Origin of the sequence: Arthrobacter sp. ATA002 (assembly GCF_026898095.1) — a bacterium.
Lineage (GTDB): Bacteria > Actinomycetota > Actinomycetes > Actinomycetales > Micrococcaceae > Arthrobacter_B.
Window position 1 is genome coordinate 3,486,402 of sequence record NZ_CP114015.1, and the last position, 230,686, is coordinate 3,717,087.

Annotated in this window: 163 protein-coding genes, 3 tRNA genes, 9 rRNA genes, 32 pseudogenes and 2 riboswitches (2 of these 209 only partly in view); of the genes and pseudogenes, 102 read left to right on the plus strand and 105 right to left on the minus strand. The window is 65.5% G+C overall.

Going from position 1 to position 230,686, the window contains the following annotated elements; genetic code table 11:
• Positions 1-2,261, minus strand: a pseudogene (locus tag OL239_RS17205) (glycoside hydrolase family 3 N-terminal domain-containing protein); it reaches 98 nt to the left of the window's first position.
• 279 nt (positions 2,262-2,540) lie between these two features.
• Between OL239_RS17205 and OL239_RS17215 the strand changes: the two are divergent.
• Entirely contained in the window at positions 2,541-3,599 is a 1,059-nt protein-coding gene (locus OL239_RS17215; protein ID WP_268909928.1) for a LacI family DNA-binding transcriptional regulator, read from the plus strand.
• A 45-nt stretch (positions 3,600-3,644) separates the two neighbouring features.
• Positions 3,645-4,673, plus strand: coding sequence for an acetylxylan esterase (locus OL239_RS17220; protein WP_268909929.1), 1,029 nt, complete (start codon positions 3,645-3,647; stop codon positions 4,671-4,673).
• 121 nt (positions 4,674-4,794) lie between these two features.
• Here OL239_RS17220 and rrf (OL239_RS17225) read toward each other — a convergent pair.
• The 4 genes from rrf (OL239_RS17225) to bla all read right to left on the minus strand — a co-directional run bounded on the left by rrf (OL239_RS17225) (position 4,795) and on the right by bla (position 12,013).
• Positions 4,795-4,911, minus strand: a 5S ribosomal RNA gene (gene rrf / locus OL239_RS17225).
• 270 nt (positions 4,912-5,181) lie between these two features.
• A 23S ribosomal RNA gene (locus tag OL239_RS17230) occupies positions 5,182-8,351 on the minus strand.
• Between the two features lie 519 nt (positions 8,352-8,870).
• A 16S ribosomal RNA gene (locus OL239_RS17235) occupies positions 8,871-10,400 on the minus strand.
• The 16S, 23S and 5S rRNA genes sit together here, the layout of an rRNA operon.
• 686 nt (positions 10,401-11,086) lie before the next feature.
• Positions 11,087-12,013 carry a class A beta-lactamase gene (gene bla / locus OL239_RS17240; protein WP_268909930.1) on the minus strand — a complete coding sequence of 309 codons (927 nt, stop codon included), beginning with the start codon at positions 12,011-12,013 and terminating at the stop codon, positions 11,087-11,089.
• A gap of 90 nt (positions 12,014-12,103) precedes the next feature.
• Here bla and OL239_RS20335 point away from each other — a divergent pair.
• Positions 12,104-12,319, plus strand: a pseudogene (locus OL239_RS20335) (helix-turn-helix domain-containing protein); the annotation flags it as partial.
• A gap of 690 nt (positions 12,320-13,009) precedes the next feature.
• Positions 13,010-13,924 (plus strand): serine hydrolase, encoded by a 915-nt coding sequence (locus OL239_RS17245; RefSeq protein WP_268909931.1) that lies wholly within the window; start codon positions 13,010-13,012, stop codon positions 13,922-13,924.
• A 53-nt stretch (positions 13,925-13,977) separates the two neighbouring features.
• On the opposite strand, the gene OL239_RS17250 is transcribed toward OL239_RS17245, so the two are convergent.
• The 7 genes and pseudogenes from OL239_RS17250 to OL239_RS17280 all read right to left on the minus strand — a co-directional run bounded on the left by OL239_RS17250 (position 13,978) and on the right by OL239_RS17280 (position 21,100).
• Positions 13,978-15,102 carry an ABC transporter substrate-binding protein gene (locus OL239_RS17250; RefSeq protein ID WP_329609276.1) on the minus strand — a complete coding sequence of 375 codons (1,125 nt, stop codon included), beginning with the start codon at positions 15,100-15,102 and terminating at the stop codon, positions 13,978-13,980.
• A gap of 76 nt (positions 15,103-15,178) precedes the next feature.
• Positions 15,179-16,006, minus strand: coding sequence for an ABC transporter permease (locus OL239_RS17255; RefSeq protein ID WP_268909932.1), 828 nt, complete (start codon positions 16,004-16,006; stop codon positions 15,179-15,181).
• Positions 16,003-16,779 carry an ABC transporter ATP-binding protein gene (locus tag OL239_RS17260; RefSeq protein ID WP_268909933.1) on the minus strand — a complete coding sequence of 259 codons (777 nt, stop codon included), beginning with the start codon at positions 16,777-16,779 and terminating at the stop codon, positions 16,003-16,005. Before OL239_RS17260 ends, OL239_RS17255 begins: the two co-directional genes overlap by 4 nt.
• Before the next feature lie 57 nt (positions 16,780-16,836).
• Positions 16,837-17,727: an ABC transporter permease gene (locus OL239_RS17265; protein WP_268909934.1), complete on the minus strand. Its 891-nt coding sequence runs from the start codon at positions 17,725-17,727 to the stop codon at positions 16,837-16,839.
• Positions 17,724-18,740: a TIGR03842 family LLM class F420-dependent oxidoreductase gene (locus OL239_RS17270; RefSeq protein WP_268909935.1), complete on the minus strand. Its 1,017-nt coding sequence runs from the start codon at positions 18,738-18,740 to the stop codon at positions 17,724-17,726. The genes OL239_RS17265 and OL239_RS17270 overlap by 4 nt, the downstream gene beginning before the upstream one ends.
• 11 nt (positions 18,741-18,751) lie before the next feature.
• Positions 18,752-20,172 (minus strand): annotated as a pseudogene (gene hydA / locus OL239_RS17275) (dihydropyrimidinase).
• An 80-nt stretch (positions 20,173-20,252) separates the two neighbouring features.
• Positions 20,253-21,100, minus strand: a pseudogene (locus tag OL239_RS17280) (nitrilase-related carbon-nitrogen hydrolase).
• A 508-nt stretch (positions 21,101-21,608) separates the two neighbouring features.
• Between OL239_RS17280 and OL239_RS17285 the strand changes: the two are divergent.
• Genes OL239_RS17285 through OL239_RS17295 form a run of 3 tightly spaced genes read left to right on the plus strand, consistent with a single transcriptional unit; the run spans position 21,609 to position 24,456 of the window.
• A complete protein-coding gene (locus tag OL239_RS17285; RefSeq protein WP_268909936.1) occupies positions 21,609-22,463 on the plus strand; it encodes a putative F420-0 ABC transporter substrate-binding protein in 855 nt (284 codons plus the stop codon).
• Positions 22,460-23,563 (plus strand): putative F420-0 ABC transporter permease subunit, encoded by a 1,104-nt coding sequence (locus OL239_RS17290; protein WP_268909937.1) that lies wholly within the window; start codon positions 22,460-22,462, stop codon positions 23,561-23,563. The genes OL239_RS17285 and OL239_RS17290 overlap by 4 nt, the downstream gene beginning before the upstream one ends.
• The gene (locus OL239_RS17295) at positions 23,560-24,456 is read left to right on the plus strand and encodes an ABC transporter ATP-binding protein (protein WP_268909938.1); all 897 of its coding nucleotides are present in this window, start codon (positions 23,560-23,562) and stop codon (positions 24,454-24,456) included. Before OL239_RS17290 ends, OL239_RS17295 begins: the two co-directional genes overlap by 4 nt.
• On the opposite strand, the pseudogene cofE reads toward OL239_RS17295, so the two are convergent.
• Positions 24,443-25,253 (minus strand): annotated as a pseudogene (cofE, locus tag OL239_RS17300) (coenzyme F420-0:L-glutamate ligase). The gene OL239_RS17295 and the pseudogene cofE sit on opposite strands and share 14 nt — an antisense overlap.
• 4 nt (positions 25,254-25,257) lie before the next feature.
• Positions 25,258-26,259, minus strand: coding sequence for a TIGR03557 family F420-dependent LLM class oxidoreductase (locus OL239_RS17305; protein ID WP_268909939.1), 1,002 nt, complete (start codon positions 26,257-26,259; stop codon positions 25,258-25,260).
• Between the two features lie 183 nt (positions 26,260-26,442).
• Here OL239_RS17305 and OL239_RS17310 point away from each other — a divergent pair.
• From OL239_RS17310 to OL239_RS17340, 8 genes and pseudogenes are all read left to right on the plus strand, one after another.
• Positions 26,443-28,247, plus strand: a pseudogene (locus tag OL239_RS17310) (glycoside hydrolase family 15 protein).
• Between the two features lie 95 nt (positions 28,248-28,342).
• The gene (locus tag OL239_RS17315; protein ID WP_268911808.1) at positions 28,343-28,729 is read left to right on the plus strand and encodes a LysR family transcriptional regulator; all 387 of its coding nucleotides are present in this window, start codon (positions 28,343-28,345) and stop codon (positions 28,727-28,729) included.
• The gene (locus OL239_RS17320; protein WP_268911809.1) at positions 28,618-29,196 is read left to right on the plus strand and encodes a LysR substrate-binding domain-containing protein; all 579 of its coding nucleotides are present in this window, start codon (positions 28,618-28,620) and stop codon (positions 29,194-29,196) included. Before OL239_RS17315 ends, OL239_RS17320 begins: the two co-directional genes overlap by 112 nt.
• A 352-nt stretch (positions 29,197-29,548) precedes the next feature.
• The gene (locus tag OL239_RS17325) at positions 29,549-30,940 is read left to right on the plus strand and encodes an MFS transporter (RefSeq protein WP_268909940.1); all 1,392 of its coding nucleotides are present in this window, start codon (positions 29,549-29,551) and stop codon (positions 30,938-30,940) included.
• 46 nt (positions 30,941-30,986) lie between these two features.
• Positions 30,987-31,349 carry a hypothetical protein gene (locus OL239_RS19790; protein ID WP_329609278.1) on the plus strand — a complete coding sequence of 121 codons (363 nt, stop codon included), beginning with the start codon at positions 30,987-30,989 and terminating at the stop codon, positions 31,347-31,349.
• A 40-nt stretch (positions 31,350-31,389) separates the two neighbouring features.
• Positions 31,390-32,244 (plus strand): M20/M25/M40 family metallo-hydrolase, encoded by an 855-nt coding sequence (locus OL239_RS17330; protein ID WP_329609279.1) that lies wholly within the window; start codon positions 31,390-31,392, stop codon positions 32,242-32,244.
• Positions 32,241-32,528: pseudogene (locus tag OL239_RS17335) on the plus strand (amidase family protein); the annotation flags it as partial. The gene OL239_RS17330 and the pseudogene OL239_RS17335, both read left to right, overlap by 4 nt.
• Before the next feature lie 109 nt (positions 32,529-32,637).
• Complete coding sequence (locus tag OL239_RS17340) at positions 32,638-33,699, plus strand: amidase (protein WP_268909941.1); 1,062 nt, start codon at positions 32,638-32,640, stop codon at positions 33,697-33,699.
• A gap of 311 nt (positions 33,700-34,010) precedes the next feature.
• Here the strand turns inward: OL239_RS17340 and OL239_RS20340 are convergent.
• Positions 34,011-34,646 (minus strand): annotated as a pseudogene (locus OL239_RS20340) (HNH endonuclease family protein); the annotation flags it as partial.
• Between the two features lie 187 nt (positions 34,647-34,833).
• Here OL239_RS20340 and OL239_RS17350 point away from each other — a divergent pair.
• From OL239_RS17350 to OL239_RS17385, 7 genes and pseudogenes are all read left to right on the plus strand, one after another.
• Positions 34,834-36,810, plus strand: a complete 1,977-nt coding sequence (locus OL239_RS17350) for a S8 family serine peptidase (RefSeq protein WP_268911810.1) — start codon at positions 34,834-34,836, stop codon at positions 36,808-36,810.
• Between the two features lie 87 nt (positions 36,811-36,897).
• Positions 36,898-37,925 (plus strand): annotated as a pseudogene (ppk2, locus tag OL239_RS17355) (polyphosphate kinase 2).
• Positions 37,926-38,156: 231 nt separating this feature from the next.
• Positions 38,157-38,726, plus strand: coding sequence for a hypothetical protein (locus OL239_RS17360; protein WP_268909942.1), 570 nt, complete (start codon positions 38,157-38,159; stop codon positions 38,724-38,726).
• 240 nt (positions 38,727-38,966) lie between these two features.
• Positions 38,967-42,209: pseudogene (locus OL239_RS17365) on the plus strand (DEAD/DEAH box helicase).
• 214 nt (positions 42,210-42,423) lie between these two features.
• Positions 42,424-42,681, plus strand: coding sequence for a hypothetical protein (locus OL239_RS17375; RefSeq protein ID WP_268909943.1), 258 nt, complete (start codon positions 42,424-42,426; stop codon positions 42,679-42,681).
• Between the two features lie 61 nt (positions 42,682-42,742).
• Positions 42,743-43,189 carry a MarR family winged helix-turn-helix transcriptional regulator gene (locus OL239_RS17380; RefSeq protein WP_268909944.1) on the plus strand — a complete coding sequence of 149 codons (447 nt, stop codon included), beginning with the start codon at positions 42,743-42,745 and terminating at the stop codon, positions 43,187-43,189.
• Positions 43,190-43,478: 289 nt separating this feature from the next.
• Positions 43,479-43,973, plus strand: coding sequence for an FBP domain-containing protein (locus OL239_RS17385; RefSeq protein WP_268909945.1), 495 nt, complete (start codon positions 43,479-43,481; stop codon positions 43,971-43,973).
• On the opposite strand, the gene OL239_RS17390 is transcribed toward OL239_RS17385, so the two are convergent.
• On the minus strand, positions 43,962-44,738 hold the full coding sequence (locus OL239_RS17390; RefSeq protein WP_329609281.1) for an FMN reductase: 777 nt from the start codon (positions 44,736-44,738) through the stop codon (positions 43,962-43,964). The two genes, OL239_RS17385 and OL239_RS17390, sit on opposite strands and share 12 nt — an antisense overlap.
• Before the next feature lie 398 nt (positions 44,739-45,136).
• Here OL239_RS17390 and uriT (OL239_RS17395) point away from each other — a divergent pair, with 398 nt between their 5' ends.
• The 7 genes from uriT (OL239_RS17395) (at position 45,137) to OL239_RS17425 (ending at position 52,894) form a co-directional block, all read left to right on the plus strand.
• A complete protein-coding gene (gene uriT, locus OL239_RS17395) occupies positions 45,137-46,462 on the plus strand; it encodes a uridine transporter UriT (protein ID WP_329609282.1) in 1,326 nt (441 codons plus the stop codon).
• A 4-nt stretch (positions 46,463-46,466) separates the two neighbouring features.
• The gene (locus tag OL239_RS17400) at positions 46,467-47,081 is read left to right on the plus strand and encodes a GNAT family N-acetyltransferase (RefSeq protein WP_268909946.1); all 615 of its coding nucleotides are present in this window, start codon (positions 46,467-46,469) and stop codon (positions 47,079-47,081) included.
• A 353-nt stretch (positions 47,082-47,434) separates the two neighbouring features.
• Positions 47,435-48,382, plus strand: a complete 948-nt coding sequence (gene uriH / locus OL239_RS17405) for a uridine-preferring nucleoside hydrolase UriH (protein WP_268909947.1) — start codon at positions 47,435-47,437, stop codon at positions 48,380-48,382.
• Positions 48,379-49,803 (plus strand): uridine transporter UriT, encoded by a 1,425-nt coding sequence (gene uriT / locus OL239_RS17410; RefSeq protein WP_268909948.1) that lies wholly within the window; start codon positions 48,379-48,381, stop codon positions 49,801-49,803. Before uriH ends, uriT (OL239_RS17410) begins: the two co-directional genes overlap by 4 nt.
• 23 nt (positions 49,804-49,826) lie before the next feature.
• The gene (locus OL239_RS17415; RefSeq protein WP_268909949.1) at positions 49,827-50,747 is read left to right on the plus strand and encodes a ribokinase; all 921 of its coding nucleotides are present in this window, start codon (positions 49,827-49,829) and stop codon (positions 50,745-50,747) included.
• 188 nt (positions 50,748-50,935) lie between these two features.
• On the plus strand, positions 50,936-51,487 hold the full coding sequence (locus OL239_RS17420; RefSeq protein ID WP_268909950.1) for a hypothetical protein: 552 nt from the start codon (positions 50,936-50,938) through the stop codon (positions 51,485-51,487).
• A 111-nt stretch (positions 51,488-51,598) separates the two neighbouring features.
• The gene (locus tag OL239_RS17425; protein ID WP_268909951.1) at positions 51,599-52,894 is read left to right on the plus strand and encodes an AAA family ATPase; all 1,296 of its coding nucleotides are present in this window, start codon (positions 51,599-51,601) and stop codon (positions 52,892-52,894) included.
• Positions 52,895-53,120: 226 nt separating this feature from the next.
• On the opposite strand, the gene OL239_RS17430 is transcribed toward OL239_RS17425, so the two are convergent.
• Positions 53,121-54,791 carry an FAD-binding dehydrogenase gene (locus OL239_RS17430; protein WP_268909952.1) on the minus strand — a complete coding sequence of 557 codons (1,671 nt, stop codon included), beginning with the start codon at positions 54,789-54,791 and terminating at the stop codon, positions 53,121-53,123.
• Between the two features lie 234 nt (positions 54,792-55,025).
• Here OL239_RS17430 and OL239_RS17435 point away from each other — a divergent pair, with 234 nt between their 5' ends.
• Positions 55,026-55,178: a hypothetical protein gene (locus OL239_RS17435; protein WP_268909953.1), complete on the plus strand. Its 153-nt coding sequence runs from the start codon at positions 55,026-55,028 to the stop codon at positions 55,176-55,178.
• A 105-nt stretch (positions 55,179-55,283) separates the two neighbouring features.
• Here OL239_RS17435 and OL239_RS17440 read toward each other — a convergent pair whose 3' ends face one another.
• The 3 genes from OL239_RS17440 to OL239_RS17450 all read right to left on the minus strand — a co-directional run bounded on the left by OL239_RS17440 (position 55,284) and on the right by OL239_RS17450 (position 56,618).
• Positions 55,284-55,520: a YegP family protein gene (locus tag OL239_RS17440; protein WP_268909954.1), complete on the minus strand. Its 237-nt coding sequence runs from the start codon at positions 55,518-55,520 to the stop codon at positions 55,284-55,286.
• Positions 55,521-55,605: 85 nt separating this feature from the next.
• The gene (locus OL239_RS17445; RefSeq protein ID WP_268909955.1) at positions 55,606-55,785 is read right to left on the minus strand and encodes a hypothetical protein; all 180 of its coding nucleotides are present in this window, start codon (positions 55,783-55,785) and stop codon (positions 55,606-55,608) included.
• Positions 55,743-56,618, minus strand: a complete 876-nt coding sequence (locus tag OL239_RS17450; RefSeq protein WP_268909956.1) for an asparaginase — start codon at positions 56,616-56,618, stop codon at positions 55,743-55,745. The genes OL239_RS17445 and OL239_RS17450 overlap by 43 nt, the downstream gene beginning before the upstream one ends.
• A 128-nt stretch (positions 56,619-56,746) precedes the next feature.
• Between OL239_RS17450 and OL239_RS17455 the strand changes: the two genes are divergently transcribed.
• The 6 genes from OL239_RS17455 to OL239_RS17480 all read left to right on the plus strand — a co-directional run bounded on the left by OL239_RS17455 (position 56,747) and on the right by OL239_RS17480 (position 61,276).
• Positions 56,747-57,211, plus strand: coding sequence for a very short patch repair endonuclease (locus tag OL239_RS17455; protein ID WP_268909957.1), 465 nt, complete (start codon positions 56,747-56,749; stop codon positions 57,209-57,211).
• A 37-nt stretch (positions 57,212-57,248) separates the two neighbouring features.
• The gene (locus OL239_RS17460) at positions 57,249-57,938 is read left to right on the plus strand and encodes an HAD family hydrolase (protein ID WP_268909958.1); all 690 of its coding nucleotides are present in this window, start codon (positions 57,249-57,251) and stop codon (positions 57,936-57,938) included.
• A 157-nt stretch (positions 57,939-58,095) separates the two neighbouring features.
• A complete protein-coding gene (locus tag OL239_RS17465) occupies positions 58,096-59,196 on the plus strand; it encodes a Gfo/Idh/MocA family protein (RefSeq protein WP_268909959.1) in 1,101 nt (366 codons plus the stop codon).
• Positions 59,196-60,185: a PmoA family protein gene (locus OL239_RS17470; protein WP_268909960.1), complete on the plus strand. Its 990-nt coding sequence runs from the start codon at positions 59,196-59,198 to the stop codon at positions 60,183-60,185. The genes OL239_RS17465 and OL239_RS17470 overlap by 1 nt, the downstream gene beginning before the upstream one ends.
• A complete protein-coding gene (locus OL239_RS17475; protein ID WP_268909961.1) occupies positions 60,185-60,964 on the plus strand; it encodes a cupin domain-containing protein in 780 nt (259 codons plus the stop codon). The genes OL239_RS17470 and OL239_RS17475 overlap by 1 nt, the downstream gene beginning before the upstream one ends.
• A 48-nt stretch (positions 60,965-61,012) precedes the next feature.
• On the plus strand, positions 61,013-61,276 hold the full coding sequence (locus tag OL239_RS17480) for a hypothetical protein (protein ID WP_268909962.1): 264 nt from the start codon (positions 61,013-61,015) through the stop codon (positions 61,274-61,276).
• 99 nt (positions 61,277-61,375) lie between these two features.
• Here OL239_RS17480 and OL239_RS17485 read toward each other — a convergent pair whose 3' ends face one another.
• The 3 genes from OL239_RS17485 to OL239_RS17495 are packed head-to-tail and all read right to left on the minus strand — an operon-like array spanning position 61,376 to position 64,572.
• The gene (locus tag OL239_RS17485; protein ID WP_442864171.1) at positions 61,376-63,766 is read right to left on the minus strand and encodes a Tex family protein; all 2,391 of its coding nucleotides are present in this window, start codon (positions 63,764-63,766) and stop codon (positions 61,376-61,378) included.
• Between the two features lie 33 nt (positions 63,767-63,799).
• Positions 63,800-64,075: a helix-turn-helix domain-containing protein gene (locus OL239_RS17490; protein WP_268909963.1), complete on the minus strand. Its 276-nt coding sequence runs from the start codon at positions 64,073-64,075 to the stop codon at positions 63,800-63,802.
• A complete protein-coding gene (locus tag OL239_RS17495; protein WP_268909964.1) occupies positions 64,075-64,572 on the minus strand; it encodes a DUF2975 domain-containing protein in 498 nt (165 codons plus the stop codon). Before OL239_RS17495 ends, OL239_RS17490 begins: the two co-directional genes overlap by 1 nt.
• A gap of 162 nt (positions 64,573-64,734) precedes the next feature.
• Between OL239_RS17495 and OL239_RS17500 the strand changes: the two genes are divergently transcribed.
• Positions 64,735-65,199: a hypothetical protein gene (locus OL239_RS17500; RefSeq protein ID WP_268909965.1), complete on the plus strand. Its 465-nt coding sequence runs from the start codon at positions 64,735-64,737 to the stop codon at positions 65,197-65,199.
• 9 nt (positions 65,200-65,208) lie between these two features.
• Here OL239_RS17500 and OL239_RS17505 read toward each other — a convergent pair.
• Positions 65,209-65,504, minus strand: a pseudogene (locus tag OL239_RS17505) (DUF503 domain-containing protein).
• A gap of 127 nt (positions 65,505-65,631) precedes the next feature.
• On the opposite strand from OL239_RS17505, the gene OL239_RS17510 reads away from it, so the two are divergent.
• From OL239_RS17510 to OL239_RS17535, 8 genes and pseudogenes are all read left to right on the plus strand, one after another.
• Complete coding sequence (locus OL239_RS17510; protein WP_268909966.1) at positions 65,632-66,108, plus strand: DUF2243 domain-containing protein; 477 nt, start codon at positions 65,632-65,634, stop codon at positions 66,106-66,108.
• A complete protein-coding gene (locus OL239_RS17515; RefSeq protein ID WP_329609283.1) occupies positions 66,080-67,174 on the plus strand; it encodes a cytochrome c oxidase assembly protein in 1,095 nt (364 codons plus the stop codon). Before OL239_RS17510 ends, OL239_RS17515 begins: the two co-directional genes overlap by 29 nt.
• Positions 67,056-67,436, plus strand: a pseudogene (locus OL239_RS19795) (DEAD/DEAH box helicase); the annotation flags it as partial. The gene OL239_RS17515 and the pseudogene OL239_RS19795, both read left to right, overlap by 119 nt.
• A 341-nt stretch (positions 67,437-67,777) precedes the next feature.
• Entirely contained in the window at positions 67,778-68,686 is a 909-nt protein-coding gene (locus OL239_RS19800) for a DUF3553 domain-containing protein (RefSeq protein ID WP_329609284.1), read from the plus strand.
• A 94-nt stretch (positions 68,687-68,780) separates the two neighbouring features.
• The gene (locus OL239_RS17525) at positions 68,781-70,022 is read left to right on the plus strand and encodes a type III polyketide synthase (protein WP_268909967.1); all 1,242 of its coding nucleotides are present in this window, start codon (positions 68,781-68,783) and stop codon (positions 70,020-70,022) included.
• Between the two features lie 94 nt (positions 70,023-70,116).
• Positions 70,117-70,833 (plus strand): class I SAM-dependent methyltransferase, encoded by a 717-nt coding sequence (locus OL239_RS17530; protein ID WP_268911812.1) that lies wholly within the window; start codon positions 70,117-70,119, stop codon positions 70,831-70,833.
• Positions 70,830-70,928: pseudogene (locus tag OL239_RS19805) on the plus strand (hypothetical protein); the annotation flags it as partial. The gene OL239_RS17530 and the pseudogene OL239_RS19805, both read left to right, overlap by 4 nt.
• Before the next feature lie 98 nt (positions 70,929-71,026).
• Positions 71,027-72,010, plus strand: coding sequence for an FAD-dependent oxidoreductase (locus OL239_RS17535; protein WP_329609421.1), 984 nt, complete (start codon positions 71,027-71,029; stop codon positions 72,008-72,010).
• Between the two features lie 158 nt (positions 72,011-72,168).
• Here the strand turns inward: OL239_RS17535 and OL239_RS17540 are convergent.
• From OL239_RS17540 to speB, 4 genes and pseudogenes are all read right to left on the minus strand, one after another.
• A pseudogene (locus tag OL239_RS17540) lies at positions 72,169-73,746 on the minus strand (MDR family MFS transporter); the annotation flags it as partial.
• A gap of 135 nt (positions 73,747-73,881) precedes the next feature.
• The gene (locus tag OL239_RS17545; protein ID WP_268909969.1) at positions 73,882-74,376 is read right to left on the minus strand and encodes a MarR family winged helix-turn-helix transcriptional regulator; all 495 of its coding nucleotides are present in this window, start codon (positions 74,374-74,376) and stop codon (positions 73,882-73,884) included.
• Positions 74,377-74,794: 418 nt separating this feature from the next.
• Positions 74,795-76,455 (minus strand): annotated as a pseudogene (locus tag OL239_RS17550) (thiamine pyrophosphate-binding protein).
• Positions 76,456-76,538: 83 nt separating this feature from the next.
• Positions 76,539-77,504: an agmatinase gene (gene speB / locus OL239_RS17555; protein WP_268909970.1), complete on the minus strand. Its 966-nt coding sequence runs from the start codon at positions 77,502-77,504 to the stop codon at positions 76,539-76,541.
• Positions 77,505-77,663: 159 nt separating this feature from the next.
• Here speB and OL239_RS17560 point away from each other — a divergent pair.
• Positions 77,664-79,348, plus strand: a pseudogene (locus tag OL239_RS17560) (FAD-dependent monooxygenase).
• An 18-nt stretch (positions 79,349-79,366) separates the two neighbouring features.
• Here OL239_RS17560 and OL239_RS17565 read toward each other — a convergent pair.
• Entirely contained in the window at positions 79,367-79,942 is a 576-nt protein-coding gene (locus OL239_RS17565; protein ID WP_268909971.1) for a helix-turn-helix domain-containing protein, read from the minus strand.
• Positions 79,943-80,136: 194 nt separating this feature from the next.
• Between OL239_RS17565 and OL239_RS17570 the strand changes: the two genes are divergently transcribed.
• On the plus strand, positions 80,137-81,666 hold the full coding sequence (locus OL239_RS17570) for a sodium:solute symporter (protein WP_268909972.1): 1,530 nt from the start codon (positions 80,137-80,139) through the stop codon (positions 81,664-81,666).
• A 4-nt stretch (positions 81,667-81,670) separates the two neighbouring features.
• Here the strand turns inward: OL239_RS17570 and OL239_RS17575 are convergent, their stop codons facing one another.
• Together OL239_RS17575 and OL239_RS17580 are read right to left on the minus strand one after the other, a co-directional pair.
• Entirely contained in the window at positions 81,671-82,570 is a 900-nt protein-coding gene (locus tag OL239_RS17575) for an AI-2E family transporter (RefSeq protein ID WP_329609285.1), read from the minus strand.
• Between the two features lie 308 nt (positions 82,571-82,878).
• Positions 82,879-84,761: pseudogene (locus OL239_RS17580) on the minus strand (long-chain-fatty-acid--CoA ligase).
• A gap of 276 nt (positions 84,762-85,037) precedes the next feature.
• Here OL239_RS17580 and OL239_RS17585 point away from each other — a divergent pair.
• The 6 genes from OL239_RS17585 (at position 85,038) to OL239_RS17605 (ending at position 90,765) form a co-directional block, all read left to right on the plus strand.
• The gene (locus OL239_RS17585) at positions 85,038-86,159 is read left to right on the plus strand and encodes a VIT1/CCC1 transporter family protein (protein ID WP_268909973.1); all 1,122 of its coding nucleotides are present in this window, start codon (positions 85,038-85,040) and stop codon (positions 86,157-86,159) included.
• An 81-nt stretch (positions 86,160-86,240) separates the two neighbouring features.
• Positions 86,241-87,068, plus strand: a complete 828-nt coding sequence (locus OL239_RS17590; RefSeq protein ID WP_268909974.1) for an aldo/keto reductase — start codon at positions 86,241-86,243, stop codon at positions 87,066-87,068.
• Between the two features lie 96 nt (positions 87,069-87,164).
• Positions 87,165-88,001: a DUF6507 family protein gene (locus OL239_RS17595; protein ID WP_268909975.1), complete on the plus strand. Its 837-nt coding sequence runs from the start codon at positions 87,165-87,167 to the stop codon at positions 87,999-88,001.
• The gene (locus OL239_RS17600) at positions 87,998-88,384 is read left to right on the plus strand and encodes a hypothetical protein (protein ID WP_268909976.1); all 387 of its coding nucleotides are present in this window, start codon (positions 87,998-88,000) and stop codon (positions 88,382-88,384) included. Before OL239_RS17595 ends, OL239_RS17600 begins: the two co-directional genes overlap by 4 nt.
• Before the next feature lie 433 nt (positions 88,385-88,817).
• A complete protein-coding gene (locus tag OL239_RS20345; protein WP_442864172.1) occupies positions 88,818-89,387 on the plus strand; it encodes a BCCT family transporter in 570 nt (189 codons plus the stop codon).
• A 31-nt stretch (positions 89,388-89,418) separates the two neighbouring features.
• The gene (locus OL239_RS17605; protein ID WP_442864173.1) at positions 89,419-90,765 is read left to right on the plus strand and encodes a BCCT family transporter; all 1,347 of its coding nucleotides are present in this window, start codon (positions 89,419-89,421) and stop codon (positions 90,763-90,765) included.
• A 128-nt stretch (positions 90,766-90,893) separates the two neighbouring features.
• Here OL239_RS17605 and OL239_RS17610 read toward each other — a convergent pair whose 3' ends face one another.
• The 5 genes from OL239_RS17610 to OL239_RS17630 form a co-directional block, all read right to left on the minus strand.
• Positions 90,894-92,303, minus strand: a complete 1,410-nt coding sequence (locus tag OL239_RS17610) for a sugar porter family MFS transporter (RefSeq protein ID WP_268909977.1) — start codon at positions 92,301-92,303, stop codon at positions 90,894-90,896.
• A gap of 83 nt (positions 92,304-92,386) precedes the next feature.
• Positions 92,387-93,289 (minus strand): succinate--CoA ligase subunit alpha, encoded by a 903-nt coding sequence (sucD, locus tag OL239_RS17615; RefSeq protein WP_268909978.1) that lies wholly within the window; start codon positions 93,287-93,289, stop codon positions 92,387-92,389.
• Between the two features lie 38 nt (positions 93,290-93,327).
• The gene (sucC, locus tag OL239_RS17620) at positions 93,328-94,497 is read right to left on the minus strand and encodes an ADP-forming succinate--CoA ligase subunit beta (RefSeq protein WP_268909979.1); all 1,170 of its coding nucleotides are present in this window, start codon (positions 94,495-94,497) and stop codon (positions 93,328-93,330) included.
• A 209-nt stretch (positions 94,498-94,706) separates the two neighbouring features.
• Positions 94,707-97,193, minus strand: coding sequence for a DNA helicase PcrA (pcrA, locus tag OL239_RS17625; RefSeq protein WP_268909980.1), 2,487 nt, complete (start codon positions 97,191-97,193; stop codon positions 94,707-94,709).
• A gap of 59 nt (positions 97,194-97,252) precedes the next feature.
• Positions 97,253-98,053 carry an inositol monophosphatase family protein gene (locus OL239_RS17630; protein WP_268909981.1) on the minus strand — a complete coding sequence of 267 codons (801 nt, stop codon included), beginning with the start codon at positions 98,051-98,053 and terminating at the stop codon, positions 97,253-97,255.
• A gap of 83 nt (positions 98,054-98,136) precedes the next feature.
• On the opposite strand from OL239_RS17630, the gene OL239_RS17635 reads away from it, so the two are divergent.
• On the plus strand, positions 98,137-98,754 hold the full coding sequence (locus OL239_RS17635; protein ID WP_268909982.1) for a hypothetical protein: 618 nt from the start codon (positions 98,137-98,139) through the stop codon (positions 98,752-98,754).
• Positions 98,755-98,915: 161 nt separating this feature from the next.
• On the opposite strand, the gene OL239_RS17640 is transcribed toward OL239_RS17635, so the two are convergent.
• On the minus strand, positions 98,916-100,730 hold the full coding sequence (locus OL239_RS17640) for an MMPL family transporter (protein ID WP_268909983.1): 1,815 nt from the start codon (positions 100,728-100,730) through the stop codon (positions 98,916-98,918).
• Positions 100,731-101,132: 402 nt separating this feature from the next.
• Between OL239_RS17640 and OL239_RS17645 the strand changes: the two genes are divergently transcribed.
• Positions 101,133-101,645, plus strand: coding sequence for a MarR family winged helix-turn-helix transcriptional regulator (locus OL239_RS17645; protein WP_268909984.1), 513 nt, complete (start codon positions 101,133-101,135; stop codon positions 101,643-101,645).
• Between the two features lie 67 nt (positions 101,646-101,712).
• Positions 101,713-101,789 (plus strand) — tRNA-Arg (locus OL239_RS17650).
• A gap of 28 nt (positions 101,790-101,817) precedes the next feature.
• On the opposite strand, the pseudogene OL239_RS17655 reads toward OL239_RS17650, so the two are convergent.
• Positions 101,818-103,709 (minus strand): annotated as a pseudogene (locus OL239_RS17655) (ABC transporter ATP-binding protein).
• Positions 103,710-103,959: 250 nt separating this feature from the next.
• Between OL239_RS17655 and OL239_RS17660 the strand changes: the two are divergent.
• Positions 103,960-105,636, plus strand: a complete 1,677-nt coding sequence (locus OL239_RS17660; protein WP_268909985.1) for a sensor histidine kinase — start codon at positions 103,960-103,962, stop codon at positions 105,634-105,636.
• Positions 105,637-105,658: 22 nt separating this feature from the next.
• On the opposite strand, the gene fdhD is transcribed toward OL239_RS17660, so the two are convergent.
• The 10 genes from fdhD to OL239_RS17710 form a co-directional block, all read right to left on the minus strand.
• A complete protein-coding gene (gene fdhD, locus OL239_RS17665; protein WP_268909986.1) occupies positions 105,659-106,486 on the minus strand; it encodes a formate dehydrogenase accessory sulfurtransferase FdhD in 828 nt (275 codons plus the stop codon).
• A gap of 116 nt (positions 106,487-106,602) precedes the next feature.
• Positions 106,603-107,493, minus strand: coding sequence for a molybdopterin molybdotransferase MoeA (locus tag OL239_RS17670; RefSeq protein ID WP_329609287.1), 891 nt, complete (start codon positions 107,491-107,493; stop codon positions 106,603-106,605).
• Entirely contained in the window at positions 107,400-107,789 is a 390-nt protein-coding gene (locus OL239_RS17675; RefSeq protein WP_268909988.1) for a hypothetical protein, read from the minus strand. The genes OL239_RS17670 and OL239_RS17675 overlap by 94 nt, the downstream gene beginning before the upstream one ends.
• 99 nt (positions 107,790-107,888) lie before the next feature.
• The gene (locus OL239_RS17680; protein WP_268909989.1) at positions 107,889-108,179 is read right to left on the minus strand and encodes a DUF6457 domain-containing protein; all 291 of its coding nucleotides are present in this window, start codon (positions 108,177-108,179) and stop codon (positions 107,889-107,891) included.
• A gap of 42 nt (positions 108,180-108,221) precedes the next feature.
• Positions 108,222-108,926, minus strand: coding sequence for a molybdenum cofactor guanylyltransferase (mobA, locus tag OL239_RS17685; protein WP_268909990.1), 705 nt, complete (start codon positions 108,924-108,926; stop codon positions 108,222-108,224).
• Entirely contained in the window at positions 108,926-109,426 is a 501-nt protein-coding gene (locus tag OL239_RS17690) for an HNH endonuclease (RefSeq protein WP_268909991.1), read from the minus strand. The genes mobA and OL239_RS17690 overlap by 1 nt, the downstream gene beginning before the upstream one ends.
• Positions 109,427-109,647: 221 nt before the next feature.
• Positions 109,648-110,427, minus strand: coding sequence for an NlpC/P60 family protein (locus OL239_RS17695; protein WP_268909992.1), 780 nt, complete (start codon positions 110,425-110,427; stop codon positions 109,648-109,650).
• Between the two features lie 33 nt (positions 110,428-110,460).
• Positions 110,461-111,318 (minus strand): NlpC/P60 family protein, encoded by an 858-nt coding sequence (locus tag OL239_RS17700; RefSeq protein ID WP_268909993.1) that lies wholly within the window; start codon positions 111,316-111,318, stop codon positions 110,461-110,463.
• Positions 111,319-111,321: 3 nt separating this feature from the next.
• Positions 111,322-111,479: riboswitch (cyclic di-AMP (ydaO/yuaA leader) on the minus strand.
• Positions 111,480-111,604: 125 nt separating this feature from the next.
• On the minus strand, positions 111,605-112,375 hold the full coding sequence (locus tag OL239_RS17705; RefSeq protein WP_268909994.1) for a M23 family metallopeptidase: 771 nt from the start codon (positions 112,373-112,375) through the stop codon (positions 111,605-111,607).
• Between the two features lie 2 nt (positions 112,376-112,377).
• Positions 112,378-112,592: riboswitch (cyclic di-AMP (ydaO/yuaA leader) on the minus strand.
• Between the two features lie 65 nt (positions 112,593-112,657).
• Positions 112,658-113,356, minus strand: a complete 699-nt coding sequence (locus OL239_RS17710; RefSeq protein WP_268909995.1) for a metal-dependent transcriptional regulator — start codon at positions 113,354-113,356, stop codon at positions 112,658-112,660.
• Between the two features lie 247 nt (positions 113,357-113,603).
• On the opposite strand from OL239_RS17710, the gene serC reads away from it, so the two are divergent.
• Positions 113,604-114,731 carry a phosphoserine transaminase gene (serC, locus tag OL239_RS17715; RefSeq protein WP_268909996.1) on the plus strand — a complete coding sequence of 376 codons (1,128 nt, stop codon included), beginning with the start codon at positions 113,604-113,606 and terminating at the stop codon, positions 114,729-114,731.
• A gap of 83 nt (positions 114,732-114,814) precedes the next feature.
• Here the strand turns inward: serC and OL239_RS17720 are convergent, their stop codons facing one another.
• Genes OL239_RS17720 through OL239_RS17730 form a run of 3 tightly spaced genes read right to left on the minus strand, consistent with a single transcriptional unit; the run spans position 114,815 to position 117,106 of the window.
• Positions 114,815-116,089, minus strand: a complete 1,275-nt coding sequence (locus tag OL239_RS17720) for an MFS transporter (protein ID WP_268909997.1) — start codon at positions 116,087-116,089, stop codon at positions 114,815-114,817.
• A 52-nt stretch (positions 116,090-116,141) separates the two neighbouring features.
• On the minus strand, positions 116,142-116,708 hold the full coding sequence (locus tag OL239_RS17725) for a DUF3027 domain-containing protein (RefSeq protein WP_268909998.1): 567 nt from the start codon (positions 116,706-116,708) through the stop codon (positions 116,142-116,144).
• A gap of 14 nt (positions 116,709-116,722) precedes the next feature.
• The gene (locus OL239_RS17730) at positions 116,723-117,106 is read right to left on the minus strand and encodes a cold-shock protein (protein WP_210231717.1); all 384 of its coding nucleotides are present in this window, start codon (positions 117,104-117,106) and stop codon (positions 116,723-116,725) included.
• A 264-nt stretch (positions 117,107-117,370) separates the two neighbouring features.
• Between OL239_RS17730 and OL239_RS17735 the strand changes: the two genes are divergently transcribed.
• The 7 genes from OL239_RS17735 to OL239_RS17760 all read left to right on the plus strand — a co-directional run bounded on the left by OL239_RS17735 (position 117,371) and on the right by OL239_RS17760 (position 124,447).
• The gene (locus OL239_RS17735; RefSeq protein WP_268909999.1) at positions 117,371-117,634 is read left to right on the plus strand and encodes a hypothetical protein; all 264 of its coding nucleotides are present in this window, start codon (positions 117,371-117,373) and stop codon (positions 117,632-117,634) included.
• Between the two features lie 39 nt (positions 117,635-117,673).
• Entirely contained in the window at positions 117,674-119,752 is a 2,079-nt protein-coding gene (locus OL239_RS17740) for a helicase-associated domain-containing protein (protein WP_329609288.1), read from the plus strand.
• Entirely contained in the window at positions 119,725-120,102 is a 378-nt protein-coding gene (locus tag OL239_RS19810) for a hypothetical protein (protein ID WP_329609289.1), read from the plus strand. Before OL239_RS17740 ends, OL239_RS19810 begins: the two co-directional genes overlap by 28 nt.
• Positions 120,095-121,741 (plus strand): DNA repair helicase XPB, encoded by a 1,647-nt coding sequence (locus OL239_RS17745; protein ID WP_268910000.1) that lies wholly within the window; start codon positions 120,095-120,097, stop codon positions 121,739-121,741. Before OL239_RS19810 ends, OL239_RS17745 begins: the two co-directional genes overlap by 8 nt.
• A gap of 95 nt (positions 121,742-121,836) precedes the next feature.
• A complete protein-coding gene (locus OL239_RS17750) occupies positions 121,837-122,550 on the plus strand; it encodes a response regulator transcription factor (protein ID WP_268910001.1) in 714 nt (237 codons plus the stop codon).
• Between the two features lie 53 nt (positions 122,551-122,603).
• Positions 122,604-124,004, plus strand: coding sequence for a sensor histidine kinase (locus OL239_RS17755; RefSeq protein ID WP_268911813.1), 1,401 nt, complete (start codon positions 122,604-122,606; stop codon positions 124,002-124,004).
• A 152-nt stretch (positions 124,005-124,156) separates the two neighbouring features.
• On the plus strand, positions 124,157-124,447 hold the full coding sequence (locus tag OL239_RS17760) for a WXG100 family type VII secretion target (protein ID WP_268910002.1): 291 nt from the start codon (positions 124,157-124,159) through the stop codon (positions 124,445-124,447).
• Positions 124,448-124,729: 282 nt separating this feature from the next.
• Here OL239_RS17760 and groL read toward each other — a convergent pair whose 3' ends face one another.
• From groL to OL239_RS17780, 4 genes are all read right to left on the minus strand, one after another.
• Positions 124,730-126,367 carry a chaperonin GroEL gene (gene groL, locus OL239_RS17765; protein WP_268910003.1) on the minus strand — a complete coding sequence of 546 codons (1,638 nt, stop codon included), beginning with the start codon at positions 126,365-126,367 and terminating at the stop codon, positions 124,730-124,732.
• Between the two features lie 359 nt (positions 126,368-126,726).
• A complete protein-coding gene (locus tag OL239_RS17770) occupies positions 126,727-126,930 on the minus strand; it encodes a cold-shock protein (RefSeq protein ID WP_268910004.1) in 204 nt (67 codons plus the stop codon).
• Between the two features lie 213 nt (positions 126,931-127,143).
• Positions 127,144-127,785 (minus strand): LytR C-terminal domain-containing protein, encoded by a 642-nt coding sequence (locus OL239_RS17775; RefSeq protein ID WP_268910005.1) that lies wholly within the window; start codon positions 127,783-127,785, stop codon positions 127,144-127,146.
• 36 nt (positions 127,786-127,821) lie between these two features.
• Positions 127,822-128,190 (minus strand): DUF3263 domain-containing protein, encoded by a 369-nt coding sequence (locus tag OL239_RS17780; RefSeq protein ID WP_268910006.1) that lies wholly within the window; start codon positions 128,188-128,190, stop codon positions 127,822-127,824.
• A gap of 137 nt (positions 128,191-128,327) precedes the next feature.
• On the opposite strand from OL239_RS17780, the gene OL239_RS17785 reads away from it, so the two are divergent.
• The 4 genes and pseudogenes from OL239_RS17785 (at position 128,328) to OL239_RS17800 (ending at position 131,493) form a co-directional block, all read left to right on the plus strand.
• Entirely contained in the window at positions 128,328-128,789 is a 462-nt protein-coding gene (locus OL239_RS17785) for a transporter substrate-binding domain-containing protein (protein WP_268910007.1), read from the plus strand.
• On the plus strand, positions 128,786-129,784 hold the full coding sequence (locus OL239_RS17790) for a cation diffusion facilitator family transporter (RefSeq protein ID WP_268910008.1): 999 nt from the start codon (positions 128,786-128,788) through the stop codon (positions 129,782-129,784). The genes OL239_RS17785 and OL239_RS17790 overlap by 4 nt, the downstream gene beginning before the upstream one ends.
• A gap of 149 nt (positions 129,785-129,933) precedes the next feature.
• Positions 129,934-130,608: pseudogene (locus tag OL239_RS17795) on the plus strand (uracil-DNA glycosylase).
• Between the two features lie 43 nt (positions 130,609-130,651).
• Positions 130,652-131,493: pseudogene (locus OL239_RS17800) on the plus strand (siderophore-interacting protein).
• A 51-nt stretch (positions 131,494-131,544) separates the two neighbouring features.
• On the opposite strand, the gene OL239_RS17805 reads toward OL239_RS17800, so the two are convergent.
• Both OL239_RS17805 and OL239_RS17810 read right to left on the minus strand, forming a co-directional pair.
• Positions 131,545-132,876, minus strand: a complete 1,332-nt coding sequence (locus tag OL239_RS17805; protein ID WP_329609290.1) for a threonine/serine ThrE exporter family protein — start codon at positions 132,874-132,876, stop codon at positions 131,545-131,547.
• Positions 132,877-133,488: 612 nt separating this feature from the next.
• The gene (locus OL239_RS17810) at positions 133,489-134,562 is read right to left on the minus strand and encodes a lipid II:glycine glycyltransferase FemX (protein ID WP_268910009.1); all 1,074 of its coding nucleotides are present in this window, start codon (positions 134,560-134,562) and stop codon (positions 133,489-133,491) included.
• 216 nt (positions 134,563-134,778) lie between these two features.
• Here OL239_RS17810 and OL239_RS17815 point away from each other — a divergent pair, with 216 nt between their 5' ends.
• Positions 134,779-135,813, plus strand: a complete 1,035-nt coding sequence (locus tag OL239_RS17815; RefSeq protein WP_268911814.1) for an LLM class flavin-dependent oxidoreductase — start codon at positions 134,779-134,781, stop codon at positions 135,811-135,813.
• 26 nt (positions 135,814-135,839) lie between these two features.
• Here the strand turns inward: OL239_RS17815 and OL239_RS17820 are convergent, their stop codons facing one another.
• Positions 135,840-137,408, minus strand: coding sequence for an MFS transporter (locus OL239_RS17820; protein WP_268910010.1), 1,569 nt, complete (start codon positions 137,406-137,408; stop codon positions 135,840-135,842).
• A gap of 99 nt (positions 137,409-137,507) precedes the next feature.
• A complete protein-coding gene (locus OL239_RS17825; protein ID WP_268910011.1) occupies positions 137,508-138,566 on the minus strand; it encodes a CHAD domain-containing protein in 1,059 nt (352 codons plus the stop codon).
• 185 nt (positions 138,567-138,751) lie between these two features.
• On the opposite strand from OL239_RS17825, the gene OL239_RS17830 reads away from it, so the two are divergent.
• A complete protein-coding gene (locus OL239_RS17830; protein WP_268910012.1) occupies positions 138,752-139,729 on the plus strand; it encodes an aldo/keto reductase in 978 nt (325 codons plus the stop codon).
• On the opposite strand, the gene OL239_RS17835 is transcribed toward OL239_RS17830, so the two are convergent.
• The 3 genes and pseudogenes from OL239_RS17835 to OL239_RS17845 form a co-directional block, all read right to left on the minus strand.
• The gene (locus OL239_RS17835) at positions 139,726-140,664 is read right to left on the minus strand and encodes a sugar ABC transporter permease (protein ID WP_268910013.1); all 939 of its coding nucleotides are present in this window, start codon (positions 140,662-140,664) and stop codon (positions 139,726-139,728) included. The genes OL239_RS17830 and OL239_RS17835 overlap by 4 nt on opposite strands.
• Positions 140,661-142,268 carry an ABC transporter permease subunit gene (locus OL239_RS17840; protein WP_268910014.1) on the minus strand — a complete coding sequence of 536 codons (1,608 nt, stop codon included), beginning with the start codon at positions 142,266-142,268 and terminating at the stop codon, positions 140,661-140,663. Before OL239_RS17840 ends, OL239_RS17835 begins: the two co-directional genes overlap by 4 nt.
• A gap of 134 nt (positions 142,269-142,402) precedes the next feature.
• A pseudogene (locus tag OL239_RS17845) lies at positions 142,403-143,688 on the minus strand (sugar ABC transporter substrate-binding protein).
• 309 nt (positions 143,689-143,997) lie between these two features.
• On the opposite strand from OL239_RS17845, the pseudogene OL239_RS17850 reads away from it, so the two are divergent.
• The 9 genes and pseudogenes from OL239_RS17850 to OL239_RS17890 all read left to right on the plus strand — a co-directional run bounded on the left by OL239_RS17850 (position 143,998) and on the right by OL239_RS17890 (position 153,285).
• A pseudogene (locus OL239_RS17850) lies at positions 143,998-145,721 on the plus strand (glycoside hydrolase family 13 protein).
• Positions 145,722-145,844: 123 nt separating this feature from the next.
• Positions 145,845-146,864 carry a LacI family DNA-binding transcriptional regulator gene (locus OL239_RS17855; protein ID WP_268910015.1) on the plus strand — a complete coding sequence of 340 codons (1,020 nt, stop codon included), beginning with the start codon at positions 145,845-145,847 and terminating at the stop codon, positions 146,862-146,864.
• 108 nt (positions 146,865-146,972) lie between these two features.
• Positions 146,973-147,338 (plus strand): DoxX family protein, encoded by a 366-nt coding sequence (locus tag OL239_RS17860; protein WP_268910016.1) that lies wholly within the window; start codon positions 146,973-146,975, stop codon positions 147,336-147,338.
• A gap of 57 nt (positions 147,339-147,395) precedes the next feature.
• A complete protein-coding gene (locus OL239_RS17865; RefSeq protein WP_268910017.1) occupies positions 147,396-148,307 on the plus strand; it encodes a hypothetical protein in 912 nt (303 codons plus the stop codon).
• Positions 148,308-148,413: 106 nt separating this feature from the next.
• A complete protein-coding gene (locus OL239_RS17870) occupies positions 148,414-148,704 on the plus strand; it encodes a DUF1540 domain-containing protein (protein ID WP_268910018.1) in 291 nt (96 codons plus the stop codon).
• A 105-nt stretch (positions 148,705-148,809) separates the two neighbouring features.
• Entirely contained in the window at positions 148,810-150,423 is a 1,614-nt protein-coding gene (locus tag OL239_RS17875) for an AMP-binding protein (RefSeq protein WP_268910019.1), read from the plus strand.
• 68 nt (positions 150,424-150,491) lie between these two features.
• Positions 150,492-151,406 (plus strand): HNH endonuclease, encoded by a 915-nt coding sequence (locus OL239_RS17880; protein WP_268910020.1) that lies wholly within the window; start codon positions 150,492-150,494, stop codon positions 151,404-151,406.
• Between the two features lie 23 nt (positions 151,407-151,429).
• Positions 151,430-151,813, plus strand: a complete 384-nt coding sequence (locus OL239_RS17885; protein ID WP_268910021.1) for an RNA-binding S4 domain-containing protein — start codon at positions 151,430-151,432, stop codon at positions 151,811-151,813.
• A gap of 260 nt (positions 151,814-152,073) precedes the next feature.
• Complete coding sequence (locus OL239_RS17890) at positions 152,074-153,285, plus strand: IS110 family transposase (protein ID WP_268910022.1); 1,212 nt, start codon at positions 152,074-152,076, stop codon at positions 153,283-153,285.
• Positions 153,286-153,316: 31 nt separating this feature from the next.
• Here the strand turns inward: OL239_RS17890 and OL239_RS17895 are convergent, their stop codons facing one another.
• From OL239_RS17895 to OL239_RS17910, 4 genes are all read right to left on the minus strand, one after another.
• Positions 153,317-153,904, minus strand: coding sequence for a hypothetical protein (locus OL239_RS17895; RefSeq protein ID WP_268910023.1), 588 nt, complete (start codon positions 153,902-153,904; stop codon positions 153,317-153,319).
• Positions 153,901-154,608: an MFS transporter gene (locus tag OL239_RS17900; protein ID WP_268910024.1), complete on the minus strand. Its 708-nt coding sequence runs from the start codon at positions 154,606-154,608 to the stop codon at positions 153,901-153,903. Before OL239_RS17900 ends, OL239_RS17895 begins: the two co-directional genes overlap by 4 nt.
• Positions 154,609-154,698: 90 nt before the next feature.
• Positions 154,699-156,228 carry an acetyl-CoA hydrolase/transferase family protein gene (locus OL239_RS17905; RefSeq protein ID WP_268910025.1) on the minus strand — a complete coding sequence of 510 codons (1,530 nt, stop codon included), beginning with the start codon at positions 156,226-156,228 and terminating at the stop codon, positions 154,699-154,701.
• A gap of 75 nt (positions 156,229-156,303) precedes the next feature.
• The gene (locus tag OL239_RS17910; protein WP_268910026.1) at positions 156,304-156,486 is read right to left on the minus strand and encodes a hypothetical protein; all 183 of its coding nucleotides are present in this window, start codon (positions 156,484-156,486) and stop codon (positions 156,304-156,306) included.
• 59 nt (positions 156,487-156,545) lie between these two features.
• Here OL239_RS17910 and OL239_RS17915 point away from each other — a divergent pair, with 59 nt between their 5' ends.
• Entirely contained in the window at positions 156,546-157,370 is an 825-nt protein-coding gene (locus OL239_RS17915) for a DUF1684 domain-containing protein (RefSeq protein ID WP_268910027.1), read from the plus strand.
• 115 nt (positions 157,371-157,485) lie between these two features.
• The gene (locus OL239_RS17920) at positions 157,486-157,947 is read left to right on the plus strand and encodes a GatB/YqeY domain-containing protein (RefSeq protein WP_268910028.1); all 462 of its coding nucleotides are present in this window, start codon (positions 157,486-157,488) and stop codon (positions 157,945-157,947) included.
• Here the strand turns inward: OL239_RS17920 and OL239_RS17925 are convergent, their stop codons facing one another.
• From OL239_RS17925 to OL239_RS17935, 3 genes and pseudogenes are all read right to left on the minus strand, one after another.
• Positions 157,948-158,586: an aminoacyl-tRNA hydrolase gene (locus OL239_RS17925; protein ID WP_268910029.1), complete on the minus strand. Its 639-nt coding sequence runs from the start codon at positions 158,584-158,586 to the stop codon at positions 157,948-157,950.
• Between the two features lie 52 nt (positions 158,587-158,638).
• Positions 158,639-161,673: pseudogene (locus OL239_RS17930) on the minus strand (alpha-mannosidase).
• A 252-nt stretch (positions 161,674-161,925) separates the two neighbouring features.
• The gene (locus OL239_RS17935; RefSeq protein ID WP_268910030.1) at positions 161,926-162,345 is read right to left on the minus strand and encodes a hypothetical protein; all 420 of its coding nucleotides are present in this window, start codon (positions 162,343-162,345) and stop codon (positions 161,926-161,928) included.
• Positions 162,346-162,443: 98 nt separating this feature from the next.
• Here OL239_RS17935 and OL239_RS17940 point away from each other — a divergent pair, with 98 nt between their 5' ends.
• Positions 162,444-162,899 carry a hypothetical protein gene (locus tag OL239_RS17940; RefSeq protein ID WP_268910031.1) on the plus strand — a complete coding sequence of 152 codons (456 nt, stop codon included), beginning with the start codon at positions 162,444-162,446 and terminating at the stop codon, positions 162,897-162,899.
• A 46-nt stretch (positions 162,900-162,945) separates the two neighbouring features.
• Here OL239_RS17940 and OL239_RS17945 read toward each other — a convergent pair whose 3' ends face one another.
• The 5 genes from OL239_RS17945 to OL239_RS17965 all read right to left on the minus strand — a co-directional run bounded on the left by OL239_RS17945 (position 162,946) and on the right by OL239_RS17965 (position 166,139).
• Complete coding sequence (locus OL239_RS17945; protein WP_268910032.1) at positions 162,946-164,025, minus strand: PLP-dependent cysteine synthase family protein; 1,080 nt, start codon at positions 164,023-164,025, stop codon at positions 162,946-162,948.
• Between the two features lie 105 nt (positions 164,026-164,130).
• On the minus strand, positions 164,131-164,436 hold the full coding sequence (locus OL239_RS17950; RefSeq protein WP_268910033.1) for a transcriptional regulator: 306 nt from the start codon (positions 164,434-164,436) through the stop codon (positions 164,131-164,133).
• Positions 164,429-164,899 carry a hypothetical protein gene (locus OL239_RS17955; protein WP_268910034.1) on the minus strand — a complete coding sequence of 157 codons (471 nt, stop codon included), beginning with the start codon at positions 164,897-164,899 and terminating at the stop codon, positions 164,429-164,431. The genes OL239_RS17950 and OL239_RS17955 overlap by 8 nt, the downstream gene beginning before the upstream one ends.
• Before the next feature lie 54 nt (positions 164,900-164,953).
• Positions 164,954-165,931: a patatin-like phospholipase family protein gene (locus tag OL239_RS17960; protein WP_268910035.1), complete on the minus strand. Its 978-nt coding sequence runs from the start codon at positions 165,929-165,931 to the stop codon at positions 164,954-164,956.
• A gap of 10 nt (positions 165,932-165,941) precedes the next feature.
• Positions 165,942-166,139: a hexameric tyrosine-coordinated heme protein gene (locus OL239_RS17965; RefSeq protein WP_268910036.1), complete on the minus strand. Its 198-nt coding sequence runs from the start codon at positions 166,137-166,139 to the stop codon at positions 165,942-165,944.
• A gap of 134 nt (positions 166,140-166,273) precedes the next feature.
• Here OL239_RS17965 and OL239_RS17970 point away from each other — a divergent pair, with 134 nt between their 5' ends.
• A complete protein-coding gene (locus OL239_RS17970) occupies positions 166,274-166,630 on the plus strand; it encodes a YciI family protein (RefSeq protein ID WP_268910037.1) in 357 nt (118 codons plus the stop codon).
• 219 nt (positions 166,631-166,849) lie between these two features.
• Here the strand turns inward: OL239_RS17970 and gap are convergent, their stop codons facing one another.
• Positions 166,850-167,857 (minus strand): type I glyceraldehyde-3-phosphate dehydrogenase, encoded by a 1,008-nt coding sequence (gene gap, locus OL239_RS17975; protein ID WP_268910038.1) that lies wholly within the window; start codon positions 167,855-167,857, stop codon positions 166,850-166,852.
• 99 nt (positions 167,858-167,956) lie between these two features.
• Between gap and OL239_RS17980 the strand changes: the two genes are divergently transcribed.
• Both OL239_RS17980 and OL239_RS17985 read left to right on the plus strand, forming a co-directional pair.
• Positions 167,957-169,165, plus strand: coding sequence for an ROK family protein (locus OL239_RS17980; RefSeq protein WP_268910039.1), 1,209 nt, complete (start codon positions 167,957-167,959; stop codon positions 169,163-169,165).
• A 241-nt stretch (positions 169,166-169,406) separates the two neighbouring features.
• Positions 169,407-170,473 (plus strand): annotated as a pseudogene (locus tag OL239_RS17985) (alpha-hydroxy acid oxidase).
• Between the two features lie 25 nt (positions 170,474-170,498).
• Here the strand turns inward: OL239_RS17985 and OL239_RS17990 are convergent.
• Together OL239_RS17990 and OL239_RS17995 are read right to left on the minus strand one after the other, a co-directional pair.
• Entirely contained in the window at positions 170,499-171,161 is a 663-nt protein-coding gene (locus tag OL239_RS17990; RefSeq protein ID WP_268910040.1) for a hypothetical protein, read from the minus strand.
• Positions 171,158-172,723, minus strand: coding sequence for a nicotinate phosphoribosyltransferase (locus tag OL239_RS17995; RefSeq protein WP_268910041.1), 1,566 nt, complete (start codon positions 172,721-172,723; stop codon positions 171,158-171,160). Before OL239_RS17995 ends, OL239_RS17990 begins: the two co-directional genes overlap by 4 nt.
• A 179-nt stretch (positions 172,724-172,902) precedes the next feature.
• Here OL239_RS17995 and OL239_RS18000 point away from each other — a divergent pair, with 179 nt between their 5' ends.
• Positions 172,903-173,310, plus strand: coding sequence for a hypothetical protein (locus OL239_RS18000; protein ID WP_268910042.1), 408 nt, complete (start codon positions 172,903-172,905; stop codon positions 173,308-173,310).
• A 411-nt stretch (positions 173,311-173,721) separates the two neighbouring features.
• Here OL239_RS18000 and OL239_RS18005 read toward each other — a convergent pair.
• Together OL239_RS18005 and OL239_RS18010 are read right to left on the minus strand one after the other, a co-directional pair.
• Positions 173,722-173,797 (minus strand) — tRNA-Thr (locus tag OL239_RS18005).
• A 153-nt stretch (positions 173,798-173,950) separates the two neighbouring features.
• Positions 173,951-174,382 (minus strand): DsbA family protein, encoded by a 432-nt coding sequence (locus tag OL239_RS18010; protein WP_268910043.1) that lies wholly within the window; start codon positions 174,380-174,382, stop codon positions 173,951-173,953.
• Positions 174,383-174,996: 614 nt separating this feature from the next.
• Between OL239_RS18010 and OL239_RS18015 the strand changes: the two are divergent.
• From OL239_RS18015 to OL239_RS18035, 5 genes and pseudogenes are all read left to right on the plus strand, one after another.
• A pseudogene (locus OL239_RS18015) lies at positions 174,997-176,459 on the plus strand (alpha,alpha-trehalose-phosphate synthase (UDP-forming)).
• Positions 176,460-176,604: 145 nt separating this feature from the next.
• Entirely contained in the window at positions 176,605-177,231 is a 627-nt protein-coding gene (gene otsB, locus OL239_RS18020) for a trehalose-phosphatase (RefSeq protein WP_329609291.1), read from the plus strand.
• 156 nt (positions 177,232-177,387) lie between these two features.
• Positions 177,388-178,478: pseudogene (locus tag OL239_RS18025) on the plus strand (ABC transporter ATP-binding protein).
• A 104-nt stretch (positions 178,479-178,582) separates the two neighbouring features.
• Positions 178,583-179,944: a DUF4032 domain-containing protein gene (locus OL239_RS18030; protein ID WP_268910044.1), complete on the plus strand. Its 1,362-nt coding sequence runs from the start codon at positions 178,583-178,585 to the stop codon at positions 179,942-179,944.
• Positions 179,945-180,062: 118 nt separating this feature from the next.
• Positions 180,063-181,778 (plus strand): glycoside hydrolase family 13 protein, encoded by a 1,716-nt coding sequence (locus OL239_RS18035; protein ID WP_442864174.1) that lies wholly within the window; start codon positions 180,063-180,065, stop codon positions 181,776-181,778.
• Positions 181,779-181,854: 76 nt separating this feature from the next.
• Here the strand turns inward: OL239_RS18035 and OL239_RS18040 are convergent, their stop codons facing one another.
• The 11 genes from OL239_RS18040 to OL239_RS18090 all read right to left on the minus strand — a co-directional run bounded on the left by OL239_RS18040 (position 181,855) and on the right by OL239_RS18090 (position 204,468).
• Positions 181,855-182,340 carry a hypothetical protein gene (locus OL239_RS18040; protein WP_268910045.1) on the minus strand — a complete coding sequence of 162 codons (486 nt, stop codon included), beginning with the start codon at positions 182,338-182,340 and terminating at the stop codon, positions 181,855-181,857.
• Positions 182,341-182,468: 128 nt separating this feature from the next.
• A 5S ribosomal RNA gene (gene rrf / locus OL239_RS18045) occupies positions 182,469-182,584 on the minus strand.
• A gap of 311 nt (positions 182,585-182,895) precedes the next feature.
• A 23S ribosomal RNA gene (locus OL239_RS18050) occupies positions 182,896-186,060 on the minus strand.
• 522 nt (positions 186,061-186,582) lie between these two features.
• A 16S ribosomal RNA gene (locus OL239_RS18055) occupies positions 186,583-188,114 on the minus strand.
• Between the two features lie 558 nt (positions 188,115-188,672).
• On the minus strand, positions 188,673-190,193 hold the full coding sequence (locus OL239_RS18060) for a DUF5979 domain-containing protein (protein WP_268910046.1): 1,521 nt from the start codon (positions 190,191-190,193) through the stop codon (positions 188,673-188,675).
• Between the two features lie 513 nt (positions 190,194-190,706).
• Positions 190,707-190,822 (minus strand): 5S ribosomal RNA (rrf, locus tag OL239_RS18065).
• 311 nt (positions 190,823-191,133) lie between these two features.
• Positions 191,134-194,299 (minus strand): 23S ribosomal RNA (locus OL239_RS18070).
• 520 nt (positions 194,300-194,819) lie between these two features.
• A 16S ribosomal RNA gene (locus tag OL239_RS18075) occupies positions 194,820-196,349 on the minus strand.
• A gap of 450 nt (positions 196,350-196,799) precedes the next feature.
• Positions 196,800-200,669 carry a 1,4-alpha-glucan branching protein GlgB gene (gene glgB / locus OL239_RS18080; RefSeq protein ID WP_268910047.1) on the minus strand — a complete coding sequence of 1,290 codons (3,870 nt, stop codon included), beginning with the start codon at positions 200,667-200,669 and terminating at the stop codon, positions 196,800-196,802.
• The gene (gene treS, locus OL239_RS18085) at positions 200,666-202,435 is read right to left on the minus strand and encodes a maltose alpha-D-glucosyltransferase (RefSeq protein ID WP_268910048.1); all 1,770 of its coding nucleotides are present in this window, start codon (positions 202,433-202,435) and stop codon (positions 200,666-200,668) included. Before treS ends, glgB begins: the two co-directional genes overlap by 4 nt.
• A complete protein-coding gene (locus tag OL239_RS18090) occupies positions 202,435-204,468 on the minus strand; it encodes an alpha-1,4-glucan--maltose-1-phosphate maltosyltransferase (RefSeq protein ID WP_268910049.1) in 2,034 nt (677 codons plus the stop codon). The genes treS and OL239_RS18090 overlap by 1 nt, the downstream gene beginning before the upstream one ends.
• 208 nt (positions 204,469-204,676) lie before the next feature.
• Here OL239_RS18090 and glgP point away from each other — a divergent pair.
• A pseudogene (gene glgP / locus OL239_RS18095) lies at positions 204,677-207,300 on the plus strand (alpha-glucan family phosphorylase).
• Here the strand turns inward: glgP and glgX are convergent.
• From glgX to OL239_RS18125, 6 genes and pseudogenes are all read right to left on the minus strand, one after another.
• Positions 207,297-209,406 (minus strand): annotated as a pseudogene (glgX, locus tag OL239_RS20350) (glycogen debranching protein GlgX). The pseudogenes glgP and glgX overlap by 4 nt on opposite strands.
• A gap of 28 nt (positions 209,407-209,434) precedes the next feature.
• A pseudogene (rlmB, locus tag OL239_RS18105) lies at positions 209,435-210,436 on the minus strand (23S rRNA (guanosine(2251)-2'-O)-methyltransferase RlmB).
• Positions 210,437-210,580: 144 nt separating this feature from the next.
• A pseudogene (cysS, locus tag OL239_RS18110) lies at positions 210,581-212,032 on the minus strand (cysteine--tRNA ligase).
• A gap of 34 nt (positions 212,033-212,066) precedes the next feature.
• Positions 212,067-212,573: a 2-C-methyl-D-erythritol 2,4-cyclodiphosphate synthase gene (gene ispF, locus OL239_RS18115; protein WP_268911816.1), complete on the minus strand. Its 507-nt coding sequence runs from the start codon at positions 212,571-212,573 to the stop codon at positions 212,067-212,069.
• Positions 212,574-212,585: 12 nt separating this feature from the next.
• The gene (gene ispD / locus OL239_RS18120) at positions 212,586-213,347 is read right to left on the minus strand and encodes a 2-C-methyl-D-erythritol 4-phosphate cytidylyltransferase (RefSeq protein WP_268910050.1); all 762 of its coding nucleotides are present in this window, start codon (positions 213,345-213,347) and stop codon (positions 212,586-212,588) included.
• A 173-nt stretch (positions 213,348-213,520) separates the two neighbouring features.
• Positions 213,521-213,939, minus strand: a pseudogene (locus tag OL239_RS18125) (CarD family transcriptional regulator).
• A gap of 330 nt (positions 213,940-214,269) precedes the next feature.
• On the opposite strand from OL239_RS18125, the gene OL239_RS18130 reads away from it, so the two are divergent.
• Positions 214,270-214,863 carry a hypothetical protein gene (locus OL239_RS18130; protein WP_268910051.1) on the plus strand — a complete coding sequence of 198 codons (594 nt, stop codon included), beginning with the start codon at positions 214,270-214,272 and terminating at the stop codon, positions 214,861-214,863.
• Positions 214,864-215,012: 149 nt separating this feature from the next.
• On the opposite strand, the pseudogene OL239_RS18135 reads toward OL239_RS18130, so the two are convergent.
• Both OL239_RS18135 and OL239_RS18140 read right to left on the minus strand, forming a co-directional pair.
• Positions 215,013-215,692 (minus strand): annotated as a pseudogene (locus OL239_RS18135) (response regulator).
• Complete coding sequence (locus OL239_RS18140; RefSeq protein WP_268910052.1) at positions 215,689-216,897, minus strand: sensor histidine kinase; 1,209 nt, start codon at positions 216,895-216,897, stop codon at positions 215,689-215,691. The pseudogene OL239_RS18135 and the gene OL239_RS18140 overlap by 4 nt, the downstream one beginning before the upstream one ends.
• Before the next feature lie 194 nt (positions 216,898-217,091).
• Here OL239_RS18140 and phoU point away from each other — a divergent pair, with 194 nt between their 5' ends.
• Positions 217,092-217,754: a phosphate signaling complex protein PhoU gene (gene phoU, locus OL239_RS18145; RefSeq protein WP_268910053.1), complete on the plus strand. Its 663-nt coding sequence runs from the start codon at positions 217,092-217,094 to the stop codon at positions 217,752-217,754.
• A gap of 86 nt (positions 217,755-217,840) precedes the next feature.
• Here the strand turns inward: phoU and OL239_RS18150 are convergent, their stop codons facing one another.
• Positions 217,841-218,593: a phosphoglyceromutase gene (locus OL239_RS18150; RefSeq protein ID WP_268911817.1), complete on the minus strand. Its 753-nt coding sequence runs from the start codon at positions 218,591-218,593 to the stop codon at positions 217,841-217,843.
• Positions 218,594-218,743: 150 nt separating this feature from the next.
• Here OL239_RS18150 and OL239_RS18155 point away from each other — a divergent pair, with 150 nt between their 5' ends.
• Entirely contained in the window at positions 218,744-219,466 is a 723-nt protein-coding gene (locus OL239_RS18155; RefSeq protein ID WP_442864175.1) for a class I SAM-dependent methyltransferase, read from the plus strand.
• Positions 219,467-219,515: 49 nt separating this feature from the next.
• Here the strand turns inward: OL239_RS18155 and OL239_RS18160 are convergent, their stop codons facing one another.
• Together OL239_RS18160 and OL239_RS18165 are read right to left on the minus strand one after the other, a co-directional pair.
• Positions 219,516-219,836, minus strand: coding sequence for a DUF2516 family protein (locus OL239_RS18160; protein ID WP_268910055.1), 321 nt, complete (start codon positions 219,834-219,836; stop codon positions 219,516-219,518).
• Between the two features lie 9 nt (positions 219,837-219,845).
• Positions 219,846-221,027 (minus strand): trans-sulfuration enzyme family protein, encoded by a 1,182-nt coding sequence (locus OL239_RS18165; RefSeq protein ID WP_268910056.1) that lies wholly within the window; start codon positions 221,025-221,027, stop codon positions 219,846-219,848.
• Positions 221,028-221,242: 215 nt separating this feature from the next.
• Here OL239_RS18165 and tmk point away from each other — a divergent pair, with 215 nt between their 5' ends.
• The 6 genes from tmk (at position 221,243) to OL239_RS18195 (ending at position 226,300) form a co-directional block, all read left to right on the plus strand.
• Positions 221,243-221,857 carry a dTMP kinase gene (tmk, locus tag OL239_RS18170; RefSeq protein ID WP_268911818.1) on the plus strand — a complete coding sequence of 205 codons (615 nt, stop codon included), beginning with the start codon at positions 221,243-221,245 and terminating at the stop codon, positions 221,855-221,857.
• Positions 221,854-222,996: a DNA polymerase III subunit delta' gene (locus tag OL239_RS18175; protein WP_268910057.1), complete on the plus strand. Its 1,143-nt coding sequence runs from the start codon at positions 221,854-221,856 to the stop codon at positions 222,994-222,996. Before tmk ends, OL239_RS18175 begins: the two co-directional genes overlap by 4 nt.
• Positions 222,997-223,073: 77 nt before the next feature.
• Positions 223,074-224,654, plus strand: a complete 1,581-nt coding sequence (locus OL239_RS18180) for an alpha/beta hydrolase (protein ID WP_268910058.1) — start codon at positions 223,074-223,076, stop codon at positions 224,652-224,654.
• Between the two features lie 104 nt (positions 224,655-224,758).
• Entirely contained in the window at positions 224,759-225,460 is a 702-nt protein-coding gene (locus OL239_RS18185) for a TetR/AcrR family transcriptional regulator (protein ID WP_268910059.1), read from the plus strand.
• Entirely contained in the window at positions 225,460-226,179 is a 720-nt protein-coding gene (locus OL239_RS18190) for a VC0807 family protein (RefSeq protein ID WP_268910060.1), read from the plus strand. The genes OL239_RS18185 and OL239_RS18190 overlap by 1 nt, the downstream gene beginning before the upstream one ends.
• 45 nt (positions 226,180-226,224) lie before the next feature.
• Positions 226,225-226,300 (plus strand) — tRNA-Thr (locus OL239_RS18195).
• A gap of 150 nt (positions 226,301-226,450) precedes the next feature.
• Here OL239_RS18195 and csrA read toward each other — a convergent pair.
• The 4 genes in view from csrA to OL239_RS18215 are tightly spaced (at most 49 nt apart) and all read right to left on the minus strand, a layout consistent with a single transcriptional unit that may run on beyond the window.
• Positions 226,451-226,720: a carbon storage regulator CsrA gene (csrA, locus tag OL239_RS18200; RefSeq protein WP_268910061.1), complete on the minus strand. Its 270-nt coding sequence runs from the start codon at positions 226,718-226,720 to the stop codon at positions 226,451-226,453.
• Positions 226,721-226,769: 49 nt separating this feature from the next.
• The gene (locus tag OL239_RS18205; RefSeq protein WP_268910062.1) at positions 226,770-227,702 is read right to left on the minus strand and encodes a hypothetical protein; all 933 of its coding nucleotides are present in this window, start codon (positions 227,700-227,702) and stop codon (positions 226,770-226,772) included.
• Positions 227,677-229,704, minus strand: coding sequence for a flagellar biosynthesis protein FlhA (locus OL239_RS18210; protein WP_442864319.1), 2,028 nt, complete (start codon positions 229,702-229,704; stop codon positions 227,677-227,679). The genes OL239_RS18205 and OL239_RS18210 overlap by 26 nt, the downstream gene beginning before the upstream one ends.
• Before the next feature lie 17 nt (positions 229,705-229,721).
• A protein-coding gene (locus OL239_RS18215; RefSeq protein ID WP_442864320.1) for an EscU/YscU/HrcU family type III secretion system export apparatus switch protein crosses the window boundary here: on the minus strand, positions 229,722-230,686 show its 3' portion. It continues 112 nt past the right edge of the window; only the last 965 of its 1,077 coding nucleotides appear in the window; its start codon lies off the right edge, out of view; the stop codon is at positions 229,722-229,724.

Sequence of the window (230,686 nt, forward strand, 5' to 3'; positions counted from 1 at the left end):
GTTGCAGTCCGACCGCCGTGTGCACGTCGTCGCTGGAGCGGGCGACGCGCAGTTCCACGGCACCGGGTTCGATGATCAGCCCGCCGTCGAGGCCCGTGAAAGCAGTAAGGTCCGCCGGGACCGTCATGGCAACGCGCACGGATTCCTTCGGGTCCAGCTCCACGCGGGCAAAGCCCACCAGCCGCTGGACGGGACGGGTGACCTGGGCGACCGGATCGTGCAGGTACAGTTCGACGACGTCGGCCGCACGCATCCCGCCCGTGTTGGTGACGGTCACTTCGATGGTCACCTCACCGTCGACGTCCCAGTGCGAACGGTCGTGGAGTTCGCGAACCCCGCTCCACTCAAAACTGGAGTAACCGATGCCGTGGCCGAAGGCGAAGGCGGGGGTCGGGTCCAGGTCGGAGACACCGGACTTCGCTCCCAGGGGAACCGTAAGATAGGTTCCCGGCTGCGAACCGGGATTGCGGGGAATACTAACGGGCAGGCGGCCGGACGGTGAGAATTTCCCGCCGATCAGGTCGGCAACCGCCCGGGCACCCCGCTGGCCGGGGAAGAATCCCTGCACGACGGCGGCGGCGCGGGATGGCGCGTCGCCGAGCGCATAGGGGCGGCCCGCAAGGAGCACCACGACCACCGGAGTCCCTGAATCCAGCAGGGCGGCGAGCAGGTCCGCTTGGACCCCTGGCAGTCCCAAGTCGCCCGCGTCGCATCCTTCTCCGGAGGTTCCCCGGCCGAAGAGTCCGGCACGGTCGCCCAGGACGACGACGCAAACGTCGGCGTCGCGGGCGGCGGCAACAGAATCGTCGATCCCGTCCCGCCCTGGACCGTCAACCGTGCAGCCCTGAACGTAGGTAACAGTGGAAAAACCGGCCTGCAGCTCCTCGAACACGGTCGGGATATCGATCCCGATTTCCTTCCCCGGGTGCTTGCCTCCCACATGCACGGGGAACGAGTAGCAGCCGAGCATGGCCATCGGGTCATGGGCGAGGGGGCCGACAACAGCAATGCGGGTACCGGAAGCCAGGGGCAGGACCCCGCCGATGTTGGACAGCAGCACGAGGGACTCACGCGCTATCTGCTCTGTCAGGTCCCTGCCCTCCGCACTGTCCAGTTCCAGCGACTCGGCGCCGGACGGAAGGGGCGCCCAGTCCTCGTCGAGCAGGCCGATCGAGATCTTCTGGGTCAGGACCCGGAGAGCGGCCCTGTCCACCAGATCCACATCGATGCGCCCGTTTTCTACGCCCTCAAGCAGGGGCAGGCCGAAGGTATCGACCGTGGGGAGTTCGACGTCGACACCGGCACCCAGCGCCAGACCGGCCGCTGCGGTTCCGTCTTCGGCGACGCGGTGCAGCCGCTCAAGGAAACGGATACCAAAGTAGTCGGCGACGACAGTTCCCTCGAAACCCAGGCGGTCGCGGAGAATTCCGGTCAGCAGGGCTTTATCGGCGGCAGAGGGCACCCCGTCAATCTCGGTGTAGGAATGCATGACCGACCGGGCTCCGCCCAGCCGGAGGGCGGCCTCGAACGGGGAAGCAGGACATCGGAAAACTCCCGGGGCCCCATCGACACCGGGGCAAGATTGCGTCCAGCCCGGCTCGCCGAATATCCGGCAAAGTGCTTAAGGGTGGAGATAATTCCTGCGCCCTCGAGGCCCTGGACGTAGGCAGTGCCGATGGTGGACACCAAGTACGGATCTTCCGAGATCGTCTCTTCGGTGCGCCCCCAGCGGTAATCCCGGGCCACGTCCAGAACTGGAGCCAGGCCCTGGTGGATGCCGGCGGCGCGCATCGACCGGCCGATGGTATTGGCCATCCGGGCGATCAGCTCCGGGTTGAATGTGGCGCCCCATGCGAGGGGAACCGGGTACGCGGTGGCACGCCATGCGGCGAAGCCAGCCAGGCACTCCTCGTGGACCAGGGCCGGGATTCCAAAGCGGCTTCGTTCAACCAGCTGCTCCTGTGAGCGGGCGAGCGATTTGGCAGCGGCAGCAGGCTCGACCGGCGCCGTGCCGAAGGCCGGGTCAGCTGGCCGAGCCCGTGTGTAGTGACCGTGTCCCAGTCGATCGGGTTGGCGGCCATGTCCTGTTGCAGCGGGGCTACGCCTCCGCCGGAGCTGTCGGCCCCCACCCACACGCCGACCAGTTGGGCGGCCTTCTCTTCGAGCGTCATCCGGGAAACGAGATCGGCTGCGCGGTCCGCGGGTGTGGCGGACTCGTCACACCAGAGCTCCTGCGTGCTCGAGCGGGCGATGCGTGGCATGTGGCTCCTTTGTTCTTCCATCGGGCAGCGGCTGCACACCCGAAGAAGACAAAGTCCTCCGTGCACCACAGCGGCGTAGCACTACATGTTTCGAAAACTGTTGCGAAAAGCTTGCCTGAACACTAGCGGGTTATGGATGGGTGTCAAGAGTCGATTTTGCAGACCCTTGAACTTCCGCGGGATAGCACGCAGAATGATCAAAGAATCGAGGGTACATCCAAAGAATCGGGGTACTGCGGTAACAAAATAGTTTCGAAATTTAGAACGAGGATGAACCCCATGACCACCGACACCCCGACCTCCCACGCAGCCGCCGGATCAAGTCGAATGACCATTTCGGCAATCGCCGCATCAATCGGCGTCTCGGTGCCGTCTGTATCGAAGGTCCTCAACGGACGTTCGGACGTAGCTCCGGCCACGCGGCGCAAAATTGAGAAAGCCCTCCAAGAGCACAATTATCAACGAAATGCCCGGCAGGCCGGGAGCAGCGCCGCCCGGCTCATCGAGCTGGTGTTCCATGAGCTGGACTCCGCCTGGTCCATCGAAATTATCCGCGGGGTGGAACAGGCCGCGAGGCGCAACGGCATGGGCGTCGTCCTCTCCGACCTCGGAGGCAGTCACAGCCCTGACCAGCGCTGGATGCGGGAGGTAATCGGCCGCCGGCCCCACGGCATCATCCTGGTCCAGTCCACCCTCACCCCCGACCAGAAACGGCAGCTGGAGACCCGCTCCATCCCCTACGTTGTGCTGGACACCAACGGTGAAACGAATCTGGGAGCGCCGGCGGTAGGATCCAACAACTGGCACGGCGGGCTTTCGGCGACCCGGCACCTGCTCGCCCTGGGCCACCGCAGGATCGCTGTGGTGTCCGGACCCGAGGACGTGCTGTGCTCCCGCGCCCGTGTGGACGGGTACCGGGCCGCCCACGCGGAAGCAGGCATTTCCCCCATGGAGGATTCAGTCCGCTGGGGCAACTTCACCGTCGTCGGCGGATATGAGCACGGCCGTGAGCTGCTGGCCCGTCCCGAGCGTCCCACTGCAATCTTCGCCGGCTCCGATATGCAGGCCCTTGGTGTGCTGCGGGCCGCCCGCGAGCAGGGCATCGAGGTGCCCGCTCAGCTGTCGGTTGTGGGCTACGACGACCTTCCCCTCGCGGAGTGGGTGGGCCCGTCCCTGACCACGGTCAACCAGCCGCTGCTGGAGATGGCCGATGCCGCGGCCAGCATGGTCCTCGGCATTGCCCGTGGCACGGATCCGAAACCCCGCAGCATCGAGCTGGCGACGGAGCTGGTGGTTCGTGAGAGCACCGGTCCTGTTCCGGAACAGCCCATCCGGTGAACGCTTCCAGCCAGCCCTCCTTCACCGGCACCACGGGGAGCCCTGATGGCTCAGTTTGACCTGCCCGTTGATCAGCTTCACGGCTACCGTTCCACGGAGAAGGAACCAGCAGACTTTAACGCCCGCTGGGACGCCACCCTCAGCGCTGCCCGGCGCCACCCGACCCTCATTTCGGTGGACGAGGCCGACAACGGTCTTGCCGGAGTCGACTGCTGGGACGTGCGTTTTGCCGGCTTCGACGGAGATCCGGTAGCTGCCTGGTTCTCGCGCCCGGCCGGTGTGCCGGCATCGGTGTTGCTGCCCGTGGTCGTGGAGTACCTCGGTTACGGGCGTGGACGTGGTTTGCCCCATGAACGGCTCCTGTGGGTAGCCGCCGGCTATGCCCACCTTCTGGTCGACAGCCGCGGACAGGGCGGCCTGTACGGATCCGGCGGCGATACCCCTGATACCGGTCCGATGTCTCCGTCCGCACCGGGTGTGGTGACCCGCGGGGTCCTAGACCACGAACAGCACTACTACCGACGCCTGATCACCGACGCCGCACGCGCCGTCGATGCGGCACGTGCCCTGCCCGGAACGGCTCCTTCGACTGTCATCGTGGCCGGCAACAGCCAGGGCGGGCTGTTATCGCTCGCCGCCGCCGGGCTCGTGCCGGATGTGGCCGCATGCCTCACAAGCGCACCCTTCCTGTGTCATCCGGAGCGGGCCCTGCGGATCACCGAGGCCGCACCATGGAACGAATTGGTGCAGTATCTGTCCGTCTACCGCGATGCTGAGGCAGCAGTGATGCGTACGCTGTCCTACGTCGACGGAGTGGCCTTTGCCCGCCGAGCCCTGGCTCCGGCCCATTTCGCGACCGGCCTGCGTGACAGCGTCTGTCCGCCGTCAACCATCTTCGCGGCCTTCAACGCTTACGGCGAAAACTCCGGACGCGATGTTCCGCATCGGATGGAGGTTTATCCGTTCAACCACCACGAGGGCGGCGACGCAGTAAACACCCGCCGGCAGCTCGACTGGCTCGACACTCTGGGGCTCCCGGTTCCGCAGCCGTCCCTGCAGCGGCTAAACGGCTAAGCGGCCAAAGGGCTAAGCGGCTAGACCCGGCGGTAACAAGCCTCCCAACAGCACATGCCTGCCGGGTTAGACAAGTAAGGCCCCGCAACCATGCGGGGCCTTACTCTCTCAACCAGAACTTGTCCGGCGGTGACCTACTCTCCCACACCCTCCCGGATGCAGTACCATCGGCGCTGTGGGTCTTAGCTTCCGGGTTCGGAATGGGACCGGGCGTTTCCCCCACGCTATGACCGCCGTAACCCTTCCACCCACACCACCCCGGCAAACAAACCCCGGGGGCGAGGGGAAAACAATGGTCACAACAGAACACACAAGCACGTGTTCGTAATGATATTCATATTCTACGGCATAAACCATCCTGTAACAGATGACTTAGTACCGGTTCACGGGTGACAAACCACACGGGTTTGTTATCCGGGAACCACATAGTGGACGCAAGCAGCACATGATCTCCCATGATCCTTCTCTGGCCGGAACGTTTGAAGTCGTTTCCCGCCCAGATCATGGTGTGGTGTAAGTTATCGGCCTATTAGTACCGGTCAGCTTCACGGGTCTTTAGTCCCCGCTTCCACATCCGGCCTATCAACCCAGTGGTCTGGCTGGGGGCCTCTCACACACAAGGTGTATGGAAATCTCATCTCGAAGCGGGCTTCCCGCTTAGATGCTTTCAGCGGTTATCCCATCCGAACGTAGCTAATCAGCGGTGCACTTGGCAGTACAACTGACACACCAGAGGTTCGTCCGTCCCGGTCCTCTCGTACTAAGGACAGCCCTTCTCAAATTTCCTGCGCGCGCAGCGGATAGGGACCGAACTGTCTCACGACGTTCTAAACCCAGCTCGCGTACCGCTTTAATGGGCGAACAGCCCAACCCTTGGGACCTACTCCAGCCCCAGGATGCGACGAGCCGACATCGAGGTGCCAAACCATGCCGTCGATATGGACTCTTGGGCAAGATCAGCCTGTTATCCCCGAGGTACCTTTTATCCGTTGAGCGACGGCCATTCCACAATGTACCGCCGGATCACTAGTCCCGACTTTCGTCCCTGCTCGAGATGTCTCTCTACACAGTCAAGCTCCCTTGTGCACTTACACTCGCCACCTGATTGCCAACCAGGCTGAGGGAACCTTTGGGCGCCTCCGTTACTCTTTAGGAGGCAACCGCCCCAGTTAAACTACCCATCAGGCACTGTCCCTGACCCGGATTACGGGCCGAAGTTAGATATCCAGTATGACCAGAGTGGTATTTCAACGATGACTCCGCCCGAACTGGCGTCCGGGCCTCACAGTTCTCCCCACCTATCCTACACAAGCCGCAGCGAATATCACCACCAAACTATAGTAAATGTCTCGGGGTCTTTCCGTCCTGCTGCGCGTAACGAGCATCTTTACTCGTACTGCAATTTCGCCGAGTTTATGGTTGAGACAGCGGGGAAGTCGTTACTCCATTCGTGCAGGTCGGAACTTACCCGACAAGGAATTTGCGCTACCTTAGGATGGTTATAGTTACCACCGCCGTTTACTGGGGCTTAAATTCCCAGCTTCGCCCACGAGGGCTAACCGGTCCTCTTAACCTTCCAGCACCGGGCAGGAGTCAGTCCGTATACATCGTCTTGCGACTTCGCACGGACCTGTGTTTTTAGTAAACAGTCGCTTCCCCCTGGTCTCTGCGGCCCCGATCCCCTCCGGACAGCAATGTGTCCATCAAGGTTGGGGCCCCCCTTCTCCCGAAGTTACGGGGGCATTTTGCCGAGTTCCTTAACCATAATTCTCTCGATCGCCTTAGTATTCTCTACCTGATCACCTGTGTCGGTTTGGGGTACGGGCGGCTAAAACCTCGCGCCGATGCTTTTCTAGGCAGCATAGGATCACCGGATTCCCCCTGAGGGGTCCCGTCAGATCTCAGGATCGTCATCAAAGACACAGCAACGGATTTACCTATCGCTGACCCTACATCCTTAGACCAGGACAACCATCGCCCGGCCCGGCTACCTTCCTGCGTCACACCTGTTAATACGCTTACCTCCCGGGATCAGGTCCCGCGCTCCACCAAAAACCATGTCGCCACAAGGGCTAACGGTCAGGTATCGGGCGGTTAGTGTCCCCCGTTCAGTATGGGCGGTTCTTCGCCGGTACGGGAATATCAACCCGTTGTCCATCGACTACGCCTGTCGGCCTCGCCTTAGGTCCCGACTTACCCAGGGCAGATTAGCTTGACCCTGGAACCCTTGATCATTCGGCGGACGGGTTTCTCACCCGTCTTTCGCTACTCATGCCTGCATTCTCACTCGTGTAGGCTCCACCGCTGGTTTACACCGCGACTTCACTGCCCACACGACGCTCCCCTACCCATCCAAACGCTTGAACGAAAATGGATAAAACCATCCGCTTGGCTATCATTTGAATGCCACAACTTCGGCGGTGTACTTGAGCCCCGCTACATTGTCGGCGCGGAATCACTTGACCAGTGAGCTATTACGCACTCTTCAAGGATGGCTGCTTCTAAGCCAACCTCCTGGTTGTCTGAGCAACTCCACATCCTTTCCCACTTAGCACACGCTTAGGGGCCTTAGTTGGTGGTCTGGGCTGTTTCCCTCTCGACTATGAAGCTTATCCCCCACAGTCTCACTGCTGCGCTCTGACTTACCGGCATTCGGAGTTTGGCTGACGTCAGTAACCTTGTAGGGCCCATTAGCCATCCAGTAGCTCTACCTCCGGTAAGAAACACGCAACGCTGCACCTAAATGCATTTCGGGAGAACCAGCTATCACGGAGTTTGATTGGCCTTTCACCCCTACCCACAGCTCATCCCCTCCATTTTCAACTGAAGTGGGTTCGGTCCTCCACGCGCTCTTACACGCGCTTCAACCTGGCCATGGGTAGATCACTCCGCTTCGGGTCTAGATCACGCCACTGCAACGCCCTGTTCAGACTCGCTTTCGCTACGGCTTCCCCCACGGGTTAACCCTCGCGACGTAACACTAACTCGCAGGCTCATTCTTCAAAAGGCACGCTGTCACAACCACAACACCCACAAGTGGACACTGCCCTGCTCCAACGGATTGTAGGCACACGGTTTCAGGTACTGTTTCACTCCCTCCCGGGGTACTTTTCACCTTTTCCCTCACGGTACTTGTCCGCTATCGGTCATCAGGGAGTATTTAGGCTTACCAGGTGGTCCTGGCAGATTCGCACGGGATTTCTCGGGCCCCGTGCTACTTGGGATCCTCTCCAAGCGGCAGCATACATTCCGGTTACGGGGCTAACACCCTCTACGGCCCGGCTTTCAAACCGGTTCACCTATGCACCTGCACTCACTTCACCAATCCGGCAGAACTGGTACGGAAAGTCCCGCAACCCCAGTGATGCAACGCCCGCCGGCTATCACACACCACTGGTTTAGCCTCTTCCGCGTTCGCTCGCCACTACTAACGGAATCACTGTTGTTTTCTCTTCCTGTGGGTACTGAGATGTTTCACTTCCCCACGTTCCCTCCACGCACCCTATGTGTTCAGATGCGGGTCACCCGGTCACTCGCGCGCCGGGCGGGGTTTCCCCATTCGGACATCCTGGGATCACCGCTCGGTTATCAACTCCCCCAGGCTTATCGCAGATTCCTACGTCCTTCTTCGGCTCCTGATGCCAAGGCATCCACCGTGTGCCCTTAAAAAACTTGACCACAAAGATCAATAAATATTATCGCTATCGAGAAAACCATGATCTCACCAGGCACCACCCCAAAGGATGACCCCTGGATCCACCAGGTTTATCTGAAATTGCACTTAATAATTTTAAGATGCTCGCGTCCACTATGTAGTTCTCAAACAACAACCCCGTCACACCCGCCACCACCACGGATACACCGTGGACAGTCTTGGACCTGCGCAGGAACAACCGGAAACAACACGAAAACCCGTGTCCCCTCCAACCAAACATGCAGTTGTCAGTTCTTCGGTCCTGTTATTTCAGGACCCAACAGTGTGCCAAACGGTAAAACCCGGTACTTGAAGACACCGGCAGCGCTTTCCAGTTCCCGGAAGGGAACGTACTCATGCTGCCGGGCCCAACGCCGGGCACCTGCTCATTGATATTCCACCCTTGAGCACCCACCGGAAAACGAATGTTTCCGACATGGGCATCTCCTGCAAAGCACACATCCAACACTGTGGAAGGATCCGGGCTTTGAGGTGCTCCTTAGAAAGGAGGTGATCCAGCCGCACCTTCCGGTACGGCTACCTTGTTACGACTTAGTCCCAATCGCCGGTCCCACCTTCGACGGCTCCCTCCCCGCAAGGGGGTTAGGCCACCGGCTTCGGGTGTTACCAACTTTCGTGACTTGACGGGCGGTGTGTACAAGGCCCGGGAACGTATTCACCGCAGCGTTGCTGATCTGCGATTACTAGCGACTCCAACTTCATGAGGTCGAGTTGCAGACCTCAATCCGAACTGAGACCGGCTTTTGGGATTAGCTCCACCTCACAGTATCGCAACCCTTTGTACCGGCCATTGTAGCATGCGTGAAGCCCAAGACATAAGGGGCATGATGATTTGACGTCGTCCCCACCTTCCTCCGAGTTGACCCCGGCAGTCTCCTATGAGTCCCCGGCATAACCCGCTGGCAACATAGAACGAGGGTTGCGCTCGTTGCGGGACTTAACCCAACATCTCACGACACGAGCTGACGACAACCATGCACCACCTGTAAACCGGCCACAAGTGGGGGACCTGTTTCCAGGTCTTTCCGGTTCATGTCAAGCCTTGGTAAGGTTCTTCGCGTTGCATCGAATTAATCCGCATGCTCCGCCGCTTGTGCGGGCCCCCGTCAATTCCTTTGAGTTTTAGCCTTGCGGCCGTACTCCCCAGGCGGGGCACTTAATGCGTTAGCTGCGGCGCGGAAAACGTGGAATGTCCCCCACACCTAGTGCCCAACGTTTACGGCATGGACTACCAGGGTATCTAATCCTGTTCGCTCCCCATGCTTTCGCTCCTCAGCGTCAGTTACAGCCCAGAGACCTGCCTTCGCCATCGGTGTTCCTCCTGATATCTGCGCATTTCACCGCTACACCAGGAATTCCAGTCTCCCCTACTGCACTCTAGTCTGCCCGTACCCACTGCAGACCCGGGGTTGAGCCCCGGGCTTTCACAGCAGACGCGACAAACCGCCTACGAGCTCTTTACGCCCAATAATTCCGGATAACGCTTGCGCCCTACGTATTACCGCGGCTGCTGGCACGTAGTTAGCCGGCGCTTCTTCTGCAGGTACCGTCACTTTCGCTTCTTCCCTGCTGAAAGAGGTTTACAACCCGAAGGCCTTCGTCCCTCACGCGGCGTCGCTGCATCAGGCTTTCGCCCATTGTGCAATATTCCCCACTGCTGCCTCCCGTAGGAGTCTGGGCCGTGTCTCAGTCCCAGTGTGGCCGGTCACCCTCTCAGGCCGGCTACCCGTCGTCGCCTTGGTGGGCCATTACCCCAACCAACAAGCTGATAGGCCGCGAGTCCATCCAAAACCGCATCAAGCTTTCCACTCCCATGACATGCGTCAGGAAGTCGTATCCGGTATTAGACCCGGTTTCCCAGGCTTATCCCGAAGTTAAGGGCAGGTTACTCACGTGTTACTCACCCGTTCGCCACTAATCATTTTGTGCAAGCACAAAAGTCATCGTTCGACTTGCATGTGTTAAGCACGCCGCCAGCGTTCATCCTGAGCCAGGATCAAACTCTCCGTAAATGTGTTACAGACACAGGGCCGGAGCCAAGGAAAATTGGCTGCACAGTCCTGCACTAAATTCGAAACCAGCTAAAAAAGCTGCTCCCAGCCCACGGGGTGGGCGGAAACAGCCAGTTCAACCAATCAAAATAATTGGTATCAATAAACTTGGCACACTATTGAGTTCTCAAACAACAGATGCATGCGAAATACTCGGAGAAACCAATCCGCGAAACGGACCGTGTATTTTCTTTTCTCTTCGCTGCAGTGTTTCTTTATTCTATTTCATCCGGACCGTTTTTGGCAATTCGGGATAATTCCCGAAGACTGCTTTCATTTGACCGGACGAACCCGCGCAAAAGCCCCGGCTTTCCGCTCCGCTGCCCGTGGGCGCAGGATGGATCACCAGGATATTTTTGGTGGGGTTGGCCGCCATGCTCAGGATGTTTTCCAACTCCCGGCCGCGGCGACTTAGAAGACTCTACACGGGCTGGACGGGCACCGCAAATCGGCCCCCTGAGTCCTTGCGCGGACCCCGCAGCCCGCACTGCCGCCTGACGTCGCAGCCGCCCTGGCGGGGTGCTGCAAGAGCACGGCAACACCGCCGCCGTCGGAACCCGACGGCCACACCGCCGCCGTCGGAACCCGACGGCCACCAGAGCCGGCGGTGCCGCGCTTTGGCCTGCAGCACCGGCAATGATTAGCCTCTACCCCCGCTGGCTGGGCAATACACCGAAGGCTACCTCTGCTGCGTCGGCAATAAGGGCATCGTCATACTTGGCGTCGGGCTCACCGCGTTTGGAGAGGACCGCGATAACTATCGGTGCACCGCCGTCAGCAGGGAAGGCAACCGCCACATCGTTGCGGGTGCCGTAGGCTCCCGCTCCTGTCTTGTCACCAATTTCCCAGCCGGCAGGAGCTCCGGAACGGATCAGGGCATCTCCGGTCGTGTTGCCCTTGAGCATCCCAATCAACACTTCTTCATCTTGGGCATTCAACGCACCGCCAAGCGCATATTCGAAGAGAGAGGTGGCCAACGCACGGGGCGTGCTGGTGTCGCGGTCGTCACCCGGAGCAACCTCGTTGAGCCCAGGCTCAATCCGGTCCACGTTCGTCGTCTCGTCGCCGATCCCCCGCAGGGATTCCTCGAGTCCGGCCGGCCCGCCAAGGTACTCAACAAGAAGATTGCCGGCCGTGTTGTCGCTGAAGCGCACCGCAGCATCGGCCACCTCGCCCAGGGTCACCGTACTGCCCACGTGTTCCTCCATCACCGGCGCATAGGCAACGATATCCTCCGGACCAACGGCGATCGGATCGTTCAATTGGTCGTCAGTGGCTGCGTCGAGCACAGCAGCAGCAGAAAGGGCCTTGATCGTCGAGGTGTAACCGAAACGCTCATTCGCCCGATATTCGACCGTATGCCCGGATCCGGTATCGATCGCATACACACCAAGCGTTGCGGCGTGGCGTTCCTCAAGCGATGTGAACGTCTCTGCAGCAGGGCTGCCGGACACCGAAACAGAAACTGCCGGGTCTGACCGCGCTTCGTCAGCGGTTCCGGCACAGGCAGCGAGTGCCAGCAACAAGGAAGCGGCGCCGAGGGCAGCGGCGGAACGGGAAGAAGGGGTGGTCATATTTACTCCTAGGGATCGTGAAGGACTACGTTCCCAACACCGGCTGCCCAGCCGGCAAGCCAGATTCGATATGGGCCATATTGGATCTGCATGGCTTGCGAATTTGCCCCCCGCGCTAACCTGTTTCACGTGGATATCGTTCTTGCATGGCGTGTGGTCGCGGCCGTAAATGACTACGGCAGCATCACCGCCGCAGCGGACGTTCTGGGGATGGCGCAGCCAATCGCAAGCCGCCGCGTGTCCATGCTGGAGGAATCCTTAGGCGTCCGTGTAATGGAGCGCGGTGGCCGCGGTTCCCAGCTAACCGTGGTGGGACGGATGCTCCTGCCAGAGGCCCAACGGCTTATCGCTGCCGCATCAGCCATCGAGTCAACTGCTCGCCGGGCGCTCCCGCGCCCGTTCAGAATCGGTATTCCCCGGTCGTGGAGCGACCCCGTCTGCGCACGGATACTGGTCGAATACGGATCGGGTCTTCCTGCTGCCGACTTGCGCCCGGACAGTCCTTCCGCCCGGCGCAGCGCTCTGGGAGAGGGGTGGCTCGACGCCGCCATTCTCCCTGCGCCGCCCGATGAGGCGACCTGGACGGTGCCGCTGGGTGTCGCACGCGGTGAGGGGCCGGCAGCACCTCTGCACATCGACCAGCTGCGGTCCCGGCGCGGCAGGCGACTCAAAGTTTGGGTGAGTGAGGAGGACGACGTCGCACATGTCCGAGGAAGCCTCGAACAACGGATGCACGCGAACGGATTGGCTGCGGACCAGCTGGCCGTCATCGCGGACCGGCCGCTCACCTTGTCCGAGGTCCTCCGGTTTGGCGACTATATGCTCTGCACCCCCGGCGAGGCACTGGACTTAGGCTTGATATGGCGGCCCTGGGCCGCCATCGAATTCAGGAGGGGGAGCCCGCATGCATTATGCCAAACAGCCGCACCCCGCAGCGCTTGCAGCCATGCTGAACAGCGGTATGGCCATGGCGTTCCTGGAACACCAGAGCGCAACGTGTCAGTGACACGGTACTCATCTTCACGCGACGCGGTGGACTGTGCGCGTGAAGAACTTGCTGCTGCCGGCCTGAGCGCTGCGCTGCTTGTCAGGGATCTCGCCACGGGCGAGGAGATCTCCCTCGACGCAGACCGGCGCTTCCCCGCGGCCTCCCTCGTCAAACTACCGCTCGCTGCAATGGTGCTCGAGAAGATTTACGACGGCACGATCGATCCCGCAACGACCATGGATATCCCTCCCCAAGCTGCATCCAGTCCTGGCCCCACAGGGTCCACCCGGTTTCGGCATGAAGCGCGTATTGCTGTGGAAGACCTCGTGACCCTAGCCGTTTCGCTCAGCGACAGCGCGGCCGCCGATGCACTTTTCACGCTTGTAACCCCCTCCCGGGTGAACGGTTGGCTGGCACGGGCGGACCTGTCGGAGATCCGCGTCCGGCACCGGCTCTCGGACCTTCACACCACCTTCATGGAAGCACTGGGCCCAAGCCATGAGCGCCTGGCGCACACTCTGGCTCACCGTGGCGGTGAAGCCGAAGGCAGCCATCCAATACCGCAGCTCGACCATTCCCTGGCGAATATGGGCACGGCCCGGGCCTTCGCGGATCTGCTCACCGAGGTATGGCGGCCCTCCTGGATGGCGGAGGCTGCCGGCAAAAGGCTCCGCGAGGTCCTTCATGCGAATGTCCACCGCCAACGCCTGTCCCCGGAGCTGGCCTCCGACGCCGCACTGTGGGCGTCGAAGACCGGCACCCTGCTCAATCTCCGCCATGAAGTTGGGGTCCTCGAAGATGCGGACGGACATGATTATGTGATCTGCGCACTGAGTGAATCACGTATTCCGGCCACAACCCAGCCTGCGGCCGACGCCGCTCTGGGCTCTGCGGCCAGGCTGCTCCGGGACGCGCTGCGATAGTTTTGAAACAGCTGGAGGGCGCGCTAACGGCTAGTTGCCGCCTTCGGCCAGTGTCACGTCAATCGGTGCGTAGTCCGCGCCCTTGGTGTCCACGCCCTCCTCTTCCAGCTCTGCCAGCGCCTTCTCCACGTACTCGTTGGTGTAGGCGGTCTCCGGCGGTTCGGTGGTGAGGATGGTTGTGCCTGTTTCGTTCTTCGTGCCCAGGGCGATCTCCACGGTGCGGTTCCAGGCCTCCCCGTCGATGATGCCGACGCCGTTGGTGGAGGGAAAATGAGCTTGTTGGTTTCGTTGGTCATCCACAGCTGGTGGCTCTGCCCGAGGGTGGACCCGGATTCGGTCACGATCGTGGCTGCTTCCTCCGGATTGTCCTTCGCGTAGATCCAACCCTTGACGGCGGCTTTGATGAAGGCCGTGGTGGTTTCCTGATAGTCGGCGTCGTCGGCCAGCCGTGACGCATCGGCCCAGATGGCGTCCTGCAGCATGGCGGAGCCTTCCTCGTTCCAGTCGATGACGGTCAGGTCCTCAGGCTGGAACAGCTCTCCAGTTTCCGGGTTGACGGTCTCCAGGACCTGGGCGTACTCGTTGTACGTCATGGCCTGGGCTGCGTCGATGTCCCCGGAGAGGAACCCGTTCATGTCAAAGGCCTGCTGGATCAGTTCGATGTCCCCGGCGTCCACCCCGGCGTCCTGCAGGCCCGCGAACAGCTCCCATTCATTGCCGTACCCCCATGAGCCCACCTTCTTACCGGCCAGGTCTTCCGGCCCGTCGATGCCGGAATCGGCCATCGCGACCTGCAGGGTGGCACTGCGTTCGAAGATCTGCGCCACATTGGTGATGTTGGCTCCCTGTTCAATGGAGCCCAGGACCTTGGGCACCCAGGAGATGGCGTAGTCCACATCGCCGGAGGCGAGCACGTCCTGCGGCACGATGTCCGCCCCGCCTTCGACAATTTCCACGTCCAGCCCTTCGTCTTCAAAGAAGCCCTGGTCCAGGGCTGCGTAGTACCCGGCGAACTGCGCCTGGGAGAACCACTGCAGCTGCAGCTTCACCGGCGTCAGCCCCTCGGCGGCCTCTCCCCCGCCGGCGTCGCTGTCCGCTGCACAGCCGGCCAGTACCAGTGCTGCCGCGGCTCCGGCCGCCGCAGCCGCGCGGATGCGTTTTCCATTTCCACTTGCCATTTCGTTGCCTCCCAATAGGTGTGAGCAATAGCGTCGAGCAGAACCGCCCGGACGGGACGGACGTGAAAGCCGGCAGTTAGTGCCGGGAGCTGTGTTTCTCCAGTGCGGCGGTGGCGCAAAAGAACAGAAGGCCGACGACGACGGCGCCCAGGACGTAGGCCCACGCCAGGGTGTAGTTGCTGGCGGAGGCTGCGGAGGTGATGGATTTGCCCAGTCCGCCCACCGGGCCGCCGAAGTACTCGGCGATCAGGGCGGAGATGACGGCCAGAGAGGAGGCGATGCGTAGTCCGGTGAACATATAGGGAACGGCGCTGGGAAGGGTGACGGTGCGGGCGACCTGCCAGCGGCCCGCCGCGTAGGAACGCATCAGGTCCCGGTGCACTGGCAGCACCTGCCGGAAACCGCGCAGCGAGTTCAGGTAGACAGGAACAAAGACGGCGATACCCGCGACGATTTGCCGCGGAGCTTCCTCCCCGGCGCCGAACATGGTGTACAGCACGGGGGCCACGGCCACGATCGGCACCACGGAGAGTGCGGCCACCAGAGGTCCCGCCAGTCGGTCGAAGACCGGTGCAAAGGCAGCCACGACGGCGGCCGCCACACCCAGGATTGCGCCGGCCACGAGCCCGGCCGCTGCGTTGGCTCCGGTCACCAGGGCGGCCGAAACGATATTGCCTCCGTTTTCAACGAAGGCTGCGGCGATGGCGAACGGCCCGGGAAGCACGAATGCCGGGACACTGAGCAGGCTCACCGCGCCCTGCCACAGGAGCACGGCCGCGGCGCCCAACAGCAGCGGCAGCAGTGCCTGCCGGCCGCCGTCGACGGCCCGCCCCAGCAGCGCCGGTGAGGTGGCCGCCGCTGCCGCACGCGCCGTCGTACGCGTGGACGGCTCCAGCGCGGTCACCGTGTCTCCACTCCCCGAAGGGCCGGCGCGTCGGCGCCGTGCAGGGATTCACGGACGGCGGTGATGGCAGCGTAAAACGCCGTGTCTTCGCGCAGGTTCTCGCCGCGCTCCCCGGCCGCTCCGAGCCGCATGGACAGCACCGCCTTGATTCGGCCCGGCCGCGCCGACATGACAAACACGCGGTCGGAGAGGAACACGGCTTCCGGAATGGAGTGGGTAACAAAAACGACGGCGGCGCCCGTTTCCGCGCAAATCCGCACCAGTTCGTTCTGCATCCGTTCGCGGGTCATTTCGTCGAGGGCGCCGAACGGCTCATCCATGAGCAGCAGCCGCGGGCTTTCGGCCAGGGACCGGGCGATGGCAACACGCTGCTGCATGCCGCCGGACAGCTGATCCGGAAAGGACTCCGCGAATTCGGTGAGCCCGATCATGGCAAGGAGTTCGTCGGCACGGTCCCGGCGGGCCTTCGCTGCGGTGCCGTGCAGTTGAAGCGGCAGTTCGATGTTGGCGCGGACCGTCCGCCACGGCAGCAATCCCGCCTGCTGGAACGCGATGCCGTAGGCCTGTTCCTTCCGTGCCTGCCGGGCGGTCCGGCCGAAAACGCTGATCGTTCCGCTGCTCGGTTCGTCAAGATCGGCGATCAGCCGCAGCAGGGTGCTCTTACCGCAGCCGGAGGGTCCGATCAGTGACACAAATTCCCCGGGAGCCACTGTCATGCTGGCCGCCTCCAGGGCAGTGACGGTGCCGCGGCCGGTGGAAAACCCGGTGGACATCCCGGACTTCCACCGCCGGTATCGGCACCGCCGGGGCCGCCGCTTCCGGTGATCCGTTCATGCTGTTTGTTCTCCTCTGCGGTAGCGGTTCAGGAACAGTCCCAGGACTGAGGTGGCGGCCACTGCCGCCAGGCCCAGCAGGACGGCGCCGAAGATGGGGGCCCAGGGCTTGCCGGGGTCTCCTCCGGCGGCGGCCGCGTATTCCACGATCATGCGCCCGATCCCACCCTTCAGGCCGATGGAGACTTCCGCGACGACGGCGCCGATCACGGCGTTTGCGGCCGCCAGCCTCAGGGCCGGCAGCAGGAACGGGATGCTGGCGGGCAGCCGGAGGAACAGGAAGCTGCGCCACCAGCCCACTGAATAGCTGTGCATGAGGTCCACGTGGCTGGCCTGAGGGGAGGCGAATCCCCGCAGGGCGCCGACTGCCACGGGGAAGAAGGCCAGGTAGGAAGCAATGACGGCCACCGACATCCAGTTCTCCCAGGCGAAGGAGCCGATCTCCAGCTGGGACCCCCAGCGCCGGACCAGCGGGGCAATGGCGATCAGCGGAACGGTCTGGCTCAGGATGATCCACGGCAGGAGCGCGGATCCCGCGGAACGGAAGCGCTGCATGACCATGGCAAGCCCCGTTCCGACAAGCACTCCCAGCAGCCAGCCCAGCGCGGCGATTCCCAGGGTAAAAGCTGCGGCTTCGAGCACTGCGGCCCAGAGGGGCGGCGCACCGGCGGCAGAGGTCGCCGGTTCCGCCAGCCGGCCGAGCATGGTCCATACGTGCGGCATGGCCAGGTCCGTGGTGCGCGGCAGCAGCGGGATGCCGGCAAGGGACACGCCGTCGTCGGGACCGGCGAACTTGTACCCTTCCCAGAGCAGCACCGGAACCAGCACTCCGCCGGCAGCCCAGCCGATCCGGGCCGCAAGCGGCGTCCTGGTTCCGGCGCCGGTCATGCGGTGGCGCTCACTGTCTCGCGCAGTGCCGGGATGACGCTCTCACCGTAGACCCGCAGGGTTTCCTCCTTGTTGTCATGCTGGAGGTAGCCGGCGAACTGGGTCACGCCCAGGGCCTTGAGCTTTTCGAGCTTTTCAATGTGCTGCTCCGCCATGCCCATCAGGCAGAAACGGTCCACAATCTCGTCCGGCACGAAGGCGGCGTGGGTATTTCCCGCCCGGCCGTGTTCGTTGTAGTCGTAACCTTCCCGGCCCGCAATGTAGTCGGTGAGGGCCTGCGGCACGGCGGAGTCCCCACCATATTTAGCCACGATGTCGGCAATGTGGTTACCCACCATGCCGCCGAACCAGCGGCACTGCTCGCGCATGTGCTCCCAGTCCTCTCCTATATACATGGGGGCAGCCACGCAGAACTTGATGGCCATGGGATCGCGCCCGGCGGCTGCCGCTGCGGCGCGCACCGCCCCGATCATCCATTCGGCGATGTCGACGTCGGCCAGCTGCAGGATGAAGCCGTCGCCGACCTCTCCGGTCAGTTTCAGCGCGAGCGGGCCGTAGGCGGCCACCCACATTTCCAGCTCGGAACCCTTGCTCCACGGGAATTGGAGGGTGGCCCCGTTGTATTCCACCGAGCGGGAGTTCGCCAGCTCGCGGATGACGTGGATCGATTCGCGCAGCGTTTTCAGGGTGGTGGGTTTACCGTTGCTCACGCGAAGCGCCGAGTCGCCGCGGCCGATCCCGCACACAGTCCGGTTGCCGTACATCGAGTTCAGCGTGGCGTAGGTGGAGGCCGTGACGGTCCAGTCCCGGGTGGCCGGGTTGGTGACCATGGGACCGACCTTGATGTTCTGGGTCTCGGCCAGGATCTGGCTGTAAATGACGTACGGTTCCTGCCACAGGATGTGTGAGTCAAAGGTCCAGACGTAGTCGAAACCATATTCCTCGGCCCTCTTGGCGAGCGCCACCGTTCGTGCCGCGGGCGGATTGCATTGCAGTACTGCTCCAAAATCCATGCTTTCCGCTCCTAAATCAGATACTGGCTCGGGGCACGATGGATGTAGCGGCCGTGCCCCTTGTGCCCAGGTATTCGTTGTCGTTGATGAGGACCCGGCCCCGGGACAGCACGGTGTCGACGTGCCCGTCGATTTCGTAGCCTTCCCAGGCCGAGTAATCCATGTTCATATGGTGGGTCTTGTCCAGCCCGATGGAGGTGTGGCCCGCCGGGTCGTAGATGACGACGTCGGCGTCGGCGCCCGGTGCGATCACGCCCTTGGTGCCGTACATCCCGAACATGCGGGCCGGCGTCGTGCTGGTGATCTCCACCCAGCGCTCGAGTGTGATCTTTCCGTCCACGACGCCCTGGTACATCAGGTCCAGGCGGTGCTCGACCGAGCCGATGCCGTTGGGAATCTTGGAGAAGTCCCCCACGCCAAGGTCCTTCTGCCCCTTCATGCAGAACGGGCAGTGGTCCGTGGCTACCATCTGGATGTCGTTGGTGCGCAGCGACTGCCACATGTGGTCCTGGTGGTGTTCATGCTTGGAGCGCAGCGGCGTGGAGCACACGTACTTGGCGCCCTCGAAGCCCTCGGCTCCGAGCTGGTCCTCCAGGCTCATGTAGAGATACTGCGGGCAGGTTTCACCGAAGACGTTCTGCCCGTTGTCTCGGGCGGCGGCCAGCTGCTCAACGGCCTGCTTCGCTGACACGTGCACCACGTACAGGGGCGCACCGGTGAGGTTGGCCAGCATGATCGCCCGGTGGGTGGCTTCCTCCTCCATCTGCCAGGCCCGTGCCACCCCGTGGTAGTAGGGATCGGTTTTGCCCTGCGCCAGCAGCTCGGTGACCATGGCGTCAATGGCCGGACCGTTCTCGGCGTGCATCATGGTCATCAGCCCGGTTTCGGCACCGACCCGCATGGCCTTGTAGATCTGCGCATCATCGCTGTAGAAAACGCCCGGATAGGCCATGAAGAGCTTGTAGCTGGAGACCCCTTCATCGATGAGCCCGGCCATGGCCTTCAGGGAATCGTCATTCACGTCCCCCACAATCTGGTGGAACCCGTAGTCGACGGCGCATTCCCCCGCGGCTTTCTCATGCCAGGCGGCCAGCCCGTCCATGACGCGCTCGCCGTAGCGCTGGATCGCAAAGTCGACAATCGTCGTCGTGCCGCCCCAGGCTGCGGCCCGGGTTCCGGTTTCGAAGGTGTCGGAGGCTTCGGTGCCGCCGAACGGCATCTGCATGTGGGTGTGGGCGTCGATGCCGCCGGGAATCACATACTTGCCGGCGGCGTCCAGGACGGTGTCCACGGAACGGGCAAGATCGTGTCCCAGCAGTGTCGATCCCGGGGCGAGTACCGCGGCGATCGTCTCCCCGTCTATGAGAACGTCCGCTTCGCTGCGGCCGGTGGAGGTGACAACGGTCCCTCCGGTGATCAGTGTTGTACTCAAAACGACATCCTTGTCTGTATAAAGGCTCAGCCCTTGCAGGCCTTCTGGCGCGTTTGTCCGGAGCTCGCGTTTGTCCGGAGCTACGGGGCCGTGATCGGCGCGTAGGCGTCCGGGCGGCGGTCGCGGTAGAACTGCCAGTTGTTGCGCGCCGTCCGGACCAGGTCCATGTCCAGGTCACGGATCATCAACTCGTCGCCGTCGCGGGCACCGATCTCACCCACGTAGTTGCCCTGCGGATCCACCATGTAGGACGTTCCATAGAAATCCACGGCCTCGTCGCCGAACTCGTTCGTTTCGGCGCCCACCCGGTTGGGGACCACCACGTAGTAGCCGTTGGCGGCGGCCGCGGTGGGCTGCTCCAGCTCCCAGAGCCGGTTGGACAGCCCCGGCTTGGAGGCGTTCGGGTTGAAGACAATCTGGGCACCGTTCAGGCCCAGGACACGCCAGCCTTCAGGGAAGTGGCGGTCATAGCAAATGGTCAGGCCCACGGTGCCGACGGCGGTCTCGAACACCGGCCAGCCCATGTTTCCGGGCCGGAAGTAGAACTTCTCCCAGAACTTTTCGACGTGCGGAATGTGGTTCTTCCGGTATTTGCCGAGGTAGGTTCCATCGGAGTCGATCACCGCAGCGGTGTTGTAGAGGACTCCGGGCTGATCCTCTTCATAGATCGGCAGGATGATGACCATGTTGTGCTCGGCGGCGAGCTTGGAGAAGCGCTCGGTCAGGGTCCGGGAACCTTCTGCGCGTAGTCGTAGTACTTGTTGTCCTGAACAATCCCGAAATACGGGCCGTGAAACAATTCCTGGAAGCAAATGATCTGTGCGCCTTCGGCAGCTGCCTTGCGGACAAATTCCTCGTGCTTGGCAACCATGGACTCTTCATCCCCGGTCCAGGTCGTCTGGGTCAAGGCTGTGCGGATGATTGTCATTTGTGCCTCCTAAAGTAGCGGCATACGTGCCGCGGTCCTGATTGGCCGGTTGAAGGGCCTTAATCAGTCTCTGTCCTGAACATTTCCCCAACATTTCCACCGCGTAAAAAGGTTGAACTGCGTTGCCGCGGCGTCTGCCCATCCTTGACGCTCGGGCCGGAAGCCGCAAGGGTTTTTGGACTGTTGCAGGAAGGCCCTGCGCGGGCGGATAATGGTGCAGCGGCACATGCCCGAAACAAAGGGGTGCTAGCCTCCTGAATAGATCGCCGGTGGGAAATAGCCGGTAGAACTGGTCTGGATTTGGACCATAGATCCCTCCATTTCGTCTCCACCTGCGAGGAACTATGAACCGATCCCTTTTACCTGCTTTTCCCTGCTCCTGGCCGCCGCTCTTGCCGGGCTCGCCGGCTGTTCGGGTGCACCGGAACCGTCAACTCCCGCAGCCCAGGACCGAACCGGACCTTCGGCTTCGGGCACTCCGGGTCCGGCGGCGTCATACCCGCTGACAGTGACCAACTGCGGCACCGAGGTCACCCTCGAGTCCCCGCCGGAACGCATTGTGACGATTAAGTCGACGTCGCTGGAGACCCTCCTGGCCCTCGGCCTGGGCAGCAAAGTGGTGGGCTCGGCCTTCTCCGACGGTCCGGTGCCCGGGGCGCTGGCCGCCGACGCCGCGTCGGTGCCGGTGTTATCCGATGCGGCGCCGACCCAGGAAGCCGTGCTGGAACTCGAACCCGACTTCATTTACGCCGGCTGGGAGTCGAATTTGGGCTCCGATACTGCTGGTGAGCGCGGTTTCCTGGCTTCGCTCGGCATCGGCAGCTACGTTTCGCCCGCTGCGTGCCGGGAAGACGGCGCGCCCGGCAAACTGGACTTCGAGGATGTGTTCGCGAACATTGCGGAAGCCGGAGCCCTGTTCGGTGCTCCCGAGGCCGCAGCCGAGCTCATTGCCGAACAGCGCAAAGTCCTCGACGGCGTGACACCGGCCGGAGACGCCCGAAGCGCCTTTTGGTTCTCCTCGGGCCGGGACACCCCGTATGCGGGAGCCGGGCTGGGTGCGCCGCAAATGATGATGGACGAACTCGGCCTGGAGAATATCGCCGCGGATGTCGAAGACGCCTGGGCTTCCCTGAGCTGGGAAACCGTGGTGGCCGCCAACCCGGACGTCATCATCCTCGTGGATGCCGACCGCAACACCGCCGAGTCCAAGAAGGAACTGCTGGCCTCCATGCCGGCCACTGCCGGCATGGACGCGGTGGTCAACGAGCGCTATCTGGTCCTTCCCTTCGCCGCCGGGGAGGCCGGAGTCCGGAACGCCGAAGCCGTGGCGGACCTCGCCGGCCAGCTGACCGGCCTGCCATGACGGACGTCCGCAGCCTCCGGGCAGCAGCGGCCCGCCCGTCCCCTGCACGCCCCTCCGCGGCCCGCCCGTCCCCGCCGCCGCCGGCACCGCACCGCCGGTTCCGGACGGGGCCGGCGACGGCGGTCCTTGCTGCCGCGCTGGTCTTTTCCATTGCCGCGGCAACAGCGGTGGGGCCGGCGGACATCAGTGTGGCGGACGCCTTCGGTGCCATTGCGTCCCATCTCGGACTGGGCTCCAGCCCGCTGTCCGCCCTGCACGACGGGATTATCTGGGAGCTGCGCCTGCCCCGGGTGCTGACGGCAGCAGCCGTGGGCGCCGGACTGGCGGTCAGCGGCGCCGTCATGCAGGCACTGACCCGCAATGCCCTGGCCGACCCGTACCTGCTGGGCCTGTCCTCCGGAGCCTCCCTGGGCGCGGTGTGCGTGGTGCTGCTGGGCCTGCAGCTGCTCCTTCCGCTGGCGGCCTTCATAGGTGCCCTGGCGGCCCTGGCCGCAACCCTGCTCCTGGCCCGCCTGGCCGGCGGACTTACTCCGTCCCGCACCGTCCTGGCCGGAGTGGCCGTTTCCTCGCTGGGCAGCGCCCTCACCAGTTTGGTGATTTTCTGGACCGCCACCGGCGACTCGTACCGGAATATCCTGGGCTGGCTGCTCGGCTCGCTCAGCGGCGCCCAGTGGTCCAGCGCGGGAATCGCGGGAGCCGCCCTGCTGGTGGCCGGCGTGCCGCTGCTGGCTGCATCCCGCCTGTTGGACGGGTTCGCGTTCGGCGACGACGCCGCCTCGGCCCTGGGCATCCATGTTCCGGCAGTGCGCTGGAGCATGCTGGCGGGCACTGCCCTGCTGACCGGTGCCATGGTCTCCGTGAGCGGGGCGATCGGCTTCATCGGGCTCGTGTTTCCGCATGTTGTCCGGCTGATCGCGGGGCCCGGGCACCGCGCTCTCCTGCCGCTGTCCGCCCTGTGCGGCGCAATCTTCCTCATCTGGGCCGACACGGGGGCCCGCTTCATCTTTGAGCCCCGCGAACTGCCTGTGGGCGTGGTGACAGCGGTGATCGGTGCGCCGGTGTTCGCGTACGTGCTGGCCCGGCGGAAGGGCGGGTCATGAAGACGGTCCCTACGCGGGTTCGGCAGCCCGACGGCGGGCCGACCGGCACCCGCCAGGCCGGCACCGGCCAGCGAGACGCCGGCCAGCCCGGCGCCCGCGAGCACGCGGCCAACCTGAAGGCAGCCGGTTTGGATGTGGCCCTGGGCGGAAAGCTGGTGGTGGACGGGGTGGACTGCACGGTTCCGGCCGGGGCGCTTTCCGCACTGGTCGGACCCAACGGGGCCGGCAAGTCGACCCTGCTGCGGGCCCTGGCCGGCGTCGTTCCCGTCCGCCGGGGGACCGTGCTGTGGCAGGGCCGGGACCTGCTGCGGCTCCCCCGCCGCGAGCGTGCCCGGATCGCGGCGCTGGCAGAGCAGGAATCCGGCACCGATACGCCGCTCACCGTGCGCGACGTGGTGTCCCTGGGGACCATGCCGCACCGTCCGCTGCTGGGGTTCGGCGACGGTGAAGATGACGCCGCCGTGGCCGGGGCCCTGCGCTCGGCCGGCGTCCCGGAGCTGGCGGACCGGCTGTTCGGGGAGCTGTCCGGCGGACAGCGGCAGCGGGTCCAGCTGGCCCGGGCGCTGGCGCAGCAACCGCAGCTGCTGCTTTTGGACGAGCCGACGAACCACCTGGATCCGCACGCCCAGCTGACCACATTGCATCTGATGCGGCAGCTGGCCGGGCAGGGCATCGCCGTCGTTGCCGCGCTGCATGACCTGACGCACGCCGCGGCGCACTGTGACCACGTCATTGTCCTGTCCGAAGGCGCCGTGGTGGCCGCCGGCGACCCCCGCCTGGTCCTAACCGCGGACCTGATTCACGCCGTGTACGGAGTGGACGCCCATGTGCTGGAGCATCCGGCCACCGGCCGGCCGCTGATTGCCCTGTCCCTGGGCGTCAGTTCCCGGTGAAGGGCGGAACCGGCAGCCCGGCGTCCCGGCATGCTGCGGCGTAGCCTTCGCGCCAGGCTTCCGCGGATCCCAGCCGGAACATATCCTGTCCGGCCGGGCGCACCAGCGAGCGGGCCCCGGGGTCCGGAGCCCGCTCCGGACGGGTGGACCAGTTCCGGCAGACCGCGCACCACTGCCACCGGATTCCGGCTGGTCTTGCCCTTGACCAGGTCCGCCGCTGCCGCAATTTCATCGGCGACGGCCGTGATCGTGGCCTTCATCTGCTGTCCGAAGGTGTCGGTGCTTCCGCGCAGGTCGGTGATGAGATCCACACCGGCTGCTCCAATGGCAGCGTCCGTTTGCCCCTCCCGCCAGGCCCGGCCCAGCGTGTCGGTGATCAAAACCCCGACGTCGAAGCCCAGCTCCCGGCGCAGGGCCGCGCACAGGGCGCGGGCTGAGGCGTCAGGATCGACCGGCAGCAGCAGCACCGTCCCGGCGGGGGTGTTGCTGTTGTCCACCCCCGCCGCGGCAGCCACAATGCCGAGCTTGTTCTCCACGATCCGGGTCACTCCGCCGGGATGAGCCCTGCTGGCGACGACCCGGACAGTTTCATCCGTGATCGCCTGTTCCCGGTCCGCGGCGGAGACTTGGCGGCCTTCCGCCTTGGACACGATCTTGGAGGTGACGGCGAGGATATCCCCCGCCTGCAGGGCACAGTCCGGAGCCGCTGCCGCGGCAGCAAGGATCACCTCCGCCAAGTTCGTCCCCGGAGTGATTTCTCCGATCCCGGGAAGGGCAAACAGCGTGATGCTGCGCATCGGGTCAGCGCTTGAGTGCCGGGAGCACGCTGCGCGAGAAGACGTCGATCCACTCACGCTGGTTCCGGCCCACGTTATGCAGGTAGATACGGTCAAAACCGAGATCGACGAACTTCTGGATATAGGCGCGGTGGACGTCCGGGTCGCTGGAAATCACCAGCCGCCCTTCGAAGTCCTCCGGACGGACCAGCTTGGCCATCTGCTCCAGTTCGAACGGCGAGCGGATGTCTCCCTTGGGGAACTTCATGCCGCCGTTGGGCCATTCCACCATGGCGTTGGTCAGCGCTTCCTCGTCCGTCTCCGCCCAGCTCATGTGCAGCTGCAGGACCTTCGGCATGCTGTCCGGATCCTTGCCGGCTTCCCGTGCTCCGGCGTCGAACCGGTCAAAGAGCATGCCAATCTTTTCCAGCGGCGCGCCCACCGTGATGAGCCCGTCGGCATGCCGGCCCGCCCGCTTCGCCGTGACCGGCCCGGCGGTGGCTACCAGAATCTCGGGCGCTGCCTCCGGCATGGTCCACAGCCGGGTGGATTCCATCTTGTAGTACTCGCCCTTGTGCCGCACGTCCTTGCCCGCGAGGGAGTTGGTGAAGAGTTTGGTGATGATTTCGATGGCTTCGAACATCCGGTTGATCCGCTCCGGCGCCTCGGGCCAGTACTGCGCCGTAATGTGTTCATTCAAAGCCTCACCGGATCCGAGCCCCAGCCAGTGCCGGCCCGGGTACATTGCCGCCAGGGTTGCCGACGCCTGGGCAACCATTGCCGGGTGCCACCGGAACGTGGGAGCTGTAACACCGGGACCAATATCGCCCTTTGTCCGCTCGCCCAGCGCCGACAGCACATTCCAGACAAATGCCGACTGGCCCTGCGCCGGAACCCACGGCTGGAAATGGTCCGCTGCCATAACTCCGGAAAAACCCATACTTTCGGCGTATTCTGCGAGCGCCACCGCTTCTGTGGGATGGAATTGCTCAAGCATTGCGGCGTAGCCAATTGTTAAAGAAGTCATAAACCAATCCTGACAGCCGGACATTTCGACATTGGAAACAAATGTTTCCAATGGAATAAGCAGCACAGTTCCGGCTCGCCGGAGACCGTAGGCCCATCCTAGGGGCGGCGGGGAGCTGAGCCTAAGCATGACGCCGGGTTCTACGATGGTGGGACCGAACCTGTTGTCGACGGAAGGTCACCCATGCCAGCGGACACCCCCCAGCAGAACGCCTCCGACGCACGCCTGAACGGCTACGCACCGCTGCGTTCCTATGCGGCAATTGGGGACGGACGCACGGTGGCCCTCGTGGCCCGGGACGGGTCGGTGGACTGGTATCCCACTCCGGATTTGGATTCCGTCCCGTCCTTCGCCGCCCTGCTGGACCATGAGCACGGCGGGCGGATTGAGCTGCGGCCCGTGGATGAGTTCACGGTGGAGCGGGCCTACGTTGACGGCACCAACGTTCTAACCACAATGTTCAGCACCGCCTCCGGCACGGTGCGGGTGACTGATTCCCTCAATACCGGTGTTGCCGGCCGGCTGCCCTGGGGCGAGCTGGCCCGCCGGATCGAAGGGCTGGAGGGCACCGTGCAGATGCGGTGGGCCGTAACCCCGGGAAACTGCTTCGGCACCGCATCTCCCTGGGTGGAACACAGCGCCCACGGTCCGGTGCTCCATGCCCAGCAAACAACCATCGGGGTGCGCGGCCTCAATCACGGCAGCGAACGGGTCACTGACTCCAGCATCTCCGGCGCCTTCACTGCTTCCGCCGGCTCCAGGCACCTGGTGGCGGTCATCTCCACCCACAACGAACCGCTGCCCCTGCCGGATCCCGAAACCGTGGATGCCGGCGTCGACCGCACCATTGGCAACTGGCAGCAGTGGATGCGGGAATTCTCCTACGACGGGCCCTGGTGCGACGCGGTGGAGCGCAGCGCGCTGGCCCTGAAGCTGCTGATCCACAGCCCCTCCGGAGCCGTGGCCGCCGCTGCCACGACATCCCTGCCCGAGAGCCTGGCCGGCGGCAAGAACTGGGATTACCGCTACGCCTGGGTCCGCGACACCGCGTACACCCTCCACGCACTGATCCGGTTCGGACTGCGCGAAGAGGTACATGCCGCCGTCGCAGGCATGCTGAAGAACATCAGCAGCCAGGGATCGGACCTGCAGGTGTTCACTGCCCTCAACGGGGACCGGGCCATGGACGCCGAGGAGCTGGACCTGCCCGGGTGGCGCGGAATCGGCCCCGTAGTACGTGGGAACAGCGCCGCCCGGCAGCTGCAGATGGGGGTTTTCGGCGACCTGTTCAACATTGTCCAGCTCTACGTGGACGCCGGACATGTGCTGGACACCGGCACCGAGCGCCTGCTGGCGGACCTGGCCGACCTGGCGTGCGACACCTGGCAAAAGCGCGACGCCGGGATGTGGGAACTGTACGAGGAGCGCCACTACACCACGTCCAAGCTGGGCTGCTGGCATGCGCTGAGCTGTGCCTCGCATCTCGCCGACTTGGGACAGATCCCCGGCCCCGCCGAGCGCTGGCGGGCCGAAAAGGAACGCATCGCGGACTGGGTCCGGGAGAACTGCTGGTCCGAGGAACGCGGCAGCTACGTCTGGTATCCGGGCTCGGACAAGCTGGATGCCTCCATCCTGCTGCATGCCATCAGCGGCTTCGACCGCGGTGAACGGATGAGTTCCACTCTCGACGCGCTGCGCACAGAGCTCGGCCGCGGTCCGCTGCTCTACCGGTACAGCGGCGCCGAGAAGGAGGAGGGGACGTTTGTGGCCTGCGCGTTCTGGCTGGTGTCGGCGCTGGCCCTGGTCGGCCGCCGGGAGGAAGCGGCGGAGCTCATGGACCAGCTGGTGCCGCTGGCCAACGACGTGGGCCTGTACACCGAGATGATCGCGGAGGAGGACCATGCCTTCCTGGGGAACTTTCCGCAGGGACTCTCCACCTTGCCCTCGTCACCGCTGCGCTCACGTTCAATGACGCACGCGGCGGCTGACCCCTCACCTCCCACGGAACGGATTTCCGGGAATGGCCAAGCCTTTTACCCTGACCCAGCTGCGCTATTTTGCGGTGGTGGCGGAGCTGGAAAACATGACGGCCGCAGCCGAACGCCTGCTGGTGACCCAGTCGGCCCTGTCCTCGGCGATGGCGCAGCTTGAGGCCAGCCTGAACACCCAGCTTTTCGTGCGGCTGCGGACCCGCGGACTCCGGCTCACTGCCTCCGGGCGGCAGCTTGCCCAGGACGCCAAAGCCCTGCTTGAGCACGCCGACTCCGTCTACGAATCGGCCCGCGGACTGGACCGGAACCTGACGGGCGGACTGACCGTGGGCGTGTTCACCCCGCTGGCCCCTTTCGGCTTCCGGCCATTCTCCAGACGTTCGAAGCGCGGCATCCCGGCGTTGCAGTCTCCATTCTGGAAACCGACCTCGCCGGCCTGCAGACCGCGCTGGCCGAGGGACGGTGCGACGTCGCCCTGACTTATGATCTCGGCCTAGGCGAAGGATTCGTCCGCTCCGTGCTGGAGCGGGTGCCCCCGCACGTCCTGGTACACGCCGGCCATCCGGCCGCTGCCGGTCCCGACCGGACCGTTGCCCTGCGGGACCTGGCGGGCGAACCGTCCATCGTGCTGGATCTGCCGCACAGCCGTGAATACTATGAGCGGCTTTACGCGCTGGCCGGGGTGGCTCCCAACGTCCGCCACCGCTTCACGGGCTACGAAACCGTACGGTCGTTCGTGGCGAAGGGCCACGGTTATGCCGTGCTGAACCAGCGGCTGCACAGTGACCTGACCTATTCCGGCGGCAAGGTGGTGGTGTTGAACCTCATCGATGATTTCCCGCCGATCGAAGTGATGCTCGTCCGGCCGGAGGCGGTGCAGCCAACCCGCCGGGTCCTTGCCTTCGAGGAAACGTGCCTTCGGCTCTATGGAGCCGGACGCCCCTAGCCAGGCGGGACTTCCATCCACTGCTCATCACTTAAATCGATGGGAACTCCCTAAACAATCAATTGGACAACTGTGAGCGGGCTCACAGATAGTGAATCCGTCAGGGTGGCCGGGCGCGGAGGGGCCCCGGTCCACCGGCCCCGCGCTGTGTGGCGGACGTGACGCCCGCCGCCGGGACCCGCCGCAGCGATTCCGAAGGAGTTCCAGTGATTCCGCACGACATGCAAGGTTTCGGCCCCTTGACCCGGGCCCGCCGCTCCGGCAACACGGCCGCAATAATGCCCCGATTCTTTTCCCTCAGCCGTAATACAAGTCCCATCAGTGGAAACACCGCCGCCCTAGCGTGGAACCCATGAGCGGACATCACACCACAGACGGGGCGCAGACCCCCGAAAGCACCACGGCTACGCGCCCGGGAGCCCCTGGCTCCACGGCGCTGAAGCAGGGCAACGGCAGACCGACCGGGACCAAGGCCGCCAGCAAGATGCAAAAGCGGGTGCTGGCCGGCGGCAGCGTGGGACAGTTCATCGAGTTCTACGACTTCACCTTGTACGGGCTCACCGCAGTGACGTTTTCCCAGCTGTTCTTCCCCGGCAGCAGCCCGGTTGCCGCCATGCTGGCCACTTTCGCCACCTTCGGCGTGGCGTTCATCATCCGTCCGGTCGGCGGCATTTTCTTCGGGGCGCTGGGCGACCGCATCGGACGGCGCCGGGTCCTGACCATCACCCTCATCGCCATCGGCGGAGCGACCGCCCTGATGGGACTGCTGCCCACCTACGCGCAGATCGGCGCCTGGGCGCCCGCGCTGCTGGTGTTGTGCCGCCTCATCCAGGGCTTTTCCGCCGGCGGTGAATCCGTTGGCGCCCCCTCCTTCGTGTTCGAACACGCACCGGTGAACCGCCGCGGTTTCTGGATCAACATCACCATCGCCGCCACGGCCCTGCCGTCGGTGGTTGCCGGCACCCTGATCCTGATCCTCAGCTCCTCGATGTCCGAGGAAACCTTCACCGCGTGGGGTTGGCGGCTGCCCTTCCTGCTCGCCCTTCCGCTGGCCCTGTTCGGCGTCTGGATCCGCGCCAAGACCGAGGAAAGCCAGGCCTTCACCGACGCCCAGGCCGAGCAGCCCAAGGAATTCAGCCCGATCCGCGAAGCACTGCGGGAAAACAAGCTGCGGATGGTCCAGGTCATTTTCGTCATGGGGCTCACCGCAATGGGCTTCTACTTCCTCTCCGCCTACTTTGTGTCCTACGTCCAGACCTCCGGCGGCCTCAGCCGGGAGCAGTCCCTGATGGTCAACGCCTCGGCACTGGCCTTGTACGCCATCCTGCTGCCTGTGGGCGGACGGATCGGGGACCGGGTGGGGCGCCGTCCCATGCTGATTGTCGGCTCCGCGGCCCTGGCAGTACTCTCGGTCCCCAGCTTCATGCTGGTCACCAGCGGGAACATTCCCCTGGCGCTGCTGGGCCAGTCGCTCTTCGTAGTGGCCCTGTGCCTGTACGGCGGCGGCTGCTACACCTTCTTCGTTGAAATCTTCACGACCCGCACCCGCTTCACCTCGGCGGCAATCAGCTACAACGGCGCGTACGCCCTCTTCGGCGGAACCGCGCCGTTCATCGGCACGGCCCTCGTGGGCGGCACCGGCGTGGCACACGCCCCGGGCTTCTACATGGCCGCGGCCGCCGTCGTCGTCCTGCTCCTTGTCCTCTTCACCAAAGTTCCGGAAACCCGCGGCCGCATGGGCTAGGAACGCCGCCGATACCATCCAGCTTCCACTTACCAAAGGACAGACCATGACTTCAGCATCGTTCCTCGAGGACTTCCATTTCGTCGCCACCATCGGCGCCACAGCCAACAACGGGGTCGACCGCCAGGCGGCCACGCCGGAGGATGCCCAAACCCGCGAGTGGTTCACCGCCTGGGTGAAGGATGAGGGGTGGGAGCTCCGCGTCGACGGCATCGGCAATATGTTCGCACTCATCGAGTGGACGCCGGGGGCTCCCTACGTGCTGATCGGTTCGCACCTGGACAGCCAGCCGCTGGGCGGACGTTTTGACGGCGCGTACGGCGTGATCGCGGCGCTGCACGCGGCCCGCCGGATCGCCGGGGAAGTGGCCGACGGCGCAGCGGCCCCCGCTTCAACCTCGCCGTCGTGAACTGGTTCAACGAAGAAGGCGGCCGCTTTCCCCCAGCATCATGGGCAGTTCGGTGTACGCGGGCCTGCTGCCCCGCGACCGGATGCTGGAGGTGCGCGACCTGCAGGGCACCACCGTGAGCCAGGCCCTGGAGTCCATCGGCTACCTGGGCACGGCCGAAGGGCCGGAGGCTGCCGGATACGCGGAAATCCACATCGAGCAGGGCCGGATCCTGGAACGCGAAGGGCTCGCGATCGGCTTGGTGGACAGCAGCTGGCACACCCAGAAGCTCGATATCGAGGTGCTTGGCGAGCAGTCCCACACCGGCGCCACGGCCATGGCGGACCGGCATGATGCACTGGTGGCCGCCTCCAAGATCATCCTCATGGTCCACGACGTCACGGAGGACTTCGCCGAGGAAGCGCTCGTTTCCTCCGTGGGGCAGCTGACGCTCGAACCCAACTCGCCGATTGTCGTGGCCCGCCGGGTGCATTTGGTCGCCGATCTCCGGTCCGCCGACCCGGGGATCGTCGACGCCGCCCGCGCGAAGCTCCTGCGGGACATTGACGCGCTCGCCCGTGAACACGACATTAAGGTCAACGTCAGGGATTTTGATATCCGCCCGATCCGCCGGTTCCCCGAAGCGGGTTTGGAACTGGCCCGCAAAACGGCCGCCGACCTGGGGCTTTCCTCCCGGCTGATCCAGACCATGGCGGGCCATGATTCCGTCGCCATGAACACTGTCGCACCCTCGGTCATGCTGTTCATTCCCAGCGTGGACGGCGTCTCCCACTGCGAACGTGAATTCAGCACCGACGAGGACATGGTGGCGGGCGTGGAGATGCTGACCGCGGTGGCCCGGCAGATGGTGCACGGAGCGCTGGCGGACGCTGCGGCAAGGGACCCGCAGGCATGACCGAACTGCACTACCTTGACGCCGCCGGTGCCCTGGGACTGTTCAGGTCCCGGGAGCTCTCCCCGGTGGAGCTCCTGGACGCCCTGATCGCGCGGACAGCGGCCGTGAACCCCGTGGTCAATGCCGTGGCTGAGGCCCTCTTTGAGGAAGCCCGGCAGGAAGCAGCGGCGGCCGCGGATCAGTACGCGCGTGGATCCCGGCTGCCGCCGCTGCTGGGCCTGCCCGTCGCCGCCAAGGAAAAACACGGCCTCGCGGGGCGCACCCTGTCCCAGGGCCTGGTCGCACACCGGCAGAACCGCGCCGAAACGGACCACCCCGTCATCGAACGCATCCGGGCCGCCGGCGGAGATCATCCATCTGCGCACCACCACCCCGGAGTTCAGCTGCGCCACGGTGACCCACAGTCCCCTGTGGGGCGTCACCCGGAATCCGTGGAATCCGAAGTACTCGCCGGGCGGATCCTCCGGCGGATCGGGCGCCGCCCTGGCCGCCGGACTGGCGCCGCTGGCCACAGCGTCCGATATCGCCGGGTCCACCCGGCTGCCGGCGTCCTTCACCGGAACCGTCGGCTACAAAGCCCCGTACGGACGGATTCCCGGCCTGGCACCGCTGGCCGCCGACCATTACCGCGGCGACGGTCCGATGGCCCGGACGGTCGCCGATGCGGCCCTGCTCACGAATGTGATGGCCGGAAGGCACCCCGGGGACCACGCGTCGCTGGATCATTGGCCCGGCCTTGCCGTCCCTGGCGCACCCCAGGGAGCGCTGGCCGCCGAGTCCGTTGCCGGACTGAGGATCGCGCTGTGCATGAGGCTGGGCGACTACCCGGTGGCCGCCGACGTGGAAGCCAACACCCGCGCCGTCGCCGAGGTGCTGCGCGCTGCCGGGGCCGTGGTGGAGGAGATTGAACTTCCGTGGACCAGCCGGAAAATCAGCCAAACCATGTTCACGCACTTCGGCTATATCCTCGGTCCCACCATGGAGCAGGCGACGGCGGCGTCCCCCGGAACGGTGGCGGACTACACCCGGCAGTTCATGGCCGATGCGCGCCGGGCCGCCGCGGCCAACAGCTACCTGGACGGGCTGCAGGCGGAGGCGCGGATCCAGGCCCAGCTCGCCGAAGCCATGGCAGGGTACGACGCCATCCTCTGTCCGGTGTCCGCCGTGGCCGGGCTGGCCGCTGACGGAACCTATCTGGACGGCCTCGAGACCGGCGGCGTACAGCTTGAGCACTACTGGCAGGGGCATATGACGGCGCCGTTCAACATCGCCAACCGCTGCCCGGTGCTCGCCGTGCCCAGCGGAATGGCGGACTGCGGCATCCCCACCGGGTTGCAGATTGTGGGCCATCCGTTCGATGACGCCACCGTGTTTACCGTCGGTGCCGCCGTCGAAGCACTCCGGCCCTGGGCGGACCGGACACCGGACCTGCTGCCGGTTCGCGCCGCCGGGTAGCTAGGAGGTGCAGCCCACGCCGTCGCCGTCGCCGTCGAATTTCGGATCCCAGCCCGCGTCGCCGGGCCGGATGGGGCGGCGCCGGCTGCCTTGACCGCGGCGCAGTTGGCGTAGACAGGCACCGCCTCCGGCGCCGCCTGGTTCGCTTCCGGGCTGGCTGCCGGGTCCGCTGCCGGTCCGGGGGCGGTGCTGGCTGCCGGGCCGCCGGCCGGAACCGGCTGGTCCGGGCAGGAAGCGAGCACTCCGGCGGATGCGTCATGTTCGGCCTGTGTCATCCAGAGCCGGTACTCGGCCTTGACCGCGATCTGGCGGGCGACGTATTCGCAGCGGAAGGCCTTGTTCGGCGGCAGCCAGGTGGCGGCGTCGGAATCTGATTTGGCGCCGTTGGCCGGCCCGTCGGCAGCCATCAGGTTCAGCGGATCGTTGGCGAACCGGCGGCGCTCCTCAGCGGAAAGCTGCTGCGCACCCTTCTGCCAGGCATCCGAAAGAGCCACGATGTGGTCGATCTGGACTGCCGTGCTGGTGTCGTTTCCGCGCACGAACTGAATCACCGCACCGGTGTAGGGATCCGCGAAGGTGCCTGATGCCACCACGCATTCCTTCGTTCCGTCCTTGTACACGATGTTGGTGAGGTCGCGGGCCAGAATGTCGTTGCGGGTATCGCAGCCATTGCGGTCGACGTCGGCCCACGACGGCCCGAACTGCTCCCGGTCATAGCCCGTCTTGGGCGCCCGGCCCTTGATGGGAAGAGTTTCCAGCTGCTCCGCGGCGGTTCCCGCTGCTGCCGGCTGGACCGCCGCGGTGCTTGGCGCTGCGTTGGCGCTGGCCCCGTGACCGGCCTCAGCACCCACATCCGCGAGGGGGTGCAGGCCGCGGAACCGAAAAGAATGGCGGGCAGGGCTAACAGGGACAGAAACTTGGTGCGCAGAGAATTCATCGCTATTCATTATGGTCGATGAAGCGGTATCGTTTTCCGGGCTGCGTTGTCCGGGCCGCCGGGACGGCAGGGAATTCCATCGAAGAACGCCCGGGATAGAGTCAGCATGCGCGGCATCCGCCGTGCGGTACCCGCCTTTCACGCCGGCAGCATATTATGCCGGCCGATCTCCGTTGAACAGGAACACCTTGGCGAAGATGCTTTGTCTCCGAATTCCCTTCCCCGCTGTGGCTGCGGCAGCAGCCCTCGCGCTCGGCGGCACTCTGCTGGCGGTCCCGGCACCCGCTGCCGCCGACCCGGCGCCGGAGCCCGGTGCGGTTGAGCCGGCCCCCGCCACGGCCCATCGCTTCATCGTGAAGTTTGCGGACACAGCGGCCCCGGGAACGGACCGGGCTGAATCCTATGCCCAGGCCACGGGCGCCCTGGACGCCTCGGTTACCGAGCTGCACGAAACCGCTGCGGGTTCACTGGTGGTGACGGTGGACAAGGATCTCAGCGCAGCGGACACGGCCGCCGTCGTCGACACCCTCGCCGCCGATCCGACCGTTGAGTATGTTGAGCCCGACGTCCTGCTGCTCCCGTCCGCAGCCGATCCCAACGACCCGCTGTATCCCGCGCAGTGGAATCTGCGAGCGGCCGGCGGCGGAGCAAACGTGGCTGCCGCATGGAATACCGGCATCGGCGAGCGCCAGGTGGTGGCCGTGGTCGACACCGGCATTACCGCCCACACGGACCTCAACGGCAAGGTCCTGCCGGGCTACGACGTGATGTCCGACGCCGAAATGGCGGCCGACGGGGACGGCCGCGACGCCAATCCCCGGGACGAGGGCGACTGGTACGACGCCGGATCCTGCGGCAGGACTGTCGGCGCCGCTTCCACCTGGCACGGCACGCACGTCGCGGGCATCGTCGCCGCCAGCACCGGCAACGGCACCGGGATCAGCGGTGTAGCGCCGGACGCCCTGATCCTTCCCGTCCGCGCCATGGGAACCTGCGGCGGTTACATGTCGGACATCTCCGACGGGATCGTTTGGGCCGCCGGAGGTACAGTGCCGGGCATACCGGTCAATCCGACGCCGGCCCGGGTGATCAACCTGAGCCTGGGCGGGGTGAGCACCTGCTCACCCTCCATGCAGCAGGCGGTGGACTACGCCGTCGGGCGCGGCGCCGTCGTCGTTGCTGCAGCCGGCAACGATGCCATCTCCGCCCACCGGACCCAGCCGGCCAACTGCTCCAATGTGGTTGTGGTCGGTGCGGGCGACCGGGACGGGTCCAGGGCACGGTATTCGAACTTCGGTTCCCTGGTGGACATCATGGCGCCGGGCGGCAGCACTTACGGTGATGCGGCAGGCGGGATCATGTCCACCCTCAACAGCGGAACTTCCCAGCCCGCGGCGGAGAGCTACGGCTACTATCAGGGGACCTCAATGGCAGCTCCGCACGTGGCCGGCACCGCAGCCCTGCTCCTCGCCGCGGACCCGGCCCTCAGTCCGGCCCAGGTTGAATTTCTCCTGAAGAAAACCGCCCGTCCGCTTCCGGGGATCTGCGCCCCCTACTGCGGGCCGGGCCTCCTGGATGCCGGAGCCGCCCTGACCGCGGCTGTGCCGCCTTTTGCCGATGTGCCGTTCGGCCTTGCATTCCATGACGAGATCCTCTGGATGGCCGCCGAAGGGATATCCACGGGCTGGGCCGAAGCCAACGGAACCGTAACGTACCGGCCGTTCCAAGCGGTGAACCGCGACGCGATGGCGGCTTTCATCTACCGGATGGAAGGCAGCCCTCCCTTCAATCCTCCGCAGAAGTCCCCCTTTGCGGATGTATCCACCACCAGTCAGTTCTATACGGAAATAACCTGGCTCAACAGCCGGGGCATCTCCACCGGCTGGCGGGAGGCTAACGGAACATACACCTACCGGCCGACGACGCCGGTCAACCGCGACGCCATGGCTGCCTTCATGTACCGGTACGCGGAGTCTCCGGCCTACGCGGCTCCCCAAAAGCCGGTATTTTCGGATGTTGCGCCCGGTGCCCAGTTCTATAAGGAAATGTCCTGGCTGGTCTCATCGGGCATCACCACGGGATGGGATGACGGCACATACCGCCCCGTCACCCCGGTGGCCCGTGACGCGATGGCAGCTTTCATGCACCGGTTCGACAGCAGGTTTGGGCAGTAGCCGGCCTGCGCCCGGCGGCAGGAACCTCTTCCCAGCTCCGCGGCAGGGCCGTAGATTCGTTAATTACCGTCCGCGCAGGGAGATGCAATGGCTACGAACAAGTCCACCGTGACCGCCGATAAGAAACCGGCGGCCCGTACCGCCGATCCGGCCGCACCGGACCAAAACGGTGCGGCACCGCAGCCCGGAGAGTCCAAGCAAATTACCGTCTCTCCGAATTTCACGAACGAACTGGATGAGCTGCACGAGCTGAAGGTCAAGTCCAGGAAAATCAAGGAAAAGGCCGGCGACGACGCCTGGCGGCACAACTACCCCTACGACACCAAGCTTTCCCGGCGCAGCTACGAAAAGCAGAAGCGCGCCCTCCAGATTGAGCTCCTCAAAATGCAGCTCTGGGTCAAGGAAACCGAACAGAAGATGCTGATCATTTTCGAAGGCCGCGACGCCGCCGGCAAGGGCGGTGCCATCAAGCGCTTCAACGAACACCTCAACCCCCGCGGCGCCGAATCGTGGCCCTGGAAAAACCGACCGACAGCGAGCGCACCCAGTGGTACTTTCAGCGTTACGTGGCCAAACTTCCCAGCGGGGGAGAAATCGTCATGATGGACCGCTCCTGGTACAACCGGGCAGGGGTGGAACGCGTGATGGGATACTGCACTCCGGCCCAGTACCTGGAATTCATGCGCGAAGTGCCCGAACTGGAACGGATGCTGGTGAACTCGGGAGTACGGCTCACTAAGCTGTGGTTCTCAGTGGGACGGGCCGAGCAGGCGGCCCGGTTCGCTGCCCGGGACACGGATCCGGTGAAACAGTGGAAGCTCTCCCCCACCGACCTGGCGAGCCTGGACAAATGGGATGACTACACCGAGGCCAAGGAAGCCATGTTCTTTTACACGGATACCGGTGACGCTCCGTGGACCGTGGTGAAGTCCAACGACAAGAAACGTGCCCGGCTTGAAGCCATGCGCCAGGTCCTGCACTCGGTGGATTACCCCAATAAGGACACCTCGGTGGCCCACGCACCGGACCCGTTGATTGTGGGACCGGCCGCAAGCCACTTCGAGGAAGACGAAGCACCCAGGGGCCGGTTCCCGGTCGTGAAGCCGAAGGGCTGACCCGCCCGGACTGGGCCAATCCGGAAGTTGCTCCGGCGGCGGGCCGCATCCCGGTGTGATCAACGACTTCTGTTAGTCCACGCACCAGCACCGGTAAAATTAAGAGAAGAGACAGCAGCGTGCACCATTGGAACTTCCGGCGGTCCGTTCTGCTGCGGGCCTTTCCCTGCCATTGAGCTGCCCGGCGAATCACCGGTCTTCGCCGGGGATCCGTATGAAAGTTAGGAGCCCTTGAACCTCACCACCACCCTGCACCGCATTGACTATGGCGAGCCTTCGGAGCACGGCGCAACGACCTACATCCTGCACACTGCCGCCGGAGCGTTTCGCACCGAGCCGGACAACATGCGGCCCCGTGCCCTCGCCCTCGCCGTGCCGGTCAGCTCCAATCTTCCGGCCCGTCCGCGCCTCACGCTGGTCCTCAACGATGAGCGAAGCGTGGTGGACTGGCAACCTGCCGCGGTTGATCAGCAGGAACCCGATGAAGTGTCGCTGGACGGAGTGGAGTGGGACGGACACTTCGGCCTGGCCGTGGACTACTACGACACCGCCGCCGCCGCGGCGGCCGCTCCGGACACCCGCTGGTCAGTCGTCCGCGGCGGCGCCGGCCGCAGCTTCCTGATCGCCCCCACCGCCGACTACGCCGCGGCTTTCCGCGTGGCCCGCAATCACAATCTCTCCGACGACTACCGTGCCGATACGTTCGACGACCGGTACATAGTGATCCAAGCTGCCCTCGCGGAGTGGGCCTGCTACGCCGCCGAAGGTCCACGGGAGGAGACGCAGACCACGCCATTGTGATCTGCGTTGCCTACGATGCTAGCGAGAATCGCGGCGCTTTGCAGGAACTGACCGCCGCCCCGGAGGGTCCGGGACCGTCAGGGAACCCGGTCCCGGAAGTGTCGGACCTGCGTGAGACGATAAAAACATGCCTTCCTCCCCGCCTCTGATCGACGTCACGGACATCATCCGCGTTGTCGGCGGTGCAGCCTTCCAGCGCGGCCAGACGTATGCCAAGGGCGGCGCCGTGGACGCGATGGAGTGGGATCCGCAGGCCGAAGTGCTCCGGGCCAAAGTCCGCGGGCACTCCTCGGTGCCTTACCGCATCATGCTGCAGCTGGGCGAAAAACGTCAGGGTGATTACCGGCTGCTGGACAACCATTGCAGCTGCCCGGTGGGGTTCGACTGCAAGCATGTTGCCGCCGTCGCGCTCCAGAGCAACACCGACCATTTGGTGTCGCGGCAGGAATTCATCCGCCCGGGCGCTGCGGGACAGGCCGCCGTACCCGCTTGGCAGGAATCCCTGCAAACCCTTATTGATGCCGATCTGGACGCCCTGACCGGTACGACGCCCGCGGCCGCCACCCCGCTGGCCCTGCAGTTTGAGGTGCGGACCTCCGACGCCGGGATGACCTCGCGCTGGGGCGCCCCGGCTCCCCGCAGCGCGCACCGGGCTACGTCCTTCCGGCTCGGTGTCCGCCCGGTGGTCCGCAATACCAAGGGCAACTGGGTCAAAAACAATCTGGCCTGGAGCAACATCGCCTACCAGACCTACGGAATGAAACTGGATCCAGAGCAGCACCGCTGGTTCTCCCAGTTCCCGGCGCTGCACCGGTCCAACGGCGTGAGCTATTTTGGCCAGAACGATTCCTGGCTGTACCTGGACGACTTCGCAAACCCGCTCCTGTGGCAGCTGCTGGAGGATGCACGCCGCATCGGTGTGGAGTTTGTCGGGACCAAAAAGGACATCAGCGTCCACATCGGCCGGCAGGCGGCACTGTCGCTCGACGTCCGGGCCGCAGAACCGGGCGCTTCCGCTCCGCTCCACTTGGTGCCGGTACTGGAAATCGACGGGCAGCCGTTCCCCACCGACGCTGCCGGACTAATCTCCGGACACGGCATCTATGTCCGCAGCCCCGAAAACGTCATCACCGTGGCACCCACCGCCCGGCCGCTGACCGATCAGGACAAGGGCCTGCTGCTCAAGGGCGCGCCGGTGATGATTCCGGAAGAGGACACCCCGGTCTTCCTGGAAAAGTTCTACCCCAAGCTCCGCCAGGTGCTGCCGGTAACCAGCAGCGACAGCTCCGTGGAGTTTCCCGAGATTTCCCCGCCCCTGCTGGTCCTTACGGCCTCCTTCCAGCCCGACGATGCACTTTTCCTCGACTGGGAATGGGAGTACCGGCAGGGCATGGACATCACGCGGATCGCGCTGGGTACCCGGGCGGATCCTGCGGCCGGTTACCGCGACGTGGTCGCCGAGGCGGACCTGCTCACCGCCGTCGGCAAGGTCCTCGGATCGGTGCCCCGCAGCCGCGCCTATTCCGGGATCGACACCGCGGAGTTCACCGAGTACCTGCTGCCCAAAATCGAAAAAGTCGACGGCGTCCGGGTGGACGTCATCGGTGAGCGTCCCGACTACCGCGAACTGACCAGCGTTCCGGAGCTTCGCATCACCACCGTGGAGACTGAGCGGCGGGACTGGTTCGATCTCGGCATCATGATCACCGTGGACGGACGGCTGGTGCCCTTTGCCGACGTTTTCAAGGCCCTGTCCCTGGGCAAGACCAAGATCCTGCTGCCGGACCGCACCTACCTGTCTTTGGACCGCCCCGAATTCGCCCAGTTGCACGCGCTGCTGGAAGAGGCCGAAGGGCTGCAGGAGTGGGAAACCGGCGAAATGACCATCAGCCGGTATCAGGCCGGCCTGTGGTCGGAGCTGGAGGAACTCGCCGAAGAGACCGAACAGGCCGCAGCTTGGCGGGCCTCGGTGACGGGGTTGCTGGAACTGGAGTCCATGGACCCGGTTCCGCTGCCCGCGGGGCTCAAGGCCGAACTTCGCCCCTATCAGGCCGAGGGGTTCAACTGGCTGGCCTTTCTCTGGCAGCACGGGCTCGGCGGAATCCTGGCCGACGACATGGGACTGGGCAAGACGCTGCAGACGCTGGCCCTGCTGGCCCACGCCCGCGAAGCTGCCGCCGCCCAGCCTGCAGCGGCACCCGGCGGGGGCAACGGCGTAGGCGGGGGCGATGGGGCCCCCGCAGCCCGCCGCCCGTTCCTGGTTGTGGCCCCCACCTCCGTGGTGCCCAACTGGCTTTCGGAAGCGGCCCGTTTCACTCCCGGACTGCGGACCGTCGCCATCCCTGACACCACCGCCAAATCCAAGGTGCCGCTGGCCGAGTTGACAGCGGACGCCGATATCGTGGTCACCTCGTATGCGGTGTTCCGGCTGGACTTTGCCGCATACCGCGCCCTGGATTGGGACGGGCTGATCCTGGACGAGGCGCAGTTCGTGAAGAACCGCACCACCCGGGCCCATCAGTGCGCCCGGGATCTTCCGGCCCCGTTCAAGCTGGCCATAACCGGCACCCCCATGGAAAACAACCTGCTGGAACTGTGGAGCCTGTTTGCCATCGTGGCGCCGGGCTGTTTCCCTCGGCCCGGAAGTTCATTGAGGAGTACCAGCGGCCCATCGAACGCGGCGAAGACGCCAAGCTGCTGGCCCGGATGCGCCGCCGGATCCGTCCCCTGCTGATGCGCCGCACCAAGGAAGCCGTCGCCAAGGACCTGCCGGAGAAGCAGGAACAGGTCCTGGAGGTGGAGCTGAGCCCGAAGCACCGCAAGATTTACGAAACACATCTGCAGCGCGAACGCCAAAAGCTGATGGGCCTGATCCAGGACATGGACCGAAACCGGATGATCGTGTTCCGGTCCCTGACCCTGCTGCGGATGCTGAGCCTTGATGCTTCCCTGGTGGACGACGACTATGCCGGGGTGCCCTCAGCCAAGCTGGATGCGCTCTTTGAGCAGCTTGAAGACGTCACGGCCGAGGGGCACCGGGCCCTGATCTTCAGCCAGTTCACTTCGTTCCTGAAGAAGGCCGCCGAGCGGCTGGACGCGGCCGGCATCCCCTATGCCTACCTGGACGGTTCCACCAAAGACCGCGGCGCCGTGATCGGCTCCTTCAAGGACGGCCAGGCCCCGGTGTTCCTGATCAGCCTCAAGGCCGGCGGTTTCGGCCTGAACCTGACCGAGGCCGACTATGTGTTCCTGCTTGACCCCTGGTGGAATCCCGCCGCCGAGTCACAGGCAGTGGACCGCACGCACCGCATCGGGCAAACCCGCAGCGTCATGGTTTACCGGATGGTGGCGCGCGGAACCATCGAGGAGAAGGTCATGGCCCTGAAGGAACAGAAGGCCAAGCTTTTCACTTCGGTGATGGACGACGACGCCGTGTTCAGTTCCGCGCTGACCGCCGACGACATCCGGGCCCTGCTGGACTGACCGGCAGGGGCTGGCTGACCGGCAGGGGCAATCCGCAGCCCGGCGCGGGTATGAATTTCGGCACGGGAGCGCCCTGCCGGAGCCCTAAGAATTCGCGCTGTTGCAGGGCATAACCGGCGTTCTTCCGCCCATGGTGCTGCCGCCGGAGCTACTAATCTGGAAAAGGTCAACACTGTGCCCTCCCCGGGTTCCGGCGTCACCTACGAGAAGGATTATGTACACCCAGGATTCAACCCTCGTACGTCCACATGACGCGATCACGAAGGATGAAGACGATCTCGTGCATGTGTTCTGCACACCCTGCAAGCGCCGGGCAATGCACCATGCACAGCGCCCCACACCGTACTGCGGAAAGACCATGCCCAACCGTCCGCTGCGCGAGGACGACGGCCGGCTGCCGGTCTGCATTGTGTGCCTGGATCTGGCCAGATCCGGGCCATGCCCGCGCTGCGGGATGCAGGCGCGGCTCTAGCGTTCCCCTCAAGCCCTGACGAGCCATTCCTTGAAGCCGGTTTGATTTGTACAGTGGGGTGATGGCTACTGACGAACGCCCCATTGGATTCTGGCTCAAACTCGTGGACCAACTGGTAGATGACCAGTTTGGAGCCAGCTTTGAAGAACACGGCGTTACCCGAAGGCAGTGGCAGATGATGAATCTGCTGACTGACGGCCCCGCTTCTGAAAAGCAGCTGACTGACGGACTGAAGCCTTTCTTTCCGGTTGTTGAGTCCGGCACCTCGGTGGAACTGATCGAAGAACTGCGGGAAAGCGGCTGGGTCGCCCTGGAAGCGGGCGAGTACCAGCTCACCGATTTAGGGCGCCGCAGCCTGGAGAACCTCCGCGGGGCTGTCGAGCGGATCCGCGAGCAGCTCACCGAGAATGTGTCCGACGATGAGTACACCGCCCTCGTAGCCGTACTGCAGCGCATGGCGACCAATTTGGGATGGGACGAGACCCAGGACAAACCGGTTTCACCCTGAGAGCGTTTCGGTCTGGACGTTTAGACCTGAGAGCAGTTCATCCTGGACCCCACTCCTTGTTATAATGGCCGCATGTCAGTCACGAGCATCATGAGCGGCCATATGTCCGCCCTGGAAGGGACGGTGGGCCGGCAGGCCTGCAGAGCAGCTTTCCTGCCACCGCTCGCCTAGTCCTTCCCGCATCCTTCACGAGCACGCGCCTTTTCAGGTGCGTGTAGTTGTGGTGCCTGCAGGCATGCGAGCCGACACTTCATGTCCTCATTCCTGCTCATCAAAAGGCACTCTTTTCATGCAACCCCTGACAGAATCAGCAATCCGTCGTTCCTTCATCAATGCCAGCCGCTCCGAGACGGCGGCCCTGAACCTGCCGCAGAACTTCGAAACCATCAACTGGGACCACCTCGACCAACTTGGCTGGCGGGACCACAAGATGCCCAAGCGCGGATATCTGCTGGCACCTTTCGAAGGGTCAATTGTCGGCGTCCTGCTCCGGGCACCGGACACATCCGGCCCCAAAAACCGCCGGGTCATGTGCGCCCTGTGCCAGGACGTCATGTCCAAGGATGAGGTATTCCTCTACGTCGCGCGGCGGGCAGGAGCCTCAGGACGGAACGGCAACTCCGTAGGCACGCTCATTCATGCCGATTTCATTTGTTCACAGAGTGTCCGCGCCGAAGTGACGCCCACTCCCATCCATCCCGATCCCGAGGTAGTCATCAAGGAACGGATTGACGGCCTGCAGTTCCGGACGGAGCAGTTTATCCGCCAGGTCCTAGCCCAGTAGGCAGTCATCGGCAGTGAGGATTTGAACCTTTGATCCGGCGGCTCGCAGGAGCCGCCGGATCACCCGGATCGATAGCCCTCGTCCACAATCACAGATCGGGAAGGCAACGTTATCCCCGTTGGGTTTGGGCCAGCAGCTGCTCAAACGGCAGCGACGCCATGGGATCCGGCCGGGTCGGCCGCTGCAGGTCCCCGGAGGGCTGGAGAGATGAGAAGGCTGATCACCTAGCAGCGCCACGAGTTCGGAAGCTGCCCGGCGCACTCGGGAATCCAGGGTGGCTGCTTCGGCGTCACCGGCTCCCCAGTCCCCGGGCGCCGCGTACACGGCCGTGGGCGTGGCCCTGGCGCGCAGATAGCTGAACATGGGCCGAAGCGCGTAGTCGAGGACCATCGAGTGCCGGGAGCTGCCGCCGGTTGCTCCCAGGATGACCGGTTTGCCGTCCAGCGACGTGCGGTCAATCACGTCGAAGAAGGACTTGAAGAGTCCGCTCATGGACGCAGTGAACACCGGAGTTACCGCAATCAGGGCATCGGCGCTGACAACTTCCGAGATCAGTGCCTCCAGTTTCGGAGGCGCGTAGCCGGCCACCATGGTGTTGGCGATGTCGACGGCATACTCCCGCAGCTCAAAAGTGCTGACCTCCACTGACTCCCCCGCGGCATCAAAGGCTGCGCGTGCTTCCGCGCCGATGAGATCCGCCAGCATGCGGCTCGACGATGGGACGCCCAACCCTGCTGAAACTACTACGATTCTGCGATCCGTCATCACGCCAACCTCCTGAATTTTCATGCGTATGCATATAAATAATCACCGGTGTGCCCGGTTTATTCCCGCTGGACACCGCCGGGAAACAGCCGGCATGGAAATCGCCGATATCGTTAATGCGTCCGTCATCCTGACCGCGGCCAGCGCTGCCGGGCATCTCTACGAGCCCACATCCGAGGGGTCTGCGAGTGATCAGCCGACCCGCAGCCACCCCGGCGGGCCCTGCCTTCAACGAATTAGTGAGTTAGATCTGTGAGTGAAACAACCCAGCGCCGCGTAAATGTGGCTGCACTGATGACGGCGCTGCTGGCCGCCTGTACGGCATTCCAACTGAACGCTTCCATGCTTTCCCCGCCCTGGTCACTATTGAGGAAGAGCTCAACACCACTGCCCCGGCGGTGGCCATGACCCAGACGGCGTTCTTTACCTCAGCTGCCCTCTTCTCCCTGTTCCTGCCGCGCCTTGGCGACATCATTGGCCGTAAGAAGGTCCTCGGCGGCATGCTCGTGGTCCTGACCCTTGGTTCCGTGCTGGCCGCGCTGGCGCCGGGCGTCGAAGTACTGTTCATTGCCCGCCTGATCCAGGGCGTTTCGGGGCCCACCGTCGCGTTGTCGCTGATCATGCTGCGCGTGGAGATCCGCGATCCACGCCTGCTCGGCACGCTGATGGGTGTGATCGCTGCCGTCAACGGCGGCATTGCCGGCGTGGACGCCATTGCCGGGGGCTACCTGGCCCAGAACCACGGTTTCGCCTCGGTCTTCTGGGTCATGGCCCTCGTTGGTGTTGTTGCCTCTGCCCTGCTGATCCTGCTGGCATCCGAATCCACGGCGGCGAAGAAGGAAAAGATGGACTGGGTGGGCGTTGTTCCCCTGGTCATCTCCGTGGGCACCCTGCTCACCGCCTTCAACGAGGCCGGCAAACTGGGCGCTGCGAACTGGCTCCTGGTGGCCGGACTGATCGTCATTGCCGTCGTCGCCTTCGTCGTCTTTTGGAAGGTGGAGAACCGCAGCGACCACCCGCTGGTGGCCACGCACCTGCTCAAGCAGCGCTCCACCTGGGCGCTGCTCCTGAGCACCGTGCTGACCATGACCGGCGTCTTTGCCGTCATGAACGGCATCCTTCCCGCCCTGGCGCAGGACAGCACCGTTGGCTTTGGCATGGGGGCCGATGAGTCCGCTTGGTGGACGATCACCCCGTACGCCATCGCCGGCCTGATCATCGGCCCCTTCGCGGGCCGCCTGGCCGGCACCTGGGGCTACGGCAAAGTGCTCAGGATTGGCACGATTGGTTCCGTCATCGCCCTGGCACTGATGCTTCCGGTGGTCGGCAGCGACTCCCGGCTGGGTCTGCTGGCCGTTTCAGTGCTGGTGGGCATCACCTATGCCGGTATTGGAAACGTCATGCTCAGCGGCTTGGGGGTAATGCTCTCGCCCAAGGAGAACCCCGGTTTCCTGCCCGGCCTGAACGCGGGAGCGTTCAACCTGGGCGCCGGCCTCAGCTTTGCCGTGATCTATGCCGCCAAAACGGCCGCCGCCGGCCCGGACGGTTCCGGCGCCGGCGGTTACTACGGGGGCATCATTGCCGGCGTGATCATTCTGGGCCTGGCCCTGGCCGTGTCTTTTCTGATTCCGAAGCCGGAGGGTGAAACCGCGGCAGCACCGGCCGGGGCCCCGCCCGGGCCGACGCCGAATCCGCCCTGCGCTGATGCCGCTGGCTTAGGCTGATCCCATGAGTGAGCAGCCTAAGCCCGCACCGCCGTCGTTCCTTGCCCCCGTCCCGCTCGGCGGAGCAAACGTGATCCTCGAGCCGCTGTCTCATGATCACGTCCCCGGACTGGCCGAGGCAGTGAAAGACGGTGAGCTCTGGAACACCTGGTACACCCGGATCCCGGCGCCGGACGGCATGGCCGACGACGTCGAGGCCCGGCTGGCGCGGCAGGCCGCCGGTTCCACGGTGCCCTGGGCCATCCGGCGCACCGACACCGGAGCACTGTGCGGCATGACCACTTACCTGAACGTCCGTCCCGGGGACCGCAGGCTGGAGATCGGTTCCACCTGGCTCGCTGCCAGTGCCCAGCGGACATCCATCAACACCGAGGCCAAGCTGCTGCTCACGCGGGCGTTCGAGGACCTGGACTGCATCGCCGTGGAATTCCGCACCCACTGGCACAACCACCAGTCACGCGCGGCCATCGCGCGGCTCGGCGCCAAGCAGGACGGTGTCCTGCGCAACCATGACATCTGGAAAGACGGAACACTCCGCGACGTTGTCGTCTTCTCGGTCATCGCCGGCGAATGGCCCACTGTCAGGCTCGCGCTGTCGTCGCGGCTCGCCCGTAAGTAGGCGGTCCCGGGCGAAGAAATCCCGCCGCTGCGCAAACCGCTGCGCAAAGATTAAGCGCCGTTTCCGCCGGATGCAAGTCAGGAAGGGCACCACCTGAGCCCGGCAGCAACAGCGCGAAATATGAAGCGAAAATCGTCGCTATCTTTAATTTAGTGCCCGCCCTTCAGGGGCCCGTGCCGCCCGTCGAACCGTTGTCCGGCCCCCCGCCTGATCCCGTTTTGCTGCGTGCTGCACTACGTCGCGGCCCGGACCGTGCCGCATGCTGCGACGGCGGACCGGACGGCCGGAACGGGGCACTGCACTAACGGGATTTACGGGTCCCTTAGCTAGAACCTCAACGAAGCGGAGATGTAATGCCCACCAAAATCATCCTGGACTGCGATCCCGGTCATGATGATGCGGTCGCCCTGCTGCTGGCACACGGCAGCCCGGAGATCGACCTTCTGGCGGTGACCACCGTCGTCGGAAACCAGACGCTGGAAAAGGTGACCCGCAATGCGCTGGCAATTGCCCGTGTCGCAAATATCACAAACGTTCCCTTCGCTGCAGGCAGCCCGCGCCCGCTGGTCCGGACCATCGAAAATGCTCCGGACATCCACGGCGAATCCGGCATGGACGGCCCCGAACTGCCTGAACCCGCCATCGAGTTGGACCCCCGTCACGCCGTCGACCTGATCATCGACACCGTGATGACTCATGAACCCGGAACCGTCACGCTGGTCCCCACCGGCGGGCTGACCAACATTGCGCTGGCCGTCCGCAAGGAACCGCGCATCGCCGAGCGGGTGAAGGAAGTCGTGCTCATGGGCGGCGGCTACCACGTGGGCAACTGGTCGGCAGTGGCCGAATTCAACATCAAAATCGACCCCGAAGCCGCACACATCGTTTTCAACGAGAAGTGGCCGCTGACCATGGTCGGTCTGGACCTCACCCACCAGGCACTGGCCACTGACGAGGTAGCCGACCGCATCGCCGCGGTCGGAACGAAGCCGGCCAAATTCGTCGGAGAGTTGCTCGAGTTCTTCGGCCACGCCTACAAGGACGCGCAGGGCTTCGACTTTCCCCCGGTCCACGACCCGTGCGCCGTCGCCTACGTCATCGACCGCTCGGTCATGACCACACAGCGTGTGCCGCTGGATGTGGAGCTGACCGGTTCCCTGACCCTGGGCATGACGGTGGCGGACTTCCGCGCGCCGGCCCCCGCTGACTGCAACACCTCCGTGGCAATCGATCTGGACCACCAGAAGTTCTGGGACCTGATCGTGGATGCCCTGGAACGAATTGGTGAGGTTGACCTGTGACTGAAACAACCCAGCGCCGCGTAAACGTGGGCGTCCTGATGACCGCCCTGCTCGCCGCCTGTGTCGCGTTCCAGCTGAACGCTTCCATGCTCTCCCCCGCCCTGGTTACCATCGAAGAGGAACTGAACACCACCTCGGCGGCGGTCGGCCTGACCCAGACGGCGTTCTTCACCTCCGCGGCACTCTTCTCCCTGTTCCTGCCCCGGCTCGGTGACATCATCGGCCGCAAAAAGGTCCTCGGCGGCATGCTCGTGGTCCTGACCCTTGGTTCCGTGGTCGCTGCCCTGGCCCCGAGCGTCGAAGTACTGTTCATTGCCCGCCTGATCCAGGGCGTTTCGGGGCCCGTGGTCCCGCTGGCACTAATCATGCTGCGCGTGGAAATTCGCGAACCGAAGCTTTACGGCACCCTGATGGGCGTCATCACCGCCGTCAACGGCGGCATTGCCGGCGTTGACGCCATTGCCGGGGGCTACCTGGCGCAGAACCACGGTTTCGCCTCGATCTTCTGGACCATGGCAGTGGTGGGCGCCATCGCCTCCGCCCTGCTGATCTTCCTGGCCCCGGAGTCCACCGCGGAGAAGAAGGAAAAGATGGACTGGGTGGGCGTTGTTCCCCTGGTCATCTCCGTGGGAACCCTGCTCACCGCCTTCAACGAGGCCGGCAAACTGGCCGCCTCCAACTGGCCCCTGGTCACCGGACTGATCGTCATTGCCGTCATCGCCTTCACCGTGTTCTGGAAGGTGGAGAACCGCAGCGACCACCCGCTGGTGGCCACGCACCTGCTCAAGCAGCGCTCCACCTGGGCGCTGCTGCTCACCACACTGCTGACCATGACCGGCGTCTTTGCCGTCATAAACGGCATCATTCCCGCCCTGGCGCAGGACGGCGTCGTCGGCTTCGGTCTCGGCGCCGAAGCCTCCGCATGGTGGACGCTCACCCCCTACGCCCTTGCCGGGCTGCTGGTCGGACCGTTCGCGGGCCGCCTGGCAGCAACCTGGGGCTACGGCAAGGTGCTGCGGATCGGCATGATCGGTTCCGTGATCGCGCTGGCGCTCATGCTCCTGGTGGTCGGCACGGATTCCAAGCTGGGCCTGCTGGGCGTTTCGCTGCTGGTGGGCATCACCTATGCCGGTATTGGCAACATCATGCTCAACGGCCTGGGCATCGTGCTCTCCCCCAAGGAGAACCCCGGCTTCCTGCCGGGCCTGAACGCGGGAGCGTTCAACCTCGGCGCCGGGCTGAGTTTCGCGGTCATCTATGCAGTGAAGACCGCGACCACCACGGCGGACGGGTCCGGCACGGAAGGCTACTACGGCGGTATCATTGCGGGTCTGGTTATTCTCGGCCTGGCACTTGCTTCGTCCTTCCTGATCCCCAAGCCTGTCGACGCTGAAGTAGCAGCCGACGCCGGCGCACGCTGATCCCCCACCAAGGAGAACCCCGAATGACCGCCGGAAAAGTTGTAGTTGTTGGCTCGCTCAACGCTGACCTGACTGTCCGCACGGACCGTTTCCCGTCCCCGGGAGAAACGCTCAACGGCTCGGAACTGGTGATTGTCCCGGGCGGCAAGAGCGCCAACCAGGCAGCCGCGGCGGCCATCCTGGGTGCGGACGTGCGCCTCTTCGGAGCTGTTGGCGCCGACGGCCACGGGGATCTGCTGCTGAAGGCGGCGGCCGATGCCGGGGTGGACGCATCACGGGTTCTCCGCCGCCCGGACACGGCAACCGGCACTGCCATGATCGTCGTGGACGCGGCCGGCGAGAACACCATCATCGTCTCCCCGGGTGCCAACGGCACCGTCACCGGCGGTGACCTCCCGGCGGATCTGTTTGATGGCGCCGCCGTACTCTGCCTGAGCCTGGAGGTCCCGCTGGACGCGGTGACAGCTGCGGCGCAGGCAGGACACGACGCCGGTGCAACGGTTCTGCTGAACCTCTCGCCCTACCGCGAGGTCCCGGCCGAGCTGCTGGCGCTGACCGATGTCCTCCTGGTCAACGCCCACGAGGCAGCGCAGGTCTCCGGCCTGGCCGATCCTGCCGCGGACTGGGAAGCCGTCATCGGTGCCTTCGCCCGGCTGGGCATCCACCGCGCCATCATCACCCTCGGCGGGGACGGCGCCGTCGTGCTGGATGGAACGGCTGCGGGCGCGGACCGGATCGTTGCTGCAGCGCCCACCCGCGTGACGGCAGTGGACACCACCGGCTGCGGAGACGCCTTCACTGCGGCAACCGCTGCCCGGCTGGCCGCCGGCGATTCGCTGCCCGCTGCTGCCGGATTCGCTGCCCGGGCCGGCGCGCTGGCCGCGACGCTCCCGGGCGCGCAGTCCTCGTACACGGCGCTGCTGGGGCTCGGCGCCGAGGCGTAACTCCCACCGGGGCCGGTGGTTCGGGAATGCTCCCGAGCCACCGGCCCCGGTTCAGTCTCAGGGACCAGATTGTTTACCCGAAACGGGTCAAACCCCCTCTTAGTACGGAGCCGAAAGCGCCGGCAACGAACTAGGCTGGCTGCAGTTGCGGCAAACCTGCTGCACGTAGCCGGCTTTGAGGGGAAAGCATGTCTGAGCAAGCGCCGCAGGAAAACAATTACAACTACAACGCCTACACCGGGGGCCAGAGCGCTCCGGCGCCTGTTGCCAGTCCGGAGCGTCCCAAACAGGTCAACATCTCCTTTTGGCTGCTCATAGCCTGCCTGGTCCTTTCAGTGCTGACGGTGCCGCTGGGCATTGCCGGCCTCAACTCCGCGGAGGGCCGGGAGACGCTGGAGAACCAGCTGCAGCAGCAGAACCCGGGCAACCTCACCGTGGACGACGTCATTTCGGCCAGTACGGCTTTCCTGGTGATCGTGGCCGTCCTCAATGTGGCAGTCACCCTCCTGGTGGCGTTCTTCATCCGTAAGGGACACAACTGGGCGCGGATCCTGCTGACCGTGTTCACCGTACTTTCGCTGCTGGCCCTGGTGGTCCCGGGTGGGCTGACACCGCTGGGCATCGCGGGCATGGTCCTGCTGCTGGCCGCTACCGTACTGCTGTACATCACTCCGGCGCCGGAGTTCTTCAAGGCGATGAAGCAGTACCGGATCAGCAGGAAATTCGGCCAGGCCTACTAGTCACTGACAGCTGGCCCGTTTGGTGTCCGCTGGAGGCGGCGTCTCCCCGTGAGGGAGGCGCCGTCTTTTGCATCACTCCGGCGGTGGCGCGTGCTGCTAGGCTCTGCCGGCATGGACGAAAAACTGGGGGAATTCCTGAGCAGCTTCAACCGCGCCGTTGAGCTGGCGCAGGCTCACCGGAACGAAACTTCGACGCAGAAGCGGCTATTGGAGGTGCTCTCCTCCCACCTCGACATGTCCGCGGCGGAGCTCCCGATCCTGGCCCAGGACTTTCCGGTCCATCGTTTCGCGGACCTGGACATCGCCGTCGAGAAGATCTCCGGGCAGGACCCGCAGGCACGGCTGATAGGCGTGGGAGGCGGACAGCAGCGTCACCACCAATCCCTCTCGGACCTTGTGCAGCAGGAGTACGGTCCGGTGACCGTGGGCCAACCTGATTTCGTCAACCTAGCCGTCGGTCCGGACAACACCCGCGAAGTGCTGGCACTGGGACTGCGGCTCTTTGCTTACGAAGGGGTCCCCCTAGCGGTGCTGCAGCGCGGCGCCAACCCGCAGTATGGACGCAACGGGACCGATATTGCCGTGCTTGCTCCGGAGCGGGAAGCCGCGGCCCGGTTCCTCGCGACGGTGCAGGAGGATCTGCGGACCAACAGCATTCTGCGCGGACAGGTGGTGTCCTTCGCCTTTGACCCGTACGGCCAGCAGAGTGCCGGCGTCACCTTCCTGCCCCGCCCCTCGCTGCCTGCAGACGAGGTGATCCTGCCCGACGGCGTGCTGGGCCGGGTGGGCCGGCATGTCCTGGGCATCGCCGCCAACCGGGAGGTGCTCCGCGAACACGGGCAGCACCTCAAGCGCGGCGTCCTGCTCTACGGCCCGCCCGGCACCGGCAAAACCCATACCGTCCGCCATCTGCTCAGCGCCAGCGAGGGCACGACGGCGGTGCTGCTGTCCGGGAGTTCGCTGCACGCGGTGGGCGAAGCGGCCCGTCTGGCCCGTGCCATGGCGCCGTCCATGGTGATCTTGGAGGACATCGACCTGGTGGCTGAGGACCGGAACATGGGCAACGGCCCCCAGCCCCTGCTCTTTGAAGTCCTCGATGCCCTGGACGGGCTGGATGCGGACGCCGACGTCGTCTTCCTCATGACCACCAACCGGGCGGAAGCCCTGGAACGCGCGCTCGTGCAGCGGCCCGGGCGGGTGGACCTCGCCGTCGAAATTCCGCTGCCCGCTGCCCGATGCCGGAAACCGGGTGCGGCTGCTGGAGCTCTACGCGCCGCCCGGAGTCTTTTCCGAGGTTGCCCTGCAGTCCGCCGCGGAGCAGTCCGAGGGCGCCACTGCGTCTTTCGCGCGGGAGCTGGTGCGGCGGGCAGTACTGGGCGCCGTGGATGCCGGCGAGCAGCCCGGTGACGGGCATTTGGCGGCCGCCGTTCAGGAACTCATGGGCCAGGGGGAGGCGTTGACCCGGAGCCTGCTTGGTGCCGGCGGAGGGGATTCCGGCGGAGGCGATTCGAACGATCCCGAACTGTTGCCGGACGGGCAGGAACCCCAACCCGGGGGCAGCACGGGATACAGCTTTGGCCGGGTCGGCCAGGGCGGAGCCCGATACGTCCCGCTGCCGCGGGTCACATGATGGCTAACGCCCCGCGGCCCGGCCGGCTGACCGCCCGCTGAACAGGCAGCCGCCCAGGAATGTTCCTTCCAGGGAGCGGTAACCGTGCATCCCGCCGCCGCCGAACCCTGCGGCTTCGCCGGCGGCAAACAGGCCCGGCACCGGTTCACTCCCGGCACCCAGCACCCGGGAGTCCAGATCCGTTTCCAGCCCGCCCAGGGTTTTGCGGGTCAGGACCGACAATCGAACCGCGATCAGCGGCCCGTCCTTGGGATCCAGGATTGGACGTGGTGCAGCGGTGCGGATCAGCCGGTCGCCCAGGTAGCTGCGGGCACCGCGGATGGCCGTGACCTGGCTGTCCTTACTGAAGGGGTTGACGATTTCCCGGTCCCGGGCGACCAGTTCTTCGCGCACGGCCGCCGCCGCCAGCACCGGAGCCCGCCCCTCGGTGGAGGCCTTCGCCAGGGCATTCATGCCGGCCACCAGTTCCTCCACGGAACCGGCCGTAATGAAGTCCTCGCCGTGATCCAGGAACTGCTGCACCGGGCCGGGAATGCCGGCCGTCGCCCGGCCCAGGACATCCCGCACCGACTTTCCGGTCAGGTCCGGATTCTGCTCCGAACCGGAGAGGGCAAACTCCTTGCGGATGATCGCCTTGTTGAGGATAAACCAGCTGTAGTCCTGCCCGGTGGTGCGCAGGTGCTCCAGCGTCCCGAGCGTGTCAAAGCCGGGAAACAGCGGTACCGGAAGCCGGTTCCCGGCCGCATCCAGCCACAGCGACGACGGCCCGGGCAGGATCCGGATCCCGTGGTTGGGCCAGACCGGGTTCCAGTTCCGAATGCCCTCCACGTAGTGCCACATGCGGTCCGGGTTGATGACGCGTCCGCCGGCGGCTGCGCTGGCCGCGATGCCGTGTCCGTCCACGTGTCCGGGCACGCCGCTGAGCATGATGGGCGGCGGGCTGCCCAGCCGGTCCGGCCAGGCGGCGCGCACCAGTTCGTGATTGCCGCCAATACCTCCGGTGGTCACGACGACGGCGCCGGCCGAGAACTCGAACTCCCCTGCCGGGGTGCGGCTGGCCGGAGTGCCGCGGGCCGCCGTCGTTGGCTCCAGCACGGCGCCGCGGACTCCCGTGACGACGCCGTTGGTCACCGTCAGTTCTTCCATGCGGTGCCGGAAGGCCAGTCGGACCGCGCCGCGTGCGGCGCCGTCGCGCACCTTGACTTCGAACGGTGCCGTTACGCCCGGTCCTGTTCCCCAGGTGATGTGGAAACGGGGGACCGAGTTTCCGGGACCGGTGGCACCGTAGCCGCCGCGCTCGGCCCAGCCGACAACGGGAAAAATGCGGTGCCCCATGCCGTGCAGCCAGGACCGTTTCTCGCCGGCAGCGAAGTGAACGTAGGCCTCGGCCCAGCGGCGCGGCCAGTAGTCCTCGGGCCGGTCAAAACCGGCGGTGCCCAGCCAGTCCTGCCACGCCAGCTCCACGGAGTCCTTGATCCGCAGCCTGCGCTGCTCGGGGCTGTTCACGAGGAACAGTCCGCCGAAGGACCACCAGGCCTGCCCGCCCATGCCGGCCCCGCCTTCCTGCTCCACCAGAATGACGGTGCGGCCGGCATCGATCAGCTCTGCGGTGGCCACCAGCCCCGCCAGGCCGGCTCCTACGACAATGACGTCTGCGTCTGTGGTTGGCTGCATTCGGATCACGCTACCGGCAGCCCTGCCCGCTGGCCAGGGAAGATGTCCGCTGCGGCAGCGGTGCCCGGGCCCGCCTCTTTCCGTTCGCGGCGTTCACATGACGGCAGCCCCTTTCTGCGGGGCATGGCACTTCCTAGACTGGGCTTATAGCTGCTCAGCCGCAGAGAACCATTAGGGAGAACGGGCTTCGATGCGCAGAGCCGGCGTCCGCCTCGATCTGACTGGAGAAAAACCATGACTGAGAAGGAAACCCCCGCAGCCAATGACGACAAGAACCGGGTCCACAACGAGGCCCCCTCGGAGGGTGACACCTCGCAGCCGCCCGCCTCGGACCGCATGCACACCCAGGAAGCGGCCGAGGGAGATGACGCGGACGGGAACACATAGCCGGCAACTGACGAGCTGACGAGCTGACGAACGGCAGCAAAAAGGCCTTGGGTTTCGTTGGGAAACCCAAGGCCTTTTTGGCAGCCCGCTTCGTCGGTAGATGCGTTAGGAAGCCCGCGCCTTTCCTTCGTTCCGGCGGGCGTCTCCGACCACATCGGCGTCGGAACTTTGGTCAACCACCGGCCCCGTCCCGGCAATCTCCCGCAGCAGCTCGATACCCGCAACTGCCTCCTGCTTTGTAGGGAACATCGCCGAGACCGCCATCAAGGCGCCGTCGCCGGAAATGAGCTTGATCCGGAATGCGCCGTCATGAGCGTCGACCAGCTTGAAGTAGCCCGACATCTCTTACCTCCTTGTAAGGGGTACCACTCGTGCCCTTAATAGTAAGCCAGCTTAGGGGTGGTGGAACCCCCGGTGGACAAATCACCTAGGTTCGGTTTCGGGAGCCTTCCCCGACACCGGCGGACCCTCCTCCCGGCGCAGCGGTCAGGGCGTGCAGGATCTGTTCCGGGGTCGCCGGCTGGGACGTGAGCAGCGCCGCGAGGATGCGTGCCTGCGGCGGCTTCAGGTCTCCGGAGGGAATGGCTCCGGCACGAACCAGGTCCATTCCTCCCCGGCTCCGTAGGCGGGAACGACGGGACCTTCGGGCACCCGCGAACTCAGGACCACGAAACATCCGGCGCGCACGGCATCCTGCACCGCCTCAACGAAACCGGGGCCGGCGTTGCCGGAGCCCGTTCCGGCCAGGACAACCGCATCGCTTCCGGCGTGGACGGCGAAGGACAACAGCTCGGTTCCGGTGCCCGGGGAGCAGTCGATGATCTCCACCCGTGTGGTGTCAAAGTCCCCGGTGGGCATGGCCACCGGAGCCGGGCGCAGCGGCCGGGCGGTCACGTGCAGTGTATCGCCGATAAAGTGCGCCACTTCGATGCCGCCGGCAAAGGGGTCCGCTGCCACGGTGCTGGCCTTGTGCAGCCCGCGGACCGAACGGACGGCGCCGGCAAAGGACACCAGCACGCCCGCATCCCGCAGCTCCGGCGCGGCCGCAGCCTCCACGGCTTCCTCGAGGTTGGACGGCCCGTCCGCAGCGGAACTGTCAAGGGGCCGCACTGAACCGGTGAAGACCACGGGCTTCGGGGACGCGTGCACCAGGTCCAGCAGGAAGGCCGTCTCTTCCATGGTGTCCGTTCCGTGTGTGATGACGACGCCGTCAACAGTTGTGTCCGCGAGCGCATTGCGGGCGGCCTGCGCAATGGTCCGCAGGTCGGAAAACTGCAGCCGGTAACTTTCGCTGACCATGATGTCCCGCACGCTCACTGTGTGCCGGCGCGGGAGGGTGCGGATCAGCTCTTCGGCGCGTGCCGACGCTGCCAGTCCTCCGGCCGCGGTTCGGCGGGACGCGATGGTGCCCCCGGTACCCAAAATTCGAATCGATGCCACTGGCCGACCCTTCACGTGTTTTACCTGTCTAGCCAACCTAGGACGCATGCCATGCCGGTGCCTAGGGGCAGACGCGGTACCGGCACCTGGGCACCGGCATCCCAATGCTCCCTGCCTAGACTGGGAGCATGGCCGATACCGTCAGTGCTGAACAGCGCAGCCGGAATATGTCCCGGATCCGAAGCACAAACACCAAACCGGAACTTCTGGTCCGGCGCCTTCTCCACGCGGCCGGATACCGCTTCCGGTTACACGGCGCGGCCGGCAGGAGACTCCTGCCCGGAAAGCCCGATCTGGTTTTCGCATCACGCCGGAAGGTCATCTTCGTCAACGGCTGTTTCTGGCACCTGCACACGTGTCCGGCCGGCCGGAGGGCCCCGCAGACCAACAGTGCCTTCTGGGCGGAGAAACGCAGCCGGACCGCGCAGCGCGATGCCGCGGCGGTTCACGCCCTGTCCGCGGACGGCTGGGAGTCGCTCACTGTCTGGGAGTGCGAACTTCAGGACCGCGCCCGGCTGGAGAGCCGGCTCACCGGCTTCCTGGGACCCCGCAGCGGGCCTAACCGCCCGCAGGCGGCAGTGCCGCAGGAATAGACTCGAACACCTGAGCACTCAACGAAAGGAACACATAATGACCGGCAGCACGGTGAAGCGCGGCGTACTTTTCGACGTCGACGGGACCCTGGTGGACTCAAACTATCTGCACGCCGTCGCCTGGTGGCAGGCCTTCCGCCGCCAGGACCACGACGTTCCCATGTCAGCCATCCACCGGGCCATCGGCATGGGCGGCGACAAACTCGTGGAGCACCTGCTGGGCGGGGACCGGGACGCGGAGCAGGATGAAAAACTGGATGCCACCCACGGCGCCATCTTTTCCACCTGGTGGCCGTCCCTGCGTTCCTTTGACGGCGCCCGCGACCTCCTGCTGGCCTGCGCCGGCCAGGACCTGACCGTAGTCCTCGCATCATCCGCGTCCGAGGCGGAGCTGAAGGTTCTGCGCACAGTGATCGACGCAGACCCGGCCATCAGTGCAGCAACCAGTTCAGCGGACGCCGAACAGTCGAAACCGGCGCCGGACATCCTGCAGGCGGCCCTGGATTCCTCCGGGCTCGCGGCTGAGGACAGCGTTTTTGTTGGCGACTCGGTCTGGGACGTAAAGGCAGCCGCCGCTCTGGGCATTCCCACCATTGGCCTTCTGTGCGGCGGTACCAGCGAAGCTGAGCTGCGCGACGCCGGCGCCGAGGAAATCTGGAACAACCCCCGCGAGCTGTTTGAACGCCTGGGCGACTCCCTGCTGGGAAGGCTGTCAGCTGCCGCATAGGGCCTGCCTCCCGGCGGCGGTGTGATTGACACCACCGCGATTCTATACAAGGGTAGGCGCAGCGGAAGACGCTTTCCAAGGCTCGGTCGACGAATGAGGGAAAGCGCCTTCCAGATTCCGGCAGCAATGAAGCGCCCTACCCTTGGAGTTCCCGCACATGACACGTCTTTTCCGCACAGCCATTGTTGGCACCGGCGGCATCGCCCAGGCGCATGCCCGGAGCATGTCCACCCTGAAAGACAGGGCCCAGGTGGTTGCCGCCGTGGACATCGATCCCGCCCGGCTCGCCGAGTTCTGCGACAAATGGGACATTGCAAACCGGTACTCCTCCCTGACGGAGCTGCTGGCGGCTGAAGAGCTGGATGTGGTCCATCTGTGCACGCCGCCGGGTTTCCACAAGGGCCAGGCCATCGAAGCGCTCCGCAGCAACGTCAATGTGCTGTCCGAAAAGCCGCCGGCACTGACCCTGGCGGACATGGATGAGATCGCGGAGGCCGAAGCGGCCTCCGCGGCCTGTTTCGCCACGGTCTTCCAGCACCGCTTCGGTTCCGGTGCGGAGAACCTGAAACGCCTGATGGGCGAAGATGGGCTGGGCCGCCCCCTGGCCGCCATCTGCAACACCCTTTGGTACCGCCCGGACAGCTATTTCGACCTGCCGTGGCGGGGACAGTGGCTGGTTGAAGGCGGCGGGCCCACGATGGGGCACGGCATTCATCAGTTCGACCTCCTGCTCTCCATCCTGGGGAACTGGACCGAAGTCACGGCAGTGGCCGCCCGCCAGGCACTTCCCACCAACACCGAAGACTTCTCGGCCGCCATTGTCAGCTTTGAGAACGGCACCGTGGCCACCATCATCAACAGCCTCCTGGCCCCGAAGGAAACCAGCTACCTGCGCTTCGACTTCAGCGGTGCCACCGTTGAGCTCGAGCACCTGTACGGCTATTCCGACGACAGCTGGGCGCTGACCCCGGCTCCCGGCCATGAAGACCTGGAACGCCGGTGGAAAGAGGGCCTGACGGGCCGGGCCTCCGGGCACTCCTCACAGTTTGCCGCCATTTTTGATGCCCTCGCCTCCGGCGGCGTACCGCCGGTCACCAGCACCGAATCCCGGATGACCATGGAGCTGATTGCCGCCATCTATGCCTCCGCATTCACGCGCAAGCCGGTGTCCCGCGGCCAGATAGACACGACATCCCCCTTCTACGGCGCCATGGACGGCAATGCCGCCCCGTGGTCCGATGTGAAAGCGAGCCACTAATGTCCCAGCGCCACTCCAGCCTCACCGAGCCGGGCAGCCCGGGGCTGTCCCTGGTCCACGAGCACGGCCGCAGCCTGCGGGTGTCCTTCAACGGCACCGGAATCTTCCGCTACGTCTACGGCCCGTGGGATCCGCAGTTCGAGTCCCCCCGCCCCTATTTCCATCCCCTAACCACGCTGGGCGGCAAAGAGGTCAGCACCTACCGCCCCCACGACCACCTCTGGCACAAGGGAATGGCATGGTCGCTGCCCAACGTCGGCACCGAGAACTTCTGGGGCGGCCCCACCTACAACCGCGGACGCGGTTACCAGCAGCTGGAAAACAACGGCTCCACCAACCACATCGAATTCACCTCCCTGGAGGTCAGCCCCGAGCGCATCACCGTGGTGGAAAACCTGGAGTGGATCACCCAGGCCGGAGAACTCTGGGTCCGCGAAGAGCGCCGGTTCGGCGTGGAAGTGATCGGCGCCGGGGAACACGGCGAAGCGGCCTGGGCCCTGACCTATGCCACGAACTTCACCAACGTGTCCGGGGCGGACATCGTGATGGGCAGCCCCACCACTCAGGGCCGGGAGAACGCCGGTTACGGCGGATTGTTCTGGCGCGGCCCCCGGTCCTTCACCGGCGGCTCCGTTTACATCCCCGGGCGGCAGGGCGGCGACGACCTCAACGGAGTCCGCGCCCCGTGGATGGCCTTTAGCGGACAGCATGACGGAGAGGGCGGCGCCTCGACCCTGGTGTTCGTCGACTCCCCGAACAACTCCTACCCCGGCGGGGAGAACACGGAGTGGTTTGTCCGCACCGGCATTTTCGCCGTCGTCAGCCCCTCCCCCTATTACTCCACTGAGCTGACCTTTGAGCCGGGCCAGAGCCTGTCCTATGAATACGCCGTGGTCATTGCGGATGAGGACCGGGGCGTGGACGGCTCCGGGGACCTGGCCGCGGCCAGTCTGCAGCTGCTCGGCTCACCCGCCGCGGCGGGCCGCTGATGCTGCCCGGCCCGGGCGGCGCGCCGGCCGGCTTCCCCGGCGGCACCGGCGTCACGCGCATCAATGTGTACACCTGGGACGCGGTGGACGGCCAGTGCGGCGGCAGCCCGCACCTTCACACGGCCACGACGGAAAGCTACGTGGTGGTTGCGGGCCGCGGGCGGGTCCAGACCTTGAGCTCCACGGGGTTCGACGAGCATGGGCTCGCTCCCGGCACCGTCCTCTGGTTCACTCCCGGAACGGTGCACCGGTTGATAAACGACGACGGCGCCCTGGAGATCGTTGCCGTCATGGGCAATTCCGGGCTGCCGGAAAACGGCGATGCAGTGCTCACTTTTCCGGAACGCTACCTGGACGATCCGGCGGCGTACCGCGAGGCGGCCGCGCTGCCCCGCGAAGAGTCGGCGGAAGCCCGGGAAGCAGCGGTGGTTGCCCGCCGTGACCTTGCCATGGAGGGGTTCCTGGCGCTGCGCGCCCGGGTCGAGGCGGAAGGGCCGCAGGCACTGGACCAGCTTTACCGCCAGGCCGCCGCCCTCGTGCAGGACAAGGCCGCTATGTGGAACACCCTGGTCCACAACGGCCCCCTGGCCCAGGCCCGGCAGAGTCTGGCCCATCTGGAGCAGCTGGCGCAGGCCGACGGCACCCACCTGCACGACGCCGTCGTCCGCTCCGCCGCGCCCACCTCCGCCGATCCCGTGTACGGGATGTGCGGGCGGCTCCAAACATGGAACCTGATGCCGTCCGTTGCGGAGGCATACACTACGGTGCGGCCGGGGTGAGCGGCAGCGCCGGTGGTAGTCTCGAAAAATCCGCAGAGAGGACGCCACATGACCACTGAACCCACCGGCCCCGCCAACAACGGCGAGGACCCGCTGGGGCCCAGCGCCCCACAGCCCGAACCCACCTCCGACCCGCGCCGGCCCGGCTCTTCCGGTACCAGCGCCGACAACATCCGCGACGCCCAGGGCACGGCCCCGGGCGGAACCGTGCCCGCCGGCCATTCCGGCCGGACAGATGGTCCAGGTTCCGCCGGGGACCGGAACTCCGCACCCGAGGACGCCCTCAACAGCGCCGAGTCCGCCGACGGTTAAGCCAGTCCGGCCCGCCGCAGTGCTTCCGCCATTGCCCCCTGTGCCGGCGGGGCGGCATCCTGCCGGCGGCGGTTGGTGCCCGACGCCGGAGTGCCCGCCTTAGTGCTGCGCTCCGGCGCTGCGCCTTTGCCCGTACCGCCGCGGGCGGTGTCCCTTTTCCAACCCGCGGCGGGCGCGGTCCGCGCGGCCCGCGCGGCCCGCGCGGTCCCGGGATCCGGCCGCCGCGTCGTCGTCGAGGCGAAGCGTCAGGGAGATGCGCTTGCGGTACGGGTCGGCCTCCAGCACCTTGACCTTGACCACCTGCCCGGACTTGACGATGTCGTGCGGGTCGGAAATGAACGTGCTGGACATGGCGGAGATATGCACCAGTCCGTCCTGATGCACGCCCACATCCACGAAGGCGCCAAAGGCAGCCACGTTGGTGACCACGCCGTCGAGCACCATGCCAGGACGGAGGTCGGTGATCTTTTCAACCCCGTCGGAAAAGGCAGCCGTGCGGAACGCCGGACGCGGATCACGGCCGGGCTTGCGCAGTTCGGCCACGATGTCCAGGATCGTGGGCAGTCCCGCCGACTCATCCACGAACGCAGACGGATCCAAACTGTCCAGTGCTGCACCGGCCGGGCTCATCGTGGTGCCGGCGGCGGCCAGGATCCGGCGCGCGGTGCCGTAGGACTCCGGGTGAACGCTCGATGCGTCCAGCGGCTCCGACCCGGCGGTGACCCGCAGGAAGCCGGCGCACTGCTCGAACGCCTTGGCGCCAAGCCGGGGCACTTTTTCCAGGTCGGTCCGCCGGGCGAAGGGGCCGTGTTCGTTGCGGTACGCGACGATGTTTTCACTCAGCAGCGGTCCAACCCCGGCGACCCGGGTGAGCAGCGCCGGCGACGCGGTATTGACGTCGACCCCCACGGCATTGACGCAGTCCTCAATTACCGCGTTCAGCGAGCGCTCCAGCTTGGCCGCTCCGACGTCGTGCTGGTATTGGCCCACGCCGATCGACTTCGGATCGATTTTGACCAGCTCGGCGAGCGGATCCTGCAGCCGCCGGGCGATGGACACCGCCCCGCGCAGCGAGACGTCCATTCCCGGCAGTTCGGCAGCGGCCAGGGCGGACGCGGAGTACACCGAGGCACCGGCTTCGGACACCACGAGCTTCTGCAGTCCGGCCTGCGGCAGGAGCCGGATCAGCTCGGTGGCCAGCTTGTCGGTTTCGCGTGATGCCGTGCCGTTGCCGATCGCGATCAGCTCCACCCCGTGCTGCTGCACCAGCGCAGCCAGCCGGGACAGCGCATCATCCCACTTGCGGACCGGAGCATGCGGGTAAACGGTGTCAGTGGCAACTGCCTGCCCGGTGCCGTCCACGACCGCAACTTTTACCCCGGTGCGCAGGCCCGGGTCCAAGCCCAGCGTCGCCCGGTTTCCGGCGGGGGCGGCCAGCAGGACATCGCGCAGGTTGGCCGCGAAAACCCGGACCGCCTCTGCTTCGGCCGACGTGAACAGACGCACCCGAAGATCGATGGAGAGCTTGGCCAGGATCCGGCGCCAGGCAAGCTGTGCTGTTTGGAGCAGCCATGCGTCGGCGGGGCGGCCGCGGCCAGCCACCCCCAGGCTGGCGGCCACTGCCCGCTCATATTTTTGCCGGGCGGCGGCAAGTGCTGCGGTGTCCGCCGGATCGGCCTCTGCCAGGTTCAGCTCCAGGATGCCTTCCTTCTCACCACGCAGCAGGGCCAGGACCCGGTGCGACGGCATCCCCGACGGTGATTGCGCAAAGTCAAAGTAGTCGGCGAACTTCTGGCCTTCGGCCTCCTTGCCGGCTTTCACCCGGGACCGCATCCGGCCCTGTTTCCACAGCCGCTCGCGCTGTTCGGTGAGCAGGTCGGCATCCTGCCCTGCACGCTCGATCAGGATGGCGCGTGCTCCGGCGAGCGCTTCAACGGCATCCGGAACGGCGCCGGTCAGGTAACCGGCGGCTGCATGCTCCGGTTCCAGCAGTGGGTTGGCCAGCAGCGCTTCGGCCAGCGGCTCCAGGCCTGCTTCGCGGGCTGTCTGGGCCTTCGTCCGGCGTTTGGCCTTGTAGGGCAGGTAAATGTCCTCGAGCCGGGACTTGGTATCGGCGGCATGGAGGGCGGCGTCCAGCGCCGGGGTGAGTTTGCCCTGGGCCGCGACGGCTTCCCGGACCGCCGTCCGCCGTTCCTCCAGCTCGCGCAGGTACCGCAGCCGCTCATCCAGTTCGCGCAGCTGCGTATCGTCGAGCGTTCCGGTGGCCTCCTTGCGGTAGCGGGCAATGAAGGGCACGGTGGAACCGCTGTCCAGCAAGTCCACGGCGGCACGCACCTGCCACACTGCCACTTCGAGTTCTGCCGCGATCACGGTGCAGATACGGGCCGTGGCCGGGGCGGCCGTTTTCGGGGAGGATTTTGCCGGGGAGGTTTTGGCCGGGGACTTTGATTCGGACGTTGGTTCTGCGGGCTGCGCCGGGGGAAGACTCACCCGGCCATTGTTCCCTACCTCCCGTGGGTCCGGTCAACTGCTGCCCGCACCCCGGGCGGCACTGCGATCGGCATCCGCGCCGCCCTCCTCCTCGTCGCCGGGCCCGTCGGGCTCCCAGCGCAGCAAATCGCCGGGCTGGCATTCCAGCACTTCGCACAGCGCCGCGAGCGTGGTGAAGCGGACCGCCTTGGCACGGCCGTTCTTCAGGACCGCCAGGTTGGCCGGAGTGATTCCAATCCGTTCAGCCAGCACACCCACCGGCATCTTGCGCTTGGCGACCATGACATCAATGTCCACGATGATCGGCATCAGATCACTTCATCCAGCTCAGTGCGCAGATGGGTGGCTTCCGCGTCCCTGGCCACCGCCTGGGCGAGCAGGGCCCTCAGCACCAGGACAATCAGGGCCACGCCTGCGACCGCCACGCCCAGCCCGCCAATCAGCAAGACGACGCCCGGAGCTATGTCTTCCCCCGGTGCCAACACCGCGCCCAGGCCGAACACGACCAGGGAACCGGCGGCTACGGCGCCGGTCACAACGTCGACATAGCGGAAGGCTGCCGGTGAGAAGACTGTTCCCCGGCGCACCATGGTGAGCAGGCACCATACGCACACCAGGACAACCTGCACCGCGATGATGCCCAGGACGACCAGCACGATGACCGGAACCCGCACGGCGTCGGCGTCCGGACCCGCCTCGGCCAGATCGACGGCGAGCAGCGGCACCATGACGGCCTGCGCAAACAGCGTTCCGGCCAGCACCACCGCCAGCACGATGCGCAGCGCCAGGATCGTCAGCTTTCCCATGACACTGACTTCCACATGGCGGACCTCTTCCGGTTGAGCAACAGGAAAAAGTTATCGATAATCGAGAGCAACCACAAGACCCTGCGGCTGCAGATGCCAACTGCGCCCCCAGATCCCGGTGGGTCGCCGCGCCGGCCACCCGCCACGGGCTAGGGTGCCACCATGGATGAGAAGAGAAGTGCCGCACCACGCCGGGACTGGAGCGAGGGCGTACAAATCCGTGAAACGGGCGGGCCGAACCCCGGCAGCGGGCAGTACTCCGAAGCGGAGGCCAGGCCCGGGGCCGGCGGCGCGGCAGGGACCGATTCCCGGGAGCGGCGGCATCAGCAGCCGTTTCGGGCGGCCTGGATACTCACCGGGATCCTGATCGGAATCGGACTGCTGTGGCTCGGCGGTGCCCTGGAAGACCCGATGGCCAACAGCTACGGCATGACCACCTTCGATCCGGAAACCGGCAGACAGGTGGAGCCCGAGCGGCCTCCCCTGGCCATACAGCTGCGCAACTTCGGCTATCTGGCTCCCCAAATGCTGCAGACCGGGCTGGCATCCGCTGCAGCGCTGCTCATCATCCGGGGCGTCCGCAAATCCCGCACGCTTCCGCAGCCCACACCCAGGTCCGAGCTGTAGCCGGGCGGATCACCAATCATCGACGTTCAACACGCGCCTGCGGGTACTGAGAAGCTCCGCCTCCGGACGGGCGGCCACCAGCCGTTCGACGGCGTCAAGCACCTCAGTGATATGCGCACCGGAGGCTGACACCAGCCCCACACCAATCTCCGCCCGGCGGTGCAGGTCCGGCTGGCCCGTTTCCGCGGCGGACACGTCATATTTGCGCCGCACCTCGGCAAGGACCGGGCGTATGACGGAGCGTTTTCCCTTGAGCGAATGCACGTCCCCAGAAGCAGGTCGAATTCAATAACTCCCATCCACATGGCCCCATGGTGGTACACCGCTGCGTGGCGCGCCAGCTGCGCCGCCCGGGGGATGCAGCACGGCCGGGGCGCTGATGATGCCCGGCCCGCCGTGCAGCGGCTGCAGCGGCAGTGCTATCTTCTCTGCATGAGCTCGTCCCGAACATCCCCCGTCCGTCCGCGCCGCCGCAATGTCCTCTCCGGAGTTCTGGTGGGCATCGGAATCGCCGCCTTCGTGGACGAGGTCATCTTTCATCAGCTGCTGCAGTGGCACCACTTCTACGACAAGTCCACCACCGCCGCCGGACTCTTTTCCGACGGTCTCTTCCATGCCTTTGGCTGGTTTGCGGTGGTGGCGGGACTCTTCCTTTTTGCCGACCTTCGCCGGCGTTCCATGCTGCTGCCCGCCCGCTGGGCCGGAGCCATCCTGCTGGGCACCGGTGCTTTCCAGCTCTATGACGGAACCGTCCAGCATAAACTCATGGGCCTGCATCAGATCCGCTATGACGTTCCGCTGTTGCCGTATGACCTGCTGTGGAATGCCAGTGCGGCATTGATGATCCTCGCCGGCGCAGTGCTGCTCCACCGCACCCGGCATGACACGGCCGCGGCCGCCGGCAGCTAAGGTGCACGACCACGGCGCCGGAGCATTTGGCGCTGAACTGCTGTTCCTGATTCCCGCTGTTGCAGCTGTTGCGGCGTACTGGGCCGGGACCCTGTCCTCCCGGTCCCGCGGCTGGCCGGTCCACCGCGCGCTCCTGTTCACCGCCGGGGTGGGCGCCGTCCTGGCGACCGTGCTGGACCCGCTGGCGGCTGGAAGCCATGCGGATTTTGCCGTCCTGGCAGCTGCCCACATTCTCGCCGGAATGCTGGGCCCGCTCCTGCTGGTGCTGTCCCGCCCGGTGTCGCTGGCGCTGCGGACCCTGGACGTGGTGCCGGCCCGCCGGCTGGCCCGGATACTGCGCAGCCGGCCGCTGCGGATTCTGACGTTTCCGGTCACGGCGGCCGTGCTGAACATCGGCGGCATGCTCGTGATGTTCCGCACCGGGCTCTTCACTGCCATGCAGGATTCCCAGCCCGTCCATTGGCTGGTGACCTTCCACTTGGCCGCCGCCGGCTACCTCTATACGGCGGTCCTGGTGGGCCGGGATCCCATGCCGCACCGGGCGGGCTTTTATTTCCGCGCCGCGGTCCTCATCGGTGCGACAGCCGCCCACAATATTCTGGCCAAGACCCTCTACGCCGATCCGCCGCCGGGCGTTCCCCGGGCGGCCGGGGAAACCGGTGCGCTCATCCTCTACTACGGCGGCGGCGGCGTGGAGCTGGCGCTCGTGATCCTCCTGTGCCGCCAGTGGTACATCTCTGCCCGGCCGCGCGGGAGTACCACTCCCCGCTGTATCACAAGCAGGCTTAGCACTTGCGGCCGCGGGAGGGCCGCCGGCACGAGGACGGGGTTCAATGACCATTACACGCCGGGACTTACTGCAGACCGCCGCCGACATCTTCGGCTGGGACACCTTCCGGGACGGACAGCTGGAGGCAATGGAAGCCGTGGCCGGCGGCCGGAACGTGCTGTGCGTCATGCCCACCGGATATGGAAAATCGGGCATCTACCAGGTGCCGGCGCTGACACTGCCCGGTGTTGCGCTGGTCGTGTCCCCGCTGATAGCCCTGCAGCGCGACCAGGCTGACGCCATCAATGAAGCCGCCGGCAGGATCCGCGCCCATGTCCTGAACTCCACGCAGGCCCAGAGCTCCCTTGACGCTGCCTGGGCGGCGGCGGAAAATCCTGATGAAGCGGTGCGCGCCAAGTTCCTGTTCCTGGCCCCCGAGCAGCTCGCACGGGAGGAAGTCGCGGACCGGCTCGCGGCTCTGGACGTTTCACTCCTTGTCATCGACGAAGCGCACTGTGTCTCGTCCTGGGGGCACGGCTTCAGACCCGATTACTTACAGCTCGGCGCCCTGGTCCAGGCCCTCGGCCGGCCCGTCCTCGCCCTGACAGCCACTGCCGCGCCCCCGGTGCGCAGCGACATCGTCGCCTCGCTGAATCTGCGGGATCCATTGGTGCTGGCCCACGGGTTCGACCGCCCCAACCTGCATTTGGCTGTGCAAATGCACGTATCGGCAGCGAACAAACGCCGCGCTGTCCTGGACACGGTGCCGGAACTGGCCGGGCCGGGGCTGCTGTATGCCGCAACCCGGCGCGAGACCGAAGACTATGCAGCCGGGCTGGCAGAACGGGGCCTGCGCGCCGCGCCGTATCATTCGTCCCGGCGGGCAAGGACCGCCGGGACGTGCACCAAAAATTCCTCGACGACGAGGTGGACGTGGTGGCTGCCACCAGCGCCTTCGGCATGGGGATCGACAAGCCGAATGTCCGGTTTGTGGTCCACGGCGCCATCCCCGACTCCATCGACAGCTACTACCAGGAGATTGGCCGCGGCGGGCGGGACGGCGAGCCTGCCCGGGCCATCCTGCACTACCGTCCGGAGGATCTGGGGCTTCGCCGGTTTTTCGCCAGCAAGACCCCGGATGCGGATGGCCTGCAGCAGCTGCTGGCAGTACTGCGGACGCACGACGGCGGAGCCACCGCCGCGGAGCTGCGCACCGAGCTGGGCCTGAGCTCCCGGAAGCTGGGCGGGCTGCTCAATCTGCTCCGGGAATCGGGTGCCGCGGCGGAGGAACAGGGGATTTACCGGGCGGGGACGATGAACCCCGGAGAGGCCGTTGAAGCCGCCTTGGCCTTCGCCGAACAGCGCGAGCATATTGACCAGTCGCGGGTGGACATGGCCCGCCAATACGCTGAGACCACCGGCTGCCGGCGGCACTTCCTGCTGGGCTATTTCGGCGAGCAGCTGGTGGAGCCCTGCGGCAACTGCGACAACTGCGAGAAGGGCGCCGCGCAGGATGACGCCGCCGCGGAGGAACCTGCCGCCGGCCAGGCTCCCGGGGCACAGCCTTTCCCGCTCCAGTCACCGGTGGTCCACAGCGAGTGGGGCCCCGGTATGGTGATGAGCTACGACGACGGAACCGTCACCGTGTTGTTCGAAAGTGCGGGCTACAAGACACTCTCGCTGGACGTGGTGCTGGAAAAGGTTCTGCTCAAGCCTGCCGGAGCTGCTGATGGTGCTCCAGGTACGGCGGTATACCCGCGTCCGTTCACTGCGCATCAAGGGGACGGAGCGAGGAATTCCCGGGACTGAAGCCGGCTGCGCCGGCAACGGCGGCAGGACCGCCGGGTAGTTCGCAGCGGACCCCGCCATTGTGTCCTACAGAACATTCCCCTAAGAATGGACTATGACGGTTACCATCAAATCCCTTGAAATTGCTGTTCCGCCCACCGTGCTGGTACAAACCGAAGCACGGGATGTTTTTGGGGCCCAGCCCGGTCTTACCAGACTGGGACAAAGGCTCGTTCGGACCTGTTTCGATTCGGCTGCCATCGACACCCGGCGCACCTCCCTGGCGGAGCTTTCCCTCTCCTACCGCTCGGATAATCCCGTATTCTTCGACGCCGAATCCGGCAACATGCTCAGTCCCAGCACAAAAACCCGAAACGACATCTTTGCAACGGAAGCGACCAAGCTTTTCATCGAATCGGCTCGGAAAGCAGTTGATGCCTGCGAGGGAATCGATCCCGCAGACATCACCCATGTGATCACTGTTTCCTGCACGGGGTTTTTCAATCCCGGCCCGGATTACAAGGTTGTGCGCGCACTGGGCCTGAATGCCTCGGTGCAGCGGTTCCATCTCGGGTTCATGGGCTGCTACGCGGCCTTCCCGGCGATGCGGGCGGCGAAAGCCTTCTGCGATGCCGACCCCAGCGCCGTCGTCCTGGTCGTCAGCGCCGAACTCTGCTCCCTGCACGTCCGCACGTCCAATGACCCGGACACCATCATGGGTTCCTCCCTCTTCGCCGACGGCGCCGCCGCAGCGGTCATCACTGCTCGGGACCTGCCCGGAAACGCCCCCGGAATCCAGCTCGACCACTTCGAAACCGTCCTGACGCCGGTGGGCGAAGAGTCCATGGCATGGAACATCGGGGATGAGGGCTTCGAAATGGTGCTGGGCACCTATGTTCCGCACATTATCGACGACCACATTGTGGGCGCCCTCGAACCCCTGCTGGCGCACGATCCGTCAGTGGCCCAAATGGCGTACAACGACATTGAACACTGGGCGATCCACCCAGGCGGCCGCAGCATCCTGGATAAAGTCGAGGCCAAGCTCGACCTGAGCGCCGAACAGCTGGTTCCCGCCCGCGAAACGCTGCGCACCTGGGGCAACATGTCCAGCGCGACGGTGATGTTCGTCCTCAAGCACATCATGGACCAGCCTTTCCGGGGCGGTAATGAGCGCATTTGTTCCATGGCGTTCGGTCCCGGCCTGACTGTGGAGACCGGGCTCTTCACCCGCGTGGGCGGACCGGCGGCTCCGGGCGCCGAGAGCGCCGGGGGCCGGGCTGTGGAACAGTCCACGGACCACGGAACGGTCCGGGCACCGGAGCCGGATGCGGTGCCTGCACCGGCGGGCGTGTGAGCAGGGACCCCTCAATGGAACCGGGACTGCAGGGCTCCACCGTGCCCTCCCTGAAACATCCGGTTCCCTGCCGCAGGGACCGGTGGCGCGGCGGCTGACGCCCCCGCACCTTCGGTCCCTGGCGGAACGGGATCCATCGGCGGTGGAGGAAATGGACCGCCCCGACTGTGATCCGGAGAAGCTGCGGCGGACCTACGCCCAGTTCTGGCTCATCAATTCGGTGGTGTCGGGCTGGCGGCGCAACTACGTCCGCTACCTGCGCCCGAGGTTCACTTCCGGGCGCCTCAACACGCTGCTGGACATTGGTTCGGGCGGCGGTGACGTACCGCGCATGCTGGCCCGCTGGGCGCGCCGGGACGGCCTGCGCCTGGACATCACCGGAATCGATCCCGATCCGCGGGCACATGCGTTCGCCTCATCGCGCCCGGCCGTGGAGGGACTGAGCTTCCGCCGGGCGTTCAGCTCGGAGCTTGTCGCCGAAGGCCGCACATACGATGTCGTGATCTCCAACCATGTCCTGCACCATCTCACCGGCGGGGAGTTCGCGGCGCTGCTCGCCGACTCGGAGGCGCTGGGCAGCCGCTTGAGCCTGCACAGCGATATCGAGCGCAGCCGCTGGGGGTATGCTCTGTTCTCCGCCGGAACCCTGCCGTTTTTTCCGGGCAGTTTTATCCGGAAGGACGGGCTCACCTCCATCCGCCGCAGCTATACCGCGGCGGAACTTGCCGCCGCCCCTGCCGGCTGGCAGTGCCGGCAGCACCATCCCTGGCAGAACCTGCTGATGCGGGCGGCGGACGGAACCGGCCGATGACGGCGCTAACGCTGCCTCCCGCCGTCGTGCCCCGGGCCGCGGCCGATGTGGCGGTGGTGGGCGGCGGACCGGTGGGCGTTTTCCTCGCGGTGCTGCTGGCCCAGGCCGGGGTGAGTGTGCAGGTGCTGGAACAGCGCGGCCAAGGTCCGCTCATTCGCGGGCTATTGGCATCCATCCCCCGGCGCTGGAGGCGCTGGCATCCGCCGGGGTTGCGGAAGCTATCAGCGGGGAAGGGGTGCAGATCCGCCGGGGTGAGGCCCGCAGCAACGGGCGGCCTGTGGCAGCGGTGGATTTTTCCGCTGCCTCCGCACGGTTTCCCTACGTCCTGACCCTGCCGCAGCTGCGGACCGAAGCCATCCTGGAAACCCGGCTCCGGGACCTGGATCCGCACGCGTTGGTGCGGGGAGCGAAAGTGGACAGCCTGCACGACGACGGCGGCCGGGTCCGGCTGCACGGCACCGCCGGCCCCGCCGGCCAGGAATTTGAGACTTCGGCCCGGATTACGGTGGCGGCCGACGGCGCACGGTCTCCTCTGCGCCGGCTGCTGGGAACACCATGCCGGACCCGCGATCTGCCGGACACCTACCTGATGGGCGACTTCGCTGACACCACCGGCGACGGCCCGGTGGGCGTGCTGTATCTGGAGTCCGGAGGCATCGTGGAGTCCTTTCCGCTGCCCGGCGGTATTCGGCGCTGGGTCGCCCACACTGACACCCTCTTGTCCGGAGCCACGGCGGAAGACCTTTCGGCGCTGGTGTTCGAGCGGACCGGGGTCCGTCCGGATCCACGGTCCAACACCATGCTCAGTGCCTTTTCGGTCCGCACCGGGCTGGCCCGGGACCTGGTCCGCGGCCGGACGGTGCTCATTGGCGATGCCGCCCACGAGGTCAGCCCCATCGGCGGGCAGGGCATGAATCTCGGCTGGCTGGACGCCGCCGCCCTCGCCCCGATTATTGGAGCGTCACTGGACGGACACGACGTCGGTGCTGCCCTGGCGGCTTTTGGGCGGGACCGCCGCCGGGCCGCCGGAGTCGCATCTCTTCAGGCGCAGCTGAATATGGCGCTGGGACGGCCGCTGCCGCCCCGCCTGCTCGCGGTCCGCAACGCCGGCCTGTCCGGGCTTTTCCGGGTGCCGGCCGTCGGTCATCTGGTGGCCCGGCGGTTCACCATGCAGTAACGGACCCGCACACAGGCGTTAAACGCTCCGGCCACCGCGAGGGGCCGGGCCGGAGCGGCGGCATCAGCGTGCGGGGCCCGACGTGCCCGGAGCAGCCAGGATCAGTGCCCGGGGCCGGACCTGCCGTTGCGGGCAGCGGTTGGGGCAGGAGCCGCGGACGATGCACCCGACGGCACCAGGCCGGATCCGCCGGGAAGGCCGGGCTCTGCCGGCGTCTTGGCGGCCGGCTGGATGTCGAGCGTGCGGCGCAGCACCTGCTCCTTGATGAAGAGCACCGCAACCAGCGCGATCACGGAGATGACGGCGGCGATCTGGAAGATCGTGGCCGTGGCGTCACCGTACGCGGCACGGAAGATGCCCTGAACGGCCCCGGGCAGTCCGCCGATGTCCAGCGAGTCGCCGGCTCCGCCGTCGGACACCGGAATGTTGGCGGCACGCATGCCGTCAGCGGCCCGGCTGCTGACCGTGGTGGACATGACGGCGCCCAGGACGGATACGCCCACGGCGCCGCCAACGGTGCGGAAGAACGCAATGGAGGCGCTGGCCGATCCCACTTCGGAAACCTTGACCGTGTTCTGGACGGCGAGGACGAGGTTCTGCATGAGCAGGCCCATGCCCAGGCCGAGCACGAAGATGTAGAGGCTGACTAGGAGCATGTCGGTTTCGTGGTCCATGGTTCCGGCCAGTCCGGTGCCGGCGATGACCATGACTGTGCCGGCGATCAGGAACCGCTTCCACTTGCCGAACCGGCTGATCAGCTGACCGGAGCCCACGGAACCCATCAGGTTGCCCGCGATCATTGGGAGCATCAGCAGTCCGGCCTCGGTGGGGCTGTAGCCCCGGGCAATTTGAAAGTACTGGCCCAGGAAGGTGGTGGAACCGAACATGGCGATGCCGACGGCAACCGATGCCACGATCGACAGGGCAGTGGTGCGTTCGCGGATGATCTTCAGCGGAATGATGGGTTCACGGACCTTGGATTCCACCAGGACCAAAAGAGCCAGAAGCACGATGCTCGTCCCAACCATGGCGGCGGTCTGCCAGGACATCCATTCGTAGTAGCCGTCCTTGCCGGCAAACGAGACCCAGATCAGCAGCAGGGATACGCCGGCGGTGAGCAGGATTGACCCCAGCCAGTCGATGCTGACGCGGCGCTTGGTGTGCGGCAGGCGCAGGGTGACCTGCAGCAGGAACAGCGCGACCACTGCCAGCGGCACGCAGAGGAAGAAGGTCCAGCGCCAGCCCAGCGGGCTGTCCACGATGAAGCCGCCCAGCAGCGGGCCGCCGGCCGTGGCCACAGCCATGACTGCGCCCATGTAGCCGGAGTACCGGCCGCGTTCACGCGGCGGAATGATCGAGCCGATGACGGCCTGCACCAGGGCGGTCAGCCCGCCCATGCCCAGGCCCTGAATGACCCGCGCGGTGAGCAGGACCGGCATATTGTCGGCAAGCCCGGCCACCACGGAACCGATGACGAAGATGATGATGCTCAGCTGGACGAGGAGTTTCTTGCTGAACAGGTCGGCAAGCTTGCCCCAAATGGGCGTGGAGACGGCGTTGGCCAGCAGCGCCGCGGTCACGACCCAGGCGAAGTCGGTCTGGGTGCCGTGCAGGTCCGCCATGATCGTCGGCAGCGCGTTGGCCACGATGGTGGTGCTCAGCATGGCCGTGAACAGGGCAGCGAGCAGCCCGGTCAGCGCCTGCAGAATTTGCCGGTGGCTCATCTCTCCGGGCACCTGGGCCTGGCGGGCGGTCTTGCCGTTCTTCCGGAGCTTGGAGTTTCCGCCGGCCTTGCCGGCCTTTCCGGCTTCTTCGTCCTGTCCGGAGGCGCCGGTATTCTCTGCGGCGATGGATCTTTGCGGCTCTGTCACTTAGTTCTTTTCTCCTGCCGGGATGGGCGGTTGGTGGGTACCCGGCTTCATTGCGCGGATGGATGTATGCAGCGTTTCGGTGAGCTTGGCCAGGGAGCCGCTGGCCAGCGATGCTTCCTCGTTGGTCCAGTCGGCAAGCATTTCCTGCAGCAGCGCTGAACGGCGGCGCATTTCTTCGGCCACCGCCCGGCTGCCGGCCGGGGTAAGACTGATTAGGTAGGCACGACCGTCCTCCGGATGGGGCCGGCGGCACACGTACCCCATGTCCACGAGTTCGGAAATGTGCCGGCTCAGTCCTGCTGCTCCGATTCCGAGCTTTTGCGCCAGTTCAGTGGCCCGAATCTCCGGCTGTTCGCCGATCAGCCGCAGCACCGCCTGCAAAGCGGTACCCGGGCCGCGCGGATCCGTACTGCGCTGGGCGACGCACCGAAGCTCCCGCTGCAGCCGGAACACTTCGGTAATGAGTTCTTCAGCGGTCTGCTGGTTTACTGCCACGAAACACCTGTCTGAAAGCATTTGTTGTTTGCCTCAGGCAACGATAGTTACAGTACTTGCCTGAGTCAACCAAATAAGCAAAATAGTTTCCGTGCACCAAGACACATGGCGCGTGGGCGAGCTTGGCAAGGCAACCTTGCACCCATGGACGGAGGCAAGGCCGCCTTGCCTGCGGGGCGGGCGGCTCATCCGGTCCCTGCACGGTGAACATGTGCTCCAGCAGGACAACCGGCCATGAGAGGTCAACCGCATCTCAGTGCTCTCCGCCCGTCCGATGCCCTCGGCCAGGGACGGCTGGCCGGCTGCGGCCACCCGATTCCCGGATTGCTTCTACATCCGCCGGCTGCAGGCGGACGGCCCGGAAAACTAGCGGGCAACACCGCTGGGAGGTTGCCGTCGCAGGGTTAGGCCGCCGGGATTACAGTGCCAGATGCGTGGGAGCAAACAGTCCAAGTGTTGCCTCCACCACCACCACGTTAGGGCCCTCAGCAGCCAGGGATTCTGCCAGCACCCGGCGAATTCCTCCGGCCCAGTCCGCCGCGCCGGTACGCCAAAGGACTCGGCCAGCTTGACGAAGTCCGGGCCGGCAAGTTCCGTAGCCGTTGCCTTGCCAAAGGCCTCGGCCATGTACTCCCGCAGGATCCCGTAACCGCCGTCATCGACAATCAGCCAGGTAACGGGCAGGTTGTGCTGCCGTGCGGTGGCCAGTTCGGCAATCGAATACATGGCTGACCCGTCACCGGAAACGGCCAGCACCCGCTCCCCCAGCCCGACGGCACCGCCGATAGCGCCGGGATAGCCATAACCCAGGCCGCCGGCGCCCTGCGCGGAATGGAACTGGCCGGATTTGGCGTCCCAGCAGCTCCAGGCCCAATAAGCGGAAATGGTCATGTCCCAGTAGGTCTGCATGCCGGCGGGGACGGCGGCGCGGATGTCCGCCATGAAAGCCCGTTCCATCCCAAGATCCTGGCCGTCCAGCCGGGCGGAGACCTTGCCAGGGTGGCGGCCACCACCTGCTCCGGGTTTGCCCGTGCCAGTCCGGCTCCTGCGGGGCGCGGCACCAAGGGCTTCAGCCAGCGCCCGGTCCAGGGCGGCGAGGGCCTGCCCGGCGTCGGCCCGGATGCCCAGGGCGGGCTGGTTGGACTCCAGCACCCGCGGTTCGGCGTCGATCTGGATGATCCGGCCGCGGGGCTTCAGGGTGAAGTAGTTGGAGGTGACTTCGCCCAGCGAGGATCCGATCACGAGCAGCACATCGGCATCTTCCAGGACCTCGGTGGTGTGGCGGTCCTCTATCCACGACTGCAGGGACAGCTCATGGTTCCAGGGGAAGGCGCCGTTGCCTCCGGGGGTGCAGATGACCGGCGCGCGCAGCTGCTCGGCGAGCGCCAGCAGGTCCTCCTCCGCCCCGCCGCGGCGTGTGCCGCCGCCGGCGATGACCGCAGGCCGTTCCGCGGCGGCGAGCCAGCGAACTGCTTCCTTGACCAGCTCGGTGCGGGGCGGGTTGTCAAAGGGTTCAGCCAGTGCATCTTCGACCGCCGGCACCATGGTTGGGTTCAGCAGGACGTTTTGCGGCACTTCCAACCACACCGGTCCCATCGGTGAGGAGATCGCCTCCGTCCACGCGTCCTGGATGGCCGACGGGATGCCGGACGCGTGCTGGATCAACCGCTGGCTCTTGGTGACGTTGGCCGCCGAGGCCTTCTGGTCATCCAGTTGGTGCAGCATTCCGCGGCGGCGTGCACCCAGGCCTTCGATGGGGATTTGGCTGGCCACCACCACCATCGGCACGCCCGTGGCGTAGGCCTCCTGCAGCCCGGACAACGCAGTCAGGGCGCCGGGGCCCGTGGAGAGGAACAGCACCCCCACGTGGCCGGTGGCACGGGAGAATCCGTCGGCCGCAAAGGCTGAGTTGTTTTCCACCCGTGAAGATACGAACCGCAGGTTGGAGCGGGAAAGCGCATCGAAGAGCCCCAGGGCATGCTGCCCGGGAATCCCGAACACGGTGGTGGCGCCGAGCGCTGACAGTGTTTCGATCACCAGGTCCCCGCCGTTGCGCACCGCGGCTCCGGCCTCCGGCATGGCTGCGGTGGCGGTTGCCTCGTCCCGGATGCTGTGCGCCGGCATTCCACCGGGTGACGCTTCGGGTCGGCCTGCCGCGCTCATTACGGCAGCCCCATCAGGGTGATCAGGTCATAGGCGACGTGGGAGGCGGCCACCGCGGTGATGTCGGCATGGTCGTATGCCGGGGCGACCTCAACGACGTCGGCACCCACCAGGTTCAGTCCGCGCATTCCGCGCAGGATCTCCAGCAGTTCGCGGCTGGTCATGCCGCCGGCTTCGGGGGTCCCGGTTCCCGGCGCGTGGGCCGGATCCAGGACATCGATGTCCACCGAGATGTACAGCGGCCGGTTGCCGATCCGGTCCCGGAGCTTGGCCACTACTTCGTCCACGCCCTGCCGGAACACGTCTGAGGATGTGACGATCCCGAAGCCAAAGCGCCGGTCGTCTTCCAGATCGCGCTTACCGTAGAGCGGTCCGCGGGTTCCGACATGGGAAATGGCCTCCGTGTCCAAAATGCCCTCCTCCACGGCCCGGCGGAACGGTGTGCCGTGCGTGTATTCGGCACCGAAGTAGCTGTCCCAGGTGTCTAAATGGGCATCAAAGTGCAGCATGGCCACGGGCTGCCCGGCCCGTTCGGCGGCGGCGCGCAGCAACGGAAGCGCGATCGTGTGATCTCCGCCCAAGGTGAGCAGTTTGGCGCCCGTCTTGGTAAGGTCCAGGGCATTTTCCTGGATGGTCTCGATGGCCTCGTTGATGTTAAAGGGGTTGACCGCCATGTCACCGGCGTCCGCGACCTGCAGGTTTTCGAACGGTGAGGCGTCCTGTGCCGGGTTGTACGGGCGCAGCAGGCGGGAGGCTTCACGCACGTGGTTGGCGCCGAAACGGGCCCCGGGGCGGAACGACACTCCTGTGTCGAAGGGAACCCCGACTACTGCCACATCCGCGTGCTGCACCTCGTCCAGGCGCGGAAGCCGTGCATAGGTGGCCGGGCCTGCGTAGCGGGGCACCAGCGCGGCATTGATGGGTCCGACGTTGCCGTTGGAGTGGATGCGCGGCGGATTCTGCATGGTGACTTCTCCAGTTCCGGTCCCGACGACGACCGGCGGAACCCGTGGCATCCGCGGCGCCGACTCGGCGGCACCCCGGACGCGTTGTCTTATAGGCATCAAGTGTTTCCCCTGAGGCTAAAGTGGAACCGGGGCTCAGGTCAAGACTAGGCTGTGACTATGGCGGCTCATCAGCACAGTGCGGACAATAACTACGACGTCGACGTCCTGATCGTGGGCGCGGGACCCACAGGGCTGGCCCTGGCGGCCCAATTGAGCAGTTTCGGCACAAGTTTCCGCATCATTGACCGGCAGATGGACCGCTCCGAACACTCCCGGGCGCTTGCACTGCAGCCTCGGACGCTCGAAGCGCTGCGGCCGTTCGGCGTGAGCGCCAGCCTGGCCGCAGCCGGCCACCCGGCACGCGGGCTTCACCTGCATCTGCCCGAGCAGACCATCCCTGTTGACCTCTCCGACGCCGGCATTGAAGACTCCGAATACCAGCACCTGCTCTTCCTCTCACAGGCCGAGACCGAGCGTGCCCTGGTTTCCTATCTGAGCGCCCGGGGAGTCCGGGTGGAACGCGGCACCGAACTGCAGGAGCTGGACCGGCTGGACCCCGAGGATCCGTTCGCCGGGATGGAAGCCAAAATTCAGCGCATGGACCGGGGCATCGAGCGCGTCCGAGCCCGCTATGTGGTCGGTGCCGACGGCGCGCACAGCACCGTACGCGCCAAGATGGGCATGGGCTGGCGCGGCAGCGGATATCCCGGCACCTATGTGCTGGCCGATGTCGAAGCCGCCGGCGCGGAACCGAACACCATCCATGCCTACCTCAACGACGACGGCTTCATGATGCTGTTCCCGCTTGGCAGCCCCGCCACCTGGCGGTTGATCGGCATGAAGGAACAGGGCGACACCTCGGAGGCGACCCTCGGATCGCTGCAGACGATGGCGGACAAGTTCACCGGCGGCGCTCTCCAGCTGAAGGATCCGCAGTGGATCAGCACCTTCAAGCTCTCCCACCAGATTGCCGAGTACTACCAGTTTGGTTCCGTCTTCCTCGCCGGCGATGCTGCGCACGTCCACTCCCCGTGGCCGCGCAGGGAATGAACACCGGGATCCAGGACGCCCTGAACCTGGGCTGGAAACTCGCCCTGGGTGCCCGCGGCCTGGCCTCGGACGAGCTGGTGGACAGCTACGACGCGGAACGGCGCCCCGTGGGGCAGGGCATCCTGCACTTCACCGACCGCGTCTTCAAGCTGGCGTCCAGCCGCAGCGGACTGCTGAAGCTGCCCCGCACCAAGCTCCTGCCGGCCATCGCACCAAAGGCGTCCGGCTCAAAGGCACTTCGCACCCGCCTGCTGCGGACGGTTTCCCAGCTGGACACCGCGTACCGCGGCAGCGACATGGTGGATACCGGCGCGGCCGGGCTGCCGGCCTTCCTGACCAGCGGCCCGAAGGCCGGAGACCGGCTGCCTGATGCCGTGGTCGTTGACCGCGGCAGGGAAATGCGCCTGCACGACATCCTCGCAACTCCGGGATTCCACGTCCTCCTGTGCGGGCGCGGCTGGCCCGCAGACACCCAGCTTCGGCTGCACGATGCCCTCGGACGCCTGTCACCGTGGCTGAGCGTGCAGCGGCTGAACGTGGGCAGCCGGCTGGCGGAAACAAGCCCGAACGAGATCTCCGACATCAGCGGACTGGCTTTCGAGCGCCTTGGCCTGAGCGTCCGCCGCCCGGAACTGCTGGTGGTCCGCCCGGACGGACACATTGGCTTCCGCTCCTCCGGCACCGACGTCGCCGGCGCCGTGGATTACCTGAACCGCATCACTACTTCGGCCGCGGTTCACCAACCGGCATAGTTTTCCGGCCTGGTTGACCTAGCTGGCCGAAGGGCTGACCAGGGTCCACAGGACCACGGCCTCTTCGGCGGTTGGGTTGTGCCATGAGTGCGCTTCCTGGCCGGGAAAGGTGACGGTATCGCCTTCCGCCAGCTCCATCGACCCTCCGGCGAAGATCAGGACAAAGCGGCCGCGTGCCACGTGAAGGACTTCAACATCGCAGTCCACCGAGTACAGCTCCGACTCCCCGGAGCCGCCGGGAGCAATGACGGCCCGGATCACCTGTACGCGGCGCTCCGTCCGGGGAGTGACCAGCCGCTCGGTGATTCCCGTCCCGCCCAGGTTCACTGAGGGGGCATCAACCCACCGGGTAAGTTCAGTGGCCGGCGCCGTGAAGAGATCTCCGATCGAGATGGACAGGACCTGGCAGAGCGTCAGCAGTGACGCCACCGACGGCGAGGTCAGGTCGCGCTCCACTCGGCTCAGGAAACCTTTGGTCAGTCCGGTGGCCGCGGCCACCTGCTCAATGGTCATCCGGCGTGCCTGCCGTGCCAGCCGGATCCTGGGGCCAATGGCCACCGGAGCGTTGGAGGGCTCTACAGGCAAGGCCTTCATGACGAAATTGTCCTCTCAGTGCGGCTTTACAGCCGCGAAGTCGAAAATAACCTTTTCAGAGCATATCCAGCGCCGCCAAAAAACGGTTGCGGAGACAGTAACCATTGACGGTGGCACCCCGCTGAATTAGCCTACGGGAAAACAATTGTTTACTTGTGGGCACACAACCCGCATCCGGCAACGGCAGGATTCTCATGGAACACGTCAATACCGTCATTGTGGTGGCCTACCTGGTGGCGATGCTTGCCTTTGGCTGGTGGGGCAAGTCCCGCACCAGGAATGTCAGTGACTATCTGGTGGCGGGCAGACGGCTCGGACCCCTCTTTTACACCGGCACCATGGCCGCGGTGGTGCTCGGCGGGGCGTCCACCGTGGGCGGCGTCGGGCTCGGCTACACGTACGGCATCTCGGGCATGTGGCTGGTGGTGGCGATCGGAGCCGGTGTGCTGCTCTTAAGCCTGCTGTTTGCGTCCACCCTTCAGAAGCTGAAAATCTACACCGTTTCGCAAATGTTGACGCTGCGCTACGGTACCCGTTCCACCCAGGCTTCATCCATCGTCATGCTGGCCTACACACTAATGTTGTGCGCGACGTCGACCGGCGCCTACGCCACCATCTTCGTGGTCCTCTTCGGCTGGGAACGCTGGGCGGCGATCGCCGTGGGCGGCGCCGTCGTCCTGGTTTACTCAACCATCGGCGGCATGTGGTCGATCACCCTGGCGGACATGGTTCAGTTCATCATCAAGACCATCGGCGTTTTTGCCCTGATGCTGCCCTTCACCTTCAACGCAGCCGGCGGTTTGGACGGCATCCGTGAGCGGGTGGGCACTGAGTTCTTCAGCATCACCGGCATCGGGGCGCAGAGCATCATCACCTACTTCGTGGTGTACACACTCGGGCTGCTGATCGGCCAGGACATCTGGCAGCGCGTCTTCACGGCTCGAACTCCGCTGATCGCCCGCTGGGGCGGCACCGCAGCGGGCATTTACTGCATCCTGTACGGCGTCGCCGGCGCGCTGATCGGCATGGCTGCGGCCGTGGTGCTGCCGAACGTGGCGTCCAAGGACGACGTCTACGCCGACGTTGCCATCAGCATTCTTCCCGTGGGACTTGGCGGCCTCGTCCTGGCTGCGGCCGTGGCGGCCATGATGTCCACCGCATCCGGTGCACTGATCGCCGCAGCAACCGTGGCCCGCACCGACGTCGTACCCTTTGTGGCCGGCTGGTTCCGGGAACGCAGCGCTGCCGGCCGGGAAAACACCTCCGGACAGGACACCGCGGAAAATCCGGAGCACGCCGTGGCCCAGAACCGGGCCTGGGTCCTGGGGCTGGGGCTGGTCGCCATTGGCCTGGCCATCGCGGTGCAGGACGTGGTGGCTGCCCTGACGATCTCCTACGACATCCTGGTGGGCGGTTTGCTGGTGAGTATCCTCGGCGGGCTCGTTTGGAAGCGCGGCACCGGATTTGGGGCCGCATTCTCGATGGCCGCCGGCACCGCGGTGACGCTGGGAACCATGGCCTTCCTGGAACTTACCGCCGAACAGCAGTACGACGGGATCTACGCCAACGAGCCCATCTACTTCGGACTGCTGGCCTCGGCCGCGGCCTACGTCATCGGCTCGCTGCTCACCCCCCGCACCGACGCCGCCGTGATGCTGGCCTGGGAAGACCGAGTCGCCGGCCGCGGCACCGACACCGATACCGTGCCGGCTCCCGTGAGCTGAGGCCTCAGGCCCTGTCTGCGTCAGCGGTGTCGCTGGCTTCCGATTCTTCCGGTTCGGGGAGTTCGGCAACCTCCTCGGCATCGCCGTCGTCCTCTCCAATCCACACTTTGATGATGGCCCAGGACACGGCCGCGATGGGAACCGAGAGGATTGCGCCGATGATGCCGGCCAGGATTGTTCCGGCGGTCAGGGCCAGCAGGATCACCAGGGCGTGGATGCTCAGCGTGCGGCCCATCACCACCGGCTGCAGGAAGTTCCCTTCCAGCTGGTTGACCGCGATGATCACGATCACGACGATCAGCGCAACGAGCGGGCCGCTGGCGACCAGCGCGATCAGGGCGGCGAGGACGCCGGCAGCCGTGGCGCCCACCAGCGGAATGAACGAACCGACAAAAACAATCACTGACAGCGGCAGCGCCAGCGGAACCTGCAGGATAAACAGGGCGGCGCCGATGCAGATGGAATCCACCGCGGCCACAATCGCGGTTCCGCGTACGTACCCGCCGAGGACCTCCATGGCCCGGGCACCCGACAGACGCGCCTTTTCCCGGTTCTCTCCATGGAACCAGCGCAGGAAGAACGCCCAGATTTTGTCGCCGTCCTTGAGGAAGTAAAACAGCACCACTGCCATCAGGATGAAGCCGGTCACGAAGTTCGTCGCGGCTCCGATTCCGGCGAGGGCGCCGCTGCCGGCGGTGGAGCTGGTTGCGAAGTCGATGACAGCGTCGCGGGCATCCTCGAAGGTTTCGGTGTCGATCGGGATCGGGCCTTCCTGGACCAGGGTGGAGAGGGCCGTAAACCCCTCCACCGCCTGGTCCACCAGCGAACTCCACTCGCTGCGGATGGCAAAGACAATGCCGGTAATGAGGCCGGAGAAGGCGCCGAGCAGCAGCAGGAAGGACACACCCGTGGCCAGCGCGCTGGGCCACCCTCGCGCCGCAGCCAGTTCACGAACGGGGCAATGGCGGCCGCCAGGATCAGCGCCAGCAGTACGGGGATCACCACCAGGGTAATCTGCCGCAGTCCGTAAACGGTCAGGCTGACCAGAATCAGCACCAAAAGGATCTGCGCGGCCCGCTGAGCGGTTCGGCCCAGCGGGCCGCTCCAGTACCGCCGGGGAGTTTCCATAGCCGGCGTGCGCTGTTCGGGTAACGGTGTGCTGGACATAGCCTGGTCTTCCTGTTGGCGGAACCGGTCTGGAGCTTGGCGTACTTACTGAGGCAGCGGGCGCAGCTTAGGGTTTGTCCCCGGGGCAGCGGCTTCAATCCGGCTGCCGGGGCCGGCGGGATCGGGAGCCGTGAGCTGATCGCGGACATGCCGGCGCATGACCTTGCCGATGAGGGAGCGCGGCAGGTCCGGGATCTGCACAATCCGGCGCGGGACCTTGTAGGCAGCCAGTTCGTTGCGGACATAGGTTCGGACGGCCTCGGCATCGAAGTGTGCATCCTGCTTCAGCACTACCGCGGCCACCACGTCTTCGCCGCCGCCCGCCTTCCCGATGCCGACGACGGCGGCGTCGGCAATGCTCTCGTGGCGCTTCAGCGCTTCCTCCACTTCCGACGGCGATACGTTGAAGCCGCCGGTGATGATCAGTTCCTTGATCCGGTCCTGGATCGTGACGAAGTGGTCGTCATCAACAGTGACGATGTCACCGGTCCGGAACCATCCGCCGTCGAGCAGCGCCGCCTGAGTTTCCGCCGGCTTGTTCCAATATCCCTGGAACACCTGGGGGCCGCGGATCAGCAGCTCACCCTGCTCGCCGTGGGGACGGTCCACTGTGGGGTCTTCCGGATCCACCACGCGGATGTCGGTCAGCGGGAACGGAACACCGACGGTTCCGGGCTTGCGGGTGGGCCCCATGGGATTGCCCAGGGCAACCGGCGAGGTTTCCGTCAGCCCGTATCCCTCGATCAGGTAGCCACCGGTTGCTTCCTCCCACGCGCTGACCGTGGCGACGGGGAGGTTCATGGCTCCGGAAATCGCGAACCGGACGCCCTTCAACGAAACGCCCTGTTCCTTGGCGCCTTGAACAATGCGGTCGTAAATCGGCGGAACGGCCGGCAGGAAGGTGGGCGGGGTCTTCTTGGCGGCTTTGAGGACCATATCCGGATCAAACTTGGGGAACAATACCAGTTTGGCGCCCAGACTCATCGCGAAGGTCAGGCACAACGTCAGCCCGTAGGCGTGGAACATCGGCAGCACCGCGTAGAAGGTTTCCTTGCCCGGGCGCAGCCCCGGAACCCAGGCCCGGCCCTGCGCCGCGTTGGCCATCAGGTTCGCATGGGTGAGCATGGCGCCCTTCGGCATGCCCGTGGTGCCGCTGGTGTACTGGATGACGGCGAGGTCGGCAGCCTCGGGGCGGGGTGCCGGCGCCGCAGGGGCCGGTTGTCCAGCAGCTTCTTCCAGGGCAGCACGGAACGGAGACCGCTGCGGGGAGCCTTGGCAACGGTCAGGGCGCTGCGGGCCCTGCGGGCTGCCGGCACGGGCAGCTTCAGGGCTATTCGGTTGCCCAGCGGCATGCTGTCCACCAGGTTGACCGAAATGATGCTGCGCACCGGAATGTCGGCCGGCATCGCCTGCACCCGCTCCACTGCCTTGTCCCACACGATGGCCACGGTGGCCCCGTGATCCTCAAACAGGTGCCGCAGCTCCCGGTCGGTGTACAGCGGATTGTGTTCCACCACGACGGCGCCCAGCCGCAGTGCCGCGTAGAAAGCCACAATGTGCTGGGGGCAGTTCGGCAGCACCAGGGCAACCCGGTCGCCTTTTTTCACGCCGAGCTTCCGAAGTCCGGTGGCCGCGCGGCGGATTTGTTCGCCAAGGCTCTGGTAGCTGGTGACCGCTCCGAAGAACTGCAGTGCCGGCTTGGACCCGAACCTCCGCACCGACTCCTCCACCATGTCCACCAGGGATCCCTCGGGCAGGCGCAGATCTGCAGGAACGCCTTCACCGTAATGGCGGGTCCAGGGGCGTGGCTGCTCGGTCGGATCTGAGAAGGCTGAAGTACTCACGACCTCGACTTTAGCCGCTGCCCGGGGCGCCTCATGCCGCGCCCTGCCGGTTTCCGTACCAAAGCTGGCTCCTGCTGGTTGCATTTTGTCTTCCTCGGGATTCACCCTGATCTCCGCTACACTGTTAGCTCGAAGGGGAGTAGCTCCGGCCCTCCCGCAGAAACAATCTTAGTGAACGCCCACGGCGCGCACGGTTACCTGCGGAGACGGCCGAGGTCTGTCGACATACTGGCCGCCGCTGTGTGGCCCGGCATTCCACCCGAATGTGCACAGTGCACGGGCGAGCGAGACCTTCGGTCAGTTTCGCCACCAGCTGACCGGAGCACCCCTCAGCCGCTCCGGTTTTTCCCCAGGAGCATTGTGAACCCCCACCCCGCAGACGCGTTTCCCGAACGTCCGCACCCGTCGTCGTCCGATCTGAAGCGCTGGCGGCAGTACCTTGCCGATGAACGCGCCGAAGCCGACACCTACCGCTACCTGGCCGAACGCCGCAGCGGGGAGGAACGCGACATCCTCCTCGCCCTGGCGGAAGCGGAAGGGCGCCACGAAGCCCATTGGCGGGAGCTGCTGGGTGACGACGCGAACCGGCGGACCAAAGCGTCCCTGCGGAACCGGCTGCTGGGATTCCTGGCGCGCCGCTTCGGTTCGGTCTTCGTCCTGGCCCTCGCCCAGCGCGCCGAGGGCCGTTCCCCCTATGCCAGCGACCCGAACGCCACCAATGCCATGGCCGCGGACGAGCAGATCCACGAGGAAGTGGTGCGCGGCCTTGCGACCAGGGGCAGGACCAGGCTCTCCGGCAACTTCAGGGCAGCCGTTTTCGGCGCGAACGACGGTCTCGTTTCAAACCTCGCCCTGATCATGGGCATCGGTGCCACCGGGGTGTCCAGCGGATTCATCCTGTTCAGCGGCCTGGCCGGCCTGCTGGCCGGGGCGCTGTCCATGGGTGCCGGCGAATATGTATCGGTGCGTTCCCAGCGGGAACTGCTGGAGGCCTCCCGCCCCACACAGATCACGCTGGATGCGGCAAAGTCCCTGGACATCGATGCCAACGAACTGGTCCTGGTCTACCGGGCGCGCGGCATGTCCCGGGAGGCCGCCGAGCACCGTGCCGCCGAACGCATGGGACTGTACAGCTGCGACTGCGACCCCAGTTTCTCCCTCAACCCCGAGGCCACGGTCGATGGAGATGACGAGCATGAAAGTGTGGGCACCGGGCTCGGCGCCGCAGTTTCCAGCTTCTGCTTCTTCGCGTCCGGCGCGATCATCCCCGTCCTGCCCTACATTTTCGGATTCACCGGGCTGACTGCCGTCATCATTTCCTGCGTCCTGGTGAGTCTGGCACTGCTGATGACCGGCGCCGTCGTCGGCCTCCTCTCCGGCGCTTCGCCGTTGAAGCGCGGGGTGCGGCAGCTGGCTATCGGGCTGGGTGCCGCAGCTGCCACCTATGTCCTGGGATTGCTGTTCGGCACCGGCGTCGCCTAGGCGCGGCACCGGCGGGTTGCACTTTCGTCCGACCCGGACAACGATGCGGAGGAACCGCGACTACTTCCGTGAGGACCTTCCATGACCATCCTTTCTCCTGTCCTGCCGCTGCGCAGCGGCGCATTGATCCCGCAAATCGGTCTGGGCACCTGGCCGATGGACGACGACGAGGCAGCCCGCGCCGTCGACGCCGCCGTCAGCCTCGGTTACCGCCATTTCGACACAGCGGAAAATTACCGCAATGAAAAAGGGGTCGGTGAAGGGCTGCGGCGCAGCGGCCTGGACCGGGAGCAGGCCTTTATCACCACCAAGTTCAACAAGGAATGGCACAGCTTTGACGGCGTTCGGCGGGCTGCGGACGCCGCCCTGCAGCGGCTGGGCACCGATTACATCGACCTGCTGCTGATCCACTGGCCCAATCCCGGACTGAACCGCTACGTTGATGCGTTCCGGGGCATGCGGGTGCTCCAGGATGAGGGCCTGGTCCGTGCCGTCGGAGTATCCAATTTCAAACCCGCGCATCTGCAGCAGCTGGCCGACGCCGGTTTGGTTCCGGAGGTAAACCAGGTCCAGCTGGATCCGTACCGGCCTCGCCTCGGGGTTCGGGAAACACACTCCCGTCTTGGCATCGTGACCGAGGCCTGGAGCCCGCTGGGCCCAGGCAGCGGGCTTTTGACCGACCCCCGCATTACGGCTCTCGCCGAAAAATACGGCAAGACTCCGGCGCAGATTGTGCTCCGCTGGGACGTCCAGTCCGGCCTGGTTGCTATTCCCAAGTCCGTTCATCCGCAGCGCTTGGCGGAGAACCTGGACGTGGTCGACTTCGTGTTGGACGCGTCGGACCTGCAGACCCTGGACGGCATGGAGACCGATGCCCCGGTTTCGGATTCGGATGTCTTCGGCCACTAGCAGTCTCCGGCTTGTCCACAGGCTCAGCACTTCGGTATGTCCGTTTCCCGGACTCGGTTAGATTGAGCGCACCGCCGGCAAGGGAAGGGAGAAGCGATGGTTGCGTACGACATCGACACCGCCGCTGTGATGGACGCGGTCCGGAAGACGCAGGCAGAGCTCAGGGTTCTGTCCGCTGTTCCCGCCGGCCTGCAGCGCAGCGCCGACGCCGTGGAGACCGCCCTTGGTGCCGGCCGCGTGGCCCGCGTCTTCACCGCTTTCAGCGCGGGGGAACTTCTGCCGGATCTGCGGTCGCTCCTGGCCCGCGCCGAAGGTGCAGCGCTGGGCGTCACGGAGGCGGTCACCGAGTATTTGCGCGCCGACGAAGAAATGAGGTCCCGGGCCGAAGCTGCCGCGGCCGCCGTTCCTGACGCAGCCGGAAAACGGCCGGACGCAGCCCCGCCGCCCGCAGTTCTTCCCGTCGTCCCGCCGGCGCGGCGGGCTCCCGCGGAGTGGCTGTTTCGTCCGGCACTTCCGGGGCGGCCGCCCATCATCGTTGCCCGTGACCTGATGCTGCGGCTGTATTTCCCATGCCCGGGGAGCCCGCCGCGCCCCGGCGGCTGGTTTCCCCGGTGGCCCCGCCCGGGCTGCCCGCCCCACGGCTGGTTTCCACGGTGGCCGGAGCCGGCCTATCCTCCCGGCAGCCGGCTTCCCTGGCTGCCGGGTCCGGCCTATCCTCCCGGCTGTTGGTTTCCCCGGTGGCCGGAGCCGGGTATCCCGCCCCGCGGCAGGTTCCCCTGGTGGCCGGCCAAGCCTCTTCCGGGCCTGTTCCCGGATCCGGGGTACGTTCATCACTGGCCGCTGGAGGTCAAGCCGCTGCCCTTGGCCGTACCCCTGATTGGATATGAAACCCTTCCCGGAGGAAACTCCGGCGGAAAGTGGGGCATGACGTGAGCGCGTCCATCGATCTAAGCGGCACAGCCCGTCTGCCTGCCGCGCCGGAACTCCTCAAAGCCGCTGCAGCGCTCCGAAAGCACACTTCCGACGCCGGTGAAACCATGCAGCTGGCCCATTCCGCCTGGTCCTTCCTGGCCGGGGCTTATACGGCCCCTGAACAGCAGCAGGTGCACCGCGCGATGGACAGGCCGCGGCATGACGGACAAGCCCTCGCCGCCGCGGGTTCCCGTGCGGCGGAAGCCCTCGAGACATTCGCCGCCGCCGTCGAAGGCATCCGCCGGCAGTGCCTGGAGCTGCAGGACGATATGGAACAACTGCAGGAGAGGGAGCAGCCCGTCGCCGGTGGAGGTGTCCAGCCGGCAGGGATGGTTACTCCCTAACCCTTGCCGGGCAGCTTTTGCAGACGCGCGCCAATCAGCTGGCCCGGGACCTGACGGCCGCCGAAGACCACTGCATCCGTGCTCTTGAAAAGCTGGCGGGCATGTCTGTTTCACCACGTTAACGCCCGTTTAGCTGCCCCGCGTCGCCCGGGAACGTCCTTTTTCCGGCGCTCCGCCGGGCCTTCGGGGCGCTGCCGGAGCCTTTCCTAATTTGACTTGCCCGGGTAAGCGGGAAACTCTAATAGAGACTACGCACCACGATTTACCAGGTACGGAAGAAACGCAAAAGAGGGGCAGCGTCGCTTTCTTCACCCGGTAGAGCCAAGCCCGCAGACGAATTCTCCTGCGAATCCGGGGCCGGCCCTCTCTTCTGAAGCTGCCCGATGACTCCTGCGGGAACCGGGCATATCTTCCGTTAACACAAGGAAGGCCTATGGCTAACATGACTGAGCCCGTCCCCTCACCGGGGCCGGGGCCGGAAGGACGCGCCGGAGCAATCCGCCGCGGCTCGGATACGGAAACAGCGGCATCGCAGAACTACGTCCACGGGGCCGGTGAGCCTGACAGCGATCCGGACCAGGAGCTCCTGGCGCAGCTCCGGGAGACCGAGCGCGCGCACGAGACCGCCCGCAGCAGGGAGATCCCCGCCAAGCTGGACAAGGTGCTCTTCGGAGTCACCGGTGTCCTGGCCATTGCCTTCATTCTGTGGGGCTTCTACGGCCGGGACTCGCTGGCCACGAGCTCGCAGACGGCGCTGGACTGGGTCATGAAGAACACCGGGTGGCTGTTTGTCCTGCTGGCCTCCTTCTTTGTGGTTTACGTCCTGTGGCTCGCTCTCGGACGGTTCGGCAGAATTCCGCTGGGCAAGGACGACGAGGAGCCCGAGTACAGCACGCTGTCCTGGATTTCCATGATGTTCGCCTCCGGCATGGGCATCGGCCTGATGTTCTACGGCGTGGCCGAGCCTCTGTTCCACTACGTCTCACCTCCCCGGGAGCGTTGACGGCGAAACCCCGGAAGCGGTGCGGACGGCGATGGCCACCTCGGTCTTCCATTGGGGCCTTCATCCCTGGGCCATGTACGCCATCGTCGGTATCGCAATGGCATACGGCAGCTACCGGCTGGGCCGCAAACAGCTCATTTCCTCCGCCTTCACCTCCCTCTTCGGCAGGGCGCGCGTGGATGGTCCGCTGGGCAAGGTCCTGAACATTTTCGCCATTTTCGCGACACTGTTCGGCACCGCAGCCTCGCTCGGCCTGGGCGCCCTGCAAATCGGCAGCGGCCTGGAATCGACCGGCGCCATCGGCGCTGTCGGCACCAGCGTCCTGGTGGGCATTGTTGCAGTCCTCACCGCACTCTTCGTCGCGTCGGCCATGTCCGGGATCTCCCGGGGCATTCAGTGGCTCTCCAATATCAACATGGGTCTTGCCCTGGTGCTGGCGATCATCGTCTTTATCGCAGGACCCACTCTGTTTATCCTCAACGTCATCCCCTCCGCCATTGCGGAGTACGCCGGCAACATGGCGGAAATGGCTTCACGGACCGAGGCCGTCGGGGACGAAGGCATGCGTGACTGGCTCTCCGGCTGGACCATCTTCTACTGGGCCTGGTGGCTCTCCTGGACGCCGTTCGTGGGAATGTTCATCGCCCGGATCAGCCGGGGCCGCACCATCCGGCAGTTCGTGACCGGTGTCCTGCTGGTCCCCTTCACGGTGACCATTCTCTGGTTCTCCATCTTCGGCGGCGCCGCCATCGGCACGGCGCAGAGCGCTTCAACGGGCGAAGCTGACGCGCTGGTGGCTGCTGCCGGCTCGGACGCGGCGCTCTTCGAGCTCTTCGCCCTGCTGCCTCTGCCCAACTTGATCGCGGCGGTTGTCGGGATCCTCGCAATGGTCCTGATCGGCATCTTCTTTGTCACCGGAGCCGATTCCGCCTCCATCGTCATGGCGTCGCTGAGCTCCAACGGATCCGAAAAGCCGGCGCGCGGCGTCGTCATTTTCTGGGGTGTGCTGACCGGCGCCGTGGCAGCGGTGATGCTTCTGGCCGGAGGGAACGACCCCTCTGCGGCACTGGATGCGCTGCAGCGGATCACCATCGTGGCAGCTTTGCCGTTTGCCCTCGTGATGCTGCTGATGACGGTAGCGCTGGCACGGGATCTGGCCAGGGATCCGCTGGCCCTGCGCCGGCAGCTCGCCAAGTCGGTGGTGGAGCGTGCCATCGCCGCCGGCGTGGACGAACACGGAGGGTCAACCTTCGACCTCGCCACGCAGGAACACGACACGTCGGCGCACGACGTCCTGGCTCCCGCTCCGGTTCCGGCCCGTCCGGCCCCCTCGCCGAAAGCCGTGAACGACGGCGGGTCGCTGCCGCCGCGCGGCTAACCGAAGGGACCGCGGGAGCAGCCGCTCCGGGCCCGCGTAAAACAGGGCCTGCTGCCGTTTTCATCGGCAGCAGGCCCCTGTTTTTTTGTCCGGCCGTGATGTACGGGATAGGGCCCCGAAACCGGATCCTACTTGGCTCCTGCTGCCTTCAGCTCGGTTTCCAGCTGTTCAAGGGACTTGCCCTGCGTCTCCGGCATGAAACGGCGCACGAACAGGATGGCGCACAGGCCCAGGGCCACGAAGATAAAGAACGTACTGGAGATCCCCAGCCCTGCCATCAGCATGGGGAACGAGAAGCCGACGGCGAAGTTGGCCATCCACTGCACGAACACCGACAGCCCCATGCCCAGGCCCCGGACCCGCAGCGGGAAGATCTCCGCGATCATCAGCCAGGTCACCGGCGAAATGGATCCCTGCTGGAACGCCAGGAACAGTACGGTCAGGGACAGCACCACAAACCCGCGGGCAGTTCCTTCGGCCATGGTCATCGATGCAATGCCGATGAGCAGCAGCGTGGTTGACGTCCCGATCAGCCCGGTGATGAGCATCGGCCGCCGGCCCACCTTTCCAAGCAGCCAAATGCCCAGAATGGCAGCCGCCACGCTTACTACGCCGTTGGCAATGTTGGCGGTCAGCGCAGCCTCGGTGCCGAACCCGGCGTCGGCCAGGATCTGCGTGCCGTAGTACACGATCGCGTTCACGCCCGTGATCTGCTGGACCACCGACATCCCCATGCCAATCAGCAGCACCCGGAACAACCAGGGCTCGGCGAAGTCCTTTAACGACCCCCGGCGGGTGGTTTCGTGGCTTGCCAGGGCGCGGACGCCGTCGTATTCGGACTGAGCGTCCTCTGAGCTGCGGATTTTCTGCAGCACCGCCATCATTTGCGGGTAGCGGCCCTGCGCCGCGAGCCACCGCGGACTCTCCGGCACAAATTTCATGCCAATCCACAGGGCGATGGCGGGCAGCGACGCCACGGCCAGCATCCAGCGCCAAACATGGTTCTCCTCGCCCCACACATTGCCGATCACGGCATTGGTGGTGAAGGCCGCCAGCTGGCCGGTGACGATCATCAGCTGGTCCCGGGTCACCATCTGCCCGCGGCGGTCCGCCGGTGCGATCTCGGAGAGGAACATGGGTACGACGGCGGACGCCCCGCCCACTGCGAGGCCGAGGACTACGCGTGCAGCGACCATCAGACCGACGGAGGGAGCCACCGCGGTGCCCAGCGCGCCGGCCAGAAAGACCATGGCCAGCACCATCAGCAGCCGGCGCCGCTCGAAGCGGTCGGCGAGCTGGCCCGCCAGGACCGCGCCGAAGGCCGCTCCGAACAGCAGGCTGGATGTGATCAGGCCTTCGGTGAACGGTGTCAGCCCCAGGTCATCCTGCATGAAGGGCAGCGCTCCATTAATGACTCCGGTGTCATAACCGAACAGGAACCCGCCCAAAGTGGCGATCCAGGAGGCGCGGCCCAGGGCGCCGCGGTGGCGGCTGCCTCCCTGTTTCGCAGCCCCTCCGGGGGAAAGAAGTGCGGACATCTGGTGTCTTTCTGCTTATATCCAAGCGCACAAAACCCCCGTCGGCCGGACTCCGGTCGACGGGGGCTGTGTGCGTGTGTGTACTAGAGGGCTGCGTAAACTTCGCGCAGCAGGGTGGCGGTCTCGGACGGCGTTTTGCCGACCTTCACGCCGGCAGCCTCGAGGGCTTCCTTCTTGGCCTGTGCGGTTCCTGCGGAACCGGAGACGATGGCGCCTGCGTGGCCCATGGTCTTGCCTTCGGGAGCGGTGAAGCCTGCAACGTAGCCGACAACGGGCTTGGTGACGTTGGCCTTGATGAACTCGGCGGCACGCTCTTCAGCGTCCCCGCCGATTTCGCCGATCATGACGATGGCCTTGGTCTCGGGGTCAGCTTCGAACGCAGCCAGGGCGTCGATGTGCGTGGTGCCGATGACAGGGTCGCCGCCGATGCCGATTGCGGTGGAGAAGCCCAGGTCCCGCAGTTCGTACATCATCTGGTAGGTCAGGGTGCCGGACTTGGAGACCAGGCCGATCGGGCCCTTGCCGGTGATGTTGTTCGGGGTGATGCCCACCAGCGCCTCACCCGGCGTGATGATGCCCGGGCAGTTCGGCCCGATGATGCGGGTGACCTGGTTGCCGTCAGCATCAACCTTGGACTGGGCGTGGGCCCAGAACTCGGCGGAGTCCTGCACGGGGACACCTTCGGTGATGACGACGACGAGGCCGATGCCGGCGTCGATCGCTTCCATGACGGCGTCCTTGGTGAAGGCCGGCGGCACGAAGACGATGGAAACATCGGCGCTGGTCTTGTCAATGGCCTCGGTGACGGTGCCGAAGACGGGCAGTTCCACGTCGCCGTGGGTGACCGTGGTACCGGCCTTGCGGGCGTTAACGCCGCCGACAACCTGGGTTCCGGCCTTGAGCATCAGGGCGGTGTGCTTGGTTCCTTCGCCGCCGGTGATGCCCTGAACGATGACCTTGGAGTCCTTGTTCAAAAAGATAGACATAAGGGGATTCTCTTTCTAAAAGGTTCGACAGGCTGGGGTCAGCGAGCGGCGTAAGCGAGCTCGGCAGCCTTGTCGGCGCCTTCGTCCATGGTGGTGGCCAGCGTGACCAGCGGGTGGTTGGCGTCGGCCAGGATGCGGCGGCCTTCTTCGACGTTGTTGCCGTCAAGGCGGACGACCAGCGGCTTGTTGGCTTCGTCGCCGAGGATTTCCAGGGCCTTGACAATGCCGTTGGCCACTGCGTCACAGGCGGTGATGCCGCCGAAAACGTTCACGAACACGGAGCGAACCTGCTCGTCATTGAGAATGACGTCCAGGCCGGCAGCCATGACGGACGCGGAAGCTCCGCCGCCGATGTCCAGGAAGTTGGCCGGCTTGACGTTGCCGTGCTTCTCGCCGGCGTAGGCGACGACGTCGAGCGTGGACATGACCAAACCCGCACCGTTGCCGATGATGCCGACCTGGCCGTCAAGCTTGACGTAGTTGAGGTCGTTGGCCTTGGCCTTGGCCTCCAGCGGATCGGCGGCGTCCTTGTCTTCCAGGGCGGCGTGGCCGGGCTGGCGGAAGTCGGCGTTCTCGTCCAGGGAGACCTTGCCGTCGAGGGCCAGGATCTCGCCGTTGCCGGTCTTGACCAGCGGGTTGACCTCAACGAGGGTGGCGTCTTCCTTGACGAAGACGTCCCACAGCTTGAGGATCGCGTTGATGACGCCTTCGCGCAGTTCGGGAGCAAACCCGGCGGCGTCAACGATTTCTTCGGCCTTGGCGGAGTCGATGCCGACGGCGGGATCAACGGCAACGCGGGCCAGGGCGTCGGGGCGCTCGACGGCGAGGACCTCGATTTCCATGCCGCCTTCCACCGAGCACATGGCCAGGTAGTTGCGGTTGGCGCGGTCCAGAAGAACGGAGAAGTAGAACTCCTCGGCAATGTCTGCGCCCTGGGCGATCATCACGGTGTTGACGGTATGGCCCTTGATGTCCATGCCGAGGATGTCCGAAGCGTAGGAGAACGCCTCGTCAGCGGTCTTTGCGACCTTGACGCCGCCGGCCTTGCCTCGGCCACCGACCTTGACCTGTGCTTTGACGACAACTACGCCGCCAATCTTCTCGGCTGCAGCTTTGGCTTCTTCAGGAGTGTGCGCCACGATTCCGGCAAGCACGGGTACACCGTGCGCCTCAAACATATCGCGCGCCTGATATTCAAACAGGTCCACGGGCTAGTGTCCTTCTACGTCGAAGTAGGTTTACATTCGATCAGATGATCGCCGAAGCAGATGCGTCATGCCGGTCTGCCCCACTGGAACTTTAGTCGCTCGGCATCCAACGCCGCCCCCAGACTACCTCTTTAGTGATTAAGCGCACAGTTCTATGGTTTGTAGAATTTGAGGCGCGTGGGTTATGACGGGGACGGCGCGGGCGGGCGTCAGGACTCCTTGGTCAGCGGGGCGTAGCGCAGCAGCAGGCGCTTCTCGCCGGCGTCGAACTTTACCTTTGCCACCGTTTTGTCCCCCGCACCCTCCACGGCCAGCACGGTCCCGGAGCCAAAGGTGGTGTGGTTGACCTTGTCTCCCACGCCAACCGAAATGACCTCTTTCTGCGGCTGCACCCGGCCGATGGCTTTGGACACGGGAGCTGCGGAAATGCTGCCTCCGGTGCCGGAGACCGAGGGTGCCCCGGCGCCCCAGGATGATCCGCCGTAACGGCTGGAGCCGGAGCCGGAGCTGCCGCCCCAGGTGGGCCGGTCCATGCCCTCGCGCTTCCAGTCGATCAGTTCCCCCGGAATCTCGCCGACAAACTGGCTGGCCGGGTTGTACTGGCTCTGCCCCCACATGCTGCGCACTTCCGAGCGCGTGATGTACAGGCGCTTCCGGGCCCGGGTCAGGCCCACATAGGCGAGGCGGCGCTCCTCGGCCAGTTCGGCCGGATCCGTGGCGGAACGCTGGTGCGGGAACAGTCCCTGCTCCATGCCGGTGAGGAAGACCACCGGGAACTCCAGGCCCTTGGCGGTGTGCAGCGTCATCAGGGTGACCACGCCCTGGCGGCGGGATTCCTCGACGGCGGCGGCCACTTCCTCGGCGGAGCCTTCCGGGGCGTCGGGAATGGAATCGGCATCGGCCACGAGCGACACCTGTTCGAGGAATTCCCCCAGCGATCCCTCCGGGTTCTCCTTTTCATATTCGCGGACCACTGCCACGAGCTCCGCGAGGTTCTCCACCCGCGACTCGTCCTGCGGATCCGCGGAGGACCGCAGCTGGGCCAGGTAGCCGGTTTGTTCCAGCACCGCTTCGAGGGCGGCGGCGGCACCGGAGCCGCTGGCCACTTCCGAGAGGTCATCGATGAGCTTGACGAAACCGTTGACCGCATTCAGGGAGCGCGTTGCGAGCCCGGGGGCTTCTCCGGCCCGCCGCAGGGCAGCCATGAAGGAAATTCGTTCCCGTTCCGCCAGGGCCGCCACCGAATATTCGGCCCGGTCACCGATGCCGCGCTTGGGTTCATTCAGGATCCGGCGCAGGTTCACGACGTCGTCGGAGTTCACCAGGACCCGCAGGTAGGCGAGTGCGTCCTTGATTTCCTTGCGCTCGTAAAACCGGGTGCCGCCCACCACCTTGTACGGCAGCCCCACCCGGACGAGGACGTCTTCAAGGGAGCGGGACTGGGCGTTGGTGCGGTAGAACACGGCGACATCGCCCGGGCGCAGGTTTTCCTCGTCCTGCAGGCGGTCGATTTCCTCCGCGATGAACCGTGCTTCTTCATGCTCGTTTTCACCCACATAGCCGGTGATTTTCTCGCCGCTGCCCTCGGCCGTCCACAGACGCTTCTCGGGCCGGTTGGGATTGCGGGAAATCACCGCGTTGGCCGCATTCAGGATGTTCTGGGTGGACCGGTAGTTCTGCTCCAGCAGGATGGTCCGCGCCGAGGGATAGTCCTTCTCGAAATCCACGATGTTGCGCACATCGGCTCCGCGGAAGGCGTAAATGGACTGGTCGGAGTCACCCACCACCGTCAGTTCGGCCGGCGGAATGTCGAGGGCGCTGCCCTCCCCGGGCACGCCCACCAGTTCCCGCACCAGGGCGTACTGGGCGTGGTTGGTGTCCTGGTACTCGTCCACCAGGATGTGGCGGAAGCGGCGCCGGTAGTACTCGGCAACCCCCGGGAAGGCGCGGAACATGTACACCGTCTGCGCAATCAGGTCGTCAAAGTCCATGGCGTTGGCCGAGCGCATGCGCTCCGTGTAGCCCTTGTACACTTCCGCGACGGCCTGCTCGAACGGGTCGGCGAGGTTGGCGGAAGCGGCGAAGGACTCATCGTCGATCAGCTCGTTCTTCAGCGCGGAGATCTTGTGCATGATCATTTTGGGCGTAAAGCGCTTGGGATCCAGGTCCAGGCCCTTGGCCACCAGCGTGATCAGCCGCAGCGAATCGGCGGAGTCGTAAATCGAGAAGTTCGAGTTCATGCCCACCGTTTTGGCTTCCCGGCGCAGGATCCGCACGCAGGAGGAGTGGAAGGTGGAGATCCACATGGTTTTGGCGACGCCGCCCACCAGCGCCTCAATCCGTTCGCGCATTTCCGCGGCGGCCTTGTTCGTGAAGGTGATTGCCAGGATCTGCCCGGGATTGGAGCGCCCGGTGGCCATCAGGTACGCGATCCGGTGGCTCAGCACCCGGGTTTTTCCGGACCCCGCCCCGGCGACGATGAGCAGCGGCGAGCCGCCGTGCTTGACGGCCTCCTCCTGCTGCGGGTTCAGCCCCTGGAGCAGGTCCGCCGCCCGCTGCTCATCCACGCGGGGCACTGCCCCCGGGCGCTCGGCGGGACGGCCGGTTTCCGCCTCGCCGTCGCCCGCCCCGGCGTCGCCGGCCCGGGCAGGGTCCGTTTTGGTGGCTGAAAAGTACGGATCAAAAAGATAGTCCATGGTGTTCTTAAGTCTAGGTGCTGCCGCCGACCTTTTCCGGCGGGTCCACACCCCCGAAGCTAGGCGGAGGCCAGGGCGCCGCTGATTTCGCGTACAGCGGCGGCCGGGCCGGCGATGTGCCAGCGGAAACCCCGCACCACGACGACGGCGGTGCTGCCGCCGGCGGCACGCACAATGGCCTTGCCAGGCAGCCAGTCCCATTCCGGGCAGCTGTGCTGGAACCAGGCGCCCAGCCGGCCGGAGGCGACTCCGCCCAGATCGCAGGAGCCCGACCCCAGCATGCGGATCGTGGCAGTCCGGGCAGCGGCGGCAGTCCAGGGGCCGGCTACTTCCGGGCGCAGCAGCCAGGTGGGGTGCAGATAGGTGCCGGCACTCAGCCGGTCCAGGGGCGCATCCTCCAGCAGGGGAAGCGGCTCACCGTTCAGGGTTGCCGGATGATCCTCCCCGCCGAGCCACAGCCGGTCTTCCTGGGGTTGGTAGACCGCTCCCAGCAGGACCTCGGCGTCCCCCTCCGGCGATTCGGGTTCGTCGGCCTTCAGGGCAAGGGCCGAACACCAGTAGGTGGACCCGGCAAAGAAGTTGTAGGTGCCGTCCACCGGGTCGATAACCCAGGACCGGCCGGAGGTGCCGGTGACGCTGGCGCCTTCCTCCCCCACGATCCCGTCGTCGGGCCGCAGCCTGCGGAGCCTGTCCACCACCAGCTTCTCCGCGGCATGGTCGGCAGCAGTCACGACGTCGGACACCGTGGTTTTGGCAGTGGCCGTCAGCCCCTGCGAGCGCATGCGCAGGGCCAGCGCCCCGGCGTCGCGCACCAGCTCTGCGGCAAGAAAAAAGTCATCCTTTGTGGCGTGAACACTCATCGGGCCAGCCTATCGGGCCAAAGTTGCCCCGGGGCATGAACGGCGGCCCAAAGTTGCCCCCGCGTACGGCGATACTGTTAGGTATGGGAAAAACTCCGGCACAGCGGGCGGCGAAGCACGGCGGGAAGGCTGTCCTGCCCCCGCGCTTAGCTAACCAAACCGTGCAGCGCTCACCGCAGCAGGCCAAGAACAATGCGAACCTGATCCTGATAGCAGCGGTGGCCACCACGCTGTTTATGTTCTTCTACCTGCACCTGCTGGTGCTCAACCAAATGACCCAGCTTGCCGACGGCATGTCCATGCCTGATTCCCTGGTTGGCGGTTACAGCATGGAGTACCTGAACGATCTGCGCTCCGTCATGGACGAGGATGCTTTGGGCCAGCTCAGCTACGTGCACAAGACCGCAGGGACGATTTTCCCGCTCATGTTCGGCTTCACCTGGCTGCTGATCATCGGGCTGAACGCCCGCGGCAGGATGCGGCGCTGGGTGCTGTGGGCGGCACCGATCCTGTTCGTCATCGTTGACCTGTGGGAGAACGTCGCCATTGATGCCGCCCTGGGAGCGGAGACTCTGAGCAGCGGAGATGCGGCACTGGCCAGCGTGCTGACGGTAGCCCGCTGGGTGCTGTTCGCCCTGAGCCTGGCGGCGGCTGTCGTGGCCGTGTTCGGCAGGCGCCGGCCCGCTCCCCCGGCTCCGTAGCCGCCCTAGGCGCAGAGACCCCCGGGCACAGGGGCCGTGGAATAAACCCAGGAACTGGAACCCAACAGGAGAGGTCCCGCCCGGAATCTTCCGGGCGGGACCTCTCCTGTTTGACACTCCGCAGCTGAACCGCTGCGCCGCGCCTGCTGCTGCGCGTTCGGTTACTGCGTGTTAGCGCGGTGCGCACCGGCCGGTGCCGACTCCAGGGCCGGGCCCGGGTCGCTGCCCGGCTGCGCCTCGTGCCGGCCGCCGGTCCCGCTCTTGCCTGCCGGCTTGGACGGCCACCAGAACTTCTCGCCCAGGGTGAAGGCCAGGGCCGGAACAATCACTGTCCGGACCACCAGGGTGTCCAGCAGGACACCGATGGCGACGGTGATGCCCACCTGGGTCAGCGTGACCAGGGGCAGCACGCCGAGGACGGCGAACACGGCGGCCAGCAGGATGCCGGCGCTGGTGATAACGCCGCCGGTGGAGCGCAGCGCGCTGAGCATGCCCTGCTTGGTGCCCATGGTCATGGCGTTCTCCCGTGCCCGGGTGGTCAGGAAGATGTTGTAATCCACACCCAGGGCTACCAGGAAGATGAACGAGTACAGCAGCGTGAGGGTGTCCAGTGCGGGGAAGCCCAGGACGTTCACGAACAGGAACCAGCTGATGCCGGTGCTCGCAACAAACGTCAGGAGCACCGAGGCCACCAGCAGCACCGGAGCCACGAGGCTGCGCAGCAGCACCACGAGGACCAGGAACACCAGGATGATCACGGAAGTCACCACCAGGTTGAGGTCATGCTGGTTCGCCGCGAGCTGGTCCACCCGTTCCGCTGCTTCGCCGCCTACCAGGGCACCGTACTCCGGGGTGGCCGCCAGATCGGTGCGCAGTTCCTCGATGAAGGTGTTTGCTTCGTCAGTACCCGGTTCGTAGCTGTCGATCACGTCAATGCGGGTGAGCCCGTCATGCTCGGAGGCCGCTTCGGCTCCGGACACGCTCTCCAGCGTTGAGAGCTCCTCGATGGCGGCGTCGGCGCTGTCGGAGTTCACCAGCACGATCACCGGCGAGGAGGATCCTGCCGGGAATCCTTCGGCCAGGGTTTCGGCGGCCGTGACGGCCTGCGGCTTTTCGGTGAACTGCTCGTTTTCGCTCAGGCCGATCTGCACGTTGAAGAGCAGCCCGCCGGCGGCCAGCAGGACGACGACGGCGGCGCCGGCAATCCGTTTGGGTGCGCGGGCCGTGGCCTCGCCGAGCCTGCCCCAGAACTTGCCCTCGCGGGCCGGGTCGCCAACCTTGGGCACAAACGGCCAAAAGAGTTTGCGTCCAAACAGCACCAGGGCGGCCGGCAGGATAAAGAGGGCGCTGAGGATGGCCAGGACAATCCCGGTGGCGGCAGAGAACCCCAGGCCGCGGTAGCTCATGGTGTCGGTGAAGAGCAGCACGAGCAGGGCCAGGATGACGGTGCCGCCGGAGGCGATGATGGCTTCCCTGGTCCGGCGGAGCGCCTTGCCCATGGCCGCGTACTTGGACTCATGGATGCGGAGCTCTTCCCGGTAGCGCGCGATCAGCAGGAGGGCGTAGTTGGTGGCGGCGCCGAAGACCAGCACGCTGGTAATGCCGACGGCGGAGGGGTCCACGTCGATGCCCACCACCGGTGCCAGCAGGTCAACGACCTTCAGGGCTGCCTGTTCGATGGTTGCCACCACAGCCAGCGGCACCAGCCACAGCCACGGCGACCGGTAGGTAATGAGCAGCAGCAGCGCCACGACGCCGGCCGTGACGGTGAGCAGAACAAAATTGGCACCGGAGAAGACTCCGGCCAGGTCTGCGCTAAAGGCGGCTCCGCCGGTCAGTTGTGCGGTGAGTCCGTCAGGAGCAGCCTCGGATATTCCCCCGCGCAGGCTTTCCACCTCCGCGGAGACGGCATCGCCGTCGTCGGCTGCCGCCTGCAGGGTAACCGGAACCAGGCCAACCTGCTTGTTCTCGGACACGATTGGGGGCACCTGCGGCGGGGGGCCCCTCAGCCCCAAGCTCTGCGGCCGCCGCGTTGATGTCAGCTATAGCGGCCTGGTCGGCGTCGGTGAGGGCGCCTCCGTCTTCCCGGGCCACCACGATCAGAGCGGTGGATTCCTGGGCGTCGGGAAATTCCTCCAGGAGTTCATTAACCTGGGTCGTCTGGTACTCCTCGTCCAGGCCGCCCACTGTGGATGCCTCGTTTTCCTGTGCCGGCAAAGCAAAGAGGCCAATGACGACCGCAAGGCTCAGCAGCAGCGTGATCCAGGCCGCTTTGGCCGATTTCACAATCCCTGCGTTCATGTCTGCTCCTGGTGCAATAAAGTATCTCCTCGAAAAAGTATCTCACTTATAGAGATACTTCAACATAGAGTTACGATATGAGGGTGGAGCACAATGATCTGCGGCGGAATATCGTCAAAGGGATCCGCGGCATGGCCTTGGACGGCCAGCGTGTCGCGGACACTTTTGCGCACCGTGAAGGCCTCAATGCAACCGACATGCGGGCACTCACGCTGATCATGGAGGCTGAAACACGACAGGAACCCCTCACGGCCGGCAGGCTCAGCACCCTGCTGGGCACCTCCACGGGAGCGACGACGGCGGTCATCGACCGTCTGGAGCGGATTGGGCATATCCACCGCAACCGCGGCCATGCCGACCGAAGAAAGGTCACTCTGCACTTCGAGCCGCTCGCCATGAAGCTGGCGGCGGCCTATTTCGGCCCCCTGGGAGCCCTCACCGATGATGTCATGAGCCGGTATTCCACTGAGGAACTCGAAACGGTGCTCCGGTTCATGGGCGACATGCGCGAAGCCTATGCTGCCCATCAAGAGGCGCTTGCCTCGCCCCGCACCACCCCGGGCTCGGTCCCGGAACAACACGCACCGTAACGGGTGCCGCACGCGGACCGCAGAAACAGGTAAGCTGATAACCGCCTGCCGGCCAATCCGGCGGCACGCCCTCGTAGCTCAGTAGGATAGAGCGGCCCTCTCCTAAAGGGCAGGTCGTCGGTTCGATTCCGGCCGGGGGCACCACAATCACTGCGGTCCGGCGCTCGTCGGGTTAGCCGCGGACCGCGTCCTCGTCCGAGACCGTCTCCACAGCGAACTGCGTGCCGTGCAGTTCCGCGTACCGGCCGCCCAGCTGCAGAAGTTCAGCGTGGGTTCCCTGCTCGGCGATGCGTCCGCCCTCCACGACAAGGATTCTGTCCGCGTTGCGGATCGTGGAAAGCCGGTGCGCAATGACGACGGCGGTCCGTCCTTCCAGCGCTTCCCCCAGTGCTGCCTGCACGGCTGCTTCCGAGGTGGAATCCAGTGCCGCAGTCGCTTCATCGAGTATGACGATGCGCGGCTGGGCCAGCAGCAGCCGGGCGATGGTCATCCGCTGGCGTTCTCCCCGGAGAGCCGGTAACCCCGCTCCCCCACCATGGTGTCCAGGCCGTCGGGCAGGGACCGGATCAGATCCTCCAGCCTGGCGCGCCGCAGCGCATCCCAGACCTGCTCCTCGCTGGCCCCGGGATTGGCCAGCAGCAGGTTGGAGCGAATGCTCTCATGGAACAGGTGCCCGTCCTGGGTCACCATACCCAGGGCCTGCCGCATGGCGCTGAAGCTGACGTCGCGGACGTCGGTGCCGGAAAAGCGCACCGCTCCGGAATCGACGTCGTACAGCCGGGAGAGCAGTTGGGCAATCGTGGATTTTCCCGCACCCGAGGTCCCGACCAGGGCCACGGTCTGGCCGGGTTCCACCCGGAACGAAATTCCGTGCAGCACTTCCTCGCCGCCGCGCGAATCCAGCACCGCGACATCCTCCAGCGACGCCAGCGACACCTTGTCCGCGGTCGGATACGCGAACCGGACGTCGTCGAACTCCACTCCCAGCGGGCCCTGCGGCACCGGCACCGGGTGTTCCTTCTCCCTGATCAGCGGTTGCAGGTCGAGAATTTCGAAGACCCGTTCAAAGCTCACCACGGCACTCATGATTTCCACCCGTGCGTTCGCCAGTGAGGTCAGCGGAGCGTACAGCCGGGTCAGCAGCAGGGCCAGGGTGACGACGTCGCCGGTGTTCAGGCTTCCGTTGAGGGCCAGATAGCCGCCCAGCCCGTACACCAGGGCCAGGGCGAGGGCCGAAACCAGCGTCAGCGCCGTGACGAACACGGCCTGCATCATGGCCATCTTCACGCCAATGTCGCGCACCCTGGCCGCACGGACGGTAAACTCTTCCGACTCCTGCTCGGGCCGGCCGAACAGCTTGACCAGAGTCGCGCCGGGCGCGGAGAACCGCTCGGTCATTTGTGTGCCCATGGAGGCATTGTGGTTGGCGGCCTCCCGCCGCAGCGCCGCCAGTTTCCCGCCCATCCGGCGGGCGGGGATGAGGAAGACCGGCAGGAGCAGCATGGCCAGGACGGTCACCTGCCAGGACGTGTTCAGCATGACGATCAGGGTCAGGACCAGCGCGACGACGTTGCTCACCACACCTGAGAGGGTTCCGCTGAAGGCCTGCTGCGCACCAATGACGTCGTTGTTGAGCCGGCTGACCAGCGCTCCGGTCCGGGTGCGCGTAAAGAACGCGATGGGCATTTTCTGCACGTGGTCAAACACTGCCGTGCGCAGGTCCAGGATGATCTGCTCCCCAATCCGGGAGGAGAACCAGCGCACAGCCAGCGACACTGCGGCATCGGCAACGGCGACGGCGGCAATCAGCAGCGCCAGCCGGATGACCGTCCCCGCGGCCGAACCGGCGACGATGGCATTAACGACCTCACCGGCCAGGACCGGAGTGGCCACGGCCAGGAAGGCCCCCACCGTGGACAGCAGCACGAATCCGATCAGCTGCTTCTTGTAAGGCGCGGCGAACATGATGATCCGCCGGAGCGTTTCCCGGGAAATCCTGTTCTCGCCGCCCCTGGCCGTGGAGATCTTGTGAAGGGAACTCCAGGCTGCGCCTTCCATGCTCATATTGCCGCCTCCGTTGTATGCAGTCTTTAGTTTAAGCCTCGGCACCGACACTCCATTCCCGCCGAACCTCTCTGCCTCCGTCGAAGCGGCGGGGCGCACCGCCGGGGCGCACCGCCGGGACGGACTCCCGCCGGGAAACAGCACCGGAATCTCAGTCCGGTGTGCCCGGCCCCACATGCAGACCGGAGCCGCTGGTACACTTCCATTCGCCGCACCCGCCCGGGCCGCCGGCATTCAAGGAGAGGTTTCCATGCCCACGGCGCTTCAACCACTGGAAGCTGCGTCCGGCGACGCCGATATGCAGTTTGCCCTTGTGGGGGTGCGCACCGCGGAGCTGAGGGCCGCCGCGGACACCGTTCTGCGGGCGGCGGGCCTGCGGACGCTGCATGTGGAGGACGAAACGGCAGCCATCAAGCTCATCCGGGATCACGACGTCGTCCTGGGTGTGGTGGATTCGGCAATGCTGCGCTCCGCGCTGCCGGAGCAGCTGCGCCGGCTGCGGCAGGAACCTTCCGTCGCCGGCCTCCCGGTGATCCTTTTGTCCGGGAACCAGGACCTGGATGTCGAGGCAATGGTCCAGGTCAACATTACCGACTTCGTTGCGGGCCAGGTACAGGAAACGGATTTGGCCGGCCGGGTGGCCCTGGTCCTCGCCCGCAGCCGGGCGACCCGGAGCCGCAAAGTGGCCGCCGCCAGGCTCCGGGATGACACCCGGGCGATTTCCGCGGCGCTGCGCGGCACCAATGATCCCGAACGCATGGCGGCCCTCGTGGTGCGCGGTCTCGGTGACACGTTCAACGCATGCCATGTCCGGATGGAGACGTTTCCCGGGGACCGCGTCCCCCAGCTGGTGGCCGTCTGGAACCGGTCCGCGCCGGCGGGCGGTCTCCTGCCGATCCCGCTCGAAGAGGCCCAGTGCCTGTGTTCGTCGCTCTGGGAGCGGGAAACCGTGCTGCGGGTGGATGACCACCGCGGCCCCGCTGACCCGGAGGCGCGGATCCTGGCCGCCGCAGGCCCCGCCGAACTCAGTACCTCCGTCTTCGCGCCGCTGGCGCACGGCGACCAGGTCCTCGGCTATATCTGGATCGCCGGCACAACAGGGACGCGGCACTGGACCGGGACCGAACTTTCCCTGATCCAACATGTCTGCGGAAACCTCGCCCACGGTCTGGTGCAGGGACACCTCATCACGGCGCAGCGGGAAGTGCTGTCCCGGCTGCGGGAACTGGACAAGGCCAAAACGGATTTCGTGGCCACCGTAAACCATGAGCTGCGGACGCCGCTGACCTCAATTACCGGGTACCTTGAGCTGATGCTTGACGGTTCCGCCGGTGACGTTCCTCCACACATGGTGCAGATGCTGAACATTGTGGGACGCAACGCAGCGCGGCTGAACCAGCTGATTTCAGACCTGCTGACCATTTCCCGCAGCGACGCCCGGACCAGTCTTGCCGTCGAGGAAATCGATGTGGCCGCCCTGCTGGGAACGGTGGCGGCCGCCCTGGCACCGGCCGCGGCAGCAAACGGAATCACGGTGCAGCTGAGTCCGGTGACGGCACCGCTCCTCGTCGAAGGGGACAAGGCGCAGCTGGAGCAGGTCTTCACGAACCTGCTCTCCAACGCGGTGAAATTCACGGCCCGCGGAGGGACGGTGAGGGTGCTTACCGATGCGGTCACCACGGATTCCGGCCCGCAGATCCGGATCCGGATTGCGGACACCGGCATCGGAATCCCGGAGGCGGACATCCCGAAGCTGTTCCGGCGGTTCTTCCGCGCATCCAACGCCACGGCGGCGGCGATTCCCGGTACGGGGCTCGGCCTGGCAATCGTGCAGGACATCGTCCTGCAGCACGGCGGCGAACTGGACATCGACTCCGTGATGGGCCGGGGCACCACGGTCACCGTCCAGGTTCCGGCGCGGCGCTAGCCGGATCTCCGCCGCAGCGCGTTCACACGGAAATCCGCTCCGGAAACGCATAGCAGTTCAAGGTCGTGCCGCGGCTGAAGCCCACCAGGGTCATTCCGGCGTCGGCGGCCAGCTCCACCGACAGTGACGACGGTGCGCTGACTGCGGCCAGTACCGGGATTCCGGCCAGCTGGGCTTTTTGCACCAGCTCGAAGGAAGCCCGTCCGGAGACCTGCAGAACGGTTCCGCGCAGCGGAAGCCTGCCGGACCGCAGAGCCCAGCCCACCACTTTATCCACGGCGTTGTGCCGGCCAACGTCTTCACGCAGGCACAGCAGCTCGCCATCGGCAGTGAACAGCCCTGCGGCGTGGACTCCGCCGGTCCGGTCAAAGACCGCCTGGTTCCCGCGGAGCTGTTCCGGCAGCGCCGCCAGCACCGAAAGAGGGACCCGCACGTCGTCAGCGCCGAGGGAGAAGTGGGAGGACTTCCGCACCGCTTCGATGGATGCCGTTCCACAGATGCCGCACGAGCTCGAGGTGTAGACGTGCCGCTCCATGGAGGTGTCGGGAAGCGCCGTCCCGGGCCGCAGCTGCACGTCCACCACGTTGAAGGTCTGCTGCCCGGAATCGTCGACGCCCGCACAGTAGCGCAGGCTGATCAGCTGCCCCGCTTCCCAAATGATGCCCTCGGAGACCAGGAACCCGGCGACGAGGTCAAAGTCGTCGCCGGGAGTCCTCATGGTGACGGTGAAGGAGCGGCCGCCGATGCGAATCTCCAGCGGCTCCTCGCCGGCCAGCACGTCTTCACGCTTGGTGACTGTTCCGTCCGTCCGGAATTTCGTAATCCGTCCGCGCCGGGTGACCCGTCCCATTTCCGTCTCCTTAACTGCCTGCCGGTTCAACTGCCTGCCGGTTCGCTTGCCGGTTCCGCTTTAGGCCCAGGCCCCATCTAAACGCAGCGCTTGGGCCTGCACCATCCCCCGCGGGCTTAGTGTGCCGGAGGTTCGTTTACGGTCCAGGGCAGCGGCAGCGCCGTGACCGCTTCGTCCTTGGTGCATCCGGCTTCAGGAATCACCATGATGGCGTCCGCGTCCGCGATACCGCGCAGCATGCCCGAACGGAAGTAGGTCGAGGGTACGGCCCGCCCGTTTGCGATCCGGCACGGCACCAACCGGGTCCGTCCGGGAAGCGGTTCGATGTCCACTCCCGCCAGGACATGCCGCTCCGGGGACAGCGGCGCCCCGCGCAGCCCGTCCAACAGCGGAGACAGCACGGTGAACACCGCCATCATGGCCGCGAGCGGATTGCCGGGCAGGGCTACGAGCAGCCGGCCGTCGGGAAGGCGCGCCAGCATGGTCGGATGTCCCGGGCGCATAGCGATGCCGTTGATGAGCATTTCCGCGTCCATGTCTTCCAGCGCCTGACGCAGATGGTCGGCCTCGGACCGGCCGGTGCCGCCGGTGGTGATGAGGACGTCCCCGGAAGACATGGCAATGGACGTTTCATCCGTCGCATCGGTGCTCAGGGCCGCCACCACGTCCTCATAGCGGTCGGAAAGGCGCCTGACAACGTCCATGCGTCCACCGAGCATGGTCACCAGCTGCGGCAGCTGCGGCCCAAAGGTGTCCCGCACCTGGCCGGACTCCGGCAACCCGTACTCGATGACTTCATCGCCGGTGAGCAGCAGGGACACACGGGGCGCACGGAGCACCGGCAGGGTGTCGTGCCCGCACACCGCGGCCAGGGCGATATGTGCCGGATTCAGCAGTGTGCCGCGCCGGATCGTCACTTCCCCGGCCGCGGCTTCTTCCCCCGCGGGGCGAATGTGCTCCCCGGTCCGGGGTTCGTCACTGCGGGCAGAACTACTGGGGGAAAGCACCGGGCTCTCCCTTCAGAGAGCTCCCCGCTCTCGGAGCGCAGCACGCTGTCGGCCCCGGCGGGAATCACACCGCCGGTCAGGATGGCGACTGCCTGGCCCGGCTGCAGCGGAAGGCGGCCGGACTCCTTGTGAATCTGCCACCGCTCCGTTTGCGGCTCCTGCTGTGACACCAGCTGCCAGGGCGCAGGACCGGCCACGGCCCAGCCGTCCATCGCGGACGAGGCATAGTGCGGGACCGGCTGCAGCGCGGTGGCGTCCTCGGCCAGGACCTGGCCCAGCGCCTCGGCCAGGGGCACCGTTTCGTAGGGCAGCGGGCGGCCGGCCGAGAAGCCAGGCTGCGCGCCTGGGCCCAGGGAGAGTTGGGCTGCAGCGGCAGTATCACGGGAGTGGAATTGTCAGTTGTCATTGGGGTCTCCGGTTTCGCCGTAGTTCCTGCATTCGCGTGAGGCCACGCGCATCGCTGCGCCCATGGCGACGGCGTCGTCTGCCTGGCCGCTGCCTGCCGCCAGTCCGGCTGCAAATCCGGCTACGAAAGTAGTCAGCGGAGCAGCGGGCCGGACCACTGAATGTGCCGCATCTGAGGCCAGCTTGAGCACTGCCCCGACATCCACCGCCGTTCCTTCCAGCTCCAAGGCGGTCAGCAGCCTGCCGCACCACGCCTCGAGTTGTTCTTCCTGGCTTGCCATTTCATGCTCCTCTGCTGGCTTTCCCACGCGCCGCTGCGGGCCTTACCTGTCTTGGGGCGGGCCGGGTTCCACCGACCACCGCCGGGCGTCGTCCCAGGTGTCAACATCCGCTGTGCTGTGGGCTGGCACCGCAACGTCCCTCCACTGCACCCTAGCAAGGAGCCTCTTCATCGAAAGATTTTCCAAACCCGCAGGCCTGTCGTACTGTTCCACTGCATCCCGGAGGTCAGCGCTTCGGTACAGTGCGGCCAGCGGCTGTGCCCGGCCTGACCCGTCAACTGCCAGCAGGGACCGGACCGGCCGGCCGGGTGCCGCGGGACCGGCGGAACCGTCCGACCCGGCTGCCGCCAACAGTGCCGTAACGGCCGCGGAGACGAACGGCATGTCGCAGGCCAGCACCAGAGTCCACTCCGGCGGGATCCGCCGGTGCGCAGCATCATGTGCCGCCAGTGCGGCCCATGCCGCTGCCACCCCTGCCGCCGGTCCGGAGAACGGCGGGTCCTCCCGCACCAGCAGGGCTCCGGCGCCGGCATCTCCGAGAGCCGCAGCCAGGCTTTCCGGTCCCGCGACAGCCACCGTGGATGCAGCCGCCGCAGCGGTGAGCGTAATGTCAAGCAGAGTACGGCCGGACGACCGGAACAGCGCTTTCGGTGTTCCGCCCAGGCGTGAGGACCGCCCGCCGGCCAGGATAATGGCATTAAAGCCGGGGACGCTGCGGCAGGGCGGCACTGCCCGGGGCGCAGGCATCAGGCGGCTGTGCCGGCGTCAAGGAACTGGTTCCACTGGGGTGCCGGACGCTCAAGTTCCCGGATCTGCCACCGTGCCCCGCGCGGCGGCTGGGGCAGGAACCGCAGCTGCCATCCGAGTTGGCTGAGGGTTCTGTCACCCTTGGCATTGTTGCAGCGCAGGCAGCATGCGACCATATTCTCCCAGCTGTCCGCTCCGCCCCGTGATTTCGGAAGGACGTGGTCCACCGTCGAGGCCGCCTTTCCACAGTAGGCGCACTGGTGGCTGTCGCGGCGCAGGACCCCGCGCCGGGTGGCTGCGGTACCTTCCCGAAAGGGGATTTTTACATACCGGTGCAGCAGGATCACGGACGGGCGCGGCAGAATCTCGGTGGGGCCAACCACCGGGTCGCCGCTCTCCGCGACGACGCTGGCCTTGCCCGAGAGCACCAGCACCAGGGCCCGGCGGAAGCTCACAACCGCCAGCGGCTCGTAGCCAGCATTCAACACGAGAGTGCGCATGCACGTTCCTCTTCGCATGCCGGTCCGCCGGAGGAACAGCCCGGGAGCACCCCGCCGGCGGAGGAGGACGATACTTCGAATGATAGAGAAAGAGTATGCCCCGATCCGGATCTTGGCCATTTCCGGTGGCAGCGCCGGGTTCGAACAGCTCAAGGGTTCTTCCCGAAGGAAGAACCCTTGACGGCCGGGGTGAACCGGCTGTACAGCTGGTGGCCCGGCGCCTAGCCGACCCGGATGTACACTCCTCCGGAGCCCAGCTCGGCCGGTGCAACGACGGTGGAATTGCCGTTGAATCCGCCGTGGATGGCCTGGCCGTTGCCGATGTAAACGGCTATGTGGGCCATGCCCATGCCGCCGTCGGCGTAGTAGATCAGGTCGCCGGGAACGGCCTGCGACGCGCTCACGGTGCTGCCCAGCGACAGGTACCCTGCGGGCCAGTCGTGGAAGCTGATGCCGGCTGCAGCAAGCGAGTTCGTGGCCAGCATGGTGCAGTCCTGCGATACGCCGAGCTGTGCGTAGGCTGCCGCGGCGATGATGGCTGCGGTCCCCGACGCTGCGGCGGGGGCTTCCTGCTGGACGGCAGCGGATGCCGTGGACGCCGCGGGAGCCGCGGTTTCCGAGGCCGGAGCCGTGGTCTGCGCTGCGGCGTCCAGCCCGGCACTGTTCTGCGCCTGGACCGCGATCTGCGGCGCCGCTTCCGGGGCTTGGATGACGCCGGCGGCTGCCGGACGGTCGAAGTTCACCGTGGCGGTTTCGGGAACGGTCAGCGGTGCGGCGGCGGACAGATCGAGGGTGCTGGTCTGGACGTCGCGCACCGGTTCGGTTCCGGAGGCGTTGGCGGCGACGCCGGTGCTCAGGACGAGTCCCGAGGCGGCGACGACGACAGCTGCCTGGCGGCCGACGGTTCCGGCGTTGGCCGTGACGGCCTGGGCCAGGGCAGTCAGGGGCGCGGTGCGTTCTACCGGCGCCCGGTGGCGGGCGCGCTCAATTGATGATGACATGCGGGGGCGGTCTCCGTTATCTGGCAGCTGGACTTAGCTGACGCGGACGAAGCTGGCTCCGCCGAGGTAGGAGAGCGGGTGCAGCACGGTGTTCATGCCGTCGAAGCCGCCGCTGATGACCTGGCCGTTGCCCACATAGATGGCGACGTGGCCGGCGGTGATGACGAGGTCGCCGGGCTGGGGCGAGCCAACAACAGAGCCGTACGCGTAGAACTGTCCCGGTGCGAGGTCGCCAACGGACTTGCCGACGGAACGCAGTGCCTTCTCGACCATGGCGGTGCAGTCCTGGGCAACGCCGATCTGGCTGTAGGCGGAGGCCACGAGGGCGGCACCTACGCCGCTGGCCACGGGGGCCGGAGCGGGAGCGGGTGCGGCCGGTGCCGGTGCCGGCGTAGTGGCTGCGGGCGCTGCGGCCGGTGCGGTGTAAGCGTTGGTGCTCACGGCGGCCTGCTGGGTCTGCACGGCTGCGGCCTGCTGGGCCTGGGCCTGCTGGGCCTGGGCCTGCTGGGCCTGGGCAGCTGCCTCTTCCTGTGCAACTGCGGCGGCGGCGGCAGCAGCTTCTTCGGCCGCAACCTGTGCGCGGTAGTCGGCGCCGGAAACCGAGGAAACGGACTCAAGCGTTGCCAGTTCGAACGGTGCCTGCGCCGAAACGGACACGGCACCCGTGGAGGTGACCGCACTCAGCGGAGTGGCTTCGAGGGCCTGGCGGTCGGTGTTGACGGCGGCCTGGGCGGGCAGGCCCGCTGCGAGGACGAGGCCGGAAGCGGCGACGACGACGGCGGCCTGGCGGCCAAGGGTTCCAGCGTTGGAAGTAACGGCCCGGGACAGTGCTGAAATTGGGCTCGTCTGAGTGGTGGCCGCGCGACGGCGGCCGTGAGCTACTGATGACACAAGTTTGCCTCTCCCAATGCCTGCGAGGTGAGCTGTCGGATTCGGATGGGAGTCACCCGGCTGCTGGACCGTTGGGCCCGTGCAACTTAACCCCTAGGGCTTCTTGCGAAGCCCGAATGTGGTTCCCCCGCCTCTGCCATGCGATGTAGCGAACGGATCTCAAACAGTGGCAGAGCTCGGCGATCTGTTCGAGAGTGCCCGATCTTTGGCCGATCAGGCACGAGGACGAGCGTACAACATGATTTGCTTAATGTCACGTTCCGGTCACGGAATGATTATCCTGCGGTCACAACCAGCCGAGCGGATCGACAACTTCGCCGTTAACCATGACCTCAAAGTGCAGGTGGCAGCCCGTGGAGGCACCCGTTGTGCCGCTGGCACCCACCAGGTCTCCGCGCTCCACAGAGGCCCCCACGCCGACTGCGAGGTTGGACATGTGGTTGTAGGTGGTTTCCACGCCGTTGCCGTGGTCCACGACCACCCGGTTCCCGCCGCCGCCGTCGTGCCAGCCGGCAAACGTCACGGTGCCGGATGCGGCAGCCGTGACAGCGGTGCCGCATGCTGCGGCAAAGTCCTGGCCGCGGTGCAGTTCGCCGGCACTGCCGGTGATGGGGCTGACGCGGTAACCGAAGCCCGATGTCTGGACCAGGTCGGCGGCCAGCGGAGTGGCGAGGGTGCCCCTCGCGGCACCCGCGGCAATCTCCGTGCCCGACGCCACGACGACCTGGCGCAGCTTGGCGTCCGGGTCGAACTTGCTGGTCAGGGCCGCCCGCTCGAAGTCAACGCTGGCGTTGGGATCAGCGGAAACCACTGCTTCCTCAACTGCTGCGGGCTGCATCTCCTGGACGGGCTCGCTGACTGCGGCCGTGGTGGGCAGCGCCACGGTAAGGATTAAGCCGGAGGTCGCTGCGGTGATGGCGACCTTCTGGGCTGCATCACCGATGGAGCCCGATGTGGTTTCAGCCCGGCGCCGGCCGGACGGCTGGCCGTTCCGGGGGCGTGCGGCAGGAGCCGGAGCTGACGCGCGGCGCCTGCCCGGGGCAGCATGCTTCGACAAGATATACCTCTCTCATATGCCTGCGAAGTTAGCTGTCGGATTCGAGTAGAGAAAAACTCGGCCCCGCACTCGGCACAGGCTGCGGCTACGCAGCAGTGTGTGCTGATGCTGGAGGCTTCACCCCAAGGCAGCCGCAGCTGCCAGTTGATGGGTCCTCCGCCCCTGCCTGAACGGTCTGTAGTTCCGGGCCAGTGGCAGGGTTCGGCGGAAGACCCGGATAACGGTGCTATTTCAACGTCAGTAAGTCACTATAAGGGAAGATGGCCAAAAGAGACCATTCCGTTATCCGGCGGTGGATACAAACACGTGGGAGGCCACCTCGGGAGGAAGCTCGAGGGCCCCATCGATGCCCGGCACGCGCACCGAGATGTAGCCTGCCACGACCTCTGCGGTGAGCTGGGCGCCGGGGCGCAGCCCCGCCTCGTCCAGCTGGGTCAGCAGCTCCGGTTCCACCTGCACCGGCTCGGCGAGCCGGACCAGCGTCAGCTTCGTTCCGGGCACGGCGGCCGCCACGGCGGCAACAAGATTCGTGACTCCCTGGTGGAACAGTGCGGCAGGCGTGCCGCCAATTTCTTCCAGCCCCGGGATGGGGTTGCCGTACGGAGACTCGGTGGGGTGGTCCAGCAGCTCATACAGCCGCCGTTCAACCCGCTCGCTCATGACGTGTTCCCACCGGCAGGCCTCGTCGTGGACATAGGCCCAGTCCAGGCCGATGACGTCGGCCAGCAGCCGTTCGGCCAGCCGGTGCTTGCGCATTACCTCGGTGGCGCGGCGCCGGCCCAGTTCGGTGAGCTCCAGGTGCCGGTTGCCGGAAACCACGACGAGCCCGTCCCGTTCCATCCGGCCGACCGTTTGGGAAACCGTTGGTCCGGAGTGCCGCAGCCGTTCTGCGATCCGGGCCCGGAGAGCGACAATGTTCTCTTCCTCGAGCTCCAGGATGGTGCGCAGATACATCTCGGTAGTGTCGATGAGGTCCGTCATGACAGGCCGCTCCTATTACTCGTGCGGAAGAAGAGTCGTGCGAAAGATTCAGGAGATCAACAGCGGACGCCGCCGCCGGAGGTCATTATTGCCCCTTACGTTAGCTTATTTGTACAGAGTGCAGATAATCCCGCTTCCCCGCCCGGCAGCCCGCAACCGCCGGTCACGAATGGCTGGCGGAACGGCCCGTGGGGCAGAATGGAAAGGCACATCAGAGCACCCTGCCTACCGCTTGGAGCGATTACCCATGAGCGAAACCGCCTCGCTTAAGATTCCCGCTGAACTGCTTCCACAGGACGGCCGGTTCGGAGCCGGCCCTTCCAAGGTACGTCCGGAGCAGATGGAGGCCCTGGCACGTGCCGGCGCCCACCTGCTGGGCACCTCGCACCGGCAGGCTCCCGTCCGGAACCTCGTGGGGAGCATCCGCGAGGGACTTTCGGCCCTGTTCCGTGCCCCCGAGGGCTATGAGGTCGTGCTCGGCGTCGGCGGATCCACTGCTTTCTGGGATGTGGCCTCGTTTGGCCTGGTGGAGAACAAGGCCCAGCACCTGTCCTTCGGAGAGTTTGGTTCCAAGTTCGCAGCCGCCACCAACAAGGCACCGTTCCTGTCCGGCTCCTCCATTATTAAGGCAGAGCCCGGCACGCGACCCGAGCCGGTGGCCGAGGCCGGCGCCGATATTTATGCCTGGCCCCAGAACGAGACCTCGACCGGCGTCGCCGCCCCGGTGCGCCGCGTGCAGGGGGCCGACGACGGTGCCCTGGTCCTGGTCGACGCCACTTCCGCTGCGGGCGGGCTGTCCGTGGACCTGGCCGAGAGCGACGTCTATTATTTCGCGCCGCAGAAGAACTTCGCCTCCGACGGCGGACTGTGGCTGGGCATGTTCTCCCCGGCCGCCCTTGAACGGGCCGCGCGGATCAATTCCTCGGACCGGTGGATTCCGGACTTCCTGAACCTCCAAACAGCCATCGACAACTCGAAGCTGAACCAGACCTACAACACGCCGTCACTGGCTACTCTGGTGACCCTGAATGCCCAGGTTCAGTGGCTGAATGCGAACGGCGGCCTGGACTTCGCCGCCGCCCGCACGGCGGACTCGGCGGGCAGGATCTACTCCTGGGCCGAGGCCTCTGCGGTGGCCACGCCGTTTGTGACGCGGCCCGAAGACCGGTCCAACGTCATTGCCACCATTGATTTTGACGACAGCATTGATGCCGCGGCCATCGCGAAAACCCTGCGCGCCAACGGCGTGGTGGATGTGGAACCGTACCGCAAACTTGGCCGCAACCAGCTGCGTATTGCCACCTTCGTGGCGATTGAGCCGGACGACGTCAGCGCCCTGCTCCGCTGCATCGACTACGTTATCGAGAATTCCTAGCCGCTACCGAGAACTTCCAGCCGCGCCGCGGTCCGCTCCCTGTGGGCCCGGTCCATGCCTGCAGGACCAGACGGACCCGGACGCTACACAGTGTCCGGGTCCTGCTCCGTTTCGCTGGTGGACAGGTGCAGCCGCCGGGGACGGGTACGGTCGTAGGAGATGCGCAGGTGATGGGACCGCCAGGCCCAGATGAATCCCAGGACGGCGGTGATGATCCCTGACGCAGCAGCGACGCCCAGACTCCAGCGCGGGCCGAAGCTGTTGGAAACCCAGCCCACCAGCGGGGCGCCCAGCGGCGTGCCGCCCATAAAGATGGCGAAGTACAGCGCCATCACCCGTCCGCGCATCACGGGGGTGGTTGTCGTCTGGACATAGGCGTTGGCGCTGGTCATCAGGGTCAGGGCGAACAATCCCACCGGAACCAGGGAGAGAGCAAACCACAGCAGGGTCGGAGCGGCAGCGGCCACCAGGCAGGAAACACCGAAGGCGCCGGCGGCTCCGAAAATGAAACGCAGCCGGGGTTTGTCCCGCCGTGCGGAAAGCAGCGCTCCCGCCACGGAACCCACCGCCATCACCGAGTTCAGCAGGCCAAAGACTCCGGCGTCCTGCCCGAACTCGGTGCGGGCCATCGCAGCAATGTACACCGCGAAGTTCAGCCCGAACGTCCCGACAATAAAAACGGCCAGCATCACCATCATCAGATCCGGCCGGCGGCGGACGTACCGCAGCCCCGCGCGGATGCGTCCCTTGCCGGGGGCAGCCTTGGGCAGGACCCGCAGCTCGCTGCTGCGCATCTTGAGCAGGGCCAGCACCATCGCGGCGAAGGTGAACGTATTGATCAGGAAAACCCAGCCCGGGCCCACCGCGACAGTAAGCAGGCCGGCCGCGGCGGGGCCCACCAGGCGTGCGCCGTTGAAGGACGCGCTGTTCAGTGCGACGGCGTTGGGCAGGTCGGTTTCTCCGACGACTTCCGATACGAAGCTTTGCCGGGCCGGCGCGTCCACCGCTGACACCACACCAAGTGCCAGCGCGAAGGCATATACGTGCCAGAGCTGCGCCTCGCCGGACAGCACCAGCACGCCCAGGCCCAGGCCCAGCGCGGCCATGGCGACCTGGGTGAAAAGCAGCACCTTGCGGCGGTTGTAGGTGTCTGCGATCAGGCCCGCCCACGGAGCCAGCAGCAGCTGCGGGCCAAGCTGCAGCGCCATGACGATTCCCATCGCCGCGGCATCCTGGTTAGTGAGGATGTCATACACCAGCCAGTCCTGGGCGGTCCGCTGCATCCAGGTGCCGATATTGGACACCAGGGCACCCAGAAACCAAATGCGGTAGTTGAAGAGCCTAAGCGAACGGAACACAGGTTACCGCCGACCTGTGAAACACTGACTATCCCCTGCCCCCGGCACTGTCCTAGTCCTCCGGCGTTCCGTCCCCGTGCGTTGCTGTTCCGCCGTCGCCGGCATCGCCGCCGGAGCTCCCTCCGCCGGCGGCCCCGGCCAGTGCGTCCGCCCGTTCCTGTGCCTCGGCGGCTTCCTCCGCTGCAACGTCTTCGGGCCGCACCCGCTCGGACCACGGCACCCACTCCGGAGCCATAACAGCGTTCTCCGAGGGCAACAGCCCCACTTCACAGACTGTTGCCACTTTGCCGCGCGGCACGCGCGCGACCGTGGCATACCACTGCCATCCGTTGTAGCCGGGCCGGAGCGCTTCAAATCGGTGCGTGACCAGGCGTTCCGCGTCGGCGGCAGCCCCCGCGTAAGGACCAATCTGGTCCGCCGGAACCACTTCGAGCAGTCCGGCCCGCGCCGTTTCCACGGCCGCAGCCAGTACGGCATCCGGTTTGGACGGACGGCGCGGTGCCCGGCGGGGGGCCTTGGCAGCGGGCGCGCCGGAGGGGGTCCCGCCGGCGGATCCGGATTCAGCCGGTGACGGGTGCCCCGCAGCAGTGTCGGAAGATGATGTTGCGCTCATGGTCATGCAGCAACTCCGCCTTATACGTCCAGGTCGTCGGCAACGGCACGCAGGACGGCCGCCACCTTGGTGGCATGTTTCTTGTCGGGATAGCGGCCCTTGCGCAGGCCGTTCGAGACTGCATCCAGCAGTTTAATCAGGTCTTCGGTAATGACGGCCATGTCGTCGGCGCTCTTGCGGGTGGCCCGCGCCACCGACGGGGGGGCCTCCAGGATCCGGGCAGAGAGGGCCTGCGGTCCCCGGCGTCCGTCGGCCACGCCGAACTCCATCCGGGTTCCCGGCTTCACCTCAGTGACACCGGCGGGAAGGGCCGAGGCGTGCAGGAATACTTCCTGCCCCTCGTCCGTGGCCAGAAACCCAAAACCTTTACCAGTGTCGAACCACTTGACCTTGCCGATGGGCACTTCGGTTACCTCGTTCTTAGCTGTTGAGTGCGGCAGCAGGAGCTGCCGCAGTGTTCTGCCACCCGCGGCACCTGCCGTGTGCCGGAAAGCAGGGCCCCGGTGCTCCCGGAGACACCAGGCTGTTCCGGACACTCCGGGCCATTCCAGATACTACGGCAGTGATACTACGGGGAAGTCTCTTCCCTTTAGAATATCCCGCCCGGGTATTCCTTCCCCGTGCCGGGCCTTTGGGCCGGGCCGTTTCCGCTGTTAGCGTTAAGCGCCATGGACACCCGCACATCTTCCGCCGGCCGAACGCCGCACCGAACGGCACCCGAGGGGCCGCGGTGGCGCCGGATCCTCACCGGGACTGCTGCCCTGCTTGCAGTCGTCGGGTTGCTGTGCCTTGCCGCGGTGGTCCTGTCCGGCCTCCGCTCGGAGAGCATCTGGCCCGGCTTTGCCGCTGGCGCCTTCTACCTGCTGCCGGTGGCGTTCCTCCTGATGGCAGGCCTAATAATTGACGGAATCCGCCGCAGGCGACGCGGCTGATCAGTCCGTTTTGGTGCCCCGTCGGGTAACGTGGAGACGATGTCCGCGATCCGAGCTTTAGCCGAAGATCTAGCTGCACGCAGCGATGACCAGCTGCGTGAATTGCTTGCGGCCAGACCGGACCTGATCCTGCCCCCGGTGCCCGATTTCCAGGCCCTCGCGGCACGGGCCTCCACCCGGATCAGCGTCCAGCGCGTACTGGAAAAACTCACCTCCCCGGAACTTCAGGTCCTGGAAGCGGTCGACCTGACCACCAACGAGGATTCCCACCTCAGCACCACTGCATCATGGCTGAAGAGCGCCATTGCCGGTTCGACCATCAAAGCGCTGGATTCCATCCTCAACCACCTGCATGCCCTGGCCCTGCTGCGCCGGGCCACGCCGCACCCCGGCGCGCCGAAGGCCGATGCGAGCCGGCGGTTCTACCTTCCGGTCGCTGTTCTGGGCGAGGCGCTGGGAGCATATCCGGCCGGTTTGGGCCGCCCGTATTCCACCCTCGCCGTCCAGCAGCCCGAATTCGGCCAGCGGCTGGTCGGGATCGTGGAAGGGCTGCGCCGGACCGGTATCGCCATGGAACGGGCCGATACCCCCGTGACGGCAGCGCATTCCCTGCACCATCTGGTGTCGGATCCGGCCGGGTGGGCCGCGCTAATGGCCGATGCCCCGCCCCAGACGCTGGACCTGCTGCGCCGCTTCAAGTACTCCCCCGTCGGGGCCATTCCCAAGAAGGCCGCCATGGGCCGGGCCGTACTGGATAATCCGTCCCCCACCCCGGTGGAGTGGCTGATGGCCCGCGGCCTGCTTGTCCCCCTGGATGCGCTGCACGTCGAACTTCCGCGGCCGGTGGGGCAGGCCTCCCGCGGTCACGTGATCGTTTCCGATTTCAAACTCCAGCCGCCGGCGCCGGTGACGCGAAGAGTGCCGGACAGCGTCCGCGACAACGCGGCTTTTGGAGCAGTGGCGGAAACCCTCCGCCTGGTGACGGAGCTGCTGGCCGCGGCTAAATCCACACCCATCAGCACGCTCAGGTCCGGCGGAGTCGGCGTAAGGGAAGTGCGGCGGGTTTCGGAAGTCCTGCGCATCGATGCTCCCGCCACGGCGTGGCTGCTGGAACTTGCCGCCCTGTCCGGCTTGCTGTCACTGGACGTGACCACGTCCCGCTGGTGCGCCACCGAAGGGACCTGGCTGACCCTGGACCGGCATGAGCAGTGGAAGCAGCTGGCCCGGGCCTGGCTGGACGCCGACCGGGCGCCGTCGCTCGTCGGCAGCCCGCTTCCGGGCGGCGGAGCGGTTAATGCGCTGGGCGCCGAAGCGTCCCGTCCCGATGCGCCCCTGGTCAGGCAGCGGGCACTGGGAATGCTCGCACAGCTGGCTGCGGAAGACGCGGGCGAAAGCGGCACTACCGGAGCTTTGGACACGGAGGCGCTCGTCAGCTCCCTGACCTGGCACCAGCCCCGGCTCCAGCGGAGGTTCGCGCGTCTGGTTCCGGGCATCCTGAAAGAAGCAGCCCAGCTGGGCCTGCTCGGTTCAGGTGCGTTGACCGATCTGGGGGCCGCCGTCGCTGCCGGGGACTGGGACGGCGCCGCGCAGCGCCTGCGCGATGCCCTGCCGGAGCCGCTGAACGCCTTCCTGCTGCAGGCCGACCTGACCGCCGTTGCTCCGGGATATCTGGAACCGGGGGTTGCGCGGCGTCTGGCGTCCATTTCCGACGCCGAGGGCCAGGGCCCGGCGGCCATTTACCGGTTCTCCGCGGCCTCCGTCCGCAGGGCGCTGGACAGCGGACAGGATGCCGCCGGCATCCTCGAATTCCTGCACCGGCACTCCGCCACGGAAGTTCCCCAGCCGCTGAAGTACCTTGTGGAGGACACCGCGGCCCGGTATGGACGGCTCCGGGTGGGGGCAGCGGCGTCCTACCTGCGCAGCGACGACGAAGAAGGTTTGTCCGGTTTGCTTGCCGACCCGCGCACCGCGTCCCTGGGCCTGGTGCGTCTGTCGCCCACCGTCGTCGGCTCCGTGGCCAGTGCCCAGGAGCTCTCCTATGCCCTGCGCGAGCTTGGCTATTCCCCGCGCTGGAAGGCCGTGCCCGCCCGGTGGCCGGTTCGCACGCGCACCCCGTAACGGTGGCGCCGTCGTCCAAGACCCGCCTGAACCCCTGGGAACTGACCGACGACGACGTCGCGAACCAGCTGGCGGCGCTGAGGGGTGAAGGTCCGCCGGTGGCCGGCCGCGCCGAGAGCCAGCCGCTGGTCGGCCTGGAGATCCTGCGCGAGGCCATCCGCACCCGCAGCTCGGTCCGAATGGGTGTGGTCGACGGCCAGGGGAATCAGCGACAGGAAATTTTCGTTCCCTTATCAGTCACCGACGGGCGGGTGCGGGTCTTCGATCCGCGCCGGGAGGTGGAACGAGTGGTGTCGGTGCACCGAATTATGGACGTGGAAATAGTGGAGGATACCCCGGCACATGGCTAACGGACCGTTGATTGTCCAAAGTGATAAGACCATTTTGCTGGAGGTGGACCATGAGCAGGCCACCGAGGCCCGGCATGCCATCGCGGCTTTCGCCGAGCTGGAGCGTGCCCCGGAGCACATCCACAGCTACCGGCTGACTCCGCTGGGACTGTGGAACGCCCGGGCCGCAGGGCTCGACGCCGAGCAGGTACTGAATACGCTGCTGAATTACTCCCGCTTTCCGGTGCCGCACTCGCTGCTGGTGGACATTGAGGAAACGATGTCCCGCTACGGAAGGCTGCGCCTGGAAAAGGACCCGCAGCACGGTCTTGTGCTGCGCACCAACGATTACCCGGTGTTGGAGGAAGTCCTCCATGCCAAGAAAATCCAGCCCCTGCTGGGCCCGCGGATCGACGGCGAAACCGTAGTGGTGCAGTCCGCCATGCGGGGCCAGCTCAAGCAGCTGCTGCTGAAGCTCGGCTGGCCGGCGGAGGACCTGGCCGGCTACATTGACGGCACGCCGCATCCGATCCTGCTCAACGAGGACGGCTGGAGCCTGCGCCCGTACCAGAAGCTGGCCACGGAGAACTTCTGGGCCGGCGGCTCCGGCGTCGTCGTCCTGCCCTGCGGTGCGGGCAAGACCCTGGTGGGCGCGGCCGCCATGGCCACCAGCTCCACCACCACCCTGATCCTCGTCACGAACACCGTCTCGGCCCGGCAGTGGAAGGATGAGCTGCTTCGGCGCACCTCCCTGACCGAGGACGAAATTGGCGAATACTCCGGCGCCGTGAAGGAAGTCCGGCCGGTCACCATCGCCACCTACCAGGTGCTGACGCTCAAGCGGGGCGGCCTGTATCCGCATATGGAACTGCTGGATGCGAACAACTGGGGGCTGATCATCTACGACGAGGTGCATCTGCTGCCCGCGCCGATCTTCCGGATGACCGCTGACCTGCAGGCCCGGCGCAGGCTGGGGTTGACCGCCACTCTGGTGCGCGAAGACGGCCGCGAGGGCGAGGTCTTCTCGCTGATTGGCCCCAAGCGCTACGACGCCCCGTGGAAGGATATTGAGGCGCAGGGCTACATTGCTCCGGCCGAGTGCATCGAGGTCCGGGTGGATCTGCCCCGGGATGAGCGGGTGGCCTATGCCATGGCAGAAGACGGGGACAAATACCGGCTGTGTTCGACGTCGGAGACCAAGACCGGCGTCGTCGAACAGCTGGTGCGCCGCCACACCGGCGAGCAGACCCTGGTGATCGGGCAGTACCTGGACCAGTTGGATGAACTGGCCGAACGCCTGGACGCACCGGTCATCAAGGGCGACACTCCGGTGAAGGAACGCCAGCGGCTCTTCGGGGAATTCCGGGAGGGCAGGCTGAACACCCTGGTGGTGTCCAAGGTTGCCAACTTCTCCATCGACCTGCCCGAGGCTTCCGTGGCCATCCAGGTCTCCGGTTCCTTCGGCTCCCGCCAGGAGGAAGCCCAGCGGCTGGGCCGGCTGCTGCGCCCCAAGGCGGACGGCAGGGCCGCCCACTTCTACACCGTGGTGGCCCGGGACACCCTGGACCAGGACTTCGCTGCCAAGCGGCAGCGGTTCCTCGCAGAGCAGGGCTACGCCTATTCCATCCTCGATGCCACTGACATTGAAAAGCCGGTGTAGCAGGGCTTGAACGGAGGTCCGGCACCATGGAAGCTTTGTGGATTCATCCGGCCTACCTACAGACAACGCCCAGCTAAATGTAAGAAAGTGGGATAGTGAATAAATCTTCCGGACCCGAAGCCCGTCTCCTTGTAGTGGACGATGAGCCCAATATTCGCGAACTCCTTTCCACGTCCCTGCGCTTTGCAGGGTTCGACGTCGTGGCTGCCGCCAACGGCCGCGAGGCACTTGCCGCCGTCGACTCCCACAACCCGGATCTGGCGGTCCTGGACGTGATGCTGCCGGACATGGACGGTTTCACCCTCACCCGCCGCCTGCGCGCTGCCGGGCAGCACTTCCCCGTGGTCTTCCTGACCGCGCGCGACGACACCGAGGACAAGGTCACGGGACTGACCGTCGGCGGCGACGACTACGTCACCAAACCCTTCAGCCTCGACGAGGTGGTCGCCCGGATCCGCGCCGTGCTCCGCCGCACCCAGCCGCTGGAAGATGACGACGCCGTCATCCGCGTTGACGACCTGGAGCTCGACGACGACGCCCACGAGGTGCGCCGCGGCGGCGTCACCATTGATCTGTCCCCCACCGAGTTCAAGCTGCTGCGCTACCTGATGCTGAACCCGAACCGCGTGCTGTCCAAGGCACAGATCCTGGACCACGTCTGGGAATACGACTTCAACGGGGACGCCTCCATTGTGGAGTCCTACATTTCCTACCTGCGCCGCAAGATCGACCGCAGCCCGGATGCTCCCGCGCTGATCCAGACCAAGCGCGGCGTGGGCTACCTGCTGCGCACGTCGGAGAAGCGATAACCCTTGCTCCGCCGCTGGAAATCAGCTTCCTCCGCACCCAGCTCGTGGCCATCATGGCCGTCCTCATGGTGATCACCGTGACGATTACCGGGCTGGCCACGATCTACGTGCTGCGGCAGATCCTGGTGTCCCGCCTCGATGTGGAAATTTCAGAGAACGCTCCCGCTGTTGCCCGCTACCTGGTCTCCGACGGGCCGGCGGCCGACAGCACGTTGTTCCAGTTCTACGGACTTTATCTGGCCGACGACGGCACTCACGGGCCGGAGACGCACTCCGACCCCCGGGATGATACCCCGGCGATTCCCGAATACACGGCCGAAGAGGTGCGCGAGCTGGGCCAGCAGGGACGGGACATCCCGGGCACCATGCCGGGCAGCAAGGGCTGGCGGGTGAAGGTGTTTGCGCTGGAGAGCACCGGTGCGGTGGCCGTGGCGCTGCCCCTGGGTTCCGTCGCCGCCACGGTCGATGAGGCCGCGTCGCTGGTCTTTTCGGTGGGCCTGCTGGGAACCCTGGGGGCCACGGGCATTGCCTATTGGGCCGTGACCCGCCAGTTCCGGCCGCTGAGCCAGGTGGAAAAGACTGCTGCCGCGATTGCTGCCGGTGACCTGTCCCGGCGCGTGGACGTCGGCAATCCCGCCACCGAGATTGGCCGCCTCTCCCGGTCGCTGAATGCCATGCTGGCCCACATCGAGACGGCGTTCGCGGCCCGGACCAAGTCGGAGCAGAAAATGCGCCGCTTCGTCCAGGACGCGTCCCACGAACTGCGGACCCCGCTGGTTACGATCCGTGGTTTCTCCGAGCTCTACCGCCATGGAGCGCTGCAGAAACCCGACGAGATTGCCGCGGCGATGGGCCGCATCGAGAGTGAAGCCAAACGGATGGGCCAGCTGGTCGAGGACCTGCTCACGCTGGCGCGCGTGGATGAACAGCGGCCGCTGGAATACGGGCCCGTGGACTTGATGCTGCTGGGCAACGATGCTGCCATGGACGCCCGCGCCAGTGCCCCCGGACGCGAGATCCGCGTCGTTGGGCTGGACGGACAGCAGCCCCGGCCGGCGCCGACCGTCGGCGACGAGGCCCGGCTGCGGCAGGTGGTGGCGAACCTGATGACCAACGCCCTGCGCTACACGCCCGACGGGTCCCCCATAGAGGTTGCCGTGGGCGTGGCACCGGTGATTCACAACCGGTCGGACGCCGTGCTGGAAATCCGCGACCACGGCCCGGGCATTTCCGAGGAAGACGCGGCGCGGGTCTTTGAACGGTTCTACCGTGCAGATTCGTCGCGGTACCGCGAAACCGGCGGCACGGGCCTGGGGCTGGCCATTGTCGCGGCGCTGGTGGCCCAGCACGACGGCACTGTCCGCCTGTCGGAAACTGAGGGCGGCGGCGCGACCATGTCCATCCGGCTGCCGTACCGTGCCCCGGAGGGCCTGGACAAGGCCTCCGAAGCCTGAGGACACTCCCGGGGCCCTTTTCCTGTCCTCCACAGGATCCTCCGGGAACGCTTTGCCGGGACGTTATCCACCGGTGATGCACGCCCGACCGCACGAGCGTGCGGGCGCCCTAGCGTGGGAGGCTCATTCACCTTTCGAAGGGAGATACCACCATGGCAATTGTCTCAGTGGACAGCGAGGCCCTGGATGCCAAAAGCGCCGAAGTCCGTGGCACCATCGACCGGCTGCAGTCCGACATCAACCGGATGCAGTCCGGGCTGCAGGCCCTCAGCGAGTCCTGGCAGGGACAGGCATCGGCGAACTTCCAGTCCCTGATCGCGGAATGGCGCAGCACGCAGGCCAAGGTGGAAGAATCACTGGCGAGCATCAACCAGGCGCTGGGATATGCCTCCGTGCAGTACGCCGAAACCGAGGCAGCCAACGTCGCCCTGTTCCGGCACTGATCCCTGTTTCTGCACTGGTCCCTGTTTCTGCACTGGTCCCTGTTTCTGCACTGATTCCTGATCCGGCGCTGATCCCTGATCCGGCACCGATCCGCAGTCCGGGTTATTCCGCCGGGCCGGAGTTATTCCGCCGGGCCGCTGGAACGGCGTAACGGGGCTCAGTGCACAAAAGCGGCCTAAAGCACAAAAGCGCGGCACCCGTGGGTGCCGCGCTTTTGTGTTGACATTGGAGAGTCGTTTAGCCGGGGCCCGGGGAAACCCGGGCACCCTGGCCGGAGGCTGCTAGAAGCCGCCCATACCGCCCATGCCGCCCATGTCGTCGCCGCCGGGCATAGCCGGTGCTGCCTTTTCGGGCTTGTCGGCAACTACTGCTTCGGTGGTCAGGAACAGACCGGCGATGGAGGCCGCGTTCTGCAGAGCAGAGCGGGTCACCTTTACCGGGTCGTTGACGCCGGCAGCCAGCAGGTCCTCGTATTCGCCGGTTGCAGCGTTCAGGCCGAAGCCTTCGGACAGGCCGCGGACCTTGTCCACCACCACGCCCGGCTCCATGCCGGCGTTGAAGGCGATCTGCTTCAGCGGAGCGTCAATGGCAACGCGGACGATGTTCGCACCGGTTGCTTCGTCACCCTCAAGGGACAGGTTCGCGAAGGCCTTCAGCCCGGCCTGGATGAGGGCAACGCCGCCACCGGCGACAATGCCTTCTTCGACCGCAGCCTTGGCGTTGCGGACAGCGTCCTCAATGCGGTGCTTGCGCTCCTTCAGCTCAACCTCGGTGGCTGCGCCGGCCTTGATGACTGCAACGCCGCCGGCCAGCTTGGCCAGGCGCTCCTGCAGCTTCTCGCGGTCGTAGTCGGAGTCGGAATTCTCGATCTCGGCACGGATCTGGTTGACGCGGCCCGCGATTTCCTCGGGGTCGCCGGCGCCCTCCACGATCGTGGTTTCGTCCTTCGTGACAACAACCTTGCGGGCCTTGCCCAGCAGCTCAAGCGTGGCGTTTTCCAGCTTCAGGCCAACTTCCTCGGCAATGACCTGGCCACCGGTGAGGATGGCGATGTCTGCCAGCTGGGCCTTGCGGCGGTCGCCGAAGCCCGGAGCCTTGACGGCAACGGACTTGAAGGTGCCGCGGATCTTGTTGACCACCAGGGTTGCCAGGGCTTCGCCCTCAACGTCTTCGGCGATGATCAGCAGCGGCTTGCCGGACTGCATGACCTTCTCCAGAACGGCAACGAGGTCCTTCACGTTGGAGATCTTGGAGTTCACGATCAGGATGTACGGATCTTCAAGAACCGTTTCCTGGCGCTCGGCATCGGTGACGAAGTAACCGGAGATGTAGCCCTTATCGAAGCGCATACCTTCCGTGAGCTCAAGCTCCAGGCCGAAGGTGTTGGACTCCTCGACGGTGATAACGCCTTCCTTGCCGACCTTGTCCAGCGCTTCGGCAATCAGGTCGCCGATCTGCTGGTCGCCGGCGGAAATGGAAGCCGTGGCAGCAATCTGCTCCTTGGTTTCGATTTCCTTCGCCGAGGACAGCAGCTCGGCCGTGACGGCCTCGACAGCCTTCTCGATGCCGCGCTTGAGGCTCAGCGGATCAGCGCCGGCAGCAACGTTGCGCAGGCCTTCCTTGACCAGGGCCTGGGCCAGGACAGTTGCCGTGGTGGTACCGTCACCGGCAACATCGTCCGTCTTCTTGGCAACTTCCTTGACCAGCTCGGCGCCGATCTTTTCGTAGGGATCGTCGAGCTCGATCTCCTTGGCGATGGAAACGCCGTCGTTGGTGATTGTGGGGGCGCCCCACTTCTTTTCAAGGACCACGTTGCGGCCGCGCGGGCCCAGGGTTACCTTCACGGCGTCGGCGAGGATGTTCAGTCCGCGCTCGAGGCCGCGGCGTGCCTCTTCGTCAAATGCAATGATCTTGGCCATAACGGCTTTCGTCCTTCCGGAACAGTCATGCTGGGTGCTTAGATTTTGCATTCCAGACTGCGGTGCCCGCGACGGACGGGCCATGCGGGGGCGATCTCTTTACGCATCCGCAGACCCTCACCTCAGTGGCTTGCTGTTTCACTCAACGCCGACCGCATTTAGCAGTCATACGGCAAGAGTGCTAACTCAATAATTAGCACTCCTCCACACTGAGTGCAAGCGATCACGGCACTGCGCCGCCCCGGTCACAACATCATCACGGCGGTGCGGCGCTCCGGGAGGCATGTCCCGGCATGCCAAACGGCGGCACCCCGCCGGGGCTGCCGCCGTTTGCCGGTCGTGCGGGCGGAAAACCGCAGCTATACGGTGCGCACTTCCTCCGCCTGCGGGCCCTTCTGTCCCTCGCCGATTTCAAACTCCACCCGCTGGCCCTCTTCGAGGGTGCGGTACCCCGAAGCCTGGATGGCGGACCAGTGCACGAAAACATCCGTTTGGGCCTCGTCCAGCGTGATGAACCCGTAGCCTTTTTCCCCGTTGAACCATTTGACGATCCCCTGCGCCATGTGCGTTTCTCCAACCTTGTCTCGCTCGTGCGTTCCGCCAGGATGGTCGTGGCGCAACGGACCGGCGCACAGGCGGCCCGGGTGCGGCCGGTGAGGGCCGGTCCCGGGCCGGCGTCGCACGGCTGGCACTCACTTTAGCCAGCGGGATACCGCCTGCACTTGCCGTGCCTGGATCGTTATGGAGTTTTTACGTACGGGCAGTATCCGCGGCGGTTACTGGAACCCGGGGCCGGGCACTACCGTCACCAAGCTGAACTCCGGCGATTCGGCGAGCGTGGGGATGCCCAGGGTCCGTGACAGCTCCTGGGCGTTCGGCAGCTGATCGGCGCCGTTGTAGAAAATCATTGAGGTTTGAAGCGGCGCCCCACCCCAGTTGGCGACCTGCGCAGTAGCCCATCCGTCGGTTGCGATGCGCGCGGAGATGCTGGCTCCGAGGCCTCCAATGCCGCTCGCATTCAGCACCACCACCGGCTGGCTCCGGTCCACCACGGCTTCGGGGGTGGGCGCCGGCGTGTCACTCGGCTCGGGGCTGGCGGAGGGTTCCGGTTCCTCGGCGGAAGGTTCCGGCGCCGCTGTTTCTTCCGCGGCGGGCCCGGTTTCAGTGGGCTCCGGTGACGGGTCTCCGGCGGGCAGGGACGAGTCTGATGCAGGTGCGGGCCCGGCGCCGTCCTGTCCGATGCCCAGCCGGGGCAGGACGAAGAAGGCCGCGAGTCCGAGGATCAGGGCCAGCACGCCAACCGTAATGATCAGGCCGAGGCCGGTGGACCGGGATGGAATCAGCCGTTCACGGTGAACGCCCTGGCGCGACGACGTCTCGGGAACCTTGTCAAACTCATCCCGGGGGTATTTGCTCATGGTGGGGTATCAGTCCTTGGTCTCAGGTGGCGCCGGTTAGACGTCAGAGCCTGAACGACGGGCGGTGCGCGCGCGCTGACGGGTTGTACGTAGTCTACGCAGTCTCTTGACCAGCATCGGATCGTGGGCCAGGGCTTCCTCGGTGTCGATCAGGGCGTTCAGCACTTGGTAATAGCGGGTCGCGGACATACCGAACAGCTCCCGAATGGCCTGTTCCTTCGCCCCGGAATACTTCCACCAGGCCCGCTCCAGCGCGAGCATCTGCTGTTCCTGCTCCCCGAGCGGACTGTCGGGGTCAACCGTGCCGTCCAATGAAAAGGCTTCGGTTGTTTCGGCCACAGGATGCTCCCAGATCGGTTGTCGGTTTCCCTTTCCATGGTAGTTGGCGAATAACAGGCTTGTCATTCGCGGTGCCTTTCCTGGAGTGGGCAGCCGCCGGCCGCGGGTTTCGCACCCATCCATGGCTGACAGGCGAACTCCCCCTCAAGACAGTTTTCGGGCTATCGTCTATAGCTATGTTTGCGAAGTTCGGACTACGGACCGTGACCGCACTGCTGGCAGCGGTGCTGGCCCTTGCCGGGGCATCGTGTTCAAATTTTCCAGCGGATCCGGAGGGAACCCTGGAGCGGGTCACGGACGGCACCCTCCGGGTGGGCGTATCGCATTCTCCGCCCGCCACCAACATCAAGGGCGCCGAACCCACGGGGCCGGAAACCGATCTGGTGCGGGATTTCGCCGCGTCACTGGACGCCGGTGTCGAGTGGTTAGAGGGCGGCGAGGAATACCTCATGGAAGCCCTGAAGCAGGGAGATCTGGACCTGGTGATCGGCGGGTTGACAGAGTCCACGCCGTGGACGGACAAAGCCGCACTGACGGCCCCCTATGCCGAGAGCACCAACCGCTGGGGGCAAACCCGGAAACACGTTCTGGCAGTGCGGATGGGCGAAAATGCCTTCCTCACCACGCTCGAAGAATTCCTTGCCGGCAGGAAGCCCGTGCAGTGAGCGTGCAGCAGGGACGGACGGAACTGCCCCGCCGGCAATCCGAGGCGCTGCACCGGGCTGTGCGGCTGGAATGGATCACCATCGCCTTCCTTGCCGTCACTGTGACGGCCGTATTCCTGGTGATGGGGAACTCGCAGGCCATGCGCGCCGCCTGGATCGAGGACCTGCTCTCCTTCATTCCGCCGCTCGCCTTCCTGCTCGCTGTCCGTCTGGTGGCCCGCCCGCCCAGCGCCCGTTACCCGTACGGCTACCACCGGTCGATCGGTGTTGCCCACCTCGTGGCGGCCGTGGCTCTGACCGCCATGGGCTCCTTCCTCATCTACGAGTCCGTGACGGGGCTGCTGAAGGGCGAGCATCCCCCGATCGGCTCAGTGGAGATCGGAGGCACCCACATCTGGCTGGGCTGGCTCATGATGGCGGTAATGGCAGTAACCACCATCCCTCCGGTGATTGTGGGCCGGATCAAAATCCGGCTCGCGCGGCAGCTGCACAATAAAGTCCTGTACGCAGACGCTGACATGAACAAAGCCGACTGGATGACGGCAGTGGGATCCATCGTCGGTGTCGCAGGAATCGGGCTTGGATTCTGGTGGGCCGATTCGGCCGCTGCCCTCTTTATCGCAGCGGGTATTCTCCGCGACGGCCTGCGTAATATGCGCGGGGCGGTCACCGACCTGGTCGACACAACGGCAACCACCTTCGACGACGCTGACCCGCACCCGCTGGCCGGGGAAATTGGGGACTACCTGCGCCGGCTGCCGTGGGTGGAGTCCGCCGGAGTGCGGATCCGGGATCAGGGCCAGGTTTTCCACGTCGAGGCCTTTGTGGTGCCCGTCAGCGGCACTGTCCTGTCACTGTCCAAGCTGGCGGATGCCCGTGCGGGCTGCGCCGGCATCGATTGGAAGCTTGCCGACACCGTGGTGATCCCCGTGGAGACCCTGCCGGAGGAAGTTGGCGGGCGCAGCGGCGTGCACCAGTCGGGCGGGGAGGAATGACGAGCCGTGCCGCCGGCCCTAGGCTGGAAAGGTGAGCTCCAATGATCCAACCCTTTTTCGCTGCCCCCTGACGCCGGTGTGTCCGGGTCCGGCAGAGCCGCCGCAGCGGAGCCCTTTCCTTTGCGGCTCCGGCGCCGCTGGCTGATGTCATGGCGCCGGACTGGGCCAGGGCCCTGGCACCTGCCGCCCCGGAACTGCACCGGCTTGCCGGCGTCCTGGACGGGGAACGCCGCGCAGGCGCTGCGGTGCTTCCCGCCCCGGCCAACATTCTCCGGGCGTTTTCCCGCCCGCTTGCCGGGGTTAAAGTCCTGCTGATCGGCCAGGACCCCTATCCGACTCCCGGCCATGCCGTGGGCCTGTCGTTTTCGGTGGACCGCGGCGTCCGCCGCTGCCGCGGAGCCTGACCAACATCTACAAGGAACTGCAGGCCGACCTGGACATCCCGCCGAGCCCGCACGGCGATCTCAGCGCCTGGGCCGACCAGGAGTGCTGCTGCTGAACCGGGTCCTCACCGTCCGCGCCGGCAGCGCCGGATCGCACCGCAGGCGCGGCTGGGAGCAAATCACCGAACTGGCCGTCCGCGCCGTCGCCGCCCGCCGCTCCCCGACGGCAGCCGGGCCCCTCTGGTGGCAGTTCTCTGGGGCAACGACGCGCGGTCCATCGTGCCGCTGCTGGACGGAATTCCCCGCATTGAGTCAGCCCATCCAAGCCCGCTCTCGGCGTCCCGCGGGTTCTTCGGGTCCCGCCCGTTCAGCCGCACCAATGAGCTGCTGCTGGAACAGGGGGCACAGCCGGTGGACTGGCGGCTGGACGCGATACGGTAGGAGAAACCCTGATCGAGGAGACCGACCCGTGCCTGACCCCTCCGTGCCCGCCGCGAAGCCCGCGCAGGATCCGCCCCGCCGGGCCCGTCCGCTGCTGACCCTGCAGGTCCTGCGGCGGGAACAGCTCACTGAGCACATGGTCCGCATCATCGCGGGCGGCCCGAACTTTGACAGTTTCACCGCCAACGGCTGCGCCGATGCCTACTGCAAAATCTGGTTCGGTCCGGATGGCAAGCCCTTGGACGGAACATCCGACCTTGAAACGCTCCGCAGCTCCTATCCGCGTGAAGAATGGCCGGTCTCGCGCACCTACACCATCCGGAGCGTCGACCCTGCCGCGCGGGAACTGGCCATCGACTTCGTGGTGCACGGCGACGAAGGCCTGGCCGGGCCGTGGGCTGCGCAGGCCACCGCCGGCGAGGCGCTGACGTTCTCCGGGCCCGGCGGAGCGTTCCATCCGGACCCCGACGCCGGCTGGTACCTTTTCGCTGCCGACGAATCCGCCCTGCCCGCGACGGCAGCCGTGCTCGAAGCGCTGCCGGCCGACGCCGTCGGGCAGGTGTTCCTGGAAGTGGGCAGCCCCCGGGACCGCCAGCCGCTCACGGCCCCGGAAGGGGTCACTGTCTCCTGGTTGTACCGCGGGGAGACGCCGGCCGGGAACACGGGCATCCTGGCCGCCGCCGTTGCGGCTGCACCCTGGCCCGGCAGCGACGTGCAGGTTTTTGCGCACGGTGAGCGTGAAGCCATGAAAGCCCTGCGGGATATTCTCTTTGGCGCCCGCGGCCTGGATCGCCGGCAGGTGTCCCTCTCCGGATACTGGGCTGCCGGACGCACCGAAGATGCGTTCCAGGCAGAAAAAAGACCCCGGTCGGCAAGATCCTCTAGATCCTGCGTTCCGGGGCCTTTCCGCCGCCGCTACCGGACTGCTGCCGGCTGTTACCGGCGGCGGTTCCGCCGGTCGTTGCCCGACAGGTTGCGCGTCAGCGGCCGCGCAAGGTTGTCACCGAGCACCACGCCGCCGGCGATCGCCAGGATGACCGTGAGCGCGTTGAAGATCCCGACGGCGCCGATGGTCACGTCATCGGTGCCGATGCTCAGCCCGTACATGGCACGGAAGATGCTCAGGCCCGGGAACAGGAAGAGCACGGCAGGGACCGCGACGATAAGCTGCGGAGCTCCCAGACGCAGGGCGACCATCCGTGCCACCATGCCGATAAAGATGGCAGCCACGGCCGGCGTGAGCCGCGGGCCGACACCCACCGTTTCGGCCAGCTGGAACACCAGGAACCCCGCGGCTCCGGTCAGCACCGTCGGCAGAACCAGGTTCACGGGAGACTGTTCCACTACGCAGATGGTGCCCAGCGCCAGAACGAGCAGCAGCATGGTCACCGCAAACGGATACTGGGACCCGGTCACGTTGGTCACGTCCAGCCGCGGCATGCCCAGCAGGGCTCCCACGACGAGCGCGACGGCGATGCCCGCGACCAGCGCACCGAAGGTCAGGAACGCCGACAGGAAACGGCCGGAGGCGGTAACCGGGAATCCGTTGATCGCATCCTGCACTGCTGAGACCAGCCGCCCGGTTGGCAGGAGCAGCAGGATCCCGCCGGCAACAACGATGCCCGGCGAGATCGGCACCTCGAAGGACCAGAAGAGCATCGCGATGGCGGTGACCAGGAAGCCGCTCGCCGCGGTGCTGAAAAAGTCCGGCACCCGCCAGCGGCCCAGGAGCCGCTGCAGCAGGTTGACCAGGACGGTGCTGAGGAACGCCACGAGCGATGCCAGCGGCCCGCCGCCGATGAAGCCCACGATCGCGGCGGCAAACACGCCCGTGGACACGGTCACCGCCCAGCGGGGAAACGGCTTTGGCTGATGGGTGATCTCGTTGAGCCGGTTGGAGGCTTCGGCCCGGGAGATTCCGCCGTCGATGATGTCCGTCACCAGCTGGTGGACCAGCCCCAAACCCGCATAGTTGTTGGTCCAGGAGCGGACTACCCGCATCACCGTGATGGGCGTCTGGTCTTTGGGTGAATAGTTCAGCAGCACCGACTGGTTGGTGATGTCCACCTCGATGCTCTCCAGTCCGAAGGCTGCGGTGACGGCAATGATGGCCGTCTCGACTTCCAGGGCACCTGCACCGTAACGGAACATGGTCTCAGCCAGGCTTAGGGCCAGATCCAGGGTCTTCCGCGCGGAGGCGTCCGGGCCCGCGGTGCGCACCAGGGGGTTTGCGTACGGGGAACCGGCCAGCCGCTCCACAATGGACATGGCCTGGGTGGGGGGCGTTTCTCCTGCACCAGCCGGCGCAGCATCCGCCGGGCGGCGGCGGAGGACCGGTCCTGCTGCCGTACAGTGCTGGATCCGGTGCCGTGCTGCCCCGGCGTCGTTTTGCGGGACCGCGGCTTCCGCGGCGGCTGGCCGCTGCCTCCGGGTTGCGGGGACTTGCCGCCGCCGAACCCGCCGGCGGGGATCCGGATGCGCCCGGTCCCCGTGCCGCCCGCTGTACCCTTGACCGGCGTCTGAATCACCGAGGTGGTGGGTGGCGGTGGTTTGGGCCTGGTGCTCCGCAGGCCGAAACCACCCGGCCCCGTGGGCAGGCCCGGAGAGGCTGCCGGGGCGGAACCCCGGGGTGCTTTGCCGGGAGCGGCGGGACGCCGCACTTTCGCTCCTGCCGGCGCCGCCTTGCCGGCCTCCGGCGCCGCGGGCTGCTGACCGGCCGGCTGCTTTCCGCTGGTCCCGCCGGGACGCTTGATCACCGGTATGGGCCCCACCATTGGTTCGGGGTTCTGTGCAGGCTTTTGGCGGTCTGCATCGGACGTGTTTTCCAAAGGACTCACCCTTTCGCCTCTGCGAGCCTGAATCCTGTTCAGGCTCTTGCTGTTAGTAGAACGGCTGCTGGTGGCGGCGCCAGTAGATCTGCCGCGCGACGCGTTCGCCGGCCGTGTTCCAAATCTTGTACCGCACCGGACTCAGCACCAGGTCATAGCAGCCCACGAAATCCGTCACGGTCTTGGAGAAGCTGGTCTTGAACAGGCCCAGCCCGTGGTGGGGGTGCTCCTTGTTTTTCAGCTGGTCACTGGGCGGCGTTCCGCAGAAGTCATACTGCTCGATGCCGAAGTCTTCCTTCAGCTCGGAAATCGCGGTCCACTGGACCAGGTGCGAATCACCGTACTGGCTGCGGCGGGGTTTGGAGCCGCCGTCCTTGTAGGTGCCCTTCTTTCCGTAGGCGATGACGAACGCACCCACCGTGGGCTCGCCGTCTTCGAAGGCGAAGTAGAACCGGCCCTGGCCGGCTTTCACGAAGTTGGACCAGAAACGGTGGTAGTACTCATAGGAACGCATCCGTGCCGCGGAGCGGTCCTCGATGTGGCTCATCAGCTTGTACATGGTGCGCATGTTCTCGTCGGTGGGTTCCACCCGGCGCACGTCGGCGCCTTCACGGATTGCCCGGCGGACGGCATTGCGTCCGCGCGACGAGATGTTCTTCAGGACCTGCTCGATGTCAGGGGAGGTGTCCAGCAGCGCAGTGGAGTCGTTGGGCTGCAGGTTGAAGGTCTTGACCAGGCCGGCGCCTTCGAACAGGGCCCGCACCTGGGGGCTGTCGACGATGTCCGGCTCCACCTTGACGGCGAACACGTTCCGCTTGGACTCCTTGATGAACCGGCGCAGCGCGTCAAGGACCTCGGGCACGTCGGAAGGATCGGCAACATCGGGACCCTTAATGAGGTACCAGAGGCTCCCCAGCCCCGGGAGTTTCTTTTCGATGGCCAGGTTGTATGTTGTGTAGCCCCTGCCGGTGAACACCAGATACAGGGGATTCCACCCGTGGTGGGACTTGACCTCCGCATAGGAAGCCGACTGCAGCACGTTTCCGCCGCCCGGGTTGGACTGCACCAGGCTGTCCCATTTCTCTTTTTCGTCGGCGGTGGCCAGGCGTGCACTAAAGTCTCGCAAAATACCTCAACTAATCGCTTGATCGCTGATCGCTTGCACCATCTGCTGCTGATCCAAACCGGGCCCCGGAAAATGGGCCGGGGACCGCCCTCAAGTCTATCCGCAGGGATGATCCCACAATGAAATCCCGGAGCTGCACGACACTGTGATTCGGCACCGAAAACACGCAGCTAGACTAGATGCAAATACATGAACTTTGATACGACAGGGAGCACCATGGGACAGCGGCTGGAACTCGGCTTGGACACCTTCGGCGACGTCACCTCCGATCCCGGAGGCGAGCGGCTGCCGCAGCATCAGGTGCTGCGCAACGTCGTGGCCGAAGCCGTGCTGGCAGACTCGGTGGGCATCGACTTCATTGGCATCGGGGAACACCACCGGGAGGATTTCGCGGTGTCCGCACCGGATGTTGTCCTCGCCGCCATCGCCGGACAAACCAGCCGGATCCGGCTGGGATCCGCGGTCACCGTGCTGAGCTCCGATGACCCGATCCGGGTCTTCCAGCGCTTTTCCACACTGGATGCGGTCTCCAACGGGCGTGCCGAAGTGATCCTGGGCCGTGGATCCTTTACCGAGTCCTTTCCGCTGTTTGGGCTGGACCTGGCACAGTACGAGGAGCTTTTCGAGGAAAAGCTGCAGTTGTTCGCCGAGCTGCGCCGGGAAACCCCGGTGACGTGGAACGGCAGCACCAGGGCCCCGCTGCAGAACCAGCGGGTGTATCCGCCCACTGCCGGCGGCGCGCTGCCGGCATGGATTGCTGTTGGCGGCACACCCCAGTCCGTGGTCCGGGCCGCCCATTACGGCCTGCCGCTCATGCTGGCGATCATCGGCGGCGAACCGGCACGCTTTGCTCCGTTCGTGGATCTGTACAAGCGGGCACTGGCGCAGTTCGGCCGCCCGGTGCTTCCGGTGGGCGCACACTCCCCCGGGTATATTGCCGCCACCGATGAACAGGCCCTTGAGGAAGCGTGGCCGCACTTTGAACGGATGCAGAACCGGATTGGCCGCGAGCGCGGGTGGAACCCCACCACCCACAGCGACTACCTCGCCTCAGCCGGCCCGGCCGGAGCCCTGTTTATCGGCTCGCCCGAGACCGTGGCCACCAAAATCGTCCGCGTGGCCCGGGAGCTGGAGCTGAGCCGCTTCGACCTCAAGTACAGCCTGGGTACACTGCCGCACGAGCTGCTGATGAACTGCATCCGCCTCTACGGCACCGAGGTGGCGCCGCTGGTGCGCGAACAGCTGGCGTAGTCCGCCGGGTGCCAGGCCGACGCCTCTCAGGCCGACGCCGGAAGGAACCAGCGGGTGCGCGGTTCCGTCTCGGTCAGCGCCGCGGCCTTATCGATCAGCTTCCGGTCTTCGCCGGTGATGCGTTCCTGTTCCTGGCGCAGGTACTCCCGCCAGGTTGCGACGTCGTAAATCTCCCGGAACTGCCGGGAGTCCGTCACCGAGTGGACCAGCTCCCAGTCCCGCGCCCCGGTGCGCATCCTGGCCAGGCGCACCTCATGCATGAGCTGAACGAACTCGGCAGCCTTGTCGGGAGCGAGCTCATAGGCGACAAGGACGGTGACCGGTCCCGCGTTTGGTGAAGGTTCCTGCTCGCTCTCGAGTCCCAGGTCCGCTTCGGCGACGCTCCGGTCCACCCGTCCGGTGCGCGGCAGCAGCGGCAGGACGGCGACGCTCAGCCCTGCGGCTGCCAACAGGATTCCCGCTGCCGCCAGCACCGGGGCGTATCCGAAGGCAGTTGCGAGGGACCCCCACAGGACGGCGCCGAGGGCCTGGGAGCCGGTGGTCACCATCAGGTACACCGAGAGTCCGCGGGCCCGCACCCATTCGGGCAGCGTGAGCTGGATGGCGCTGTTGAGGATGGAGAAGGTGGCGATCCAGGAGATGCCGGCGAAAACCAGCAGGAGAGCCAGCAGGGAAGCCGGCAGAAACCCGGCGGCCAGCGTTGCCGCACCGAAGACGCCGGCCGCCAGCCCCAGCATCAGGTTGTCGTGGATCCGGTCCTTAACCCTGGGCAGCAGGACCACTCCGATGACGGCGCCGGCCCCGAGCGCGCCCAGCAGCAGTCCGTAACCGGTGGAGCCGAGGCGGAGGTGGCCGTTGACGGCCACGGGAAGCAGCGCATACAGTGCGCTCCCGGGGGCCATGAACAGGGCCGTCCGGAGCAGGATGCGCCGGATGCGCGGTGCCGCCCGGATATAGCGCATGCCGGCGGCAAGGGCCTCACCCATCCGCTCAGGGTCGTCCGGACCCGGAGGCGCCCGCCAGATATAGACGGCCACCGCGGTGCCCACAAAGGACACCGCGTTCAGGCCGAAGACGAAGGCCGGTCCGAAGAGGGATACGAGGCCTCCGGCGAGGGCCGGGCCCACCGCCCGCGCGCCGTTGACCGCCATGCTGCTCAGGGCTGACGCTGCCCGGATTTCCTCCCAGGGAACCAGGTCAGGGTTGATGGCCTGCCACGCCGGCTGTGCCAGGGCCACTCCGCAGCCGATCAGGAAGGTGTACAGCAGCAGGGAGTCCGGGTCCAGCAGGCCCACTGCGGCAATAACAGTCAGGACGGCGGCGGCCCCGGCGGCAAAGAGGTTGGCCCCGAGGATCAGCCTCCGCCGGTTGAAGGCATCCGCGAGGAACCCGGCGATAAGGCCCAGTAAAAGGGATGGCATCAGGTTTGCGGTCTGCACCAGCGACACGAGGGCGGGGTTGGAACTGTTCTCCACCAGGAACCACTGGGCGCCCACCGTCTGCATCCAGGTGCCGATGCTGGATCCCAGGTTGGCAAGCCACAGGATCAGGAACATTCGGCGGCGCAGCGGTGCCCAGGGAGATACCGGGTCCATCTGGAGTACCTCCGTCCGGCCGGAGCTGCGCCTCGCCTAACCCCCTCAAAAGCGTACGGGGGACGTACCGGGCGGTAAAGGGTCCGGGAGCGCAGCGCCTCAGACCACGCGCGGGAATCCTGCCCAGGCCTTGCGGAACCGTTTGCGTGCCGCTGTCCCGCGCTCTTCCTCCAGCGCATGCAGCCTGCCGTACGTAAATCCGTTGTGGCCGGCTCCGGCAGCGGCAGCCCCCCACCGGCGCAGGTACTCCCGGCTGACCACACTGTCCTGGTGCTCACCGAGGATCTTCTGGATGTGTTCAGCACCGGCAATCAGCTCGGCGGATCCTTCGGCCCGCACCGGCTGTGCCACCTCGGCCGCGTAGCGCAGGCGTTTGGCGTCCTTGCGGGCCTCATGCAGGAACTCGGACCGGAGCTCCTCACCGCCGGCATCCCGCGCGTTACGCACCTGCCGGTGCAGGCGCTTACGGTCCCGCTTGAGCAGCCGGGCTGCCATTTTTGCGGCCGGCGCATCCGCTTCCGGCATGAAGCCGGGCTTGGCCACCAAAGTCTCCAGCCGCTCCAGCAGGCGCAAGTAACGGGCGCCGTCGAGCACAGCCAGCACGGACGCATGCGCAGACCGGTAATCGCCAAGCAACTCCTCGTCGATGTGCTGCTGCACGGGCCCCAGCACCAGTTCCGCCGGCTGGCCGGCCATCAGGGCATGCAGGCGCGAGCGCATCACCTGCGCGTCCCGGGCCGTGCCGAGTATCCCCGCCAGCCATTTAAGTTCACTGCGCATTTCGCCGGCGGGACCGGCTGCCAGCACCCTGCGGTAACTGGCCAGTGCCGAACGCATCCGCCGGGTGCTGACACGCATCTTATGCACGCCGTCCGGCTCGTTGGCCCGGACCCGCGGGTCCTCGGCAAGCAGGGTGAGCAGCTGCCCGTGCAGGTAGGACTGCAGCAGGAGGCCGGCCGGCCCGTCCGGTTCGGGTGCTGCGGGCGGATCCGCGGCGATGCGCACGGCGATCTGCGCAGCGGCTGCGGCTGCGGAAGTCACGGTTGGAGGTGCTGCGGAAGCAGCGGCTGCCGAGCCCTCCGGAGCCGCCGGAGGGCTGGTCGTCTTGCCGGAACGGGGCGCATGCTCCCGGATTTCCGGCTCCTGAGCGGTAGGCATGGCTGCAGTATATGACCGCGCAACGGCTCAGGGGCAGGGGTTGCGGCAGTGCGGGCGGTAACGGCGCTCCGGCCCTGTTCGCCGGCGGCGACGCGGCGGTAGCATCACCGGTACGGTCCGAGGGAACCGCGCTCCCGGGGCCCGGAGGCAGCCGCCGCGGTACGCCAAGGTATGAGGGTCAGACCATGAGATTCGTAAAACTGGGCAACTCGGGGGCCACCGTGTCAGCCCTGGGGCTGGGCTGCATGACCTACGGCGATCCGCACCGCGGAACCCACGGGTGGACGCTGCGCGAATCGGAGTCCGCGCCGATCCTGCGCCGCGCCCTGGATCTGGGAATCAACTTCTTCGACACCGCCAATGTCTACTCTTCCGGCGACAGCGAGCGGATCCTTGGAGCCTCAGTGCTGAAGCAGGCCAGGCGTGAGGAGGTGGTCATCGCCACCAAGGTGCACGGCGAAATGGCACCGGGCCCCAACGGGTGGGGTCTTTCGCGCAAGCATATTCTCTGGCAGGTGGATGAAAGCCTCAAACGGCTCGGCACCGACTACCTTGACCTCTATCAGGTCCACCGCTGGGATCCGTCCACCCCGCTGGAGGAAACCCTGGAAACACTGGACGGCCTGGTGCGGGCCGGCAAGGTCCGCTATCTGGGCGCGTCCACCATGTATGCCTGGCAGTTCGCCCGGGCGCAGGCACTGCAGCAGGCCCGCGGCTGGTCCCCGTTCATCACTATGCAGGCGCACTACAACCTGGTCTACCGCGAGGAGGAACGGGAAATGTTCCCCCTGTGTGCTGCCACCGGCACCGGCGTGCTGGCGTACTCGCCGCTGGCCCGGGGCCGGCTGGCGCGGGGCTGGGATGAAGTGACCATGCGCCAGCGCCGGGATGAGCTGGGGCACTCGCTGTATGCGGGCTCCGAGGAAGCCAACCGGGCCGTCGCCGGAGCCGTACTGCGCGTGGCCCTGCGCCACGGAGCGACCCGCGCCCAGGTCGCACTCGCCTGGGTGCTGGCCCATCCCACGGTGAGCGCCCCGGTGCTCGGTGCCTCCGCCGCCGGACATCTGGATGACGCCGTGGCCGCCCTGGACCTCCGGCTCTCGCCGGAGGACCTGGACGACCTGGAGCAGGACTACACGCCGCGGGCGGTGGCCGGGTTCTAGCCCTTCACCGCCCCGCTGGTCAGCCCGGAGGAAATGAAGCGCTGCAGGAACAGGAACAGTGCCATGACCGGCAGGGCCGCCAGCACGGCACCGGCCGAGAACACGCCCCAGGTGCGGGACTGGCTGTCGCCGACGAAGGAGTACAGGCCCACGGCCAGGGTCTGCGCGTCCGGATCGTTCAGCACGATGGAGGCGATCAGGAACTCCCCGGTGGCCGTAATGAAGGACAGCAGCCCCACGATGGCCAGGATGGGGGTGACCAGGCGCAGGATGATGGTGAAGAAGATCTGCACATGGCTGGCGCCGTCGATGCGGGCCGCCTCGTCCAGGGACTTGGGCACCGTGTTGAAGAAGCCGTACATCAGGTAGGTATTCACTCCCAGCGCTCCGCCGAGGTAGACCATGATCAGGCCGGTCTGGCTGCCCAGTCCGAGCCAGGGGACCACGTCGGAAATGCCGCTGAGCAGCAGGAAGATCGCCACCACGCCAAGCATCTGCGGGAACATCTGCAGGAGCATCAGGCTCATCAGCCCGAACCGGCGGCCGGTGAACCGCATCCGGGAGAACGAATATGCCGCGAGGGCGCCGAGGAACACGGTGCCCGCGCTGGTGATCAGTCCGACGACGAGCGTGTTCACGAACCATTTGGCGAACGGCTTCTGCGGATCCGAGAACAGGTCGACGAAGTTGTCGAACTGGACCGTGGTGAACAGCCCGTTGGCGGAAACCAGGGTTCCCGTCGGGCTCAGCGCCGCGGAGAGCACGTAGGCCAGCGGGAAGAGCGCAAACACTCCCATGGCCACGCCCACCAGGTGCCGCCAGCCCTTGTCCCGGAACCAGCGCCCGAAGCTCCTGCGCGGCTGCGGAACCGTGCCGGCTCCCGGCGTATGCGCCGGGGCTCCTTTTCCTGCCGGGGTCAGAGTCGCGTTGCTCATGAGTTCACTTCCTCCAGCGCCTTGGTCTGCCGGAAGCTGACCGCTGAGATGACTGCCACGATGATGAAGATAATGACGGCGAGCGCGCTGGCCAGGCCGTAGTCACGGCCGGAACCCTGACCGAAGGCCACCTTGTACACCAGGGTGATCAGCAGGTCGGTGGCGCCGATGTCCATGTTGGTGTCGGAGAACCGCGGACCGCCGCCGGTGAGCATGAAGATCACATTGAAGTTGTTGAAGTTGAACGCGAACGTCGAGATCAGCAGCGGAGCGGTGGAGACCAGCAGCAGCGGCAGCTTGATCGAGCGGAAAATCCGCCAGGCTGAGGCACCGTCCATACGGGCCGCCTCGTTGACGTCCTCGGGCAGCGACTGCAGGGCTCCGGTGCAGACCAGGAACATGTACGGGAACCCCAGCCAGGTGTTCACCAGCAGCACGCTGAACTTGGCCAGCCACGGGTCCGTCAGCCACGGGATATCCGCCCCGCCGAACAGCGTTGCGTTGATGAAGCCGAACTCCTGGTTGAGCATGCCGGACCACACCAGCCCGGCCAGGAACGCCGGGAAGGCATAGGGCAGGATCATGATGGTGCGGTAGATCTTCTTGCCGCGCAGGTTCGGGTGGTTGAACGTCAGGGCCAGGAACAGGCCCAGGCCGAAGCAGAGCAGCACCGAGCCCAGGGCAAAAGTGAAGGTCCAGAGGATGACGCTGACCAGCGGACCGCGCAGGTCAGGATCGGTGAAGGCCCGCTCGAAGTTCTCGAAGCCCACCCCCACCTTCCACCCGGTGGCCAGCCGTTCGCCGTCGTCCACCACAAAGGAACCTTCTCCTCCGTCGCGGTACACCGCGCCGGTCTCGGTGTCCGTAAAGGTGTCCGCTGCTTCGTCGTAGATCAGCACCGGTTTGAAGACGTAGGCGTTGGAACCGTCGGCCGTCTGCAGGATGCCGTCGTCAAGGTCTTCCGACAGGGGAACCTTGATGCCGGTGATTTCCTGCTGTACGGACAGCAGCTCGTTGAAGTTCAGGGTCCGGTAACCGTCGGCACCCACGGCCTTGCCGGTGCCGCCCAGGTCAGGGTCTGCGACATCTTCCAGCGGTTCACCGGTGGTGCCGATGCGCACTCCGCCGTCGGGATCGGTGACCAGCAGGGACAGGACGTCATCCTTTTCCACCACCGACACCTGGTAGGCCGGCGAATCCGGAACGCGTTTTTGTGCGCTCATGGAGATGGAGGAGATGGCGTCCGCCTTGGTGCTGTTGTGCCCGTCGCCGTAGTTGGTGAACGCCACGTAGCCGCTGTACACCACCACGAAGACCTGGAAGACCAGCAGGAACAGGACGCCCGGGGCCAAATACTTGGCCGGAAGGCCGCCGCGGCGCAGGTAAATCCAGTTGATCAGCACTGTCACCGCGGCGGCGACGGCGAGGATCAGCCACTTCTCGTTCATAAACAGGGCCATGAGGACGTACACGGCAAACGCGTCAGTCAGGCCCAGAAGCAGGATCTTCGCCAGCAGGCCGGCTGTTGAGTCGGGGCTGCGGCGGGGCTTCCTGCGGGGTGCGGGACTGTCGGAGCGGACAGGGGTGTCCAGCTGATCAACCATCGGGGTTCTCCTTGAACCGGTTCGGGCCGGGACGCTGCACAAATCGATGCGGCGTCCCGGCCCGCGCCTGTCCGCCGGCGAAGGCGCCGGCGGACGTGTCTAACTGAAGGTGCGGCTGCTGCCGGACTGCGTGGTTACTTGGCGATCTTGGCTTCGACGTTGCCGACCATGGTTGCCCAGGATTCAGCGGGATCGCCCTGGCCCTTGATCAGGGCGAGCTCGGTGCCGCCCCAGTCGGCCCAGACGGCTTCCATCTCCGGAATGGCCGGCATGGGCACGCCGTCGGCGCCAATCTTGCCGAAGGCGGCGACGATCGGATCCTCGGCGGCCTTGTCGAAGGACGCGGTCAGGGCCGGCGGGCGTCCGCCGCCTTCGAACATTGCGTCCTGCACGGCTTCGGTGGTCAGGTAGTTCAGCGCGAACTCCGTGGCGGCCAGGGAGTTCTGGCTCTTGGAGCTGATGAAGAAGCCGTTGACACCGATGAAGGGCTGCGCGGGCTGCGCGCCGCGGTGGGAAGCGGATCGACGACAACGTTGATCCCGGCATCCTGCGCCAGCGGCACGTTCCACGGACCGGTCAGGAAGTAGGGGGACGCTCCGGCGTTGAACTTTTCCTTGGCAATGTCCGCGGAAATGTTGGAGTTCAGGAGCCCGGCTCCGCCCTCGCCCCATTCCTTCAGCTTGGCCGCGAAGGCTGCTCCGTTTTCGTTGCCCAGTTCCAGCTTCGAGGCGTCGTAGCTGCCGGTCTCGTCGGTTCCGAAAACGGGCACGCCCATCGAGGTCTGGAAGGGGTAGAGGTGGTAGGGGTCGCCCTGCTTGGGGTCCATGCCCACCAGGAACGGGAACTCGGCGCCGTTGGCGACAGCCTCCGTGCCGTTGGCAATAACCTCGTCCATGGTGGCTGCCGGTTCCGGCACCAGGTCCGCGTTGCGCAGCAGGCCAATGTTCTCGATGGAGTAGGGAACACCGTAGGTGCTGCCCTCATAGGTCATGGCAGTGACGGCGGATTCAGAGAAGCCTGCTGCCTTGTCGCCCAGTTCGATCGGCGCGACCACGCCGTTCTGCACAAACTTGCCCAGCCAGTCATGCGGGCCCACGATCAGGTCCGGGCCCTTGCCGGTGGGAACCTGCGTGATGAAATCGTCCGAGACCTGCTCAAAGTCCTTGGTCACCAGCTTGATCTCAATGCCGGTGTCTTCCTTGAACCGGGCGGTGACGTCGGTCAGGGCCGGGGAACGCTCGGCATCGACCCACATGGTCAGGGTCGTGGCCCCGGCGCTGGCCAGATCGGTGGAGCCGGTGCTCTCGGCGGCGTCGCTGCCGCCGCAGGCACTCAGGACAAGGGCGGCGGTGACCGAGACGGCCCCGAGAGCGAAGGTACGGCGGCCAAACGCCGTCGTACCCGTTGTGTGCACCTTCATTGGTGTACCTCTCCTAGTTTTTCAAGTGGTTTCCGGCTTTCTCAGGCGGCGCCCGAGCATGCCTGCGCTGTGGCAGCGCAGGGGCCAGGAGCAAACGGAAGCTCTCCGCGGGACCTAAGTATGGAGAAAGTGTAAGCGCGTACACGTTGTGCGTCCAATCACAGACTTGCGTCACTATTTGATGAATCACGCTACGGAGGAAATCCGGCATTTATACCAGCAATCCGCTAAAAATAAGCAATCTTAGGTTCAGCCACGGCGGTGCAAGCGTTTTCATTTCCGGTCGGATATGCCCCTAGGATGGCTCCCATGCTCAGCGACGTAATTCCCGGCACCGGCCCCCTTACCGGCCCGTCCCCAGTCCCCCTGCACGCGGCCTCCAGCGAGCAGGACCGCCAGTGGTGGCGTTCCTCCGTGATTTACCAGGTGTATCCGCGGTCCTTCCGCGACCTGAGCGGCGACGGCATCGGGGACCTCCCCGGCATCACGGCCGAGCTGGGCTCGCTCGCGGAGCTGGATATTGACGCACTGTGGCTGTCCCCGTTCTTCAAGTCCCCGCAGAACGATGCCGGCTACGACGTTGCCGACTACTGCTCGGTGGATCCGCTGTTCGGCACGCTGGAGGACTTTGACGCCCTGGTGGAGAAGGCCTCCGGCCACGGCATCCGGATCATCGTGGACCTGGTGCCCAACCACTGCTCCAATGAACACGCCCTCTTCCAGGCGGCACTGGCCGCACCCGCAGGTTCCCCGGAACGGGACATGTTCATTTTCCGTGACGGTGCCGGCTCCAACGGTGATGCCGCGCCCAACAACTGGCAGTCCCACTTCGGCGGATCGGCCTGGACCCGGACGACCAACGCGGACGGCACCCCCGGCCAGTGGTACCTGCACCTGTTCGATTCGAGCCAGCCGGATTTCAACTGGGACAACCCCGCTGTCCGCGCTGAATTCGAACGGGTGCTGCGCTTCTGGCTGGACCGCGGCGTCGGCGGTTTCCGCGTCGATGTGGCCCACGCCCTGGTGAAAAAGTCCGGCCTTCCCGATTGGGGCGGCCGCGCGGACGGCTGCTCCTCGGAGGGTTTCCCGGGCGCGGAAGCGCCGATGTTCGGCCAGCCGGAGGTTCATGACATTTTCCGGTCGTGGCGGAAACTGCTGGAGGAGTACGACGGCGAGCGCGTGCTCTGCGCGGAAGCCACCATCGATCCGCTGGACCGGCTTTCCGACTGGGTCCGCCCCGATGAAATGCACCAGACCTTCAACTTCGCCTACCTCAACCACGACTGGCATCCCGGCGCCGTCCGCCACGTTATCGGCTCATCGCTGGAGGCCTTCGATAAGGTGGGCGCGCCCACCACCTGGGTGCTCTCCAACCACGACGTCGTCCGGCACGCCACGCGTTTCGGCATCGAAGGCCGCCAGGAGCGTCCCGGCGACGGCCTGGGCCCGGAGGACCCGCAGCCCAATGACGAGCTCGGCCTGTCCCGCGCCCGTGCCGCCACGCTGCTCATGCTGGCGCTGCCCGGCGGCGTCTACCTGTACCAGGGCGAGGAGCTGGGCCTGCCAGACCACACCACCATGCCGCACGATTTCCGGCAGGATCCCAGCTACCACCGCACCGGCGGCGCCCGCCTGGGCCGCGACGGCTGCCGTGTCCCCCTGCCCTGGTACGCGGCGGCGGACAGCTTTGGGTTCAGCAGCACCGGCTCTGCCTGGCTGCCGCAGCCGGCCGGCTGGGCCTCTTTGGCCCGGGACGTCCAGCGGGGGATCCCGACTCCACCCTGAACCTTTACCGCAGTGCGCTGGCGGTGCGCCGGGAATATGCCCTCGGCGCCGGGTCCCTCGCGTGGTGGCCGGATGTCGACGGCGAGTCCGCGGTTGCCTTCCTGAACGGCAGCGTCCTGACGGTGCTCAACATGGGCACCGAACCGCTGCTGCTTCCTGAAGGGGAGGTCCTGGTGTCCAGCGAAGCCGGTGCCGCCGCCGGCGGATTCCTGGCGCCCAACCGCGCCGTCTGGCTCCGGCTAAGCTAATGCCTGCGGCGCCGGACGCCGGTCCGGTGCCGCAGCCGACGCTGCTCCCGTCCAGCTGCCGGCGTCCACCCCCGTAGCGGCAAGCGTCCGCTATGACCAGCAGCCGCCGAATCGAGGAAAACCGTGCCTGGCATCAAAGACGTGGCCGAACACGCCGGAGTGTCCTCTGCCACGGTCTCGCGCGCCCTCAGCGGCAACGGCAAGGTCTCCGAGGCCACCCGCCGCCGGGTCCGGGCCGCCGCCGAGGAACTGGGCTATGTCCTGTCCTACAACGCTTCCTCGCTGGCCTCCGGCCGCAGCCGAAATATCGGAATTGTCATGCCCACGGTGGGCCGCTGGTATTTTTCCCAGGTCCTCGAAGGCGCTGCCGCTGCCCTGATCGACGCCGGGTATGACCTGACCCTGTACAACACCAGTGACGGGCCCGGCCACCGCGAAAGCGTGCTGACCGAGATGCTGCGCCGGCAGCGGCTCGATGCCGTCATCGCGGTGGCGCTGAAACTCACCGATGAGGAACTTGCCCAGCTGCATGCCGTCGGCAAGCCGATTGTCGCCATCGGCGGGCCCCTGCCGCAGACACATACCATCCGGGTGGACGAGGCCAACATCTCCGTGCTGGCGACGGAGCACCTGATATCGCTGGGTCACACCCGGATTGCCCACATCGGCGGCGGCGAGGAACTGGAACGCGATTTCCGGCTGGGCAGCACCCGCCGGGACGGCTATGAGCAGGCCATGGGCAGGGCCGGCCTGGAATGCCGGCATGTCAACAGCGTGGACTTTTCCGTGGCCAGCGGAGTGCGGGCGGCAAAAAGCCTGCTGGCGGCTCCGCACGGCCGGCCCACCGGCATCTTCTGCGCCTCGGATGAACTTGCCATCGGCGCCATTCTCGCGGCGGGGGACCTGGGCCTGCGCGTTCCCGGAGACCTGTCCGTTATTGGCATTGACGGCCACGAACTGGGCGAGGTTTTTGGGCTCACCACCATCAGCCAGGACCCGAAGGGCCAGGGTGCAGCCGCCGTGGCGGCGGTCCTGTCGCTCCTGGCGCAGAAGCCGCCGGCAGCGGATTGGATCCAGCGGTTCTTCCCCACCGAGTTCGTGGTCCGCTCCAGCACCTCCGTGCCGGCGGACCTGCGGAGCTGATCGGTGCGCGGCGTGGAGCTGCGGCATCGAGGCCGATACTCGTCTTCGGCCCTCACCCGTGCTTAACTAAAACGTCAGTCCGTCCGGCCGAAGGAACTCCGCCCGCCCATGTCGCCCTTTCTCTGGATCCTGCAGATAGTCCTGGCCCTGCTGTTCCTGGGAATCGGCGGGCAGCGCCTGACCCGGCCCGCGCGGCAGCTGCGGAAACTGCCCTGGACCGACGGATATCGGCCGGCGGCCATCCGGGCGCTGGGCGTGGTGGAAATCGCGGCCGGCCTGGGCCTGCTGCTTCCCGGACTGCTGGGCTGGTCCCCCTGGCTGACCCCCGCCGCTGCCGCCGGCCTGCTGGCCCTCATGTCGCTGGCGGTGCTGATGCACCTGCGCCGCGGCCAGCGCCAGGCCGCGGTCCTCCCGGCTATCCTTTTGATACTGGCGGCGTTTGTGGTGTGGGGGCGGCTGGCGCAGCTGCTCTGAGCCCCTTCCCCGGCCTGAATCCTCACCAGCAGCCCGGCGAAAGGGAGCGGACGCGCAATGGCAGGCACAGCAGAAGCGGCAGCCGAGCTGTACGCCCTCATGCCCGGCGAGTTCACCGCCGCCCGCAACCGGCGCGCCGCCGAGGCGGCGGAGGGCGGGGACAAGGGCCTGGGAAAGGCGATCCGTTCCCTGCCGAAACCGTCCTCAGCGGCCTGGCTCGTCAACATGCTCTGCCTGCACCGCACGGAACTGATCTCCGAAGTCCTCGAGCTGGGCGCCGTCCTGCGCGAGGCACAAAATGACCTGGACCAACAACAGCTGCGCCGGCTCAGCGGCGAGCGCCAGCGGCTGCTCCGCTCCGTGGCGCGGGAAGCCCTGAGCCTTGCCGGGCAGCTGGGGCATCCGGTCAGCGCCGCCGTCGGAGCCGAAGTTGAACAAACGCTGTGGGCGGCCATGACCGATGCCGATGCCGCAGCGGCCGCAGCGAGCGGCCAGCTGGTGCGCGGGCTCGAAGCGAACGGGTGGGACCCGGTGGACGTTGCCGGAGCTGTCGCAGATCCCGGATCGGTGCGCCCGCCTGCCGCCGGCGGAACCCGCAGCTCGTCCCCGCGGTCCGGAACCGGCGGGGACGCCTCCGCGGTGCCGTCACGGAAGGAAAAGGCGGCCGCGGACCGGGCACGCCGTACGGCCCGGGCCGCACTGGAGGAGGCACAGCGGGACGCCGCCCGGGCCGAGGAGGCACTGAAATCGGCCCAGGACGAGGTGGACAAGGTTGCCGGGCGGCGCGATGAGCTCACTGACGAAATCGACGAACTGCGCGTCCGGATCCACGAGCTGGAACGCGAAGTGGTCTCCGTCGACCGCCGCGCGGGGGCCCTGGAACGCGCACGTGATGCGGCGCGGCGTTCGGCCCGCGCGGCGCGGCGGGCCGCGGAGAAGGCACAGTCCACACTGGAGGGGCTGGGCTAAGGTCCCCGGCAGCGCACAATACGTCCAACAAATTCGTCCTAATTATTGGCGCGCAGCGGTGGTACGTTCGGAATCCGAGCAAAGGCAACTCCCCTTTGGAGGAATCATGACTGACCATGTTGCGCCCGTTAGCGACTGCGCCGTCCACAGCTGTGACTACAACCACGACGGCTGCACCGCCTATGCCATTACCGTCGGCGGAACCCCCGACCATGCCAGTTGCTCCACCTTCATCGACACCACGGAAACGGGCGGCCTGCCCAAGGTCCTGGCCTCGGTGGGCGCGTGCCTGCGCAGCGAATGCCGGCATAACGACCGCCTCATGTGCACCGCCCGTGACGTCCGGGTCGGCCCCGGTGCTGAACTGGCGGACTGCCTGACCTATCAGCACCGGTAGCCGCTGCCGCGTCCGGCGGATATGTCCTCCCACGATCCGGCAATGTGATCCAAGCCTCACCAGCATGTAGCGTTGGAGGCCACAAACCCGCTTCAAAGGAGAACAATGCCAGGCTTGGACACCGCTTTGACACCGCTTCGTTTCCTGGAACGGGCCGCCCAGGTGCACCCGGATAAAACGGCGGTGATCGACGGTGACCGGCGCCTGACCTACCGTGAGTTTGCGGCAGCGGTGACCCGGACCGCCCGTGCCCTGCGCGCCTCGGGTTTGGCGGCCGGCGGCCGGGCGGCGTTCCTGGGCACCAACTCGGCCGAACTGCTGATCGCCCACTACGCCGTCCCCCTGGCCGGCGGCGTCCTGGTTCCGATGAATACCCGGTTGTCGCCGCCCGAGGTCACCTACATCTGCAACCATTCCGGCGCCACTGTGCTGTTCGGAGATCCGGACCTGCTCCTCAAGCTGGACTCGCCCGAGCTGGAGACGGTTACCGAGGTTGTCTCCGTCCCCCTCCAGGACGGCAGCAGCGGCACGGTGGCGGGAACGACGGCGTACGCCGACTTCCTCGCCCGCGGAACCGACGACCCGCTCTCCTGGGATGTGGCGGACGAGAATACGGTCATCACCCTGAACTACACCTCCGGCACGACCGGCAGGCCCAAGGGCGTGATGTACACCCACCGCGGCGCCTACCTGAATTCGCTCGGCGAAGTGCATCATCAGGGATTCACCGCTGACAGTGTCTACCTCTGGACCCTCCCCATGTTCCACTGCAACGGCTGGTGCACCACCTGGGCGCTGACCGCCGCCGCCGGCACCCATGTCTGCCTGCGGGCTGTCCGCGGCCCGGAAATCTGGCGCCTGATCGACGCCTGCGGGGTTGACCATCTGGCCGGCGCCCCCACCGTGCTCAGCGCCATCGCCACCGCGGCGGAAGCCCACGAGCTGGACCGTCCGCTGACCATCGTCACCGCGGGAGCCCCGCCCAGCCCCACCATCATCGCCCGGATCCACCAGCTGCGCGCCGCGGTGGTGCACGTGTACGGGCTCACGGAGTCCTACGGACCGTATGCGGTCTGCGAACCGCAGGCCGCCTGGGCCGCGCTCGACGGCGAAGCCCTGGCCCGGAAAATGGCGCGCCAGGGCGTGGGCATGCTGACGTCGGACCGGCTGCGGGTGGTCCGCAACGATGCTGGTACCAGCGGCGACCTGACCGACGTCGCCAGCGACGGCGTCGAAATGGGTGAGATCGTCATGCGCGGGAATTCCGTGATGAAAGGGTACTACCGCGACGACGACGGCACGGCGGACGCGTTCCGCGGCGGCTGGTTCCACACCGGCGACCTCGGCGTGATGCATCCAGACGGCTACGTCCAGCTGCTGGACCGTTCCAAGGACGTGGTGGTCTCCGGCGGCGAGAACATCTCCACCATCGAGGTGGAACAGGCCCTGGCCAGCCATCCGGCCGTGGCCGACGTCGCGGTCATCGGTGTGCCGGATGACCGCTGGGGTGAGCGGCCCAAGGCCTTCGTGGTGCTCGCCCCGGGCCGGACCGCCACCGAAGACGATCTCCTGGCCCACGTCAAGTCCCGGATCGCATCCTACAAAGCACCCCGGTCGGTGGAGTTCATCATCGACCTGCCCAAAACGTCCACCGGAAAAATCCGCAAGAATGAACTGCGGACCCAGGAATGGGAAGGCCGGGAAGCCCGCATTAACTAGCGGCGTCCGAAGGCGGCAGTTCCCCCGCCGCACCACCCCGCCCAGCAACGAGCGAAAGAGAGACACCCATGGCCGCCGTCGTGCTGGGCTGGAATCCTGCCACTGCGTTTGGTGCCGGCCCCGGCCCTGCCGACTACCGCTCGGCAGCGTCCACGGTGCAGCGCACCGGGCTCTACGCCACCCGGTGGCGGGTGGGGCACGGCCAGCAGTTCGATCCCGGAACCGACGCGTGGCTGTTCGCCCAGGGCCGGCACGGGCGGGGGCTGCTGGGGCACGGCGTGGTTGCCTCCGCGCCCCAGCCCGGTGCGGCCCTGCCGGCCCGCCTGGGCCTGCTGGCAGGCATCGTCTTTGACCTGCTCCTGGCGCCGGGGGATGCGCTGCCCGCCGAAGGGCTCGCGGAACTCGTTCCGGAGCTGAACTGGAATGCCGTCCGCAGCACCGGAACGGCCGTTCCGGCCCACAGCGAGGTGCCGCTGCGGACCGCCTGGACCACTTTCCTGCGGTCCAGGCCCGCTCCGGCCGATTGGCTTGCCGCAGCCGACCCCACAGTGCCTCTTCCGGGAAGCCTCCCCCAGGACAGCCTGCGTACGGTGGGCATCAACCGGTACGAACATGACCCCGACGCCGTCCGGCAGTGCGTCTCCTTCCACGGCACCTCCTGCGCGGCCTGCGGCTTGTCGATGGACCGGATATACGGTCCGGCCGGGGCCGCTTTCGTCCAGGTGCACCACATTGTGCCGCCGTCCGCCATCACCCCGGGCTATGCGCTGGATCCGGTGGCGGACCTGGTGCCCCTGTGCCCCAACTGCCACGCCGTAGCCCACTTGGGGATTCCCGATCCGTACACGCCCGGCGAGCTGCGCCGGATGCTCGCGGCTGCCGGCGGACCGGTACCGGGCGGAGGCCCGATTACCGGCTCCGTTGCTACGGACCGGGAACTGGAAGCCCGGGAGGATGCGGCACGCCTTCGGGACAATGGGTAGTCCATGGCAAAATCGTTAGCGCCATGACCATTCCCGCCAGTACTCCGAAATCCGTCCGGGTGGACGCCTGGCTGTGGGCCATCCGGGCGTACAAGACCCGGTCCGCCGCCACTGCCGCATGCCGTGCCGGCCATGTCCGGCTCAACGGCAATCCGGCCAAGGCAGCCCAGCCGGTCCAGCCCGGAGACACCATCCGGGTGCGCCAGCCCGGGTACGAGCGGATCCTCGAAGTCCGCCGGCTGATCGCCAAGCGCGTTGGTGCAGAAGCGGCATCCCACTGCTTCACCGACCACACGCCGCCGCGGCCGGTCGGTCCGGCCCTGGGAATCCCCCTGCGGGACCGGGGAGCCGGACGCCCCACAAAGAAGGACCGCCGCGAGATTGACCGGCTGCGCGGCGACCGCTGAGCCGCCGGCATGGCTGCCCCGTTACCTTTTTCGTAGCCCGTTCCTGATGCAGGATATGGGTGTGTTGGCCGGTCGGTTCCGGCATGGTTTTTGCCCCCAGTCATCCATGATCCGGGGGTGTTGCCACCGGAACCGACATGGCGGCCGGGGAATCGCTAATAGAGGCACGACCAACGAAGCCATTCGTAACGTGGATGCGACTCCTGCCGCCCCTGACCAGCCAACACGTCAGTCTCGCCACGAGCTACCGGGGGGTAATCATGATTCTGGAGCAAGAGAGCATCGACGTTTTCCTTGGCCTGGACGTCGGCAAGACCGGCCACCACGCGGTGGCACTGAACCGGGCCGGGAAGAAGCTTTACGACAAGGCCCTGCCGCAGGACGAAACCAAAATCCGCGACGTCCTCACCAAGCTCACCGGCCATGGAAAGGTTCTGGTCGTCGTGGACCAGCCCGCGACCATCGGCGCGCTACCCGTCGCGGTCGCCCAGGCCGCCGGAGCGACCGTGGGCTATCTGCCGGGACTGGCGATGCGCCGGATCGCTGACCTGCACCCCGGCCAGGCGAAAACCGATGCCCGGGACGCGGCGATCATCGCCGAAGCTGCCCGGTCAATGCCGCATGCTCTTCGGTCGGTGGAACTCGATGATGAAACCCTGGCCGAACTCGGAGTGCTCTGCGGGTTCGATGACGACCTCGCCGGGCAAATCACGGCCACCTCCAACCGGATCCGCGGCCTGCTAACGCAGATCCATCCAGCCTTGGAACGGGCGTTGGGCCCGCACCTGGACCACCCGGCGGTGGCGGACCTGCTCACCCGGTATCCAACCCCGCAGGCGTTGAGGACCGCCGGCCGCGGACACGTGAAAGCACGGTTGAAGAAGCATGCGCCGCGGGCCGCTGAACGGCTCACCGAAGCGATATTCGATGCGCTGGGCCAACAGAGCGTTGTCGTCGTGGGCACCGGTGCTGCCGGGATCGTGCTGCCCAAATTGGCTGAGCAGCTCCTGGCCCTGCGCCGGCAACGCGACGAGATCGCCAGTCGGGTCGAAACCCTCGTGGAGGCCCACCCTCTTTACGAGGTCCTGACCTCGATGCCCGGCATCGGCGTCAGGACCTGCGCACGAATCCTCACCGAAGTTACCGGCAAGCACTTCGCGTCCGCCGCCCACCTGGCCTCCTACGCCGGAATCGCGCCGGTCACCCGACGCTCCGGAACCTCCATCCGCGGTGAGCACCCGAGCCGGCGAGGCAACAAGAAACTCAAACGCGCCCTGTTCCTCTCAGCCTTCGCCGCCCTGCACCATCCGCCGTCGAGGGCGTATTACGACCGCAAACGCGCTGAAGGTAAACGCCACAATCAAGCGATCATTGCCCTGGCCCGGCGTCGCTCCGACGTCCTGTTCGCTATGCTCCGCGACGGCACCCTTTATGAAGACCCGGCACCGAAGAACCTGCCGTCAGCGGCTTGACCAAAACCATAGAGGCACCCCCCGGCCCGGATCAGGGTGTGCGGGGCTTGAGCTGGTCGTCCACGAAATGCGGGGCGGCGGCAGCCATGCCGGCGAAAGCCATAATGACGGAGGAACCGGCCAGGATGGTCAGCGGAAGAGTCCAGCTTCCCGTTGCGCTGTGGAGGGCACCAATGGCAAACGGCCCCACCGCTGCCAGGAGGTAGCCCACCGGCTGGCAGAAGCCGGACAGTTCCGCCGTGACCCTTGGGTCCCGGGACCGCCCCGTAATCAAGGCCAGGGCCGTGGGAAAGGCGAAGCCGCCGGCGCCCAGGAGCAGCGCCCACAGCCAGGGAACGGTGTCCGGGGCCAGCAGCAGGCCGAGATATCCCGCTCCGGTGGCGGCAGCCAGCGCCGCAACGTATCCGCGCAGGCCAGGTGCCCGCGCCACCAGGGCGGGCATGATCAGGCCGCCGGGTATGCCCAGCGACGCAATCACGGCCATCATGAGGCCGGCCTGGGCCTGGCTTAGTCCGGCGTCGCGGTATATCTGCGCCACCCAGCCGAACTGCACGTAGGCGTTCATGGACTGGACGCCGAAGTACAGGCACAGCGCCACGGCCGTGCCCGACGACGTCATACGCAGCCGCCGCCCGTCCGGAAATGTCCCGGCCGGTGGAGACATGCCGGCCGCCGCCGGCGCCGCGGCGCCCGGGCCGGCGCCCCGGCCCGGGCGCGCCGGCTGCGAAAAGCGATGGCGGCCCACGGGACCACGGCCAGAAGCGCCGCCGCACCCCAGACCCGCAGGCTCACCTGCCAGCCGTCTGTCCCGCGGGCCGCCAGCGGAGCGGCGATCAGCAGCGGAAGGGTGGCGCCCACGGCCAGCGTGGTGCCGTACACCGAATTCAGCAGCGCCGTCCGCGCGCCGCCGTGCCGCTTGATGAAGGCCGGCACCAGGATGTTGCCCACCGCCATGCCGCCAAACGCCAGCATGCTGAGCAGCAGGAAGGCCACGGGAGATTCCACCACCGAGCGCAGCAGCAGACCTGCAGCAACGGCGGCAAGCCCCGCAGCTATGGTTCCGTTGATGCCGGCACGGCGGGACAGTGCAACGGCAAGAGCGCCGACGGCGGCGAAGGTGAGCCCCGGCAGCGCCGTCAGGACTCCGGCCAGAGTCGGATCCATCCCGAGCCCGGCCTGGAGTTCGGCCAGCACCGGACCGACCGACGTCGCGCCGGGCCGAAGATTGACGGCCACCAGCACGACGGCGGCGGCCGCGGCCCACAGCGGCAGAAGCCGGCGCGGCCGGGCCCGGCCGGCGACCTGTTTCCTCACTTCACTCACCCGGCCTTTCTAGCACGGGCGGTGCCAAACGCCACCGGCCGTGTCTTCTGCCCGTGTCACGGGGCGGAATGCACGGCCGGCGGCCCCGGCTTAGGCGGGGACAGCTTGGAGGGCCCGGCTGTCTCCGGTCTCAACGAACCTCTGGTGCCAGGACAGGGCTTCATCGAGCAGGTGCGGGGTGTGCTTGCCGAAGCTCTCCCGGGACGCACGGTCGAAGTAGTCCTGCAGCAGCGGCTGGAAATCCGGGTGCGCGCACTTGTCGATGATGGTGCGGGCACGCTGCTTCGGCGAGAGCCCGCGCAGGTCCGCGAGGCCGCGCTCGGTGACCACCAGCATGGTGTCGTGCTCGGTGTGGTCCACATGGCTGACCATCGGCACGATGCCCGAGATCTTGCCGCCCTTGGCTGTGCTCGGGGACAGGAAGGCGGACAGGAAGCCGTTGCGGGCGAAGTCGCCGGACCCGCCGATGCCGTTCATCATGGCTGTTCCGGCCACATGTGTGGAGTTCACATTGCCGTAGAGGTCCGCCTCGATCATGCCGTTCATGGCGATGCAGCCAAGGCGGCGGATGAGCTCTGGGTGGTTGGAGATTTCCTGGGTACGCAGGATGATCCGCTTGCGGTAGAACTCGATGTTGGAGTTGAACTCCTCGATTCCCGCCGGGCTTAGCGAGAAGGACGTGGCAGAGGCTACCCGGATGACTCCGTCGCGGATCAGGTGCAGCATGCCGTCCTGGATGACCTCGGTGTAGGCCGTAAGCCCGGTGTACCCCGAGGTGGCCAGCCCGCCCAGGACGGCATTGGCAATGTTACCCACGCCGGACTGCAGCGGCAGGAGCTTGTCGGTCAGCCGGCCGGCCTTGATCTCGTCCCCAAAGAAGTCGATCAGGTGGCCGGCGATCTGCCGGGACGTGTCGTCCGGGGCGGCGAAGGGCGTCATGCGGTCCGGGGCATCGGTCTCGACAACAGCAATCACCTTGTCCGGATCCAGGCGCAGGTAGGGTTCGCCGATCCGGTCGTCCGGGTTCACGAGCATGATCGGCTTGCGGTGCGGCGGCAGTGCCGTTCCGTAGTAGACGTCATGCATGCCGTCCATGGCTGCTGCCTGCTGGACGTTCACTTCGAGGATGATCTTGTCAGCCTGTTCAATCCAGGTCTTGTTGTTGCCGACGGACGAGGACGGGATGAGTGAACCGTCTTCGTTGATGCCCACCACCTCGATCACCGCCAGGTCTATGTGGCCGTAGAAGCCAAACCAGGTGTACTGGGCCACGTGCCCCAGGTGGATGTCGATGTACTCGAGTTCGCCGTCGTTGATCCGCTTCCGCAGGGTGGGATCGGACTGGTACGGCAGGCGCAGTTCCATACCGCCGGCCTTCGCGAGCACGCCGTCGAGCTCGGGGGCGGTGGAGGCGCCGGTCAGGACCTTAATCTGGAAGTCCTCGCCCCGGGCGTGGGCTTCCTCCATTTGGAGGGCCAGGGCCTGGGGAACTTCCTTGGGGTATCCGGCGCCGGTGAAACCACTCATTGCCACGGTCATGCCCGGTTTGATAAGCGCCGCCGCCTGTTCGGCGGACATCCTGCGCTGCAGCAGTCCTTCGTGGTGAATGCGGTCGTGCATTGTGGCCTTTCCTTAGTTGGGACCAACCAACACTATCCGCTGTGTGCCGCACCTCATATTCGGCGGCCGCTTTCCTTACGCCTCCTGCGGCCGGGGCGTTTGCTGCCCGGACTGCTGGATCTTCTCCAGGACCGCTTCCAGTTCAGTGCTCAAAGCGGCGAGGCGGGATGAGCTGGTCTCGACGGCGAGAGCGGCCACGAGGTCTGTCTGACGGCTGCGCAGCTGGGCGAGCGACGGGGCTGTTTCACTGTTGTCCATGCTTCATCCTACAAACGGGAGCGCTACACTGCCCAGGACGGCGAAGGCAAGGAGGACCCATGAGCACCCCGGCACATGAAACCGCGGAGCGGTGGCTGCGTTTCCGCAGCACCCGTAACCGCGAGCTGCGGCAGGAACACGGCTGGCTGACGCTCACCTCGCTGCACTGGCTAACGCCCGAGCCCGCACCGGTGGAGGAAGTTCCCGGGCTGTGGTCCGGAACCGGGACGGAAGCGGCCCTCACGGCAGCTGCCGGCGACGGGCTCACCATGGCGGGCAGCGGAACTGCGGTTGACGGTACCGTCACCGCTTCCCTGGCCGACGAGGAATCGCTGCTCTGGGTCCAGTTCGGCGGCAGCGGCGGGCGGACCGTGGTGGAGCTGGCCCGGCGCGGCGGACGCTATGCCATCCGCACCCGGGATTCGGCGTCCCCGGTGTTCACGGAGTTCAGCGCAGTGCCCACCTGGGATTTCAGGCCCGACATGGTGCTGCAGGCCAGGTTCGAGGCCTATCCCGAACCGGTGGACGTTCCGGTCCGGACTGCCCATCCCGCCGTCGACGGCGTACACCGCACCGTCGGCGAGCTGGTCCTCCGGCTTCCCGGAGCGGACCGGGAATACCGGCTGCAGGTCGCCGCGGACGGGCCGGACCGGCTGGCGCTGACGTTCCACGATGCCACCAACAACCGGACGACCGCCGGTTGGCGGAAGGTTGCTTTTGCCGCGCCGCAGCCCGGAACGTCGGCCGTGACGGTGGATTTCAACCGGGCCGTGAACTATCCCAGCGCGTTCACCCCGTACGGCACCTGCCCGATGCCGGTGGGCAGCAACATCATCGGGGAACCGGTGGAGGCAGGGGAACAGCGGCCCGCCACGCCGGAATAGGCCCGGTGCCGGGAGGCCGGCGGCGCGGACTGCGGCAGGCGGGCGTGCGCCGCGCGGCGCTTCCGCGGGATCATGGAGGGAACATCCAACGATCTCCGATCCGAAATGAGACCCCATGACACTCAAAGAGCAGCTCCAGGCCGACATGAAAACCCATATGAAGGCCGGAAACCGGACCGCGCTGATGACGGTGCGCAACGTGCTCGGCGAAATTGAGACCCGGGAGAAGTCAGGGAAGACCCCGGTGGAGCTCGACGACGTGCAGGTCGTGGCGCTGCTGCAAAAGGAAGCGGCCAAGCGGCGCGACACCGCCGGCATTTACCGGGATGCCGGTGAGACCGAACGAAGCGACGCCGAAATCGCCGAAGCCGAAATCATCGAGGCCTATCTGCCCGCCCCGTTGACCGCTGACGATGTCCAGGCGATCGTGGACGACGTCATCGCCGAACTTTCCGCCGGCGGTACGGAACTGTCGATGCGCCAGATGGGTGCGGTCATGAAGCCGGTGACGGCCAAGGTGGCCGGCCGCTACGACGGCAAGGCCGTCAGCGAGATTGTCCGCAGCCGCCTCGCCTAATTAGCCGGCCGCCACAAAGGCGGTGGCGGTATTCGGGGCGATTTCGGTCAACCCGGCATCCACGATCAGCGGACCGGCGCCGTCGGCGGCGGCGAGCGCCTGGAAGTCGGTCCCGGCGGCGGACCGGACGGACACCGGGCAGCCGCGCGTGCTCCAGGCGTTCCGTTCCCGGTCGGGCAGTGTCAGGTACCAGGCGAGCAGCGCGTGGGCCGCCTGCGCCCCGGCCTTGCCCGTGGACATTTTCAGGTCCCGGTTCACCACCACCACCGGAGCGTCCGGGCGCGCCGGTGCCGGACCACCGCCGTCGGGCAGCTGCGTGCCGGAGACCTGCAAGGCCCGGACCGCCTTGGGCATGTCCTCGTAGGTCACCGGCTCGAAGGCCACCGCCTGCGCCCGGCCGACGACGGCGGTCCCTGACGGCGCGTGTGCCGCCAGCTTGGCAAACGCTTTGGGTCCGGCCCGGCGGACGGTTTTCGTGAACCGGCCGAACACCCAGTTCTCCCACGGCCCGTCGCTGTCCCGCCGCGCATAGGCGCTGACGCTTGCCGCTGCTGCGGCAGCCACGGCGTCATAGTGGGACGCGGGGTCTTCCTTATCGACGAGCAGGACAATGGGCTGGACCGTGTCGCTGGGTTGCATGCTTCCAGTTTTCCACGGCGGAACAGTCCGCCCGCACCGGTGGTTGCGCCGGCTACCCGTGCTGCCTGCGGGAGCTCCGCCGGAACCTCAGGGTGAGGAGTTCAAAGGGCCTCAGCTGCAGGGGCACCGCGCCGTCCGGGGACCGGTGTTCGCCCAGTGCCGCGGAGTCGACCGGCCGTTCCAGCAGATCCGTGGCGGCAACGCCGTCGTAGGCGAAGCTGGTCCGCACCTGCGCCCGCGCCCGTCCGCCGTGGGCCTCGTAGAGCCGCACCACCACGTCGCCGCTGCGGTCCTCGGCCAGTTTGACCGCTTCCACCACCACGGCTGGGTTGTCCACCGTGAGGACCGGCTCCACCGGTGCCGGAGATACCCCGGAGATGTACCGGAGCGGCAGGTTCAACCTGTATCCCTCGGCGACGGCGTCGGGGATGTCCGAGGCGGGACGCAGTGAGAACCGAAAACTGTGCGGCCCCTGGTCCGTCCCGGGGTCCGGAAACAGCGGGGCGCGCAGCAGTGAGAGCCGGACCGTGGTGCAGGTCCGCCCGTTCATGCTCTCGCGGAAGGTGTCGTGGCCGTAGGTGGAGTCATTGGCCACGGCCACTCCGTAGCCCCGCTCCCCCACGTGGATCCAGCGGTGCGCCACGGTTTCGAACCGTGCCTCGTCCCAGGACGTGTTGGTGTGCGTGGGGCGGTGCACGTGCCCGAACTGGATTTCGGAGGCCGCCTGCGCGGCATGCACGTCCAGCGGGAAGGCAAGCTTGAGCAGTTTCTGCCGCTCATGCCAGTCCACGTCCACCTCCAGATCCACTGCCGAGCCGTCCGGGCTCAGGGAAATTCGCTGCACAATCGCCGAGTTCCCAAAGGACCGCGTGATTGTCAGGGTCCTCCCGCCGCTGCCGTCCTCAAGCTCCATGTGCTCGGGCTGCATCAGGTCCGTGGAGCTGAACCGGTAGTGCGCGTCCAGGTCCCAGGCATCCCACTGGTTGGGAGTGTCACGGAACAGCTGGAACAGGTTTCCGGGCCGCCCGGGTGGAAAGACCTCCCGCCCGCCGCAGACCAGTGACCGGAAGAGGCCGGTGGAATCCACGGTCAGCCGGAGCCGGCCGCTGCTGATGAGCCACCCGCCGCCGGAGCGCTGCCAGATGTGGGACGGAGGCTCCGGCACCGGCCCGGATCCGGCGGCGGGAATACCGGCTGCGGCGTACGGCCCCGCGTTCAGTGCTGCCGCCGAGGTCCCGCTGCCGAGCAGCGTCCGGGCCGCCTTTGTGATCAGGCCTTCCAGCTCTGCGCTGACCAGTGCGTAGTTCCGTTCTGCTTCCTGATGCACCCAGGCAATGGAGGTGCCGGGCAGGATGTCATGAAACTGCTGCAGCAGAACGGTGTGCCAGGCCCGTTCCAGTGCGTCGTACGGATACTCGGCCCCTGCGGCCAGCGCTGCGGCAGCGGCCCACAGTTCCGCTTCCCGCAGCAGGTGCTCGCTGCGCCGGTTGCCCTTCTTGGTGTTGGCCTGGCTGGTGTAGGTTCCGCGGTGGAACTCCAGGTACAGCTCCCCGGACCAGGCGGACGGGTTGGCCAGCTCAGCCTCGGCTGCGGCGAAGAAGCGCCCGGGGCTGGACAGCTGGACCGCCGGGGACCCTTCCAGTGAGGCGGTGCGGCGGGCCGCGGCCAGCATTTCCCGGGTCGGCCCGCCGCCGCCGTCCCCCAGCCGAACGGCACCAGTGAGGTGTTGCCGAACCCTTTTCGCTGTACTGGCGCTGCGCACGGGCCAGCTCACGCCCGGACAGCTCGGAATTGTAGGTGTCCACAGGCGGGAAATGCGTGAACAGAGTGGAACCGTCAATGCCTTCCCAGCGGAACGTGGAGTGCGGCATGATGTTGGTTTCGTTCCAGGAGATCTTTTGCGTCAGGAACCAGCGGCACCCCGCCGCACGGGCAATCTGCGGCAGCGCCGCCGAATATCCAAAGGAATCCGGCAGCCACAGAACGTCCGGCTCCAGCCCAAAATTTTCGCCAAAAAAGCGTTGCCCGGCGACGAACTGCCGGGCCATGGCCTCGCCGCCGGGCATATTGGTGTCCGCTTCCACCCACATTCCGCCGGTGGGCACGAACCGTCCCTCGCGCACCCGCGCCGCCACCCGGGCAAAGAGCCCCGGATAGTACTGCTGCAGCCAGGCATACTGCTGGGCCGAAGACGCCGTGAAGGTGAAATCCGGATCCCGGTCCATCAGCTCCAGGACATTCGCGAAGGTGCGGGCCACTTTGCGCACTGTTTCGCGCACCGGCCACAGCCAGGCACTGTCGATGTGGGCATGTCCGACGGCGTGGATCCGGTGTGCGCTGGCATAGGCCGGCAGTGCGAGAACGCCGGCCAGCTGTTCCCGGGCGGCGTCCGCGGTGCCGGCGGCATTCCCGGGATCGACGGCGGTGACCGCACGTTCCATGGCCCGCAGGATCTCGTAGCGGCGCGGCAGGTCCATCGGCAGCTCATGCATCAGCCCGTCCAGGGTCCACAGGTCCCGGGCCAGGTTCCAGACGCCGGTGTCCAGCAGGGCGAGGTCCGCGGAACGGAACACGTACAGCGGTGCCTGCCCCGCCGTCACCGGATCGCCCAGCGGGGTCGGCGCATAGGTGAACCCGCCAATAACATTGGGATTCGATGCCGCTTCCACATAGAACCGGAACGTTTCGCCGGGAGCATGCGGCACCGGAACGTGCAGGTTCCGCGGTTCCACCGCCTTCACGATCCCGCCGTCCGGGGTGTACACCAGCGCCTCCGCTTCGAATCCGGGTCCGTCGCCGCTGAATCCCAAATCCACCAGCAGCTCGGGACAGCCGTTTTCGGTGTTCCAGCTTTCCGGCACGGTGCCGGAGATCCGGAACCAGGTGGTTCCCCAGGGCGCCCCACGCCTGTCCTGCGGAGAACGGGGCAAAGTCCTGCTCCACGGCGGAGGCGAAGGCAACCGGCTCCCCCGGGGCCGTCCATGCTTCCAACGTCGCCGGCGTCCGGTTCCGCCAGAGGTTCCCGGCGATCCGTTCCCGGAGGAAGCGGTGGATTCGGGCTTCAACAAGTTGGCGGCTGTCGTGCATGCGGCACCTGCCCTTTCGTTGCGCCGCTCAGGACAAAGGAGCCGCCCAGGGCCGGGACTACGGCCGCTGCTGCACAAAGGGTCTTGGTGAGGGCCCGCATGGTTTTCCTTTGATCCACGGTTGCCACTGCGGGACATGCCCCGGTGGTGCGGCTGACGCTAATACACGGCGGGGATTTCCTCAATCATGGTCGGGGCCCGGCCTGCCGGCACGGTCCAAGGCGCGGCTGGTGACGGGCCGCTGCGCCGGGGGCTAAAGGACGACGGCGGCAGTCATCTCGCTGACAAAGGCCTCGGTTTCGGCGGCGTTGCGGAACCCGTAGGACACTTCGCGCACGGCCTCCTCCCGGCTGGCCGGGACCGGGTGGTACTTCACGGTGTCGAAATTCCCGGGGACGGTGACCGGCTCCACCAGCGGCCGGTGGTTCAGGTGGGGAAACTGGCGCAGCGTGGGATCGATCCGCCACTGCGCGGTTTCGATCCAGAAGTGGTCCCCCATGCCTGATGACCCGCTCACCACCCGGATCTCCGTGACGCCGGCACCGGCCATCAGCCAGGCCAGCGTAAACGAGGCGGGCGCGCCCAGTCCGGAGCCGTAGGGAATGTGGCCCTCTGCCACCGCCGCCGTCTGCTCGGCAAGGCGGGTTGCTTCCTGAAGGCTGAGTGATCGCATGCCTCCATGTTCCCAGCCGGATGTGCTGAGTGCCTATTTGGGGCCCCTTACGCCCGCCGGCCCTGCCTCTGCGCCGGAGGCGGCGGTACCGTTGAAGCATGACCGACCGCGAAACCCATCAGCGGCACAGCTCCCATCCAACCGGCGCCATTCGAAGGATTCCGTCCGGCCAGAAGGCCGAAGCCCTGTGGTCCGACATGGAGCGCGAGGACGGGCTGTACACCATCCTTGACGCCGCCCAGCGGCTGGGTTTTGGCTACGGCCCGAACCAGCGCGCCTCCCGGCTGACCGGCAAGGGCCGGGTCCTGGCCGTGCGGCGCGGCGGCACCTTCCTGTATCCGGGATTCCAGTTCGATGTGCCGGGCGGGCGCATGCTCCCGCCGGTCAAGGATGTGATCCGTTTGGGCCGCTGGATGGGCTGGACGGATGAGCAGGTGGCGCTCTGGTTTTACACGCCCAATGGATCGCTGCAGGGCAAGCGCCCCGTCGATGTCCGTGCTGACGAGGAAAAGCTGATCAGCACAGCCGAAAAGGACATCGCCGGCATACCCTGAGCCCTGCGGCCCCGGGCATCCCGGATCAAAGTGTGCCGCTGCTCTGCTACTGCGGCCAGCGGCCGGCGGCGAACAGTTCGGCCAGCAGAGCCTGCGCCGGAGCCGGGTCCAGTCCGCGTGCGGCGAGCCAGCCGTCATCGCCGTAGGACGCCGCGTAGCGGTCGCCCGAATCGCACATCAGGGTCACGATGCTCCCTGTTTTCCCTTCGGCTTCCATCCGCGCCGCCAGCTGCCACACGCCCCACAGGTTGGTGCCCGTCGAGGGGCCGGCATGCAGCCCGGCGATGTCAAAAAGGTGCCGGGCCGCGGCTACCGACGCGGCGTCGGGGACCTGGATCATGTGATCGATGACCGCCGGCACGAAGCTCGGCTCCAGGCGCGGCCGGCCAATACCCTCAATCCGCGACGGGCCGCCGGCGGCGGGCACCCCGGGCCGGCGCCAGGACGGATAGAACACCGAATTCTCCGGATCCACCACGGCCAGTTTCGTGGCGTGCCGGTGGTAGCGGATGTAGCGGCCAAGCGTTGCGCTGGTGCCGCCCGTCCCGGCGCCGACCACGATCCATTCGGGCACCGGAGATTCCTCCAGGGCCAGCTGTCCGAAAATCGATTCCGCGATGTTGTTGTTGCCGCGCCAGTCGGTGGCCCGTTCCGCGTAGGTGAACTGGTCCATGTAGTGCCCGCCGGTGCTGCGGGCTATCTCTTCGGCGGCCGCGTAGACCTGGGACGGGTCCTCCACGAAATGGCAGGTCCCGTTGTACTGCTCGATCAGCGCGATTTTCTCTGCACTGGTGGTCCGGGGCATGACGGCGACAAACGGCAGGTCAAGCAGCTGCGCGAAGTAGGCCTCGGAAACAGCGGTGGAACCGCTGGAAGCCTCCACAATGGTCATGCCGCGGGTGATCCAGCCGTTGACCAGCCCAAAGAGGAACAGCGACCGGGCGAGCCGGTGCTTGAGGCTGCCGGTGCGGTGGGTCGATTCGTCTTTGAGGTAGACCTTCACGGACCAGCCCGCCGGAACCGGAACCTCGAAGAGGTGGGTGTCAGCGGATCGGTTGCCTTCGGCTTCAATCCGCCGGATGGCGTCGTCGGACCAGCGCCGGTCCGGAATTGGGGAATTAGTCACCCGGTTCAGCCTACAGGCGGTCCCTGCAGCTGCCTTCCGCCGCTGCAGGTCTGTTCCTGGGACACCGGCCGGAGCGGATGGGTAACGGCAGGGAGCCGTCGGCCGTCAGCCGGCAGTGCCGGCAATGTCCCGCAGGGCACGGACGTGGGCGTCGAAGGCGTCCCGGCCGGCCGGAGTGAGCCCTATCCAGGTCAGCCGCCGGGCGTCCTGCCGGTCAGCTGATGCGGCTTTCGCCAGCTGGACGTACCCGGCCCCGGCGAGCGTCTTCAGGTGTTTGGACAGTGCCGCGTCGGATATCCCCAGGCCGTCGCGGAGAACGGAAAAATCCATCTGGTTTACGGCCCGGAGCAGGCCGCAGATCCGCAGCCGGCTGGGGGCGTGAATGAGATCGTTGAACTGTGCCTCAGGCATGGCGCATGCGGTCCAGCGCCGAACGGTAAGCCACTCCGGCCAGCCACGCCACCGCCCCGAAAGCCGCCGCACTGGTGAGCACCACCGCCCAGCCTGCACCCAGAGCCACCATTCCCAGCGAGACGGAGAACAGGGCCAGGCAGACCGCCGGGATCGCCGCCATGGCGAGGGCTGCGCTGCGGCCCATGCTCTGGAACCTAATCCCCGTTTCCCGGTTCATGAGGTGGGCGATGATGAACACGGCCACCAGCGCCAGCCAGCCGGAGGACGGCGGCGCATAGTTCTCCCCCGGGGCGGCTGCGGCCGCCCCGGCCACCCACCAGGCGCCAACGCCGCCGTACGCGGCCAGCAGCACCCGGGGAATCCGTGTGCCGTCCGCCAATGCCCGGCGGTCCCCGGACAGCTCGCTCAGCCGGGCTGCCGCCTCATGGGCGGAAGGCTGGCTGCGAAAGTTGTTTTCCATAGCGGAAAGTCTACGAGTTACTTTCCGCTGAGGCAAGAGATTTTCCACGCCCGGCTATTTCCTTGGCAGCAGCTCTGCCAGCCGGCGCAGCTCACCGGCGGTGTCCAGTGTCATTTTCTCCGCGCTGCCCAGCAGACCCAGGATGTTTTTGGCCCCGGCATCGTTGGAGGCATGGTTGGTTCCGGGCAGCAGACGCGCCTGAATCCGCACGTAATCCTCCCCCAGTATTTGGTGCAGACCCTCCCGCATGAGCTGGCCCGGACCACCGAAGACCATGGCGAAGTCCCGGCTGAGGGCCTGGAGGTCGGCCGTGTCGTGGGTCTGTTCGGAGCTGAGCAGCAGGCTCACTGACGTACCGGAGGTACCGGTGCCCAGCGAGACCAGAAGCACCCCGTCGTCGTCGCGCGGCTGCGACAAGCCAAGGGCGTAGGCCACCAGGGCCGGGTCGTCGGCTGCCAGCCCGCCGTCCACCAGCTCCCGTGCCCGTCCGGCCGGATCGGTATAGGGCACCGCAGGAAAAAACCGCGGCAGTGATCCCGTGGCCCGGCCCGCGAGCGCCATGGGAGCATCACCCAGCACGGACTGGTCCAGACCGCCGCCGGCAAAGTGCAGTGCCTGGGTGTGCGCCAGGTCGCAGGTCGTCACGGCCACCGGAAGCACGGCTTCTGAGAGTCTGGTCCCGCCCAGGACTTCCTCCAGGAAGTGCTGCAGGGGCTGTGCCGGATACATGGACCCGACGGAGGAAGCGGCCGCCGGGCCCGGCGCGGGCAGGTCCCCCTGGCCGTGGCCCCGCTGGAAGATCGACTTCGCGCTGGTGAAATTCAGGCTCCGCAGCTCCCTGGCACTGTAGGGGGCGCCGCCGCCGCGCGGGCAGGTGAGCGCCAGGGCAATCATTCCTCCGACGGATGTGCCAACGATCAGGTCGAATAGTTCCGCGGTCCTTCGTCCGGTCCGTTTCTCCAAATGGGCCAGCCAGATGATCGGAATGATGCCGCGCACCCCGCCGCCGTCGATCGAGAGAATGCGCAGCATAGCGGCTCCCCTAACGCCAGTAATTATTGGCAGCCGCTACCGTGGCAAATTCCGTGGCGACCACTGCCGAGGCGGCGATAAGCCCCTCCGGATTGTTCGCGTAGGCGTCACGGATGATGCTCTGCACATGTTCATCCGGCTGGATGACAAACGAAGTCTGCAGCGCCAGCTGGACAGCCAGGCGCCGCCCTCCTCGGGCCCTGCGCACTTGAGGGAGTTATTGGGAACGAGTTCCATGGTGTATGTCCTATCAACGTTCGGCGATGCCGGGCCACCCCATTGTGGACGGCCCTGGAACTGGGAACAAGAGCCGGACAGCCGACAGCCACGAAGGGAACCGGAATGGATGAGTATCTCGTCCTGCTGCCCGATGACGCGGAAGCGTGGGAACGCCTCAGCGACAGCGAACGGGAGGCGGTGTACGAACAGCACCGGGAGTTCGCCCGCCGACTGCGGGAGGGAGGGCATGTGCTGAGCGGCGGCGCGGAGCTGGATCCTCCTCGGACAGCCAGGACCGTCCGGCAGGTGGCGGGCCGGACTGTCATCAGTGCGGGACCGCCCACCGATGCGGCTGAACAGCTCAGCGGGTTCTACCAGGTGGAGACCGGGGACCCCGACGGCCTGGCCGAGATCTGCGGCCTGCTGGCCTCCGGTGCCCCGGTCGAGGTCCGCCGGATCGCACGGCACGGCACCGGGTAGTGGTGTATGCGGCTACGGAACCGAGTCCGTCACGGACGTGGTGATTGCCGTCCAGCCCAGGATCGAGCCGGCCGGAATGCCCTCAAAGTCCTCAAAGTCCTCCTGCAGCATGAACGACGGCGGCGCCGCCCGGACCGAAGAAGCGGTCCGGCGCGGCGCCGTCGTACGTTGTTTTCGTGCTGATTTCCCGATACGGCAGGCCGCGCGGGAAGTTCCGGCTTAGAGCTTGGAAGCAACCAGGCCGGTCAGGTCCACGAGGCGGTTCGAGTAGCCCCACTCGTTGTCGTACCAGCCAACGATCTTGACCTGGTTGCCCATAACGCGGGTCAGGCCGGAGTCGAAGATGCAGGAGGACGGGTCGCCCACGATGTCGGAGGAAACGATCGGATCCTCGGTGTACGTGAGGATGCCGGCCCAGCGCGGATCCTGGGCGGCCTTGGCGTAGGCGGCGTTGATTTCCTCGACCGTGGCTTCGTTTTCCAGCGTGACGGTCAGGTCGGTGACGGAGCCGGTGGGGACGGGAACGCGGATGGCGAAGCCGTCCAGCTTGCCCTTCAGTTCCGGCAGGACCAGGCCGATGGCCTTGGCGGCTCCGGTGGAGGTCGGAACCATGTTCACCGCGGCGGCGCGGGCACGGCGCAGGTCACTGTGCGGGCCGTCCTGCAGATTCTGGTCCGCCGTGTAGGCGTGCACCGTGGTCATCAGGCCCTTTTCGATGCCGAAGGCGTCGTTCAGGACCTTGGCCAGCGGGCCCAGGCAGTTGGTGGTGCAGGAAGCGTTGGAGATGATGTCGTGGTTTTCGGGATCATAGTCGCCGTCGTTCACGCCCATCACCACGGTGAACGCGTCACCCTTGGCCGGTGCGGAGATCAGAACCTTCTTGGCGCCGGCGGAAATGTGCTTCCGGGCGTCCTCGGCCTTGGTGAAGAAGCCCGTGGATTCGATGACGATGTCAACGTCCATTTCGGCCCAGGGCAGGTTGGCCGGGTCGCGCTCGGCGAGAACGCGGATGGTGCGTCCGCCGACCGAAAGGTTTCCGTCTTCCACGGAGACCTTCTCGGCCAGCCGTCCGGCGACGGAGTCGTACTTGAGCAGGTGGGCCAGCTGTGCGGGGTCGCCCAGATCGTTGACCGCCACAACCTCGAAGCCTTCGCCGTGCTGCAGCGCAGCCCGCAGGAAGTTGCGGCCAATGCGACCAAAACCGTTAATACCGACGCGTACCGTCATGAGGGCCTCCTAGGCTCGATAAGATTAAATTTAGAAACTAAATTTATTACCTCCTATAATTATGCTGTTATCACTGCCACACGTCAAAAGGGCCACCCCATGGATGCCTCCACCAGCAGCCCGCAGCTCCTGCGCCGCACCAACCTGCGCGCCGTGCTCGAGGTGCTCCGCACCGTGCCCTCGGCCACGGGCACCGACCTCATCTCGGCCACCGGCCTAACGCGCGCCACCGTCATTGCCGTCTGCGACGACCTCATTGCGCGGGGCTGGGCGCGGGAACGGGAATCCCCGCGGACGGAGGGCCAGAAGGGCCGGCCCGCCCGCCGCTTCGAATTCAACGCGGACGCCGGACACGTCCTGGGCATCGACGTCGGGATCGCCACCGTCCGCGTCCTGGTCGCCAACCTTTCGGGGGCCGTCGTCGGCGGGACTGAGATGCGCTTTCCCCGTCACGGCGGAGCGCCGGAGCAGCGGCGGCAGGTCCTCATCGCCGCCGTCGACGACGCGCTGGCCGCTGCGGCGGTCTCCTCCGCGGCGGTGCTGTGTGTGGGCATGGGCATCGCCGCCCGGGTGACCGGCGACGGCGCCGTCGCGCCGGGGCAGGACGTGGCGCCCATGTTTGACCTTGGGCTGCGGCAGGAGTTCGGCGCCGGCCGCGGCTGGCCGCTGCTCGTGGAAAACGATGCCAAGCTCGCGGCCCTGGCCGAACGCTGGCGCGGGGTGGGCGCCGGAGAGAAGGACCTTGCGGTGATCCTGGCCGGCGAGCGCCTGGGCAGCGGCATCATCGAGTCCGGACGGCTGCTGCACGGCGCCTCCGGCGGCACCGGCGGCATGGGTGCGCTGGAGCTGGTGAGCGGCGTCGGCAACGAGGACGGCATTGCCAAGCTGGCCAGGCTGTGGGGCAGCGCTGCGCTGAAGGACGGGCATGACGGCGGCATCCGGGCACTGGTGGGCCCGTCGACCAACCGCGCTTCGGCGCGGCTTGTCTTCGAGGCTGCAGCTGCCGGCGACCCGGTGGCCGGCGACATCCTGGACCGGATTGCCCGCCGGATAGCACGGGTGGTGGCACTGGTGTCCTCGTTCTTCGACCCGAAGCTGATCGTCATTGGCGGCGCCGTGGCGGCGTCGGCCACCGCGCTGCTGCCGGTGATGACCGGGGAGCTGGCCCGGTATGTGTCCGAGCCGCCCCGGCTAGCCGTCTCGGACATGGGCAAGATGCTGGTGCCCACCGGAGCCGTGCGCCTGGCCCTGGACTATGTGGAGGCGCACATGCTCGAACTGGTTCCGGAGGTCCGCCGCCGGGGGTAGTGAGCCGGTCCGCCGCCCGGGGCAGCTCCTGCAGACGGAGCAGGCTGCCCGCCGGCTCCCGGAACGCGCAGTCACGCCCCCAGTCCTGGTCCAAGGTTTCTGGACCACATCCGCTCCCCCGGCTGTGCTGCGGCAAACAACAGGCCGGCGCTCCCCTCTTCCTGCTGGGTCTGGAGATCCTGGGGCAGGATAGTGTCCTGCGGCCCTACCCGAAGGGCCGCCCCGGATGAACAGGAACGGCATGGACCGCGATACTGCGCAGGCGTACTTGGACCACTTGGAGCAAAAGGCACAAGCAGAACTTCCTGACTATGTGTACGGGTATTTCGCCGGGGCGTCCGGCGGCGGCGAGTCGGTCCGGGACGCAGCAGCACAGTGGGATGCCGTGCGGTTCCGGCCGCGGGCGTTCACCCGCACGTCCTCGCGGCTGACGGAAACCTCGGTCCTGGGCCTGCCGCTGCGGACGCCGGTACTGGCTGCTCCGATGGCCCAGCAGAACGCGGCCACGCCCTGGCCGAACTCGCGACGGCCCGGGCTGTCCGCCGCGCCGGCTCGCTGCTGGGCGTTTCCACCAACACTTCGGTTCCGTTCGCCAAGATAGCGGCGGAAGACGTCCCGTGGTGGTTTCAGGTGTACGTCACGAAGGACAAGGGACTGTCCGACGCACTGGTCCAGCGGGCTGCGGCCGCCGGCGCGAAGGCACTGATCCTCACGGTGGACGCGACGCGGCTGGCCGCGGGTGAGCTGGTTATTGATCCGCTGTTATGGCCCGAGTCGCCAGGGAAGAAGAGGCTCGGCAACCTGCTTGACGAGGACCTGTCCGGGCTTCCCGCCGATGCTGCCCAAGGGGCTGAGGACCTGACCCTGGACATCATTGAGGAACTGCGGGAACGGTCCGGTCTTGAGGTCGTGGTTAAGGGCATTCTGCGGGCTGATGACGCCCGCAGGGCCGTGGATGCGGGGGCCGCCGGCGTCCTGGTTTCCACGCACGGCGGCCGGCGGCTTGGCCGGTCCGTGACCTCGGTCCAGGCGTTGCCCGAAGTGGTCCAGGCTGTCGGCGGCGACTGCGAGGTTTATGTGGACAGCGGCATCCGCACCGGGGACCATGTGGCAGCTGCGCTGGCGATGGGCGCGCGGGCTGTTTTCGTGGGGCGGCCGGTGATGTGGGGGCTGGCTGCGGAGGGCGAAGACGGTGCAGCCGGCGTTCTCGCGCACCTCACCGAGGATCTGCGGGTGACCATGTCCGGGATTGGCGCCGACGGCGTCCCGGACATCACTGCGGACCTGCTGCACGCTCCGGGCGCATAAACCCGCCGAAGACCCGGCCCGGCAATCAGTTGGAGCCGGCGGTTTCCTTCCAGCTCCAACCGGCTGCCGGCCGGCCCCGCCCGGCCGGCGCCGCCGCAGCCTCCGTTTTGGCCAGCAGCGGACTCTTGGCCAGATCCCGGCCGAGGTTGCTGGTAACCGGCTCCGGCCGGCCCGCCGCGGCGGCAAGCTCACGCGCGAGGCGCGCCGCTGAAGCGGTGGTGAACCGGTCCCCCAGCAGCGCCCGGGTCAGCGCGGCGTCGATCCACAGAGCATCCAGGACGGCGGCTGCCGTCCTGGCGATGATCGCGTCATGGTCGAAGGGGAGGCCCGTGGCGTCGGCGGCCCGCACCAGGTGTGTCCCCTTCTCCGCGCCGGCTGTGCCCGGATCCAGGACGACCGCGTGGACGATGGAAAGTGTGGGTCCGCGCGGATCCCGGTCGGGGTTGTCGAACACCCCCGCCCCGGTGATGCTGCGGATTGCGTCCCGGTCAATTCCCGCCTTGGTTGCCAGGGCGCGCACCGCAGCTTCGGCCAGGAGTTCGTTAGCGGACAGCAGGACACCGGGCAGCGCCGCCCGCCCCCGGAACGGCTCGTAGAGACGGTCCGCGAGGACCACGCTCAGGACACCGTCCCGAAACAGGAAGGGGACGGTGTCGATCGAGACGAGCGGCTGCTGCGGGAGGGTCATACTGCGATGTTACCGAGCACCGCCCGCACGTCGGCAAAGGACTGGCGGCGCAGGAACTGTCCGTTGGCCCAGACCGGCTGGAGCATCGAATCGGCCTCCTGCCCGGCGGTGGCCCGTTCGATGAGCTTCAGTTCTCCGTCCGCGCCCCGGGTGACGGCCAGGCGCCCGGTGGCTGAGCGCTTGGACCCCTTGGCCGTGACGGGGTCCTTGAACACGTTGCGGCCCTCTCCGTTGACCTCGATGTAGGTGACCTTGACCGCGGAGGAGAAGGTGTCCCGGGTGACGTACTGGTAAGTGAACGATCCGGCGCCCAGCACGATGTTCTCGGAGGCGTAGCCCATCCCTTCCAGTCGGGCCGTGATGTCGGCGGCACGCTCGGGCGTGATGGAGTCCCCGTACATGACCCGCACATTGTTCAGGACCTTGTATCCGGCACGGTTGAGGGTGGATCCGAATTCGGCCTCCAGCAGGGCGGCGACGCCAAAGTAGGCCGGGTCGGTCTCCATCGTCGCGGCCTCCCGCCCTGCGCCGGAAACCCCGGCGCCGGTGCGCTCACCGCAGACGATGTCGGCCGGGTCTCCGGAGTCGGGGCGGATAACGACGTTGCCGTCGCGGGCGGTAATGATGTCCTTCAGGCCCGGCAGGACGACCTGCAGGACATGCCACAGGTCGTAGCCGTCGGAGACCAGGGAGATGTTGCCCGTCGGATTGCCTTCGAGGATGTGGCGGAAGGTTTCGGCCTCTCCGTCCTGGCCGCCGGCGCACATCACGGCGTGTTCACTGGCGGGGATGGAACCGAGGATTTGCCCGTTTTCCGCGCCGAAGGAGGAGTTGTAGTACCGGCGGACGAAGTCCGCGGAGCCGAGCGAATCCGAGCCTTTGAAGGAGAGCAGGTGACCGGCGCCGGAAGCGGCTGCGGCTTCGATCCCGGGCATCCCCCGGAAGGAAAAGTCGTGGAGCTGCCAGTCCACAAAGGCAGGGTCCGTGCCCGTCCGGGCGGCCGCCGTGTCCAGGATGCCGCGGTATTTGTCGGCGATGGTCGCCGCGGTGGAGGGCTGCCAGATGGAGGCCGAAAGGGCGGTCTCGATGTAGTTGACCAGCCAGAAGAATTCGGGCTCGGTGGATTCGACCGTCACCGACGGGACCAGCAGCGGCACCCGGGTGCCTTCGGGAAGGGCCCGGAAGATCAGCGGCAGGTACCCGCGGCGGTGCAGGGCGCGGATGTGGCCGGTGCCGATGGTGTTCGGGCCGAGGATGTTGTTGAGGCCGGCCTGGTATTCGGCGACGGCTTCGTCTTCGTCGGCGGCGAAGAACGGTGCGAAGGCCTCGATGCAGTACTTCTGCAGGAAAGCCTGGAGACCGAAGTGCACCACGTGGTCCACGCCTGCAAGCCGGGAGCCGCGGTTGGTGAAGTTGGAGAGGACCCTGGTGGTGCCGGCGGGGTACATGTGGATGTGGCCGAGCTTGTAGGCGTCGGTCTGGAAGAGGGCCGCGGTGACGCTGGCGGTGGTGGCGGTGGCGGCTGCGGGGGCGATGGTGGCTGCGGGGGCGATGGTGGTCATGGTCGGCTCCTTGAACGGGCGGGAAATGGTGGGCGGGGCGGGAGAGATTAGATGAGGTGGGAGAGCAGGGGCGTAATGCGCGCAGCCACGGCGGGGTTGGACGCTCCGGGGTGGGAGTCGGTGGTGTAGACGGTGCCGAAGGCTTCGGTAAGCCGGCCGGCGCTGCCGGAGAAGACGCCGTGGCTGACCCACAGGTCCAGGCGTTCCGGGCCGAGGCCGGTGGCAGCGGCCAGGCCCAGGAACGTTCCGCCGCCGTCGCAAATGTCATCGACGACGAGGAAGCGCCCTTCGTCGGGCAGCTCCTCGCAGGTGAAGCCGGAAAGTTCGCCCGTGAGGAAATCGCGGTGCTTGGCCGCGTGAAAAAGCGGCAGGCCCAGGGCCTTGGCGGCGACGGCGGTGCGCGCTTTCGCGCCTTCGTCGGGGCAGATGACGCCGGCGTACCCGGGCCGTGCTTTTTGACGGCACGGGCAATGACGGCTTCGGGGCCGACCACCGTGAGGTTGTTGACCAGCGCGGGCATGACGGGTGAGTGCGGGTCGAAGCAGATGACCTCGTCGGCGTTCATGGCGTTGATCAGGTTCGCGTAAACCCTGGCGCCGAACGGATTGCCGCGGTCCTGGCGTGCACCGGGCAGGTACGGAATGACTGCCTTCACGCTGTGGCCGCCCTGGTGGGCGTAGTCGATCCACATGGCCGCACGCAGATACTCGTTGGCGTCGGCGCCGGTGAGGTAGAGGTACCGGGGAATTTCGTTCCCGGCAGCATCAGTTTTGATGTGCGCTTCCCCGGCGGGGAACGTCATTGCCGTAGCTGCCGAGTGGACGGTGAAACCCTGCGGGACCTGAGCGAATGTTGTGAGCATGCCCCCACTATACACAAATAATCATCATGTGATGTTTATTGGGCGAAGGCGGCACGGACATGCGCGTGACGGGCCGAGGCAAGCCCACGAAAAAACCCCTCCTGTTCGGCGTTATGCCTGATCAGGAGGGGTTTCGTGGAGCCCCCTGCCGGATTCGAACCGGCGACCCCCTGTTTACAAGACAGGTGCTCTGGCCAGCTGAGCTAGGGGGCGGCGCCGGCCAAGGCCGGCAGCCGCCGTCGTCGTGCTTTCCAAAAGGCAAACACGGCAACTGCGCTAGTTCAGGTTAACCCAGAGCGCCCGTTCCCGCGAAACCCGCAGGAGGTTGCCCGCGAGACGGGCGCACTGGAAAGACCGGAAACGTTTTACTTGGTGGCCTCGATTGCGCCTTCAACGGCGGCAGTGAAGTCATTCGCGTTGGTTTCGGCGCCGTTGACGTAGACGGTGGGAGTTCCGTTGACGTTGTCCACGCGGGCCAGCCGGTCCGCGTAATTCACGAAGGCGCGGAACCCGTCGTTCTGAATGCAGTCGGAGGCATCGGCCGCACCGGCGGACTCGGCCATGTCGGCCAGTTCCGCGTTCTTGATTTCACCGTTGTCGTAGTTGCCGAAAATGGCGGTCATGAAGTCCCAGTAGGACTCCGGGTTTGTGTCCGCGACACACGCGGCGGCGTTGGCGCCGCGGGAAGAATAGTTGGAGGGCGAACTGCGGTCCAGGAAGGCGACGGTCCGGTACTCGAAGGTGACCTCGCCGGCGTCGAGCCAGGTGGCGATCTGCGAGTTGTAGGCCTTCTCCAAAATCGGCGCAGTGCACGCAGTTCACGTCGACGTAGACCACAATCGGCACGGGCTGGCCGGCCTCAGCCGGAGTAATGCCCGGCGGGACGGGAGCATCATCGCTGGTCTCCGCCGGAGCTTCCGGCAGGGAAGCAACATCAACGTCGAACGGTTCGGTGGATTCCAGGGATGTTGTCGAGGTCAGCGTGATTCCGCCGTATTCATTGGCGTTCGCCGGAGCCGGGCCGGTCTGCGCTTCAGGACCGCTGCTGTTGCCGCGTGTGGAGCTAATCACGATGAGTGCCACAACCACAATGATGGCCACCACAGCAACGACGACACCCCAGCGCACCAGGAGCTTGTTGCGCCGGTCCTTTTTCTTCTGTGCTTCACGCAGTGCGCGTGCCTGTTCACGCGCAGCGGCCGTGCGATCGGCCTTGCTGGGCTTGGAGTTCCGCTCAGTCATAGTTCCTCATGTTTTCTCTTCCGCCTGTCCGGTTGGGCAGGTGGCCGGCAGGCATCAGTTTAGGCCACCAAGCCACGCTGCCCTTACTTCCAACGCCCGCTGCGGGCACAAAGTTTCCGGCCTTGGATAGAGTGGCATAAATGCAAGAGCCAACCAAGGGGTGCCTATCGTGAACGCTGCTGCCGCTGATCCTGCAGAAAAGAATGCCACGGACGGGTACGGCGATTTCGATTTCATCGTAGTATCCAACCGCCTTCCGGTTGACCGGGTGAATACCGCCGACGGCGAAGCTGGCGCCGGTCCCCCGGCGGGCTGGTCACCGCGCTGGCACCGGTGATGGCCAAGGCCGACGGCGCCTGGGTGGGCTGGCACGGAGCTCCGGACGAGGAGCTGAAGGAATTCGACCACGACAATATGCACCTGCTGCCGGTGCCGCTGAGTGCCTCCGAGGTGGAGCTCTACTACGAGGGGTTCTCGAACGCCACCCTGTGGCCGCTGTATCACGACGTGATTGCTCCCCCGGAGTTCCACCGTACGTGGTGGGATTCATACCGCACCGTGAACCGCCGGTTCGCCGACGCCGCAGCCACCATGGCCGCCAGGGGCGCCACCGTGTGGGTTCAGGACTATCAGCTGCAGCTCGTTCCGCAAATGCTGCGCAGGGCCCGTCCCGACCTCAAAATCGGCTTTTTCAATCACATTCCGTTCCCGCCCCTGGAAATCTTCGCCCAGCTGCCGTGGCGCCGCAACATCATCGAGGGTCTGCTCGGAGCGGATCTCATCGGGTTCCAGCGCCCCTCCGATGCCAGTAACTTCCTGCGCTGCGTCCGCCGCTTCGCCGGACATTCCGTCCGCCAGCAGCAGGTGCACGTCACCAATGAGGACGGCGTGTCCTACGTTTCCCGCGCCGAGTCCTATCCGATCTCGATCGATGTGGACCAGATCACGGAGCTGGCCAAGCGCGAGGACATCATCGAACGCTCCCGGCAGATCCGCCGTGAGCTGGGCGACCCCAAGACGGTGCTGCTGGGCGTGGACCGGCTGGACTACACCAAGGGCATCAGCCACCGGCTCAAGGCATACGGCGAACTCCTGGAAGACGGCAAGCTCACGGTTGAGGACGCCTCCCTGATCCAGGTCGCCAGCCCCAGCCGGGAGCGGGTGGAGCAGTACCGGCTGCTGCGCGAAGAGGTGGAAGGCACCGTGGGCCGGATCAACGGCACCTACGACACCATGGGCAGCACCGCCATCCGCTACCTGCACCACAGCTATCCCGTGGAGGAAATGGTGGCCCTGTACTTGGCCGCCGACGTCATGCTGGTCACGGCCCTGCGCGACGGCATGAACCTGGTGGCCAAGGAATATGTGGCCGCCCGGATCAACAACACCGGCGCGCTGGTCCTGAGTGAGTTCGCCGGGGCCGCCGACCAGCTCCGCCAGGCAGTCCTGGTGAACCCGCACGACATTGACGGGCTGAAGAGCTCGGTGCTGGATGCCATCAACATGCCGGACCGCGAAGCCCAGCGCCGCATGCGGCTGATGCGCCGCCAGGTCCTGCAGAACGACGTCGAGCGCTGGTCCAGGAACTTCCTCAATGCCCTGCAGCAGTCGGAGCCGGAGGCCGGCAAATGAGCGGACTTCCGCCCGGCCTCGCCCAGGCGCTGGAACAGCTGGCCGCAACGGACACGCTGCTGGTTGCCCTGGACTTCGACGGCGTGCTGGCCCCCCTGGTGGAACACGCCGACGACGCGCGGCCCTTCCCGCTTCCGCCGCCGCAGTGCGGGAGCTGGCTACCCTGCCGGACACCTTCACCGCCCTCATTTCGGGCCGCGCCCTGGACAGCCTGCGCAGGACCGCGGCGCCTGAGCCCGAAACCCTGCTCATCGGCAGCCACGGCGCTGAAGCCTGGACCGGGCCGGATGCGCAGCCGCTGCAGCTGACGCCGGAACAGGCGCAGCTGCTGGCCCGGGCGCAGGCCGCGGTCGAGGACGTGGTCGCCGCCCACGCCGGGACGTGGCTGGAAGCCAAGCCCGCCGGCGTCGTGCTCCACACCCGAAGCGCCATCGACGACATTGCCGCGGCGGCCACCGAAGCCGCACGCGCCAAGCTCAGCGCCATCGACGGCGTGCAGGTTACTGACGGCAAGCGCGTCCTCGAGACATCCGTGGTTCACACCAATAAAGGCGAAGGCATCCGGACGCTGCGCACCTTGACCGGTGCGACGGCGGTGCTCTTCGCCGGGGATGACGTCACCGACGAAAACGGCTTTGCTGCACTGCTCCCGGGCGATGTGGGCGTGAAAATCGGCTCCGGCGACACGCGGGCATCCTTCCGGGTGGAATCACCGGAAGCGTTCACCGGGGTCCTGGAGAAACTGCTGGTATTACGGCGCGCCCGGCCTTAACGGCGCCGGCGCGCGGGTATGGCATACTAACCCTGTGACCGCGGCCACACCCGCTGCCACCTGTTCGCTAACTCAATAGCACCGCTCAATAGCACCGCTCAATAGCACTTCACAACGGATCGTCGGGCACGTACCTGCCCGTGAAGGAGAAATATCATGGCAACGGTAACGTTTGACCAGGCCACACGCCTGTACCCGGGCACGGAACGCCCGGCAGTCGACAACCTCAACCTGGAGATCGCCGACGGCGAGTTCCTGGTTCTCGTGGGTCCCTCCGGCTGTGGAAAATCCACCTCCCTGCGGATGCTTGCCGGTCTCGAAGACGTCAACTCCGGCCGCATCCTCATCGGGGACCGGGACGTCACCGACGTTCCACCGAAAGACCGTGATATTGCCATGGTTTTCCAGAACTACGCCCTCTACCCGCACATGTCCGTGGCCGACAACATGGGCTTCGCACTGAAAATTGCCGGCGTCGGCAAGGAAGAGCGCTTGGAGCGGGTCCGCGAAGCAGCGAAGCTGCTGGACCTCGAGGATTATCTGGACCGCAAGCCGAAGGCGCTTTCCGGCGGTCAGCGGCAGCGCGTAGCCATGGGCCGTGCCATTGTGCGTAACCCGCAGGTCTTCCTCATGGATGAGCCCCTGTCCAACCTGGATGCCAAGCTGCGTGTGCAGACCCGCACGCAGATCGCGTCGCTGACCCGGCGCCTCGGCGTCACCACCGTGTATGTCACCCACGACCAGGTCGAGGCCATGACCATGGGTGACCGCGTGGCCGTGCTCAAGGACGGCATCCTGCAGCAGGTGGACACCCCGCGCAACCTGTACGACTTCCCGAAGAACGTGTTCGTGGCGGGCTTCATCGGCTCCCCGGCCATGAACCTGCTGGAGCTTCCCGTGGTGGACGGCGGCGTTGCCTTTGGCGGAGCCATCTACCCGGTGGCCAGTTCGGTCCTGGGCGCCGCCGCCGGCAACACCGTCACGCTCGGTGTCCGGCCCGAGGACCTGGAGATTGTTGATTCCTCGGGTTCGGGCCTGAAGGTGGAGGTCGACGTCGTCGAGGAACTCGGCGCCGACGCATATGTTTACGGCCACACCACTCTCGACGGCTCGGACCGCGACATGGTGGTCCGCGTCGACGGACGCCGCCCCCGATGAAGGGCGACACGCTGTTTGTCCGCCCGCAGGTGGGCCATGTGCACCTCTTCGACACCAGCAACGGTGAGCGCCTGGCGGACCACGCCTGATCCTCTCCGCCTCAATGCGGTGGCCCCCTCGACTGAACTAGACTCGTTGAGGGGGCCACCGCATTGCTGTTTAACCAACAACGCTCGACAAAGGGCATGTGCTTATGACCGAACCTGCAGGCGCAAACTGGCGAGACGAACCTACAGACTGGGACCAGCCGGGCAAACTGCCGCGGCTTCATCTCTCCACCCCGGAAAAGGCCCTTGCCTCTCTGAACATCACTGCGGCATCCATGGATCCCGCACTGTTGGACCTGCCCTGGCATCTGCCCCTGGAAGACTGGCCCAAGGAAAACCTGGCCGCTCTGCCCCGGGGCATTTCCCGGCACGTGGTCCGCTTTGCCCGGATGGGTGATTCGCTCATCGCGATCAAGGAAACCAGCGAACACGTGGCCCGGCAGGAATACCACATGCTGCGCAAGCTGCGGCGGCTCAACGTCCCTTCGGTTGCGCCGGTTGCCGTCATCACCGGACGCTACGACGTCCATGGCGAAGAGCTGCAGCCGGTCCTTGTCACCAAGCACCTGCGCTTCTCGCTGCCCTACCGTGCAGTTTTTTCCCAAACACTGCGCGAGGTCACCCTGACCAGGCTGATCGATGCCCAGGCCCTGCTGCTGGTCCGCCTGCACCTGGCCGGGTTTTACTGGGGCGATGTGTCGCTCTCCAACACCTTGTTCCGGCGCGATGCCGGCGCGTTTGCGGCCTACCTTGTCGATGCTGAAACCGGCGAACTCTACCCGAAGTTGTCCAACGGCCAGCGCGAGTATGACCTCGAAATAGCCAGGGTCAACATTGCCGGGGAACTGATGGACCTCGCCGAAGGCGGCCTGATCGAGGAAAGCGTGGATCCGCTGGCCACAAGCGAGCGGATCATGGACAGCTACCGCAACCTTTGGGCTGAGCTGACGGAGAAGGAATCCTTCGAGCTCGGCGAACGCTGGCGCGTGAATGCCCGCATCCGCCGCCTGAATGACCTCGGGTTCGACGTCGACGAACTCACCATCAAGACCACGGCCGACGGAACCCAGGTCCAGCTGCAGCCCAAGGTGGTCGACGCCGGGCACCACCAGCGCCGGCTGCTCCGCCTGACCGGCCTCGACGCCCAGGAAAACCAGGCCCGGCGGCTGCTCAATGACATGGACTCCTACCGTGCCGACAATAACCCCGGTCTCGACGAGGAACTCAGCGCCCATTTGTGGGTGACGCAGGTCTTCGAACCGATCGTGAAGTCGGTGCCGCGCGAGTTGGGCAGCAAGCTGGAACAGGCCGAAGTGGTGCATGAAGTGCTGGAACACCGCTGGTATATGTCGGAAAAGGAGAACCGGAACGTTCCCATGGCTGAGGCCGTGCAGTCGTACATGGACACCGTCCTTCGCCACCGGCGGGACGAAGCAGCCATCCTGCTTACCGCAGACACCCGGACCATGGAGATCCTTGAGTCCGGCGACGCTCCTGACCAGATGTAGCACCGCGTGCCCGGCCACTGTGCCGAATTTCACCCGGCTGCCGGGAAAAGGCGCCGGGTGAAAGACGTTAATGAAAGACGGGTAAAGACCGCGTGCAATAGGAGGATCCTGCCGAATTATGTCCCTACCAGCCGTTTCCCGCCCAGCGGGTGCCATGCTTCGAACCGTCCCTGTCCATGTGCCTTCGCCTGGATCTGAGTGGTGGCGTTCTTCGGTCATTTATCAGATCTATCCCCGGTCGTTCCGTGACCTGCGGGGTGACGGGATCGGCGATCTGCCCGGCATCACCGAAGAGATACCGGCGCTGGCCGAGCTCGCCATTGACGCCGTATGGCTGTCGCCGTTTTTCCGGTCACCGCAAAAGGACGCCGGGTACGACGTCGCGGACTACTGCTCGGTGGACCCGCTTTTCGGCACCCTCGAGGACTTCGACGCACTCGTAGCCAGGGCCGGGGAGTATGGCATCCGGGTTATCGTGGATTTGGTCCCCAACCACTGCTCCGACCAGCATCCGCTGTTCCAGGCAGCGCTGGCGGCGGCCCCCGGGTCACCGGAACGGGACATGTTCATCTTCCGGGACGGAACGGGCGAGCACGGGCAGAACCCGCCGAACAACTGGCAGTCCCATTTCGGCGGGCCGGCATGGACACATGTCGCCAACCCCGACGGCACCCCCGGACAGTGGTACCTGCACCTCTTTGATTCCTCCCAGCCGGACTTCAACTGGGACAACCCCGCCGTGAGGGAAGAGTTTGAGCGGATCCTGCGCTTCTGGCTTGACCGCGGCGTGGGCGGCTTCCGGGTGGACGTCGCCCATGCACTGATCAAGAAGTCCGGGCTTCCCGACTGGGGCGGCGCTGCTGACGGCGCCTCCACGGAGGGGTTCCCCGGCAGTGCCGCTCCAATGTTCGGCCAGGCCGGCATCCACGATATTTTCCGGTCCTGGCGGAAGCTCCTGGACGAGTATGACGGCGACCGGGTGCTCTGTGCCGAGGCAAATGTCGATCCCGTTGCCCGTATCTCCGATTGGGTGCGCCCGGATGAGATGCACCAGGCCTTCAACTTCGCGTATCTGAACCACCCCTGGGAACCGAAGACCCTGCGCGACATCATCGAAACGTCCCTACGGGCTTTTGATAAGGTTGGCGCCCCCACCACCTGGGTCCTGTCAAACCACGACGTCGTCCGGCACGTGTCCCGGTTCGGGCTGGAGTCGAACGAGCTGCGCAGCGGCGACGGCATAGGTCCCCGGGACAGCCAGCCCGACTATCTGCTGGGTGCCGACCGTGCCCGGGCAGCCACCATGCTGATGCTTGGCCTGCCCGGCGGCGTCTACCTGTACCAGGGTGAGGAGCTGGGTCTGCCGGACCACACGCTGATGCCCGACGAGTTCCGCCAGGACCCCACCTACCACCGGACCGCCGGTGTGCGGGTGGGCCGGGATGGAAGCCGCGTACCGCTTCCGTGGCGGGTCAATGAACCCTCGTTCGGATTCAGCTCCGCCGGGCGGTCCTGGCTGCCCCAGCCCGCCTATTGGGGCCGCTACTCCCGTGACGTTGAACAGCGGGACCCGTGGTCGTCCCTGAACATGTACCGGCAGGCACTCTCCGTCCGGCGGGAGCTGGGGCTGGGCGCCGGGTCCTTGGAGTGGTGGCCGGAACTCGACGCCGAAGGCTTGGTCGCCTTTGTTAACGGCAAAGTCCTGGTCGCCATGAACATGGGCGGGAAAGCACTGCAGCTTCCGGAACTGCCCGTGCTGGCCACGAGCTCGCCGTCGGCGCTGGAAGGCACCAAGCTGCGCCCGAACCGCACGGCGTGGCTGCTCGCCGGGTAGGTCGTGTCGGCAGCGGCCCTGCGTGCCCTGCACCAGTGGCACCAGGCCGCACGGATGTGCGGGTTCCGCGAAGGAGTTAGCGTGCGCCCATGAACCGGGCGTAGCGGTCGAGGATCACCGGCCAGGCGGCGGCGTATCCGAGGCGGGCCTCCACCGCCTCGGCCAGGTGTCCGAGGCCGGAATGCCTCAGGCTGATGTTCGTCTCGCTGCCGCTCACCGGGGTGAAGGCAACGCGGACCTCTGTAGGGGTCCGGGGACTGTGCCCCGCCACCCAGTCCAGCACCAGTTCTGAATCCTGCACCCGCCCGCTCACCGAGGCCCACACGGCTGTCCGCCCGTCCGGAGCAGTCTCCGTCAGGGACCCGGTTTCAAATTCGGGATGTGTCCCTTCCCCGTATTCCGTGTACTGCTCCGGCCACCAGAGGTGCACATATTCGGTGAAACCGTTGAACGCTTCATGCAGCTCCCGCGGGACGCTGCGTTCAACCACCACGTCCTGGACTGTCTCAGGTTCCTGTGCCGGCTCGGGTTGCTCGGCGTGCGAGAAAAGGGAAGAGTTCATCATTCAACCCTATCCGGGACCTGGGCTGGCCGAACATGTCCCTGGACATATTCGGCTAAACATGCATGCCGGCTTAAACAAGTAAGGCCCCGCAACCATGCGGGGCCTTACTCTCTCAACCAGAACTTGTCCGGCGGTGACCTACTCTCCCACACCCTCCCGGATGCAGTACCATCGGCGCTGTGGGTCTTAGCTTCCGGGTTCGGAATGGGACCGGGCGTTTCCCCACGCTATGACCGCCGTAACCCTTCCACCCACACCACCCCCGGCATACAAAGCCCCGGGGCGAGGGGAAAACAATGGTCACAACAAGAAACACACACCACCGGCAACCAGGAAACCCCAGCCACCTCAGCGCGTATTCCCCATAGGTGAATACAATCTTTATTCTACGGCACCCACCCCCGCGAAAGGGTGTATTGGTGCCTGTTCCAGGGTGACAAACCACACGGGTTTGTTATCCGGGAACCACATAGTGGACGCAAGCAACACATGATCTAACATGATCCTTCTCTGGCCGGAACGTTTGAAGTCGTTTCCCGCCCAGATCATGGTGTGGTGTAAGTTATCGGCCTATTAGTACCGGTCAGCTTCAACGGGTCTTTAGTCCCCGCTTCCACATCCGGCCTATCAACCCAGTGGTCTGGCTGGGGGGCCTCTCACACACAAGGTGTATGGAAATCTCATCTCGAAGCGGGCTTCCCGCTTAGATGCTTTCAGCGGTTATCCCATCCGAACGTAGCTAATCAGCGGTGCACTTGGCAGTACAACTGACACACCAGAGGTTCGTCCGTCCCGGTCCTCTCGTACTAAGGACAGCCCTTCTCAAATTTCCTGCGCGCGCAGCGGATAGGGACCGAACTGTCTCACGACGTTCTAAACCCAGCTCGCGTACCGCTTTAATGGGCGAACAGCCCAACCCTTGGGACCTACTCCAGCCCCAGGATGCGACGAGCCGACATCGAGGTGCCAAACCATGCCGTCGATATGGACTCTTGGGCAAGATCAGCCTGTTATCCCCGAGGTACCTTTTATCCGTTGAGCGACGGCCATTCCACAATGTACCGCCGGATCACTAGTCCCGACTTTCGTCCCTGCTCGAGATGTCTCTCTCACAGTCAAGCTCCCTTGTGCACTTACACTCGCCACCTGATTGCCAACCAGGCTGAGGGGAACCTTTGGGCGCCTCCGTTACTCTTTAGGAGGCAACCGCCCCAGTTAAACTACCCATCAGGCACTGTCCCTGACCCGGATTACGGGCCGAAGTTAGATATCCAGTATGACCAGAGTGGTATTTCAACGATGACTCCGCCCGAACTGGCGTCCGGGCCTCACAGTCTCCCACCTATCCTACACAAGCCACACCGAATATCAATACCAAACTATAGTAAAGGTCTCGGGGTCTTTCCGTCCTGCTGCGCGTAACGAGCATCTTTACTCGTACTGCAATTTCGCCGAGTTTATGGTTGAGACAGCGGGGAAGTCGTTACTCCATTCGTGCAGGTCGGAACTTACCCGACAAGGAATTTCGCTACCTTAGGATGGTTATAGTTACCACCGCCGTTTACTGGGGCTTAAATTCCCAGCTTCGCCCACGAGGGGCTAACCGGTCCTCTTAACCTTCCAGCACCGGGCAGGAGTCAGTCCGTATACATCGTCTTGCGACTTCGCACGGACCTGTGTTTTTAGTAAACAGTCGCTTCCCCTGGTCTCTGCGGCCCCGATCCCCTCCGGACAGCTTGTGTCCATCAAGGTTGGGGCCCCCTTCTCCCGAAGTTACGGGGGCATTTTGCCGAGTTCCTTAACCATAATTCTCTCGATCGCCTTAGTATTCTCTACCTGATCACCTGTGTCGGTTTGGGGTACGGGCGGCTAAAACCTCGCGCCGATGCTTTTCTAGGCAGCATAGGATCACCGGATTCCCCCCGAGGGGGTCCCGTCAGATCTCAGGATCGTCATCAAAGACACAGCAACGGATTTACCTATCGCTGACCCTACATCCTTAGACCAGGACAACCATCGCCCGGCCCGGCTACCTTCCTGCGTCACACCTGTTAATACGCTTACCTCCCGGGATCAGGTCCCGCGCTCCACCAAAAACCATGTCGCCACAAGGGCTAACGGTCAGGTATCGGGCGGTTAGTGTCCCCCGTTCAGTATGGGCGGTTCTTCGCCGGTACGGGAATATCAACCCGTTGTCCATCGACTACGCCTGTCGGCCTCGCCTTAGGTCCCGACTTACCCAGGGCAGATTAGCTTGACCCTGGAACCCTTGATCATTCGGCGGACGGGTTTCTCACCCGTCTTTCGCTACTCATGCCTGCATTCTCACTCGTGTAGGCTCCACCGCTGGTTTACACCGCGACTTCACTGCCCACACGACGCTCCCCTACCCATCCAAACGCTTGAACGAAAATGGATAAAACCATCCGCTTGGCTAATATTTGAATGCCACAACTTCGGCGGTGTACTTGAGCCCCGCTACATTGTCGGCGCGGAATCACTTGACCAGTGAGCTATTACGCACTCTTTCAAGGATGGCTGCTTCTAAGCCAACCTCCTGGTTGTCTGAGCAACTCCACATCCTTTCCCACTTAGCACACGCTTAGGGGCCTTAGTTGGTGGTCTGGGCTGTTTCCTCTCGACTATGAAGCTTATCCCCCACAGTCTCACTGCTGCGCTCTGACTTACCGGCATTCGGAGTTTGGCTGACGTCAGTAACCTTGTAGGGCCCATTAGCCATCCAGTAGCTCTACCTCCGGTAAGAAACACGCAACGCTGCACCTAAATGCATTTCGGGGAGAACCAGCTATCACGGAGTTTGATTGGCCTTTCACCCCTACCCACAGCTCATCCCCTCCATTTTCAACTGAAGTGGGTTCGGTCCTCCACGCGCTCTTACACGCGCTTCAACCTGGCCATGGGTAGATCACTCCGCTTCGGGTCTAGATCACGCCACTGCAACGCCCTGTTCAGACTCGCTTTCGCTACGGCTTCCCCCACTGGTTAACCTCGCGACGTAACACTAACTCGCAGGCTCATTCTTCAAAAGGCACGCTGTCACAACCACAACACCCCAAAAGGATGCTGCCCTGCTCCAACGGATTGTAGGCACACGGTTTCAGGTACTGTTTCACTCCCTCCCGGGGTACTTTTCACCTTTCCCTCACGGTACTTGTCCGCTATCGGTCATCAGGGAGTATTTAGGCTTACCAGGTGGTCCTGGCAGATTCGCACGGGATTTCTCGGGCCCCGTGCTACTTGGGATCCTCTCCAAGCGGCAGCATACATTCCGGTTACGGGGCTAACACCCTCTACGGCCCGGCTTTCAAACCGGTTCACCTATGCACCTGCACTCACTTCACCAATCCGGCAGAACTGGTACGGAAAGTCCCGCAACCCCAGTGATGCAACGCCCGCCGGCTATCACACACCACTGGTTTAGCCTCTTCCGCGTTCGCTCGCCACTACTAACGGAATCACTGTTGTTTTTCTCTTCCTGTGGGTACTGAGATGTTTCACTTCCCCACGTTCCCTCCACGCACCCTATGTGTTCAGATGCGGGTCACCCGGTCACTCGCGCGCCGGGCGGGGTTTCCCATTCGGACATCCTGGGATCACCGCTCGGTTATCAACTCCCCCAGGCTTATCGCAGATTCCTACGTCCTTCTTCGGCTCCTGATGCCAAGGCATCCACCGTGTGCCCTTAAAAACTTGACCACAAAGATCAATAAATATTATCGCTATCGAGAAAACCATGATCTCACCAGGCACCACCCCAAAGGATGACCCCTGGATCCACCAGGTTTATCTGAAATTGCACTTAATAATTTTAAGATGCTCGCGTCCACTATGTAGTTCTCAAACAACAACCCCGTCACACCCCGCCACCACCCACGGATACACCGTGGCCAGTCTTGGACCTGCGCAGGAACAACCGGAAACAACACGAAAACCCGTGTCCCCTCCAACCAAACATGCAGTTGTCAGTTCTTCGGTCCTGTTATTTCAGGACCCAACAGTGTGCCAAACGGTAAAACCCGGTACTTGAAGACACCGGCAGCGCTTTCCAGTTCCCCGGAAGGGAACGTACTCATGCTGCCGGGCCCAACGCCGGGCACCTGCTCATTGATATTCCACCCTTGAGCACCCACCGGAAAACGAATGTTTCCGACATGGGCATCTCCTGCAAAGCACACATCCAACACTGTGGAAGGATCCGGGCTTTGAGGTGCTCCTTAGAAAGGAGGTGATCCAGCCGCACCTTCCGGTACGGCTACCTTGTTACGACTTAGTCCCAATCGCCGGTCCCACCTTCGACGGCTCCCTCCCCGCAAGGGGGTTAGGCCACCGGCTTCGGGTGTTACCAACTTTCGTGACTTGACGGGCGGTGTGTACAAGGCCCGGGAACGTATTCACCGCAGCGTTGCTGATCTGCGATTACTAGCGACTCCAACTTCATGAGGTCGAGTTGCAGACCTCAATCCGAACTGAGACCGGCTTTTGGGATTAGCTCCACCTCACAGTATCGCAACCCTTTGTACCGGCCATTGTAGCATGCGTGAAGCCCAAGACATAAGGGGCATGATGATTTGACGTCGTCCCCACCTTCCTCCGAGTTGACCCCGGCAGTCTCCTATGAGTCCCCGGCATAACCCGCTGGCAACATAGAACGAGGGGTTGCGCTCGTTGCGGGACTTAACCCAACATCTCACGACACGAGCTGACGACAACCATGCACCACCTGTAAACCGGCCACAAGTGGGGGACCTGTTTCCAGGTCTTTCCGGTTCATGTCAAGCCTTGGTAAGGTTCTTCGCGTTGCATCGAATTAATCCGCATGCTCCGCCGCTTGTGCGGGCCCCCGTCAATTCCTTTGAGTTTTAGCCTTGCGGCCGTACTCCCCAGGCGGGGCACTTAATGCGTTAGCTGCGGCGCGGAAAACGTGGAATGTCCCCCACACCTAGTGCCCAACGTTTACGGCATGGACTACCAGGGTATCTAATCCTGTTCGCTCCCCATGCTTTCGCTCCTCAGCGTCAGTTACAGCCCAGAGACCTGCCTTCGCCATCGGTGTTCCTCCTGATATCTGCGCATTTCACCGCTACACCAGGAATTCCAGTCTCCCCTACTGCACTCTAGTCTGCCCGTACCCACTGCAGACCCGGGGTTGAGCCCCGGGCTTTCACAGCAGACGCGACAAACCGCCTACGAGCTCTTTACGCCCAATAATTCCGGATAACGCTTGCGCCCTACGTATTACCGCGGCTGCTGGCACGTAGTTAGCCGGCGCTTCTTCTGCAGGTACCGTCACTTTCGCTTCTTCCCTGCTGAAAGAGGTTTACAACCCGAAGGCCTTCGTCCCTCACGCGGCGTCGCTGCATCAGGCTTTCGCCCATTGTGCAATATTCCCCCACTGCTGCCTCCCGTAGGAGTCTGGGCCGTGTCTCAGTCCCAGTGTGGCCGGTCACCCTCTCAGGCCGGCTACCCGTCGTCGCCTTGGTGGGCCATTACCCCAACCAACAAGCTGATAGGCCGCGAGTCCATCCAAAACCGCATCAAGCTTTCCACTCCCATGACATGCGTCAGGAAGTCGTATCCGGTATTAGACCCGGTTTCCCAGGCTTATCCCGAAGTTAAGGGCAGGTTACTCACGTGTTACTCACCCGTTCGCCACTAATCATTTTGTGCAAGCACAAAAGTCATCGTTCGACTTGCATGTGTTAAGCACGCCGCCAGCGTTCATCCTGAGCCAGGATCAAACTCTCCGTAAATGTGTTACAGACACAGGGCCGGAGCCAAGGAAAATTGGCTGCACAGTCCTGCACTAAATTCGAAACCAGCTAAAAAAGCTGCTCCCAGCCCACGGGGTGGGCGGAAACAGCCAGTTCAACCAATCAAAATAATTGGTATCAATAAACTTGGCACACTATTGAGTTCTCAAACAACAGATGCATGCGAAATACTCGGAGAAAACAATCCGTGAAGCGGACCGTGTTTTTTCTTTTCTCTTCGCTGCAGTGTTTCTTTATTCTATTTCATCCGGACCGTTTTTGGCAATTCGGGGAAATTCCCGAAGACTGCTTTCTTTTGATCCGGACGGACCCGCACGAAAATCCCCGGCTTTCCGCTCCGCTGCCCGTGGGCGCAGGATGGATCACCAGGATGTTTTTGGTGGGGTTGGCCGCCATGCTCAGGATGTTTTCCAACTCCCGGCCGCGGCGACTTAGAAGACTCTACACGGGGTTCCGGGACCACGCAAATCGCCCCGGCAGCTGGAGCCGGGCCCTTTGAGGGCCCGGCTCCAGGGCTAAAGCGCCGCTGATCAAGCCCTAGCGGTTGTGGCGCCGGCGCGTTGATCCCAGGACCAACAATGATCCGGCGAGCAGTGCTCCACCGCCGGCAATAGCGACGCCGTACGTGGCTGTGGCACCGGTCTTCGGCAGTTGCTCGGTGGGCGACTGTTGCTCGGTGGGCGGCTGTTGCTCCGTGGCAGGCACAGGTGCATACACATTGACCACCTCGATGGTTTGAGTCTGTCCGGGCAGGATGGCTACTTCACCAGTGCCTGAGGTTTCCACAGTGACGTCCTCGTTGGCTCCGGACGCTGGTTCCGAGACCCGACACAACACTCCCGCCGGAATGCCTTCGTACAGCTGGGTATAGGTATCCCCGGTGGTCTCCTCCGGGATCACAACGGTCTCGTCTATCAGCCCGTCACCGCACTGAATGTGAAGCACGATGTCGGCCTGCAGGCCGGCGCCGGAGCCGCTGATGGTTTTAGCCACCAGAAGGCTGCCCGGGTTGAATTCCACAGTGTTGGCGACGGTGAGGACACTCTCCCCCTCGGTGATCGTCACCGCATCCGAGACTGTCGGAGTCACCGTCACCTCGGTAGTGGATCCCGTGACCGGTTCGGTAACCGAGCACACTGTACCCACCGGAAGATCAACGATCGTTTCGCTGACGGGAGCTGTGGTTCCTGCGGGGATCTCAAAGCTAACCAGCCCCGCTGCACCACAGTCGACAGTAAGCACGATTGCGCCTTGGCTGCCTATCGCTTCTCCTGCAAACGTTTTGTTCACCACGAGGTCTCCCGCTACGAAGAACTCCGCGGTCGCCCCGGCAGTGGCTTCCAGCACCGTGCTCGCGGCGAGGATCAGGGGTTGTGCCTCGTCCCTGCCCGGGTCCCCGCCGTCGTAGAGGTACACGTTGCCGGTCTGGACGGGAACGGAAGCGAGGGCGCTCAGGACTCCCGGATCGGTGGATGTCGGCGGTCCGCCCACCCAGACCTGGGTCCCCGAAGCGACTGTGCCCCCGCTGGGGATAGGGGTGGTGCCCGCAGCATCCGCGTAGATGGTGTATCCGGTGGGCACAGAGACTGTGACCTCCACGGCTCCTTCCGCGGCCACGGTGAACGGGCCCGCCACGCCTCCCGCAGGGCCCGCAGCAACCGGTGGATTGACGGTGACATTCGGTGGGGGCGGTTCCACCAGGGGCCCGTTGGCCTGCGCGTCGGCGACGATCGCCTCAACCGCGTCTCTGATAACCGTCTCCGTAGTGTTGACCAGGTACCCGTCTGTGAAATACCAGATCGCACCCTGCACGGCCGCAGCCTGCTGATTTGCGGTCAAGCCAGCGGGCGCTGCGGGATTCGCAGGATAGTAGTTGTTCAGGACATAGTTCACGTAGCCGATGTTGGCAACGTTGGATTCCTCCCAGGCCCCCTGAACATAGCCAATGCCGACTTGGGTTTCCACCGCTGTGTCGATGCAGTACATCTGCCCGGTCCCGCCATCGGCATCCTCAGTGATAATGATGCCCGCGAACCGGCCGGTCACAGGCACCCCCACTGGGTTCTCCTCCGGATACGGTGCCAACGGATCCGGCGGGGTGGATCGTCAGCCACGAAAGCCTGCACCCTTTGAGCGGGACCGAGCCCGGTAGTCACCACTTCCGCATTAGTGCCGGCCACAGGTGCTGGCTCATTCGGGTCCGGTTCTACAAACGAGGCAGTCGCGGGTGCCGCGAACGGTGCCAGCAGCAGTACAGCTGCGGCCGCCATGCTTAAAGTGTTCTCCGTAGCTTCCGCTCTTGCCTCGGGCGGCGCCGTGGGCCGGCGGGAATGTGATGGCTCATAGGGTCTTCCTGCTTCTATCCCTGGGGATGGCTCGCGAGTGACCATGCCGAAACCAGTTCGGCCTGTGCTGGGCACAGTATGTGGAATCCGAGGCCATGGGTAGGCGAAACCGCAGTATTCGTAGAAAGCCGAACATGTCCCTGGACATATCCGGCTAAACATGCATGCCGGCTTAAACAGTAAGGCCCCGCAACCATGCGGGGCCTTACTCTCTCAACCAGAACTTGTCCGGCGGTGACCTACTCTCCCACACCCTCCCGGATGCAGTACCATCGGCGCTGTGGGTCTTAGCTTCCGGGTTCGGAATGGGACCGGGCGTTTCCCCACGCTATGACCGCCGTAACCCTTCCACCCACACCACCCCCGGCATACAAAGCCCCGGGGCGAGGGGAAAACAATGGTCACAACAAGAAACACACACCACCGGCAACCAGGAAACCCCAGCCACCTCAGCGCGTATTCCCCATAGGTGAATACAATCTTTATTCTACGGCACCCACCCCCGCGAAAGGGTGTATTGGTGCCTGTTCCAGGGTGACAAACCACACGGGTTTGTTATCCGGGAACCACATAGTGGACGCAAGCAACACATGATCTAACATGATCCTTCTCTGGCCGGAACGTTTGAAGTCGTTTCCCGCCCAGATCATGGTGTGGTGTAAGTTATCGGCCTATTAGTACCGGTCAGCTTCACGGGTCTTTAGTCCCCGCTTCCACATCCGGCCTATCAACCCAGTGGTCTGGTTGGGGGCCTCTCACACACAAGGTGTATGGAAATCTCATCTCGAAGCGGGCTTCCCGCTTAGATGCTTTCAGCGGTTATCCCATCCGAACGTAGCTAATCAGCGGTGCACTTGGCAGTACAACTGACACACCAGAGGTTCGTCCGTCCCGGTCCTCTCGTACTAAGGACAGCCCTTCTCAAATTTCCTGCGCGCGCAGCGGATAGGGACCGAACTGTCTCACGACGTTCTAAACCCAGCTCGCGTACCGCTTTAATGGGCGAACAGCCCAACCCTTGGGACCTACTCCAGCCCCAGGATGCGACGAGCCGACATCGAGGTGCCAAACCATGCCGTCGATATGGACTCTTGGGCAAGATCAGCCTGTTATCCCCGAGGTACCTTTTATCCGTTGAGCGACGGCCATTCCACAATGTACCGCCGGATCACTAGTCCCGATTTTCGTCCCTGCTCGAGATGTCTCTCTCACAGTCAAGCTCCCTTGTGCACTTACACTCGCCACCTGATTGCCAACCAGGCTGAGGGAACCTTTGGGCGCCTCCGTTACTCTTTAGGAGGCAACCGCCCCAGTTAAACTACCCATCAGGCACTGTCCCTGACCCGGATTACGGGCCGAAGTTAGATATCCAGTATGACCAGAGTGGTATTTCAACGATGACTCCGCCCGAACTGGCGTCCGGGCCTCACAGTCTCCCACCTATCCTACACAAGCCACACCGAATATCAATACCAAACTATAGTAAAGGTCTCGGGGTCTTTCCGTCCTGCTGCGCGTAACGAGCATCTTTACTCGTACTGCAATTTCGCCGAGTTTATGGTTGAGACAGCGGGGAAGTCGTTACTCCATTCGTGCAGGTCGGAACTTACCCGACAAGGAATTTCGCTACCTTAGGATGGTTATAGTTACCACCGCCGTTTACTGGGGCTTAAATTCCCAGCTTCGCCCACGAGGGGCTAACCGGTCCTCTTAACCTTCCAGCACCGGGCAGGAGTCAGTCCGTATACATCGTCTTGCGACTTCGCACGGACCTGTGTTTTTAGTAAACAGTCGCTTCCCCCTGGTCTCTGCGGCCCCGATCCCTCCGGACAGCAATGTGTCCATCAAGGTTGGGGCCCCCTTCTCCCGAAGTTACGGGGGCATTTTGCCGAGTTCCTTAACCATAATTCTCTCGATCGCCTTAGTATTCTCTACCTGATCACCTGTGTCGGTTTGGGGTACGGGCGGCTAAAACCTCGCGCCGATGCTTTTCTAGGCAGCATAGGATCACCGGATTCCCCCCGAGGGGGTCCCGTCAGATCTCAGGATCGTCATCAAAGACACAGCAACGGATTTACCTATCGCTGACCCTACATCCTTAGACCAGGACAACCATCGCCCGGCCCGGCTACCTTCCTGCGTCACACCTGTTAATACGCTTACCTCCGGGATCAGGTCCCGCGCTCCACCAAAAACCATGTCGCCACAAGGGCTAACGGTCAGGTATCGGGCGGTTAGTGTCCCCCGTTCAGTATGGGCGGTTCTTCGCCGGTACGGGAATATCAACCCGTTGTCCATCGACTACGCCTGTCGGCCTCGCCTTAGGTCCCGACTTACCCAGGGCAGATTAGCTTGACCCTGGAACCCTTGATCATTCGGCGGACGGGTTTCTCACCCGTCTTTCGCTACTCATGCCTGCATTCTCACTCGTGTAGGCTCCACCGCTGGTTTACACCGCGACTTCACTGCCCACACGACGCTCCCCTACCCATCCAAACGCTTGAACGAAAATGGATAAAACCATCCGCTTGGCTAATATTTGAATGCCACAACTTCGGCGGTGTACTTGAGCCCCGCTACATTGTCGGCGCGGAATCACTTGACCAGTGAGCTATTACGCACTCTTTCAAGGATGGCTGCTTCTAAGCCAACCTCCTGGTTGTCTGAGCAACTCCACATCCTTTCCCACTTAGCACACGCTTAGGGGCCTTAGTTGGTGGTCTGGGCTGTTTCCCTCTCGACTATGAAGCTTATCCCCCACAGTCTCACTGCTGCGCTCTGACTTACCGGCATTCGGAGTTTGGCTGACGTCAGTAACCTTGTAGGGCCCATTAGCCATCCAGTAGCTCTACCTCCGGTAAGAAACACGCAACGCTGCACCTAAATGCATTTCGGGGAGAACCAGCTATCACGGAGTTTGATTGGCCTTTCACCCCTACCCACAGCTCATCCCCTCCATTTTCAACTGAAGTGGGTTCGGTCCTCCACGCGCTCTTACACGCGCTTCAACCTGGCCATGGGTAGATCACTCCGCTTCGGGTCTAGATCACGCCACTGCAACGCCCTGTTCAGACTCGCTTTCGCTACGGCTTCCCCCCACGGGTTAACCTCGCGACGTAACACTAACTCGCAGGCTCATTCTTCAAAAGGCACGCTGTCACAACCACAACACCCCAAAAGGATGCTGCCCTGCTCCAACGGATTGTAGGCACACGGTTTCAGGTACTGTTTCACTCCCCTCCCGGGGTACTTTTCACCTTTCCCTCACGGTACTTGTCCGCTATCGGTCATCAGGGAGTATTTAGGCTTACCAGGTGGTCCTGGCAGATTCGCACGGGATTTCTCGGGCCCCGTGCTACTTGGGATCCTCTCCAAGCGGCAGCATACATTCCGGTTACGGGGCTAACACCCTCTACGGCCCGGCTTTCAAACCGGTTCACCTATGCACCTGCACTCACTTCACCAATCCGGCAGAACTGGTACGGAAAGTCCCGCAACCCCAGTGATGCAACGCCCGCCGGCTATCACACACCACTGGTTTAGCCTCTTCCGCGTTCGCTCGCCACTACTAACGGAATCACTGTTGTTTTCTCTTCCTGTGGGTACTGAGATGTTTCACTTCCCCACGTTCCCTCCACGCACCCTATGTGTTCAGATGCGGGTCACCCGGTCACTCGCGCGCCGGGCGGGGTTTCCCCATTCGGACATCCTGGGATCACCGCTCGGTTATCAACTCCCCCAGGCTTATCGCAGATTCCTACGTCCTTCTTCGGCTCCTGATGCCAAGGCATCCACCGTGTGCCCTTTAAAAACTTGACCACAAAGATCAATAAATATTATCGCTATCGAGAAAACCATGATCTCACCAGGCACCACCCCAAAGGATGACCCCTGGATCCACCAGGTTTATCTGAAATTGCACTTAATAATTTTAAGATGCTCGCGTCCACTATGTAGTTCTCAAACAACAACCCCGTCACACCCCGCCACCACCACGGATACACCGTGGACAGTCTTGGACCTGCGCAGGAACAACCGGAAACAACACGAAAACCCGTGTCCCCTCCAACCAAACATGCAGTTGTCAGTTCTTCGGTCCTGTTATTTCAGGACCCAACAGTGTGCCAAACGGTAAAACCCGGTACTTGAAGACACCGGCAGCGCTTTCCAGTTCCCGGAAGGGAACGTACTCCTGCTGCCGGGCCCAACGCCGGGCACCTGCTCATTGATATTCCACCCTTGAGCACCCACCGGAAAACGAATGTTTCCGACATGGGCATCTCCTGCAAAGCACACATCCAACACTGTGGAAGGATCCGGGCTTTGAGGTGCTCCTTAGAAAGGAGGTGATCCAGCCGCACCTTCCGGTACGGCTACCTTGTTACGACTTAGTCCCAATCGCCGGTCCCACCTTCGACGGCTCCCTCCCCGCAAGGGGGTTAGGCCACCGGCTTCGGGTGTTACCAACTTTCGTGACTTGACGGGCGGTGTGTACAAGGCCCGGGAACGTATTCACCGCAGCGTTGCTGATCTGCGATTACTAGCGACTCCAACTTCATGAGGTCGAGTTGCAGACCTCAATCCGAACTGAGACCGGCTTTTGGGATTAGCTCCACCTCACAGTATCGCAACCCTTTGTACCGGCCATTGTAGCATGCGTGAAGCCCAAGACATAAGGGGCATGATGATTTGACGTCGTCCCCACCTTCCTCCGAGTTGACCCCGGCAGTCTCCTATGAGTCCCCGGCATAACCCGCTGGCAACATAGAACGAGGGTTGCGCTCGTTGCGGGACTTAACCCAACATCTCACGACACGAGCTGACGACAACCATGCACCACCTGTAAACCGGCCACAAGTGGGGGACCTGTTTCCAGGTCTTTCCGGTTCATGTCAAGCCTTGGTAAGGTTCTTCGCGTTGCATCGAATTAATCCGCATGCTCCGCCGCTTGTGCGGGCCCCCGTCAATTCCTTTGAGTTTTAGCCTTGCGGCCGTACTCCCCAGGCGGGGCACTTAATGCGTTAGCTGCGGCGCGGAAAACGTGGAATGTCCCCCACACCTAGTGCCCAACGTTTACGGCATGGACTACCAGGGTATCTAATCCTGTTCGCTCCCCATGCTTTCGCTCCTCAGCGTCAGTTACAGCCCAGAGACCTGCCTTCGCCATCGGTGTTCCTCCTGATATCTGCGCATTTCACCGCTACACCAGGAATTCCAGTCTCCCCTACTGCACTCTAGTCTGCCCGTACCCACTGCAGACCCGGGGTTGAGCCCCGGGCTTTCACAGCAGACGCGACAAACCGCCTACGAGCTCTTTACGCCCAATAATTCCGGATAACGCTTGCGCCCTACGTATTACCGCGGCTGCTGGCACGTAGTTAGCCGGCGCTTCTTCTGCAGGTACCGTCACTTTCGCTTCTTCCCTGCTGAAAGAGGTTTACAACCCGAAGGCCTTCGTCCCTCACGCGGCGTCGCTGCATCAGGCTTTCGCCCATTGTGCAATATTCCCCACTGCTGCCTCCCGTAGGAGTCTGGGCCGTGTCTCAGTCCCAGTGTGGCCGGTCACCCTCTCAGGCCGGCTACCCGTCGTCGCCTTGGTGGGCCATTACCCCAACCAACAAGCTGATAGGCCGCGAGTCCATCCAAAACCGCATCAAGCTTTCCACTCCCATGACATGCGTCAGGAAGTCGTATCCGGTATTAGACCCGGTTTCCCAGGCTTATCCCGAAGTTAAGGGCAGGTTACTCACGTGTTACTCACCCGTTCGCCACTAATCATTTTGTGCAAGCACAAAAGTCATCGTTCGACTTGCATGTGTTAAGCACGCCGCCAGCGTTCATCCTGAGCCAGGATCAAACTCTCCGTAAATGTGTTACAGACACAGGGCCGGAGCCAAGGAAAATTGGCTGCACAGTCCTGCACTAAATTCGAAACCAGCTAAAAAAGCTGCTCCCAGCCCACGGGGTGGGCGGAAACAACCAGTTCAACCAATCAAAATAATTGGTATCAATAAACTTGGCACACTATTGAGTTCTCAAACAACAGACTGCTTCCGGCACCGGCAGGCTCAGATCCAAGGATCTTCCGCTCTGCGTCGCTCCGGAGCAACTTTTCTATCTTACCGCTCCGCCCGGGGACTGTCAAAACCACTGTTCGCCCGTCCGGTAAACCGGGTGGAGCCGAAAGCTCCGTGACGCTCAGCTGTTCTCGTTGCCTCGATCAGCGCGGGTATTAACTCTAGCACGGTTTTGGCCGGCCGTGACCACCCCTTACAACCCGGTTCACAGGCGCTGGATGGTCACGGGCCCAGGCCCGCGGCTAGATGCCCTTCGGCTTCAGGTACAGCACGCCCAGCGGCGGAATAGTCAGTGTGGCCGATGCGGGCTGCCCGTTGCAGGCGCCTTCCACAGCGGTCACAACCCCCATGTTCCCGACACCGGAACCGCCGAACTCGGCCGCATCGGTATTGAGCGCTTCCATCCATTCGCCGGCCCACGGCAGGCCGAGCCGGAAGTTCTCGTGCGGCGTGCCCGCGAAGTTGGCGATGCATACAAGCGGGTTGCCCTGGTGGTCGTACCGGATAAACGACAGAGCGTTGCGGGCGCCGTCATTCTCGTTGATCCACTGGAAGCCTGCCGGCTCGTTGTCCCGGTCGAAGAGCGCCGGCGTGTTGACGTAGATCTCGTTGAGCTGGCGCACCAGCAACTGCACCCCCTTATGCTGCGGCGTGTCCGTCAGGTACCAGTCCAGGCCGTACTGCTCGGACCATTCGGCTTCCTGCCCAAACTCGGTACCCATAAAGATGAGCTGCTTGCCCGGATGCGCCCACTGGAACGCCAGGTAGGCGCGCAGGTTCGCCAGCTGCTGCCAGCGGTCCCCCGGCATCTTGCGCAGCAGGGAACCCTTGCCGTGGACAACCTCATCGTGGCTGATCGGCAGGAGGAAATTCTCCGTGTAGGCGTACACCAGCGAGAACGTGAGTTTGGCGTGGTGGTACATCCGGTTGATCGGATCCTCGGACATGTACTCGAGCGTGTCGTGCATCCAGCCCATGTTCCACTTCAGGCCAAAGCCCAGGCCGCCGCTGCTGGTGGGCTGGGTAACGCCCGGGAACGCCGTGGACTCCTCGGCAATCATCACGATGCCGGGCACCCTGCGGTACGCGGTGGCATTGACTTCCTGCAGGAACGAAATGGCCTCCAGGTTTTCCCGCCCGCCGAAGGCGTTGGGCCGCCACTGGTCCGCGGGACGTGAGTAGTCCAGGTACAGCATGGAGGCAACGGCGTCGACGCGCAGGCCGTCAATATGGAATTCCTCCAGCCAATAGATTGCATTGGCGACCAGGAAATTGCGAACCTCGCGGCGGCCGTAATCGAAAATCAGCGTGCCCCAGTCCGGCTGCTCGCCGCGGAGCGGGTCGCCGTGTTCATACAGCGTCTGACCGTCGAACCGAGCCAGTGCCCACTCGTCCTTGGGGAAGTGCCCGGGAACCCAGTCGAGGATGACGCCAATCCCGGCCTGGTGCAGCTTGTCGACCAGATACCGGAAGTCGTCCGGATGCCCGAACCGGGCAGTGGGAGCGAAGTAAGAGGTGATTTGGTAACCCCAGGACCCGCCGAACGGGTGCTCGGCAACTGGCATGAATTCCACGTGGGTGAAACCCTGCCACGTCACGTACTCCACCAGCTGTTCGGCCAGCTGCCGGTAATCCAGGCCGAGCCGCCAGGACCCCAGATGCACCTCATACACGCTCATGGGTGCGTTGTGCGGGTCGCGGGCGGCCCGTGCCTCCATCCATTCCGCGTCCTGGAACGAGTAAGTCGACTCGACGACCCGGGATCCGGTCAGCGGCGGCACTTCGGTACCCTGGGCCAGCGGGTCGGCCTTCTCCCGCCAAATACCGTCGCTGCCGAGAATTTCGTACTTGTAGCGGGCGCCGGGCTCAACATCCGGAATGAAGATCTCCCATACCCCGGAACCGCCGAGCGACCGCATGGCGTTGAGCGCGCCGTTCCAGCCGTTGAAGTCGCCCATAACCCGAACGGACCGCGCGTTAGGGGCCCAGACCGCAAAGCTGACGCCGTCGATGTCACCGAGAACGGATTTGTAGTGGTGGAGGTTGGCTCCAAGCACCGTCCACAGCTTCTCGTGCCGGCCTTCGCCAATGAGGTGCAGGTCGATTTCCCCCAGGGACGGCAGGAACCGGTAGGGATCGTCGAAAAGCTGCGGCTCCGCTCCGTCGTAGGTGACTTCAAGCCGGTAGTCAGGAACCTGCCCGGGGCGGTCCGCGGGCAGGGTGCCCACCCAGATGCCGTTGTACTCGTGGGCAAGGTCGATCCTGCCCGCGGAGGTCACGGCGGTGACGGCCTTCGCGAGCGGACGCAGCGCCCGGATAGTAACCAGTCCCTGGTCATCGATATGGGCGCCAAGGATCGCGTGCGGCTGGTAGTAGCGTCCTTCGGAAACGGCCTGCAGGATGTCGGTGGACACCGGCAGCGGGTTGCGGTGCACGGGCGCCGTGCCGGCGGAAGCAGGAACGGCGGCACCGCCAGCTTGGGCGGGTACGACGGCGTCGTCCGGCTGGGCGGGTACGAGGGCGTCGTCCGGCTGGGCGGGCAGCACCGGTTCGGGCGACGCCACATCATCCGGCCGGGCCGGCAGCTCGGGTTCCGGCAACGGATTCATGTCTTCGGATTCGGGCCGTGGGGTCTTGTTCACTTGGGTCTCTTCCTCGCTGCTCGTCCCGTGGGCCTGCTTGCGTGCCTGTTCCAGAATCTGCCGGACGGCAGCAACGGGCACACGGATCCAGCTGGGGCGGTTGCGGATCTCATAAACAACTTCGTAAAGGGCTTTGTCCAGCCACAGGGCAAGGTACAGCGGATCGCTGCGGTTTATCTGCGTGCCGGTTTCCTTTTCGTAACCCCGCAGGAACGCTTCGGAGGCAGTAGCCGCCCAGCGGGCGGCATCCAGGCCGCGGCGCTGTTGCCGGCGGGAACCGGAGACGGAGGTTTCGTCGTCTCCTTCCACCAGCGCGACGCCGGCGGCGTAGTCGATCGATCGAAGCATGCCCACCACATCCCGAAGCGGGACGTCGGGCACGCTGCGCTCTTCGGCCGGCCGCAGCGGCTCGCCCTCAAAATCGAGGACCATCCATCCGTGGCTTCCCGATTTGAGGACCTGGCCCAAGTGGTAGTCCGCGTGGATGCGCTGAAGATTGGGCAGAGTCTCGAGGGCGGAGACCTGCCGGAGCAGGTACTCCAGAGGCTCCTCGTATTCCCCCACATAAGTGCGGGCTTCTTTCCATGCCCAGCGGATCCGGTTTCCCAGGGACTCCAGGAAATCAGCCCGTTCAGCTGCAGTGGGGGGCTGGCTGCCGAAGGCCTGGGCCAGTTGCCGGTGGATTCGTCCGGTCACTGCCCCGAGCTCTTCCGCCTCGGCCGTGAACTCCGCGTTGCTGAGGGCAGCCGCGGACGCCGTGCGCCATGCGTCTTCGCTGTTCGGGATGAACTCACGCAGAACGCTCAGGTGCCCGGTCACCCAGGCATCGCCGTCGTCTGTCTGCGGCTCGCGCCAGCTGCCGGTGACCCAGCCCAGGGTCGCCGGGACGTCATGGGAACCCGCCGCTGTCAGTTTGGCGCTGACTTCCACATCGGGGCTCTCCCCCGCGGCCAGAACCCGGTAGAACTTCAGGATCAGCTGGCTGGGTTCAACCGGAACCACCACTGAGGTGTTGGACTGTTCCCCCTTCATCAGCTTGGCGGGAACAGTGTCAGTAAATGGCGGCCAGTCCTCAAAGCCGCCAAGCGCAGTGCCGTGGGTGTGCCCGTCGAGGGACGAAGACTGCTCACGCATCATCTCCAGCCAGGCCGTGACGAACACTGGATCCGCAGTGCCGTCATACAGCCAGCGTTCCCCCAGCTGCTGGTGCTGGGCGCGCCCCAGCAGGGATGCGGCGAGTTCCGGCACCTCGGCACTGTGATAGCTGACCGGGACACTAATGATGTCCGTGCGCTGGCCCGAGCTGACGGCAACGATATGGACCTCCAGCTCCGTCAGGCCGGCGGGGTCGGCCAGGCGGATGCCGCCCACCCGGTCCAGAGTGACGTCGCGTCCCTTCGCGGGGAACCAACGCTGCTGCGGCAGCCAAGCGGTCAGAAGTTCAGGCAGGGACGGCATCAGCTGCGTCATTTCTTCACGGCCTCCGAAATGGGAATCACTGGAATCGCTTCGGTCAGAGGGGACGCCATGTTCGATTTCGGCGAACGCAGCCGCAGCCAGTAGAAGTCGTGGCTGCCCAGCGTCAGGGTCACCGAGCCGTCCGCCCCGAACGCCGGGAACGGAGTTCCGCCGAACGCGTCCCGCAAACCCCTGCCGGCGAATTCCGGCAGACTCACCGTGGCGGAGACCGGGTGCTGGGAGAGATTGAAGATGCAGAACATCACTTCGCCGACCTCACCCTCGGGATTGTCATCCGGAAGTTCGCGAAGGAACGCCAGGACCGATTCCGCCTCGGTGGGCACATTGCGGTAGGAACCAAGGCCAAAGGCAGGGTGCGTCCGGCGGACCATGATCATTTGCCGGATCCAGTGCAGCAGCGAACTGGAACTTGCCAGCTGCGCTTCCACATTGACGTGGTTGTAGTGGTAGACCAGCGACTGCACCACTGGAAGGTACAGCTTGCCCGGGTCAGCGGTGGAGAACCCGGCGTTGCGGTCCGGGTTCCACTGCATGGGCGTGCGGGAAGAATCGCGGTCCTCGAGCCAGATGTTGTCCCCCATACCCAGTTCGTCGCCGTAGTACAGGAAGGGACTGCCCGGCAGCGAGAGCAGCAGCGCGTGGATGAGTTCAATTTCGGACCGTGAGTTGTCCAGCAGCGGAGCAAGCCGGCGCCGGATGCCGATATTGGCCCGCATGCGTGAATCCGGGGCATACCAGCCGAGCATCGCCTGGCGTTCCTCGTTGGTCACCATCTCCAGCGTCAGCTCGTCGTGGTTGCGCAGGAAGGTTCCCCACTGCGCGCCCGCGGGAATGCTCGGCGTTTCCTCCATGGTCTGGATGATGGGCGCCGCCTTTTGGTCCCGCAGGGCGTAAAAGAGCCGGGGCATGATCGGAAAGTGGAAAGCCATGTGGCATTCCGCCCCGGTCTCATCGCCGAAGTACTCCACCACCTCGTGCGGCATCTGGTTGGCCTCTGCCACGATCACCCTGCCGGGGTAATTTTCGTCCACCATGGTGCGCAGGTCCTTGAGGAACCGGTGCGTCGCCGGCAGGTTCTCGCAGTTGGTGCCGTCCTCTTCAAAGAGGTAGGGAATGGCGTCGGCGCGGAACCCGTCGATGCCCTGGTCCAGCCAGAACCGGACGACGTCGAAGATCGCCTCGACCACTTTGGGATTCTCAAAATTGAGGTCCGGCTGGTGGCTGAAGAACCGGTGCCAGTAGAACTGGCGCCGCACGGGATCGAAGGCCCAGTTCGATTCCTCGGTGTCCACGAAAATGATGCGGGCGTCTTCGTACTTCTGGTCCGTATCAGACCATACGTAGAAGTCGCCGTAGGGACCGTCCGGGTCGGTGCGGGATTCTTCGAACCAGGGGTGCTTGTCCGAGGTGTGGTTGAGCGGCAGGTCGATGATGACGCGCACGCCGCGGGCATGGGCCTCGGCCACCAGGCGCTTGAAGTCGCTGATGGTCCCGAATTCATCGAGTACGTCGTAGTAGTCGGCAATATCGTAGCCGCCGTCGCGCAGCGGGGACTTAAAGAACGGCGGCAGCCAGAGGCAATCCACCCCGAGCCACTGCAAATAGTCCAGCTTGTCGATCAGGCCCGTGAAATCACCGGATCCGTCTCCGTTGGCATCAGCGAAACCGCGGACGAGCACTTCGTAAAATACTGCTTTGCGGTACCAGTGAGGATCGTTGGTGAGCCCGGGAGCGTGCAGCTGAAACGGGTTGGGCACTAGGAGTTCCTCCGAACTGACAGAATGTGGGCGGGCTCGAGATGGGCGTCCAACCGGACGTAGTTGTGCTCTCCCCAGCGCCAGCTCTGGCCGCTGATGAGATCGTCCACCCAGTAGGTTCCATCCTCGTTGAGGTCCTGCGGGTCCAGATGCAGGGCCGCGAGATCCAGCGAAACGGTGCACTCGCGTGCACTGTGCGGGTCCGTATTCACCACAATGATCAGCGTGTCCCTGCTTGACGGGTCCCCGGGCCGCAGCTGCTTGTGCTTGGAGTACACGACGGTGGCCTCGTCAGTGCTCGAATGCACCGTGAGGTTCTGCAGGTCCCCCAGCGCCGGGTGGGACCGGCGGATCTCATTCAGGCGGGTGATGTAGGGCGCCAGACTGCGGCCTTCGGCCTCGGCTGCGGCGAAATCACGCTGTTTGTACTCGAACTTCTCGTTGTCGATGTATTCCTCGGCACCGGGCCGGGCCACGTGCTCGTAGAGCTCATATCCGGCGTAGACCCCCCACAGGGGACTGGCGGTGGAGGCCAGGGCTGCGCGGATCTTGAACGCTCCGGGACCGCCGTACTGCAGGAACTCGGTCAGGATGTCGGGGGTGTTGACAAAGAAGTTGGGACGGAAGAAAGCGGCCGTTTCCGATGAGACCTCGGTAAAGTACTCCTCCAGCTCCCGGCGGGTATTGCGCCAGGTGAAGTAGGTGTAGGACTGCTGGAATCCTGCCATTCCGAGCGCATGCATCACGGCGGGGCGCGTGAATGCCTCGGCCAGGAAGATCACGTCGGGGTGTTTGTCGTTGACTGACTTAATCAGCCATTCCCAGAACTTCAGGGGCTTGGTGTGCGGATTATCCACCCGGAAAATCTTCACCCCGTGCCCGATCCACATCAGCACAACGCGGAGTATCTCCTCGGACAGGCCGGTGTAGTCGTTGTCGAAGTTCAGCGGGTAAATGTCCTGATACTTCTTCGGCGGATTTTCGGCATAGGCAATGGAGCCGTCCACGCGGGTGGTGAACCATTCCGGGTGGCTGCTGACCCAGGGATGGTCCGGCGAGGCCTGGAGCGCCAGGTCGATCGCGACCTCAAGTTTCAGCTCCCGGGCCGTGTCGACGAAGGCGTCAAAGTCCTCGAAGGTGCCCAGGTCGGGGTGGATGGCGTCATGCCCGCCCTCGGACGATCCAATTGCCCACGGCGATCCGGGGTCACCCGGGCCGGCCACCAGGGTGTTGTTGGGACCCTTCCGGTGCGTGGTTCCGATCGGATGGACCGGCGGGAGATAGATAACGTCGAACCCCATGCGGGCTACCCGCTCCAGGCTGCGCGCCGCCGTGCGGAAAGTTCCGGAAGCCCATTCCCGGGTCGTCGGGTCCATCACCGCTCCTTCGGACCGGGGAAAGAATTCGTACCAGGAGCCGCGGCCGGCCAATTCACGCTCCACCCGAAGCGGGTAGCGGCTGCTGCTTGTCACCAGGTCCCGAATCGGATCCCTGTCAAGCACGGCCAGCACGGCATCGGAACTGCCTGCCGCAAACCGGTCTTCCACAGGGAGCCCGGAGTCGGTGAGGGTTTGCGCGGCGGCGGTGAAGACGGCGGCATCCTCGGCGTTACGCCCGGCGGCCGCGGCCGTGAAGAGGGCGGCTCCTTCCGCGAGCATCAGCTCCACGTCGACGCAGGCCTGAATCTTCACCTCGGCATTGTGGTGCCAGGTGCCGTACACATCGGCCCAGCCCTCGACGGCGAAACTCCAGTTGCCTGTCGATTCCGGCCGGAGCAGGCCTCCCCAGCGGTCCAGTCCGATGCCCACGGGGTGCATGCGGATCCGCTGGACTTCCAGCCCCTCCGGGTCATACAGGACGGCGCTGGCTCCCACGAGGTCATGGCCTTCGCGGAAGACAGTGGCCCCCACTACGAGGTCTTCGCCCGGAATGGCTTTGGCCGGGATACGGCCGCATTCCACCACCGGGGTCACATTCAGGATGGGAATCCGGCCGAACCGGAGTTCCTCGGCGGACAGGGCATTAGATGGCATCGCACTGGAACTGGTCACAGACTAGACGTTAGCGACAATCGGGACAGAATGCTAAGGCAACGTACTTTCCCCGTGTTTTTCCGCAGGTGGCACCGCGTATTGCCCATTTCCCGGAGTGTGCGCCGATGGATGCGGACTGGATGTTTTTTGTCCGATTCTTTGGTTCATCCATCCCCTTTGGCACCCGGTTTGCGCTAGCCTAACCGGGGTGAAGGCAATTCGAAGGTTTACCGTCCGAACAGTCCTCCCCGACACCATTGCGCCGCTGGGTAAGCTGGCCTCCAACCTGCGGTGGTCCTGGCATGAGCCCACCACGCGGCTCTTCGCCGATCTGGATCCGGCAGCCTGGGCCGCGAGCGGCCGGGACCCGGTGAAATTCCTCGGGTCCGTAAGCCGCGTCAGCCTGGAACAGATGGCGGCCGATGCCGGACTCGTGCAGCGGATCCAGGAACTCGGCGCCGATCTGGATGCCTATCTGGAGGCTCCCCGCTGGTATCAAAGCCTGGGTGAGGACGCGCCGCGGTCGGTGGCGTATTTCTCTCCGGAGTACGGCATCAGCGCCGTCCTGCCCCAGTATTCCGGCGGTCTGGGCATTCTCGCCGGTGACCATCTTAAGGCTGCCTCTGATCTGGGCGTCCCGCTAATCGCCGTCGGCCTCCTTTATCAGGCCGGTTACTTCAAGCAGGCACTGTCCCGCGACGGATGGCAGCTGGAGACCTACCCCGTCCTTGATCCCAACGGGCTGCCGCTGACGCTGCTGCGGGAAGAAGACGGAACGCCGGCCCGCGTGAGCCTCCCGCTGCCCAACAACCGCCGGCTCTCCGCACAGATCTGGCGTGCCGACGTCGGCCGCGTCCCCCTGCTGCTGCTGGATTCGGATGTCATTGGCAACGACGACGCCGCCCGCGGCATCACGGACCGCCTGTACGGCGGCGGCGGCGACCACCGGCTGCAGCAGGAACTGCTGCTCGGCATGGGCGGGGTGAAGGCGCTGCGCGTGTATGAACGCCTGTCCGGTACCGCCGGCCCCGAAGTCTTCCACACCAATGAAGGCCACGCCGGATTCCTGGGCGTCGAGCGCATTCGGGAACTCATGGATACCGGCATGGGTTGGGAAGAGGCCCTGACGGTCAGCCGTTCCAATACCGTCTTCACGACCCACACGCCTGTCCCTGCCGGGATCGACCGCTTTGACCAGGCTCAGATCCGGCATTTCTTCAGTGCCGGGCTGGCGCAGTCGGTGCCGACGGACAAGGTGCTGGGACTCGGGGCTGAAAGCTATGAGGGCGGGGATCCTTCGAAGTTCAACATGGCGGTGATGGGCCTGCGTTTGGCACAGCGGGCCAACGGCGTGGCCAAGCTGCACGGGGAAGTGTCCCGCGAAATGTTCTCCGGGCTGTGGCCGGGCTTCGATGTCTCGGAGGTTCCGATCACCTCGGTGACAAACGGCGTCCATGTTCCGTCCTGGGTCGATCCGGAAGTGACCAAGCTGGCCAGCGAGAAATTTGGAGTAGCCACCGTCCACGACCGCGACTGGAGCCGCGCCTACGAAATCAGCGACCAGGACCTGTGGGACCTGCGCCGGCGGCTGCGCTCGAACCTGATCACCGATGTCCGCCGGCGGGTTCGCGCGGCGTGGCGCAAGCGCGGCGCCACTGATCCTGAGCTGGCCTGGACCGAGAACGTCCTGGATCCGGACGTGCTGACCATCGGGTTTGCCCGGCGCGTGCCAACCTACAAGCGGCTGACCCTGATGCTGCGCGACCCCGCCCGCCTCAAGGCGCTGCTGCTGCACCCCACCCGGCCGATACAGGTAGTGGTGGCCGGAAAGTCACATCCGGCCGATGAGCAGGGCAAACGGATGATCCAGGATCTTGTGCGGTTCACCGATGATCCCGAGGTCCGCCACCGGATCGTGTTCCTGCCCAATTACGACATCGCCATGGCACGGACGCTGTTCCCCGGCTGTGACGTGTGGCTGAACAATCCGCTGCGCCCGCTGGAGGCTTCCGGAACGTCCGGGATGAAGTCCGCGATCAACGGCGGCCTGAACCTGTCCGTCCTGGACGGCTGGTGGGACGAGATGTTCGACGGCGACAACGGCTGGGCGATCCCCTCGGCCAACCCCACCAGGGGCGCGCATACCCGTGAGGTCTACAACCCGGACCAGCGCGATGATCTGGAGGCTGCGGCGCTCTACGACCTTTTGGAGAACGCCGTGACCCCCTGTTTTACGGAACGGAGCCTCCGGCCGACGCAGGTGCCGCCGGGCCGTCAGCGGCGCTGTCCGACGGGCTGCCAAGCGGGTGGCTGGAGATGGTCAAGCACACACTGGCCGATCTTGGGCCCGCAGTCTCCGCGAACCGCATGCTGCGGGAATACGTAAACCGGCTGTACCGGCCGGCCGGGCAGTCGGGCCGGGCAGCCTCCGCCGACGGTTTCGCGGCGGCTAAGGATCTGGCGGGCTGGATCACCCGCATCCGCGACGGCTGGTCCGGGGTCTCGGTGGAACATGTGGATTCCATCGGCATCAGCGATGACCCGCAGATTGGGGACCAGCTCACCGTGCAGGCCTACATTTCGCTGGGGTCCCTCCGCCCGGAGGATGTCCGCGTCGAGGTGGCTTACGGCAAGGCCCTGGAGAACGACCAGCTCAGCGACCCGCGCAGCGCTGAGCTGGAGCAGACGGAGGACCTGGGGTCCGGACGTCACCTGTTTTCCGGCACGATCGGCATTGAGCAGGCCGGTCCGTTCGGCTACACCGTTCGCGTGCTCCCGGTGCACTCCGGTTTGGCTTCCAAGGCGGAACTCGGTCTGGTGGCGAACGCCTAGGCGCGGTACAGGCTGACGGAGTTGGCGGGAAGGGAGTCCTTTTCGCCGCCGCGGCGCCGCTCACCCGCGCGTTCCCCGCTCCCGGCAGCCGTGGTCAGGAGCAGCTCGTAGGAGTGGTCCTCGTCGCGGACGGCACCGGACCGGCGCAGGGCTTCAGCGTCCGGCAGGACAATCTCGGTATCCTTCAGCGATCCGTTGAGGACGAACAGCCCGTTCAGCTCCCCGGCGGAGGAGCCGACCAGCAGCTGGACCACGCGGGTAGCGGAATCCTGCCATTGATCCTGCGCCATCGGCTGGCCGTCGGCGTCGAACCACAACAGCGAGGTTCCCTGAGAGTCGGCGGGGAACCGGTACGGCTGCGATGCCAGGAACATGCGGCGCAGCCGCAGCAGGCTCCGGGTGAAGGTCAGCATCTGCTCCGCCCCGGGGGTCAGGTTCCAATTGATCCAGGTGAGCGGACTGTCCTGGCAGTAGGCGTTGTTGTTCCCCTGCTGGGTCCGCCCCAGCTCATCACCGGCGGTGATCATCGGCACGCCGAGGGACATCAGCAGGGTGGCCATGATGTTTCGTGCGGTCTGCGCGCGCCGCTGCGTGATGTCCCGGTCTCCGGTGGGCCCCTCCGCTCCGTGGTTGTAGCTGCGGTTCTCGTTACTCCCGTCCCGGTTGCCTTCTCCGTTGGCCTCATTGTGCTTGTGCTCGTAGGCAGTCAGGTCCGCCAGCGGAAAACCGTCGTGGGCCGTCACAAAATTGATGGAAGACAGCGTGGTGCGCCCGGACCCGGCGAAAAGGTCGGCGGACCCGGCCAGCGAGCCGGCAATCCGAGCCACCGAACCGCCTGTGCCGCCGGCAGCCAGGGCCGCCTGGTCCCGCAGCCAAAAGTCCCTGGTGGTGTCCCGGAACCGGTCGTTCCAGTCAGCCCATCCGGGGGAAAGTTGCCGGTCTGCCATCCGTCCGGACCGATGTCCCAGGGTTCGGCAATGAGTTTGGTCCCGTTGAGCACAGGATCGGCGGCCAGCGCGATAAGGAAGGGGTGGCGCCGGTCGAACCGTCCGTCGGCGCCGCGGCAAAGGGCGGGCGCGAGGTCGAAGCGGAAGCCGTCCACGCGGTACTCCGAAACCCAGTACCGCAGCGAGTCCAGGGCCATTTGGATCACCCGCGGTTCGCTGAAATCCAGCGTATTGCCGCACCCGGTGGTGTCGACGTACCGTCCTTCGGCGTCGTGGCGGTAATACTGTTCGTCGCCCAGCCCGCGCCAGCTCAAGGCAGGCTGGTCTTTTCCCCTTCTGCCGTGTGGTTGAAGACGACGTCCAGGATGACTTCCAGGCCGGCGTCGTGCAGGGAACGGATCATCGTCTTGACTTCGTCCTGCACTGCCTTGGCGCCGGCTTCCTGCGCTGCACGGGTGGCGTAGGCAGCATGCGGGGCGAAGAAACCCAGCGTGTTGTAGCCCCAGTAGTTGGGCAGGCCGAGCTGCCGCAGATGCGCCTCGTCGGCGTGGAAGTGGATGGGCAGCAGCTGTACTGCGGTCACGCCGAGCCGGCGGAGATAGTCCACCATGGCCGGATGTCCGAAACCGGCATAGGTTCCCCGCAGTTCCGCCGGGATATCCGGATGCAGCATGGTCTGCCCGCGCACATGGGCTTCATAAATGACGGTGTCACGCCAGGGAATGTGCGGCTGCGGCGATGAGCCCCAGTCGAAGGACCCGTCCACGTGGACGGAAAAGAACAGCGGCATGCCGCCGGCCGCCGGCACCTCGTCTATGCCCCGCCCGTACGGGTCCAGCAGCAGCTGAAATGTCCCCGGCTCGCCGGGCAGGGCCTTCCCCCGCGGCCAGAACCCGTAGCGGGCCCCATAGGACAGCCCGGTGACCCGGCCGTGGTGGATTCCGGCCGCTGATTCGTCCAGGGCTCCGCTGGCCCAGACTCCCGGAGCCTTCTCGAAGTGGATTTCCACCGCGGGCAGGCCGGGAGCATAGACGGACACGTTGGCTGTTCCCGGCACCTCGTCGATTCCGGGAACCGCGTTCCGTACGCCCAGGGGGAAGGGCCGGGATACCCGCCGTGCGGCGGCCTGGCCCTGTGGATCACCAATCAGGTGTGCCATGCTGCCTCTCGGATGACTCCGCCGGAAATCAGGCGGAACGCTGCCGTGATATCTCGTACAGGCTGATGCCTACAGCCATGGAGGCGTTCAGTGATTCCATCGCCGAATCAATGGGAATGGAAACGATCTGATCGCAGTTCTCCCGCACCAGCCGGGACAGGCCCTTGCCCTCGGAGCCGACAACAATGCAGATCGGGTCCTTGGCCAGAACAGTATTGGGCAGCGACACATCGCCGTCCCCGTCCAGACCCACCACAAAGATGCCCATCTTCTTGAAGGCCTTCAGGGCATTGTTCAGGTTTCCGGCGCGGGCCACCGGCACGCGGACGGCAGCACCGGCACTGGTCTTCCAGGCGGATGCGGTCATTCCCACGGCACGCCGTTCCGGCACAATAACGCCGTGGGCGCTGAACGCGGATGCCGAGCGGATGATTGCTCCGAGGTTGCGCGGGTCGGTGATGCCGTCCAGCGCCACGAACAGCGGCGCGTTGCGGACGTGGCCTTTTTCCAGGCCTCGAGGGTTTCCTGTGCCAGGTCCATCGGGTCCGCGTAGTCGTACGGCGGGATCTGCAGCACGAGGCCCTGGTGGACAGCCTCGTTGGTCATCCGGTCCAGCTCGGGCTTGTGCGTTTCCATGACGGGCAGGCCGCGGTCCGCCGCCATCTTCAGGGACTCACGGACACGGTCGTCCATGTCGATCCGCACCGCGACGTGCAGCGCCTTGGCGGGGATGCCGGCCCGCAGCGCCTCGACTACCGAGTTGCGGCCGGTAACAACTTCCTCCGCCACCTTGCCGCGGACATTGGTCCCATTGCGCCCGCCGGCGGCACGGGAATCGCGGGTATCGCCGCCGCGCTTGGCCGCGGAGCGTTCTGCCAGCTGCTTGTTCTTATATGCCTTGTGGTAGGGGCGTTCTTCAGCCTTGGGTGTGGGTCCTTTGCCCTCAAGGGCCTTGCGGCCCAATCCACCGGTGCCCCCGCTGGGGCCCTTTGGCTTTACGCATTGCGCCGGGACGTCCGTTGTTGGCCATCGATTACACCTTAAACCTAGAAGAAAGCATTACTTCTAGTTTACGCAGGCTCCCGGGCGTCCGCTGTCCACGCCCGCAAGTGTACTCCCACGGCAAAATTCCGTCCGAAACCGCGCCGATCACCGCCGCACTGTTCCGCGGCCGTCAGCTTTCGGCCAGGCTCCAGCGGGCGCCGTCGGGCGTGTCCTCCACCGCGATGCCGGCCTGGGCCAGCGCATCACGGATGGCGTCGGCCCGAGCCCAGTCTTTCGCGGCGCGGGCATCGAGCCGCTGCTGCAGCTGCCGCTGGACGAGGGTGTCCAGGGCCCGGTGTTCAGGTCCGGCGGAGCCTTTGGGCTGCTGCACCGCGTCCAGTCCCAGCGCCTGCGTCATAGCGAGCACCGAGTGAAGGGCCTCCCGGACCGCTTCGGGGTCGCCCTTGCCAGGGCAGTGTTGCCGGCGCGGACGGTGTCATGCAGTACGGCCAGCGCCTGGGGCACGTTGAGGTCGTCGTCCATTGCCTCGGCGAAGGCTGCCGGCATCGATGAGCTGCTCACCACGAAGCCCTGGCCGCCGGTGCCGTAGACCTTCCCCGTGCCTTGCCGATGAATCCGTCAATGCGTTCGACGGCGGCTGCGGCTTCCTGCAGGGAGGTGGGACGGTAGTCCAGCACCGAACGGTAGTGTGCCTGGCCCAGGTAGTAACGCACCACCCGCGGCGGAGCTTCGGCCAGCATTTCCGACGGACTGACCGTGTTGCCGATCGACTTGGACATCTTCTCGCCTTCGAAGGTGACCATGCCGTTGTGCATCCAGAAGTTGGCGAAACCGTCACCGGCGGCCTGCGACTGGGCCATCTCGTTTTCGTGGTGCGGGAAGCGCAGGTCCAGGCCGCCGCCGTGGATGTCGAACTGCGGGCCGAGGTATTTGGTGACCATGGCCGAGCATTCCAGGTGCCAGCCGGGCCGGCCCCTGCCCCAGGGGCTGTCCCAGGCGGCGCTCCGGGCTCGCCGTCCTTGTGGCCCTTCCACAGCGCGAAGTCGCGCGGATCGTGCTTGCCCCGGGGGCCGGCGTCGGGCGCTGCCTGCATGTCGTCAATGTTCTGCCGCGTCAGTGAACCGTATTTGTCCCAGGAACGGACGTCGAAGTAGACGTCCCCGGAGTCGTCCAGTGCGGGATAGGCATGGCCGGCTTCGATCAGCCGGGCGATCAGCGCGTGCATTTCCGGAATATGGCCGGTGGCGCGGGGCTCATAGGTGGGCCGCTGAACGCCCAGGGTGTCGTAAGCCTTGGCGAACTCCTGTTCAAACCGGTAGGCCAGCGCCCACCACTGTTCATCGGGCACGACGTCGGCACTTGGTTCGGCGCCCACGGAGTCGGCGGACTTGGCCAGGATCTTGTCGTCAATGTCGGTGACGTTGCGGACCGTGGTGACCCGGTAGCCGCGGAACTGCAGCCACCGGGTGAGCTGGTCGAACACAATGGCGGAACGGATGTGTCCCACGTGCGGCCTGCCCTGCACAGTGGCGCCGCAGTAGTACAGACTCACCTCGCCCGGTTTGAGGGGAACGAAGTCGCGGACCTGCGCAGTTGCGGTGTCATAGAATCTCAAGCTCACCGCTCTAGGCTATCGCTTGGCGGCGCCTGCGGGCTCAACTGCCGGGCGGCAGCGGGTTTTGCACCTGCACGACGACGGCGGTGGCGACCGCGGCGATTCCCTCGCCGCGTCCGGTGAAGCCCAGCCCGTCGGTGGTCGTAGCCGAAATGCTCACCGGGGCCCCGGCCGCTCCGCTGAGGATGGCTTCGGCCTCGGCACGGCGGGGAGCGAATTTGGGCCGGTTACCGATCAGCTGCACCGCCACATTCCCGATCTCGAATCCGGCACCGCGCACGATCCGGGCCGCTTCCTCCAGCAGGGAGAGTCCGGAAGCGCCGGCATACTCGGGCCTGTCAGTGCCAAAATGTGTTCCGAGGTCGCCAAGTCCCGCGGCGGAGAACAGGGCATCCGCTGCTGCATGGGCCACCGGATCCCCGTCGGAGTGGCCGGCCAGGCCGCGTTCGCCGTCCCACAACAGCCCGGCAACCCACAGCGGGCGGGGAGCCTCATCCGGAGCGAAGGCGTGCACGTCAACACCAATACCGGTGCGGGGAAGGTTCATTGCAGGCACTGGCTAGTCCTCCTGGAGTTTCTGTCCGCTGGCGAGCACTGCTTCGGCAAGCAGGAGGTCCAGCGGAGTGGTGATTTTGAGCGAGCGTTCCGATCCCTCCACAACGTAAACCTCGGCGCCCAGGGACTCGGCGAGCATGGCGTCGTCGGTCACCGCCGCGGCCTGCTCGGCGCTGAAATCCTCCACGGCCCGGTGCGCACGGCGGAGCAGTGCGGCGTCGAATCCCTGCGGGGTCTGGACCGCACGCAGCACGGACCGGTCGGCGGTGCCGGTGACCCGGCGGGGCGCTGCGGCGGTTTGGCCGTCAGCCGTTTCCTCGGTGCTCTTGATCGTGTCGGTGACGGGAACGGCGGGGATGACCGCCGCGGCGCCGGCCGCCAGCGCATCAGCGACCCGCCTGAAGACCTCCGGCGGCGTCAGTGCCCGCGCGGCGTCGTGCACCAGGACGGCGTCGAGATCCTGCGGCAGGGCATCCAGCGCCGCGCGGACAGACGCCGAGCGGGTTGCCCCGCCCTCGACGACAGTGCAGGGAACGGTGAGCTTTGCGTCCCGGCACAGGGCGTGCATGATGGTGTCCCCGGCGGGAACGGCGACGGCCACGGCCGCGGCAATTCCAGCGTCCTGGACTCCCTGAAGCGCGTGGGCAAGGAGCGCGACGCCGGCCAGGGGCACCTGGGCTTTGGGCACGCCGTAGCCCAGCCGCTGCCCTGAACCGCCTGCTACGAGGATGACGCCGATCCGCCGGCGGGAAACTGTTGAAGACACCCCTCCAGCCTAATGCCCGGGAGGCCCAGGCGGCCCCGGCCGGCCTGCGCCTGCCGGTACCACTGCTAGGGTCTCTCCGGTTATCGCCCCCGCTAACGACAAAATGCCGGCCCCTAAGGACCGGCAGCGTGCCGTTGTGCTGCGTTCGTGTTGTGCCGTTGTTTTCTACTGCGTTAGCTTGCCAGAACCTTGTCCAGGACAACTGCGGCCTGGTCTTCATCCGTTTTTTCGGCCAGTGCCAGTTCCGAAATCAGAATCTGGCGGGCTTTTGCAAGCATCCGCTTTTCCCTGCAGAAAGTCCGCGGTCGTGGTCGCGGCGCCACAGGTCACGAACGACCTCTGCCACCTTCACCACGTCACCGGACGCAAGCTTCTCCAGGTTCGCCTTGTACCGGCGCGACCAGTTGGTGGGCTCTTCAGTGAGCTCGGCCCGCAGCACGTCGAACACGTGCTCCAGACCTTCTTTGCCCACCACATCGCGCACCCCAACGAGATCGACGTTCTCAGCCGGTACTTCTATGGTCAGATCACCCTGTGCCACCTTAAGCTTGAGATACATCTTCTCTTCGCCCTTGATGGTCCGCATCTTGATCTCTTCGATCTTCGCGGCACCGTGGTGAGGGTAAACAACTGTTTCGCCAACCTCAAAAACCATGTGGACTTTCCCCTTTCCCAGCCTCTAGTTTACCATGTGTGCGACACGCCGAGAAGAGTTTTCGCAGGTCAGGTGCCGGATCATGATCCGCCTAGGTATTATTCGGGGCCCGGTCCATGCCCCCACCTGCGGCGATGGTCTGGCAGACGCCCGTTTCGCGACCCCCGTTGACGGCCCGAAATCCAACATTTAGACCGTTTGCCGATAGGCTAGGCACAAAAGATAGCCTTCGGTCGCAAGACCGCAATACCCCAGGAGTTTTGTGCTGTGAGATTCACACCCAAGAACCGGGCGCAGCGCGCAGCTGCCGCCGGTGTAATTGCGCTGGCCGTACTGGGAGTCTCCAGCTGCAGCGCAGTGAACGAGCAGGCAACGGTGCGCGAATACTCGCCGTCGGACGGCATCGTCGAGAACGTCGGCGAGGTGGAGCTGCGAAACCTCCTGGTGGTCAGCAACGGTGACGGCGAAGCCGGCCGCCTGCTGGGGACAGTGGTAAACGCCTCCCCCGAGAATGTCGAGTTTTCCCTCGCAATGGGAGGTACCACACTGGAGTGGTCCATTGAATCCGGTGACAAGGTCATCTTCGAGGATGCCCAAACCGACACGGTTACTGTTCCCAACGTCGACACCCTTCCGGGCACCGGCCTCCGCGCCGATGCGAGCAACGGAGCTGAAACCGTCGAGCTGAACGTTCCCGTCGTCGACGGCACGCTGGAGGACTACCGCGAGTACCTGCCGACGCCTTCCCCGGCTCCGATGGACACCGCCACCATGGTTCCCTCCGATCAGGCCACGGATGTCCAGCAGGACACCGGTGTCGACACCGGCACTGCCACCACGGAGCCCACAGAATCACAGTAGGCTCCCGGCCGCGCCAACGCGCGGCGGGACCCCAAGAAGATATGCGAAGGGACCCGGCAGCTGCCGGGTCCCTTCTTTCTGTCTGCGCTCATGACCCCTGACCGGCGTCGCTGCTCCGTGCCGGCTTCGCCGGCTGAGCTGTTGCCGGGTCAGGGTTCGAACTTGTAGCCCAGCCCGCGCACCGTTACCAGGTGCCGGGGCAGGGAAGGATCCGGTTCAATCTTCCCGCGCAGGCGTTTGACGTGGACATCAAGGGTCTTGGTGTCGCCCACATAGTCGGCACCCCAAATCCGTTCGATCAGCTGGCCCTGGTTAGCACCCGGCCCGAGTTGCGAAGCAGCATCTCCAGCAGTTCAAACTCTTTGAGCGGCAGCGGGATGTCCGCCCCATTAACGGTGACCACATGCCGGTCCAGGTCCATCCGCACCGGCCCCGCTTCCACGGTGGGGCCGGACAGGTCACCGCCATCGCTGCGGCGGCGCAGGACGGCCCGGATCCGGGCCAGCAGTTCACGGGAACTGTAGGGCTTGGTGACATAGTCGTCGGCACCAATCTCCAGGCCGACCACCTTATCGATCTCCCCGTCCAGGGCAGTCAGCATGATGACCGGGACGTCCGAGCGCTGCCGGATCTGCCGGCAGACCTCGGTTCCCGACTGGCCAGGCAGCATCAGGTCCAGCAGGATCAAATCGGCACCGCGCCGGTCAAACTCGGTCACGGCGTCAGTGCCGTTGTCCACCACTGCGACCTCGAATCCCTCTCGCCCCAGCAGGTAGGCGAGGGGGTCGCTGAACGACTCCTCGTCTTCGACTATCAGGATCCTGCTCAAGCACGAACTCCTTGTTCCCGGCTGCCGCCGGCGGCAGCGGACTTACTTCCGGTATCGGCCGCGGCGCGCTGCGGCCGTGCCGGTGCAGCGTCCGCTGATTCCATTTCCGGCAGCCGAACAGTAAAGGTGGATCCCTGACCCGGCTGGGACCAGAGGCTGATTTCGCCTCCGTGGTTGGTGACCACGTGTTTGACGATGCTCAGGCCCAGGCCGGTTCCGCCCGTATGGCGCGACCGTGCACTGTCGACGCGGTAAAAGCGCTCAAAAATCCGTTCCTGGTCATCCGGATGGATGCCCGGACCCTGGTCCGTGACGGAAACCTGCGCCATACCGTCGCGGGACCGCAGCCCCACGCCTACCCGGCTGCCCTCCGGCGCGTAGCGGATGGCGTTGTCGATGAGGTTGCGGAAAGCGGTGGTCAGCATTTTCGCGTCACCGTACACGGAGCCCTCCACGGTGCCGCCGATGACGACCGTCGTGTTCCGGTTCTCCGCGGGCAACCGGTTGGCCTCCACGGCATCGGCCACCAGCCGGTTGATGTCCACCTCACGGGCGCGGTCCACCATGTCGGTGCTCTGCAGGCGCGACAGTTCGATGATGTCCTGCACCAGGGCGGTAAGCCGGGACGATTCCTTGCTCATTCGTGCGGCGAAGCGGCGGACCGCCTCCTCGTCCCCCGCGGCGTCGTCCAGCGCTTCTGCCAGCAGCGAGATGGCACCCACCGGAGTTTTCAGCTCGTGGGACACGTTCGCGACGAAGTCGTTGCGCACTTCCTCGGTGCGTGCTCTTTCCGTGTGGTCGTCAGCCAGGATCAGGATGTACTCCTCTCCGACCGTGGAGACCCGGACCTGCAGGATGGTGCTTCCCTGCCCCAGCGGGCCGCGCTGCAGTTCCAGCTGGCGTTCCTCGATGACCCCGTCGCGGCGCACGCGTGCCGTGAGGTCCAGCAGTTCGGGCGGGACGAGCGTGTGCCCGCGGACCAGGCCGAAGGCGTAGGCTCCGGGACTGGCCCGGACCACGCCGTCGACCGCGTCCACGACAATATAGGCCCGCCCGATGGCCGCCAGCACCTCGGCGGCCCCGTCGGGAAGGGCCGGTTCGTCACCGCCGGCCATCTCACGGCGCTGGTGCCGGCTCGCAACATAGGCAAGCACGCCGAACACTCCCACAGCCAGGCCGAGGACTCCGGCTACCAGGCCGAGCAATACAGGATTCACCCTCCTAGCTTAGGCTGACGGGCGGGGGCCGGGGCGACCCGCGGTGGCATAAGTCCCTGCGTTAAACTAACGTTCATCTGAAGATGCCCAATGGTTAACCCTTCGCTGAAATCCTGCCAATACGGCTGTGACAGGCAGCTGGGGAATGTTGGACGAGTGCTGCACGAATGAAAGGACCCGAAGTGCGTAAGGTTTTTCAAGCCGAGCTTCATCAGATTGGCGAAGAGCTGACCCAGATTTCCGAGCTCGTCACCGAAGCGATGCAGAAAGCCACCCTCGCCTTCGAAGGTGCCGACACCGAACTGGCGCAGGATGTGATTGCTGCCGACGCGCGGATTGATTTCCTCCAGAACGACCTCGACGAACGCGCCATCGACATCCTCGCTCTGCAGGGGCCCGTGGCCAGTGACCTGCGGATGATTGTGGGCTCCCTGAGGATGAGCGCATCGCTGGAGCGGATGGGCGACCTGGCCCGGCATATCGCCCAGCTGGCGCGGCTGCGGTACCCGGAGCAGGTGGTTCCGGAACCGATGGTGGACACGTTCAGCGAGATGGCCCGCCTGGACATCCGCATTTCGGAGCTGCTCACGGAACTCCTGGAAACGCGGAACCTGGATCTCAGCACCGAGATTTACGCCTGCAACTCACGCATTAATGAGCTGCACGCCGGTGTGTTCAAGGCTGTCGCGGCACCGGACTGGCAGGTGTCGGCGGTCAGCACAGTGGACCTGACCCTGGCCAGCCGGTATTTTGAGCGCTTCGCCGACCATGGGGTTTCCGTGACGCGCAAGGTCAATTATTTGGTCACCGGGGAATGGCAGCCCCTGTCGGAGTCCAGCCGGTAGGCGCCGGCATCAAAGGTTAACCGGAAAAGGGCGGCCCCGCGGGGCCGCCCTTTCTGCTTGCCCGTCAGTGGTCCGGGATGGGAAAGCTACTTCTTCTTGCCCTGGTTTGCCACGGCCTGGATGGACGCTGCCGCAGCTTCCGGGTCCAGGTAGGTGCCGCCGGCCTTCACGGGCTTGAGATCTCCGTCCAGTTCATAGACCAGCGGAATTCCGGTGGGGATGTTGACGGCGGCGATATCGGCGTCGCTGATGCCGTCCAGGTGCTTGACCAGGGCGCGCAGGGAGTTGCCGTGCGCTGCGATCATGACCGTCTTCCCGGCCTTGATGTCCTGCGAAATGTCCGACTCCCAGTACGGCAGGAAGCGCTCCAGAACGTCCTTGAGGCACTCGGTGCGGGGCAGCTCGTCCTGTGCCAGGTCCGCATACCGCGGATCGTGGGCCTGGGAGAAGTCGCTGTCGTCGGGCAGGGGCGGCGGCGGAGTGTCATAGGAACGGCGCCACAGCATGAACTGCTCTTCGCCGTACTCCGCGAGGGTCTGCGCTTTGTCCTTGCCCTGGAGGGCGCCGTAGTGGCGTTCGTTCAGGCGCCAGCTGCGCTTTACATCGATCCAGATGCGGTCCGCTGCGCCCAGGGCGATGTTGGCCGTGTTGATGGCCCGCTGCAGACGCGAGGTGTACAGGATGTCGGGCAGGATGCCGGCTTCCACCAGCAGCTCGCCGCCGCGGAGGGCTTCAGCCCGGCCAAGGTCCGTCAGATCCACGTCCACCCAGCCGGTGAAGAGGTTCTTTTCATTCCATTCGCTCTGGCCGTGGCGCAGAAGGATCAGTTTGTAAGTCATATAAGTCATGGTAACGGAGGACCCGTTGCCGGGGCAGGGCCCGCGTCCTGAGGAGTCTTACCCGGCCCGTAAAATTGTTTGGTGCAAAAACCGCAAAAAGCCGTAGGAAATGTGACCAGGGGCACTACAAACCCGAACAGGTTGCGGCGTGTGGACCGCTGGCTCGCCGGTCCGCAGGGCTGGCGGCTGCGGCGGGCTGCGGACCCGCTCATCATTGACCTTGGGTACGGCGCCGCTCCCACCACCGCCGTCGAACTCCATACCCGGCTTGGGCGCGTCCGCCCCGACATCGACGTCGTGGGCATTGAGATCGACCCCGCCCGGGTCCGGTCGGCCAAGGCGCTGGAGCGGGACGGGCTGTCCTTCCGGCAGGGTGGATTCGAACTGCCGGTGGACGGACGCCGGCCGGTGATGGTGCGCGCGTTCAATGTGCTGCGCCAGTACTCCGAGGAGGAGTACGGAGCCCACTGGGACATGGTCCGGTCGCGGCTGGCGGACGGCGGAATCTTCGTCGACGGGACCTGCGATGAAATTGGCCGGCGCTCCACGTGGGTGGAGCTGAACCCGGACGGGCCCGTGTCGCTGAGCATTTCAGTGCGGTTCGGCGCCTTCGAACTGCCGTCGGACGTGGCGGAACGGCTGCCCAAGGCGCTCATTCACCGCAATGTTCCGGGCGAGAAAGTCCACGCCCTGCTCCAGGCTATGGACACCGCATGGATTCAGGCAGCTCCACAGGCTTCCTACGGAAACCGGCAGCGCTGGCTGGCAATGTGCGCTGCGCTGATGGCTGCGGGCTGGCCCCTGCTCACCGGACCGGCCCGGTGGCGGCTGGGCGAAATCACCGTGGCGTGGGACGCCGTCGCACCGGCCTGAGGCAGGCCGGCACCCGGGCCGTTACTCTGCGCCCGAAACCCGGTTTCGGCTACCAGCCCCCGTAGGGGCCGGCGGAGCCGCGGCCGGAGCCGCTGACCGAGGGCTTGACGTCTGCCAGGTAAACACACGCCGCCACGAGTCCTGCGAGTGTGAGCGGCAGGAGCGCGCCCGGGCTCAGCGTGCCAAGGATCCCCACGGCAATGCCGGCTCCCGTCATGCCCATCCAGAAACCCTTGGTCCGTTTCCCGGTGGCTTCAAAAACGGCGGGCTTGCGCCGCACGGCATCGGAAAACGCCCAGAGCGCGATCACCAGCGTGGCCAGGCCCAGGGCCTGGTAAAACAACGGCTCAAGAAGGAAGACGTAAATCACTGTTTCAGCCTACCGTGCCAGCGCCTGCGTGAGGTCAGCCCAGAGGTCTTCGGCGTGCTCAATGCCCACCGACAGCCGCAGCAGGTTCCCGGGTACCGAGGCCGGTTCGCCGGGCTGGCGCCGCCTCCTCTCAATCAGGGATTCCACCCCGCCCAGCGACGTGGCCGGAAGCCACAGGCGCACGTTCTCCGCTACCGCTTCCGCTGCCGCAGCGCCGCCGGCCACTTCAATGCAAAGAATGGACCCGAACCCTTCCATCTGCTTGGCAGCCCGCTCATGGCCGGCGTCTCCGGGCAGGCCCGGGTAGCGGACCGCCTCCACTGCCGGATGATCCAGCAGCCGCTGCGCCAGCAGCGCGGCGGTGGCCTGCGAGCGCTCCACCCGGAGGGCAAGTGTCCGTAAACCGCGCAGCGCCAGCCACACCTCGAAGGGACCCGCAATGGCGCCGTGCAGGGAGCGGTAACTGTGCAGGCGGCCGCGCAGTTCCCCGTCGGAGGTAACCAGTGCGCCAAGCACCACGTCGGAATGCCCGGCCAGGTACTTTGTCACCGAGTGGAGCACGACGTCGGCGCCCAGCTCCAGCGGCCGGGTGACCAGCGGCGTGGAGAACGTGTTGTCCGCCACCACCAGCGCGCCGATGTCATGTGCAGCGTGAGTCAGCACCTCGATCTCGGCGACCTCAAGCATGGGGTTGGTGGGGCTTTCAATCCACAGCATGTCTGCGGGCCGTGCAGCGCCGGATTCGGCGCCGGAGCCCTGCAGAGCCGCGATCACCTGTTCGGTGTCCGCTATGTCCACGGTGCGGACCGTGAAGCGCCCGTTGTCAGCCTCACCGGCGGCCAGGAGCAAGGAACCCTGATAACTGTGCCGGGGCATCACCAGGATTCCCCCGGTGGGAATCAGGGAGAGGGCCGAGGCCACTGCCGCCAGCCCGGAGGAAAAGACCAGCCCCGGCAGCGCTGCACCCTCGAGCTCGGAAAGCGCCGTTTCGAAAGGGTCCCACGTGGGGTTGGAAAAGCGGCCGTACACCCGTTCGTCCGGAGCCGGAACCCCCGCCCCGTGAAAAGTGGACGAAAGCACGATCGGCGGATTGACCGGCGCATCCGGTTCCCGCGGAGGGCGGCCGGCAGCCACCACTACGGTCTCGGGGGAAAGGTTCGCGGTGGAGGAGCTCTTCGGCGCTTGCATCATGCCCCCAGCCTAATGCGCGGCGCTGTGCCGGGACTTTTGTTTCGGCCGCGTACCCGCAGGTTGCGGAATCCCCCACGTCACGGCCACCGCCCCTTCCGGTACGCTGCCCGTGACCCGGCGCCGCCCCGAAAGCATGCTTCACGCCAGCGGCTTCCCAGCTGGACTGGGTAGGCTAGGCGGGTGAGTACTTCCAATTCCCCGCCCGCCGTACAGGCCTGTTCATCACCCTTGAAGGCGGCGACGGAGCCGGAAAGTCCACCCAGGCCGCCAAGCTCACTGCGGCCCTTGAAGCGGCCGGCCGCACCGTGGTCCGCACCCGTGAGCCCGGCGGCACCCCGGTGGGTGAGCAGCTGCGCTCCCTGGTCCTGGAACACGGCAACGGTGAAATAGATGCCCGCACCGAAGCCCTGATCTTTGCGGCCTCACGGGCTGCGCACGTGACACAGGTGATCCGCCCGGCCGTGGAACGTGGCGAGGTGGTGGTCTGCGACCGCTTCATCGACAGCTCCGTGGCCTACCAGGGATCCGGCCGGTCGCTGGGCACGGATGATGTGCGGCAGCTGAACGTCTGGGCCACCGAAGGCTTCACCCCGGACCTGACCGTGCTGCTCGATGTTGATCCCGCGCAGGGCCGCCTGCGGCGCACGGCCAACCAAGCCGCCGAGGACCGCCTTGAATCCGAGCCCGACACCTTTCACCTGCGCATCCGCGGGGCCTTCCTGGAGCAGGCCCGGAACGACCCCGGCCGCTATTTGGTGCTCGACGCCGGACTGCCTGTGGGCGACCTGGCGGACACCATCCTGGCCCGGGTGCAGGAACTGCTGCCGTGAGTGTCTGGGACGATCTGCAGGGCCAGGCGCCGGTGGTGGACCAGCTGCGCCGCGGAGCCGCCCAGGCAACCCCCAACCACGCCTGGTTGTTCACGGGACCGCCCGGATCGGGGCGGTCCAACGCCGCCCGCGCCTTCGCTGCCGCCCTGCTGTGCGGCCAGCCGGACCCGGCGCTGCGCGGCTGCGGGGAATGCAAGGCCTGCCGCACGGCGCTCGCCGGCTCGCACGCGGACGTCACCTCAGTCACCACGGAAAAGGTGACCATCAGCATCGTGGAGGCACGGGAGCTGGTACGCAAGGCCCAGGACAAGCCGTCCACCGGCCGCTGGCGCGTCATCATCGTCGAAGACGCCGACCGGATGCAGGAACGCAGCACCAACGTGCTGCTCAAAGCCATTGAAGAGCCCCCGCCCCGCACCATCTGGCTGCTCTGCGCACCGAGCCCGGGCGATGTCCTGGTCACCATTCGTTCCCGCTGCCGGGCCGTGAGCCTGCGCCTGCCGCCGGTGGAAGACGTAGCCGAGCTCCTGGTTCGCAGGGACGGCATCGACCCCGGCACTGCCCGCGACGCAGCCCGGGCTGCGCAAAGCCATATCGGCATTGCCAAGCGGCTGGCCACGGACGAAGGTGCCCGCAGCCGGCGCGAATCCATCGTCCGGCTGCCGCTGTCCCTGCGCAATGTCAGCGGAGCCATGAAGGCTGCCGCCGACCTGGTGGCCCTGGCCGAAGCCGAAGCCACCAGTTCCTTCGAACAGCGCGACGCTGCGGAACGCCAGGCGCTGCTGGCTTCCCTTGGCGCACCGGAGACGGGGACGGTTCCGCCCGCAATCCGCAGCCAGGTCAAGCGGCTCGAAGAGGACCAGGCACGCCGGGCGAAACGGTCCAAAAACGACTACTTCGACCGCGCGCTGACTGATCTGCTTTCCTTTTACCGCGACGTCCTGATGCTCCAGCTGGGCAGCGGGGAGAGCCTGGTCAACGAATACCTGCGCCGGGAGCTGAGCGACTATGCGGCCCACGGTTCACCGGAACAGACACTGCTGCGCATGGAGGAAATCAACGTGGTCCGGCGGCGTCTGGTCTCCACGAACGTGGCACCGCTGCTGGCCATTGAAGCCATGGCCGTTAGCCTGTTGTAACAGCAGGCTGCGTTTCCGGCCGCCGCCCCAATACCGATCACCGCCCCTAAAACCGCCCACCGCCACCAGGAGCACCGATGACCCCCGCCAGCCGCCGCTTTCCCCGACTTGCGCTGGCAGCAGCGTCCGCCGTCGTCGTACTTGCCGGCATGACCGCCTGCACCGGTACCAGCCCGGCGGAGGCACCCAGTGCCGCTCCGCAGGCCGGAACCACCTCATCCGCCGGAGCGGAAGTTATTGGTGACGTTCCCGGGGACCTGCTGCCCTATTACAGCCAGGAGGTCAGCTGGGGAGAGTGCGAACCGGGCGCCGGGGACGGTTTCCGGTGCGCCACGGTGGACGTGCCCATGAACTACGCGGATCCGGCCGGGGAAAGCATCGAGCTCGCAGTCATTCTTGCGGAATCCGACGGCGACGCGCAGGGAACCGTCCTCGTCAATCCCGGTGGCCCCGGCGGGTCGGGGTACGAAACGGTCAGCGAGAACCTGCAGGGTGTCACCACGGAGCGGCTCCGCGGTAATTTCAACGTCCTGGGCTTCGATCCCCGCGGTGTCGGCCGCTCCACGCCGGTGGAGTGCCTGGCCGACGAAGAGCTGGACGAGGAGCGGGCGGAATACCTGGACCCCGCCACGCCGGAGGGGCTTGCCGCTTCCCGGGCCAGCGCCAAGGAGTTCGCGGACAAGTGCGCTGAAAACACCGGAGCTGCCCTGGGCTTCGTGGACACCGTCAGCGCAGCCCGGGACATGGACATCCTGCGGGCCGTCGCCGGTGACGGGAAGCTGAACTATCTGGGCTTTTCCTACGGCACCTACCTCGGCGCAACCTACGCCGAGCTCTTCCCCGGCAATGTGGGCAGGATGGTGCTCGACGGCGGACTCGATCCGTCATCGAGCAACGAGGAAATCACCCTGGGGCAGGCGAAAGGGTTTGAGAAGGCCATCCGCGCGTATGTCGAGGACTGCCTGTCCTCCAGCAACTGCCCGCTGTCCGGCACGACGGATGAGGCCGTCGAGACGATCCGGGCTTTGATCGCCTCGGTGGAAGAGAGCCCGATGACGGCCAAAGACGGCCGAACGGTAACGGTCTCCACCTTCGTCAGCGGCTTCATCCTGCCGCTGTACAACGACCAGAGCTGGCCCGCACTGACCGATGCCCTCGATGCCGCCCTGCAGGGAGATCCCTCCACCATGCTGTGGCTGGCGGACCTCGGCGCCGAACGGGAGCCCGACGGAACGTACTCGTCCAACAGCACCGTGGCTTTCAGTGCCATCAACTGCCTGGATTATCCGATGACCAGCGACGACCGGCAGATGCGCCGTGACGCCGAGGAACTCGAACAGGCATCCCCCACCATCGGGAAGTACCTGGGCTACGGCGGCGTCACCTGTGAGGCGTGGCCGTACGAGGCGGTGAACGAACCGCACGAAATCAACGCCTCAGGAGCCGCTGACCTGCTGGTGATCGGCACCACCGGCGATCCGGCCACCCCCTATGAATGGTCGGTTGCCCTCGCCGAGCAACTGGACTCGGCCACCCTCGTTACGTGGGAGGGCGAGGGACACACCGCCTACGGCCGCGGCGACGAGTGCATTGCCGACACGGTGGATGACTACTTCATCGACGGCACGGTCCCCGGGAGCGACGTCGTCTGTTCCTAGCGGCCGCCTCTTGCCGCAGGACTTAACCGCCCGGCCGGTCTTCGGCCGGGCAGTTCTTCGTGCAACCCCTTGCAGCCCTTACCCGCCCGACGTAATTTTTACTCATGCAGGTAAAACCGGTGTCGGTGACCGGAACTGCGCGGCGGCTGCAGATTATCGCCGGCACCGTCGCGGTAATTGCCGAACAGGGGTATGACCGGGCGTCCTTTGCCCGGATTGCGGAGCGCGCGGGTATTTCCAGCACCCGGCTCATTTCGTACCATTTTGCGGGCAAATCCGAGCTCATGGCCGCCGTTGCCGCTGAGGTCATCACCTCGATCGGGGTCTGGACCGGACGCCGGGTGGCCGCTGAGGAGTCCGCAGCCGGGCAGCTGCGCGCGTACATCGAAGCCACGGTGGCGTTTATTGATCAGCACCGGGATCAGATGGCGGCTCTGACCGGCATCCTGTTGGCCGGCGCACTGGAGTACTCTGCGGACGACGACGGCGCGGCCGGTGCCCCGCTGGAGGACATCCTGCGGCGCGGGCAGGCCGCGGGTGAGTTCAGGCCCTTCGATCCCCTGGTCATGTCCGCCGCCGTCCAGCGCTGCGTGGACGGACTTCCGTTCCTGCTCCAGCGCGAACCGGAACTCGATTGCCGGCGGTATGCGGCGGAGCTGGTCACGCTCTTCGAACTCGGCACCTCCGCCGGGCCCGGCCCGCCGCGCTGTTCAGCAGGAGAACAGGCGGGCGAACCGGCTGCGGACCGGGCCAGCGGAAGTTCGGCGGGCCGCGAAACCGGGGCGGCTGTGGACGGGGCCCGGTAATGCCCTGGCTTACGCACCCTGCCAGCGGCAGTTCACCGGCCCGGCGGCGGATGCGTGGAGGCCTGCGCCTGCTGGCAGGCTTCCTGCTGCCCTTGGCCGTCTTTTACGGGTTGCGGGCGGCCGGAGTAAGCCCGTACTCGGCACTGCTGGCCGGAACCGCGGCTTCCCTGGCGGACTCCGCCGTCGACCTCGTTCGGAAACGCCGCGTCGGGCCCGTGTCTCTGTACGTGGTCACGTTGATGGTTTTCAGCACGGGAGTTTCCCTGCTGAACGGTGACGTGCGGTTCCTGCTGGCACGCGGCGCCTGGGTGACGGGACTGTCCGGCCTGTGGTTCCTCGCCAGTGCCTTCACCCGCCGGCCGCTGGTATACCTGCTGAGCCGGCCCCTGCTTGAGGGCCGGTTTGGCTGGCCGGCGCACTGGGACACCGTATGGATCCAGGTGCCGCGTTTCCGCCGGGTGTGGCGGGTCACCGCCGTCATGTGGGGTGTTGGTCTGCTGTTCGACTGCGGACTGCGGGTGTTGATGGCGTACACCCTCCCGGTGGACAGCGTTCCGGTTTTCTCGGCGGCGTTGTCGGCCATCACCAGCGCCGCGCTGATCGCGGCTGCCAACATCTACTACCAGGTCACCGGCGCAGCCAGGAAAGGGTCCGGCTTCTATGCCGGGGCCGGAGCGGGGTCCGGCCCTCGTTTTGACCAGCCGCCCTGCACCAGATAAAGTTGTTCCTTGTGGATTCTGGCCGTTAGCGGATAGATGAAGCCCGCCTCCTTAGCTCAGTTGGTAGAGCGTCTCACTCGTAATGAGAAGGTCGCCAGTTCGATTCTGGCAGGAGGCTCCACAGGAAAGCCCCTGGAACTTGCTGAAGTTCCAGGGGCTTTTTGGGTCAGCGGCCCGGAAAGGGCGGCCCGGAGCTTAGGCGAAGTCGGCAGCCTGCGACGTTACCTGCCGTTCCCGGGCCGCTGCAAACGCTAAACGCCGGCTGGCAGGCTCACGGGTTATCGAGCGGTGCAGTGGGCTTAACAGCCGGACGCCGGGCCGCGAGCATCGCCTTGATGCGTTCCTCGGCGTCGGGCGCGGGATCGGCCGCTGCGACATTGGCTTCCTCCACGGCGCGCAGGACTTCCTGCCGCTGGATTTTGACTCCCCGGGGAGCATCAATGCCAATCCGGACGCCGTCGCCCCGCCCCTCAAGGACGGTAATGACGATGTCATCTCCAATGAGGATTTGTTCGCCTGACTTGCGCGTTAGGACCAGCATTGGCCCACTCTATCCCACGCCCCGGTCCCCGCAGCGGAAAGCGAACCCCTCACGGCAGCACCGGAGCGGGAGCCGGGCTTCCGTCGAGCCACCCGATGGGCAGGCCGATCGAGTTCACCGTCTGCGGGGTTGCCGTAGCTTCCAACCCTTCAACGGCGAGCGCCTCGACGTTGGCAGCTGACCTTATTGCGCCGACCCAGGCCGCCGTGTCATCAGGTTTTCGGCCCGCATCGACTGCCACCCAGAGCTGGTCAGCCGACAATGCGGCGACCAGCGTCGCGTGCCGTCCCAGTTCGGTGGCGCCCCGGCCCAAGCTGTAGGCGAGGAAGATTCCGTAACCGCCCATCACTCCGGCTGCCCGCGCCGCCGCCACCGCGCGCCGGTCGCCGGCACGGACGACGTCGTCGGGCGCCACCAGGCCTGCTGCCCGGACACCCGAGGCGCCGGCCCCCACTGCCCGTGACATGGACCGGCAGACTTCGAGCGCGTCATCGCCCAATCCCACAACGATCACGAGGTCGCCTGCACCGGATAGCGGGGCGGGGGAGGGGGCGGGCCGGAGGCGGTTCAGCGGTTCCGCAGCAGGAATCAGGGCCACTGGTTCCACGGGAGCGTCCGCGGTCTCCGTGCTGAAGGTCAGCGTGTCCATAAGCTCCGCGAAAGCCGGTGATGCCGTGGATACGGCCGTACTGCTGTCGGCGGACGGATCCCGCAGGCGCGCTTCGGCCTTCTCGGCACGGTCGAGAAGCGCCAACAGCCCTGCGTCCCTGTGCGCGTCGGGCTCGCCGGCTGCACGGCGGCGTCCGCGCGGCGGCAGCTCGACCGTCACCTCATAGTGGGCCCGGGAGAGGAAGCCGCCGATGCCTCCGACTGTTACTTTTTCCGCGGCGATAATCCGGGCACGCGGGCCGTGTTCGGCCAGCACCTTCGCCTTTAGCGCGTCAATCGACGGGCCCTCAAGCTGAAATCGTCTCGGTTCCACGGACCACCCCCACTGTTTCAATGCTGACATTAGCCGCTGTTACTTCCGAATACGACAGGACGGGCAGCCCCCCGGTTTGCGGAGCCACGAGCCGGCGGATGGCTGGCCGCAGGGCCGGCGCACACACCAGCACTGCCGCATAGCCGGCGTTTTCCGCTGCCGCAACGGCGGCTTTCAGCGACGCCGTGACCGCATCAATGCGAGCCGGATCCAGCAGGATTTGTGTGCCCTGGTCCGACGGACGCAGGGCTTCCAGCATGGTCTGTTCCAGGCCCGGATCGATCATGATGACCCGCAGCACGTTCCGGTCAATGTACTGGGAGGCTAGGGCCGGCCCCAGCGCCTGGCGGGCGGCCTCCACCAGCTGTTCGGGATCCGGGGAAACCTTGGCGCGCAGCAGCAGCGACTCATAGATCCGGGGCAGGTCGTTTATGGGAATCTGTTCAGCCAGCAGTCCCTGGAGGACGCGCTGGACCTCGGCCAGTGACATGACGCCCGGGATCAGTTCGTCCACCGCTGAAGGGCTCACCTGCTTCACCCCTTCGGTCAGCACACGCACATCCTCGCGGGACAGGAGCCGGGCGGCGTTGGCCGTGATGACCGCGGAAAGGTGGGTGACCAGGACGGAGACCCGGTCGATCACTGTGGCCCCGGACATCTCCGCGGCATGCCGCATCTCGTTCGGCACCCACTTTCCGGCGAGACCGAAGACCGGTTCCACGGTGGCTGTTCCGGGCAGGCCCTCAAGGTGGTCCCCCAGCGCGAGGACTTTTCCGGCCGGCGCTTCGCCGCGTCCGGCCTCCACTCCGGCAATGCGGATGACATACGTGGCGGATGGCAGATCAACGCTGTCCCGGGTGCGGACGGGCGGCACCACGATGCCCAGTTCCAGGGCGATCTTCCGCCGCAGCGAGCGGACCCGGGCCAGCAGGTCGTCGGACCCTCCGGTCACGATGCCCACCAGATCCGGGGCCAGCATGATCTCCAACGCATGGACCCGCATCTGCTCGATCAGGTCCTCGGTGGTTTCCGCCGGGGGTTCGTTGAGCCGGGCGAGGGCTGTTTCCTTCTCGGCTTCCTCCGCGGCTTCGCTGACCTTGATCCGCTGGGAAATAAAAATCAACAGCGCACCAATGATGATGAACGGAATTTTCGGCATCCCCGGGATCAGTGCCATCACGATCGCGGCCCCTCCGGCGATCATCAGCGCGTTGCGTGACTGGCTCAGCTGGGCCGACGCCGTGGAGCCCATGTCCGATTCGGCGTTGGACCGGGTCACGATCATGCCGGTGGAGACCGCCATGAGCAGCGCCGGAATCTGAGTGACCAGGCCGTCACCGATCGTCAGGAGGCTGTAGGTGCTGACCGATTCGCCGATGTCCATGCCCCGCTGCAGCATGCCGATCGCGATGCCGCCTACGAGGTTGATGATGATAATGATCAGACCGGCGATGGCGTCGCCCTTAACGAATTTGGAGGCACCGTCCATGGCGCCGTAGAAGTCGGCTTCGGCTGATACCTCCGCCCGCCGTTCCCTTGCCTGGGTGTCAGTGATCAGCCCGGCGTTCAGGTCAGCGTCGATCGCCATCTGCTTGCCGGGCATGGCGTCCAGGGTGAAGCGGGCCCCTACTTCGGCTACCCGTTCCGCTCCCTTGGTGACCACGACAAACTGGATGACAACCAGGATCAGGAAGATCACTGCACCGATGATTAGTGATCCGTCCACAGCCACGTGCCCGAAAGCCTCGATCACCTGCCCGGCGTACCCCTCCCCCAGTACCAGCCGGGTTGACGCAACGTTGAGGCCCAGCCGGAACAGGGTGGCTACGAGCAGCAGCGACGGAAAGACGGAGAAGTCCAGCGGCTTGCGCACGAACATGGTGGTCAGCAGGACAACCAGTGCCAGCAGGATGTTGATGATGATCAGGATGTCCAGCAGATAGGCCGGGACCGGGACAACCAGCAGCAGGATGATGCCGATGACGCCTACGGGTACTGCCATCTTGACGAGGTTCGACTTCACGTCGCCGCCTTAGGGTGGATGGGGCTGGGAGCAGCTTGGGGTGTTTGGGGAGCCATGGTGTGAACGCCGGCTGCGGAACCGCGGCTCTTTAGAGCCATGACAAAGGCCAGGATCCGTGCCACGGCGTTATAAAGATCCGGCGGAATCTCCTGGCCCAGCTCGCAGGACGCGTGGAGCGCCCGGGCCAGCGGAATATCCCGGACCATGGGGACCTGCCGGGACCCGGCCTCTTCGCGGATCCGGGTGGCGATGGTGCCGGCGCCTTTGGCCACCACCCGGGGTGCCGATTTGCCGGGCTCATACTTCAGGGCCACGGCCACATGCGTGGGGTTCACGAGAACGACGTCGGAGTCCGCGACTGCGGCAATCATCCGGTTGCGGCTCATCGCCAGCTGCCGGGACCGGCGCTGGGACTTGATCAGGGGGTCGCCTTCCATATTCTTGTTTTCATCTCTGACTTCCTTGAGCGTCATTCGGGTCTTTTTCCGGTTCCGTTTCTGCACGACGAAAATATCGGCGACGGCAAGGACAAGCCCGGCCGCCACCGCAGCCTGCAGCAGTGACGCCGTTCCCCCGGCAGCCGCTTCCAGGACTGACGCCACCGGCAGCCCCCCGGCGGTGGAAAGGACCGGCATGAGACCCTGGATCACCACGTACAGGACCACCCCGACGACGGCGGTCTTCAGCAGGGCTTTCACCCCCTGCCACAGCGCCTGCGTGCCGAACACGCGTTTCATTCCCGTGACCAGGTTGAACTGCTCAAATTTGCCTTTGAACTTCTTGAAGTGGATACCGCCCTGCAGCGCGGCGGTCAGGAGCACGGCGGCCGACACGACGCCCAGCAACGGCCCCAGGATAAATCCGAGGGCACCGAGCCCTTCGCCGAGCAGGGTCACGGCCAGCCTCGGGTCGGGGCTCTGCGTGATGGTGTCGATCCCGAGCAGACCCTCGGAGCCTGCCT

What these genes read in the sequence shown, in the direction of transcription:
- OL239_RS17305 (WP_268909939.1), bottom strand. Translation starts at nt 26,259, where the DNA reads ATGACTTCTTTAACAATTGGCTACGCCGCAATGCTTGAGCAATTCCAT.
- OL239_RS17960 (WP_268910035.1), bottom strand. Translation starts at nt 165,931, where the DNA reads ATGCTGCGCATTCTCTCGATCGACGGCGGCGGGGTGCGCGGCATCATT.
- OL239_RS17740 (WP_329609288.1), top strand. Translation starts at nt 117,674, where the DNA reads ATGTCCGCGATCCGAGCTTTAGCCGAAGATCTAGCTGCACGCAGCGAT.
- OL239_RS17710 (WP_268909995.1), bottom strand. Translation starts at nt 113,356, where the DNA reads ATGACGGACCTCATCGACACTACCGAGATGTATCTGCGCACCATCCTG.
- OL239_RS18030 (WP_268910044.1), top strand. Translation starts at nt 178,583, where the DNA reads ATGACCGAACCTGCAGGCGCAAACTGGCGAGACGAACCTACAGACTGG.
- OL239_RS17775 (WP_268910005.1), bottom strand. Translation starts at nt 127,785, where the DNA reads ATGAGCAAATACCCCCGGGATGAGTTTGACAAGGTTCCCGAGACGTCG.
- OL239_RS17590 (WP_268909974.1), top strand. Translation starts at nt 86,241, where the DNA reads ATGACCATCCTTTCTCCTGTCCTGCCGCTGCGCAGCGGCGCATTGATC.
- OL239_RS17380 (WP_268909944.1), top strand. Translation starts at nt 42,743, where the DNA reads ATGGCTACTGACGAACGCCCCATTGGATTCTGGCTCAAACTCGTGGAC.
- bla (WP_268909930.1), bottom strand. Translation starts at nt 12,013, where the DNA reads ATGACCACCCCTTCTTCCCGTTCCGCCGCTGCCCTCGGCGCCGCTTCC.
- OL239_RS18090 (WP_268910049.1), bottom strand. Translation starts at nt 204,468, where the DNA reads ATGCCATCTAATGCCCTGTCCGCCGAGGAACTCCGGTTCGGCCGGATT.
- OL239_RS17995 (WP_268910041.1), bottom strand. Translation starts at nt 172,723, where the DNA reads ATGACCACCATCGCCCCCGCAGCCACCATCGCCCCCGCAGCCGCCACC.
- OL239_RS19790 (WP_329609278.1), top strand. Translation starts at nt 30,987, where the DNA reads ATGACTTCAGCATCGTTCCTCGAGGACTTCCATTTCGTCGCCACCATC.
- OL239_RS17815 (WP_268911814.1), top strand. Translation starts at nt 134,779, where the DNA reads ATGGGACAGCGGCTGGAACTCGGCTTGGACACCTTCGGCGACGTCACC.
- OL239_RS17825 (WP_268910011.1), bottom strand. Translation starts at nt 138,566, where the DNA reads ATGCCTACCGCTCAGGAGCCGGAAATCCGGGAGCATGCGCCCCGTTCC.
- OL239_RS17880 (WP_268910020.1), top strand. Translation starts at nt 150,492, where the DNA reads ATGGCCGCCGTCGTGCTGGGCTGGAATCCTGCCACTGCGTTTGGTGCC.
- OL239_RS17770 (WP_268910004.1), bottom strand. Translation starts at nt 126,930, where the DNA reads ATGGCGCAGGGGATCGTCAAATGGTTCAACGGGGAAAAAGGCTACGGG.
- OL239_RS17415 (WP_268909949.1), top strand. Translation starts at nt 49,827, where the DNA reads ATGACCGCCGGAAAAGTTGTAGTTGTTGGCTCGCTCAACGCTGACCTG.
- OL239_RS18040 (WP_268910045.1), bottom strand. Translation starts at nt 182,340, where the DNA reads ATGAACTCTTCCCTTTTCTCGCACGCCGAGCAACCCGAGCCGGCACAG.
- OL239_RS17905 (WP_268910025.1), bottom strand. Translation starts at nt 156,228, where the DNA reads ATGCACGACCGCATTCACCACGAAGGACTGCTGCAGCGCAGGATGTCC.
- OL239_RS17760 (WP_268910002.1), top strand. Translation starts at nt 124,157, where the DNA reads ATGGCAATTGTCTCAGTGGACAGCGAGGCCCTGGATGCCAAAAGCGCC.
- OL239_RS17565 (WP_268909971.1), bottom strand. Translation starts at nt 79,942, where the DNA reads ATGAAGGCCTTGCCTGTAGAGCCCTCCAACGCTCCGGTGGCCATTGGC.
- csrA (WP_268910061.1), bottom strand. Translation starts at nt 226,720, where the DNA reads ATGCTGGTCCTAACGCGCAAGTCAGGCGAACAAATCCTCATTGGAGAT.
- OL239_RS17480 (WP_268909962.1), top strand. Translation starts at nt 61,013, where the DNA reads ATGACCACTGAACCCACCGGCCCCGCCAACAACGGCGAGGACCCGCTG.
- OL239_RS17425 (WP_268909951.1), top strand. Translation starts at nt 51,599, where the DNA reads ATGGACGAAAAACTGGGGGAATTCCTGAGCAGCTTCAACCGCGCCGTT.
- OL239_RS17970 (WP_268910037.1), top strand. Translation starts at nt 166,274, where the DNA reads ATGGATGAGTATCTCGTCCTGCTGCCCGATGACGCGGAAGCGTGGGAA.
- OL239_RS17330 (WP_329609279.1), top strand. Translation starts at nt 31,390, where the DNA reads ATGGGCAGTTCGGTGTACGCGGGCCTGCTGCCCCGCGACCGGATGCTG.
- glgB (WP_268910047.1), bottom strand. Translation starts at nt 200,669, where the DNA reads ATGACGCAGCTGATGCCGTCCCTGCCTGAACTTCTGACCGCTTGGCTG.
- OL239_RS18035 (WP_442864174.1), top strand. Translation starts at nt 180,063, where the DNA reads ATGTCCCTACCAGCCGTTTCCCGCCCAGCGGGTGCCATGCTTCGAACC.
- uriH (WP_268909947.1), top strand. Translation starts at nt 47,435, where the DNA reads ATGCCCACCAAAATCATCCTGGACTGCGATCCCGGTCATGATGATGCG.
- OL239_RS17270 (WP_268909935.1), bottom strand. Translation starts at nt 18,740, where the DNA reads ATGGATTTTGGAGCAGTACTGCAATGCAATCCGCCCGCGGCACGAACG.
- OL239_RS17755 (WP_268911813.1), top strand. Translation starts at nt 122,604, where the DNA reads ATGGCCGTCCTCATGGTGATCACCGTGACGATTACCGGGCTGGCCACG.
- gap (WP_268910038.1), bottom strand. Translation starts at nt 167,857, where the DNA reads ATGACGGTACGCGTCGGTATTAACGGTTTTGGTCGCATTGGCCGCAAC.
- OL239_RS17525 (WP_268909967.1), top strand. Translation starts at nt 68,781, where the DNA reads ATGACGGTTACCATCAAATCCCTTGAAATTGCTGTTCCGCCCACCGTG.
- OL239_RS17350 (WP_268911810.1), top strand. Translation starts at nt 34,834, where the DNA reads ATGCTTTGTCTCCGAATTCCCTTCCCCGCTGTGGCTGCGGCAGCAGCC.
- OL239_RS17735 (WP_268909999.1), top strand. Translation starts at nt 117,371, where the DNA reads ATGGACACCCGCACATCTTCCGCCGGCCGAACGCCGCACCGAACGGCA.
- OL239_RS17645 (WP_268909984.1), top strand. Translation starts at nt 101,133, where the DNA reads ATGAGGGTGGAGCACAATGATCTGCGGCGGAATATCGTCAAAGGGATC.
- OL239_RS18150 (WP_268911817.1), bottom strand. Translation starts at nt 218,593, where the DNA reads ATGACTTACAAACTGATCCTTCTGCGCCACGGCCAGAGCGAATGGAAT.
- OL239_RS17215 (WP_268909928.1), top strand. Translation starts at nt 2,541, where the DNA reads ATGACCACCGACACCCCGACCTCCCACGCAGCCGCCGGATCAAGTCGA.
- OL239_RS17445 (WP_268909955.1), bottom strand. Translation starts at nt 55,785, where the DNA reads ATGGACCTGGTTCGTGCCGGAGCCATTCCCTCCGGAGACCTGAAGCCG.
- OL239_RS17780 (WP_268910006.1), bottom strand. Translation starts at nt 128,190, where the DNA reads ATGACAAGCCTGTTATTCGCCAACTACCATGGAAAGGGAAACCGACAA.
- OL239_RS17925 (WP_268910029.1), bottom strand. Translation starts at nt 158,586, where the DNA reads ATGCAACCCAGCGACACGGTCCAGCCCATTGTCCTGCTCGTCGATAAG.
- OL239_RS17630 (WP_268909981.1), bottom strand. Translation starts at nt 98,053, where the DNA reads ATGAGTGTTCACGCCACAAAGGATGACTTTTTTCTTGCCGCAGAGCTG.
- OL239_RS17465 (WP_268909959.1), top strand. Translation starts at nt 58,096, where the DNA reads ATGACACGTCTTTTCCGCACAGCCATTGTTGGCACCGGCGGCATCGCC.
- OL239_RS17430 (WP_268909952.1), bottom strand. Translation starts at nt 54,791, where the DNA reads ATGCAGCCAACCACAGACGCAGACGTCATTGTCGTAGGAGCCGGCCTG.
- OL239_RS17420 (WP_268909950.1), top strand. Translation starts at nt 50,936, where the DNA reads ATGTCTGAGCAAGCGCCGCAGGAAAACAATTACAACTACAACGCCTAC.
- OL239_RS17605 (WP_442864173.1), top strand. Translation starts at nt 89,419, where the DNA reads ATGGCCACCTCGGTCTTCCATTGGGGCCTTCATCCCTGGGCCATGTAC.
- fdhD (WP_268909986.1), bottom strand. Translation starts at nt 106,486, where the DNA reads ATGGGACGGGTCACCCGGCGCGGACGGATTACGAAATTCCGGACGGAC.
- OL239_RS18165 (WP_268910056.1), bottom strand. Translation starts at nt 221,027, where the DNA reads ATGATGCAAGCGCCGAAGAGCTCCTCCACCGCGAACCTTTCCCCCGAG.
- OL239_RS17475 (WP_268909961.1), top strand. Translation starts at nt 60,185, where the DNA reads ATGCTGCCCGGCCCGGGCGGCGCGCCGGCCGGCTTCCCCGGCGGCACC.
- OL239_RS17250 (WP_329609276.1), bottom strand. Translation starts at nt 15,102, where the DNA reads ATGGCAAGTGGAAATGGAAAACGCATCCGCGCGGCTGCGGCGGCCGGA.
- OL239_RS17290 (WP_268909937.1), top strand. Translation starts at nt 22,460, where the DNA reads ATGACGGACGTCCGCAGCCTCCGGGCAGCAGCGGCCCGCCCGTCCCCT.
- OL239_RS18180 (WP_268910058.1), top strand. Translation starts at nt 223,074, where the DNA reads ATGACCCCCGCCAGCCGCCGCTTTCCCCGACTTGCGCTGGCAGCAGCG.
- OL239_RS17295 (WP_268909938.1), top strand. Translation starts at nt 23,560, where the DNA reads ATGAAGACGGTCCCTACGCGGGTTCGGCAGCCCGACGGCGGGCCGACC.
- OL239_RS17745 (WP_268910000.1), top strand. Translation starts at nt 120,095, where the DNA reads ATGGCTAACGGACCGTTGATTGTCCAAAGTGATAAGACCATTTTGCTG.
- groL (WP_268910003.1), bottom strand. Translation starts at nt 126,367, where the DNA reads ATGGCCAAGATCATTGCATTTGACGAAGAGGCACGCCGCGGCCTCGAG.
- OL239_RS17895 (WP_268910023.1), bottom strand. Translation starts at nt 153,904, where the DNA reads ATGACGTCGTCGGGCACGGCCGTGGCGCTGTGCCTGTACTTCGGCGTC.
- OL239_RS17435 (WP_268909953.1), top strand. Translation starts at nt 55,026, where the DNA reads ATGACTGAGAAGGAAACCCCCGCAGCCAATGACGACAAGAACCGGGTC.
- OL239_RS17315 (WP_268911808.1), top strand. Translation starts at nt 28,343, where the DNA reads ATGACGGCCGCAGCCGAACGCCTGCTGGTGACCCAGTCGGCCCTGTCC.
- OL239_RS17265 (WP_268909934.1), bottom strand. Translation starts at nt 17,727, where the DNA reads ATGACCGGCGCCGGAACCAGGACGCCGCTTGCGGCCCGGATCGGCTGG.
- OL239_RS17660 (WP_268909985.1), top strand. Translation starts at nt 103,960, where the DNA reads ATGCCCACGGCGCTTCAACCACTGGAAGCTGCGTCCGGCGACGCCGAT.
- OL239_RS18210 (WP_442864319.1), bottom strand. Translation starts at nt 229,704, where the DNA reads ATGGCAGTACCCGTAGGCGTCATCGGCATCATCCTGCTGCTGGTTGTC.
- OL239_RS17570 (WP_268909972.1), top strand. Translation starts at nt 80,137, where the DNA reads ATGGAACACGTCAATACCGTCATTGTGGTGGCCTACCTGGTGGCGATG.
- OL239_RS17325 (WP_268909940.1), top strand. Translation starts at nt 29,549, where the DNA reads ATGAGCGGACATCACACCACAGACGGGGCGCAGACCCCCGAAAGCACC.
- OL239_RS17440 (WP_268909954.1), bottom strand. Translation starts at nt 55,520, where the DNA reads ATGTCGGGCTACTTCAAGCTGGTCGACGCTCATGACGGCGCATTCCGG.
- OL239_RS17500 (WP_268909965.1), top strand. Translation starts at nt 64,735, where the DNA reads ATGGATGAGAAGAGAAGTGCCGCACCACGCCGGGACTGGAGCGAGGGC.
- OL239_RS17375 (WP_268909943.1), top strand. Translation starts at nt 42,424, where the DNA reads ATGTACACCCAGGATTCAACCCTCGTACGTCCACATGACGCGATCACG.
- OL239_RS17950 (WP_268910033.1), bottom strand. Translation starts at nt 164,436, where the DNA reads ATGCCTGAGGCACAGTTCAACGATCTCATTCACGCCCCCAGCCGGCTG.
- OL239_RS17920 (WP_268910028.1), top strand. Translation starts at nt 157,486, where the DNA reads ATGACACTCAAAGAGCAGCTCCAGGCCGACATGAAAACCCATATGAAG.
- OL239_RS17835 (WP_268910013.1), bottom strand. Translation starts at nt 140,664, where the DNA reads ATGAGCAACGCGACTCTGACCCCGGCAGGAAAAGGAGCCCCGGCGCAT.
- serC (WP_268909996.1), top strand. Translation starts at nt 113,604, where the DNA reads ATGAGCGAAACCGCCTCGCTTAAGATTCCCGCTGAACTGCTTCCACAG.
- OL239_RS17695 (WP_268909992.1), bottom strand. Translation starts at nt 110,427, where the DNA reads ATGTCATCATCAATTGAGCGCGCCCGCCACCGGGCGCCGGTAGAACGC.
- OL239_RS17875 (WP_268910019.1), top strand. Translation starts at nt 148,810, where the DNA reads ATGCCAGGCTTGGACACCGCTTTGACACCGCTTCGTTTCCTGGAACGG.
- OL239_RS17610 (WP_268909977.1), bottom strand. Translation starts at nt 92,303, where the DNA reads ATGTCCGCACTTCTTTCCCCCGGAGGGGCTGCGAAACAGGGAGGCAGC.
- OL239_RS17910 (WP_268910026.1), bottom strand. Translation starts at nt 156,486, where the DNA reads ATGGACAACAGTGAAACAGCCCCGTCGCTCGCCCAGCTGCGCAGCCGT.
- OL239_RS17870 (WP_268910018.1), top strand. Translation starts at nt 148,414, where the DNA reads ATGACTGACCATGTTGCGCCCGTTAGCGACTGCGCCGTCCACAGCTGT.
- OL239_RS17515 (WP_329609283.1), top strand. Translation starts at nt 66,080, where the DNA reads ATGACACGGCCGCGGCCGCCGGCAGCTAAGGTGCACGACCACGGCGCC.
- OL239_RS17990 (WP_268910040.1), bottom strand. Translation starts at nt 171,161, where the DNA reads ATGACCCTCCCGCAGCAGCCGCTCGTCTCGATCGACACCGTCCCCTTC.
- OL239_RS17915 (WP_268910027.1), top strand. Translation starts at nt 156,546, where the DNA reads ATGAGCACCCCGGCACATGAAACCGCGGAGCGGTGGCTGCGTTTCCGC.
- OL239_RS20345 (WP_442864172.1), top strand. Translation starts at nt 88,818, where the DNA reads ATGGCTAACATGACTGAGCCCGTCCCCTCACCGGGGCCGGGGCCGGAA.
- OL239_RS17400 (WP_268909946.1), top strand. Translation starts at nt 46,467, where the DNA reads ATGAGTGAGCAGCCTAAGCCCGCACCGCCGTCGTTCCTTGCCCCCGTC.
- OL239_RS17220 (WP_268909929.1), top strand. Translation starts at nt 3,645, where the DNA reads ATGGCTCAGTTTGACCTGCCCGTTGATCAGCTTCACGGCTACCGTTCC.
- OL239_RS17820 (WP_268910010.1), bottom strand. Translation starts at nt 137,408, where the DNA reads ATGGACCCGGTATCTCCCTGGGCACCGCTGCGCCGCCGAATGTTCCTG.
- speB (WP_268909970.1), bottom strand. Translation starts at nt 77,504, where the DNA reads ATGCAGAATCCGCCGCGCATCCACTCCAACGGCAACGTCGGACCCATC.
- OL239_RS17860 (WP_268910016.1), top strand. Translation starts at nt 146,973, where the DNA reads ATGTCGCCCTTTCTCTGGATCCTGCAGATAGTCCTGGCCCTGCTGTTC.
- ispF (WP_268911816.1), bottom strand. Translation starts at nt 212,573, where the DNA reads ATGAACCTTCCCCGCACCGGTATTGGTGTTGACGTGCACGCCTTCGCT.
- OL239_RS17980 (WP_268910039.1), top strand. Translation starts at nt 167,957, where the DNA reads ATGGATGCCTCCACCAGCAGCCCGCAGCTCCTGCGCCGCACCAACCTG.
- OL239_RS17385 (WP_268909945.1), top strand. Translation starts at nt 43,479, where the DNA reads ATGCAACCCCTGACAGAATCAGCAATCCGTCGTTCCTTCATCAATGCC.
- OL239_RS17955 (WP_268910034.1), bottom strand. Translation starts at nt 164,899, where the DNA reads ATGGAAAACAACTTTCGCAGCCAGCCTTCCGCCCATGAGGCGGCAGCC.
- OL239_RS17490 (WP_268909963.1), bottom strand. Translation starts at nt 64,075, where the DNA reads ATGCCGATCATCGTGGACATTGATGTCATGGTCGCCAAGCGCAAGATG.
- OL239_RS18185 (WP_268910059.1), top strand. Translation starts at nt 224,759, where the DNA reads ATGCAGGTAAAACCGGTGTCGGTGACCGGAACTGCGCGGCGGCTGCAG.
- sucD (WP_268909978.1), bottom strand. Translation starts at nt 93,289, where the DNA reads ATGTCTATCTTTTTGAACAAGGACTCCAAGGTCATCGTTCAGGGCATC.
- pcrA (WP_268909980.1), bottom strand. Translation starts at nt 97,193, where the DNA reads ATGGACTATCTTTTTGATCCGTACTTTTCAGCCACCAAAACGGACCCT.
- OL239_RS17390 (WP_329609281.1), bottom strand. Translation starts at nt 44,738, where the DNA reads ATGACGGATCGCAGAATCGTAGTAGTTTCAGCAGGGTTGGGCGTCCCA.
- OL239_RS17725 (WP_268909998.1), bottom strand. Translation starts at nt 116,708, where the DNA reads ATGACCATGAGCGCAACATCATCTTCCGACACTGCTGCGGGGCACCCG.
- OL239_RS17455 (WP_268909957.1), top strand. Translation starts at nt 56,747, where the DNA reads ATGGCCGATACCGTCAGTGCTGAACAGCGCAGCCGGAATATGTCCCGG.
- OL239_RS17470 (WP_268909960.1), top strand. Translation starts at nt 59,196, where the DNA reads ATGTCCCAGCGCCACTCCAGCCTCACCGAGCCGGGCAGCCCGGGGCTG.
- OL239_RS17680 (WP_268909989.1), bottom strand. Translation starts at nt 108,179, where the DNA reads ATGGCAAGCCAGGAAGAACAACTCGAGGCGTGGTGCGGCAGGCTGCTG.
- mobA (WP_268909990.1), bottom strand. Translation starts at nt 108,926, where the DNA reads ATGCCTGCGCCCCGGGCAGTGCCGCCCTGCCGCAGCGTCCCCGGCTTT.
- OL239_RS17805 (WP_329609290.1), bottom strand. Translation starts at nt 132,876, where the DNA reads ATGTCCATTGTGGAGCGGCTGGCCGGTTCCCCGTACGCAAACCCCCTG.
- OL239_RS17690 (WP_268909991.1), bottom strand. Translation starts at nt 109,426, where the DNA reads ATGCGCACTCTCGTGTTGAATGCTGGCTACGAGCCGCTGGCGGTTGTG.
- OL239_RS17890 (WP_268910022.1), top strand. Translation starts at nt 152,074, where the DNA reads ATGATTCTGGAGCAAGAGAGCATCGACGTTTTCCTTGGCCTGGACGTC.
- OL239_RS17460 (WP_268909958.1), top strand. Translation starts at nt 57,249, where the DNA reads ATGACCGGCAGCACGGTGAAGCGCGGCGTACTTTTCGACGTCGACGGG.
- OL239_RS17865 (WP_268910017.1), top strand. Translation starts at nt 147,396, where the DNA reads ATGGCAGGCACAGCAGAAGCGGCAGCCGAGCTGTACGCCCTCATGCCC.
- OL239_RS17510 (WP_268909966.1), top strand. Translation starts at nt 65,632, where the DNA reads ATGAGCTCGTCCCGAACATCCCCCGTCCGTCCGCGCCGCCGCAATGTC.
- OL239_RS17495 (WP_268909964.1), bottom strand. Translation starts at nt 64,572, where the DNA reads ATGGGAAAGCTGACGATCCTGGCGCTGCGCATCGTGCTGGCGGTGGTG.
- OL239_RS17260 (WP_268909933.1), bottom strand. Translation starts at nt 16,779, where the DNA reads ATGTCCACCGGGTTTTCCACCGGCCGCGGCACCGTCACTGCCCTGGAG.
- OL239_RS17635 (WP_268909982.1), top strand. Translation starts at nt 98,137, where the DNA reads ATGGGAAAAACTCCGGCACAGCGGGCGGCGAAGCACGGCGGGAAGGCT.
- OL239_RS17830 (WP_268910012.1), top strand. Translation starts at nt 138,752, where the DNA reads ATGAGATTCGTAAAACTGGGCAACTCGGGGGCCACCGTGTCAGCCCTG.
- OL239_RS17885 (WP_268910021.1), top strand. Translation starts at nt 151,430, where the DNA reads ATGACCATTCCCGCCAGTACTCCGAAATCCGTCCGGGTGGACGCCTGG.
- OL239_RS17935 (WP_268910030.1), bottom strand. Translation starts at nt 162,345, where the DNA reads ATGCGATCACTCAGCCTTCAGGAAGCAACCCGCCTTGCCGAGCAGACG.
- OL239_RS17595 (WP_268909975.1), top strand. Translation starts at nt 87,165, where the DNA reads ATGGTTGCGTACGACATCGACACCGCCGCTGTGATGGACGCGGTCCGG.
- OL239_RS18190 (WP_268910060.1), top strand. Translation starts at nt 225,460, where the DNA reads ATGCCCTGGCTTACGCACCCTGCCAGCGGCAGTTCACCGGCCCGGCGG.
- OL239_RS17940 (WP_268910031.1), top strand. Translation starts at nt 162,444, where the DNA reads ATGACCGACCGCGAAACCCATCAGCGGCACAGCTCCCATCCAACCGGC.
- OL239_RS17840 (WP_268910014.1), bottom strand. Translation starts at nt 142,268, where the DNA reads ATGGTTGATCAGCTGGACACCCCTGTCCGCTCCGACAGTCCCGCACCC.